Source organism: Pseudomonas sp. TH41 (assembly GCF_016650695.1).
Classification (GTDB): domain Bacteria; phylum Pseudomonadota; class Gammaproteobacteria; order Pseudomonadales; family Pseudomonadaceae; genus Aquipseudomonas.
Window position 1 is genome coordinate 173014 of the sequence record NZ_JAEKFH010000005.1, and the last position, 227616, is coordinate 400629.

General features: G+C 58.9%; 214 protein-coding genes and 5 pseudogenes (1 of these 219 only partly in view). 91 read left to right on the forward strand and 128 right to left on the reverse strand.

The annotated features are described in order from the left end of the window. Positions 1 to 246, forward strand: the 3' portion of a protein-coding gene (locus tag JFU37_RS19265; protein WP_201117448.1) for an amidase. Its footprint begins 1110 nt before the window's first position; the window shows 246 of its 1356 coding nt (coding positions 1111-1356); the start codon falls outside the window, past its left edge; it ends in the stop codon at positions 244 to 246. An 84-nt stretch (positions 247 to 330) separates the two neighbouring features. Here the strand turns inward: JFU37_RS19265 and JFU37_RS19270 are convergent, their stop codons facing one another. Further along, positions 331 to 1107, reverse strand: a complete 777-nt coding sequence (locus tag JFU37_RS19270; RefSeq protein ID WP_201117449.1) for a hypothetical protein — start codon at positions 1105 to 1107, stop codon at positions 331 to 333. A 14-nt stretch (positions 1108 to 1121) separates the two neighbouring features. After that, positions 1122 to 1393 (reverse strand): annotated as a pseudogene (locus tag JFU37_RS30740) (TetR/AcrR family transcriptional regulator); the annotation flags it as partial. Between the two features lie 247 nt (positions 1394 to 1640). Between JFU37_RS30740 and JFU37_RS19275 the strand changes: the two are divergent. The 4 genes from JFU37_RS19275 to JFU37_RS19290 are packed head-to-tail and all read left to right on the forward strand — an operon-like array spanning position 1641 to position 3450. Further along, entirely contained in the window at positions 1641 to 1916 is a 276-nt protein-coding gene (locus JFU37_RS19275; protein ID WP_201117457.1) for a metal/formaldehyde-sensitive transcriptional repressor, read from the forward strand. Between the two features lie 20 nt (positions 1917 to 1936). Then, positions 1937 to 2854 carry a CDF family Co(II)/Ni(II) efflux transporter DmeF gene (gene dmeF / locus JFU37_RS19280; RefSeq protein ID WP_201117467.1) on the forward strand — a complete coding sequence of 306 codons (918 nt, stop codon included), beginning with the start codon at positions 1937 to 1939 and terminating at the stop codon, positions 2852 to 2854. A 39-nt stretch (positions 2855 to 2893) separates the two neighbouring features. Continuing rightward, the gene (locus JFU37_RS19285; protein WP_201117469.1) at positions 2894 to 3265 is read left to right on the forward strand and encodes a hypothetical protein; all 372 of its coding nucleotides are present in this window, start codon (positions 2894 to 2896) and stop codon (positions 3263 to 3265) included. Between the two features lie 2 nt (positions 3266 to 3267). Continuing rightward, positions 3268 to 3450 carry a DUF1289 domain-containing protein gene (locus JFU37_RS19290; protein WP_050683282.1) on the forward strand — a complete coding sequence of 61 codons (183 nt, stop codon included), beginning with the start codon at positions 3268 to 3270 and terminating at the stop codon, positions 3448 to 3450. Between the two features lie 42 nt (positions 3451 to 3492). On the opposite strand, the pseudogene JFU37_RS30745 reads toward JFU37_RS19290, so the two are convergent. The 3 genes and pseudogenes from JFU37_RS30745 to JFU37_RS19300 form a co-directional block, all read right to left on the reverse strand. Next, positions 3493 to 3690 (reverse strand): annotated as a pseudogene (locus JFU37_RS30745) (IS110 family transposase); the annotation flags it as partial. 132 nt (positions 3691 to 3822) lie between these two features. Beyond that, positions 3823 to 5160, reverse strand: a complete 1338-nt coding sequence (locus JFU37_RS19295; protein WP_201117471.1) for an MFS transporter — start codon at positions 5158 to 5160, stop codon at positions 3823 to 3825. Positions 5161 to 5554: 394 nt separating this feature from the next. Continuing rightward, positions 5555 to 5914: a hypothetical protein gene (locus tag JFU37_RS19300; protein WP_201117473.1), complete on the reverse strand. Its 360-nt coding sequence runs from the start codon at positions 5912 to 5914 to the stop codon at positions 5555 to 5557. Between the two features lie 387 nt (positions 5915 to 6301). On the opposite strand from JFU37_RS19300, the gene JFU37_RS19305 reads away from it, so the two are divergent. Further along, positions 6302 to 7165, forward strand: a complete 864-nt coding sequence (locus JFU37_RS19305; RefSeq protein WP_201117476.1) for a sensor domain-containing diguanylate cyclase — start codon at positions 6302 to 6304, stop codon at positions 7163 to 7165. Between the two features lie 36 nt (positions 7166 to 7201). Here JFU37_RS19305 and JFU37_RS19310 read toward each other — a convergent pair whose 3' ends face one another. Next, positions 7202 to 7363: a DUF2986 domain-containing protein gene (locus tag JFU37_RS19310; protein WP_081729292.1), complete on the reverse strand. Its 162-nt coding sequence runs from the start codon at positions 7361 to 7363 to the stop codon at positions 7202 to 7204. A gap of 217 nt (positions 7364 to 7580) precedes the next feature. Then, positions 7581 to 8297, reverse strand: coding sequence for a class I SAM-dependent methyltransferase (locus JFU37_RS19315; protein ID WP_201117478.1), 717 nt, complete (start codon positions 8295 to 8297; stop codon positions 7581 to 7583). A gap of 430 nt (positions 8298 to 8727) precedes the next feature. Between JFU37_RS19315 and JFU37_RS19320 the strand changes: the two genes are divergently transcribed. After that, complete coding sequence (locus JFU37_RS19320) at positions 8728 to 9513, forward strand: 5'-nucleotidase, lipoprotein e(P4) family (RefSeq protein WP_207201694.1); 786 nt, start codon at positions 8728 to 8730, stop codon at positions 9511 to 9513. Positions 9514 to 9735: 222 nt separating this feature from the next. Here JFU37_RS19320 and JFU37_RS19325 read toward each other — a convergent pair whose 3' ends face one another. Beyond that, the gene (locus tag JFU37_RS19325) at positions 9736 to 9978 is read right to left on the reverse strand and encodes an HNH endonuclease (RefSeq protein ID WP_201117488.1); all 243 of its coding nucleotides are present in this window, start codon (positions 9976 to 9978) and stop codon (positions 9736 to 9738) included. 91 nt (positions 9979 to 10069) lie between these two features. After that, the gene (gene mqo, locus JFU37_RS19330) at positions 10070 to 11725 is read right to left on the reverse strand and encodes a malate dehydrogenase (quinone) (RefSeq protein WP_201117489.1); all 1656 of its coding nucleotides are present in this window, start codon (positions 11723 to 11725) and stop codon (positions 10070 to 10072) included. 379 nt (positions 11726 to 12104) lie between these two features. Here mqo and ilvD point away from each other — a divergent pair, with 379 nt between their 5' ends. Then, positions 12105 to 13787 carry a dihydroxy-acid dehydratase gene (gene ilvD, locus JFU37_RS19335; protein WP_201117490.1) on the forward strand — a complete coding sequence of 561 codons (1683 nt, stop codon included), beginning with the start codon at positions 12105 to 12107 and terminating at the stop codon, positions 13785 to 13787. A 105-nt stretch (positions 13788 to 13892) separates the two neighbouring features. On the opposite strand, the gene JFU37_RS31315 is transcribed toward ilvD, so the two are convergent. Continuing rightward, the gene (locus tag JFU37_RS31315) at positions 13893 to 14756 is read right to left on the reverse strand and encodes a methyl-accepting chemotaxis protein (protein WP_446739602.1); all 864 of its coding nucleotides are present in this window, start codon (positions 14754 to 14756) and stop codon (positions 13893 to 13895) included. Beyond that, positions 14751 to 15506: pseudogene (locus JFU37_RS31320) on the reverse strand (MCP four helix bundle domain-containing protein); the annotation flags it as partial. The pseudogene JFU37_RS31320 and the gene JFU37_RS31315, both read right to left, overlap by 6 nt. Before the next feature lie 281 nt (positions 15507 to 15787). Between JFU37_RS31320 and JFU37_RS19345 the strand changes: the two are divergent. The 3 genes from JFU37_RS19345 (at position 15788) to JFU37_RS19355 (ending at position 17385) form a co-directional block, all read left to right on the forward strand. Beyond that, entirely contained in the window at positions 15788 to 16240 is a 453-nt protein-coding gene (locus JFU37_RS19345; RefSeq protein WP_201117492.1) for an Ohr family peroxiredoxin, read from the forward strand. Positions 16241 to 16348: 108 nt separating this feature from the next. Beyond that, the gene (locus JFU37_RS19350; RefSeq protein ID WP_201117494.1) at positions 16349 to 16789 is read left to right on the forward strand and encodes an Ohr family peroxiredoxin; all 441 of its coding nucleotides are present in this window, start codon (positions 16349 to 16351) and stop codon (positions 16787 to 16789) included. A gap of 134 nt (positions 16790 to 16923) precedes the next feature. Continuing rightward, positions 16924 to 17385, forward strand: coding sequence for a MarR family winged helix-turn-helix transcriptional regulator (locus JFU37_RS19355; RefSeq protein ID WP_201117496.1), 462 nt, complete (start codon positions 16924 to 16926; stop codon positions 17383 to 17385). 239 nt (positions 17386 to 17624) lie between these two features. Here the strand turns inward: JFU37_RS19355 and JFU37_RS19360 are convergent, their stop codons facing one another. Further along, positions 17625 to 19106, reverse strand: coding sequence for a hypothetical protein (locus JFU37_RS19360; protein WP_201117498.1), 1482 nt, complete (start codon positions 19104 to 19106; stop codon positions 17625 to 17627). 95 nt (positions 19107 to 19201) lie between these two features. Continuing rightward, on the reverse strand, positions 19202 to 19456 hold the full coding sequence (locus tag JFU37_RS19365) for a hypothetical protein (protein WP_201119480.1): 255 nt from the start codon (positions 19454 to 19456) through the stop codon (positions 19202 to 19204). Positions 19457 to 19574: 118 nt separating this feature from the next. Here JFU37_RS19365 and JFU37_RS19370 point away from each other — a divergent pair, with 118 nt between their 5' ends. Then, positions 19575 to 20447 carry a WYL domain-containing protein gene (locus JFU37_RS19370; protein WP_201117508.1) on the forward strand — a complete coding sequence of 291 codons (873 nt, stop codon included), beginning with the start codon at positions 19575 to 19577 and terminating at the stop codon, positions 20445 to 20447. Positions 20448 to 20585: 138 nt separating this feature from the next. Here the strand turns inward: JFU37_RS19370 and JFU37_RS19375 are convergent, their stop codons facing one another. Continuing rightward, on the reverse strand, positions 20586 to 20801 hold the full coding sequence (locus JFU37_RS19375) for a TOBE domain-containing protein (RefSeq protein WP_038983759.1): 216 nt from the start codon (positions 20799 to 20801) through the stop codon (positions 20586 to 20588). A 237-nt stretch (positions 20802 to 21038) separates the two neighbouring features. Further along, positions 21039 to 21380, reverse strand: coding sequence for a hypothetical protein (locus tag JFU37_RS19380; protein ID WP_201119481.1), 342 nt, complete (start codon positions 21378 to 21380; stop codon positions 21039 to 21041). A 211-nt stretch (positions 21381 to 21591) separates the two neighbouring features. Between JFU37_RS19380 and JFU37_RS19385 the strand changes: the two genes are divergently transcribed. After that, on the forward strand, positions 21592 to 21843 hold the full coding sequence (locus JFU37_RS19385; protein WP_201119482.1) for a hypothetical protein: 252 nt from the start codon (positions 21592 to 21594) through the stop codon (positions 21841 to 21843). Between the two features lie 126 nt (positions 21844 to 21969). On the opposite strand, the gene JFU37_RS19390 is transcribed toward JFU37_RS19385, so the two are convergent. The 3 genes from JFU37_RS19390 to JFU37_RS19400 are packed head-to-tail and all read right to left on the reverse strand — an operon-like array spanning position 21970 to position 24565. Next, positions 21970 to 22149: a hypothetical protein gene (locus JFU37_RS19390; protein WP_201117510.1), complete on the reverse strand. Its 180-nt coding sequence runs from the start codon at positions 22147 to 22149 to the stop codon at positions 21970 to 21972. Further along, positions 22122 to 23210 (reverse strand): polyamine ABC transporter substrate-binding protein, encoded by a 1089-nt coding sequence (locus JFU37_RS19395; protein WP_201117512.1) that lies wholly within the window; start codon positions 23208 to 23210, stop codon positions 22122 to 22124. Before JFU37_RS19395 ends, JFU37_RS19390 begins: the two co-directional genes overlap by 28 nt. A gap of 53 nt (positions 23211 to 23263) precedes the next feature. Then, positions 23264 to 24565, reverse strand: a complete 1302-nt coding sequence (locus JFU37_RS19400; protein ID WP_201117514.1) for an NAD(P)/FAD-dependent oxidoreductase — start codon at positions 24563 to 24565, stop codon at positions 23264 to 23266. A gap of 264 nt (positions 24566 to 24829) precedes the next feature. Here JFU37_RS19400 and JFU37_RS19405 point away from each other — a divergent pair, with 264 nt between their 5' ends. Next, entirely contained in the window at positions 24830 to 25723 is an 894-nt protein-coding gene (locus tag JFU37_RS19405) for a LysR family transcriptional regulator (RefSeq protein WP_201117517.1), read from the forward strand. Between the two features lie 481 nt (positions 25724 to 26204). Then, the gene (locus JFU37_RS19410; protein WP_201117522.1) at positions 26205 to 27629 is read left to right on the forward strand and encodes an undecaprenyl-phosphate glucose phosphotransferase; all 1425 of its coding nucleotides are present in this window, start codon (positions 26205 to 26207) and stop codon (positions 27627 to 27629) included. A gap of 111 nt (positions 27630 to 27740) precedes the next feature. Here the strand turns inward: JFU37_RS19410 and JFU37_RS19415 are convergent, their stop codons facing one another. The 13 genes from JFU37_RS19415 to JFU37_RS19475 all read right to left on the reverse strand — a co-directional run bounded on the left by JFU37_RS19415 (position 27741) and on the right by JFU37_RS19475 (position 40925). Next, positions 27741 to 28862: a glycosyltransferase 61 family protein gene (locus tag JFU37_RS19415; protein ID WP_201117524.1), complete on the reverse strand. Its 1122-nt coding sequence runs from the start codon at positions 28860 to 28862 to the stop codon at positions 27741 to 27743. 83 nt (positions 28863 to 28945) lie between these two features. After that, positions 28946 to 30088, reverse strand: coding sequence for a hypothetical protein (locus tag JFU37_RS19420; RefSeq protein ID WP_201117527.1), 1143 nt, complete (start codon positions 30086 to 30088; stop codon positions 28946 to 28948). Positions 30089 to 30358: 270 nt separating this feature from the next. Next, entirely contained in the window at positions 30359 to 31099 is a 741-nt protein-coding gene (locus JFU37_RS19425) for a WecB/TagA/CpsF family glycosyltransferase (protein ID WP_201117528.1), read from the reverse strand. Then, positions 31099 to 32286: a glycosyltransferase family 2 protein gene (locus JFU37_RS19430; RefSeq protein WP_201117529.1), complete on the reverse strand. Its 1188-nt coding sequence runs from the start codon at positions 32284 to 32286 to the stop codon at positions 31099 to 31101. Before JFU37_RS19430 ends, JFU37_RS19425 begins: the two co-directional genes overlap by 1 nt. Further along, positions 32283 to 33485: a glycosyltransferase gene (locus tag JFU37_RS19435; RefSeq protein ID WP_201117530.1), complete on the reverse strand. Its 1203-nt coding sequence runs from the start codon at positions 33483 to 33485 to the stop codon at positions 32283 to 32285. The genes JFU37_RS19430 and JFU37_RS19435 overlap by 4 nt, the downstream gene beginning before the upstream one ends. 10 nt (positions 33486 to 33495) lie before the next feature. Beyond that, on the reverse strand, positions 33496 to 34497 hold the full coding sequence (locus JFU37_RS19440) for a DUF535 family protein (protein WP_201117531.1): 1002 nt from the start codon (positions 34495 to 34497) through the stop codon (positions 33496 to 33498). 7 nt (positions 34498 to 34504) lie between these two features. Beyond that, the gene (locus JFU37_RS19445; protein ID WP_201117532.1) at positions 34505 to 35482 is read right to left on the reverse strand and encodes a glycosyltransferase family 2 protein; all 978 of its coding nucleotides are present in this window, start codon (positions 35480 to 35482) and stop codon (positions 34505 to 34507) included. Positions 35483 to 35525: 43 nt separating this feature from the next. Next, positions 35526 to 36050: a serine O-acetyltransferase gene (locus tag JFU37_RS19450; RefSeq protein ID WP_201117533.1), complete on the reverse strand. Its 525-nt coding sequence runs from the start codon at positions 36048 to 36050 to the stop codon at positions 35526 to 35528. A gap of 8 nt (positions 36051 to 36058) precedes the next feature. Beyond that, the gene (locus JFU37_RS19455; protein WP_201117534.1) at positions 36059 to 37015 is read right to left on the reverse strand and encodes a glycosyltransferase family 2 protein; all 957 of its coding nucleotides are present in this window, start codon (positions 37013 to 37015) and stop codon (positions 36059 to 36061) included. Further along, the gene (locus JFU37_RS19460) at positions 37008 to 37625 is read right to left on the reverse strand and encodes an acyltransferase (protein WP_201117536.1); all 618 of its coding nucleotides are present in this window, start codon (positions 37623 to 37625) and stop codon (positions 37008 to 37010) included. Before JFU37_RS19460 ends, JFU37_RS19455 begins: the two co-directional genes overlap by 8 nt. Before the next feature lie 124 nt (positions 37626 to 37749). Next, a complete protein-coding gene (locus tag JFU37_RS19465; RefSeq protein WP_201117539.1) occupies positions 37750 to 39216 on the reverse strand; it encodes an FAD-dependent oxidoreductase in 1467 nt (488 codons plus the stop codon). Beyond that, a complete protein-coding gene (locus JFU37_RS19470; protein WP_201117541.1) occupies positions 39213 to 39407 on the reverse strand; it encodes a hypothetical protein in 195 nt (64 codons plus the stop codon). The genes JFU37_RS19465 and JFU37_RS19470 overlap by 4 nt, the downstream gene beginning before the upstream one ends. A 141-nt stretch (positions 39408 to 39548) precedes the next feature. Then, positions 39549 to 40925 (reverse strand): oligosaccharide flippase family protein, encoded by a 1377-nt coding sequence (locus JFU37_RS19475; RefSeq protein ID WP_201117544.1) that lies wholly within the window; start codon positions 40923 to 40925, stop codon positions 39549 to 39551. Between the two features lie 94 nt (positions 40926 to 41019). Here JFU37_RS19475 and JFU37_RS19480 point away from each other — a divergent pair, with 94 nt between their 5' ends. The 3 genes from JFU37_RS19480 to galE are packed head-to-tail and all read left to right on the forward strand — an operon-like array spanning position 41020 to position 46187. Further along, positions 41020 to 42543: an O-antigen ligase family protein gene (locus JFU37_RS19480; RefSeq protein WP_201117546.1), complete on the forward strand. Its 1524-nt coding sequence runs from the start codon at positions 41020 to 41022 to the stop codon at positions 42541 to 42543. A gap of 5 nt (positions 42544 to 42548) precedes the next feature. Then, positions 42549 to 45164: a cellulase family glycosylhydrolase gene (locus tag JFU37_RS19485; protein WP_201117548.1), complete on the forward strand. Its 2616-nt coding sequence runs from the start codon at positions 42549 to 42551 to the stop codon at positions 45162 to 45164. Positions 45165 to 45209: 45 nt separating this feature from the next. Then, the gene (gene galE / locus JFU37_RS19490) at positions 45210 to 46187 is read left to right on the forward strand and encodes a UDP-glucose 4-epimerase GalE (RefSeq protein WP_201117550.1); all 978 of its coding nucleotides are present in this window, start codon (positions 45210 to 45212) and stop codon (positions 46185 to 46187) included. A 44-nt stretch (positions 46188 to 46231) separates the two neighbouring features. Here galE and JFU37_RS19495 read toward each other — a convergent pair whose 3' ends face one another. From JFU37_RS19495 to JFU37_RS19515, 5 genes are all read right to left on the reverse strand, one after another. After that, positions 46232 to 46963, reverse strand: a complete 732-nt coding sequence (locus JFU37_RS19495; RefSeq protein ID WP_446739603.1) for a CpsD/CapB family tyrosine-protein kinase — start codon at positions 46961 to 46963, stop codon at positions 46232 to 46234. 86 nt (positions 46964 to 47049) lie between these two features. Further along, the gene (locus JFU37_RS19500; protein ID WP_201117555.1) at positions 47050 to 48615 is read right to left on the reverse strand and encodes a GumC family protein; all 1566 of its coding nucleotides are present in this window, start codon (positions 48613 to 48615) and stop codon (positions 47050 to 47052) included. 20 nt (positions 48616 to 48635) lie between these two features. Continuing rightward, the gene (locus JFU37_RS19505) at positions 48636 to 49751 is read right to left on the reverse strand and encodes a hypothetical protein (protein WP_201117557.1); all 1116 of its coding nucleotides are present in this window, start codon (positions 49749 to 49751) and stop codon (positions 48636 to 48638) included. A gap of 26 nt (positions 49752 to 49777) precedes the next feature. Then, the gene (locus JFU37_RS19510; protein WP_201117559.1) at positions 49778 to 50359 is read right to left on the reverse strand and encodes a polysaccharide biosynthesis/export family protein; all 582 of its coding nucleotides are present in this window, start codon (positions 50357 to 50359) and stop codon (positions 49778 to 49780) included. 416 nt (positions 50360 to 50775) lie between these two features. Next, on the reverse strand, positions 50776 to 51273 hold the full coding sequence (locus JFU37_RS19515) for a hypothetical protein (RefSeq protein WP_201117561.1): 498 nt from the start codon (positions 51271 to 51273) through the stop codon (positions 50776 to 50778). A gap of 328 nt (positions 51274 to 51601) precedes the next feature. On the opposite strand from JFU37_RS19515, the gene JFU37_RS19520 reads away from it, so the two are divergent. Continuing rightward, on the forward strand, positions 51602 to 52003 hold the full coding sequence (locus JFU37_RS19520) for a hypothetical protein (protein WP_201117564.1): 402 nt from the start codon (positions 51602 to 51604) through the stop codon (positions 52001 to 52003). A 204-nt stretch (positions 52004 to 52207) separates the two neighbouring features. Then, positions 52208 to 52486, forward strand: coding sequence for a DUF3303 domain-containing protein (locus JFU37_RS19525; protein WP_201117566.1), 279 nt, complete (start codon positions 52208 to 52210; stop codon positions 52484 to 52486). 145 nt (positions 52487 to 52631) lie between these two features. On the opposite strand, the gene JFU37_RS19530 is transcribed toward JFU37_RS19525, so the two are convergent. The 4 genes from JFU37_RS19530 to JFU37_RS19545 all read right to left on the reverse strand — a co-directional run bounded on the left by JFU37_RS19530 (position 52632) and on the right by JFU37_RS19545 (position 59541). Then, complete coding sequence (locus tag JFU37_RS19530) at positions 52632 to 55061, reverse strand: efflux RND transporter permease subunit (protein WP_201117568.1); 2430 nt, start codon at positions 55059 to 55061, stop codon at positions 52632 to 52634. A 27-nt stretch (positions 55062 to 55088) separates the two neighbouring features. After that, positions 55089 to 56165 (reverse strand): WD40/YVTN/BNR-like repeat-containing protein, encoded by a 1077-nt coding sequence (locus tag JFU37_RS19535; RefSeq protein WP_201117570.1) that lies wholly within the window; start codon positions 56163 to 56165, stop codon positions 55089 to 55091. Positions 56166 to 56314: 149 nt separating this feature from the next. After that, positions 56315 to 57679, reverse strand: a complete 1365-nt coding sequence (locus tag JFU37_RS19540; protein ID WP_201117571.1) for a DUF1329 domain-containing protein — start codon at positions 57677 to 57679, stop codon at positions 56315 to 56317. A 32-nt stretch (positions 57680 to 57711) separates the two neighbouring features. Continuing rightward, the gene (locus JFU37_RS19545) at positions 57712 to 59541 is read right to left on the reverse strand and encodes a DUF1302 domain-containing protein (RefSeq protein WP_201117573.1); all 1830 of its coding nucleotides are present in this window, start codon (positions 59539 to 59541) and stop codon (positions 57712 to 57714) included. A 415-nt stretch (positions 59542 to 59956) separates the two neighbouring features. On the opposite strand from JFU37_RS19545, the pseudogene JFU37_RS19550 reads away from it, so the two are divergent. Beyond that, positions 59957 to 60410 (forward strand): annotated as a pseudogene (locus JFU37_RS19550) (REP-associated tyrosine transposase). A 122-nt stretch (positions 60411 to 60532) separates the two neighbouring features. Here JFU37_RS19550 and JFU37_RS19555 read toward each other — a convergent pair. Further along, on the reverse strand, positions 60533 to 61582 hold the full coding sequence (locus JFU37_RS19555; protein ID WP_201117575.1) for an AraC family transcriptional regulator: 1050 nt from the start codon (positions 61580 to 61582) through the stop codon (positions 60533 to 60535). 210 nt (positions 61583 to 61792) lie between these two features. On the opposite strand from JFU37_RS19555, the gene JFU37_RS19560 reads away from it, so the two are divergent. The 3 genes from JFU37_RS19560 to JFU37_RS19570 all read left to right on the forward strand — a co-directional run bounded on the left by JFU37_RS19560 (position 61793) and on the right by JFU37_RS19570 (position 65087). After that, the gene (locus JFU37_RS19560) at positions 61793 to 63454 is read left to right on the forward strand and encodes a GMC family oxidoreductase (RefSeq protein WP_201117577.1); all 1662 of its coding nucleotides are present in this window, start codon (positions 61793 to 61795) and stop codon (positions 63452 to 63454) included. Next, positions 63423 to 63782 (forward strand): hypothetical protein, encoded by a 360-nt coding sequence (locus tag JFU37_RS19565; RefSeq protein ID WP_201117579.1) that lies wholly within the window; start codon positions 63423 to 63425, stop codon positions 63780 to 63782. Before JFU37_RS19560 ends, JFU37_RS19565 begins: the two co-directional genes overlap by 32 nt. A gap of 177 nt (positions 63783 to 63959) precedes the next feature. After that, entirely contained in the window at positions 63960 to 65087 is a 1128-nt protein-coding gene (locus tag JFU37_RS19570; protein ID WP_201117581.1) for a CaiB/BaiF CoA transferase family protein, read from the forward strand. A 125-nt stretch (positions 65088 to 65212) separates the two neighbouring features. On the opposite strand, the gene JFU37_RS19575 is transcribed toward JFU37_RS19570, so the two are convergent. From JFU37_RS19575 to JFU37_RS19590, 4 genes are all read right to left on the reverse strand, one after another. After that, complete coding sequence (locus JFU37_RS19575; RefSeq protein WP_201117583.1) at positions 65213 to 65797, reverse strand: DUF2889 domain-containing protein; 585 nt, start codon at positions 65795 to 65797, stop codon at positions 65213 to 65215. Further along, positions 65761 to 67539, reverse strand: a complete 1779-nt coding sequence (locus tag JFU37_RS19580) for an arylsulfatase (protein ID WP_201117586.1) — start codon at positions 67537 to 67539, stop codon at positions 65761 to 65763. The genes JFU37_RS19575 and JFU37_RS19580 overlap by 37 nt, the downstream gene beginning before the upstream one ends. A gap of 146 nt (positions 67540 to 67685) precedes the next feature. Beyond that, the gene (locus JFU37_RS19585; protein ID WP_201117588.1) at positions 67686 to 69155 is read right to left on the reverse strand and encodes an aldehyde dehydrogenase family protein; all 1470 of its coding nucleotides are present in this window, start codon (positions 69153 to 69155) and stop codon (positions 67686 to 67688) included. 10 nt (positions 69156 to 69165) lie between these two features. Beyond that, positions 69166 to 71217 carry an alkyl/aryl-sulfatase gene (locus JFU37_RS19590; protein ID WP_201117592.1) on the reverse strand — a complete coding sequence of 684 codons (2052 nt, stop codon included), beginning with the start codon at positions 71215 to 71217 and terminating at the stop codon, positions 69166 to 69168. 338 nt (positions 71218 to 71555) lie between these two features. On the opposite strand from JFU37_RS19590, the gene JFU37_RS19595 reads away from it, so the two are divergent. The 5 genes from JFU37_RS19595 (at position 71556) to JFU37_RS19615 (ending at position 77262) form a co-directional block, all read left to right on the forward strand. Further along, positions 71556 to 72341 (forward strand): enoyl-CoA hydratase/isomerase family protein, encoded by a 786-nt coding sequence (locus tag JFU37_RS19595; RefSeq protein WP_201117593.1) that lies wholly within the window; start codon positions 71556 to 71558, stop codon positions 72339 to 72341. A gap of 27 nt (positions 72342 to 72368) precedes the next feature. Further along, a complete protein-coding gene (locus JFU37_RS19600; protein ID WP_201117594.1) occupies positions 72369 to 73616 on the forward strand; it encodes a thiolase family protein in 1248 nt (415 codons plus the stop codon). A gap of 10 nt (positions 73617 to 73626) precedes the next feature. Then, a complete protein-coding gene (locus JFU37_RS19605; RefSeq protein WP_201117596.1) occupies positions 73627 to 74784 on the forward strand; it encodes an acyl-CoA dehydrogenase family protein in 1158 nt (385 codons plus the stop codon). Positions 74785 to 74856: 72 nt separating this feature from the next. Continuing rightward, complete coding sequence (locus tag JFU37_RS19610; protein ID WP_201117606.1) at positions 74857 to 75633, forward strand: SDR family NAD(P)-dependent oxidoreductase; 777 nt, start codon at positions 74857 to 74859, stop codon at positions 75631 to 75633. A gap of 42 nt (positions 75634 to 75675) precedes the next feature. Continuing rightward, positions 75676 to 77262, forward strand: coding sequence for a class I adenylate-forming enzyme family protein (locus JFU37_RS19615; RefSeq protein ID WP_201117608.1), 1587 nt, complete (start codon positions 75676 to 75678; stop codon positions 77260 to 77262). Positions 77263 to 77420: 158 nt separating this feature from the next. Here JFU37_RS19615 and JFU37_RS19620 read toward each other — a convergent pair whose 3' ends face one another. Beyond that, the gene (locus JFU37_RS19620) at positions 77421 to 78014 is read right to left on the reverse strand and encodes an anthranilate synthase component II (RefSeq protein ID WP_201117610.1); all 594 of its coding nucleotides are present in this window, start codon (positions 78012 to 78014) and stop codon (positions 77421 to 77423) included. Beyond that, positions 78011 to 79486, reverse strand: coding sequence for an anthranilate synthase component I family protein (locus tag JFU37_RS19625; RefSeq protein WP_201117612.1), 1476 nt, complete (start codon positions 79484 to 79486; stop codon positions 78011 to 78013). The genes JFU37_RS19620 and JFU37_RS19625 overlap by 4 nt, the downstream gene beginning before the upstream one ends. Before the next feature lie 327 nt (positions 79487 to 79813). Here JFU37_RS19625 and JFU37_RS19630 point away from each other — a divergent pair, with 327 nt between their 5' ends. Next, on the forward strand, positions 79814 to 80047 hold the full coding sequence (locus tag JFU37_RS19630; protein WP_342214957.1) for an AMP-binding enzyme: 234 nt from the start codon (positions 79814 to 79816) through the stop codon (positions 80045 to 80047). Between the two features lie 143 nt (positions 80048 to 80190). Here JFU37_RS19630 and JFU37_RS19635 read toward each other — a convergent pair whose 3' ends face one another. Further along, positions 80191 to 80865 carry a DUF3313 domain-containing protein gene (locus JFU37_RS19635; RefSeq protein ID WP_201117614.1) on the reverse strand — a complete coding sequence of 225 codons (675 nt, stop codon included), beginning with the start codon at positions 80863 to 80865 and terminating at the stop codon, positions 80191 to 80193. Positions 80866 to 81162: 297 nt separating this feature from the next. Between JFU37_RS19635 and JFU37_RS19640 the strand changes: the two genes are divergently transcribed. After that, positions 81163 to 81618, forward strand: a complete 456-nt coding sequence (locus JFU37_RS19640; RefSeq protein ID WP_201117626.1) for a glycine zipper 2TM domain-containing protein — start codon at positions 81163 to 81165, stop codon at positions 81616 to 81618. A gap of 114 nt (positions 81619 to 81732) precedes the next feature. On the opposite strand, the gene JFU37_RS19645 is transcribed toward JFU37_RS19640, so the two are convergent. Then, a complete protein-coding gene (locus JFU37_RS19645) occupies positions 81733 to 82548 on the reverse strand; it encodes a hypothetical protein (protein ID WP_201117628.1) in 816 nt (271 codons plus the stop codon). Between the two features lie 16 nt (positions 82549 to 82564). Next, positions 82565 to 83383, reverse strand: coding sequence for a DUF2092 domain-containing protein (locus tag JFU37_RS19650; protein WP_201117630.1), 819 nt, complete (start codon positions 83381 to 83383; stop codon positions 82565 to 82567). A gap of 300 nt (positions 83384 to 83683) precedes the next feature. Between JFU37_RS19650 and JFU37_RS19655 the strand changes: the two genes are divergently transcribed. The 3 genes from JFU37_RS19655 to JFU37_RS19665 all read left to right on the forward strand — a co-directional run bounded on the left by JFU37_RS19655 (position 83684) and on the right by JFU37_RS19665 (position 87379). After that, entirely contained in the window at positions 83684 to 85297 is a 1614-nt protein-coding gene (locus JFU37_RS19655) for an arylsulfatase (RefSeq protein WP_201117632.1), read from the forward strand. Between the two features lie 69 nt (positions 85298 to 85366). Beyond that, positions 85367 to 86641 (forward strand): OmpP1/FadL family transporter, encoded by a 1275-nt coding sequence (locus JFU37_RS19660; RefSeq protein ID WP_201117642.1) that lies wholly within the window; start codon positions 85367 to 85369, stop codon positions 86639 to 86641. Between the two features lie 48 nt (positions 86642 to 86689). Then, a complete protein-coding gene (locus JFU37_RS19665) occupies positions 86690 to 87379 on the forward strand; it encodes a DUF3313 domain-containing protein (protein ID WP_201117644.1) in 690 nt (229 codons plus the stop codon). Here the strand turns inward: JFU37_RS19665 and ligD are convergent, their stop codons facing one another. The 3 genes from ligD to JFU37_RS19680 are packed head-to-tail and all read right to left on the reverse strand — an operon-like array spanning position 87380 to position 92325. Next, a complete protein-coding gene (gene ligD / locus JFU37_RS19670; RefSeq protein ID WP_201117646.1) occupies positions 87380 to 89932 on the reverse strand; it encodes a DNA ligase D in 2553 nt (850 codons plus the stop codon). Between the two features lie 3 nt (positions 89933 to 89935). Continuing rightward, a complete protein-coding gene (locus JFU37_RS19675; RefSeq protein ID WP_201117648.1) occupies positions 89936 to 90928 on the reverse strand; it encodes a methyltransferase in 993 nt (330 codons plus the stop codon). A gap of 11 nt (positions 90929 to 90939) precedes the next feature. Next, the gene (locus tag JFU37_RS19680; RefSeq protein ID WP_201117651.1) at positions 90940 to 92325 is read right to left on the reverse strand and encodes an iron-containing redox enzyme family protein; all 1386 of its coding nucleotides are present in this window, start codon (positions 92323 to 92325) and stop codon (positions 90940 to 90942) included. Positions 92326 to 92515: 190 nt separating this feature from the next. Between JFU37_RS19680 and JFU37_RS19685 the strand changes: the two genes are divergently transcribed. Beyond that, positions 92516 to 92959: a cupin domain-containing protein gene (locus tag JFU37_RS19685; protein WP_201117653.1), complete on the forward strand. Its 444-nt coding sequence runs from the start codon at positions 92516 to 92518 to the stop codon at positions 92957 to 92959. 101 nt (positions 92960 to 93060) lie between these two features. Here the strand turns inward: JFU37_RS19685 and JFU37_RS19690 are convergent, their stop codons facing one another. Continuing rightward, entirely contained in the window at positions 93061 to 93504 is a 444-nt protein-coding gene (locus tag JFU37_RS19690; RefSeq protein WP_201117655.1) for a hypothetical protein, read from the reverse strand. Between the two features lie 256 nt (positions 93505 to 93760). Then, the gene (locus JFU37_RS19695; RefSeq protein ID WP_201117657.1) at positions 93761 to 94486 is read right to left on the reverse strand and encodes a tellurite resistance TerB family protein; all 726 of its coding nucleotides are present in this window, start codon (positions 94484 to 94486) and stop codon (positions 93761 to 93763) included. 424 nt (positions 94487 to 94910) lie between these two features. Here JFU37_RS19695 and pcsA point away from each other — a divergent pair, with 424 nt between their 5' ends. Beyond that, positions 94911 to 95633, forward strand: a complete 723-nt coding sequence (gene pcsA, locus JFU37_RS19700; protein WP_201117659.1) for a phosphatidylcholine synthase — start codon at positions 94911 to 94913, stop codon at positions 95631 to 95633. Between the two features lie 6 nt (positions 95634 to 95639). Next, positions 95640 to 96026: a DUF488 domain-containing protein gene (locus JFU37_RS19705; protein ID WP_201117662.1), complete on the forward strand. Its 387-nt coding sequence runs from the start codon at positions 95640 to 95642 to the stop codon at positions 96024 to 96026. A gap of 137 nt (positions 96027 to 96163) precedes the next feature. Here the strand turns inward: JFU37_RS19705 and JFU37_RS19710 are convergent, their stop codons facing one another. Both JFU37_RS19710 and JFU37_RS19715 read right to left on the reverse strand, forming a co-directional pair. Beyond that, entirely contained in the window at positions 96164 to 96976 is an 813-nt protein-coding gene (locus JFU37_RS19710; RefSeq protein WP_201117664.1) for a class I SAM-dependent methyltransferase, read from the reverse strand. Between the two features lie 38 nt (positions 96977 to 97014). Beyond that, positions 97015 to 97284, reverse strand: coding sequence for a DUF4242 domain-containing protein (locus tag JFU37_RS19715; RefSeq protein WP_201117666.1), 270 nt, complete (start codon positions 97282 to 97284; stop codon positions 97015 to 97017). A gap of 184 nt (positions 97285 to 97468) precedes the next feature. Between JFU37_RS19715 and JFU37_RS19720 the strand changes: the two genes are divergently transcribed. Continuing rightward, positions 97469 to 98458, forward strand: a complete 990-nt coding sequence (locus JFU37_RS19720) for an AraC family transcriptional regulator (protein ID WP_201117668.1) — start codon at positions 97469 to 97471, stop codon at positions 98456 to 98458. Between the two features lie 237 nt (positions 98459 to 98695). Here JFU37_RS19720 and JFU37_RS19725 read toward each other — a convergent pair whose 3' ends face one another. The 3 genes from JFU37_RS19725 to JFU37_RS19735 all read right to left on the reverse strand — a co-directional run bounded on the left by JFU37_RS19725 (position 98696) and on the right by JFU37_RS19735 (position 100610). Then, positions 98696 to 99922, reverse strand: coding sequence for a cytochrome c biogenesis protein DipZ (locus JFU37_RS19725; protein WP_201117671.1), 1227 nt, complete (start codon positions 99920 to 99922; stop codon positions 98696 to 98698). A 164-nt stretch (positions 99923 to 100086) separates the two neighbouring features. Further along, positions 100087 to 100299, reverse strand: coding sequence for a hypothetical protein (locus JFU37_RS19730; RefSeq protein WP_201117673.1), 213 nt, complete (start codon positions 100297 to 100299; stop codon positions 100087 to 100089). 47 nt (positions 100300 to 100346) lie between these two features. Beyond that, positions 100347 to 100610, reverse strand: a complete 264-nt coding sequence (locus JFU37_RS19735) for a DUF2790 domain-containing protein (RefSeq protein ID WP_201117676.1) — start codon at positions 100608 to 100610, stop codon at positions 100347 to 100349. A gap of 306 nt (positions 100611 to 100916) precedes the next feature. On the opposite strand from JFU37_RS19735, the gene JFU37_RS19740 reads away from it, so the two are divergent. Both JFU37_RS19740 and JFU37_RS19745 read left to right on the forward strand, forming a co-directional pair. Then, positions 100917 to 101657: a response regulator gene (locus tag JFU37_RS19740; protein WP_201117678.1), complete on the forward strand. Its 741-nt coding sequence runs from the start codon at positions 100917 to 100919 to the stop codon at positions 101655 to 101657. Next, the gene (locus tag JFU37_RS19745) at positions 101654 to 102949 is read left to right on the forward strand and encodes an ATP-binding protein (RefSeq protein WP_201117688.1); all 1296 of its coding nucleotides are present in this window, start codon (positions 101654 to 101656) and stop codon (positions 102947 to 102949) included. Before JFU37_RS19740 ends, JFU37_RS19745 begins: the two co-directional genes overlap by 4 nt. A gap of 101 nt (positions 102950 to 103050) precedes the next feature. On the opposite strand, the gene JFU37_RS31325 is transcribed toward JFU37_RS19745, so the two are convergent. From JFU37_RS31325 to JFU37_RS19760, 4 genes and pseudogenes are all read right to left on the reverse strand, one after another. Then, positions 103051 to 103914 (reverse strand): methyl-accepting chemotaxis protein, encoded by an 864-nt coding sequence (locus JFU37_RS31325; RefSeq protein ID WP_446739604.1) that lies wholly within the window; start codon positions 103912 to 103914, stop codon positions 103051 to 103053. Between the two features lie 39 nt (positions 103915 to 103953). Next, positions 103954 to 104676, reverse strand: a pseudogene (locus tag JFU37_RS31330) (MCP four helix bundle domain-containing protein); the annotation flags it as partial. A gap of 352 nt (positions 104677 to 105028) precedes the next feature. Further along, positions 105029 to 105787: an HvfC family RiPP maturation protein gene (locus JFU37_RS19755; RefSeq protein ID WP_201117702.1), complete on the reverse strand. Its 759-nt coding sequence runs from the start codon at positions 105785 to 105787 to the stop codon at positions 105029 to 105031. Beyond that, positions 105780 to 106619, reverse strand: coding sequence for an HvfB family MNIO-type RiPP peptide maturase (locus JFU37_RS19760; RefSeq protein ID WP_201117704.1), 840 nt, complete (start codon positions 106617 to 106619; stop codon positions 105780 to 105782). Before JFU37_RS19760 ends, JFU37_RS19755 begins: the two co-directional genes overlap by 8 nt. Positions 106620 to 107038: 419 nt before the next feature. Here JFU37_RS19760 and JFU37_RS19765 point away from each other — a divergent pair, with 419 nt between their 5' ends. The 9 genes from JFU37_RS19765 to JFU37_RS19805 all read left to right on the forward strand — a co-directional run bounded on the left by JFU37_RS19765 (position 107039) and on the right by JFU37_RS19805 (position 115677). Continuing rightward, positions 107039 to 108085 (forward strand): class I SAM-dependent methyltransferase, encoded by a 1047-nt coding sequence (locus tag JFU37_RS19765; RefSeq protein ID WP_201117707.1) that lies wholly within the window; start codon positions 107039 to 107041, stop codon positions 108083 to 108085. 236 nt (positions 108086 to 108321) lie between these two features. Then, positions 108322 to 109164, forward strand: a complete 843-nt coding sequence (locus JFU37_RS19770) for an NAD-dependent protein deacetylase (protein ID WP_201117709.1) — start codon at positions 108322 to 108324, stop codon at positions 109162 to 109164. Positions 109165 to 109470: 306 nt separating this feature from the next. Continuing rightward, complete coding sequence (locus JFU37_RS19775; RefSeq protein ID WP_201117710.1) at positions 109471 to 110169, forward strand: CoA transferase subunit A; 699 nt, start codon at positions 109471 to 109473, stop codon at positions 110167 to 110169. A gap of 36 nt (positions 110170 to 110205) precedes the next feature. Further along, complete coding sequence (locus JFU37_RS19780) at positions 110206 to 110871, forward strand: CoA transferase subunit B (RefSeq protein WP_007975748.1); 666 nt, start codon at positions 110206 to 110208, stop codon at positions 110869 to 110871. 11 nt (positions 110872 to 110882) lie between these two features. Continuing rightward, positions 110883 to 112064: an acetyl-CoA C-acetyltransferase gene (locus tag JFU37_RS19785; protein ID WP_201117711.1), complete on the forward strand. Its 1182-nt coding sequence runs from the start codon at positions 110883 to 110885 to the stop codon at positions 112062 to 112064. A gap of 276 nt (positions 112065 to 112340) precedes the next feature. Beyond that, positions 112341 to 113150: a hypothetical protein gene (locus tag JFU37_RS19790; RefSeq protein ID WP_201117712.1), complete on the forward strand. Its 810-nt coding sequence runs from the start codon at positions 112341 to 112343 to the stop codon at positions 113148 to 113150. A 58-nt stretch (positions 113151 to 113208) separates the two neighbouring features. After that, the gene (gene yddG / locus JFU37_RS19795) at positions 113209 to 114120 is read left to right on the forward strand and encodes an aromatic amino acid exporter YddG (RefSeq protein WP_201117713.1); all 912 of its coding nucleotides are present in this window, start codon (positions 113209 to 113211) and stop codon (positions 114118 to 114120) included. Positions 114121 to 114200: 80 nt separating this feature from the next. Further along, positions 114201 to 114872 (forward strand): glutathione S-transferase family protein, encoded by a 672-nt coding sequence (locus JFU37_RS19800; RefSeq protein WP_201117714.1) that lies wholly within the window; start codon positions 114201 to 114203, stop codon positions 114870 to 114872. Positions 114873 to 115110: 238 nt separating this feature from the next. After that, complete coding sequence (locus tag JFU37_RS19805) at positions 115111 to 115677, forward strand: hypothetical protein (RefSeq protein WP_201117715.1); 567 nt, start codon at positions 115111 to 115113, stop codon at positions 115675 to 115677. Positions 115678 to 115680: 3 nt separating this feature from the next. Here JFU37_RS19805 and JFU37_RS19810 read toward each other — a convergent pair whose 3' ends face one another. From JFU37_RS19810 to JFU37_RS19820, 3 genes are all read right to left on the reverse strand, one after another. Continuing rightward, the gene (locus JFU37_RS19810) at positions 115681 to 116397 is read right to left on the reverse strand and encodes an alpha/beta hydrolase (protein ID WP_201117716.1); all 717 of its coding nucleotides are present in this window, start codon (positions 116395 to 116397) and stop codon (positions 115681 to 115683) included. 192 nt (positions 116398 to 116589) lie between these two features. Continuing rightward, complete coding sequence (locus JFU37_RS19815; protein ID WP_201117717.1) at positions 116590 to 117702, reverse strand: succinylglutamate desuccinylase/aspartoacylase family protein; 1113 nt, start codon at positions 117700 to 117702, stop codon at positions 116590 to 116592. 125 nt (positions 117703 to 117827) lie between these two features. Beyond that, entirely contained in the window at positions 117828 to 118607 is a 780-nt protein-coding gene (locus tag JFU37_RS19820; RefSeq protein WP_201117718.1) for an ABC transporter substrate-binding protein, read from the reverse strand. A 145-nt stretch (positions 118608 to 118752) separates the two neighbouring features. Here JFU37_RS19820 and JFU37_RS19825 point away from each other — a divergent pair, with 145 nt between their 5' ends. Further along, on the forward strand, positions 118753 to 119385 hold the full coding sequence (locus JFU37_RS19825; RefSeq protein ID WP_201119483.1) for a type 1 glutamine amidotransferase: 633 nt from the start codon (positions 118753 to 118755) through the stop codon (positions 119383 to 119385). Positions 119386 to 119501: 116 nt separating this feature from the next. Here the strand turns inward: JFU37_RS19825 and JFU37_RS19830 are convergent, their stop codons facing one another. Beyond that, positions 119502 to 119933: a rhodanese-like domain-containing protein gene (locus JFU37_RS19830; protein WP_201117719.1), complete on the reverse strand. Its 432-nt coding sequence runs from the start codon at positions 119931 to 119933 to the stop codon at positions 119502 to 119504. 101 nt (positions 119934 to 120034) lie between these two features. Here JFU37_RS19830 and ftrA point away from each other — a divergent pair, with 101 nt between their 5' ends. Next, positions 120035 to 121009, forward strand: a complete 975-nt coding sequence (gene ftrA / locus JFU37_RS19835) for a transcriptional regulator FtrA (RefSeq protein WP_201117720.1) — start codon at positions 120035 to 120037, stop codon at positions 121007 to 121009. Between the two features lie 118 nt (positions 121010 to 121127). Here ftrA and cobF read toward each other — a convergent pair whose 3' ends face one another. Both cobF and JFU37_RS19845 read right to left on the reverse strand, forming a co-directional pair. Continuing rightward, positions 121128 to 121883: a precorrin-6A synthase (deacetylating) gene (gene cobF / locus JFU37_RS19840; RefSeq protein WP_201117721.1), complete on the reverse strand. Its 756-nt coding sequence runs from the start codon at positions 121881 to 121883 to the stop codon at positions 121128 to 121130. After that, positions 121883 to 122455 carry a histidine phosphatase family protein gene (locus JFU37_RS19845; RefSeq protein ID WP_201117723.1) on the reverse strand — a complete coding sequence of 191 codons (573 nt, stop codon included), beginning with the start codon at positions 122453 to 122455 and terminating at the stop codon, positions 121883 to 121885. The genes cobF and JFU37_RS19845 overlap by 1 nt, the downstream gene beginning before the upstream one ends. Positions 122456 to 123023: 568 nt before the next feature. Here JFU37_RS19845 and JFU37_RS19850 point away from each other — a divergent pair. The 3 genes from JFU37_RS19850 (at position 123024) to JFU37_RS19860 (ending at position 126136) form a co-directional block, all read left to right on the forward strand. After that, entirely contained in the window at positions 123024 to 124040 is a 1017-nt protein-coding gene (locus tag JFU37_RS19850) for an arginine N-succinyltransferase (protein WP_201117725.1), read from the forward strand. A 61-nt stretch (positions 124041 to 124101) separates the two neighbouring features. Next, positions 124102 to 125136: an arginine N-succinyltransferase gene (astA, locus tag JFU37_RS19855; RefSeq protein WP_201117726.1), complete on the forward strand. Its 1035-nt coding sequence runs from the start codon at positions 124102 to 124104 to the stop codon at positions 125134 to 125136. A gap of 130 nt (positions 125137 to 125266) precedes the next feature. Next, positions 125267 to 126136, forward strand: a complete 870-nt coding sequence (locus JFU37_RS19860; RefSeq protein WP_201117729.1) for an isocitrate lyase/PEP mutase family protein — start codon at positions 125267 to 125269, stop codon at positions 126134 to 126136. A 148-nt stretch (positions 126137 to 126284) separates the two neighbouring features. On the opposite strand, the gene JFU37_RS19865 is transcribed toward JFU37_RS19860, so the two are convergent. Further along, positions 126285 to 127349 carry a diguanylate cyclase gene (locus JFU37_RS19865; RefSeq protein WP_201117733.1) on the reverse strand — a complete coding sequence of 355 codons (1065 nt, stop codon included), beginning with the start codon at positions 127347 to 127349 and terminating at the stop codon, positions 126285 to 126287. A 403-nt stretch (positions 127350 to 127752) separates the two neighbouring features. Here JFU37_RS19865 and JFU37_RS19870 point away from each other — a divergent pair, with 403 nt between their 5' ends. From JFU37_RS19870 to hglS, 3 genes are all read left to right on the forward strand, one after another. Next, positions 127753 to 129207 carry a flavin-containing monooxygenase gene (locus tag JFU37_RS19870; RefSeq protein ID WP_201117735.1) on the forward strand — a complete coding sequence of 485 codons (1455 nt, stop codon included), beginning with the start codon at positions 127753 to 127755 and terminating at the stop codon, positions 129205 to 129207. A 22-nt stretch (positions 129208 to 129229) separates the two neighbouring features. Beyond that, positions 129230 to 130171 (forward strand): alpha/beta fold hydrolase, encoded by a 942-nt coding sequence (locus JFU37_RS19875; protein ID WP_201117737.1) that lies wholly within the window; start codon positions 129230 to 129232, stop codon positions 130169 to 130171. A 231-nt stretch (positions 130172 to 130402) separates the two neighbouring features. Beyond that, positions 130403 to 131788, forward strand: a complete 1386-nt coding sequence (hglS, locus tag JFU37_RS19880; protein WP_201117740.1) for a 2-oxoadipate dioxygenase/decarboxylase HglS — start codon at positions 130403 to 130405, stop codon at positions 131786 to 131788. A 205-nt stretch (positions 131789 to 131993) separates the two neighbouring features. Here the strand turns inward: hglS and JFU37_RS19885 are convergent, their stop codons facing one another. Beyond that, positions 131994 to 132671, reverse strand: a complete 678-nt coding sequence (locus JFU37_RS19885; RefSeq protein WP_201117742.1) for a type 1 glutamine amidotransferase domain-containing protein — start codon at positions 132669 to 132671, stop codon at positions 131994 to 131996. A gap of 421 nt (positions 132672 to 133092) precedes the next feature. Here JFU37_RS19885 and JFU37_RS19890 point away from each other — a divergent pair, with 421 nt between their 5' ends. After that, the gene (locus tag JFU37_RS19890; protein WP_201117744.1) at positions 133093 to 133611 is read left to right on the forward strand and encodes an Hcp family type VI secretion system effector; all 519 of its coding nucleotides are present in this window, start codon (positions 133093 to 133095) and stop codon (positions 133609 to 133611) included. A gap of 455 nt (positions 133612 to 134066) precedes the next feature. Here JFU37_RS19890 and JFU37_RS19895 read toward each other — a convergent pair whose 3' ends face one another. The 5 genes from JFU37_RS19895 to JFU37_RS19915 all read right to left on the reverse strand — a co-directional run bounded on the left by JFU37_RS19895 (position 134067) and on the right by JFU37_RS19915 (position 139363). After that, on the reverse strand, positions 134067 to 134645 hold the full coding sequence (locus tag JFU37_RS19895; RefSeq protein WP_201117746.1) for a hypothetical protein: 579 nt from the start codon (positions 134643 to 134645) through the stop codon (positions 134067 to 134069). A 138-nt stretch (positions 134646 to 134783) separates the two neighbouring features. Next, positions 134784 to 135026, reverse strand: a complete 243-nt coding sequence (locus JFU37_RS19900) for a hypothetical protein (protein ID WP_201117748.1) — start codon at positions 135024 to 135026, stop codon at positions 134784 to 134786. Positions 135027 to 135167: 141 nt separating this feature from the next. Continuing rightward, the gene (locus JFU37_RS19905) at positions 135168 to 136232 is read right to left on the reverse strand and encodes a lipocalin-like domain-containing protein (RefSeq protein WP_201117751.1); all 1065 of its coding nucleotides are present in this window, start codon (positions 136230 to 136232) and stop codon (positions 135168 to 135170) included. Continuing rightward, positions 136222 to 138693 carry an FtsX-like permease family protein gene (locus JFU37_RS19910; protein ID WP_201117761.1) on the reverse strand — a complete coding sequence of 824 codons (2472 nt, stop codon included), beginning with the start codon at positions 138691 to 138693 and terminating at the stop codon, positions 136222 to 136224. Before JFU37_RS19910 ends, JFU37_RS19905 begins: the two co-directional genes overlap by 11 nt. Before the next feature lies 1 nt (position 138694). Beyond that, on the reverse strand, positions 138695 to 139363 hold the full coding sequence (locus JFU37_RS19915; RefSeq protein ID WP_201117763.1) for an ABC transporter ATP-binding protein: 669 nt from the start codon (positions 139361 to 139363) through the stop codon (positions 138695 to 138697). Between the two features lie 353 nt (positions 139364 to 139716). On the opposite strand from JFU37_RS19915, the gene JFU37_RS19920 reads away from it, so the two are divergent. Continuing rightward, positions 139717 to 140103 (forward strand): hypothetical protein, encoded by a 387-nt coding sequence (locus tag JFU37_RS19920; protein ID WP_201117766.1) that lies wholly within the window; start codon positions 139717 to 139719, stop codon positions 140101 to 140103. 3 nt (positions 140104 to 140106) lie between these two features. Here the strand turns inward: JFU37_RS19920 and JFU37_RS19925 are convergent, their stop codons facing one another. The 5 genes from JFU37_RS19925 to JFU37_RS19945 all read right to left on the reverse strand — a co-directional run bounded on the left by JFU37_RS19925 (position 140107) and on the right by JFU37_RS19945 (position 148568). Continuing rightward, positions 140107 to 141537 carry a sigma-54-dependent transcriptional regulator gene (locus tag JFU37_RS19925; protein WP_201117768.1) on the reverse strand — a complete coding sequence of 477 codons (1431 nt, stop codon included), beginning with the start codon at positions 141535 to 141537 and terminating at the stop codon, positions 140107 to 140109. Beyond that, entirely contained in the window at positions 141506 to 142999 is a 1494-nt protein-coding gene (locus JFU37_RS19930; RefSeq protein ID WP_201117770.1) for a sensor histidine kinase, read from the reverse strand. The genes JFU37_RS19925 and JFU37_RS19930 overlap by 32 nt, the downstream gene beginning before the upstream one ends. A gap of 101 nt (positions 143000 to 143100) precedes the next feature. After that, on the reverse strand, positions 143101 to 144129 hold the full coding sequence (locus JFU37_RS19935; protein ID WP_201117772.1) for an SCO family protein: 1029 nt from the start codon (positions 144127 to 144129) through the stop codon (positions 143101 to 143103). Next, positions 144126 to 146933 carry a multicopper oxidase domain-containing protein gene (locus JFU37_RS19940; protein ID WP_201117781.1) on the reverse strand — a complete coding sequence of 936 codons (2808 nt, stop codon included), beginning with the start codon at positions 146931 to 146933 and terminating at the stop codon, positions 144126 to 144128. The genes JFU37_RS19935 and JFU37_RS19940 overlap by 4 nt, the downstream gene beginning before the upstream one ends. Before the next feature lie 186 nt (positions 146934 to 147119). Beyond that, positions 147120 to 148568, reverse strand: a complete 1449-nt coding sequence (locus tag JFU37_RS19945; RefSeq protein WP_201117784.1) for a sensor histidine kinase — start codon at positions 148566 to 148568, stop codon at positions 147120 to 147122. 281 nt (positions 148569 to 148849) lie between these two features. Between JFU37_RS19945 and JFU37_RS19950 the strand changes: the two genes are divergently transcribed. From JFU37_RS19950 to JFU37_RS19965, 4 genes are read left to right on the forward strand one after another with little or no spacing between them, the layout of a single operon-like run. Beyond that, on the forward strand, positions 148850 to 150196 hold the full coding sequence (locus tag JFU37_RS19950) for a hypothetical protein (protein ID WP_201117786.1): 1347 nt from the start codon (positions 148850 to 148852) through the stop codon (positions 150194 to 150196). 35 nt (positions 150197 to 150231) lie between these two features. Beyond that, complete coding sequence (locus tag JFU37_RS19955; RefSeq protein WP_201117789.1) at positions 150232 to 152478, forward strand: Ig-like domain-containing protein; 2247 nt, start codon at positions 150232 to 150234, stop codon at positions 152476 to 152478. Between the two features lie 59 nt (positions 152479 to 152537). After that, the gene (locus JFU37_RS19960) at positions 152538 to 152999 is read left to right on the forward strand and encodes a curlin (RefSeq protein WP_201117790.1); all 462 of its coding nucleotides are present in this window, start codon (positions 152538 to 152540) and stop codon (positions 152997 to 152999) included. Positions 153000 to 153026: 27 nt separating this feature from the next. Then, positions 153027 to 154475 (forward strand): curlin, encoded by a 1449-nt coding sequence (locus JFU37_RS19965; protein ID WP_201117792.1) that lies wholly within the window; start codon positions 153027 to 153029, stop codon positions 154473 to 154475. 158 nt (positions 154476 to 154633) lie between these two features. On the opposite strand, the gene JFU37_RS19970 is transcribed toward JFU37_RS19965, so the two are convergent. The 21 genes from JFU37_RS19970 to JFU37_RS20070 all read right to left on the reverse strand — a co-directional run bounded on the left by JFU37_RS19970 (position 154634) and on the right by JFU37_RS20070 (position 178748). Beyond that, complete coding sequence (locus tag JFU37_RS19970) at positions 154634 to 154963, reverse strand: DUF6124 family protein (protein WP_201117794.1); 330 nt, start codon at positions 154961 to 154963, stop codon at positions 154634 to 154636. 1280 nt (positions 154964 to 156243) lie between these two features. Beyond that, positions 156244 to 157101, reverse strand: a complete 858-nt coding sequence (locus JFU37_RS19975) for a CsgG/HfaB family protein (protein WP_201117797.1) — start codon at positions 157099 to 157101, stop codon at positions 156244 to 156246. Between the two features lie 31 nt (positions 157102 to 157132). Further along, complete coding sequence (locus tag JFU37_RS19980; RefSeq protein ID WP_201117799.1) at positions 157133 to 157552, reverse strand: curli assembly protein CsgF; 420 nt, start codon at positions 157550 to 157552, stop codon at positions 157133 to 157135. Beyond that, on the reverse strand, positions 157549 to 157938 hold the full coding sequence (gene csgE / locus JFU37_RS19985) for a curli production assembly/transport protein CsgE (protein WP_201117803.1): 390 nt from the start codon (positions 157936 to 157938) through the stop codon (positions 157549 to 157551). The genes JFU37_RS19980 and csgE overlap by 4 nt, the downstream gene beginning before the upstream one ends. Next, positions 157935 to 158474 (reverse strand): type II secretion system protein, encoded by a 540-nt coding sequence (locus JFU37_RS19990; protein WP_201117805.1) that lies wholly within the window; start codon positions 158472 to 158474, stop codon positions 157935 to 157937. The genes csgE and JFU37_RS19990 overlap by 4 nt, the downstream gene beginning before the upstream one ends. Next, on the reverse strand, positions 158449 to 158823 hold the full coding sequence (locus tag JFU37_RS19995; RefSeq protein ID WP_201117807.1) for a type II secretion system protein: 375 nt from the start codon (positions 158821 to 158823) through the stop codon (positions 158449 to 158451). The genes JFU37_RS19990 and JFU37_RS19995 overlap by 26 nt, the downstream gene beginning before the upstream one ends. Before the next feature lie 4 nt (positions 158824 to 158827). Continuing rightward, on the reverse strand, positions 158828 to 159301 hold the full coding sequence (locus JFU37_RS20000; protein ID WP_201117809.1) for a type II secretion system protein: 474 nt from the start codon (positions 159299 to 159301) through the stop codon (positions 158828 to 158830). Positions 159302 to 159303: 2 nt separating this feature from the next. Beyond that, positions 159304 to 161136 carry a secretin N-terminal domain-containing protein gene (locus tag JFU37_RS20005; protein WP_201117811.1) on the reverse strand — a complete coding sequence of 611 codons (1833 nt, stop codon included), beginning with the start codon at positions 161134 to 161136 and terminating at the stop codon, positions 159304 to 159306. After that, positions 161133 to 161651 carry a hypothetical protein gene (locus JFU37_RS20010; protein WP_201117813.1) on the reverse strand — a complete coding sequence of 173 codons (519 nt, stop codon included), beginning with the start codon at positions 161649 to 161651 and terminating at the stop codon, positions 161133 to 161135. The genes JFU37_RS20005 and JFU37_RS20010 overlap by 4 nt, the downstream gene beginning before the upstream one ends. Further along, positions 161651 to 162199, reverse strand: coding sequence for a GspMb/PilO family protein (locus JFU37_RS20015; RefSeq protein WP_201117816.1), 549 nt, complete (start codon positions 162197 to 162199; stop codon positions 161651 to 161653). Before JFU37_RS20015 ends, JFU37_RS20010 begins: the two co-directional genes overlap by 1 nt. After that, on the reverse strand, positions 162186 to 162731 hold the full coding sequence (locus JFU37_RS20020; protein WP_201117818.1) for a PilN domain-containing protein: 546 nt from the start codon (positions 162729 to 162731) through the stop codon (positions 162186 to 162188). Before JFU37_RS20020 ends, JFU37_RS20015 begins: the two co-directional genes overlap by 14 nt. Before the next feature lies 1 nt (position 162732). Continuing rightward, positions 162733 to 163536 (reverse strand): hypothetical protein, encoded by an 804-nt coding sequence (locus JFU37_RS20025; protein ID WP_201117819.1) that lies wholly within the window; start codon positions 163534 to 163536, stop codon positions 162733 to 162735. After that, positions 163517 to 165223, reverse strand: a complete 1707-nt coding sequence (locus JFU37_RS20030; RefSeq protein WP_201117820.1) for a GspE/PulE family protein — start codon at positions 165221 to 165223, stop codon at positions 163517 to 163519. Before JFU37_RS20030 ends, JFU37_RS20025 begins: the two co-directional genes overlap by 20 nt. Positions 165224 to 165307: 84 nt before the next feature. Beyond that, the gene (locus tag JFU37_RS20035; RefSeq protein WP_201117821.1) at positions 165308 to 165841 is read right to left on the reverse strand and encodes a response regulator; all 534 of its coding nucleotides are present in this window, start codon (positions 165839 to 165841) and stop codon (positions 165308 to 165310) included. A gap of 220 nt (positions 165842 to 166061) precedes the next feature. After that, positions 166062 to 167015: a peptidylprolyl isomerase gene (locus JFU37_RS20040; protein WP_201117822.1), complete on the reverse strand. Its 954-nt coding sequence runs from the start codon at positions 167013 to 167015 to the stop codon at positions 166062 to 166064. 13 nt (positions 167016 to 167028) lie between these two features. Further along, the gene (locus JFU37_RS20045; protein WP_201117823.1) at positions 167029 to 168594 is read right to left on the reverse strand and encodes a cytochrome c/ABC transporter substrate-binding protein; all 1566 of its coding nucleotides are present in this window, start codon (positions 168592 to 168594) and stop codon (positions 167029 to 167031) included. A gap of 9 nt (positions 168595 to 168603) precedes the next feature. Continuing rightward, a complete protein-coding gene (locus JFU37_RS20050; RefSeq protein ID WP_201117825.1) occupies positions 168604 to 169224 on the reverse strand; it encodes an SCO family protein in 621 nt (206 codons plus the stop codon). Further along, positions 169221 to 169877, reverse strand: a complete 657-nt coding sequence (locus JFU37_RS20055; protein WP_201117827.1) for an SCO family protein — start codon at positions 169875 to 169877, stop codon at positions 169221 to 169223. Before JFU37_RS20055 ends, JFU37_RS20050 begins: the two co-directional genes overlap by 4 nt. 13 nt (positions 169878 to 169890) lie before the next feature. Then, complete coding sequence (locus JFU37_RS20060; protein WP_201117829.1) at positions 169891 to 171843, reverse strand: YncE family protein; 1953 nt, start codon at positions 171841 to 171843, stop codon at positions 169891 to 169893. Positions 171844 to 172000: 157 nt separating this feature from the next. Then, entirely contained in the window at positions 172001 to 177808 is a 5808-nt protein-coding gene (gene mnxG / locus JFU37_RS20065) for a manganese-oxidizing multicopper oxidase MnxG (RefSeq protein ID WP_201117831.1), read from the reverse strand. Positions 177809 to 178139: 331 nt separating this feature from the next. Beyond that, a complete protein-coding gene (locus tag JFU37_RS20070) occupies positions 178140 to 178748 on the reverse strand; it encodes a lytic transglycosylase domain-containing protein (protein WP_201119484.1) in 609 nt (202 codons plus the stop codon). Between the two features lie 195 nt (positions 178749 to 178943). Between JFU37_RS20070 and gspG the strand changes: the two genes are divergently transcribed. From gspG to JFU37_RS30755, 3 genes are all read left to right on the forward strand, one after another. Further along, complete coding sequence (gene gspG, locus JFU37_RS20075) at positions 178944 to 179378, forward strand: type II secretion system major pseudopilin GspG (RefSeq protein ID WP_201117834.1); 435 nt, start codon at positions 178944 to 178946, stop codon at positions 179376 to 179378. A gap of 14 nt (positions 179379 to 179392) precedes the next feature. Next, positions 179393 to 180580: a type II secretion system F family protein gene (locus tag JFU37_RS20080; RefSeq protein ID WP_201117836.1), complete on the forward strand. Its 1188-nt coding sequence runs from the start codon at positions 179393 to 179395 to the stop codon at positions 180578 to 180580. Positions 180581 to 180730: 150 nt separating this feature from the next. Then, on the forward strand, positions 180731 to 181270 hold the full coding sequence (locus JFU37_RS30755; RefSeq protein ID WP_242485787.1) for a hypothetical protein: 540 nt from the start codon (positions 180731 to 180733) through the stop codon (positions 181268 to 181270). Between the two features lie 156 nt (positions 181271 to 181426). Here JFU37_RS30755 and JFU37_RS20090 read toward each other — a convergent pair whose 3' ends face one another. Next, entirely contained in the window at positions 181427 to 182656 is a 1230-nt protein-coding gene (locus tag JFU37_RS20090; protein WP_201117840.1) for a winged helix-turn-helix domain-containing protein, read from the reverse strand. Between the two features lie 64 nt (positions 182657 to 182720). Continuing rightward, positions 182721 to 182936, reverse strand: coding sequence for a DUF1127 domain-containing protein (locus tag JFU37_RS20095; protein WP_201117842.1), 216 nt, complete (start codon positions 182934 to 182936; stop codon positions 182721 to 182723). A gap of 96 nt (positions 182937 to 183032) precedes the next feature. On the opposite strand from JFU37_RS20095, the gene JFU37_RS20100 reads away from it, so the two are divergent. After that, entirely contained in the window at positions 183033 to 183887 is an 855-nt protein-coding gene (locus JFU37_RS20100) for a LysR substrate-binding domain-containing protein (protein ID WP_201117853.1), read from the forward strand. On the opposite strand, the gene JFU37_RS20105 is transcribed toward JFU37_RS20100, so the two are convergent. Beyond that, entirely contained in the window at positions 183877 to 184611 is a 735-nt protein-coding gene (locus JFU37_RS20105; RefSeq protein WP_201119485.1) for a sulfite exporter TauE/SafE family protein, read from the reverse strand. The two genes, JFU37_RS20100 and JFU37_RS20105, sit on opposite strands and share 11 nt — an antisense overlap. A 124-nt stretch (positions 184612 to 184735) precedes the next feature. On the opposite strand from JFU37_RS20105, the gene JFU37_RS20110 reads away from it, so the two are divergent. From JFU37_RS20110 to JFU37_RS20120, 3 genes are all read left to right on the forward strand, one after another. Continuing rightward, complete coding sequence (locus tag JFU37_RS20110) at positions 184736 to 185692, forward strand: LysR family transcriptional regulator (RefSeq protein WP_201117855.1); 957 nt, start codon at positions 184736 to 184738, stop codon at positions 185690 to 185692. A gap of 69 nt (positions 185693 to 185761) precedes the next feature. Then, entirely contained in the window at positions 185762 to 186223 is a 462-nt protein-coding gene (locus JFU37_RS20115) for a MarR family winged helix-turn-helix transcriptional regulator (protein WP_201119486.1), read from the forward strand. Positions 186224 to 186582: 359 nt separating this feature from the next. Then, positions 186583 to 187002, forward strand: coding sequence for an organic hydroperoxide resistance protein (locus JFU37_RS20120; protein ID WP_201117858.1), 420 nt, complete (start codon positions 186583 to 186585; stop codon positions 187000 to 187002). Between the two features lie 138 nt (positions 187003 to 187140). Here JFU37_RS20120 and JFU37_RS20125 read toward each other — a convergent pair whose 3' ends face one another. Beyond that, positions 187141 to 187710, reverse strand: a complete 570-nt coding sequence (locus tag JFU37_RS20125) for an elongation factor P (protein WP_007943632.1) — start codon at positions 187708 to 187710, stop codon at positions 187141 to 187143. Positions 187711 to 187758: 48 nt separating this feature from the next. Beyond that, entirely contained in the window at positions 187759 to 188901 is a 1143-nt protein-coding gene (gene earP / locus JFU37_RS20130) for an elongation factor P maturation arginine rhamnosyltransferase EarP (protein WP_201117870.1), read from the reverse strand. 124 nt (positions 188902 to 189025) lie between these two features. Between earP and JFU37_RS20135 the strand changes: the two genes are divergently transcribed. Next, on the forward strand, positions 189026 to 189436 hold the full coding sequence (locus tag JFU37_RS20135) for a hypothetical protein (RefSeq protein WP_201117872.1): 411 nt from the start codon (positions 189026 to 189028) through the stop codon (positions 189434 to 189436). A gap of 2 nt (positions 189437 to 189438) precedes the next feature. Further along, complete coding sequence (locus tag JFU37_RS20140) at positions 189439 to 189921, forward strand: GreA/GreB family elongation factor (RefSeq protein WP_201117875.1); 483 nt, start codon at positions 189439 to 189441, stop codon at positions 189919 to 189921. A gap of 14 nt (positions 189922 to 189935) precedes the next feature. On the opposite strand, the gene cysB is transcribed toward JFU37_RS20140, so the two are convergent. From cysB to JFU37_RS20165, 5 genes are all read right to left on the reverse strand, one after another. Continuing rightward, positions 189936 to 190910: an HTH-type transcriptional regulator CysB gene (cysB, locus tag JFU37_RS20145; protein WP_201117884.1), complete on the reverse strand. Its 975-nt coding sequence runs from the start codon at positions 190908 to 190910 to the stop codon at positions 189936 to 189938. 113 nt (positions 190911 to 191023) lie between these two features. Then, positions 191024 to 191527 (reverse strand): universal stress protein, encoded by a 504-nt coding sequence (locus tag JFU37_RS20150; RefSeq protein WP_201117885.1) that lies wholly within the window; start codon positions 191525 to 191527, stop codon positions 191024 to 191026. A gap of 94 nt (positions 191528 to 191621) precedes the next feature. Then, on the reverse strand, positions 191622 to 192527 hold the full coding sequence (locus JFU37_RS20155; protein ID WP_201117886.1) for a 5'-nucleotidase: 906 nt from the start codon (positions 192525 to 192527) through the stop codon (positions 191622 to 191624). A 24-nt stretch (positions 192528 to 192551) separates the two neighbouring features. Further along, positions 192552 to 193508 carry a putative 2-dehydropantoate 2-reductase gene (locus JFU37_RS20160; RefSeq protein WP_201117887.1) on the reverse strand — a complete coding sequence of 319 codons (957 nt, stop codon included), beginning with the start codon at positions 193506 to 193508 and terminating at the stop codon, positions 192552 to 192554. Then, the gene (locus JFU37_RS20165) at positions 193505 to 193891 is read right to left on the reverse strand and encodes a thioredoxin family protein (RefSeq protein WP_201117888.1); all 387 of its coding nucleotides are present in this window, start codon (positions 193889 to 193891) and stop codon (positions 193505 to 193507) included. The genes JFU37_RS20160 and JFU37_RS20165 overlap by 4 nt, the downstream gene beginning before the upstream one ends. On the opposite strand from JFU37_RS20165, the gene JFU37_RS20170 reads away from it, so the two are divergent. Both JFU37_RS20170 and JFU37_RS20175 read left to right on the forward strand, forming a co-directional pair. Beyond that, complete coding sequence (locus tag JFU37_RS20170; protein ID WP_201117889.1) at positions 193890 to 194333, forward strand: PilZ domain-containing protein; 444 nt, start codon at positions 193890 to 193892, stop codon at positions 194331 to 194333. The genes JFU37_RS20165 and JFU37_RS20170 overlap by 2 nt on opposite strands. Positions 194334 to 194461: 128 nt before the next feature. Next, on the forward strand, positions 194462 to 195538 hold the full coding sequence (locus JFU37_RS20175; RefSeq protein ID WP_056740324.1) for a 3-deoxy-7-phosphoheptulonate synthase: 1077 nt from the start codon (positions 194462 to 194464) through the stop codon (positions 195536 to 195538). Between the two features lie 86 nt (positions 195539 to 195624). Here JFU37_RS20175 and JFU37_RS20180 read toward each other — a convergent pair whose 3' ends face one another. Beyond that, positions 195625 to 195912 carry a GNAT family N-acetyltransferase gene (locus JFU37_RS20180; RefSeq protein WP_020800382.1) on the reverse strand — a complete coding sequence of 96 codons (288 nt, stop codon included), beginning with the start codon at positions 195910 to 195912 and terminating at the stop codon, positions 195625 to 195627. A gap of 638 nt (positions 195913 to 196550) precedes the next feature. On the opposite strand from JFU37_RS20180, the gene oprI reads away from it, so the two are divergent. Next, entirely contained in the window at positions 196551 to 196802 is a 252-nt protein-coding gene (oprI, locus tag JFU37_RS20185) for an outer membrane lipoprotei OprI (protein ID WP_003199355.1), read from the forward strand. Positions 196803 to 196926: 124 nt separating this feature from the next. Here oprI and JFU37_RS20190 read toward each other — a convergent pair whose 3' ends face one another. The 3 genes from JFU37_RS20190 to JFU37_RS20200 all read right to left on the reverse strand — a co-directional run bounded on the left by JFU37_RS20190 (position 196927) and on the right by JFU37_RS20200 (position 198957). After that, a complete protein-coding gene (locus tag JFU37_RS20190; protein WP_201117890.1) occupies positions 196927 to 197898 on the reverse strand; it encodes a L,D-transpeptidase family protein in 972 nt (323 codons plus the stop codon). A gap of 103 nt (positions 197899 to 198001) precedes the next feature. Then, entirely contained in the window at positions 198002 to 198295 is a 294-nt protein-coding gene (locus JFU37_RS20195; RefSeq protein ID WP_003226812.1) for a hypothetical protein, read from the reverse strand. A gap of 56 nt (positions 198296 to 198351) precedes the next feature. Beyond that, positions 198352 to 198957 (reverse strand): arylesterase, encoded by a 606-nt coding sequence (locus JFU37_RS20200; protein ID WP_201117893.1) that lies wholly within the window; start codon positions 198955 to 198957, stop codon positions 198352 to 198354. A 10-nt stretch (positions 198958 to 198967) separates the two neighbouring features. On the opposite strand from JFU37_RS20200, the gene JFU37_RS20205 reads away from it, so the two are divergent. From JFU37_RS20205 to greB, 3 genes are read left to right on the forward strand one after another with little or no spacing between them, the layout of a single operon-like run. Continuing rightward, a complete protein-coding gene (locus tag JFU37_RS20205) occupies positions 198968 to 199651 on the forward strand; it encodes an ABC transporter ATP-binding protein (protein ID WP_201117894.1) in 684 nt (227 codons plus the stop codon). Beyond that, positions 199651 to 202155, forward strand: a complete 2505-nt coding sequence (locus JFU37_RS20210; protein WP_201117895.1) for an ABC transporter permease — start codon at positions 199651 to 199653, stop codon at positions 202153 to 202155. The genes JFU37_RS20205 and JFU37_RS20210 overlap by 1 nt, the downstream gene beginning before the upstream one ends. 34 nt (positions 202156 to 202189) lie before the next feature. Then, positions 202190 to 202687 carry a transcription elongation factor GreB gene (greB, locus tag JFU37_RS20215; RefSeq protein ID WP_008148506.1) on the forward strand — a complete coding sequence of 166 codons (498 nt, stop codon included), beginning with the start codon at positions 202190 to 202192 and terminating at the stop codon, positions 202685 to 202687. Positions 202688 to 202705: 18 nt separating this feature from the next. On the opposite strand, the gene JFU37_RS20220 is transcribed toward greB, so the two are convergent. From JFU37_RS20220 to JFU37_RS20230, 3 genes are all read right to left on the reverse strand, one after another. Next, entirely contained in the window at positions 202706 to 203014 is a 309-nt protein-coding gene (locus JFU37_RS20220; protein WP_201117896.1) for a class I SAM-dependent methyltransferase, read from the reverse strand. Between the two features lie 578 nt (positions 203015 to 203592). Further along, positions 203593 to 204027, reverse strand: a complete 435-nt coding sequence (locus tag JFU37_RS20225) for a DoxX family protein (protein ID WP_201117897.1) — start codon at positions 204025 to 204027, stop codon at positions 203593 to 203595. Positions 204028 to 204131: 104 nt separating this feature from the next. Then, positions 204132 to 205553 (reverse strand): transglycosylase SLT domain-containing protein, encoded by a 1422-nt coding sequence (locus tag JFU37_RS20230; protein WP_201117905.1) that lies wholly within the window; start codon positions 205551 to 205553, stop codon positions 204132 to 204134. Positions 205554 to 205788: 235 nt separating this feature from the next. Between JFU37_RS20230 and JFU37_RS20235 the strand changes: the two genes are divergently transcribed. After that, complete coding sequence (locus tag JFU37_RS20235; protein WP_201117908.1) at positions 205789 to 206595, forward strand: TatD family hydrolase; 807 nt, start codon at positions 205789 to 205791, stop codon at positions 206593 to 206595. Between the two features lie 113 nt (positions 206596 to 206708). Here the strand turns inward: JFU37_RS20235 and JFU37_RS20240 are convergent, their stop codons facing one another. Further along, positions 206709 to 207938, reverse strand: coding sequence for an acyl-CoA dehydrogenase (locus tag JFU37_RS20240; RefSeq protein WP_201117910.1), 1230 nt, complete (start codon positions 207936 to 207938; stop codon positions 206709 to 206711). Positions 207939 to 208103: 165 nt separating this feature from the next. Between JFU37_RS20240 and JFU37_RS20245 the strand changes: the two genes are divergently transcribed. The 3 genes from JFU37_RS20245 to JFU37_RS20255 all read left to right on the forward strand — a co-directional run bounded on the left by JFU37_RS20245 (position 208104) and on the right by JFU37_RS20255 (position 210609). Next, positions 208104 to 209039: a LysR family transcriptional regulator gene (locus JFU37_RS20245; protein ID WP_201117912.1), complete on the forward strand. Its 936-nt coding sequence runs from the start codon at positions 208104 to 208106 to the stop codon at positions 209037 to 209039. Between the two features lie 158 nt (positions 209040 to 209197). Further along, entirely contained in the window at positions 209198 to 209587 is a 390-nt protein-coding gene (locus tag JFU37_RS20250; protein WP_201117914.1) for a MerR family transcriptional regulator, read from the forward strand. Positions 209588 to 209709: 122 nt separating this feature from the next. Further along, positions 209710 to 210609 (forward strand): hydroxymethylglutaryl-CoA lyase, encoded by a 900-nt coding sequence (locus JFU37_RS20255; protein ID WP_201117917.1) that lies wholly within the window; start codon positions 209710 to 209712, stop codon positions 210607 to 210609. 680 nt (positions 210610 to 211289) lie between these two features. Here JFU37_RS20255 and JFU37_RS20260 read toward each other — a convergent pair. Further along, complete coding sequence (locus JFU37_RS20260) at positions 211290 to 212987, reverse strand: AMP-binding protein (RefSeq protein WP_201117919.1); 1698 nt, start codon at positions 212985 to 212987, stop codon at positions 211290 to 211292. Positions 212988 to 213278: 291 nt separating this feature from the next. On the opposite strand from JFU37_RS20260, the gene JFU37_RS20265 reads away from it, so the two are divergent. From JFU37_RS20265 to JFU37_RS20280, 4 genes are all read left to right on the forward strand, one after another. Further along, positions 213279 to 214442, forward strand: a complete 1164-nt coding sequence (locus JFU37_RS20265) for an isovaleryl-CoA dehydrogenase (protein ID WP_201117921.1) — start codon at positions 213279 to 213281, stop codon at positions 214440 to 214442. Positions 214443 to 214454: 12 nt separating this feature from the next. Then, the gene (locus JFU37_RS20270) at positions 214455 to 216062 is read left to right on the forward strand and encodes a carboxyl transferase domain-containing protein (RefSeq protein ID WP_201117923.1); all 1608 of its coding nucleotides are present in this window, start codon (positions 214455 to 214457) and stop codon (positions 216060 to 216062) included. A 125-nt stretch (positions 216063 to 216187) separates the two neighbouring features. Continuing rightward, positions 216188 to 217003 carry a gamma-carboxygeranoyl-CoA hydratase gene (locus tag JFU37_RS20275; protein ID WP_201117924.1) on the forward strand — a complete coding sequence of 272 codons (816 nt, stop codon included), beginning with the start codon at positions 216188 to 216190 and terminating at the stop codon, positions 217001 to 217003. Further along, a complete protein-coding gene (locus JFU37_RS20280) occupies positions 217003 to 218952 on the forward strand; it encodes an acetyl/propionyl/methylcrotonyl-CoA carboxylase subunit alpha (protein WP_201117927.1) in 1950 nt (649 codons plus the stop codon). Before JFU37_RS20275 ends, JFU37_RS20280 begins: the two co-directional genes overlap by 1 nt. A gap of 39 nt (positions 218953 to 218991) precedes the next feature. Here JFU37_RS20280 and JFU37_RS20285 read toward each other — a convergent pair whose 3' ends face one another. Further along, positions 218992 to 219639: a LexA family protein gene (locus JFU37_RS20285; RefSeq protein WP_201117929.1), complete on the reverse strand. Its 648-nt coding sequence runs from the start codon at positions 219637 to 219639 to the stop codon at positions 218992 to 218994. Positions 219640 to 219768: 129 nt separating this feature from the next. Here JFU37_RS20285 and JFU37_RS20290 point away from each other — a divergent pair, with 129 nt between their 5' ends. Both JFU37_RS20290 and JFU37_RS20295 read left to right on the forward strand, forming a co-directional pair. Continuing rightward, positions 219769 to 220110 (forward strand): DUF6124 family protein, encoded by a 342-nt coding sequence (locus JFU37_RS20290; RefSeq protein WP_201117932.1) that lies wholly within the window; start codon positions 219769 to 219771, stop codon positions 220108 to 220110. A gap of 485 nt (positions 220111 to 220595) precedes the next feature. Next, a complete protein-coding gene (locus JFU37_RS20295; protein ID WP_201117934.1) occupies positions 220596 to 221747 on the forward strand; it encodes a M14 family metallopeptidase in 1152 nt (383 codons plus the stop codon). 169 nt (positions 221748 to 221916) lie between these two features. Here the strand turns inward: JFU37_RS20295 and JFU37_RS20300 are convergent, their stop codons facing one another. Together JFU37_RS20300 and JFU37_RS20305 are read right to left on the reverse strand one after the other, a co-directional pair. Continuing rightward, on the reverse strand, positions 221917 to 222462 hold the full coding sequence (locus JFU37_RS20300) for a cytochrome b (protein WP_201117936.1): 546 nt from the start codon (positions 222460 to 222462) through the stop codon (positions 221917 to 221919). Further along, entirely contained in the window at positions 222459 to 223544 is a 1086-nt protein-coding gene (locus JFU37_RS20305; protein ID WP_201117937.1) for a catalase family peroxidase, read from the reverse strand. Before JFU37_RS20305 ends, JFU37_RS20300 begins: the two co-directional genes overlap by 4 nt. Positions 223545 to 223700: 156 nt before the next feature. Between JFU37_RS20305 and JFU37_RS20310 the strand changes: the two genes are divergently transcribed. Beyond that, entirely contained in the window at positions 223701 to 224207 is a 507-nt protein-coding gene (locus JFU37_RS20310; protein WP_201117938.1) for an RNA polymerase sigma factor, read from the forward strand. Beyond that, positions 224204 to 224956, forward strand: a complete 753-nt coding sequence (locus JFU37_RS20315; protein ID WP_201117939.1) for an anti-sigma factor family protein — start codon at positions 224204 to 224206, stop codon at positions 224954 to 224956. The genes JFU37_RS20310 and JFU37_RS20315 overlap by 4 nt, the downstream gene beginning before the upstream one ends. 21 nt (positions 224957 to 224977) lie before the next feature. Here JFU37_RS20315 and JFU37_RS20320 read toward each other — a convergent pair whose 3' ends face one another. The 3 genes from JFU37_RS20320 to JFU37_RS20330 all read right to left on the reverse strand — a co-directional run bounded on the left by JFU37_RS20320 (position 224978) and on the right by JFU37_RS20330 (position 227120). Next, on the reverse strand, positions 224978 to 225934 hold the full coding sequence (locus JFU37_RS20320) for a quinone oxidoreductase family protein (protein ID WP_201117940.1): 957 nt from the start codon (positions 225932 to 225934) through the stop codon (positions 224978 to 224980). 30 nt (positions 225935 to 225964) lie between these two features. Next, positions 225965 to 226138, reverse strand: a complete 174-nt coding sequence (locus JFU37_RS20325; protein WP_140667893.1) for a DUF1427 family protein — start codon at positions 226136 to 226138, stop codon at positions 225965 to 225967. A 190-nt stretch (positions 226139 to 226328) separates the two neighbouring features. Beyond that, entirely contained in the window at positions 226329 to 227120 is a 792-nt protein-coding gene (locus JFU37_RS20330) for an AraC family transcriptional regulator (RefSeq protein WP_201117941.1), read from the reverse strand. 144 nt (positions 227121 to 227264) lie between these two features. On the opposite strand from JFU37_RS20330, the gene JFU37_RS20335 reads away from it, so the two are divergent. Next, positions 227265 to 227492, forward strand: a complete 228-nt coding sequence (locus tag JFU37_RS20335; RefSeq protein WP_201117943.1) for a DUF6555 family protein — start codon at positions 227265 to 227267, stop codon at positions 227490 to 227492. Positions 227493 to 227616 lie beyond the last annotated feature (124 nt).

The window sequence follows — 227616 nt, forward strand, 5'->3', positions numbered from 1 at the left end:
TCGCCCAGCGTGCCGATTACCGCGACAGCAGTCGATGCGCGCGAGGTCCGGGTTGGTGAGCGGGACATCGATGCGCGCGCCGCGCTGCTCAGCCATACCAGTGCCTGGAACCTCACCGGGTTGCCTGCGATCAGTCTGCCGGTGGGGCTGGTAAGGGGGATGCCGGTGGGGCTGCAGGTGATTGGCGCCGCGGGAGAGGATGACCGTTTGTTGCGGGTTATGGCGCAGCGATTCGTACGGGACTAGCGGGCCGGCAGCGACACATACTCTGTAGCAGCAGGCTTCGCCAGCTGCTACACGGATCGCGTTTTGGCTTAACTGATCGGTATGTCACGGATCAGGCGCACAGCGCCAACCACCCGCTGGAATGAATGTGCCGAGTGAAGATATGACGGCTTCATTGGCGAAAATATCCGGGGCAAACGGGTCCACCGATGATGGCAGCAGGCATTGACCCGTTTTGGCGGGGAGCGTTGAGCACTCGATTTTCCATGGGGTTTCTCCGGCGTGATGCCGGCCAAAAGACAGTTCGCAGGCAAACAGGGAAGCAGGGTTTATCGAGCTTTCGGGTTGGCTGAAATTTTCGCGCAAATGAGCGCCCGGTGTCAGCGGTGTGGGACGGCTGGCGGCGAACAGAAAATAGTCCCCGGCCAATAGCAGACAGCCCTGACGCGATGGATCATCCATCGCTTGCAACCATTGGCCACGACAAGCGCCGAGGGAGTCAGGCAAGCGTTCCCATATTTCGTAGTAGCTTTCGTCCAGAGCGGTTTCGATCAGGCACTCACTGGTTTCAAAGTCCATGCGACCAATGTCTTCAGCGCCACTGACCGGCTGATAGTCCATTTTGCGATGCCATTGGCAAATGTCGGCGTCTATCTGGGTCACCCCGGCGAAACCTTTCTGTTCACACAACGCCAGATGTTGAGAGTGGCTGAGTTCTTCGAGCGCCAGACTTGGGAGTGGATTGGAGGGAATTCGCAGGTCGGCAAACAGTCGTGGTGTCTGTAGCCAATACACGGCCGTTTCGCTGTCCGAACGCCCTGAGCGGTGCTGGATCAAACGCCGCTTCCATACGCCAAGATAACCTTGCGCAACTTGATGCATTGATATTCCCTTTGTTATGCGTTGCGTTTGGGCAGCCAGGGCAGCAGATACAGTCCCAGACAGGCGCGCGCAGTGATCTGCCCGTACCGTTCCACTGAGCGGGCGTAGACGCGGTCGCCCAGCTCCAATAGCCAAGGCAAAAACGTCGATATCTTTAGGCAGTACCGGCAGTCCGAAAGGGTGATCGTACAATTTGTGCATCAGGTCGCCAAGCTCGATGTCGTGCTGACGGTCAGCCTGGGGTGACTTCGGTCAGGCCGTGCCGGGCGAGGATCAATTGGCGGGAGTCCCGGCTAGACATAGCTATTTCGTGACGACTTCAGGATCGCAAAGACGCCGCTAGCGAAAGCAGTCCTTCGCGACGGGTAGCAGCCGGCTAGAAGCCGACATACCAGGTCCTCTCGCTCCACCCCCTCGCAATTGAAGCCTCTCTTTCCTGCCAGGGGCTGTAGATGATCTCTACTTCCGACGACCTTGCATAGGTATAGGGGGTATGCCTATCATGCGTGACGCATAGGTAGGGGGGGTATCCCATGGGTCATATCGCAGCAAACAAAGACGATCTTCTCAAACGCGTAAAACGTATCGCCGGACAAATCCAAGCCGTTGAACGGGCATTGGAGTCGGATCTCGATTGTGCCAAAACACTGCACCTTGTTGCCGCCACTCGCGGAGCCATCAACGGCTTGATGGAGGAAATCATCGAGGACCACGCGCGGGAGCATGTCGCGAACCCTGCGCTCAGCGAAGAAGAGCGTAGCAAGGGCGTAGAAGAGCTTCTTGAAGCCATTCGCCGTTACTCCAAGTGAACGCATCCAGGTACACACTCATGAGCAGCACCAACATCAACCACACACACGACCACGTGTTCCTTGGCTCAGCGCACGACGAAAATGCCAAGCGTACGCTTTGGGTTGTGGCACTGACCGTTGTGATGATGGTTGGCGAGATCACCGCCGGCTATATCACGGGCTCGATGGCGTTACTGGCCGATGGCTTTCACATGGCAACCCATGCCGGTGCATTGGGCATCGCGGCGGCCGCTTACGGATATGCAAAACGCCACGCTTCCAGTCAGCGCTACAGTTTCGGTACCGGAAAGGTTGGAGACTTGGGTGGGTTCGCCTCGGCGCTGATTCTCGGTATGGTCTCCCTGGGAATTGGCGTTGAGTCTGTCATGCGCCTCTTGCAGCCAACAGAAGTTCAGTTCGGCACCGCTACGCTCATCGCGATTGCCGGTTTGATCGTCAACATTGTCAGTGCGCTCCTGCTGGGCCACGGGCACAGTCATGGGCACGATCATGATGATCATGGCCATGCCCACCACGGGAATGACAACAACCTGAAATCAGCCTACGTCCACGTCATCGCGGATGCGCTGACTTCGGTTCTGGCCATTGCTGCACTGCTCGCCGGCCGGTATCTCGGTTGGGTATGGCTGGACCCGCTCATGGGCATCGTCGGCGCCATCGTTATCGCGCGTTGGGCATGGACCTTGATGGGGGCCACGGCAGGTGTACTGCTGGATCAGACAGATGCGCACGTTGCCGAGGAAATCCGCGAACTGGTTGAGAAACCGGGGGATGCCACCATCACGGACTTGCACGTCTGGCGGGTTGGACCGCAAGCGCATGCGGCCATCGTCAGCGTCCTTGGTGAGGTCACTGCAAACGCCGACAGCATTCGTGAACGTCTCAAACCGGTTCATGAAGTCAGCCATCTGACGGTCGAGTTTCGGCCTGTCTGATTCACCGCCTCCCTTCCATTGTCTCCAAAGGAACCCGCAATGCCCCTAGGGAAACGCGAACTGGCGCGGATCGAACGCCGGTTGATTACCACGCTCACCGAAGCGTGCGAAACAGCAAAAGGTGAAATCAAAGGCTTTACCTGGCTCACCCACACCGCTGACCTGAACGCGTTGGCTGAAACCCTGAAGGTCATCTGGGTATTCGAAACCCTGGCTGACAAAAAGCTCGCCCTCGTTGACGCGAAGGCGCGCATCGTTGAGCTGACGGCCATCGCGTTGAATGAAGCCAACATCGATCTGCCTCCTTCAGACCACAGGGTCCGCTTCGACTCTGATGAAGAGTGCCAACGCACTCACGGTAGCGACTGGAAAAATCGCCTGACTCCATCACGTGTGGCCAAAGGTGACTGACAATGGCTAAGGAAATCGAAAATCCCTGCATCTCAGTTTGCCAGTTGAGTGGTGATCTGTGTGTGAGTTGCGGGCGAAGCAAGGAAGACATCAGAAAGTGGAAACGCATGAAGCGGCCTGAAAAAATGGCCGCGGTGCAAAGGGCGAATGTTCGCTTGAAAGGGCTGAAGAAAGCACACGGATAGTCACGTGCACCGGATGACCGCTTCACGCCCTGAGGAAGTCAGTCAACCTAAATCGAGGTTCTTCAGGAGCGGTGAACCGCGCTTCCTCAAGGCATTCAAATAGGTGGTTTCATCGTAGAGCGTCCTGGTCTGCCAGCACCGATATAGAATCCGAATCCACTTAAACGCGAGTGCGCGTACAGCAGCTTGATAGGTGCTCCCTTTGGCGCGTTGCTGCCGGTAGAAAGCTCCAGCCCAAAAAGGATTTATTGATGGTTTGTCCCGCCAGTTCTCCCCCGCCTCGAAATCGACCGGCACGAAGCGCAGCCAGTCCGGTACGGCGACACATCTCGCTTGCCGTTCATGACTTCAATCCTGTTTGTTCACCGTCCCTCAGGCCGCCGCGCCCACGCCTACCCCCTTCTCCCCCGTCGGAACATCATGCAGGGAAATCCTTGAAGTCTCCGGCAATGCCAAACCACCGGCCAGCGCGAGCAAGGCAACTGCAATCAGATAGAACGCCGGCGACAGGTTGCTGCCGGTGGTGCTGATCAGCCATGTCGCCACCAGCGGTGCGGTGCCACCGAAGATGGTATAGGCCATGTTGTAGGTAATCGCCGAGGCGGTATAGCGAGTACGGGTGGGGAAGGTTTCCGAGAGCAAGGCCGCGGTGACCACACCACACAACACCGCGCCAATCGCCAAGAGCATAACGCCAACGATGGACGCTGCGAACACGCCGGAACTGGCCATCAGAAACGACGGATACACCGCCACAATCAACAGGGCGCAAGCCGTCATCATCGTCACCCGACGGCCTACCCTGTCCGAGAAGAGCCCGGCCAGCGGGCACATCGCCGCGGCGAAGAGCAATGCAATCAGCGACACCAGCAACGCCGTTGCACGACTCAGACCGCCCGCGACTTGCAGGTATGTCGCAAAGTAGGTAGTGAACATATAGAACGACAGCGCCGTCAGCGATACAAAGGCACCCAGGCAGCAGATAGCCGCGCCATGCTTGCGTAATGTTTCCTTGAGCGGGGAATGAGCAACCGCATGTTCCTGACTCACGGCCTGGAAAGCCGGGGTCTCATCCAGCTTCCAGCGCATGTAAAGACCAATCAGGCCCAGCGGCGCGGCGATCAGGAACGGCAGGCGCCAACCCCAGCTACCCATGGCTTCGGCCGATAATGACGCCTCGAGGGTGTAGGCCACCACAGCGGCTGCGGCGAAGGCGGAAAATGTCGACACCGGAATGAAGCTGCCATACCAAGCCCTTTTATCGTTGGGTGCATGCTCCATCAGGTAGGCACAGGCACCTGCGTATTCGCCTCCAGCGGAAAAGCCTTGGGCGCAACGGATCAGGGTCAGCAGAATCGGCGCCATGACCCCGATCGCGGCATAAGTGGGCAGCAAACCGATCAAGGTCGTGGCACTGGCCATCAGCAGGATTGTCATCGCAAGGGTTCGCTTACGGCCGATCCTGTCCCCCAGCATGCCGAAGAAAATTCCGCCAAGGGGCCGAAACGCAAACGCGACGGCGAACACTGCAAAGGTCTTGAGCAACGCGGCACTGGCGTCGCCGCTGGGGAAAAATTGCTGGGCGATGGTCGTGGCCAGAAAGCCATAGACCGCAAAGTCGAACCACTCGACGAAATTGCCGATGGCGGCGGCGACAATCACTTTTCTCAGCGTTTTCGGGCTGACCTGCTCTGTAGCTGCGCTTGTCATGCTGAACCTCGACATTTCATCCATAAGCGTTCGATTATCGGGGCAGCCACTGAAACGGTTCACTTCAAAAGTGTCATCCGTATAGTCAGTACCGACTCATAGCTATTGGATTTAGCATGATTTCTGCCATCGACGTGGGATATCCGCTTTTGACCGAGACCTGCAATCACTGAGGTGTATGAAAAAGGCCGCTGACAGTGATGTCAGCGGCTTCTTGTCAGGACACTGGAGTTCGGTCTCGGAAACACCCAAAACCCAATGTGGGAGCGAGCCTGCTCGCGATGGACGTTAATGATAACGCGTGTTTACCGGATAAACGCGTCGCATCGAAGTCCATCGCGAGCAAGCTCGCTCCTACAATTTGCTCCGCGCTGGGTGCTTTTTTTTATGGAACTTACCAGCGACCGTCGCCACGGCCATGGGAGAACCCGTGATCGAAGCCCCTGTGGTAGCCACCGTCGTAGTAGCCGCGGGGTGGCGCTGGCTCGAACCGGCGGTATTCAATCCGCGGAGCCACCGGTACATAGGCCACCCGTTGGTATTGCGCCGGGTAACGAGGCTGTGGTTCGTAGCCCTGGTATTGTGGGCGGTAGTGGTGTTCATGGCCCGAGCCGGCGATGACGGTGGCCAATATCGCCCCCACTGCCGCCCCGGCGATGACTGGCACTATCACATCTCGCTCGTTAGCGGATGCCGCACCCGCGGCGACCAGGCAACCGGACAGGATCAAGGCTTGAGTCATCTTTGAAAACATGGTGTCTCCTCTGGCGATTGGTGTGGATTCGCCATAGACGTATGAAACACCCATTTCGTGTAAGCGGAGGTCTAGGCTCAGTAAAGGTTGAGTAAAGCGATGGCAGGGAGTGCCACGCTTTACCCGAGGGCGTAGCCACTCAGCCACGCGGGGGGGGCGATCGACGGTGGGCTAACGCCGGGGGTCGTCAGCGGACGAACCAAAGTGACACTAAACATATGGATCTGACCCCGATGTCTCTTATTGGCAATAACCTGTGCGCGTTGTATTAGCGAAGCGAACTGTGACCTGAGCTTTCGCATGCCTACTTAAAGTCTGCAGGATTCCTCGCCGCCGCCCTTCGCGATCGGGCTATGATCAAGCTATATGAACCGGACTCCCTGACCTATGCCCGTTGACCTGCAAGAGCTCTACCCCAAACTGATCCATCTGATGCTGGACACGGTCTTCGTGGTTGATAGGGACAACCAGATTGTATTTGTGAGTGATGCCTGTGGGGCACTGCTCGGTTACCGTGCCGACGAGCTGACCGGCACCCCGATCACCGACTATATGCATCCTGACGACCTGGCGGTCACACGAGCCTCCATTATCCGGGTCATGAATGGTCAACCCCACTTCGATTTCCGCAACCGATACATCCGCAAGGACGGAGGTATCGTACACATCCTGTGGGCTGCGTCCTGGTCCGAGGAGGTGGGTGCGCGGATCGGTGTCGCCCGGGACGTGACGGCCCTCAGCCAGGCCGAGGAGGAATTACGTTTCCTCGCCCATCATGATCCGCTGACAAAACTGACCAACCGGTCGCTTTTCAATGATCGGCTGGACTCGGCCCTGCGAGCGGCACACCGCCACAAGAGCACCCTGGCTTTGCTGTTTCTGGATATCAATGACTTCAAGGGTATCAATGATGTCCAGGGACATGCAGTGGGCGATCGTGTGCTCTGTATGATTGCTCGACGGCTGGAAGGCTGCGTACGTGAGACGGACACGGTGGCCCGGATAGGCGGTGATGAATTCACCGTTCTGTTGACGGATTTCCAGTCGGAGGTCGCCGTATCCGAGAAGATGGCGCAGATTCTCGCGGTCATGGCCGAGCCCCTGGGCGCTGAATTTGGCGGGCTCAAAATGCCGTCCTGCAGTATCGGCGTGGCCTTTTATCCCGCAGACGGAGAGGATGCCGATACGCTGCTCAGCCATGCGGACGACGATATGTACCGGATCAAAAGGCAACGTTCTGCAGCGGGGTGACGAGCCTGCAGGGTACCCTCGGCCAAGATAAGAAGATCAGCTTTCAGAGGAAATGATTGAGTCGTGACTGGATTCAGCAGCCAGTTTCAATCGGTCAGCCTTACTAATGTATTTAGACTTGCTTGGCGGTGCCAATTTGGCACTCGCCTTTTTGGCGTGAGCCTTTAATAGCTGCTTTATTTTTTTACGACGATTCATATTTCCCACTCAGCTTGTAAATTCTTGAATGACATCCGCTTAAATATTAAACCAGATCCCTGTGGCGCGAAATTGCACTCCACTTGACCACCCGTTTGCATTCGACCTGACCAGTCATTTGCATTCGTTCTGACCACCGACTGCATCGGATTTTACCAGCACGCTTTGTAACCATGATCGGCAGTGAACGGCTAAAAGCGGCCTTACGCGTCCATATTCATGCCGTTTTGCACGTCAACCAGGCGCCCCAGAAAAGGCTGCTGAAGAAACGGGTAGCGTTCCCGAATCCTGTATCATTCAGCAGCTTGTGAACCGCTGCCTCGGAATGTGGAGGGTCTGCACCTTGAAGGATTTTCCCAAGCTTGACCTTCACTTCGTCCGGGCTGGCTCCATGCTGCCGCCACCTTTGCCCCCAGGCAGCGAGGAGTAACGGCTGGTTGGCATACGCATATTGATTCCCCGCGACAATCAGCGGCGCGCCCGGCTTCAGATGAGCCCAAATGGATCGTAATATTTTTTGCTTGGCATCATCCCCATCGAGATGATGGAGTACACCGATCAAGGTGGCTGCGTCGTATGACTCGTCTGCTGCCAGGTCTTCAACATGCCCAAGATGCATGGCCGTTCTTCCGAGCAATTTGTTTGCGTCTAACTGCTGCTTCGCTGCCTCCAGCATTGGCCCGGATGGATCAACGGCAGTGAAGCGCCAACCCGGCTCAAGCGTGGCCATAGCAATGATCTCCTGCGCCGTACCGCCAGCGCCCACCACAAGTATCTTTGCCGAGCCCATATTGCCAAGGCTTGCCGCCAGCATGCACGCCGCCAAGTCTTGGCAGGCATCGTATCCTGCTAGTGCGATGCGGCTCTGTCGGCCGTACTCATTGGCCCGTGAGGTATCAAATTTTTCAGCTGAGTTGAGAGGGGATGATTTCAAGGCGGTTCTCCATGTCCTCAAATCAAGCTACGCCACTCACAGAAATAATAAAAATTCATTAATTTTATTTACTGCATTCCTTCAAGGAATGCGGGGCTCAAACCATGTTGCCTCTCTCAGACTGGTTCCGCCTTGTAACGACAGTCAGCCTGGGTCGATAGCTGCCTTCCCTAAAGGGCAGCCAAAAGCCGTCACGCAGATGTATCCCTGAAACTGTTGGTTACTCAATTCGCTCCGCCTTTGTTACAAGCAAAAGGCAGGAATTACGCCTGATTAATCTAGAAATGCGACACCAGCATTGAGCGTAAACCCTGGCTGATATAGAACACCTTGGCAGCATTCGCCGCAGTTGCTCAATCCACGTTCTAAGGACTCGAATGTGAAAATAAAAACAAACAAAATCCTAGTCTCCTCCTTCCTCTCTCTGCTGATGCTTCATGGGGCTCCCACCTTTGCCGAGGAAGTCGCTAGCCCCCCTTCCAATCTTTTAACGGCCGCCGTCGCCTGGAAGCAAACAGCAGCCGAGTTTGAGGCGCTTTATTATCAAGGGTTCAACGTAGCAAGAATGCAACTGGATCGAGCCCTCCAAGCTCACAAAGCCGGTGATCGACCTTTAGCTATCATCAGCGATGTCGACGACACCGTTCTGAATAGCAATAGCTACTGGGGCTACATGATCAATGCCAATAAAGAGTTTTTCGACGACACTGCGTGGGATAAATGGGTGGCTGAGAATGGCCCGGTTGCAACGCCTGGCGCGGTGGATTTCTTGAGCTATGCGCAATCGAAGGGTGTTGAGGTTTTTTACGTCACCAGTCGTGACCAAGGCGAAAAAACCTTTGAATACGCCCTAGCGAATCTTCGAAAAAACAATCTACCGTTTGCCGACGAGAAACACCTGACGGTTTATCGTGAAAGCTCCAACAAGGAGCCGCGTCAATCAGAGATCGCCAAGGATTACGATGTGGTGGTGATGCTTGGTGACAACCTCAACGACTTTAAGCGCAAGTATTACGTCGCTGACGTTAAACAACGCAATAGCCTTATGACCGAAGACAAGGAGCAGTTCGGCCGCAAGTTTATTATCTTTCCGAACCCTACCGATGGCCACTGGCTCAAAGCGATTTTTGGCGACTCAGAACCACCGGCCACGCCGGAAAACCGTGTTAAGTTCAAGGCGGCTGCTAGCTCAACAGCCTGGCAGCTTAAGCAATAATAGGGCTGGGTCTGACAGCAGGTTTGAGGAGGCGGCAAGCATCGTGGCGCCCCCTTAATCAGCCAGGCCAAGATGGGTTTTCTCGCTTTTTCTTGGTCGTATTCGGCCCAAATTTCCCGATAGAACGCGACACGTTTTCAGCATCGTAAAACGTGTCGCGACATCTGCCACTCGTTGCGTGCTACCTACTTCCCGCCAGCTTTGATATTGCTTGGTGTAGAGCTATGCGAAGTCGAACATTTCCCTATGCGCAGCAAGGTAGGGCAAATGCTTCGGATTGAGCTTGCGTAGCTTCATGGATTTCGACAGGCCAAACTCTGGAGGCAACTTCTTGGCTATGCCGGACAGCAGAATTGAGCCATCGTCTTTGAATGAGATCAGGCCTCGGCCAAACAGTCGATCGTAGTGTGGCGCCAATAGCAGGCCGTTAAATGGATCGAGCTTGGCAGAAACCGTATCGCCCACAAAAAACCCGCTGACCGTCACCGGTCCAGCGGGTTTTTACTATGGATCAGATAATCCAGACGCCCCATCAAAAATCTGATGGGTGTCCTGATTACAAAGCCATATCACTAGCAGCATTAGCCTTCGGCGCCTTGGCCTTTGCAGCATCAGCCGGCGCAGCAGCCGGAGCCACCGCCTGGCCAATCACCGGCGGCGGAGTCAGTTGCAGCACCTTGGCGGTGTAAGCCCACTCCTCGGCAACCTTCGCAGGGCTATCGTTCAGCTGAGTGCCATAGCTCGGCACGATCTGGTGAAGCTTCTCTTGCCAGGCCGGCGAAGCAACCTTGTCCTTGAACACTTTCTGCAGCACGGTCAGCATGATCGGCGCAGCGGTCGATGCACCCGGCGATGCGCCCAGCAGACCGGCGATGGTGCCGTCGGCAGAAGCGACAATCTCGGTACCCAATTTCAGCACGCCGCCGGCGGCTTCATCACGCTTGATGATTTGCACGCGTTGGCCGGCTTGCCACAGGCGCCAGTCTTCGGCTTTGGCGTTCGGGAAGTATTCTTTCAGGGCGTTCATGCGGTCTTCGTCAGACAGCATCAGCTGGCCGGCGAGGTACTCGACCAGCGGGTATTCCTTGATGCCGACTTTGGTCATTGGCCACACGTTGTGCGTGGTGGTGGTGGTCAGCAGGTCCAGGTACGAGCCTTCTTTGAGGAACTTGGTGCTGAAGGTCGCGAATGGGCCGAACAGGATGACGCGCTTGCCGTCCAGAACACGGGTGTCCAGGTGTGGAACCGACATCGGCGGTGCGCCAACGGAGGCTTTGCCGTAGGCCTTGGCCAGGTGTTGTTCGGCAATGGTCGGGTTCTCGGTCACGAGGAACGAGCCGCCGACCGGGAAGCCTGCGTATTCCTTGGCTTCAGGAATGCCGGACTTCTGCAGCAGGTGCAGTGCACCGCCGCCCGCGCCGATGAAGACGAACTTGGCGTCGGTTTCGGCTTTGCTGCCATCTTTCAGGTTTTTGTAGCTGACGCGCCAGGTGCGGTCTTTGTTCTTGGTGATGTCTTGCACTTCGCTAGACAGTTTCAAGTCGAACTTCGGTGTTGTTTGCAGGTGGGCAACGAACTGGCGGGTGATCTCGCCGAAGTTGACGTCGGTGCCGATCGGCGTCCAGGTGGCCGCGACTTTCTGGTTCGGGTCACGTCCTTCCATCATCAGCGGAACCCACTTCTTGATCACTGCCGGGTCTTCGGAGTACTGCATGCCGGCGAACAGCGGGCTGGCTTGCAGCGCTTCGTAGCGCTTCTTCAGGAACTTGATGTTGTCGTCGCCCCACACAAAGCTCATGTGCGGCGTGGAGTTGATGAACGAACGCGGGTTTTTCAGCACGCCTTGCTGAACCTGCCAGGCCCAGAATTGACGGGAGATCTGGAAGGCTTCGTTGATTTCAACGGCTTTCGGGATCGAGACTTTGCCGTTTTCATCTTCCGGTGTGTAGTTCAACTCAGCCAGGGCGGAGTGACCGGTGCCGGCGTTGTTCCAGCCGTTGGAGCTTTCCAGGGCGACGCCGTCGAGGCGCTCGACCATTTCCATCGACAGGTCAGGTTGCAGCTCATTGAGCCAGACCCCGAGGGTCGCGCTCATGATGCCGCCGCCGATCAGCAGTACATCAACCTTCTTTGCCTCTTCCGCGTGAACGGACGTGATCCCCATCGACAAAAAAGCCAGCCCCAGCAGGGCCGTGTTCATTTTTTTAAACATCTGTAACACCTTTGATAAAACGTCATCCGCCCTTCCCTCCTTATTTACAAGCCCCCGTATTCACGACATTCAGGCAGCGGGTGTTCGCACATAAGGATTGTAGGGTGGGCACACAAGGCCGACGTGTCTCCATCGACCTCAGTTTAGTTGTCCCTACTGAACTGACTTTTTATCTTTTTTGGCTTCAGCTACTTGAGCGACAGTGATTCTGTTGGCGCGTCTCGAGGACACGCAAACTGAATAGGTCAAACCAAGTTGGGGCGAAGAATATCACGACATCTCCAACCCGCGCGTCTGTTACCGACTGGTTAGTCCGGGCACGGACGCTGGGGCCACTATACTGATCCTGAATTTCTCGGCGAGCCCGTGAGGAGCAGTCATGAGCGATAAAGACGATCTGCGTAAGTATTCCTCTCAAGTGGTCGACGGCGTGGAGCGTGCGCCCGGCCGCGCCATGTTGCGCGCCGTGGGTTTTACCGATGAAGACTTCAAGAAGCCGCAGATCGGTATCGCCTCGACCTGGGCGATGGTCACGCCGTGCAACATGCACATCGACAAGCTGGCCATTGAAGCCGAAAAAGGCGCGAACGCCGCTGGCGCCAAAGGCGTGATTTTCAACACCATCACCATTTCCGACGGCATCGCCAACGGCACCGAAGGCATGAAGTATTCGCTGGTGTCGCGGGAAGTGATCGCCGACTCGATTGAAGTGGTGGCCGGGTGCGAAGGCTTCGACGGGCTGGTGACGGTGGGCGGCTGTGACAAGAATATGCCGGGCTGCCTGATCGGCATGGCGCGGCTGAATCGTCCTTCGATCTTTGTGTATGGCGGCACCATTCGGCCAGGCGCCGGCCATACCGACATCATTTCCGTGTTCGAGGCCGTGGGCCAACACGCGCGGGGCGATATCAACGAGATTCAGGTCAAGCAGATCGAGGAAGTGGCGATTCCCGGCCCCGGCTCCTGCGGCGGCATGTACACCGCCAATACCATGGCCTCCGCCATTGAGGCGCTGGGCATGAGCTTGCCCGGTTCCAGCTCGCAGGACGCCGTCGGCAGCGACAAGGCCTCGGACAGTTTCCGCGCCGGTCAGCAGGTCATGGAACTGTTGAAGCTGGACCTCAAACCGCGCGACATCATGACCCGCAAAGCCTTCGAAAATGCCATCCGGGTGGTGATCGCCCTCGCCGGCTCCACCAATGCCGTGCTGCACCTGTTGGCGATGGCGCATGCCGTGGATGTCGAGTTGACGCTGGATGATTTCGTCGAGCTGGGCAAGATTTCCCCAGTGGTTGCCGACCTGCGCCCCAGTGGCCGGTACATGATGAGCGAGCTGGTCGCCATCGGCGGTATTCAACCCTTGATGAAGCGCATGCTCGCCGCCGGCATGTTGCATGGCGATGTGCTGACGGTCACGGGTAAGACACTGGCGGAAAATCTGCAAAACGTGCCCGACTACCCCGCCGGCCAGGATGTGATTCTGCCGTTCGACCAGCCCGTCAAAAAGGACTCGCACCTGGTGGTGCTACGCGGCAACCTCTCGCCCACCGGCGCGGTGGCCAAGATCACGGGCAAGGAAGGCCTGCGCTTTGAAGGTACGGCCCGGGTCTACCACGGCGAGGAAGGCGCGCTGGCCGGCATCCTCAATGGCGAAGTCAAAGCCGGTGACGTGATCGTGATCCGCTACGAAGGCCCCAAGGGCGGACCCGGCATGCGCGAAATGCTTTCGCCGACATCGGCGGTCATGGGCAAAGGACTGGGCAAGGACGTGGCGCTGATTACCGACGGCCGTTTCTCCGGAGGCTCGCACGGTTTTGTGGTGGGGCATATCACGCCTGAAGCCTTTGATGGCGGCCCGATTGCGCTGATCGAAGACGGTGACACGATCACCATCGACGCGCAAACCCGGCAGATTACGGTCGATGTCTCCGACGCCGTGCTGGCTGAGCGCAAGACCCGCTGGGTGCGGCCGCAATCCAAATACAAACGCGGGGTGTTGGCCAAGTATGCGAAGACTGTGTCCAGCGCCTCGGAGGGCGCGGTTACGGATAAATACCTTTAGAGCAAAAGATCGCAGCCTGCGGCAGCTCCTACAGGGATCGTGTACACCCGGGACGCACGCAATCAATGTAGGAGCTGCCGCAGGCTGCGATCTTTTAGCGACGTATCAAAGACGAAACCGATCCACCGATTGCGACAGCTTCCCTGCCAGCGTGGACAATTCATCGGTGGTCGAAGCCGTCTGCCCGATGACCTTGCTGTTGCCTTCGGACATGCCCGCAATCATTTCCACCTGATGGGCGATTTCGTTACTGGCCAGGCTCTGCTCGCCAATGGTGCGGGTGATGTCGTTGACCAGTTGCGTGGTGTTCAGCGTCGCTTCAAGGATTTCGCGGATGGCGCGCTCGACCTCGGCGGTCACGGCCATGCCTTTATCGACCTGGGCCACACCGGCCTCCATGCTGGTGACTGCCTCGCGGGTACTTTGCTGGATGCGTGAGACCATGTTGGCAATTTCCTGGGTGGAGGCGCTGGTGCGCCCGGCCAGGCTGCGGACTTCGTCGGCCACCACGGCAAATCCACGCCCCTGCTCACCGGCACGAGCCGCCTCGATGGCAGCGTTCAGCGCCAGCAGGTTGGTTTGATCGGCAATACCCTTGATCACCTGAATGATGCTGAAAATTCCTTCGGATTCCTTGTCCAGCGTGCGGATCACCTGTGCCGACTGCTGCGCCGAACGCGCAATCCCGTCCATGTCGTTGACGACCTGATGAATCACGCGACCGCCGTCCTTGGCCAGTGTCTCGGCCTGGTTGGCCATGTTCAATGCACGCTCGGCGTGCCGGGTGATTTCCTCGATGCTCGCGGTCATTTCGCTGGCGGCCGCCGCCATGGTGCTGGCCGCTGCGCTTTGTTGCTGGCTGCTGCCGGCGACCTCGTGGCAGCCATTGCTCAACTGCTCGCTCATGCCACTCACGCCATGGGCGTTGCTACGTACCACCTCGATCATGCCGCGCAGGTCGCGTTGCATGGTCGCCAGGCTGCGAATCAACGCGCTGGCTTCGTCCTTGTGAGTGGGCTCGATAATCGGTTCGCTGAGGTTGCCATGGGCGATGCTGTCGGCGATGCGGCTGGCGGTCTGCAACGGGCCCATGATGCTCAGAATCACCCAGCGTCCCTGGGCAAGCAGTAACAACAGGCTGGCGATGAGCACGCCGCCAAGAACGAAGTTGGCGTTGTTGATGACTTGCTGGGTGCCTGCGCGGGTCTGTTGGGTGTTGGTTTCGATCAGCTCACTGAGGGCCTCCATCTGGTCTTCCAGTTGGCTGAACACGGTATTGAACGTACCCAGTTCCTTTTGCGCGGCCTCGGGATTTTCCAGTGCCAGACCAACGATGCGTTCGGCGGCGCTGATGTAGGTATCGAGGCTCGGCTTGATCTTGTTCAGCCCCGCCTTGATGGTGTCGTTAACCGGCAGCTTGAGATTGTTACCCAGCACTTCACGAAAACGCCCCGCATGCTCGTCAATGGAACTGCGCACCTCGGCTTTGCTGCTGGTGCTTTTGCCCAGTCCGACCAGCATCGCAGACAGCACGTCGGCACGCAGGGCGTCGTGCATCATGTCGGCTTCGAGGTGATTGCGCAGCGCGGCCATACTGACCTCGTTGTCGTTCACGGCGTCGGCCATCCGGGTGTTTCCCACGTAACTGACCAGGCTCATGATCAGGGCGGTGAGCAGGCCGGTGCCAATCAGCAAGAGCAAGCGTAATTTTATCGACACTCTGTGGGTCCCCTGTCAGTTGGGTGTAGCCATCCGTGGATGGCTTTTCTGAACAGGTTATCGACGGTGCCTACGGGGAGTTGAAGGCTATTTCCAGTCTTGCGACATGCGGTCGTCATCTGCGCTTTTTTTCATTTTCTAAAGCCGCCAACCATTCGTCGGGAAGGCGTCACAAATCCCCTTGACGCCGATTCCCTTCTGCGCGATTATTATTTCAATCGCATACGATACAAACGCATACGATGCTACACCTACCTAATGCACCCTTGAGGATTCACCCCATGAGCAAGATTGAAAAAGTACTGGCCACCGGCAAAACCCACACCACCATCAGCAGCGCTGACAGCACTTCACGCGGTCATGACGGTCGCCTCGACATCGCGCTGTCGACGCCCGGAAACGCGAAGCCAACTCACGTGTTCGCAGGTACCCAGCCGCATCCGGCTGCCGAGCAACTGTTCGCCGGCGCATGGTCAGCCTGCTACACCGCCGCCGTGGGGCTCGTGGCCGATGAACTGAACGTGGTGCTGCCGGCGGATATGTCCGTCGACATCGAAGTCGATCTGGGTCAGACCGGTCCGGCCTACTTCCTCCAGGCTCGGTTGACCCTTCGTGTCCCGGGTCTGCCACACGACATCGCGACGACACTGGCGCATACCGCCGACCAGATATGCCCGTACTCGAAGGCAACGCGAGGTAACATTGAGGTGGCCCTGAACGTTCTCACGGCTTGATGAACCGCATGTCATTGATATCGATTGGCATTGTCGATATGCCATATATGCCGCATACGCTTTAAGCGTATGCGTCTTTAAACCCGGTAAAATTTCGAGGATTTCTCCATGAGCAAGATCGAAAAAGTCCTGATGACAGGCAAAACCCATACGACGTACAGCGAGGCTGGCAACTCTTCCCGCGGCCTCGACATTCAGCTCTCGTCGCCAGGAAACGCGAAACCGGCACACGTGTTCGCCGCCATTCAGCCGCATCCGACCGCAGAGCAGCTGTTTGCAGGAGCATGGTCGGCCTGCTACACCGCCGCGGTGGAGCTTGCGGCCAAAAATATGAAGGTGACGCTTCCACCCGATCTGTCCGTCGACATCGAGGTCGATCTGGGCCAGACCGGTCCCGCCTACTTCCTCCAGGCGCGGCTGAATCTCCGGGTGCCGGGCTTGGCGCAAAACGTTGCGACGGAGTTGGCCCATGCCGCAGACCAGATCTGTCCGTACTCGAAGGCGACGCGCGGCAACATCGACGTCGCCATTAACGCCATCACGGCATGATGCCGCGTGCGGCCGATTCGACGGAGTTTGCTCGTCGAAACGGCCGCAACCCACAGTTAGAGCACTTCCGATATGATCGCGTACGTCGTATAGTTCACCCTTGCTAGATACGTCTTTGGCTAACGAGGTAGCACATGAAACCCACCGATAACGACCTCCCCGCTGACCTGAAGCTTTCCGACTTTCTGTGTTTCGCGGTGTATTCCACGAACCTGGCTTTCGGCAAGGCCTACAAGCCGATACTCGAACAGCTTGGGCTCACCTATACGCAATACATCACCATCGTTGCGCTATGGGAGGAAGACAATGTGACCGTCGGTAGCCTCGGCGAGAAGTTGTTTCTTGAATCGAACACCCTCACGCCGATTCTTAAGAAACTGGAGGTGATGGGCTATCTGCTGAGACAGCGTGATCCAGAGGACGAGCGCCAGGTGCGGATCAGCCTGACGAAGGAAGGTCGGCAGTTGCGCGAAAAGCGCCCGGAAATGGGCCTGTCGGACGCAACGGGCCTGACGTCGGGCGAGTTTGTGCAAATACAGAACGCTATTGTGAAGCTGCGCAACAACCTCATCCGGTCGACGAAAGACACGGCGTAAACGCGGACTGGCCGGACCGACGTAATCCCCTTTCAGGGACTATGACCTACTTTCGCCAGGCATTCATCTCGTGCCAAATCCGAGCGGCGCGCAGGTAGTTGTCGATCTCCCGGATCAGAAACTGGTCCGCAATGTCTTGAGGCGGAGTACAACTGAATTCCGTTTCGGTTTTGCATGGTCGTTTCCAGTCCATTGAAGCGTCGTGAAACGCTTCACGTAGCGTTAAATGAGCGGTCGAATCAACCGTCGAGCGAACACCCTCGGAAAAACTGCTTGAACAAGGCCGTTGGCAAATGATCGGCATCGAGCAAACCGAAGTGCTTGCCGACATTACGTCCCAACGCCATAAGCGTCCGTGCAGCGTTCTCGGTCCCGGCATAACCAGCGCTCAAAACGTAGTCGACGCGTTCCTTTTCCGAGGCCGCAAGCTCATACGCATTGCCCGTGATCAACACATCCACCAGACACACGTTTTCGCGTTCATCACTCAGCGTAAACGGCTCCAGTTCATCCATTTCCAGTGCTGCACACAGCCCCTCCTGACCACCCGTGACGATTCGCTGAAGCGCTTCGAGCGGCCGACCGAACAGGTCGAACTCCTGAATGGAAAACGGGAAGCAGTAACCCCGCGCGGTAGCCAGCTTGAGCGATTTTTCATTGCGCGAATTGGCCATAAGCCAGGCAATGAACGTCGCTTTGTTATCGGCTGCACCACTGTGGCGGAAGGCCAGGTAATCCGCGAGAACCTGGCTGAAGGGATGCCCTGTCGGGACCCAGCCCTGGCCGCTACTTTCCTGCGGTTGCTCTTCAATGTCAGGGGCCGCTTTTTTCGGATCAGGCGCCAGCGCCACACCAAAGCATCGCAGGTCATAACCGAGCATGAACAAACTGGCCTCGAAGGCGTGACAGCGCGCTGGCATTTCCCCTTCACCCGCAAACCAGTCGGTGCGTTTGAGCACCGCCCGGACAATCCAGCCGAGGCGTACCTGCCAACGTGCCCATTCGGCGTACTCGATCGCCGAAAATTGCGGCGCCGCCAGACCCTCCAGAAACGCTCCGGGGTTGCGGATCTGGCTACCACGAGCGGCTCCGGACGGGAATGCCAGCAGGGGCTTGCGACGCTCCGTCCGTTGCTGGCAATACAACGAATACAGCATGCCAGTCGCAGCGCCGACACGGCTGTCGTAGATCGGTGAACCCGAGCCATCAAACAAGGCGTGGATTTTGGTCAGCCCCGCGTCAAAACGTTCAACGCTACTGGCATCGAGATCGCTCAAATCGTTTTCGCCATCGAGCGACATGAGCCCGCCCATCTTTTGCAGGTAGCCCGACAACTCGCCCTTTGCGGCCAACCGGTGCAAAAACGGAATGGCCCCCCGTACGCCCCCCCAACGAAGGATCTGCAAACAGGCCTGAAGCACCTGTTGCTCATCACCCGCTTTAACCGCACTCGTCAGCCACTCGCGAAGTTGCCCGAGGGAGCGCCGGGTTTCAGCCCAGGTGTGCGAATCCACCGGACTGTCGTTGCTGTCTTGCCAGCTTGCCTTCCAACGATAGAGCGCAAGGACATGCTCGAAACCCTGGACGTGAGCCTTCAAACCACCGGGCACATACTGGCTGGATTTGAAGTTCAGTTTGAAGCTCAGCGTCGGCAGATTCGTCACCAGCCACGCAACAAAAGCCTCTACTTCCGGTTGTGCCAAGAACTCTTCGCGCTTCATACAGGCTGCCTTTCAGGTAATATCGAATGGCCACACCCTATGCAGAAGAGCCAGTCCTGTCCACATTGTCTGTCCATACAGGCATGTCTGTACCCTTATACCGCCGGCATCAATGCTTGCAGCAGCACCAGCTTTCTTTTCAGCTGCTCGACGTGCGCTCGTTCCGCTCTAAGCGCAGAACGAAGCTCCTTGTTTTCCATTTCCCAGATCCGCGCCCAGCGAGTAGCAGTGCGACAGACCCGTATCATCTGCCAAACGCCATGCAATTTCAGGGACTGGAACAACAACATCAACAGGATCAGCCCGAGCAATACCAGCGCACCTATCGAAACCATGTCCAACATATCCATATCCTTTTTATTCATGAGTTCGAACGACTTCGAAGACAGGAACACGATATGTAGTGATAAGCGACAGGTCTAGAATGTAGACTTATACAGGTAAACAATTCGAACAGATGGAGCGGCCATGAAACGCATGCAAGACATCAAGCAAGTCCGCTGGGACCTGGCCCTTCGCTATCGATTGATCGAAACCGTTGCATGGTGGGAAGGCCGCCTGACCACGGGGCACTTGATCCAGAGCTTCGGGATCAGTCGTCAGCAGGCGTCGAAGGACATCAACACCTACATCACGGACCATGCGCCTAAAAATCTTACATATGACAAGCATCTCAAGGGCTATGTACCGAGCAAGCAATTCAAGCCGCGGTTCATCGACGACAGCGCCAACGCCTATCTGCATCTGTTGAACCAGACCCATTCTCGCGCACCGCATGTGGAGGGCCTGGCGCTGGCCTACGCACACACCATGGTCCTGGAAGTGCCGGACCGGACGATTCGGCCCGAAGTGTTGCGCCCGCTGCTCAAGGCTTGCCGCGACAGCGAAGTGATCGAAGTCGAGTACGTTTCGCTCGCCAACCCGATTCCGGAAATTCGCCTGATCGCGCCGCACACGCTGATTTACACCGGTATGCGCTGGCATGTGCGGGCGTACTGCGAGAAGAATCGTGAGTACCGGGATTTTGTATTGAGTCGTTTGCGCGGCCAACCGGAGTTCGAGCGCAAGACCGAGAACCTCATCGGCGACGACGAGGACTGGAACACCGAAGTGGCCGTGATCATCGAGCCAGACTCACGCCTCAAGCCGGAGCAGAAGGCGATCATCGAAGCCGACTTCGGGATGGAGGATGGTGTGCTGGTCATTCCAACACGCAGGGCGTTGGTCAAGTACGTGTTGCAACGCTTTCAGATCGATCCGAAGAAGCTCGACCCCAAGCCCGCCGCACAGCAGATCGTGGTCAAAAATCTGGATGAACTAAAACCTTGGCTTTATGAGTGACCCCATGAATCGCCATGGGTAAAACGCCGGACACTGCTGTTCGAGACCTGACGCGATGCTCCCTCGTGGCGAGGGAGCTTGCTCCCGCTCGGCTGCGAAGCAGTCGCAAGACCGGTGAATGGGGTGTGCCTGAGACAATCAGAGCTTGGCGATCGATACTTCGGTGGATTTGACGAAGGCAATGACTTCACTGCCCACCTTCAATTCAAGATCGCGCACTGAACGAGTGGTAATCACCGAGGTGACGATTCCGGAAGCGGTTTGCACATCGATTTCGGAAACCACCTCGCCTTCCACTATTTCCTTGATGACGCCCTTGAACTGGTTCCGCACGTTGATCGCTTTGATGGTCATGATGAGGCTTCCTGTCTGATGTTGGGCAAAACCGCACTGATGTGCAGGCATTCAAAGTGCGCCTCCTCAGGCAACATTAAAAGGAATAAATAATGATTTGTTTATTCCTTAATAGAATATAAACCCCAAAATTAATGTCGAAAAAAAGCCCCGCGACCGAATGGGGCGCAGGGCAAAAAATGGGTTGGTTGCGGCCAACCAAAGGAACGCGTGAAACCGTTACAGGCGACTAACCGCTTATAGGCAGTCCTGCGCCGTCCGTTCGAAACTGGACGGCATGAAACTCGAGGCCAGCAGTTGCCGCTCGTATAAAAAAACTTTGCCCCCGTTCGGGGCCTTGTAGGCTTCCAGCACATTGTCCGCTGCAACTTTGCTGGGCACTACAATCCGGTAACTTCGCTGGGTTTGCGACACGGTCGGGTTCATTGCACGGCTTTGCAACTTCGGCACCACACAGTCTGCGTACTCGGCCGGTGTTTTTTTCGTCTGCAGCACCAGCGTCGGGTCATTCGGGGCGGAGGCGCAACCGGCCAGCAGTAAGGGGGCGAAGGCCATGACAGGGACAAATAAAAGGCGCATGAATGCAGTCCTGAAACAAAATTTTCTGACTCGCTGAGCAACGAGGTTCGGCGTCAATGCGCGGATTTTCCGCTTTTCTGCGAAAAACAGAACTTGCGTTTCTTGATGATCACTATTATCTGAACCGATAGTTGTGCGACGTAACGACAGATTCACGCTCACTCAGCGCTGAAGAGACTCTTGAGGATCACCCGTGAACGCCCACCAGAAACTGCGAACCTTTGATCTGATCCGCGACGCCGTCCTGCCGGAATTTCGCGATCGGGTTGCCGAGTACCTGGTCGACTACGAAACCGCGCTGCACGAGGACGCTGCCGACGCCGACGCCGACGCCGAACCGGTACGCGCTGTCGCCCATCAGCTGCGAGGTTATTTGCGGGGATTGAACACCACGCGGGTGTTGGGCATGGCGGATTGGGAAGAGCTGGATCGGCGAGTGGTGGAGTCGTGGCTGTTGCCCTAGCCTCGCGCTTTCAGGTGCTACACACACCTTGTAGCAACTGGCGAAGCCTGCGTTCGGCTGCGTAGCAGTCGTGAAACCTAAGCGTGAGGTGTTCCTGACAGACCGCGTTGCCTGATTTCACGACTGCTACGCAGCCGAACGCAGGCTTCGCCAGCTGCTACGGATTGCGTTGCTGCTTAACTGCTGGCGCTGACCGAAACCGGTGTCACCGGTTTCGGCGCGTGTGGCGTGGGAGGTGGTGACGTCCAGTCCGTTAACCCTCAACGGACTGGACAGCACTACGTATTGGTTTTCAGCTTGGTCCACAGACGAGTGCTCAACCGCGCAATGGCTGCAGGGAGATCCTCAACGGTGAACAACTTGTCCATCACGCTCTTCGGCGGGTAAATCGCCAGGTCCTGCTTGACGGCTGGATTGACTAATTCATCGGCCGCGCTGTTAGGGTTGGCGTAATGGATGCTGTTGCTGATGTTGGCAATGACTTTAGGGTCCAACAGGTAGTTCATGTACGTGTAAGCATTCTTCTCGTGTGGCGCGCTTTTGGGCATAACCACCATGTCGAGCCACAGCGTTGAGCCCTCGTCAGGAATCGAGTAAGCGATGTTGATCCCATTCTTGGCTTCCTTGGCACTGGTGGCCGCTTGTACCACGTCGCCGTTGAAACCTATCACCGCGCAGACATTGCCGTTCGCCAGATCGCTGATGTACTTGGACGCGTGGAAATACTGGATGTAAGGCCTGATCTTCAACAACGCCTGCTCGGCTTTCTTGTAATCGTCCGGTTCGTGACTGTGCGGCGGCAGCCCCAGGTAATTGAGGGTGATCGGCAGGATTTGCGTCGGGTTGTCGATAATCGCCACGCCACACTCGCTCAGCTTCTTGATGTTGTTCTCATCAAAAAACAGGCTCCAGGAATGGGTGACATCGGTGTTGCCGAAAATCGCTTTGATTTTTTCGACGTTGTAGCCAATCCCGGCAGTGCCCCACATGTACGGGTAGCCGTACTGGTTGCCTGGGTCATTGACCTCCAGCTTTTTCATCAACACCGGGTCAAGGTTTTTCCAGTTGGGCAGCTGACTTTTATCCAGCTTCTGAATCGCTCCAGCCTTGATCAATCGGGACAGAAAATGGTTCGACGGACTGACCACGTCATAACCGGTATTGCCCGTCATCAGTTTTGACTCCAGGACTTCGTTGCTGTCGTGGATGTCGTAAGTCGCCTTGATTCCCGTTTCCTTGGTGAAATTGGTCAAGGTATCGTCGGCGATGTAGCCGTTCCAGTTGGATATGTTGACGACTTCGTCGGCGTACGTGGTTGCCGACAATGTCGCCAGCACTACCATCAGCGGAAATTTGTTGATGCGCATGTTCAATCACCTGTGTTTGATGAGCTTTTGTTCTTGTTGGATGACCGGGTTTTCTAGATTTCTGTTCTGGCCCTGACCGCCTCCACGCGCATTCGAAGCATGGCACCGATGTCGAGGAATGGTTTGGGCGGGAGCCAGCCGGGCTGTGCTCTTTGCATGACCGACTGCAACACGGGTGAACTGGCACCCGAGGCCATTTCAGCCAGCAGCCGTCCCCAAAGCGTCCCGCGCGCAACGCCCGAACCATTGCAGCCGGCCACCGCGAACACGCCCTCTTCGACCTTGGCAAAAAACGGTTGGCCGGTGCGTGAGGCGCTCAAATGCCCGGTCCAGGTGTATTGAATATCCTGCTCGCTCAAGAACGGAAAACGCCGTTGCAGGCCCAGCACATGGTGTTTGCGACGCTGCAAGAGGTCACTGTTGGACAAATCACGCGAACGGTATTCCGCGGTATTGCGGATCATCACGCGGCGATCTGGAGTGAGTCGCACCGTCGCGCCGAGTGGCCGGGTGGACAGCACGCCCCAAGGCTCCACACTGCCAATGGCCTGGAATTCTTTGTTGCTGAGCGGCCGCGTCAGGCTGGCGCTGAGCTCCATCGCGAAAGTGCCGCTGTTATCGATTCCCGCACGCGGAATGAAGGCGTTCAGGCACACCAGGACCTGATTCGCCTCGATGCTGCCATCGACACCATTGGCGCGAATATGCCCCTTGCCCACACGCTCCAGCCCAGTGATATCAGTGTTTTCGTAGAGGATCACATTCTCCGGCAGCGCATCCAGCAAGCCCTTCACGTACTTCGCCGGCTGAAGCAGCGCGTTGCCGTTGCCGCACCAGATCGCAGCCTTGTAATGCCGGGTTCCGAGCTTTTGGATCAGTTGTTCACCTTGCAGGAATTGCGCGGTGGCACCGACGGCTTTTAGCGTCGTCAGTTTTTCCTCGACATGGGTCAGCTTGGCGGGGTCGCTGACGGCGAAGAAATAGCCGGAATCCCGAAAGTCGCACTCGATACCATGACGCGCAATGCGCTGACGCACCTGCGCGGTGGCAGCGTGTGAAATCGAGGTATCCACTTCATAACCAGCAAACCCCTGATGCCCTAAAAGCTCATCAGTGGTCGGATGCTCGTGGCCCACCACAAAGCCCGAATTGCGCGCCGAAGCGCCCTGCGCAGCTCGCTGTCTGTCGACGACCACGATACGGGCCTGAGGGTGCATTTCAGCAAGCGTATGCGCGGCGCTAAGACCGGTGATACCGGCACCGATGACCAGCCAATCGGCTTTTTGCTTGCCGCTCAGGCGATCACGAACCGGCGAATTCCGGGCTTGAGCAATCCAGCCACATACATTTTCCATGCATCACCTCATTCAACTTTTGTTCTGCCCGCCGCCTCAATTTCACCCCTGTACCCCTGTAGGAGCTGCCGAAGGCTGCGATCTTTTGACTTTGTTTTTTGAAATCAAGATCAAAAGATCGCAGCCGGCGGCAGCTCCTACAGGTCAGAACCCCATGCAGCAATTGCATGAGTAGTTTGAGATGACGGTCGCTAGAGCTAGAATCTATTAGTTCTTTGGCCCTACAACCAACGTTATAAAATCATCGAGATATTCTGAAAACGCATGGATAAACTTCGCCACGTCCCTTCTCTCCAGGCCTTGCAGGCACTGGTGGAAGTCGCTGATTCGGGCAGCTTCACGCAAGCGGCGCAAAAGCTCTGCCTGACCCAAAGCGCTGTGAGTCGGCAAATCCAGCAGTTGGAGCATCACTTCGGCGTACCGATGTTCATAAGGAGCAGCCGCAGTATTCGACTGACCCCGGAAGGCGAACAGGTGCTTGCCAGCGCGCGGAACATCCTCGGGCAATTAATAACGCTCGAAGATCGGCTCTCTGGACAGAAACGCCCCTTTCGCATCCGCATGCATGTGTCACTGGCGGTTCGCTGGTTGCTGCCCAAACTCAACGACTTCTACCGGTGTCACCCGGACATCTCCCTGGCGATCGAGACCGTGGCGACGGAGATCGTCGAGCCGGCCAGTGACAGCGACGCCTACATCCTCTATCTGCCGGAGCCGTCCAGCGATCCTCAAAGCCTGACCTTGTTCGAGGAAGCGCTGGTGCCGGTGTGCGCACCCGGCCTCGCCAGCGCAGCCCGGCCGCTGGCGTCGGTGGAAGATCTTGTCAGTTTCCCGCTGCTTCATCGTTCGGCAGACAAGCAAGCCTGGATTGAATGGCTCGCTGCCAATGGCGGTAGATCCCTGGACGACTACCGGCACATCCCGTTCAACCTCGACGAACTGGCACTGGATGCCGCCGCGCGAGGCCTGGGCGTGGCCGTGACCGACATGACCCTGGCCCAGGAATCCATCGACCGCGGCGTCCTCATCGTCCCGTTCGGCCAGCCCCTGAAGACCCGCGGGATCTACTCATTGTGCCCGCAGCCGTCTGCAGCCTCTCATCCGGCGTGCGCGTTGATTTTGCGATGGTTTGCGCAGCAGGCGGATGGAGGCCGTTGACGTGATGAGCCGTGCATTACAGCGTTGAAGCGACATCAAGATCAAAAGATCGCAGCCTTCGGCAGCTCCTACAGGGGAATGCGTTCGCTCTGTAGGAGCTGCCGAAGGCTGCGATCTTTTGATCTCAAGGCATCGCCCCCCGATTCCCCCGCCCCTACCACTTGAGTCTCTTCCATTCCCAAGGCCAAAATTCGCACGTGTGAAATTGCGTTCGCAGTAATCGACCGCCTAGAATTTGTTGCCGTCGATGGCGACCACATCCTCTCCAAACAATTCCGGCTGCTGGCAGTGCACGACGAATTGGCGGCCGGTGCCGGCGATTGAGTAAATGACGCCACAGTAGTGCTAAAGTGACAGTACCCGTGGGTGGTTTGTCACGAGTACGAGTAGCTTGCCGGTGACACTAAGACTCTCAAGCGAGAGCGGTTGCACTGAATCTCGTCATCATCAAGCGCGAGGGAAAGCAAAATGAGGTCTGAGAATGATTTTTGAGCCCAACAGTAGCCGTTCAGTACTCCAGCGCAGAAGCAGTACCAGTATTGTTATTCAGGCCGGTCTCGATGGTGTTGCAGTGACCGGTGTCGCATGGTTTTTGATCAATTATCATATCGGCTATATGACGCAGGCTTACGTCATCATGCTCCTGTTGCTGTTGGGTGCATTGTCTGTCGTGTACGACCACTATGCTATTTACCGCAGCAACGTCGGGTTTGCAGTCAAAGCCTTTAAGCTTTTAAAGGCGTGGACGGCCACTTTTGGTTTTCTCGTTGCGATGGCCTTTCTGACCAAAACAAGCGAACAGTACTCGCGCTTATTGATGGGGCAGTTGTTTGTCATTGGGTATGTTGCTCAATTGCTTTTGCACCTAGCGACACGCGAAATGCAGAAGAAGTTTTTGGCCCACCCCACTCAATTGGAAAATGCCCTGATTATTGGCTCGGGCGAGCTGGCGAGATACCTTCACAAAAAAATCAGTAACAACCCCTGGCTGGGTGAGCGCATCGTCGGATGCGTGTTGACTGGGGCGGGCGATGATCAGGGGAAGGAAAGTCCAGAAAGTGGGCCACGTTTATCAATACTGGGCGATATCGCCGACCTTGATGAGCTAGTCATCAAACACTCCATTCGTACCGTCTATTTCGTTACGCCTCTGGGGGGATCTGAGGTTATCAAGGATGTTTACCTGAGGCTGTTTGACAAGCACATCTCTGTTAATTGGGTGCCGGATATTTTTTCACTGCGCTTGATCAATCACAGTGTTCGCGAAATTGCCGGTATTCCCGTGCTGACCTTGTCTGAAACTCCGCTGATGGGCATGCGTCTGTTTCTGAAGAATCTTGAAGACAAAGTCCTGGCCTTCCTGATCTTGCTTTTCGCCGCACCGGTGCTCGCGCTTGTCGCCATTGCCATCAAGATCGATAACCCCGGGCCCGTGTTCTTTCGACAGCAACGCATGGGGTGGAGTGGCGAAGCATTTCGTATCTGGAAATTCAGAAGCATGGTCGTCCATCAGCCGTCAGACGGCGTCGTCAAGCAAGCACAAAAGAATGATCCGCGTTTGACCAGGGTTGGAGCCTTTATTCGGCGGACCAGTCTGGATGAGCTACCACAGCTGTTCAATGTCTTGATGGGGGAAATGTCCCTGGTGGGCCCCCGCCCGCACGCCATTCAACACGATGTGCAGTACTCGCCCGACATCTCGGATTACTTTGCACGTCACAATATCAAACCGGGCATTACCGGCTTGGCTCAGGTGCGAGGCTTACGCGGTGAAACGAGAGATATAGATCAGATGATTCGGCGAGTTGAGTCGGACATTGAGTACATCAACAACTGGTCACTCTGGCTTGATTTCGTCATCCTTGTACGAACGCTGTTTGCCTTCTCCGGCAAGCATGCCTACTAGCACGAAACTACCCAGAACACCGGGGTGGCGTACTCCACCCCGGTCTATTCAATATTGCTGATGAACCCAACTCCGGCAAACGCCCTACATAACGCTCAACAATTTATAAGGCTATGACGGAAATAGATCCAGCGTACGCTCGACCTCATCGGGGTCGATGGTAAAACCATCACCCTCTTGTTTACCGACCACAAAACCAAAGTTTTGGTGGTCGCGATCCGTCAGGTATTTGAAAAAACAGAGGAAACGATTAGGGGGCTGTAAAACCAGCAGCGATCCACCTGGCTGGAGCACATTAACACCATGTATCAGATGACTCCCCTCAATCCCTACAACGGTTCTTGCCCCAGCGCAGGTCGCCACGATGGTTGCCACATCGGATTTCGTAGCATCGATAATGCGAAAACCTCGGCGGTCACGCAAACGTTCAGCAAGTTCCATTTCATTGCGTAACAATCGCAACTCACCCGTGCCACCTCGTAAGATGAACACGCCTGGGTGAGCGCTGACGTTTACGTGGGATAGCAACTTGTCACCCATCGCACGAAAGCGCAGGTGTTTATGACGATTTTGACTTAGATCGTCAAAGATCACGAGTTCACGAAAAAATGCATTACGTAAACGAACCGGCTTCATGCCAAGCCAGTCCTCATAACCGGGCCCGTGAAGTATGCCGGTCTTTGCGGTGGAAACAGCATTGGCAGAGAGTGCCGTGGTTACCGGAATGCCTTCGTCGCAAGCCAATGGATAGGTAATACAGTCATCCATTAACCACGAGCCAAACCATTTATTCCCGCCTGCCGTACAAAACATCGCCCCGCGATCTATTTCGTTTTCCACGCGTATCTTTGGTAACCATCCAGATTTTGGCGACAACCATGATTTGGCGTCATCTTTATAAAGAGCGCCGTCGATTAGCCAGACATCTTTAAGCAGATAGCCTTGTGTTGGGCCATGTTCAACACGACCGACGCCTTCCATTGTGCGACGGGGATGCTCGAAAGGATAAAAAAGCGCCTCTTCCCATCCCGTCACACGTTCGAGCTGATTGGGAAGAAAAAAAGCGGGTGGCGCATACGAAATTTCGCCTGGCGCAATTTCCCACGTTTTCACGGCAAGACTTTGCAGCGCCAACGACGGCTTACGTGCCAGTCGTGTTTTAAAAATATGTTTATACGCAGCAAGACTCCACTTCGATTGTCCGCTACTCGTTAATGTACTGATTTCCGACATATGCACCCCCAACGATGTGGTTATACCGAAATAGCGTTTTTGGCCAACCACTCAACTGTATATCTTTCAAATCAATCACCTGTTCAGGAAGATGCAATGTTTTCCAGAAGAGGGGGAGACTTCAGATGCGTATAGCGGCTGCGCAAGGTATCGAGAAGCGTCTCACTCGGTGTTCTGGAACAATGGAGGTATATTTTGAACAGTCCACCAAAACCCATTTCCCGATATCTATTCGCGACCTCGTCATCACTTGGCCCGTCCGGCACTCCGAGATGAAGGGTCAGTTTGTTGCCTTCGACAGCAAATAGCGGTGTTTCCCAAAGAAATTGCGCGGCACCCACCTTGGGCAGTCGAACGAACAAATAACCGTAGTTACCCAGCGTATCGACATCCCCTCCCCGTCTTCTTTTCCACTCAAGAAGTCCGTCGTCCGGACGCGCCAGACACGTTCCGATATCGTAATAGTCAAAACCATTTTCTATCGCCCACTCAAGCGCCATGAACGTGGTAATAGAATTGACTTCACGTAACTTTTTAGCATCAGAAAATACTTCATCCGGATATCCGAAACGGATGGTGCTCCAGTAGCGCTTTCCTGCGCGAGTCACTACACACCCTAGATGACATGCAACAACCTCATCCTCCAACAGCACCAGATCAAGCCGCCCGGAGTTTTTTGCCACCCTCTGAACTTCATGAGATTCAATTTGAGAGGCTGCTGAACCATGCCGTGCTTTTGCATAAGGTTGAAGCATTTCCCGATCTGCAGCTTCGATCTCGCCATCGTTCAATGCCTGTTTCATACGGTAGCGCAGGCGGTTCTTACGCAGATTTCGACGTAACTCGGTATTGTATCTCGCAGTAATCTCATCTATTGACCGGCTCAGCGGCACGATAGCACTCAAATACTGAGGCACATACAATGCACCCATGGTCGGCATTTCACTGACCCATACCGTCTGGTCAGACTTATCTAGTTTTAACTTGTTTTCAACTACTTGAGATTTAGCGCCGAGGAGAACCTTCACAAATTCCCGTTGAGTTTTCCTGCCGACATAGAGGATGTCGTAAGGGCTATCTTCCCGTAGTTTGAACCTGACAATTTCCCAGCGCCAAAAACATGCACGCGCCATTATATCGCGCAGCCAGGCGAGCGCCTTCCTGAGCTCGAATCGCACTGAAGGAGATATCAACTTACGTACCAGAGTTGCTATATGTTTTTTCATTTGATTCTTAGCACAATCCGGGGGAAGGTGATTTGATTTTGCAAATCAATAAACAAAATACTGAAATGAGCGTTGGGAATTAAGATTTTCTGACGCCATTTAGCTGTCACCAACCTTAATGACAAAAAAATAACTTAACACCCGTCAAGTCGACATTGTCAGCCAGAGTAAAGATGCTACGTCAGAATTTTGCAAGGCAGTTGTGGCACGCGTCGTGTTTTTTAGGCCACCCGGCAGCCCAGCCAAGCGTCAAATACCTGAACTATTGATTTAACGTTCGGCATCTTTGCAGATCAGCGCGCGCAACAAGAACATCGGATTACCGACCACATAACGACTGAATAGTCGCTTTGGCTCACTTATTAACCTGAACACCCACTCGCACCCGAGACGTCGCACCCATTGCGGAGCACGAGCCACCTTGCCGCCTAGAAAATCGAGGATCGCCCCTCCGCAGATGATCAGACAGGGGACGCCGCTGTCGGCTAGCCTGGCAGCAACGGCTTCTTGCTTGGGCATGCCCATACCCAAGACGACCAACTCTGGCTGAAACTGCCGGGCAAGGTTTATGTAGGCCTCAACCTCATCAAAACCATGGTGAGCAGACACTACATTGACCGCATATACCGCTTCGCTTCGCTGCACCGCATTGGCGAGAAAGGGCTCTTCAGTACCCCAGAACGCCACACGCCGATCCTTGAATGCCGCCAGTAATTTGGGGATAAAGTCTGTGCCATTCATATTCAGCCCCGGCTCGAGGCCGAAGCGGCGAAACAGGATGGCCATGCCGGAGCCATCTCGCAACAACACGTCAGCAGCAGACAACGCCTCATTGTAATGGGCGTTCCCCGCGACCAGGTTCATGGCATGGGCATTGACGAATCCAAGCACTGTCGTCACCTCAGTCCCGGACAAAGCATCAATCAATCGTTGTTCATCACCACTGTCGTTGATCACCCTGAGCTTCTGGATAATCGTTTGCCAGTTGTGCTGCCAGGCCAGAGCGCGCATCAAGTGTCATCTCGCTTCGAACGCACCCACTCAACCTGCCGCTTCAGCACAAAGCCCAAGTACAGGGGGATTTTCTTCAGCGCGTAGAACGGCGCATACAACAAGGCTGTAAAAGAAATAATCCCGCGACCAAACTGGCTCCATGCCAGCAAGATAGTCACACCCAATATTGCAACTCCGGTAGACGCTATCAATGCCGGCGCCAAGGTTCCGGTCAATAGAAATACCAGCCATGAAAGACCCAATGCCGCGACCAGGACCAACGTCAGCAGGGCCAGCGGCGGGACCAGCAAATCCAGTGTCATGGCCAGCAGATTCTTGTTGCCCTTGCCAATCGACTCCACAAGCAACGTTGGCGTATCACCAAGAATGACCCCCAGATGACCATGTTCCCAGCGCGTACGCTGGGTCGTTAAGCCCTCTTCACTGCGCGGAAAATAGCTTGTTACCAGAGCATCGGGGCAAAACAACGGCGGCTTGCCGCTTCGGCAGAAATCCAGGCCCATCTTCAAATCTTCGACGATGTGGCCACTGGCTAAATTGATTAAAGATAGATCCCGCCACGCGAAAGCCATTCCCGTGCCCATTAACTGACAGGGCAAACCGAGCCGGGCCCAACCCCGCGGCCGCACCAGATTCTTCACACACCAGGCAAACTCGGCAAGCCGCACTTTTAGCCCGGAACCTGCTGGGGCACGCATTAAATTCAGCGATTGAGTTGGCCGCCCTGAGTCGATGCAACAGATTGCCAAACGTTCAATCGAGCCTTCGCCCACCTGGCAGTCAGCATCGACAATGATAATGACGTCCGGTGCAACGCTCGCCAAATGACGCACCCCGAAGTCCAGCGCATAACCTTTGCCACGCTGGTGCTCATTGCTGCGTTCCACCACCTCGGCGCCCGCCGTGCGTGCCAGCGCGGCCGTGTCGTCAGAACAGTTATCCGCCACCACCAACAGGCGGTCCCCTTCCAGCAACTGCGGCAGAATGGTGCTTAACGTCGCAACGATAACCGAGGATTCATTGTGTGCCGGCACCAACACTGCCACCCGTGGTCGCGATCCTTGAGCCGACGGGAGTGACCGTACAGGCAGGCAAGCCAGCAGGACTTGGACAAACAGCACCAACACCGGCAGGACAATGAGTAATAACAGTGCGCTGAACATCCAACCCAGTAATGTGATCATGCGTGCGCCTTAAACAAATTAGCCAACTTGGCCGCTTCGGTATCGATATCGTGTCGTTCCAACACCCGCTGATAAGCCGCCTCGCCCATCCGCTGCAACACCTCGACAGGTTGCGCGAGGCAGTCCGCCAGCGCCGCCGCCAATTCGTCTACCGCGCCAGCGGGAAATAACCAACCGTTCTCACCGTGCCGCACTAACTCGGGAATGCCCGCCACATAGGTGGTCAGTACCGGTCGGCGCAAGGCCATGGCTTCCATGATGACCACCGGCAAGCCTTCGGCGAAGCTCGGCAACACCATGGCTCGCGCCGCAAGAATTTCCGCCCGCACCTGCTCACTACTGATCCAGCCAGTAATCCGAACATGCGCCTGCAAACCATGCCGTGCAATCAGGGCTTCGATTTCTGCGCGCATTTCTCCATCGCCGGCCAGTACTATCTCGAACACCAAGGCTTGCGCTGCCAGGATACGAGCGGCCTCAAGCAACAACAGTTGGCCCTTTTGCTCACACAAGCGACCCACGCAAACCAACCGCGGCACGGACGGCACCGTAACGGCAGGCACATCGTGAAACGCCCGTTCCAGCCCACAATGCACTACCTGGACTTTTGCCCAGTGCGCATGATCCACCCAGCGAAACAGCTGGCTGCGCCCATAAGAGCTGATCGCCGCGACAAAAGCCGAGCGCCGGACTTTCTCGCCCAAATGAATAAACTGCGGTTTGTCGAACTCTTCCGGGCCATGCACCGTAAAGCTGTACGCCGGCCCACCGAGTGCGTTGGCCAGCATCACGACCTCGGTTGAGTTGGTGCCGAAATGCGCATGCACATGCTCGGCACCGAACGCCTGTAACCAAGTCAGCAGGCGGCACGCTTCAGCCAGATAGACCAAATGATACGGCCAGGCACGATCGGCACGCCGGCCCATGCGTAGCGCTAGCCACAGCGCCGAAAAAAAGCCTCGCGGCTGGCCGCACAGCACTTGCAGCACAGGCCCTGACAAGGCTTTCAATCCGCCCTGCAGCACATAGTGCGTTTTATCGCGTTCGGACACGTCCTCGGCATCCACCAACTCGGCATCCCAGCCACGCAGGGCAATGCGCTGTACCACAAAGCCCTGACGCTCCAACGCCAAAATTTCACGACGAATGAAGCTATGGCTGACTTTGGGGTATTGATTGATGAAATAGGCAATACGCATAGGAACCCATTCAGATTTCGTTATGGTTAATTATTACTGAAGGTATTTCCACAGCCGTACAGTTTTCAGGTGCGACAAACAGCACGGCGGCGCTGGCTGCATAACTTCCTTTCAGCACGGTGTCTATTTTTTGAAAAGTATCAGCTAGAAGTTCATAACGCCTGCGGTACATGGCGCGCTTCTTTGAAGGAATAGTTTCAAGCGCCTTGTTGGACAGGGCCATGGGGATTTCAAAGAAATCTTCGCGCTCTGACGGAGTCGCGCCATGCTCCAGCCAGATCACATCATAATTGGCCGCTAGTTCCTGAGCTTTATGAGCGCCAAAATAAGGATGACGGTGATGACGATACTCATCCCCTACCGCATAAATTTTGGTGACGCCAATTTGACTTGCAATATATTTAATAACTTCAATCAGGAAACTTCTAGGCCGTAGGCCTTCAAAGCTTTTGGTTAATTCCCTGTAGATATTCAGGGATCGTTCGCTCTCCACCCCTTTGTGTATCCCTTGGACGGCGCCAATAAACATAACAGTGCCGCCTTCGGCATTCTTCAAGGTGAAGGCTATTGATGCTATACGCAGATCGCCCTGAAACAAGTTCAGAACCAACTCCCCTTCACGCATAAACCATGTCGGACGATCCAGCACCAAGGAGCAGTCAGCAGCGAACGCTGACAAGTCACTTAAAACCAGACGTTCACTTCGACCAAAAAGCAATAACTGCGGACAACTTTTCGTGACCATTTCATAATGTGAGGCCACAGCATCTAATTTATCCTGAGCGCTCCAGCTTTTACTGATGTAAGGCCAATGAACAACACCCACACAATCCCCACCCAACTTGTCAAAACCGGCAATCCCCAGACTGTTCGACATACGTCCCAAAAATGACTTCAGCTCAGCCCGGTTTTTGCCCATTTGAATCATTAATTTAAGCTTGTTTTTTAACGCTCTTAACGAATACCCAGGGTGTAACGATAATGCGTTTTTCACGATCAGCCAATTATTCATGCCAGTCTCACTTGTATTCGATCAACGCGGATTTTCCGGCGCCGAATCTGTTCAAAAGAAACTTGACTTGCCCGAGCATCTCGGGAAATTTCCCCAATACGAGAAAGAACGCCAGCAACCAGTTTTCCCGCGCTGATCCTTTGCCCCGACGGGCCAGGCGCACGACCTGCAATGGGTAGATCAGCAGCAAAAACAGCCCATATCCTCCCAGCATCAGGCTCGTGAAAATAATCGCCAGCGGGATACCCAAGCCCCAGAACCAGGCACGGCGCGACTCACGCAGCCAATGTTGTTCCGGTGCGGCCCCGTGCAAAAATGCGCCCTCGGCAAAGGCATAGCCACCGCGAAGGGTTCGCCGCCACCACTGGCCGAACCGGGTCATGGTCGCATCGTGCAAGGTCATTTCCGCAGCCAGACGCCAGACCTTCCAACCATTTGCCCGCAGACGCACACACAATTCAGGCTCTTCCCCGGCAATGAGGTCCGCTCGAAACCCGGAGGCTGCGGCAAAGGCGTCCGCCCGCATCAGCGCATCGCCACCGCATGCCTTGGCCTCACCTATCGGCGTATCCCATTCGAGATCACACAACAAGTTGTATATCGAGCGCTCGGGGTAACGTTCACGGCGCCGTCCACAGACCACCGCAACATCAGGACGTGTATCAAGAAAGGCCTGTGCCTGGAGCAGCCAGCCATCGACAACCTCGCAATCACCATCGACGAACTGCACATAACGCATCGTCGGCAACAAGCGCTTCGCGCAGGCAAACCCTTCATTGCGTGCGCGCGCGGCCGTGAAGGGAATCGTCATGTCCAGCTCAACCACCTCGACCCCGACCCTCTGTGCCATCGGCACTGAACCATCCGTTGATCCAGAGTCGACATAAACAATCTTCTGCGCCGTACCCGCCAGCGAAGCCAGGCAACGCTCGAGCCGCAGGCCTTCATTGCGACCGATAACAACGACACCAATGCCCATAGCCATGGAGTTTACTCAGCGACGCAATCGAAATAGTCCATCGGATGGTTCATGAGAATTCCTTCTCTTCTGCCCGCCGCCTTTTCTTGATAGTCGCAGGAACGCCCACGGCTACCGAATCATCCGGGACATCGGTCAACACCACGGCGTTGGCACCAATCACGACATTGTTACCAATACGGATATTGCCCAGCACCTTCGCCCCGGCGCCGATATCGACGTTGTTGCCCATTACCGGAGCAATGGGCTCATTCACATTCTTCAGGCCGACAACGACGCCATTACGGATACGGCAATCATCGCCGAACTTCGCGTAACCACTGATGACGATCCCGCCGAAATGATCGATGACAAAGTTGCGCCCGACCACCACCTCACACGGCAGCTCGATACCCGTGATGATCTGCACCAGCTTGAAGAGCACTTTGTAGATAAAGGAGAACAGTTTGCGTAACAGCGCCGGGCGCACCCCATAGCGCCAGCGTCCAAAGCGATAAACCAGCATCACCCAGAACCCCTGAGCCCCCCAGTCACCCTCGTAGGCACGCAAATCCGCGCGTATGTTTTCGAACATAGTTGGCTCTACCGTGTGGGTTGGCTAGCGAATTTGGTTTCACGCAGCAGCGCCCAGGTCACCCGGGCATGCTCCCAGCACGCGCCAATCGCGGCCCGGCCGCGGCCCTTCAGCAAGGCCTTGAGCGCCAGGATCAGATCACCCAGAAACACCAGCGACATATGCCAGGCCAACCCCAACCGACCGTGATGTTTGCGGAAGTACAACAATTCGCTTTCGATTTGTAATTTGGGTATCTGTCGACTGACCGCATTGAGCTCGACCACCGACTTGGCACTTTCACCACCGATATGCACCACGGTGGTGTGCGGGTAGAACACCACCTTCCAACCCGCCTGTTTGACGCGTTTGCAGTGGTCCACTTCCTCGTAATAAAGGAAGTAGCGCGGGTCGAACAAGCCGACCTGGTCGATGACTTCACGGCGGATCAGGTAATAACAGCCCGGCACCCAGTCGCACTCGCGGACCGAGGCGTGATCCCAGGCCATGTCATCGACCTTCTTCACCACCGGGAAAAATCGCTCAAGCCCTGTGCGGGACAGAAACACATTCAACGGCGTCGGAAAAAAGCGACAGGATGGTTGTAAATCACCCTCTCGCCCGACCAACCGAACGCCGAGGACGCCACAATCAGGATGCGCCTCCATGTACTCGAGCGTCTTGTTCAGGGTATCCGCCGCCACGAAGGCATCGGTATTGAGAAGTAACGCGTACTTGCCCTGCAGGTGTTCAACCAGTTGATTGTTAGCCCGACCAAAGCCGACATTATTTTCGTTGGCCAGCAACAATGCCTCTGGGCAAACCGTTGCCAGGCGCTCCAGGGAGTTGTCGACAGAGGCATTGTCCACCACCAGATAGCGCGCCTGGTTCGCACTGTCGGGTTGGCGCAACGCCTTGAACATCGGCTGCAACAGATCCGCTGTGTTGTAATTAACGACCAACACATCCAGAGGCGCACTAACCATTGGGTTGTTCGCCAAAAAAATACTCTGATCTCATTGCTTGCAGCTTCGGTTCCAGTTCCGGGTCAAATAAACCCTCGCGCTGCTTGATGAGGTCAATCCACGGATAAGCGGCGCAACGCTCTTCGATATTTTTCACCAGCGTTTCCATCGTACAGATAACTCTGGCTGGATTACCCCCGACCACTACCCCGGGCGGAACGTCTCTCAGCACAACAGCACCAGCGGCCACCACTGAATCCGGGCCAATCGTTACGCGCGGCATGATGATAGCGCCATGGCCGATAAAGGAATTAGCACGGATATCGACGGGGCCGACAGAATCGAGGTTTGTTCCGTCACGCGCATTGAGTACATGGACGAGGCCATCGTGGCCGAATATTGTGCAATCCGATAAGCCTACGTTGTCACCGAGTCGAAGCATCGCAGGGTCGGTGATGTTGCACCCGAGGTTGATCCATGCGCCTTTACCGGCGGAGTGCAGCCCCCCCCATCGCGCCATATGTTTAGCCCATTCATACCCGTCGGGTTTACATAGTTTTTTATAGAGTGAGGTGCCACGCCCTGTTGTTTTGGCGTAATGAGCAATAGCGCGTTTTAGTAGACTAATCATCCTGTCAGCCTCAAAAATTCAGCAATAAACATCTGTGCCAAGGTTAGATACACCCTGATTCTTGATTACCGCTACCCTAAGAATAGCCCCCTCCCCGAAAATGCAACACGCGAAAATGCGCCCCTCAGGAGTACCTGCCCACCACGGGCCCCGTTTGATGGTTAAGATAATCCGCCAACCTCAAAGTAAGCTGTAAAAGAGGCATCGTAGGATTACTGGCGCCGCCGGTAGCAAAAACACTGCTGCCCGCGACATGAAGATTCTCGACACCGAACACCTTGCAGTTCTCGTCGACCACTCCAAACTCAGGTGAAGTCGCCATTCGCGTGGTCCCCATATGATGAGCATGGGGACTGACCTTCAGTGGCAGCGACGCGTCATAAACGCACTCCTCCAACCTGACAAAGCCCAACCCTGTTTCGGCAAAACACTTGGCCACTTCCAGCCCTATGGACTTGATGGTATTCCTGTCCGCAGGGCTCAATTCCCAATGAATGGTTGTCTTGCGCATTCCCAGCGCATCTCGATCTTCGAGCAACGAAACGCGGCTATCGGGATTGGGGAACTGCTCAATCAACGTGCCGAGAACCCCATCCCCGGGACAATCGAACCTGGTGATAAATTCGATCTTTTGCTCCCCGCCTACTTCGCAAACGAGATTCTCAAAAAAAGTCTTGATGGCCGCCATTCGCCCATAGGTTTTCACTTCAGATACAAGTGAGGCAGTCACATTCCCTTTGCCCGACCCGTGCTCCTTCACGAAGGCATCGGTCGTGAAATACTGCCGAGAATCTCCATCCTGCCCGTCTTTCAGGATGAAGGTACCCAGATCAACGTTCAGGTGTTCCATGAAACATCTACCGACGAATCCATCCTTGCTCACGATACCGCCCGCTACCAGGGACTCACTGTTGAGCAGTTGCCTGGCATTTTCGATCGCACCGGTCGCCAAAATGAATTGTCCTGCCGTGACTCGCTCTCGATGCAGCTGGTAATCCGAGACGACGATCGTCCCTATGCGGCCGGTCTTGCTGTCAAACTCGAGATCGACGCAGTTGCAGTTGATGAAAACATCAAGTCCCTCGGTCTCGTTCAGTTCCTTGGCGTATTTTTGTGCAAATCGCGTCGGTGGGCTGAGCAGAAAACGGTCAGCTTCAAAATCGGCACCGTCCAAAGTAGCGTTCATCGCCTTGAATCCAGCGTGCGGCGGAAGATCTAAAATATCCATGGCCGCTGGTAGATTACGCTCGATCTCGGAAAAGGCGATGGGCCAACCGGGCAAGTGCACGGGAGGACCCACGGAAAAGTCGGAGGGTTCAAAGGGACGGCATCGCCCGGCCCAGTGATTGGAGGTGCCGCCAAGATAGCGCAGGCGGGTTTCCTCAGCGTAGACGTCGAGGCCTGTCGATGGGCACTTGTAGAGGCTCTGCGAGTTTTCTGAATACTCGTGCCCACCGCCCTCGAGAAGCACCACGCGCCAACCACTGCCGGCGAGATGCAAGGCCAGCGTAATGCCGGCTGGCCCCCCTCCTACAATGCAGAAGTCATAGAAAGCGCGGAGTTCTTTTTGCGATCCGTAGTCCTTGATCATGCTTGCGTTGGCCGAAAATACTGGGCAGGCAGCACCCATCCGTTGATGACAACAAACTCGGATTTTTTACCAGAAGGCCGAGCAACGGCTTCGGAAAATCCAAATGTGAGCCCCCCAAGGCTCAACAGGGCAAAGGCCTGAAGGAAGCCTCTGCGTCCCATCACAGAGATATTTAAATCAACTTCTCTCATGATTCAAAGCTCCACGACATCGAGATTGCGTTGGAAATTTCAACTACACATCCAAGGCGACAATTTTTCTGGAAATCACCATCAACACCTCAATGGCGACACGTGTCACAGCGTTGGACACAACTAGAGGAATAGATCAGATCAGAGCCACTTAGCAAGACCCGTCATTAATTCCCCACACAAAGCCCCCACCACCAGCATCGGCAGCACCACAAGTTCACGCTTGAGATTGAACAGCCCCAGACGATAATTGACATACATAACCAGGATAAGCGTAGGAAACGTATGCAGGGCGACACCCCAAATCGCATATTTGACCCCGCCAATTGCCAGCAGCAAAGGCAACAGCACCCATAACGAGACCACGCGAATAATGTTGTCCATGGCTTGGTATTTGGTGAGTCCCAAGGCAATCCAGACCTGATTCGCCAACATGTAGCGCATTGTGAAGAAAGAGAGTGAAAGAATCGACATCATGCTACCGGCCTGGGCATAACGCTCATCGTACAAGATGCTGATGAGCAGCGGACTGCCGGTCCAAAACAGTCCACATAAAAACAGCGAGATCAGATCGAACATCAATTTGACGCGATAATACAACGCGTGGAGCCGTGCGGTGTCATTGGTTCTTGTGGCCTCACTGAAGGCCGGCAGGGCAATGGCCCCGAACAACCTTTGCACGCCAAGTTGAAGCGCTCCCAAAATCAGCACGGCAATGGAGTAGACCCCCAATTCGGCGGCCGTCATGCTGCCGCCGAACCAGATGCGATCACCGTACATGGCCAATACACCCACGGCCGATGACAACAGTATCCAACGGCCGAAGACCACTAATTCCTTGAGTGCAGTGCGTTCCCACTGCAGACGGTTAGGCGGCCCCTCGAACCATAAATGACCCAGCACAGTGCTGACCATCGCCGAGACCAGGCCCGCAACCACCAAAGACCAGATGGACCGGGTGAAGTAACCGACGCCCAGCATCGCCACCAGCCCGGCCAACTGGGACACAAACTCGGCGATGACCACTTTCTTTTGCTGGAAAGCGCGCACTGCCAGGTCGACTTTGGTCGACTGAAAACCATAGATGATTGCCAGGGAACCGGTCACGGCCAATACCAGCGGCAACTCGGGTACGGCGTAGGTGGAATTGATCGACCACAGATTGATCGTCTGCGCAAACCAGGCGGCGCCCGCGATCAGCAGTGTCGAAGCAAAAAGAATGAGACCGCGCACGATCTGCACCGTCCACACGGTATTGAGAAATACCGGATCATCGCCACGCGGGCTCTGGATGATGTTCTGACGCAAGCCCACATCGGAAAGCAAGTGCAGAACCACCGAAACGGTGGTGGCGATCATCATGATGCCGAACATTTCCGGCAGCAGCAGGCGGGCCATTATCAGGTTGCCACCCAAGCGAAAGGCTTGAGACGTCACGAGCGCCCCGAGATTCCATGCCCCAGCAGATATCGCTCGGCTGCGAAGGCTCATCGATGGCGATAAATTAACTAGCGACATAACATCTCCCCCGGACTCAATGACACAAAAGGTACTATAGTCGCATTTTGCCATTCGACTAGCCGTCGCTCATTAATCAATAAGTCCACCCCCCATGCCTGAGCACTTTCGCGCGTTAATCGTCATTCTGGTCCTTGCTGGCGTCGTTTTTGCCATGGCACGTCGACCGGCAGTAGATTTGATTCCTGACCGCGACTTCACGCGTCGGCGCAATCTGTGGTTCGCATTGACGCTACTGGCTTTTGTTTCGCACAGTTTCTGGGTGTACGCGGGCGTTGCCGCTGTCGTGTTGACCTTCACGCAAAAAAGCGAACGCAACCCCGTGGCGCTGTTTTTCCTTCTGCTGTTTCTGATCCCGCCGGCCTCGAAGGAGATTCCCGGTTTCGGCCTGGTCAATTATTTTTTTGCCATTAACCATATTCGTCTACTGGCACTGTGTGTGTTGCTTCCGGCTTTTTTCGCATTACGCAAGCGAGCGGACACGATCCCTTTCGGACGCACCTGGCCTGACAAGCTGTTAGCCGCCAACATTCTACTGACGAGCGTGCTTTACCTGCGCGAAACCACGGTCACCGACACGTTGCGCCAAACGCTCTACTTGTTCATCGAAGTTTTTTTGCCTTACTACGTTGCCAGCCGGGCGCTGAAGAACCTCAGCGACTTCAAGGACGCTCTGTTCGGTTTTGTACTCGCTGCCATGGTGCTGTCGCTGATAGGTCTCTTCGAATTTTCCCGGAGTTGGCTGCTCTACAATGCGCTGACTGACGCCATGGGCATGCAATGGGATATCGGCTACTTGAGCCGTGGTGGCTCATTACGCGCCAGCGTCACCACCGGCCAAGCCATTGCGCTGGGGTACGTCATCAGCGTGGCCATCGGCTTTTACCTGTACTTACAGGAGGATGTGCGCAGCCGATTGCAAAGAAGCCTCGGCGCGCTCCTGCTCGCCGGTGGTCTGTTCGCACCGCTGTCGCGTGGCCCCTGGATCGGTGCCGCCACCATGATCGTCGTATTCATCGGCACCGGCCGTAAAGCGGTCAAACGCCTGATGCTGCTGGCGGTTGCCGCAGTGCTCGCCCTTCCCCTGTTGGCCATTGTGCCGGGCGGCCAAAAAGTGCTCGATCTGCTACCTTTCATCGGTACAGTGGAAGTAGAGAACATCACCTACCGGCAACGCTTGATTGATAACGCAGTGATCGTTATCCAGCGCAACCCTTGGCTGGGTTCTTTCGATTACCGCAACACACCGGAAATGCAGTCCTTGATTCAGGGCCAGGGCATCATCGATATCGTGAACACCTATATTGGCCTAGCCCTGTCGGTCGGCTTGATTGGATTGGCGCTTTTCGTAGCTTTTTTCGTCAGTGTTCTGCAGGGCATCCGCAAGGGGATGCGTTCGTTCCCCAATAGAGACGATGAGTCGCGCCGACTTGGACGTGCGCTCCTGGCGGCACTGGCCGGGATACTGGTGACCATCGTTACCGTCAGCAGTATCACGGTGATCCCCGTGGTGTATTGGTCGGTCGCCGGACTGGGCGTTGCTTATGCTCAGATGGCGCGCAAGCTCAAGCACACCTCGACTGCAGTCACTGCGAGTGCCCACCTCCAATTCCGGTAACCCCCATGGCCAAACTTTTTCGCCGCACCCGTCTGCTGCTTCCGGTTCTTTTGTCTTTTACTCTTTGGCCGTTTAGCACCTGGGCGTCAGACTGGGTCGCCAGCGTCGATGATCAAAGCGGCCTGCCAATGCTGGTGCATGGCGGCGGCCCCGTCGTTGCGTCTTCATTCGTCTTCTTTGGGAGCAACTGGGGCTGGGCGTATTTTCCAACCGAGTTTAAGTTAAACGCCCCCTACAGCTACTCTCTTGCAGGCCAGAGCAAAGCGCTTGATTTCGACCTGGCGGCGAAAATCCAGAAGGAAGGCGAGCAGAAACTGACTTGGGATTTTACCCTGGATGCACACAGCACGAAGTCGGACGTGATGGGTGGGGGTGTCGTCTTCAAGTTCGACCCTGCCCTTTTCCCGGGAGAAATGGGCGAGCCGGTTTTGCTCCCTGACAACAGAGGCTGGTCCTGGGGGAATGCTCAAGGGCGACACATCGAGATGCGTTTCGAGCCCGCGCTGGCGAGGGTGTACTTTGAATCGGGTGATCGCTCTGAAGTGCGCGCTTTTTTCTACAAAGACACGATCAAGCCCGGCCGTCAGAATTTTAAAGCGACCTTAAGCGTATCTGGCGATGTGGCACTCGGCCCCACCACTGCCGAGCGCTTCGGTCTGGTGGACCCAAAGAGCTGGCCGAGTGACAAGCTCGACTGGAAAACCTCGCCGGTCGATCTGTCCTTTCTTAACGCTGACGAAAAACCTGCAGGTAAGCGCGGCTTCGTCAAAGCGTCCGGCGAGCAACTGCAATTCGCGGACAACACCCCGGCGCGCTTCTGGGGCACCAACGTCACATCGTATGCGCTGTTCCGCACGACAGACGATGAAATCAAGCAGCAGGCTAAACGCCTCTCCGCACTCGGCTTCAACCTCGTGCGACTTCACCACCATGACTCCCCATGGGTCAGCCCAAACATTTTTGGCGACCCTGGCCTCACACATGACACCCAGCAACCAAGCCCGGAATCACTGAAAAAAATTGACTGGTGGATCAAGTGCCTGAAAGACGAGGGCATTTATGTGTGGCTTGATATGCACGTCGAGCGGACCCTTACTGCAAAAGACAACATTTATGGCTTCGAAGAGATGCCAAAAAACAGCCGTAACAACGCCGATCTCAAGGGCTACGCCTATGTAAACATCACCATTCAGCAGGCGATGAAGCAATTTGCCGCAGCCTACCTGACCCACGTCAATACCTATACCGGTCTCGCCTACAAAGACGATCCCGCAATCGCCGCTGTACTGATTACCAACGAAAACGACGTCACCCATCACTTTGGCAATGCCCTGCTGCCAGACAAGAACGTTCCAAAGCACAACAAGCTCTACATGCAAGCGGCCAAGAGCTTTGCCAACCAGCACGATCTGTCGGCCAACAAAACCTGGCGCGCCTGGGAGCCTGGCCCTTCCAAGCTGTTCCTTAACGATCTGGAGCGAAATTTCAACGTTGATATGATTCAGCACCTGCGCGCATTAGGCGTGAAGGTGCCCATCGCCACGACCAGCAGCTGGGGCCGCAATGGCCTGAGCTCCCTGCCGGCCCTTACCGCCGGCGACGTGATTGACGTTCACAGTTACGGCGGCGTTGGCCAGCTAGAGAAAAACCCTCTCACCAGTGACGGTTTAATCAACTGGATTGCCGCCGGCCAAGTCACCGGCAAACCCCTGACCGTCACCGAGTGGAACAATGAACCCTTCCCGACACCTGATCGCCACTCGCTGCCACTCTATATAGCCGGCACCGCCAGCCACCAAGGCTGGGATGCGCTGATGCAATACGCCTACAGCCAGGAGCCGCTGTCCGGCGATTGGATGACTGCCGGCAACTGGCACGCCTATAACGACCCGGCACTGCTGGCCACCCTGCCCGCCGCCGCCTTGCTTTATCGCCGTGCAGATGTTCGCGAAGCAAACACAACCTATGTCTTCGCGCCGACGCCAGGCACTCTATTCAATCAAGACATTACACCGGCCAACTCAGCGCTGCTGCGCACGGCCATGGAGAAAGGCAAACTGCAAATCGCCATGCCACAGACGCCGGAATTACCCTGGCTGCAGCCGGGCATTATCCCGAGTAATGCACAGGTGTTTCATGACCCTGACCAGTCGCTGCTGGACGCCAACGCCAGCGAGTCCACGACAGACACGGGTGAAATAAAGCGCAACTGGAAACAAGGTATCTACACCATCGACACGCCGCGCACCCAAGCTGCGACCGGCTGGATCGGTGGCAAGTCGATCAGCCTTGGTAACATCCGGGTTCAAGTGAAGACGGCTAATGCCAGTGTGGTGGTGCAAAGCCTGGACAATGTGCCCGTCGGCCAATCGCAGGATTTGCTGATCTCGCTGGGCACCCGCGCCATCCCCAAAGACGGCGACAAAACACCTTTTTATGTTGAGCCCCTCGAAGGCACGCTGACTATTCAGGCACCGCAAGGCCTGACACTGTTCACCCGCGGCATACTTGCGCAAATGAAGCCGCTACCCGCGACCTACCTTGATGGAAGCTATACGATCAAGTTCGACGGCCAGCAAGCTTCCAATTGGTTGTTTCTGAAAAAAAGCGTCTCTCACTGACGCCTCAATCTGCGCTTGCACCGCAACAGTTTCCAGGAGGACAGGATGAAATATTTAGTGGTTGGCGGCGCGGGCTACATAGGTTCGCACATGGTTAAGCAACTATTGCGCGCAGATCACGAAGTGGTGGTGGCAGACAACTTCTCCACCGGCCACCGCCGTGCCTTGGTCGGCGGGAAATTGGTCGAACTGGACATAGCCGACGCGCAAGCCCTGGACGCCTTGTTCGCCGCGCAACACTTTGATGCTGTGTTCCACTTCGCCTCATTTATTCAGGTAGGCGAATCCGTGACGGAACCTGCCAAGTATTACCAAAACAACTTGGCTGCCACCCTCACGCTGCTACAAGCCATGGTTCGAGCGGGGATTAAAAACTTCATTTTTTCCTCGACTGCCGCCGTCTATGGCGACCCTGTGTATGTACCCATCGACGAAGAACATCCCAAGGCCGCGATCAACCCTTATGGTCGCAGCAAGTGGATGGTGGAGCAGGTGCTTGAGGATTTCGACCGTGCATACGGACTGAAGTCGGTCTGCCTGCGCTACTTTAACGCTGCTGGTGCAGACCCTGAGGGACAGCTGGGTGAACGCCATGAACCGGAAACCCACCTGCTGCCACTGATCCTGCAAGCGGCCTCAGGCCGGCGCACAAACATCACGGTCTACGGCCGAGATTACGACACCCCTGATGGCACCTGTATTCGTGACTATATCCACGTTGCCGATCTCGTTGCCGCTCACGCACTTGCCGTGGATTACCTACTGGCCGGAGGTGCAAGCACGGCGTTCAACCTCGGCAACGGTCTAGGGTTTTCAGTACAGCAAGTGATAGATACCGCGCGCCGCGTAACCGGCCAGGAGATATTCGTCAGCGAAGCGCCGCGCCGTGCCGGCGACCCGCCACGCCTGGTGGCCGATCCGCGAAGGGCCAACACCTTACTTGGCTGGCAACCGCAGTTTGCGTCACTTGAACAGATAGTGGCTCACGCCTGGAGCTGGGAGCAGAAGCATCCTTGGCACTGAAAGTCGGCGCTCGCGCATAACGCCGAGCGCCTGAGGAAGCCGCTCTAGTAGTAAGAGCGGTTTTGAGGCTCGGCCTTGTTCAGCACCGTGCCAATCAAATTGGCTGTTCCCAGATGATGCAGGCTTTCTTCGATTTCTTTCTTGGTGTTCATGCCGTTAGCGACCACCAGCAGGACGCAGTCGAACTTAGGCAAGACGGTAATCACGTCATCCGAACTCAACAACGGCGGCAAGTCGAAAATCACGATACGTGAGTCGTAGCGCTCGCGCAGATCAGTAATCAAATGGCTCACCGCGGGCGATGACAGCACCTCAGTGGAGTGAGGAATCGGCTCACGCGTCGGCAGGACCACAAAGCGCGGCAAGGTCGGGTTGACCAGCACCTCTTGCAGCTCCGCTTCATCAGCCAGCAATTCGTTGAGCGATTTCTCCATCGGCAGGCCCAGGCAGGAGCCCACTGTCGGGCGGCGCAAGTCGAAATCCACCAGCAATGCGGTCTTGGTTGTGTGATGGGCGATGCTCATTGCCAGGTTGATCGCCAATACAGTCTTGCCTGCCTCCGGCGTCGGCGAGGTGATGGCGAGCGTGCGCCAGCCATTTTCTTCCATGACTTTCAGAACTTGCGTACGCAGCAGGTCGAAAGCCCCGCTCATATTCGAATTCTTGTTGAAAGCCACGATGCGGTTGCGCTCGAGATGATCTGGCCGCAGAGGTACAACTCTTGTCTGCACATAACTGAGCGCATTCAGCCCTGCAGACTGCGTGGTCGCTGTCATCGCCTTTGGCGTTGTCACGAGACCTGACGAAGGCTGCTTCCCGGAATTTTCGGTATCGGGCTTGATTATTTCCATGTCTATATTCCTTATGCAAACCGGCCCAACGTTCTAAATACTAGAAGGTCCAGAGGCATGTAGAAGAAGTGCAACAGCACCAACGAGATCGCAATTATCACGACCGCACCGACGATAACAAGCGCTCGCCACTTCCTGCGACGAGCCAGTTCCGCCTTGGTGTGAATGTAGGGAATCGAAACCAGTACGCGCCTGCCAACCACACTGCCCAAGGCTTCAACACCACGCACGCGCTGACTCAACATCTCGAGGAGCATCACCAGTGCACCAGCGCCCACCGGGGCGAGAACAAAGCCCATGGCAACCACTTTTTTGCGGTTCGGCCTCACTGGCTTTTCGGGCATCAGAGGCGACTCCAGCAGCACAAAACGCTCCGCTTTGTTTTCTTCCTCCAGGCTTTCGGAAATTTTCGCACCCATTTCCTTCGTGCGAATTTCCTCATACTTTTTACGCGCGTTGTCATGGTCACGCATCAGCGTGACCAAGCCACGCTCGACTTGCGGCGTCTCAAGAATTTGCGCCTCGTAGGCGTCAATTTTGCGGAGTATTTCCTGCTTTTGATCGGCCAGCGATTGCATCCGTGTTTCTGAGGCCGCGACTCTGGCCTGAGCCTTGGCAACCTCCAGACTGACGGGAGCCCCTGCACCGCCGCCCACACCTTTGACAGACTCAAGGGCAGCAATTTTGCGTTTGACGGCGCGCACATCGGGGTGGGCCTCCGTATACAGCGACAGCAACCTGGTGTACTCCGCCTTGAGGCTACCCAAATCTTGCGGTTGCTCAGCTGCCGCACCCGTCGCCCCTGGCTTGACCGCTACCCCGGCACTGGCTGCGGAAACCTCCAACTCGTTAAATCGCAACTCTTCACGGGCGGCTTTGTAGTCGCGGTCTACCTCTTTAAGCTCGGTTTCGGCGCGTGACAACATATTCATGCGCAACTCCTGATGCTCAGGCAGCGCGTTGCTGTGTGCCTGCTTGAAGTCCGCCAACCGGTTCTCCAGGGCTTCCAGTTCGACCCTGAGCTTATCCGCCTCCTGCGTCAGGAACTCTGTGGTCTCACTGGCGCGTTCAGTGCGCTGCTTGATGTTTTCATCCAGAAACAGCGTCACCAGCTCGTTGGCCACTTTATTGGCAATCTCTGGCTGGCGGTGCTCAAAGCCAAGACGGAAAGCAATCGTCACTTCTCCGCGCCCCTTAACGGCGGCGCTGACCAAGGAGACTGTAATCGCATTGCGCATTTCGTCGATTTTCTCGGTAACGCTCAACGGCCGGCTTTGCGAAGCAAAAAGATTGTATTTGTCGATGATCCCTTCCAGATGCTCGCGGGTCATCACACGCTGGCGAATGACTTCGATGCGCTCATCGGCAAAGGTATTGTTGTTCGCCGCCACCAGGTCCGGTGAAATTTGCTGAGACTCAACCAGAATAGTGCCAGATGACTCGTAGATAGGCGGGATAGTGAGCGCAACTGCCACGCTCACGCCAAGTATGACCACGAAACTCAGGATCAACAGCAAGGCATGGTGCTTGATGATAGCTATGTAGTCGTTGACCGACATTTCATATTCTGAGGCCATAATTATCACAATTCCGAATGTCAGAAATCGGGGTGACTATAGGTCAACGTCAACCCGACGACGTTTGCGGTTGCATCCGGCAAGCCATCTTGCTGGCGTTCTTTGTACGTGTAGGATAGGCGCGCTAACCAAAAAGGCGAGAGCTCTTGACTAAACCAGGCACCGGCATCGCGCAGGGTGTTAGGCGATAGCCCCTTGGTTTTTTGCCATGAGGTATCAAAACCGATACGACTCGTGTCGGCGAGCGCATAACTCCAGAGACCGCTCAGGTTATCAGCCTGGATGAAACCGCCGTTACCGCTGGCGACAGTACTGCGACTGGCATCGATGGCTGTCTCAACACGCTCACCGGTATAGTGCAACGAAAGGCCGCCTTGGCCAGTGGGGCCGCTGTTCGAGTCAGAGACTTGATTGACACCCGCGTAAATCGATCCCTTGAGCCGCTCAGAGATATCAAAATTCAGGCCAACTATGGGGGTATAACTGTTTGAGGACGCCACCGTAGATCCCTGTTCCGGCTCATAACGCTTGGCTTCAAAACGCGTGAACAATTCCACGCGCTCGCTCCATGTATAGTTCAGGCTCAGGAGGTTCGACAGCTCGTTATAGTTGGTCAGCGTGTTGATGTCGTAAGTGACATGGGTGTAGTCGGTTTCATTAACCAGGGTAGTACGCTCACTGAGAGCAGTGCTCCAGTTGCCGCCGACCAACGCTAGTTTTTGCGTACCGTCAGGGGCAATCACACCGGTTTCTTGAACCTCGGTGGAGAGCGTCGAGCTCTCGACATACTGCGCCTTGAGTCCAAAACCACCCGTTTCGGTCGCGCGCTGCCACCCTAGTTTCAAATCGGGGTCTTCACGATCCGAAACGATGGAGGTATCGGAGGATCGCACCAGGTTCACACCAAGACCGAAATTCCACTGATCCCGGTCGGAAGTCCCGACGAGCGTGTAATCGGGGGCGATAATGGTACGAGTCACGCCTTTTGCGTTGCTCGTAGCGAGCACCGGGTTGCTGTCGTACTCGACAGTCGAAGGCACAACGATCGAATTTTGCCAAGTGGCCGCATAGGCCACTCCGGAACACGGCAAGATCAGGATGGCCGTGGCAATTCCGGTTTTTCGCAGCAGAGACAAGAGAATCCTTAATGCATCATGCAAGGTTAAGGCACAACCAGCGTATCGCCGGCCTGGAGTTGGATATTGGTGGACATGTTTTTCCCGGAAATCAGATCGCTGTAGTGCACGGGCAGTACCTCTTGTTTAGAGCCCTTGCGCCGAATGACCTTGATTTCATCTTTGTCCGCGAACTTGTCGAGACCACCCGCCATGCTCAATGTTTGCAGTACATCAAGCGAACCCGGTATCTGCACGGAACCGGGCTTCACCACTTTGCCCTGCACGTACACGAGATTGCCTTCGGTGCTTTTGATGACAACGCTCACATTCGGATCGGGTATGTACTTTTCAAGCTCGAGAGCGATTTTCTTCGCGGCGCCAGTAGAGTCAAGCCCATGAACGTCGACTTTCCCCGCCAGCGGGAAGGTAATGCTGCCATCGGGAAGTACGCGTACTTCCTCGCGCATCTTGTCTTCGCCCCAAACGGAAACAACAACGTTGTCGCCCGGTTTCAGCGTGTAATCCGTGTCTTTTTCGTCAGCACTGGAAACGCCGGGCAAAATAGCCTGCGTACAGCCATGCAAAATAGCCAGCGTACAGAGTACAGGTATGAATAAACGCAACATCGGGATCCCTCCGGCCTAGTGGCCATGCAAGGAGTTTTACATAAAAATGGGGCCAAATCACTCTATCCCATTTCACGTCAAAGAAGCTACCAGACAGCGCTTCTCGCAACCAATTGCCGCCGACGCAACGCGCCAGTTACCGCAAGGACAGCCTAAAATAGAAAAATAGTGTTATTTAACAATGTGTTGGAGTTGATCATGCTACCCCCGACAGCTTTGCGCCAAAATTAAATACACTAAAGCACTTACTGCATCTACGCCGACCTGTGCAACTAACTAGCTTTCAGTCATTACCAACTAAGTGCCATTGCACTACATGAAACAATCCACAACAAACCAAACATCCAATACAACTTCCTCCCTTTCCAGTCATTTGAATTGCTGGTTCTTAGTGCCGAAAAGCCAAACACCCCTCTCTATATCTTCCGCCGATTGGCGACCATGATAAAACCGAGCAGCGCAGAAGAAAATAACCAGGCTGCCGCAGGAAGCGGTACTGCATTCGATTGATTGATAAAAGAGTCAGCCTCTCCCGTCAGACCTTTATCCTGGATAGACAAATCAACCGCTAAGGGGACATTGGAAAGAGCCGCCATTAAACCGTCGCACGCTAAAGTATTGACGGAAACACCAGCCCCCGATTGATTATTGTTGCTGTTGAGTTTGGCAGGCGGGGCATCATCGAAGTACTTATCGGTGATTGAAGAAGGCACGCCAAGGACGTTCCCAAACGCATACAATGCGCCACTCGGGTGCTCTTCCAGAGCCGCACCGAGTTGCGGCACCGAATCCCCGCAAGCGTTACCTATGCGACTAATTTCATAGGGCAAACTGGTCGCGTGAGCAGCAGAAACAGCTGCGACATTCGGGAGCATCAACAACAAAACGTTTGTAATGAAAAGTTTCGTATGCATAACACCGCCTCCCTGCGCAGAGGGTTACTCTTTTGTGAATGAAGGATTTCGTATCAGCTTACGTGAAATGTATAAGCACATCGCCATTACGTCAATGGCTCGTCACAACAATAAATCAAAATATAAATATTCTCAGAATGGCGTCAAAATAACGACACGACAAACCGGTCCATCCCCTATTAAAGGGGCTATCCCTATGAAAAAGCCTGATGTTTGGGCATTGGCTCGCAACAGAACGTCAGTGACTTGGCGACCACCGGCTACACGGGCTCTTTCCACCCTATTCCCTATGGGCAAACTCGATCGCAGCGCTCTATGATTGAACGCAATGACGACCTCTGCTCCGATTCGCCAACCCTGCCCGCCCGGCGCCTGCGACTGCGGGCGTGACCCGTTGCTGGAAACACCGGGTGCAGATGTGCGCATCCTGTTACTGACCCGCTCGGAAGAAAAGCGCCTGATCGAGCGCCTGGAAAACCTCCAGAGCTTGAGCGACCTGGAGCGTCTGCAACAACGCATGTACGAGCAGTTGGGTATCCGCGTGAACATTGCCCCCGGCTTCAATGAAGTACGAACCATGCGCGGCATCAGCATCAGCCTCGGCGAACTGCCGGGATTATGTCGCAAGACCCGCGCATCGATCCCGGCGGCCATTCGCCGCTCGCTAGAGAAGCGCCCGGAGATCGCCTACGAATTGCTCAACGCCAACGACCTGTTGCGCGACGCATGATGAGGGCGACCTTGCGCACCCTCGAAAAAATGCCCATAGAGGATCAGCGGTCGTACACAGAGTGCGCGGCGCTGCTATGCCTTCACATGGGAGACTTCGCTGTACACCAGCCAGGACGGAACTGGAAACCCAACGCGTCCCTGGTCCGGTACTCACCAGGTGTGCGAAGCAAAACATGTGCCAACCCGCAACAGGAGGTGGCCGATGTTATTCATAGTCAGTTGGTCGATCAGCCCGGACAATCGCAACGCCGCAATCGAACGTTTTCTCAAGACCGGGGGCGCCCCACCCGCAGGCGTCAAGATGCTGGGCCGCTGGCATGCGGTCGGAGGTTCGGCCGGCTTCGGGATTGCCGAGGCCAGTGATGTGGTGCCCATTCAGAAATGGGTGCTGGACTGGAACGATCTCATGAGCATGGAAGTCCACGCGGCATTGACCGACGAGCAAATGGCGCCGCTGCTGGCAGCCACTGTCGGTAAATAACAGGACTCCATTATCGTTTCCAACCGGTGTACGCAAACCCTGTAGGAGCTGCCGCAGGCTGCGATCTTTTGATCTTGTTCTCCGGCAATTTCAGCGTTGCCAACGCTCAAAAGATCGCAGCCTGCGGCAGCTCCTACGGGTTTTCCTATCGCACTTTGCGCAACAGAAAGTGCGACAGCGCCGGGATCAGTACCAAGGCCCCGACCATATTCCAGATAAACATGAACGTCAGCAGGATACCCATGTCCGCCTGGAACTTGATCGGCGACCACGCCCAGGTAATGACGCCGGCGGCCAGGGTGATGCCGACCAGCGCCACCACTTTACCGGTGAACGCCACGGCGTTGCGGTAGGCCTCGGTCAGCGACAACCCGGCACGTTGCTGCGCCAGTTGCACGCTCAGCAGGTACAACGCGTAATCGACGCCGATACCCACACCGAGGGCGATGACCGGCAGCGTGGCGACTTTTACACCCATGCCCAGCCAGACCATCAACGCCTCGCAAAGAATCGACGTCAGCATCAACGGCACCACCGCCACCACCACCGCGCGCCAACTGCGAAAGGTGATGAAGCACAACACAACCACCGCGCCATACACGTAGAACAGCATGGTGCGATTGGCCTCGCGCACGACGATGTTGGTCGCTGCTTCGATCCCGGCGCTGCCAGCGGCGAGCATGAACTGGCGCTCGGGCGTACTGTGCTCGCGGGCGAAAGTTTCGGCCACCTGCACCACACGGTCGAGGGTTTCGGCTTTGTGATCCGACAGATACGCCACGATTGGCATCATTGAACAATCGTTGTTGAACAGATCCGGGCTGCTGACCGAGGCTTGCTGCGCGCCGTAATTCAACACGTTCTGGTTACGGGCGATGGTCAGCCACTTCGGGTTGCCTTCGTAGGAACCGGCGGTGATTTGCCGCACGGCATTGACCAGCGACACGGTGGTTTGCACACCCGGTTGCTGCTGCAACAGCCAGCCCAAGCGATCAGCTTCCACCAGGGTTTCGTACTTCAGACAGCCTTCGCTGGGGGTCTTGAGCATGATCGCGAACTGATCGCTGGACAGCGAATAGTTGGCGGTGATGTAAGCGTTGTCGCGGTTATACCGCGAGTCGGAGCGCAGTTCCGGGGCGCCAGGGTCGAGGTCACCGATCTTCAGGTGATGGCTGACGACGATCCCGCCCACGGCCAACAGACCGGCGATGGTCACCGCGACAGTGGCCCAGCGACGTTCGGTGAATTTGTCGAGAAAACTCCAGAGTGCGCCGATGCCTTTGCCGCGCAGCTCTTTATTCTCGGCGCGCAGACTGCGTTCGGCCGCCTTGCGACTGACGCCCCAGTAAGACAGCAACACCGGCAGCAGCACCAGGTTAGTGAAAATCAGCACAGCGACGCCGATGCTGGCAGTGATCGCCAGGTCCTGGATCACCGGAATGTCGATCAACATCAATACCGCAAAGCCCACGGCATCCGCGAGCAACGCGGTGAGACCCGCGAGAAACAAGCGGCGGAAGGTATAACGCGCGGCGACCAATTGATGGGTGCCACGCCCGACATCCTGCATGATCCCGTTCATCTTCTGCGCGCCGTGGGACACGCCGATGGCGAACACCAGGAACGGCACCAGAATCGAAAACGGGTCCAGGGCAAAACCGAACATCGCGACCAGCCCCAACTGCCAGGCGACGGCAATCACCGAGCAGAGAATCACCAGGGCCGTGCTACGCACACACCGGGTGAAATAGAAGATGATCGCGGTGGCAATCAGCGCGGCGGCGCCGAAGTACAGCATGACCTGCATCAGGCCATCGATCAGGTCGCCGACCAGTTTGGCGAAACCGATCACACGAATCTTGATCGGGCCTTTGCCCTCTTCGCCCGCAACGCGAACGCTGCCGGCGAACTCATATTTGTCGCGTAGTTTTTCTTCAAGGGTTTTCGAGAACTGGTGGTAGTCGATGCCCTGCCCCGTGACCGGGTCTTTCTCCAGCAGCGGCACGAAAATCATGCTCGACTTGAAGTTGTTGCCGATCAGGCTGCCGACGATCCCCGAGCGGGCGATGTTCTGCCGCAGTTGCTGTACGCTTTGGGCCGAACCGTCATAGGAATCGGGCATCACCGGGCCACCCTGAAAACCCTCTTCAGTGACTTCGGTCCAACGCACAGCCGGGGTCCACAGCGACTTCATCCAGGCACGGTCGACGCCCGGGGTCACGAACAGTTCGTCGTTGATCTCCTTCAAGGCGTCCAGATAATGCGGGGCGAAAATGTCGCCGTTGCTGCTCTCCACCACCACCCGCACCGCGTTGCCCAGACCGCGCAAGGCCTGTCGGTTTTCCAGGTAGTTTTTGATGAAGGGCTGACTCTGCGGGATCATCTTTTCGAAGCTGGCATTGAGCGTCAGCCGCGTAGTCGCGAAGTAACTCAGCGTCACCGTCACCAGCAGGCAGACCAGCACCACCCATAGACGGTTATTGAAAATCAGCCGTTCCAGACCGTTTCCGGAGCGGGCATCGAAGCCCTTGAGCTCACGGATGACCGGCATTGTTTCGAGTTCGTGGTGACCCATGATGGTGTTCTCTGTGTAATGCCGGACTTATTCGAGGGGCAACTGTCGCAGGCCACGGGTGCCCGCGAGCACCAGTGAACCGCCGCTGGCCATTTGCGCGGCGGCGACCGGGGCCAGTGCGGTGTGTGGCTGGATGTTAAAACTGGCACCGTCGTCGGTACTGACCAGCACATGGCCGGCCTGACTGACCAGGACGATCCGGCCGTCGGCAGTGACGGTGCTGGCAGTAATGCTCAGCGGCAGGCCGAGATCGATTTTGGCCCAGCTCGCCCCGCTATCAGTGCTGCGGAAAACGTTGCCGCGCAGACCGAATACCAGCGCGGCACCCGGTTTACCGGTAATGCCGAAGAAGCTGCCGTTGTACGGCGTAGGTAGTGCGTTGAAACGACCGCTCGCGCGATCCAGCTTCATGACCAGGCCCTGTTCACCGACGATGAACAACTCATCGCCGACCGGACGCAACGCGTAAAGATTCAGGGCACTGGGGTTGTCAGTACGCTCCAGCAAAGGCGTCCAGTGCACGCCGCCATCATCGGTGCGGAAAATCAGGTTGAACGCGCCGACGATGTAGCCGACCCGCTCGTTTTCGAACCAGACATCGAGAAAGGGTTTGTCGGCGCCCTCTTCGACCATGCGTTGCGCTTCGCCGACCCGTGCTTGCAGGCCAGCATCGTCCGGTTGGCTGGCGAGTTGACGTTGGTAGTAATCAAACATGAGCGGGCCGACCTGACGCCCGTCCAGTTGCCGGCTCCAGGTCTGGCCTGCATCGCTGCTGTGCAGCACCACGCCGTCGTGCCCCACCGCCCAACCTTGTTGCGGGGTTGGAAAATGCACCGCGACCAAGTCGGAGCTGACCGGCACCTGCGCCTGCTGCCAGTGCTCGCCGGCGTCATCGGAGTAAAGAATGTGCCCACGTTGGCCCACGGCAACCAGTCGGCCACCCGCCTGAGTCAGCCCGGTCAGCGTCGATTGAGCGGCCAGATCACTCTGCAGTGCAGGCGTGTCGAGCACATCGGCAAATTCGCCGGCAATCACCGGGCGGGTAAACGGAACGGCCATCGCTGCCGACAGTGCGGCGAGCAGAAACCACTTGATCATTGTCATTATTATTATCTCGGAGAGCACACCACTGCTCCCTGTAGGAGCTGTCGAGTGAAACGAGGCTGCGATCTTTTGATGTTGTCTTTCAAGAGCAAGATCAAAAGATCGCAGCCTCGTTTCACTCGACAGCTCCTACGGGGATTTGTGGGGGTTTAACGGATACCGGTGCCGGCCAGCGACTCGGCGGACCACTGGGCTTTGGACAGTGGATCGATGTACTTCAAGCCACCGTAAGGGCCGTAGAAACCGTTCACGTTGTAGGCACCGGAAACCAGGTCATAGAGCATATGGTTGATGGTGTCCGGGGCCTTCACGTCATAGCTGTAGGTCAGGTGCGAGAAGCCGCCACGGTAGAGCTGGCCACGCGCGTCATACTCGTCGGACGCCAGAGCGATCCAGCTGTCCTCGTCGAGGTAGAAGGTACGTTTGCTGTAGATGTGGCGCTTGCCCGGTTTGAGCGTGGCCTCGACCACCCACACCCGGTGCAACTCCCAGCGCAGCAGGTCAGGGTTCACATGGTTGGCCTTCATCACGTCGGCCGCGTCCTTGTGGTAGCTCAGCTTGTAGGTGTTGTACGGCACGTAGAGTTCTTTCTTGCCGGCCAGCTTGAAGTCATAACGGTCCATCGCACCGTTGAACAGGAAAGCGTCGTCGTAGGTCGCGGCGCCGACAGTGCCTGGGTTTGGCGTGTCATAGGCCAGGTCCGGCGCCAGTTTCACCCGACGTTGTCCAGGCAAGTATTGCCAGGCGCGACGCGGTTGTTTCAACGGGTTGACCGAGTCCATCAGCAGCAGCGCTTCACCGGCACGACGGGCCGGGCCGGTGTAAGTCAGCTTGATCTTGTAGAAGGGTTCATCGGGTGTCACAGGTCCCACTGCTCGCGTCGAGGCGTAGAGCGGGTATTCAATGTTGAAAACGCCTGTGGAGCTCAATGATGCAGCGCCGGACGAGTCAACGTTCCAGGAATCATATTTGTTGGTCATGGCCACGCCTTGATAGCGCAGCAAGTGGTTCCACATCGCTTCGTTGCCGTCCGCCGGGATCGGGAACGGCACACCCGGCAGAACGTTTTCCAGGCTCAGGCCACCGTCGGTGGTCTTGGCGGTCACGGCGTTTTTCGCGGTGTTGTCCAGCACCCCTTGCGGCAGCGCAACGCTGCGGTGAGTCGGGTAGACGTCGAGGCGATAGGACGGATAGCGGCTAAGCAACGCCTGACTCGTCGCGGTGAGTTTGTCTTTCTGCTCGGCCAGGTTTTTGCTGGTGATCACCAGACGCGGCTTCTCAGCCTCGAACGGGTCCGGGCGGAACGCGTCGCCGGTTTTGAACCCGGCCGGGATCGCGGTCAGGCCACCGGTGTACGCCGGAATGCTGCCATCGGCGTTGGCGGCTTTGTCAGCGCCCACGGCGGTCAGGCTGGTGCCGAGTTTCGCGGCCTGGTCGGCACTGACCGCCGCATGGGCGGAGCCTGCGACGGCCAGCACCAGGGCGGTGGCCAATACTGATTTGATGAAATACATGGGGTGTCTCCTGTTAACGCACAGCTCGAAGATCAGAGGGTGGTTTTGAAAGTGAAAGTGACCATGCCGCGATCCTTGAGCTGGGCCACGGTACCGGCAAACGCTGTGGCTTGGCCGGGAACGCAGTTGTACTGACCATTGGCACCCGGCGCAGCTCCGTCGCCATGTACCGAGGCGTTACCCGCAGAACCGCAGGTGTCGAAGTCGCCGAAGTTGTCGACGTACTTGAGGTCGAAACGATATTGGCTGCGCACGTCCATGCCGACGCCGACCGAGTAGCTGCCGGTGCCTTTGTTGCCGCCCAGTTGCACGGAGGACTGACCCGCGAGACCGACGTTGTAAGTGACCGGCAGGGACATATCGATGCCGGGGAAGACCTGGTACCAGGTCGGGTTGAAGTTCATGCCGAGGATGTAGTTGTCCTTGGAGACCTTGTCGACGCCGTGATACCAATCCTCGCCTTTGAACAGTTGCTTGTTATCCGTCACGTCGAGCCAGCGGCTATAGCCGAGTTCGACCAGCAACGAGGAAGTATCCCAGAGCGGGGTTTCGCCAAACGTGGTCAGACCGTTGAGCACGGCGTGTACGGTATTACCGCGAGCGACGCCGTTTTGGCCGTCAAAGCTGGCAATAAAACCCGGTGCATTCGCCGCACCCAATGTCGGGTTGACGGTCGCCGGAACGCTGGACAGCGGCATGTTGTGGCGATAGTTGAGGTCGAAACCGACGCTCACGCCGGCGATGCTCTTGGCCAGGCTGAAGCCGTAGACGTCGATGTCATCGACGTAGAACTGGTTGTAACTGCCGGCAGTACCCGAGATCAACTGAGCCGGGCCCACCGCGGTCGGTTGCAGCACCAGGTTAGGCAGGATGTCCGAGGTTTTGCGGTAGTAGAGGCCCAGGGTGCCGTCGAGCCACGCCGGGCTCCACTTGGCCATCAGGCCGAAGTCGCCGTGGTTGTCAGGGGTGTACGTGTGCCCGTTGGTGAGGCGCAGGAACTCATTGGCGCCCAAAGGACCAGGCGTCCCGAAACGAGGATTCTGTGCAGCGATCAGCGACAGGTTGTGGCCACCGCTCTGGATGCCGTCGTTGAAGCCCAGGTACGTGCCCGACTCCGGCAGCCGTGCGGCGTCCCAGTCGAGGAAGTACTGCGCGGCCAGGGTCAGTTCCTGGTTGACGGTGAAGCTGGTGGACAGCTGGTTACGCGGGATAAACAGCTCTTTGGCTTCGGTGCCCGGTACCGCGAGGGCCTTGGACAAGTCGAGACCCGACTGGCCATAACTGTTGCCGTGAGCGAAAGCCAGCACGCTCTCGCCCCAGTACAGGGTGTGCTTGCCGGCCTTGCCGCTGAGCAGCGATTCATCGCCGATTTCGGTGCTGCCAAACACAAAGGCGTCGAGGATCTCCGAGGACGGGCCGTTGTAGTAACGATCGGCATAGCCACTCTGGTGCTGCGAATCAGGCTTGCCGTTATTGAGCTGGTTGGTCGACGGGTTATAGCTACCGATATCATCGTAGGCATGGTCATACCAGCTGTTGGCACTGACCCGGAAACCCATTTGTTTTTTGTACACCACGTCGAGTTCCGACAGCACGTCGAGACGTTGGGCGACAGGGCTACCGGACGAGAAATTGCGGTCGCCGTCGTTGTTGTTCCACGCATTGGCCAGCTTGCTGTTCGGCGCTTCGACACGCTGTGCATAGTTGAACTTCAAGGTGTTGTCGAAACGTACCGACACGTCCTCATTCCCCGTATCGAACTCGAACGCCTGCGCAGGCGAAATGCCCAGCCCGGCAAGAATCGCCGAAGCCAGAAGCCCGCGCCGCAGATTTGGATGGCAGATCTTATTGTTGTTATTCATCTAGCGTGCTCGCCTTCTCTGTGGATTCACGAAAAGTCATTCAGGAAAATGCCGATTCCGGCTGCGCCCTGCTCTAAGGGGCACACGCTGAATCGGTCGAGACTGTTGTATCGCGAGGGGTGGGTGGGTCGCCGGTCAATTGGGCCAAATCATCGGTCAGCACAACGTGGGCGCGACAAAGCACCCATCGCGCACCCGCCGATACCCCCGATCTCCCCGATTTCCCTCTGTAGGAGCTGCCGAAGGCTGCGATCTTTTGATTTTGCTTTTAAAGGCAAGATCAAAAGATCGCAGCCTTCGGCAGCTCCTACAGGGGGGCGTGCATTCTCGAAACATGCCGAAAACGCTTCGTTAATCCGATGTGCGCAGCACCGGCTAACGTTTACCCGACAACATCTTTATGGAGGGCAACGGAATGCCTGTCGCTGCAAACGGATGTCACCTGCGCAAGGGGCGGGTTTCTGAATCGGGGCGGGTTTATTTGCTGACTGCCATCACTTATCAGCGAAAACCAGTCTTTGCAGATTGGCGGGTGGGACGCCTTCTGGTCGAACAACTGCGTAGTGCAGACAGCGATGGTGACCTCAATGGCCTGGGTCGTCATGCCCGACCACCTTCATTGGTTGTTTCAACTGCAACACGGTGCCCTGTCTGAGCTTGTGTGCCGCATCAAATCCCGAAGCAGCCGCTCGATCAATCTCATGCGGGGCGATAGCGGCCGATTATGGCAACAGGGTTACTACGACCGTGCTTTGCGCCGCGATGAGAACCTTAAGGACGCCGCGCGCTACATCGTCATGAATCCGATACGCGCGGGCCTGGTGAAACGCGTAGGCGATTACCCATTATGGGATGCCATTTGGATTTGACACAGACCCCCAGTAGGAGCTGCCGAAGGCTGCGATCTTTTGATCTTCTCGATATTGCTGAAAATCAAGATCAAAAGATCGCAGCCTTCGGCAGCTCCTACAGGGCCGCGACAAATTGATCTTCAACCCTGCTGACGAAAATCCGTGGGCGATAACCCGGTCCACCGTTTGAAGGCGCGGGTGAAGTTGCTGGTGTCGCTGAAGCCCAGCAGAAAGGTGATTTCCGTGACCGGGCGTGAGGCCTGGCTCAGGTAGCTGCAGGCCAGCTCCTTGCGGGTGTCGTCGAGCAATTGCTGAAAGTTTGTTCCGCGCTGGGACAGTTTGAGTTGCAACTTTGTCGGGCTCATGCACAAGGCGCTGGCCACCTTGTCCCGGGTGCAATCGCCGTCCGGGAGGAACTCGATGATCTTCTGGGTCACACCCGTGATGACGTCACTTTTATCCAGACGTGCCAGATAGCTGATGATGATGTTGTCGTTGACCTGAGCCAGTTCCGGGCAGGATCCGCTGAGCGCCTGCACAAGCTCAGCCTTGTCGAACACCAGCAAGCTGGAAGCCTGACCGAACAACACCGGCGCCCTGAACAACGACAGATACGGCCCGGCGCCCTCATGGGGCATCGGTCGGCACAATTCGACTCGTAAAGGCTTGAACTCCTGTTTGTAGAGCAACCGCATCGTGCGTATCAGAAACCCGAAAAACGCATCTTCGGTCTCGCTGCAGAGCTCAAGCAAGTGATCGAACCGCATCAGGACCTGATCGTCAGTCTGGGTGACATTGGCCTTGGCGACCTGGGATACCAAGCGGAAATAGCGCTCCAGCCGCCGACAGAAATCCATCAACGTGCCGCTGGCCGCCAGGGAATAGCCCAAGGCATGCAGGTGAGTCAGATGAATATGCTTGGCCACGGCCAGCCCGAAATACGGGTTGTTGGTCACATCGACGCAGGCTCGATACAGACGCGTCATCGTAGCGACCGGTAAACGGGTCATCGGATCGGTGGAGACACCCAGCGCAATCCCCATGGCGCTAAAAATCCGTTTGCTGTCCACACCACTGGCGTCCAGCGCCCGGGCGATGGCCACGGTGTAGCTGCCAATGGTGGTGGGTTGTAACGTCTCTTCACGCAACGAAATTTCGTCGCCCGACGTCTCCATTTTCGAATCTGACATGTGCCTGCCTGTTGGGGATGCGAACGCCGATACTCGCTCTCGATTTTGCATCGGTCAATGATCAGTCAAGGATCTGCCCGCGATGTTCCAGTGCTTGGCGCGATAGCCACCTTCCCCGCTGACCAGCGAATTCATTCAATTGACCAGTGACGAAACGTCGATGTGCTCACAATGCGCTCAAGTTATGCCTCGAATAAAGAGAAGAAAAGCATGAGCCAGATCGCAGAATTCGATTACATCGTGGTGGGCGCGGGCGCTGCCGGCTGTGTGGTCGCCAGTCGACTGTCAGAAGACCCGGCTGTTTCGGTGTGCTTGCTGGAGGCCGGTGGCCCGGACACCAATCCGCTGGTGCACATGCCGGCTGGCGTCGCGGCCATGGTGCCGACCTCGATCAATAACTGGCAGTATCAGACTGTGCCGCAGACGGGGCTGAATGGCCGGGTCGGTTATCAGCCTCGGGGCAAGACCCTGGGCGGCAGTTCTTCGATCAATGCCATGGCCTACCACCGTGGCCACCCGGAAGACTTCGACCGATGGGCGGCGTTGGGCAACCCAGGATGGAGCTATCAAGAGGTGTTGCCGTTCTTCAAGCGCGCCGAGCACAACGAACACTTCAAGGACGCGTTGCACGGCCAGAACGGCCCGCTCAATGTGCGCTTCCACTCCTCGCCCAATCCGTTTGGCGAAACCTTCGTCGAGGCGGGTATTCAGGCGGGTTACCCGGCGTGCCCCGATCAGAACGGCGCGAGCATGGAAGGTTTCGGCCGCGTGCAGGTGATGCAAAAGGACGGACAGCGTTGCAGCGCGGCCAAAGCCTACCTGACACCCAACCGCCACCGGACGAATCTGCACATCGAAACCCACGCCCACGCCACGCGAATTGTCTTCGACGGCAAGCGGGCCGTTGGCGTTGAGTTCGTGCAGAACGGCGTAAAGCGCCGTGTGCACGCGCGCCATGAGGTAGTTCTGAGTTCCGGCGCCTTCAACTCGCCGCAGCTACTGCTGTTGTCCGGTGTCGGTCCGACCAACGACCTGCTGAAGCTCGATATCCCGGTGGTTCATGAACTGCCGGGCGTGGGCCAGAACCTGGTCGATCACATCGATTACGTGCACTCCTACCGCGTCAAGTCGCGCCACCTGATCGGCCTGTCGCTGGCAGGCGTCTGGGACATGACCAAAGCCGCTATCCGTTACTGGCGTCGTCGCAGTGGTCCGCTGACCACCAATTTTGCCGAGGCCTGTGCGTTCGTCAAAACCTCTGCCGAGTTGCGTCAGGCCGACATTGAACTGGCGCTGACCATTGCCATGTTTGCCGACCATGGCCGCACGCTGTATCGCGGTCACGGCCTTAGCGTGCATGCCTGCCTTCTGCATCCAAAGAGCATTGGGCAACTGAAACTGGCCAGCGCCGACCCCATGGTGCCACCGCTGATCGACCCGGCATTCCTGACCCACCCGGACGACATCAAGACGCTGATCCAGGGCTATCGAGTGATTCAAAAAGTCATGGCGACAAACGCCTTCAAGGCCTTCAACCCACAGGACGTGATTGAAACGCCGATGAACACCGACGCCGAGATCGAACAGGTCCTGCGCAACCGTTCCGACACCCTCTATCACCCGGTGGGCACGTGCAAAATGGGTACGGATGCCATGGCGGTGGTGGACGCAACGTTGAAGGTTCACGGCATGGAAGGTTTGCGTGTGGTCGACGCCTCCATCATGCCGACTATCATTGGATGCAGCACCACGGCAGCCACCGTGATGATCGGCGAAAAGGCCGCCGAATTTATCCGCCTGCATCGCGCGGCCAGCGCCTCTACCGCATCGGAGGACGATCATGCGTCCAGCACGCTTCATCACCCCGCATAAGTTGCTGACGGTTGCAGCCGTTGTCGAACTGGCTACCGGGGCGGCGTTGCTGCTCACACCCGGACTGTTCAGCCATCTGCTGCTGGGGATTGCCGGAACCGACGCCACCAACCTGTTCGCGCGGTTCTTTGGTGTTGCGCTAATCGCGTTCGGCATTGCCTGTTGGCCACGGCCGGACAGTATCGCCGCGATCCGCGCGATGCTGTTCTACAACGGGGCCATCGCGTTGTACCTGGCGTATGTCGGCGTGTTTGTCAGCAGCGGGTTGTTGCTGTGGCCCGCCGTTGTTTTTCACGCCGTGATGACTGCGTTGTTTCTCCGTCGTTAACGTCCCTGCAGGGATGTGTAGGAGCGAGCTTGCTCGCGATGGACGTGAACGATGACGCGTACTGTCTGGAAAAATGCGCCGCCTTCAAATTTATCGCGAGCAAGCTCGCTCCTACGATCCATGTTGGAGCATTTTGATCTTCCCCCCAAAATTCTATTGATCCAAAGGAGTACTCGCATGGGCGTATTGGACGGCGTTCGTATCGTCGAAATCGCTGGCATCGGCCCGGGGCCGTTTTGTGGCATGTTGCTGGCCGACATGGGCGCCGAGGTGATTCTGGTCGAGCGTGCCGGCACCAAGGGCGGTGACATGCTCGACCTTGGCAAGCACGCCATCGTCAATCGAGGCAAACAGTCGATCGCCCTGGACCTGAAGGATCCCGAAGCCATCGAAGCGGTGTTGCGCCTGATCGAAGGCGCTGACGCACTGATCGAAGGCATGCGCCCGGGCGTCATGGAGCGTCTCGGCCTCGGTCCGCAGGTCTGCCTGGCACGCAACCCGAGGCTGGTTTACGGGCGCATGACCGGTTGGGGTCAGCAAGGCCCATTGGCGCAAGCAGCCGGCCACGACCTCAATTACATCGCGCTGTCCGGCGCCTTGTGGTTCAGCGGCGAGGCCGGTCAGCCACCGATGGCGCCCCCTACGCTGGTGGGCGATCTGGGCGGCGGCGCGTTGTACCTGGCGATGGGTATTCTGGCCGGGATCATCAACGCCAGCACCAATGGCGTCGGCCAGGTGGTGGACGCGGCGATTGTCGATGGCAGCGCCAACCTGATGAACCTGTTGCTCTCTGCGCACTCTGCGGGCCAACAACCACTGGAGCGCGGTTGCGGGCTGCTCGATGGCGCGCACTGGGCACGCACTTATGCCTGCGCCGACGGCTTGTTCGTCAGCGTGCAAGCCCTCGAACCGCAGTTCAATGCGCTGCTGTTCAACAAACTCGGCCTGGGCGATGACCCGGATTTCAAGAGTCCGTACGATCCACGCCTGTGGGCACCGTTGCGCGAGCGATTGACGACAGTGTTTGCCAGCCAACCGCGCCAGCATTGGATCGACCTGCTGGAGGGCAGCGATGCCTGCTTCGCTCCAGTACTGACGCCGGCCGAAGCCCTGACGCACCCGCACATGGCGGAACGTGGTGTGTATTCGCGCAACGACGGTGTACTGCAAGCGGCGCCGGCACCACGCTTCTCGACAACCCCTTCGGTGGCCGGCGCAGTGCCCAAACGCGGCGCAAACGGCGCACAGATACTGCGTAAAGCAGGTTTGAGTGACGCCCAGATCGAACGACTGATTATCACCTGAACACCGCAATCCCTGTGGGAGCGGGCTTGCTCGCGAAAGCGGTGTGTCATGCGACGTTGATGTCGACTGACACTCCGTCTTCGCGAGCAAGCCCGCTCCCACAGGTTCTGCATCTGGTCTGCCGGTTATTTTTTCAGGAACACTGCGACTGGACTGTCCTCGCGCAATGCGTGACAGGTATTGAGCAGCTTGCCCGTGGCGGTGCGATACGCCTCGACATCTTGCGCCGTGCGTGGCGCAACCATCGCCCGGGCCATGGGAATGGTCTGAAAAGCCGTCGTCGCTATCGGCAGCAACAACTCGGTCAAATGCACACACCCGCCAATGCCGCCGAACAATTCTTTGATTCGGCGCGAAAACCCCGGCCCGACCCGCTCGCCGAGCAGCTTTTGATAAGCCGAGGCCGCGCCGCGACATTCGCTGGTCGGGACGTCCGGCATGCCCACCTGCACCTCACGCACGACGAAGTCATCGTCCAGCGTCAGGCGAATCAACATGCCGTGATAGGTCTGCCCCGCCGCGACCGTCCGCCCTTCAGCGAGGGTCACGGGGTGCGTCTTGCTGTCGCTTAATCGGCCTTCGATGTCCCACAACCCATCGGCACGCAAGTACCCCTGGCACTCGACCTTGCGCCGATGGATCAGGCGACGGCCCCACTCATCCACTTCATCGATCATGATTTCGCCACGTTCTGGCGACGACGGCGCCATACCAGCACACCCACCAGCGCCACGCTGATGGCAAGCACGGGCGGCGCGGCGGCCTTCAACTTTGGAATCACCACGTGTTTCAAGGCATACATCTGCCCCTGGTGCATGTAGTCATAACCGACGGGCATCGGCAGCACGCCGTTGGTGCGGGCATATTCGGCGTAGTCAGCCTGCATGCGCTGGAAACGCTCCGGCATCTGCTCCTGCAAGTCGACCACTTCACCGGGATCGGTGGCGATGTTGTAGAGGTGCCATTGTTCGTTGCCGACCGGTTTAAGGCTTTTCACCAGTTTGTAATCGCCCTTGAACAGGGCGGCGCTGCCCGAGAGCTCATAACCGATGGCCTGGTCTTCGGGGTGCACCCGCTCGGCACTCCCTTGCAGCACCGGCACCAGACTGCTGCCGATCAAGGGTTCGACGACTTTGCCCTGGTAATGACCGTCGTGCGGTTTGACACCGGCCACGTCCAGCAACGTCGGGACAATGTCGGTGACGTGGGTGAATGTTTTGGAGATGTGATTAGCCTGAATGCCGCGCACACCTGAAACGATCAACGGCGTGCGCAACCCGCCTTCGCCTGCAAAGAACTTGTAGCCACTCAACGGTGATGCGGCCGCGCTGGCCCAACTTGGACCGATGCTGGTGAATGCGCCCTTGCTCCCCAACCGGTCGAGCTGACGGGTGTAGTTCATTTCCAGCCACAACCGGATCGCAGGAATGGCGTAAGGGTCAGTGGGCTCACTGCCGTTGTCAGACAGAAACACAAACACCGTGTTGTCGTACTCGCCCGTCGCTTTGAGATGAGCGATCAGGCGACCGATCTCCCGGTCCATGGTTTCACCCATACCGGCATAGACTTCCATGCGTCGCGCTTCGTAGCGTTTTTCTTGCGCGTCCAATGCATTCCAGTCAGCGGTGCTGGCCATCGTCTGCATGCCGACACCCGCGGGAATCAGGCCCAGCTCAACGGCTCGATCACGACGGGCCTGGCGCAAGGCGGTCCAGCCTTCGTCATAGCGACCCCGGTATTTGTCGATGACGTCCTTGGGTGCCTGTACCGGAACGTGATTGGCCTGAAACCCCAGATAGGCGAAAAACGGTTTGCCGTCCTTGCGGTCGGCAGCGATGTAATCCATGGCTTTGTCGACGATAAAGGTCGACGAGTAATAGTCCTTCGGCAGGTGCGCTGGCTGACCGTTTTCGAACCAGGCGGCCTTGTCGTACAGCGGCGCATACGGACGCTCTTCCCAGTTGTCCGAGCCACTGTCAGCCTGGATGAATGAACGATCAAAACCACGGTTGCTGGGCAAGGTGTCGGGGGTTTTGCCCAAATGCCATTTGCCGGTGATGTAGGTGTGATAACCGCCGTCCCTGAGCAGGCTGGCAACGGTGATCGCACTATCGTTAAGCACGCCGCTGTAACCGGGTTTGCCCAGGTGCTCGTCGGGCATGGTTTCCGGCATGTTACCCACGCCGTTGCGGTGGTTATCGACGCCGGTCAGCAACATGGAGCGAGTGGGCGAGCACGAGGCCGTGACGTGGAAGTCTGAGAAGCGCACGCCCTCACGAGCCAGGGTGTCGATGTTCGGCGTGGCGATTTCGCTGCCAAAGGAGCCGACATCGCTGTAGCCCCAATCGTCGGCCACCAGTACCACGATGTTCGGGCGCTTGGGCGCCGCAAAACATTGAGTGCCAAACGCCAGGCAACACATCGCCAGAACAAGCGGTTTCAACGGGTTCATTCACGGGTTCCTTTGCGCGGTGGTGAAGATCAAAAGATCGCAGCCTGCGGCAGCTCCTACATTGATCGAGTGCATACAAAAAATCGCGGCGTACACACATCCCTGCAGGAGCTGCCGCAGGCTGCGATCTTTTGACTTTGCGAGGTTCAAGGTTTCAACAGAGCACCTATCACCCGTCGAAACAGCCTGCCGTAAGGCGGTCGCAACACGCCCATAACATCCCATCGCGGCGGCATGAACACCGAACGTTCGAGGCTGAACGCCTTGAATCCATACCCGCCACGATAACGACCAAACCCGGAATGACCGCAGCCACCAAAGGGCAAATCGGTCTGGAACAGGTGCTGCATCACTTCGTTGATACACGCGCCTCCCGAATGGGTACGTTCCAGTACATGCTTAGCCTCGCAGCGGTCGTCACCGAAGTAATACAGCGCCAGTGGCCGTGCATGCGCATTGATGTAGTCGAGCGCTTCATTGATATGGCGATAGCCGCGGATCGGCAGCAACGGGCCGAACACTTCCTCTTGCATCGCCAGTGTCGTGTCCGGCGGATCAACCAGCAGCGTCGGAGCGATCTTGCGCGAAGCGCTCAGGTCTTCGTTGGCCGGGTTGACCTCGATGACGCGAACACCCTGCTCCCGAGCGTCTCGCACACAGGCTTGCATCCGTTGGTATTGCCCCGGCGTTGCCATGGCCGTGTAGTCCGGATTGTTCAGCAGCGTCGGGAACATGCGCCGCAGTTCAACCTGCATGCAGCTCAACAGGCGCTCACGGTCATCCTCGTGCACCAGCACATAATCCGGCGCGATGCAGGCCTGTCCGGCGCTGACGCCCTTCCCGCCCCAGATGCGCCTGGCGGCGTTTTCCAGGTCAGCGCCGCGACCGATAATGGTCGGCGACTTACCGCCCAGTTCGAGGGTCAACGGCGTCAAGTGTTGCGCCGCCGCACGCATCACCAAGCGCCCGACGCGTGGGCTGCCGGTAAACACCAGGTGATCCAGCGGCAGGGCGGAGAATGCCGCGCCCAGGTCGGCACCGCCGATAAAGGCCGCCACCTCGGTTTCTTCAAACTGTTCGGCCAGCAGCTTAATCAACAGGCCTGCCGTTTCCGGTGACTGATCGGAGAACAGGATAATGGCGCGGTTGCCGGCCGCCAGCGCTTCGGCGAGCGGTCCCAGCGCGATGGCGATGGGAAAATTCCACGGTGAAATAATGCCGATCGTACCCAGCGGCTGGAAATGTATCGCCGCCCTGGCACCCAGCCAGCCACTGCCCAACTCGGCGCGCCGACGTTCCGGGCGCATCCAGCGACGCACATGGTCACGCGCGTATTTGAGCCCCTGGACGGGCAGCAGGACATCGGCCAACAGCGACTGGTCATGACTGCGCCAGGTAAAGTCGCGGGACAATGCCTCGCACAGTCGCTGCTGGTTATTTAGCAACAGATTGATGACTCGGTTGATCCGCTCAATGCGCAATTCGGCCGAAGGTGGCCCCTCCGATAAAGAGGCGGCTTGCTGGAGAGCGAGAACAGCCGCTACCCGCCCGGAGGCCGACAAGGCCTCCGCTTGCGCATCGTCATTCAGGGGAAGGTCATACAGCGACGAGTGCATGGTCGTGATCCTATTTTGCAGGCGCATTGGGCCCGATCAGCTCAAAGTCCGGAGAGAATTTGTCCAGCGAGCCAAGCACGTCATAGACCGCTATTTTGCTGCCATCGATCTTCAGGTCGCCCTTGAACACCGCCTCAATCGGCGACACTTTCTCCGCCAGAATGGCGTTGAGCGTCTCGCGCGTCAGGGTAATCGTGGCATCGGCCTTGTCGGCGTTGTAATCGGCGACATAGGTCAACGCCGAGTTCTCAAGGTTGAGCATGTAACGCTTACCCGAGGTGCCGATGTCCGTGAAATTCCAGTTCAGGACAATGTGTTTGCCCTCGACATCCGGCGCCTTCAGGCGCACACCCAGGTAATCGAAGATATTGTCGATGGTCAGTGCCCGAAGCATGTCGGGGCTGGCTGTGCGCAGCGGTGAAGCGATTTTCTTGCCCGCGCTTCGCTGCTCCATCGCAGACGCCAGATAACTGTTGCGCTCGACAGCCGACTCGGCCTGGTAACCCAACTGCTCCAGGGCATCGGCCGACAGCTCGCGTGCCGCGGTGTTGTTGGGTTCGGCGTAAACCAAATGGCTCATGGCTTGTGCCACCCAACGGTACTCACCATTGGCAAAATCAGTCCGCGCATGGGCCAGAACCGCATCGGCACCGCCGCCATACTCAACGAATTTCTTGCCGTAATCACCGTCGGACAACGCATCCAGATTGGCCGGATTAGCGTCATACCACCCCATGTATTGCTGATACACCGCCTTGGAATTGCGCTGCACCGAACCGTAGAAACCATGGGTAAACGTTTCACTGGCCAGACTCGCCGGGACGTGGTCGCGCATGTATTCGGCAATCTCGACCGGCTTGTAACCCTTGTTGATCAGCCGCAATGATTGGTCGTGCAGCCACTTGTACATGTCCCGTTGCTTGGACAAATAGTTGACCACGCGCTCATGCCCGAACACCGGCCAGCCGTGCTGCCCCACCAGGATGTCGGAACCTGGAGCGAACTGATGCAGCGCCTCGTTGAGGTATTTCGACCACGCCAGGCCATCACGGATGGTCGCTCCGCGCAACGTCAGCAACTGGTGCTGAGTGGGCAGTGCCAGTTCACCGGTATCGAGCACCTTGAACTGCGGGAAGTAATGGATGAACTCCGCCGGCGCCTCGGTACCCGGGGCGAGCATGTTGACGATCTCAACGCCATCGATGGTCAGTGTCTGCACCGGCTGACTGAGTTCGATAGTCGGCGCAATCATGGTGATGGTGCCATTGGACAATGCCTTGGCCCCACCGAGGTCAATCTGGCCTTGAGCGCTGCGAGGCAAGGTCGTCCCGAACTGGTACTCGGCGCGTCGACTCATGGCGTTGCCAGCCATCACGTTCTCGGCGACCGCCGTCTCCATGAATCCTGCCGGGGCAATGATCTGCACCTTGCCCGCTTTCACATCCTCTTCATCGACGATGCCGCGAATGCCCGCAAAGTGATCGACATGGCTGTGGTTGTAGAACACTGCCACCACCGGTTTTCTCGGCCGATGCTGGTAATACAGTTCAAGTGAGGCATGCGCCACTTCAGTGGCCAGATTGCAGTCAATAATGATCAGGCCGGTCTTGCCTTCAATGATGGTCATATTGGTCAGGTCGAGGCCGCGCACCTGATAAAAACCGTCGGTAACCTTGAACAGCCCGTTGGACATGCTTTTGCGCGCTTGCTGCCACAGACTCGGATTGACCGTGGCCGGCGCATCAGCGCTGCCAAGGAATTCGTAGCCTTTGAGGCTGTACACCAGATGACCATCGGCCGCCGTGGTTTCGGCGTCGGGGATGCTGGCAATGAACCCGCGCTGGATGTCGGCCTCCACATCGGGATCCACCGCCGGCATGGTGTGCGCCGTGGTGGCGTTGACCGCGATAGTCGCCGCTGTCGCGGCTTTCTGGCCGCCCTGGCCAGCGATGTTTTCGACCGCTTGCCAATGGACGCCAGTTTGACCTCGCGACCACTGAATCGCCCCGACAATGCTGGCGGCCAACACTGACACCGTCAGCACTACACGGATTTTTTTCATCGCACGGTCTCTCTCTCGTTGTTATTCGAATGCCGTCGATGGTGCAAGCAAGTGCGCCCGGGTTGCTGGTCTTCTCGATCAATTCGTCTGTCTTCGCAGGCACGCAACCTGTAGGAGCTGCCGAAGGCTGCGATCTTTTGATCTTGATCTTTTTAACATCAAAAGATCGCAGCCTTCGGCAGCTCCTACAGGGATTTCCAGGTGGCTAGTGCCTGCGCTGTATTCCTCCCCTGCGGACCACCGCTTTCGTTGCAATGACCTGCGCGGCGTTGGGCAGCCTTCCTACTATCGGCCCCATCAACAACGCCAACAGAGCGCTAACAATAAGGGGAGTTGTCATGAGTGAAGATGTCTTGCTGTATGAAATCGTTGGCCCGGTGGCACGCCTGACGCTCAATCGGCCCCGCGCCATGAACGCGCTGAACCTGGCGACCCTCGCCGAACTCGAACGCTGCCTCAACGACATCGCGAGCAATGATGAGTTGCGTGTGGTGATCCTCACCGGCAATGGCCCTGCCTTCTGTGCCGGTGCCGACCTGAAGGAAGTGCTGGCCGGCAGCAGCCTGCCCGCCGGCGAAGCCGATTTTCTCGACCGCGCCAATCAAGTCTTCGGTCAATTACGCAACTTCCCCAAACCGGTGATCGCCGCCCTCAACGGCGTGACCATGGCCGGCGGCCTGGAACTGGCCATGTGCGCCGACATCGTGGTCGCAGCGCAAACCGCCACCCTCGCCGACGCCCACGCCAACTTCGGCGTCTACCCCGGCGCTGGCGGCGCAGCCGTCCTGCCACGCCTGATTCCGTTGAACATGGCGATGTACTTGCTGATGACCGGCAAATCCTTGTCGGCGACGGAGATGAAAGTCTACGGCCTGGTGTGCGAAGTCCATGCCGATGACGAACTGGCCAATGCCGCCCTCGCCCTGGCCAACCAGATCGCCAAAAAAAGCCCAATTGCCCTGCGCCGCATGAAAGAAGTAGCCCGCGCCTCCTCCGACAAGTCCCGCGACGACGCCTTGCAACACGAGCAAGTGATGTTGCGCCAACACCTGCGCACCGCCGATTTCCAGGAAGGCTTGCAGGCCTTTGGCGAAAAACGCGCACCGAACTTCAAGGGCCGCTAGGCCACAACGGATCATCAGGAACAGACAATGAACGATATCTACGTAGTAGGCGTTGGCATGACGCCGTTTGGGCGGTTGCTGGAGCGCAGCGTCTACGACATGGTCGCCGAAGCCGTCGGCCTGGCGTTGGAGGATGCCGGCGCCACCAGCGCTGACGTCGGTTCGGTGTATTACAGCACCATGACCAATGGCATGTTGCAGGGTCAGACCGGCATTCCGGGTCCGATCGCCATGCGCCGCATCGGCATCGAAGGCGTGCCGGTGTTCTCCGTGGAGAACGCCTGCGCCTCCGGTTCTTCGGCGTTCAACCTCGCTACGCTGGCGTTGCGTGCAGGTCAGTGCGACATCGCCCTGGCGGTCGGCGCCGAGAAAATGAACATCCCCGACAAGGCCAAGATGTTCGCCGTGTTCGATGGTGGCTGGGACGTGTCGACGGTCGAGCAGAACAAGCAGACCCTGCTGGCCATGGGCGAAGGCATCGTGCCGCCGCCGGGCACCGTTTCTGAGCGCCCTTACAGCGTGTTCATGGACGTTTATGCCGCGATTTGCCGTAACCACATGCTGCGTTATGGCACCACTCAACGGCAGATTGCTGCCGTTGCGGCGAAGAACCACCAGCACTCGGTGCACAACCCGCTCTCACAATTCCAGCAAGCCTTCAGCATTGAAGAAGTGCTGGCCTCGCCTCCGATCTGCTACCCGCTGACCACCCTCATGTGCTCGCCGATCAGTGACGGCGCGGCGGCTGTGTTGCTGTGCAACGCCGATGGCCTGAAGCGATTGAAAAATGCCGGCGGCCGCGCCGTGCGCGTGCTGGCCAGCGTGGTGCAAACCGGGACCAATCGTGGCCTGGATGAACCGGAAAAAATCGTCGCGCACCTCGCTGCGAAAAAAGCCTATGCGCAGGCCGGCATCAACCCGTCCGACGTCAACGTCGCGGAAGTCCATGACGCCTCGGCCATCGGTGAAATCCTCAACGCCGAATCGCTGATGCTGGTGCCGTTCGGCGAAGGCGGCCCGGCCGCCGAACGCGGTGACTTCACCGTCGGCGGCCGCATGCCAATCAACCCGTCCGGCGGCCTCGAATCCAAGGGCCACCCGATTGGTGCCACGGGCCTGGGGCAAATCCATGAACTGGTCACGCAACTGCGTGGCGAAGCCGGCAAGCGCCAGGTCGATGGCGCGCGAATCGCCATTCAGGAAAACGGCGGCGGCCTGTTCGGCATCGAAGAAGCCGTGGTCGCCGTCAACATTCTCGCCAATAAAAACATTTAAGGAGCCCCTCATGGGACACGTCATGCGCACCCCGGAACAACTCGAAGCCGTCGAGAGTTTCCGTCGTTTCCTCGCCGACAAAATCGACCCGGTGTTCAATAAGGAATACCGCGACAAGTTCATGCCCAAAGAGAAAATGGCCGAGATGATGCGCCAGCTCTCCGAGTTCGGCATGGTCAGCGGCGCAGTCAGCGAAGCCAACGGTGGTTTGGGCCTGGACTGGCCGACCATGACCATGCTGTTCGAAGAAGTGGCCGCCTGCTCGGTGGACCTGTCGACACCGGTGGTGATCAACTCCTTCGGCGCGCAAATGCTGGAAAAACTCGCCCCCGATCACTTGCGCGAGCGTTACCTGCCGGGCCTGATCAGCGGCGATTCATTCGTCAGCGTCGCCATCTCGGAACCGGATGTCGGCTCCAACGTGCTGGAAATCAAGACCCGTGCCCGCCGCGACGGTGATGACTTCATCATCACCGGTGAGAAGACCTGGATCAGCAACGGTGCGTATTCCGACTTCCTGATCTGCACCTGCCGCACCGGCGATGATCCACGCAAGGGCTTGACGCATTTCCTGCTGGACCGCAAAGAACACCCGTACGAAGTGCAGAACATCCACAAGATGGCCTGGAACAGCCAGTCCACCGCGCAGATTTTCCTCAACGACGTGCGTGTTCCGGCCAGCAACATCATCGGCAACGAAGGCGAAGCGCTGAAAAACACCCTGTCGTTCTTCGAGCGCTCGCGGGTATTTGTCGCGGCCCAAGGCCTGGGCATCGGCCGTCGCGCGCTGGAAGAAGCGGTGCGTTACGCCAAGGAGCGCAAGCAACACGGCAAGCTGATCGCCGGTCACCAGTTGATCTCCGCAATGCTGGCCGAGATGGCCACCAACGTCGATGCCGCCCGCCTGCTGACCTACCGCGCCGCCGAGATGATCGGTGCCGGCATCCCTGCCGAAATGGAAGCGGCCATGGCCAAGTACTTTGCGTGCGAAGCGGCGGTGACCATCGCCCGCCAAGCCGTGCAGATTCACGGCGGTGCCGGTGTCACCACCGACTTCCTGGTCGAGAAACTCGCCCGTGAAGCCATCATCGTGCCGATTCCGGAAGGCACCACCCAGATCCAGCAACTGATCATTGGCCGCGCCCTGACCGGGGTCAACGCGTTCTGATCGACCGACAGTTCCCTCTCTAACAATAACAACCCGGCTCCATAGAGCCGGGCAGCGACCAAGGACACTCTCATGCGTATTCAAGACAAAGTGATCGTCATCACCGGTGGCGCTTCGGGCCTGGGCCTGGCCACTGCGCGTTACATGGCGGGCGAAAAAGCCGCTCGTGTGGCGATTTTCGACCTGAACATCGAAGCCGGCGAAAAAGCCGTCGCCGAGATTGGCGACGACCGGGCGATGTTCGTCCAGACCGACGTCAGCGATGAAACCTCGGTACAGAATGCTGTCGACGCGGTCATGGCGCGATTTGGCGCGATCCACGTCTGCATCAACGGCGCCGCTGTACCGAACGGTTTCAAAGTGCTGGGCAAGGAAGGTAAGGCTGCCCCACTGGCAAAATTCGCCCTGGCCACCGCGATCAACCTCAATGGCGTGTTCAACGTGATGTCCAAGTGCGCCGAGCACATGGCCAACAACGAAGCAGAAGCCGGCGAAGAGCGCGGCGTGGTGATCAACGTCTCGTCCGGCGCCGCCTATGAAGGCCAGGTTGGTCAGTGCGCCTACGCCGCCACCAAGGCTGGTGTAATCGGTATGAACATGCCTGCCGCGCGCGAGCTCGGCGCTATTGGCGTTCGCGTCAACGCCATCGCACCGGGCCTGTTCCTGACCACCATGGTTGCCGGTCTGGACGAGAAAGTTCTGAACTCCCTGAAAGAGCAAATGGAAGCGCCGAAACGTCTGGGTGACATGCGCGAGTTCGCCCATTGCTGCGCCTTCTTGATCGAGAACGCCTACGTCAACGGCGAGACCATCCGTCTCGATGCCGCGTCGCGCATGCGTGCCCGGTAAGCGTCTCGTTCTCTTGAGCCAGTCAGACAGGGCCAACACACCATGAAAATGAACTTCAGCCGAATCATGCGCTTGCTCGCGCTGCGCTATCGCGACCAGGAAGCGATCGTCAACGTCGAGCGCAATCGGCGTCTCACCTACGAGCAATACCACCTGCTGACCAACCGCATCGCCGACGTCCTGCGCTCCGTGTTGCAGGTGCGGGCGGGCGAGCGCTTCATGCTGATCCTGGAAAACGACAACCTCAGCCTGATGATGTTTCCCAGCACCTTCAAGCAGGAAGGCACGGTGGTCATGACCAACCTGCGCGACCCGCTCGACGAGCACGCGCGGCAGATCGAGCTGGTCAAGCCAAGGGTGGTGTTTCTCGAAACCCGCTTGCTGGACAGCTACTACAGCATGCTGCGCAGCCGCGATTGCGAGATCGTGGTGATGGACCCGCCCACCGCTGAGCAAGCCGCCCTCCCCGGCGTGCACAGCTTTTGGTCGTTGGTCGACGCTGCCTCCGATCTCGACAACGACGTGACCCTCGATACCGACCAGCACATCTGTATGTTGCGCTTCACCGGTGGTACCACCGGCAAGGGCAAGTGCGCGATGTACTCCATCGACAACTGGATGGCCTGCCGCGACGCGGCGTTCATCAACACCGACCTCGGCTTGTCCAGCGCCACACGGCTGCTGCACGTCTCGCCGCTGTCACACGGCACCATAATGCTGTTCTTCCCCACGGTGTACGGCGGTGGTACCAACATCACCCTGAACCAGCTGGATATGGAAAACTGGCGTCAGGTTGTCGAAAGCGAGCGCGTCACTCACTCGTTCCTGGTACCAACCGTGCTGTATCGCTTGCTGGAACTGCAGCGTGCCGATCCGAAAGACTTCTCGTCCCTGACCACGCTGATTTACGGCGCCGCGCCGATGAGCCCGGACAAACTCGGGGAACTGGTCGGCTGTTTCGGACAGATTTTTGTCCAGGGATACGCCGCCACCGAGGCGCCAATGATGATCGCCGCGCTGGACAAGGCTGCGCACCAACCCGGTAATGCCGACGTCCTGAAACATCTGTCATCGGCTGGCCGGCCTACCCCCGGTGTCGAAGTCTTTATCGCCGACCCGGAAGGCAATCCACTGCCGATTGGCGAAACCGGCGAAATCCGCATTCGCTGCAAAGCCATCATCAAGGGTTACTACGAAAACCCGGAAGCAACGGCGGCCGAATTCGACGACGGCGCGTGGAAGTCCGGTGACCTGGGTTACATCGATGCCGACGGCTACCTGTACATCGTTGACCGGCTCAAGGACATGATCATCAGCGGCGGTTTCAACGTGTACGCCGTGGAAGTCGAAGCGGCGCTGGCGGCTCACCCGTCGGTGCTGATGGCGGCCGTGGTCGGCATTCCGCACCCCGAATGGGGTGAAGCGGTGCACGCTGAAGTAATCCTGCGTCAGGGTGAAACGGTTACCTCTGAAGAGTTGATCGCACAGACGCGCACTCGACTGGGGGGCTACAAGGCGCCGAAGTCGCTGGTGTTTGTCGATGAGTTGCCCACGTCGGTGGTCGGCAAAGTGTTGCGTCGGCAAGTGCGGGAAAAATATTGGCAAGGAACTTTGCGCAAGATCAGCTGACCTGCACACATTCGGCGTAACGGATCGGTCGATGTAGGAGCTGGCGCAGCCTGCGATCTTTTGGCGGCTTTGCGATTGCTGGTGAAGCAAGATCAAAAGATCGCAGGCTGCGCCAGCTCCTACAGGGGTGCATTCCGCTTACTGACGGCTGATAGAACTCAGTTTTCGACTCGCATGCAGTGCTGCTCTATAAAACTTTTGAATATTCCAAGGCCATCGTCAGTCAAAATGCTCTCGGGATGAAACTGGACACCCTCTATCGGATGCTCAAGATGCCGCACCCCCATGATGTATCCGTCATCACTTGAGGTAGAAGTCACCGCCAGTTCCTCGGGCAGGTCTTTGCGATCGATAATCAGCGAATGGTAGCGTGTCGCCTTGATCGACTTGCCATCGGTATGGGCATATACACCTCGGCCATCGTTATTTATCGTGCTGATCTTTCCATGCATGACATGGGCAGCCCGAATAACCGAGCCACCGAAGACCAGGCCAATAGCCTGATGCCCAAGGCATACGCCCAATATGGGCAAGCGTCCTTTAAAGTGCTGGATTACTTCGATATAACCGGCGTCCTGTGGATGGCCGGGCCCGGGTCCCAGTACGCAAAAGTCCGGGGCATACGCTTCAATCCTTTTAATCAGATCCGGAACATCATTACGCTCTACATGAGTTTCCAGGCCCAACTGTTCAAGGTACTGGCTGATGATAAATACAAAGCTGTCATAGGCATCAATCAGGAAAACTTTCATTGCAGCATTTCCTTTCCGGTAACGGCGCGATAAACAGAGCCCATTTTGTAGAATGTTTCAGTCCATTCTTTATCCGGAACCGAGTCTGCAACGACTCCTGCGGAAGCCCTCAAGTAATAGGTGCCATTTTTATGAACCGCTGACCGAATACACAAAGCCGTATTGACGCTACCGTCAAATCCGATCAGACCGACCGCTCCGGCATATATCCCGCGACGGTTATTTTCCATACTTTCGATAATCTGCATCGCCCGAATCTTCGGTGCGCCGGTCATGGTTCCCGCCGGAAAAGACGCCTTGATAACATCAAAGGCATCAAACCCTTTTCGCAATAAACCGCGTACGTTGGACACCATGTGATAGAGGTGGGAGTACTCCTCGACCAACATCAACTCGTCGACCTCAAGTGATCCTGGCTGACAGACGCGACCGATATCGTTTCTACACAAGTCCACCAGCATTAAATGCTCCGCACGCTCTTTTTCAGAGCGTGTCATGCTCAAGATCAACTCGCTGGAGGATACACCGGGTGTTTTCCCCACGGTTCCAGCGATGGGTCTCATCTCGATCAGATCGTCCTTGATCCGGACAAAGAGTTCGGGGCTGGCGCCGATCAGATCGACCCCACCAAGATTGGCCAAGTACATGTAGGGAGACGGGTTGTTTTTGCGCAATGCCCGATACACGTCAAAAGGCTTGATCGATGTATCAACCTGCACTTCATGACCCAATTGAATTTGATAGATATCGCCTTGGCGAATGTGCTCCAGCGCCTTGTCGACCCAGCCAAGGAACTGCTCTTTTTCCACCGTATCGCGAGCAACCGTAACGGACGGGTAAACAATCGGCGCGTCAGAGACCGGAATGCCCCCGGCATCGGCCAACAGCGCGGCATAGTCATCAGTGCTGCGGAAGCTCCATAGAGCACAATTGTTAACCATGACATCCACAGTTCCGTTGGCGTGGAAATACACCAGCGTCTGAAACACGGTCAACGCAATGATCGGATAGTCATTGGTTCGCTCGGTCAGGACCGGAATATCTTCGACAAACCGGACACAGTCATAAGAGAGGTAACCAAAAAAGGCGAGGCTGGGATTAGGCTGGCGCGGAACATCAAAGGATGACTGTAATGCACGCAACAAATCCCATACGGCATCGTTCGAATCAATGCCGACACGCCTACGGTCATCCAGAGCGATACCCCGTTCCGACAGCGAACGTCTTAAATGGGCTGTCAGTCGCTCATTACCCTCGAGTGTCGCGTGCCCCTCATAAATCTTTACAGCCAGTAATGGCTCCATCCCGATGATAGTCGCCTTACGGTCGCGGCTGGGGCCAGACAGCGATTCGAGAATAAAGGTCCTATCGGGTCCTAATGCTTTTGCTGCCGCTACATATACAGCCAGCGGATCGCATTTCAAGCGTTCAGTGTGTAGCTGAACACTGACGGGGGCGGTTATCCCTCTCATGACATCACTCCTTTATTATTGCCAACAGCTCATACAGATGAGCGTCGAACGCACAGGCCGACGCCCTGAACTGACAAACGGTTCAATCAGTTTAATTTTTGATTTAAAGGCTCCGCCCTGAGCAACTGCACAGCCAGGCAGCGCAGTTGTGCGGTATCGAGTCGATCGAGAGAAGAGATAGAAATCATGGCGTCGACCCTGCCAGATTTTCTATTCTGGGTATGTCAGACATGTCCTTTAAAGTATACGGATTACTCCGTCAGACCAATGACGCTGCCAGTGAAGTCCGAAAACCAGCGCCTGAAGTTACTCAGGACTCAGCTTTAGGTGCGACCGCACCCCGAATGGGGTGAAGCGGTGCACGCCGAAGTGATCCTGCGCCAGGGTGAAACGGTTACGTCGGAAGAGTTGATCGCACAAACGCGCACTCGACTGGATGGCTACAAGGCGCCGAAGTCGCTGGTGTTTGTCGATGAATTGCCCACGTCGGTGGTCGGCAAGGTGTTGCGTCGGCAGGTGCGGGAAAAATATTGGCAAGGAACTTTGCGCAAGATCAGCTGAGGTGCACACACTCGGCGTAACGGATCGGTCGATGTAGGAGCTGGCGTAGCCTGCGATCTTTTGGCTGCTTTGCGATTGCTGGTGAAGCAAGATCAAAAGATCGCAGGCTACGCCAGCTCCTACAGGGGTGCATTCCGTATCCTCTACATCAACAACGTCTGCATATCGCTGGTCATGCCCCTGATCGCCGCTTTGAAATCCTCGGCGGTGACGGGCTGACTGGCGTTTTTCAAGGTCTCGCCAAACACTTTGCGCACCGCCTTAAGCACCGGTAAGCCGGAAGCGGCATCGATAAACTCGGCCTCGATAAACAATTCGGTGTTCTGATCCCGATGCCCCGTGGCCGCCTCGGTCGCGCCAACCACTGCCGCCACCGGCACAATTTCATACCAGCGCATGCCCTCGCTGGTGGCCGTTACCCCGGTAATCGCCGCCCGCAGGATCAGCGTGCGTTTACCCGGGCGGGCGTCCCTTATTACCGGCACGACGCGGTATTTTTGTTCAAGGACGCTTTTCACCTGAGCACTGGTGTAGGCCTGCAAGTCTTGCAGTGTCTGCAGATTTACCCGTTCGTTGGGCTGGGGCGCAGGATAAAACTGCAATCCGCTGAACACCACCGTCGAATAGGCGTCGGGGGCAAAACCTGGCGCCACCCACCGCAGCACTGGCTGGCCGGTGGGAGATTTCAACTCCTGTAAACCCTCGTAGCTGGGTAAAAACCCTGAATACTGCTGCTCCTCAGTCACCCTGGAGGTACAGCCTGAAAGCAGTAAACCACCGAGTACCGCACTGACCAACCATTGACGGTGCATGTTCATTGATCCGATCTCCTGCACTTAAACGGCTGGGCGAACGTACTGGCGGGTGTGTAGCGACTATTGAGTATTGTTGAGTCCGCCGGAATGTCCATGCACCGTTGTGAAAACGCTCAGCCAAGTCCTGTCCTGCAACCCTGCTGGCCGGACCTCACGCATGCGTGTCCCCTGTAGACGCTCTCGGGCGAAGCGATTTTTTCGGATCGGAGCCAGTGCCCAAAAAAAACCCTGTGCTAGGCTTTTTTTCACGCGATGCAATGCGTATGAATCTACCCATCCTCTGGATGACGGAGTTCGGCAATGAATATCACGGCTTCCCGGCTAATAATCACACTGACAAGTCTGGTGCTTACCGCTTGCGCCGCCGTAGGAACCAGTAGCGGAGGTGCCGGGGAGACGGAGATTCGCTCAGGCCGGATCGAGCAGATCGTACTGACACAGATGCAGACTAACCACGACAGCGGCGTCGGCGCCATTCTTGGCGGGCTCGCCGGTGTCGGCATCGGCAGCCTGATTGGCCACGGTACCGGCCGCGATGTCGCCATGGTAGCCGGCGCCCTTGCTGGCGCGGCCGGTGGCAACTACGCCGAGAAGAAAAAATACGACCAGCCCCAGGAAGCGCAGCAGATTATTGTGCGGGTGAGGAATGGCGTGCTGGTGTCGGTGACCCAGCCGATCAATCCAGCGCTGAACAAAGGCATGAATGTGTACATCGAAGGGACCGGCAATGATGCCCGGGTTGTTCCACAAAGCTAGATCGCGCCAACCAAATAGAGCGACCCCGACCACGGTCCGCGAGTCGCTTTTCTCTGGCAGGCCTTCGTCAACGTTAGTATCGAAATATGCCGGTTTCCCCTTTCGTAGAATTGATTACGGCATCGGCACCACGGTGTAGAAAACGCCATTGGCACCATAGGCAGGTCGCACCCACGAGTTTCCGCATTGATAGAAAGTGCCCCCTGAGACGGTCCTCAATCCACACCCTTGGGGAAGACTGACAAAGGTGGCACCCATGGGCATTGTCGGCGGTGCAGAGGCAACCATCCCGGCGTTATAGCCCGCGCCATAGGCGTTTTTGTTGGCATTCTCATTTGCTACCGTCGCTGCGGCGGCCCCCACTGCAACGCCCGCAGCGGCGGCGGCTGCCGGGTTAACTCCCTCGTTATAACCACAGTTGTAACAGCCACTGCTGGCGACCACAGCGGTAGGCGGATGATAGTAGGTGGTTCCGTAAGTAGCGGGATGGTAAGCCGTCGTGCCATACCCGTCCGCGTGGTAGCCGCTGGCACTGGCGCCATTCTCACCTTGTGCGTGCCACGAGCCTTGGCCGCCGTAGGCCGTTCCACCTTCTGCCCCGGTGCCGTGCCAACTGCCCTCTCCGCCGGATGCGGTGCCGCCATTTTCGTCTTTGCCACTCCAGCTACCGCCACCACCGGAAGCAGAGCCGCCGCGATAGCCTGATCCGCTCCAACTCCCGCCACCGCCTGAAGCCGAGCCACCGCGATTGCTTTGGCCACTCCAACTGCCACCGCCGCCCGAAGCCGAGCCGTACTCACCAGAATGACTCCAGGAGCCACCACCACCGGATGAGTGTCCAAAACTGGAAGCGTGAGACCAGGCCAACGCATGATTACAAGTCAGCGCCGCGATTAACAAGCCGGCGAACTTCAAGGTAGATCTGTTCATGGTTCAGTCTCCTTGTTCAGGGTTTTTCCACCGGTTCTTTAACCCCTTCCGGGGCACGCATGTCGGGAGGCGGCGCAAACTGAATCCGCTGCGCCGTCTCGATATGCTCGGGCTTGAAAAAGTCCGCAGGCATCGCCGAACTGAGCTTCCAGTCGCTGAATTCAACCTGATGCCGGGATTGCGTCGGATCATCGCGAAACACGGCGCGCAACATCCGTGGAAGCTTGTCCTGCGCACCGATCCACGCCTGAACGAACACAGTGTCGCTGGCGTATGCGATCACATCAGTGGTGGTATTCCCAATCACCGTGGACTGGCCGATGTAAAACGCCAAACGCATATCCCTGGACAAATCCTTGTACGGATCGGCAACGATCACGTCGGTAAACGGAAAGTAGATGGCTGCACGCTGATACGCGGCCTCAAGGGTCGCATCGATGGTAGGTGGCGCGTCCGCTTGCGCCAGTAGATTTTCCTTTCGCGCAAAGGCATAGGCTTGCTTGCCGTTGTAGTAAAACTCGGTCGCAGGACCATCTCCCGAGGTCAATACGCGCAGTCGGTCTGGTCTTTGCACGTTGACTAACGCCACTGTGCAGTAGGCCAAAGGTGGTCCCAACCGGCTGGGTTTTTCGTAAGTGGTGATGGCTTTGAAGCTCATGCCCTGAGTGCTCACCAGCCTGGCGCTCATGGTCTTCAGAATCTCCAGCGCCTTGGGTTCCAGTTGAACCGCTGGCGCATCAACGACAGCTGTTTGTGCCGCCTGCAAAGGGACGGCGAACCAACCCATGATCAAACTGAGGGAGAACAACCGGAGATGCTGCGGGACGGATCGCATTATTTGTTCTCCGAAGAGATCAGGTCAGGCTTTAAAGCCTAGCAACAGAAGTAGCACCAGGACGGTTTTTTTCGAGGACCCCGCTGTGGAAGCCAGGCAACAGCAACGTCCAGCTTTATGACGCTTGCCATCCATTCCAACAATAAAATTGGCCACTCGAGCGATATCGGCATTAGTACCAATGGCTATTACTGGATATTTCACCGTTCATGCCTACGCTCTTTCGCGGGGGATCCAATTTTTTATAGAGCAGCCGGGGGGCTTCTCTTATGTGCTAACGCCAGTACACAGGATCTCGACATGAACCGGACAACGCTATCTTCGATATTCGCTCTACCCCTACTGTTATCAGCCATGGCTATGCCCTGCCTGGTTCAAGCAGCCGACAAGCCGCCGAACATTGTGGTGATCATGGGCGACGATATTGGTTGGTCCAATATCGGCGTTTACAACCAGGGCATGATGGCCGGTCGAACGCCCAACCTCGATCAACTCGCCGCCGAAGGCATGCGTTTTACCGACTATTACGCCGAGGCCAGTTGCACGGCCGGGCGCGCCAATTTCATAACCGGTGAACTGCCGATCCGCACCGGCATGACCACGGTCGGCCAGGCCGGCTCCCCCATTGGTATTCCCCCTGAAGCCGTCACGATTGCCACCGCACTGAAAGCCATGGGTTATTCCACCGGTCAGTTCGGCAAGAATCACTTGGGCGACTTGAACGAATTCCTGCCCACCGTCCACGGTTTCGACGAGTTCTTCGGTTACCTCTACCACCTGGACGCCATGGAAGACCCGGCGCACCCCAATTATCCGCAGGAACTGCTCGCCACCGTGGGTCCGCGCAACATGGTTCACAGTTGGGCCGCAACGACTGACGATACGACGGTGATGCCACGTTGGGGCAAGGTCGGCAAACAGAAGATCGAAGACGCCGGCACGCTGTATCCGGATCGTATGAAAACCGTCGACGAAGAGATTCGTGACAAGGCATTCGCCTTTGTGGACAAGGCCAAGCAGGACAATAAACCGTTCTTCCTCTGGCTCAACCCGACCCGCATGCACATCGTCACGCACCTCTCCGACAAATATGAGGCCATGCGCAATGCGCAAAACGGCTGGTCAGAACAGGAAGCGGGTATGGCACAGCTCGACGATATCGTCGGCGACGTGATGGCCAAGCTGAAAAAAGACGGCATGGACGACAACACCATCGTGATTTTCACCACCGACAACGGCGCGGAAAACTTCACCTGGCCGGATGGGGGCACCACCCCGTTTGCCATGGGCAAGGGCACCGTGATGGAAGGTGGTTTCCGCGTGCCGGCGATCATTCGCTGGCCGGGCAAAGTACCGGTCAATACGGTGGCCAACGGCATCATGTCCGGTATGGACTGGTTCCCGACCCTGGTCGCGGCAGCCGGCAATCCGAACATCGCTGCCGAACTGCTCAAGGGCAAACAACTGGGCGATACCACGTACAAGGTGCACTTGGACGGCTACGACCAGACGCCGATGATCACTGGCAAAGGTCCGTCGAACCGGCATGAAATCTTTTACTTTGGCGAGAGTGCGCTGGGTGCGGTGCGGATCGATGACTACAAATACCGCTTCATTGATCAACCGGGCGGCTGGATGGGCGCTAAATTGGCGGTCGACGTACCGATCCTGACCAACCTTCGTCTCGACCCGTTCGAACGCATGGGCTGGCCGGAAAACCAGGCCGCTCAGGGCTCGCAGCAGTACTTCGATTGGTTCAAGTTCCAGTTCTGGCGCTTCGTCTTCGTCCAGCAACAGGTCGCCAAACTGGCCGAAACCGCGATTGAATTCCCGCCGATGCAAAAAGGCGCGAGCTTCAACCTCGATTCCGTCAAAGCCAAGATCGCGGCCGCCCGGGCGGAAATGGCCAAGTAAGCAGTCGAGTTATCGGGTGGCCAACGCTGGCCACCCGCGTTCGGGAAGGACATTTGCTGAGGTAACCCAATGCAGATAAAAACATCCGCCTGCGCCCTGCCCGCCTTCACCCTGCTTGCACTGTGCTGTCAGCAAGCGTGTGCCGGCGGTCTCATGCTTTACGAAATCGGCACCGATAACGCCGGCCTGGCCAACGCTGGCGCTGCTGCCCGCGCTCAAGGTCCCTCGACCATTGCCAGCAACCCGGCAGGCATGAGTTACCTGCCAGGCACGCAAATCACCGGCGGCTTGCAAGTGCTCTACGGCAACCTCAAGTTCAATCGCGACGACGACACCAACGTCCCGGGTAGCGGCAGTGGCAACGCCCTCGACCCCATTCCCGGCGGTAGTTTCTTCATCACCCATCAACTTGATGACCACTGGAGCATCGGCTTCGGCCAGTATGCTGACTTCGGGTTGGCGGAGAATTACGACAACGACTGGTCCGGGCGCTATTTCGCGCAGAACGCCAGCCTGGGCGGTTTATCGTTTGTGCCCAGCGTGGCTTACCGCTTTAACGAACAATGGTCGGTCGGCGTCGGCGTGAAAGCCATGTACGGCAAGCTGCAATCCGACACCGCGATTGACCGCTCGCCGTTTGGCCTTACCGACCGCAGCGACGGCCAGTTCAAGTACAAAGATGAGGATTGGGGTTTTGGCGCGAATGTGGGGGTGATCTACGCTCCGCAAGCCGGCACGCGCATTGGCCTGGCCTACACCAGCAAGGTCGATCTGAAGTTTGAGGACGGGCTAGACGTCAAAGGTAATGGCCCAGCGCTGGATCGATTGAACGGTCTGAACACCAAACTCGACATGACCGTGCCACAAACCGTGACCCTGAGCCTGTTCCAGCAACTCGACCGGCAGTGGGCCTTGCTCGCCTCGGTCAATTGGCAGGACTGGTCAGAGTTCGGCGAGGTCGGGGTCCAGGTTGACACCTCGGCGGTCGGTGCCCAATCGACCACCATCGAGGCCAATTACAAGGACACCTGGCAACTGGCGCTCGGCGCGCAATACCAGGCCACGCCACAATGGTTGTGGAACTTCGGGGTGGCTTACGACAGCAGCGCCGTGTCCGACAGTAATCGCACTGTAACGGTGCCAATGGCCGAATCCTGGCGCATTGCGACGGGAGCCACCTATGCTCTGAACAAGGACACCGACGTCAACGTCAGTTGGGCGATGGTCTGGCTCGGTGATATGCCGGTCGACCAGACCAAATCAACCTCTGGCGATCGAATTTCCGGTCAGTTCGACAATGCCTGGATTCAGGCCGTGACCGGAAACATGACTTGGCGATTCTGATGCCCTGCTACCGAAAAAAACGACTTTATCCATGGAGCACACACCACTATGAATCTGTCCCGCAAATTGTTCATTGGCGCCGCAATGGCCAGTCTGTTGCTAAGCGGTTGCACCTCGAAAGTGACTGAGCAAAATCAATACTCCGGCTACCTGTCCAACTACAACAACCTGCAAGAAGTGACCACGCCCAGCGGCGGAACAGCGATGCGCTGGGTGAGCCCGTCGTGGAACCCGAACGCGTATGACACGGTGGCGTTCAATAAGCTGGAACTCTATCCTGCGCCCAAGCCCAATGAGCGGGTGAACCAGCAGACGCTGGACGACATTCAGAACTACATGAGCAGCAAAGCCAAAAGTACGCTGGGGCAGAAATACCGCGTGGTCTCCAGCGCAGGCTCGGCCCCCAAAGGCTCAAAACTCCTGATCATGCGCGCGGCCATCACCGGGGTGACTGCCGAAAACGAAGGCATGAAGTGGTATGAAGTGGTTCCGGTCGCGGCAGTGGTCGGGGCGACACAGGCAGCGACCGGTCACCGGGACCAGGACACTACCCTGTTCATCGAAGCCGAGTTCATCGACGCGAAAACCAATCAGACGGTGGCCAAAGTGGTGCGCAAGGTGTTCGGCACCCAGCTTTCGAACGAGAGCCAGAAGGTTACCGCCAAGGATTTCAAAGCGGCGATCGATAAGCTGAACACCGATATGCAGGCGTTCATCAGCAAGCCCCAAGCCTACTGATTATTTCTTCATGCCGACCCGCCGACGCATGTCGGCGGTGATCGTCTGCCGAGTTTTCTTCAGATCCGCCCAAGGCTCATCGCCAACTTCGGCCAGGCGTTCATGCACGGTGTGCAGGTTCCACTGATTGCCGCCCTTGAGCTCTGCAACCTCTTCACGAAAGATCGGCACCGACACCGGCAGCCCCTCGCGGGTGCGCACGGCGTATGCGCAGATGGTGGTGGCGCCGAGACCGTTGCGCAGGTAATCGATGAAGATGCGCCCCACCCGGTTCTTCGGGCCCGACACCGCCGAAAAACGCTCCGGCAGCAACATGGCCATGTGGCTGACGATGGCGTGACTGAAGTCCTTCACCTCATCCCAACCGAGCTTGCGGGTCAGTGGCACCACCAGGTGAATGCCTTTGCCGCCGCTGGTTTTGAGAAACGCCTTGAGCCCCAGTTCATCGAGCACCGACAGCGTCAGCTGCGTCGCCTCGACCATGCTTTTCCAGGGCAGCGCCGGGTCCGGGTCAAGGTCCAGGATAAAGCGGTCGGGTTTGTCGAGGTTATCCGAGGTGGCATTCCAGGTGTGCAGCTCCACAGTGCTCATCTGCACCGCGCCGATCAAGGCTTCGGCGTTGTTGATGACCATCATCGGTTGGCCGGTGAGTTTCTTGTCCAGCAGGGTGATGCCGGGAATGGCCAGGTGCTCGGCGTTCTTCTGGAAAAACAGTTCGCCGGCAATGCCGTCCGGCGCGCGAACCAGCGCCACCGGCCGGTCCTTGAGCTCAGGCAGAATCCATTCGGCGACACGGGCGTAATACTCGGCCAATTGCACTTTGGTGGTGCCGCTGCTGGCGTCGATGACCCGGTCCGGATGGGTGATGCGCACCTTGCCCTGGTCCAGGCCCAGTTGAGAGGGTGCGGATTTTTCAACGGTTTTCTCTTTGGCCTTCACCACGGTCGGACGCTCCTCGGTAATGTCTTTAGCGGGTTTGTCATTGCGCAGACCATGGAACACCGCGTGGCGGACCGACCCTTCCTTGGTCATTTCAGCGAATGCGATTTCCGCCAGCAATACAGGTTTGAGCCAATGCACACCCTTGGCGTCAAAACCGGTCGGCGGGTTGACCACCGACGGCTTTTTCGCTTTCAAGGGGATCAATTGTTCATAGATGCTATTGAGGGTCGACTCGTTGAACCCGGTGCCGACCTTGCCGGCGTAACGCAACTTGCCGCTGTCACGGTCATGCAACCCGAGCAGTAAGGCCCCGAACGCGTTGCGCGAGCCTTTCGGATCGGTGTAGCCGACGATGACGAATTCCTGCCGATGCTTGCACTTGAGCTTGATCCAGTCGCTGCTGCGCCGGGACACATATGGCGACCCCAACCGCTTGCCGATCAGCCCTTCCATCTGCATTTGGCAGGCGCTGTTGAGCAAGGCTTCAGGGTTTTCGGCGAACCCATCAGAGAAGCGCAACAGCGGGTTTTTACCGGGTTTAAGCACCGTCGCCAGTGCCGCTCTTCGCTCCTCGACAGGCACTTCGCGCAAGTCCACGCCATTGAGGTAAGGCATGTCGAACAGGTAGTAAACGATGTTGGCGCTACGGCCTGCTTCGAAAGCGTTTTGCAGGGCTTGAAAATCCGGAACGCCCTGCTCGTTGGCGACCACCATTTCGCCGTCGAGCCAGGCGGATTCGAGGCTCAGCGTTGCCAACGCCTCGGCTTGGCCGGGCAACTTGTGGGTCCAGTCATGACCGTTGCGGGTGAAGAGTTTGACCTCGCCGTGGTCGATGCGCGTCATGATCCGATAGCCGTCGAATTTGATCTCATAGCTCCATTCGCCCTCTGGAGCCCGTTCGACCAGCGTCGCCAGTTCAGGCTTGAGCTGATCAGGCAGTTTGGCCTTGCGGGCGCCGGTTAATGGCGCCGATTGCGCTTTAGGCGCGACCTTGCGCGCCGGCTTCTTGAGCGGTATGGGCTTATCGGCTGTCTTCGGTTTTTTGGTCACGAGGGTCCGGTCACTGAGCACGCTGTCCGGCTCGGCTGACACCACGTCGTAATCGCTTTCAGGTTTGGCCGCGCCGTCCTGATGTTTGATCAGAAACCATTGCTCCTGCTTGCCCGGCATGTGCGTGCGCACCAGGTTCCACAGGCCACCGAGCTTCTCCCCTTGCAGCTCGAATTTGAGTTTGCCCTTGGCGTAGGCCTGGGCCGGATCGTCCTGGGGAATCCACACGCCACGGTCCCAGACAATCACATCGCCAGCGCCGTAATGCCCTTCGGGGATGCTGCCCTCAAACGAGGCGTAATCCAGCGGATGGTCTTCGACATGGACCGCCAGGCGCTTGACCGTGGGGTCCAGCGACGGCCCCTTGGGCACCGCCCAACTCTTCAGCGCGCCATCGAGTTCGAGGCGAAAGTCGTAATGCAGGTGCGAGGCGTCATGCTTCTGGATGCAGAACTGCAAGGCATGGTCTTTCGCGGTTCTCTTGCCAGAACGTTTGGCGGCCGGTTCCGAGGTGGCCGAGAAGTCGCGCATGCGATTGTAATCATCCAGATTCTTGTTCATCGCTCACCCACCTGATGCTGATTCAACGCGTCCCTCAATGCCGGGGCCGATGCGCGTGACGATCAACGCGACCACCGCAATCCGCTCCACCTGCTGATAGCCCGGGGTCAACAATTCTTCACCGAACACGTCGGGGTCGAGTTCACGATAGGTCCAGCTAAACATCGCTGATTCCAGACGCGGCGCCAGCGCCTCCAGGAACGGATCGCGGCCATCGATCATCGCCACGCCGGTGTACAACACCAATGAGCCACCGGGGGCCAGGCGATACAAGGCTTGCTCGACAATGCGCATCGACAATTGAGCGCCAAACGCTCCGCCGCCGTGACGGTAAGCACGCTCGGCCGGATCGGCCATGTACGGAGGATTGGCGACGATCAGGTCGAAGTTGCCGTCGACGTCCTGCAGCACGTCGCTGGCCTCGATACTGACGTTGGTCACTTGCGCGAGTGCAGCGTTGACCGCCGTCAGGCGCAGCGCCGCCGGGTTGATATCAACGGCCAGCACTTCGGCCTCACGGCGAGCGCGGGCGATCACTATCGCGCCGACGCCAGCGCCGCAACCGATGTCCACGGCCCGTCTGATCGGCGTGAACGTTTGCTGCAGTCGGGCATGAATCAGTTGCGCGAAACGGTAGGTGTCCGGGCCGAAGAACACCGAGTCAGCGGCGTCGGTGGGGAATCCGGAATGCACGAACAGCAAGTTATCCAGACTTGACCAGCGCACACGACTTTTCAGCCGGCCGTGGCTATCCTCGAGGATGTCCGCCTGTTGTAACTGGCGCTGTTCATCCGCCGACAACAGCCCCGGCTCAAATGGCCGCGACCAGCCAAAGACATCGCGCAGGGTCTTCGCGCTTTGCCCTGCCCAGCGATCATTGACCCGCTGATGGGTCAGCGGCGTCGGTGTGATGAATTGGTAACCGTCAGCCTGCAAGCGGCGCCCCAGCTGCAGCAGAACCAGATCGGCAGCGCCCAATTGGTCTTCCTGATTCATTGAAAGGTTCCCTATCGCAGGCTGGATTTGAGTTCGATAAACCGTCGCGTGGCCATCAGGCCAGCGGGGTGCGAATGTCGATGAGCCGACAACCACGGAATCAACACCGCCATTTGCTCGTGAGCGGCCAGCCCTTGCAGCGCCGCTTGCAGACAATGGATGTCCGGATCATTGGCCGGCACTTCGGCTTCAACCGCGCCACGGTTACTGCGGCGAATAGCGGGTGCTGAATGTTCGGGCGTCCAGTCCCCGGCGATCCAGTCGTGCAGCAGTTGTTTTTCATAGGGGCTGAACACGCCGAACATCGCCGCCCCATCACCCTCGATCAACTGCCAGAACCGGCTGTCTTGCGGGTCTTGATGACGCTTGATCCAGCCTTTGTTTTCCATCGCAGTGAGAAAGCCGGGCAGTTGCTCCGGCGCCGACAACCATTGATTGACGGTCTTGCCTTCAAAGCGGCAGTAGTCGGAGTGCATGTGCTGGCCGAACGGGCGTTTACGCTCAAGCATGCTCAGCACTTCGCGGTAGAGGTCGAACGACTCGATGATGACGCGACTGCCCTGCCCTAGATCGTTAAGTCGATAACCCAGCGCCACCCTGCGCAAAAAGTCTTCTCGATCACCTTCCAGCGGCAACAGTTGCAGCACCGACTGCACGGCTTTCTGCGCGTGGCCGGTGCTGGCATTGTCGATGGTCACGTGCAGCGTGAAGTAATACGGATCAATGCCCAACTCACTGAGTTCATAGGCACTGATCAGCAGATGCAACGGCAGTTGTTCATAGCCAAGGTTATAGCCAATCACCTCCGGCAAAAAATCATCACCACACTCACCCAGCGCCAGTTGGATCGCACCTTGCAGGTAACGCCCGTCAGCGATGACGCCGCTGTCTTGCAAGCCCTGCTCGGCAAGCAGTTTGCGGTAGATCGCCACGTGATTCCGCGCCGGATTGCCGTCGCCCAACTCCTCGAGAAAGGTGCCAATCAGGCCTTCGAAACGCGGGTCGCGCCACTGCGGCAGCAGGCCATGCAGCCATGCGCCGTCAACCAGTTTGGTTGGGGCCACTGCTTGTAAAAAAAACAGCGCCTGCGCTTTGTGGCTAAAGTACTGCCGCGGGCCACCTGCCTTACGCTGTTGCAAGTAGTCGGCGTATTGACGGGCCACCTCGGCGCAGTGCTGTTCGACCCAGACGCGCCAGGTTGAAGGCTCTTGCGGCAGTTCCTCAGGAAGGCCCGCTGCTTGCTGCAGTTGCGCGCGCAGGAACGTTTGGGCGAGCACGCGTTTTTGCTCGCCAGCGTCGCCCAGCAATAGTTGCTGGTAAATGTGCTTAACGCTGCCAGCAGTCGACATCGCGTGTTCGTGGGCAGGCTGGGACTCAAGTCGTGTCAGGGCAGTCATAAAGGCGTCTCTCGGTCTGAGGCCAGTGGCAGGACGTTGAATCAACACGTCTCTACATCAGCAGAGCGATGCGCCCGGAAAATAATTCAATCGGCGTTGAAATTGCCCGGACAGACGGGCTTGTGACGCGGCACGTGGTTGGCGTCGAGTGAATATACTCAACGAGTGAACGCATCCCCGGAGAGCCATTATGCGAACGGTTCACGTCATCGAGTCCGAAAAAACACCAGGGCCGGTCAATGTCGTCGGCGAGACCATCACCATTCTCGCGGGCGGCGATCTGAGCAAACCCTTTGAAATGCATATTCAGGAAGGCGTCCAGGGCGGTGGGCCGCCGCCGCATTTTCACCCATGGGACGAGGCTTTTTACGTTATCGACGGGCAAGTCGAAGTGACGGTCGAGGGCAAACCAACCCTCATCTCGAGCGGAGGCTATGTGCATATTCCCGGTGGTTCCATTCACGCCTACAAGAACATCAGCCCGACCGCGAAAATGATCGGTGTGGTGTCTGATCCGCGGGGTGGCCAGTTCTTTGCGGCGATGGATCAGCTCAAGGTGCCAGAGGATTTGCCGCGAATACTTGAGGTCGCTGAAGACCACGGTGTCACGTTCCTGATACCGAAACCCTTGTAGGAGCGAGCTTGCTCGCGAAGGACGTTAACGATAACGCGCTCTTCCTGAATAAATGCGTTGCTCTTAAGTCCTTCGCGAGCAAGCTCGCTCCTACAGGGTTGTTAGCTCAGGTTCCCGCAGAAAATATTCCGGTCACCATCAGCCGGGCTTTGACGCACAACCAATGCATAGCCACCGGTGCGAAGCGTATCGAAGGCTACAGGCGCGCTTTTCCAGAAATACTGGAGCGATGCCGACGAATAGAACCGTGCATTAGGGCCGTCGTTCATGTCATAGGCGGGTTTCGAACCCAGGTTCGTACAGCTTCCCTGATAGATGTAGGCAGATAAACGGCCTGGTAATGCGCTGCCCATGGGTTCGCCACTGACAGCAAACCAGAAGACTGTCGCATTACCGCTGGCCATCATGACGGGGCTGGCAATTTTACCGGCGTTGATGGGCGTAGCATGGAGGGGAACGTTGGTGACCTGGCTGTCAGGAACTGATGAGCACCCAGATATACACCCGACTGCTACCACCAACGCCAGCGAAGATACGATTTTCATCGTGAAACTCCCGCTTTTTAAGGACGCGTTGAAGTGATCCCCCTTGTCAATTTTAGCTGTCAGGGGAAAGCAGGCATTTCTTCGGATGGTCGGTCTGGTGAATGGGTAGTGAATTGATCTCTAGCGCCAACCTGCAACATCGCCAAAAGATCGCAGGCTTCGCCAGCGCCTACAGAAATTGTGTACATCCGTTAATTGCGGGTGCATGCGGTCGGTGTAGGAGCTGGCGAAGCCTGCGATCTTTTGATCTTCCCACTCAGGCCGCGCCACCCTTGGCTTGTTGCTCCAGATGCACTTGCAGCTCTGGATCGATTTTCAGCGCCGCCGCCAATTCATCCAGATAACTACGCTCGGCGTCCTGCTGATCGTCCACCAGCATGACGCTGGCCAGGTACATTTCCGCCGCTATCGCCGGATCCGTCGCCGACCGCGCCACATCGGCAGCGTCGAGTGGCCGGGCCACTTCATCGTCCAGCCATTGCTGCAGTTGCGGGTCATCGGTGTGCCGGCCGATTTCGGTGCTGATCATCTGCTTTTCGGCATCGTCGATCCGGCCGTCGGCCTTGGCCGCTGCTATTAATGCACGCAGAACCGCATGGCTGTGATCTTCCACTTCCGGACCGGATAACAAGTCAACAGTGCGCGGGGCCTGTTGCGGGGCTGCGGCCTGATTGCGTTGCCAGGCTTGATAGGCCTGAAACGCCATCATCCCTAACGACGCCAACGCCGCATAGTTAGTACCGCCGCTCGACCGGGTCTGGGTCGAACCGCCAGGGGATGAGCCGCCCAGCAGGCCACCGAGCAAACCACCCAGGCCACCACCACCGCCCGCACTTGAACCGCCCGCCCCGCCCATCAGGCCGCCGAGCAGTCCGCCCAGTTCGCCGAGCCCGCCCTGACCTGACTCGCCACCGCCGCCCTGTTGCGACAACGAGCCCTGCCCGCCTCGTAAAAGTTGTTCGAGCAAATCGCTGGTGTTCATGATGACGTCCTCATCGATAGAAGGGATCCAGTCAGGCAACGATAGTCCTCGCAGGTGAATGCGCCACCACCGTTTGGCTTAAGCAACGGCAAGATCAAAAGATCGCAGCCTTCGGCAGGTCCTACAGGGGAAATCGTGTTCTGGCTGGAAAATGCACCGCCTTTCAGCTCATCGCGAGCAAGCTCGCTCTGTAGGAGCTGCCGAAGGCTGCGATCTTTTGATCTTTTGATCTTTTATCCCCCGAGCCCAAGTGAACGGCATGACCGATAAATCCAGAGTATTTTTTGGCAGCCCAGCTAAGATTTACAGACGGTGAACCTTATTCCCGAATTTCCGGTCGATACCTGCAACCCGACCCGGTTTGCCGCCGCCCTCGATCATAAGGGTGATGACTGGCTTGCTTCACTTTCTGGAGAACGCCCCCGTGATATCCACCCTACACATCGCCAGGCTCAAAGCATGGGGCGCCCATGGTTTCACCGCCACTGGCGTGGTCACTGCCTTCCTCGCAACCCTCGCCTTACTGGAAAACCAGCCCACCAACTGCCTGCTGTGGCTGGGCGTCGCCCTGATCGTCGATGGACTGGACGGCGCGCTGGCGCGCAAGGTCAATGTACAGTCGGTGCTGCCAAGTTTCGACGGCTCGATCCTCGATCTGGTCATCGATTACCTGACGTACGTGTTTATCCCGGCGCTGTTCATCTATCGCTACGTTCCGTTGCCGGATTACACGCTGCTGCTGACCGTGTCGCTGATTCTGGTCTCGTCGCTGTTTTGCTTCTGCAACGTCAACATGAAGAGCAAGGACAACTACTTCCAGGGCTTCCCCGCCGCGTGGAACGTCGTTGCGCTGTGCCTGTACATCATTGCACCGTCACCGTGGATCACCTTGCTCACGGTCATCGGCCTGGCGTTGCTGACCGTAACGCAGATGAAATTCCTTCACCCGTTTCGCGTACGCAAGTTCATGCCGATCAACATCGCCGTCACAGCCATTTGGTTGTTGTGCAGTTTGTCGTTGGTGATCAACCATCCCGTCATCAACCCGATGGTGATGGGGCTTTGGTTGCTGATGTCGGCTTACTTCCTGGGCATCTGCATCTGGCGTACGGCGCTGGAGTGGTTCGACGAATCGCGGCACAAGTAAGACGATATGCCCATCCATATCGTACGACTCGGTTCACCGCGCCTGCCGGATGAAGGCCTGCGCCTGGGCACGGTGCGCCGCCCTCCTCGCGGCGTACCGAAGTCCGAATTCGCCCGTCGTGATTTTTATGATGTATGGCAGCCGCTGCTTTCGCCGAGCGCGGAACTGGTCGCCGAAGCCAAAGCCGCCACCGATGACAAAGCCTGGGACGCCTTCAAGCGCAAGTTCAAGACAGAGATGAACCATCCTGCGCCCAGTCAACTGCTCGATCTATTGGCCGTTCTCTCCCATCAAACCTCACTGGCGGTGGGTTGTTATTGCGAGGATGAAGTGCACTGCCATCGCTCGGTGTTGCGCGAGCTGCTGACAGCACGCGGCGCCAAGGTTGTCTAAATAGCGCGATCACCACCAATCCCTGTAGGAGCGAGCTTGCTCGCGATGGAGTGTCAGGCAAAGTTGATTCAACTGACACACCATCGCGAGCAAGCTCGCTCCTACACGCTACCGAGTCAACCAAAGTCTCAAGGCTATCAACGTCGGGTGATGACTACTTCAAGGTATTCACTCGGCACCACCAGCGACTTGTTGCCCGCACGGTTCATGCGGTTCAACAGTTCGGTCAGGTCAGTTTCAAGCGCCTTGGCGCCCTCGGGCGGCAACGCCGCAAACGCTTTGTGGGCCGGACCGTACCAGTTGCGGAACACATCGATGAAATGCGCGGCCGAGCGATAACGGAAGTTGAAGGTCCGGCGTGTCACCTGGAGCAAAAAGTCACGCTGATCGAAGTGCGTGTGCAGCCAGGCTTCGGTGCCCCACTGGGACGGCGGTTGAGCTCCCGAAGGGGGCGGCACGTGGCGGCCGAGGGTCTTGAACATCTGGCCGACAAAACCTTCGGGCGTCCAGTTGGCCAGGCCGATCCGGCCTCCAGGGCGACAGACTCGTGCCAGCTCCGAAGCGGCTTTGGCCTGGTCCGGCGTAAACATCACCCCAAAGGTCGACAGCACCGCATCGAAGCTGGCATCCGCAAAGGGCAGCGCCTCGGCATCGGCCACTTGAAAAGTCACTTCCAGATGTTCGGCCTTGGCCCGGTCTTCGCCGCGCTCAAGCAGTGCACCCACATAGTCGGTGGAGGTGACGTGGCAGCCACGGCGTGCGGCGGCGAGTGTTGCATTGCCGTTGCCGGCGGCGACATCCAGCACGTTCTCATCGCACAGCAGGTCGCAGGCCTCGGCGAGCTGCTCGCCGACAATCTGCAAGGTGGTGCCGATCACGGCGTAATCGCCACTGGCCCACGCGGCCATTTGACGCTGTTTCAAGGCAGTAAGATCAATGGGTGTACTCATGAATTCCGCTCCGTTGCGGGTTGGAAAACAGCCCCGGCTTATTCTGCCGTGGTGGGGTCGATGACGGCCGCGACCTGGGAAATGCGATTGGCCGGGAAACCGCTCTGTTTGGCGTGCTCCCTGATCAACTCTTCGTTCGGCGCGATGTACACGCAATAGAGCTTGTCACCGGTGACATAGCTCTGCTGCCACTGCACTTGCGGCAAGTCGCGCAACACCTTGCAGGACTTTTGCGAAGCCGCTTTCAAATCCCTTTCTGACATTGTTCCAGCGCCCGGGATCTCGCGCTCTATGATGAACTTTGGCATGGCAACCTCTCATTCTTGTTATTGATGACAGGGTCGGGTGACCCTGTTTGCCAACTATCGCGCCGGGCAACGTCGGCGTCCTGCCCGATCGTCGGCCAAGACTGTCCGATCGTCCGGAGATTTCGCGTCGCGCGGCGACAGGCTCACAATCAAACGTCGCCCCGCCGCCAACACGGAAATCATCATGGACGCCCTGTCTCAAACCCTGCGTGTCGTCCGCCTGGTCGGCGCGATTTTCATCAACGCCAGGTTCACCGCCCCCTGGTGCTACCAGTCGCCCAGCGCCGACGCGGCGGCGCCGTTCCTGGAGCCCGGCGCCGAACGGGTGGTGATCTTTCACCTGATCACCGAAGGCGAGTGTTACGTCGAACTCGGTGACGATCCCCCCCTTTTGCTGACCGCCGGCGATGTCGTGGTGTTCCCTCAGGGAGACGCCCATCGCATGGGCTCCGAGCCAGGCTTGGCACCGGCGACCGGTGCCCGGCTGGACGTGGTGTTGTCACGTCGTCCACGGCAATTGAGTTATGGCGGTGGCGGGGCCGTCACGCGGTTGGTGTGCGGCTATCTGGCGTGCGATACGCGGTTGGCGGGCATGATGCTGACGGGATTGCCCGCGGTGGTCAGGGTCAATGTGCGCGGCTCGAATGCCGGCATCTGGCTGGAGTCTTCGGTCCGTTACGCGTTGGCAGAGGCCCGGTCGCCACGGCCGGGCGGTGAAGGTGTGTTGGCGAAACTGGCCGAGGTGTTGTTCATCGAAGTGCTGCGCCTGTACATGAACGAACAGGGCGAAGGTCGTACCGGTTGGCTGGCGGGCGTGGGCGACCGGATCGTCGGCGGCGCATTGAATGCGTTGCACAAAAAACCCTGTCACGCCTGGACACTGGATGAACTGGCGCGTACTGCCGGGACTTCAAGGTCGGTGTTGGCGGAACGGTTTCAGCAACTGGTGGGGAGTTCGCCGATGCAGTATTTGACGCAATGGCGCATGTTGCTGGCGGCCAACCTGTTACGCAGCAGCAACAGCTCATTGATGCGCATTGCCGAAGAAGTCGGCTACCAGACCGATACAGCGTTCAGCCGGGCCTTTCGTCGAGAGTTCGGAGCACCGCCAGCGGCGTGGCGGCGCAGTCAGGTAACGTCTCGGCCCGCCCTCGGGATTGCCGATACGCCGTGACCGCCACACGAAACGTAGCAGCTGGCGAAGCCTGCGTTCGGCTGCGAAGCAGTCGTAAAATCAGAACTCGCGGTGTATCAGGAACACCAAGAAAGCCGAATTTACGACTGCTTCGCAGTCGAACGCAGGCTTCGCCAGCTGCTACAAAAATGGGTGGGGACGCTGCTGGAGGGTTTTCAAGTCAGGAAAAAACCAATGGCCCACGGCGCGCAACCGGTGAGCCATTGATCTTTGGGGTTACGCGGCTGCGGGGGCTTTGGCGTCGGCCTTGGCCTCTTCCAGCAACTGCTGAATCACCTTCTCCTGCGTCTCGTAGCTGCCTTCACCGAAGTGGGTGTAACGCACCTGGCCCTTGGCGTCGATCAGGTAGTGAGCCGGCCAGTATTGGTTGTCGAAGTTGCGCCAGATCGCATAGTTGTTGTCGATTGCCACCGGGTAAGTAATGCCGAGTTTTTTCACCTGATCCTTGACGTTGTCGATGATGCGTTCGAAACCGTATTCAGGGGTGTGGACGCCTATCACCACCAGGCCATCCTTCTCGTACTTCTTCGCCCAGTCCTTCACGTACGGCAAGGTGTGTTGGCAGTTGATGCAGTCGAAGGTCCAGAAATCCACCAGGACCACTTTGCCTTTCAGGGCGTCGTTGGTCAGGGCGGGCGAGTTGAGCCATTCGACCGCGCCGGACAGCGACGGCATGGCGCCTTTGGCGTTGTCCATCGATGAGTCGGCCTTGACCTTGCTGACCATGTAATCGACGACTTTGGGGACCGTTTCCAGCACGCTTCTCTCGACGCTACTCACGCTTTCGGACGAGGTGCCGGCCAGCAGTGTCTTGTCCGCGCCGGTGGAAATCACCGCGGCAGCGGCCAGCACGGCAACACCGGCACTACGACGCAGCCAGCCAGTGACCGGGATCGAGGATTTCAAGCGATTGACCAGGCCGCGACCGGCGAAGATCAGGGTGCCAAGGGACAAAGCGCTGCCCAGGCCGTACGCCACCAGCAACAAACTGGTCTGGGCGTTCGCGCCTTGAAGCATGGCGCCGGTGAGGATCACGCCGAGGATCGGCCCGGCGCACGGCGCCCAGAGCAGACCGGTGGCGACGCCGATCATGACCGAGCTCAAGGGGCCGGACATTTTGCGGGTGTCGGGGTCAAGGTGATTACCCAGCGCCACGAACGGACGGGCCAGCCAGTCACCGACCCGGGCAGAGATCAACGACAGGGCAAACAGCACCATCACAATCAGGGCGACGTGGCGACCGGTGTTGTTGGCTTGTACCACCCACTCGCTGCTGACCACGGCCAGGCTGGAGATCAGGGCGAAGGTCAGGACCATGCCGCCGAGGGTGAGCACGATCGAGGACCGCGCGCGGTCAACACCCGCAAACAGGAACGGCACGACCGGGAGGATGCAGGGGCTGAGGACGGTCAAAACGCCGCCCAGGAAAGCGATGAGGAACATGAAGTTCACCTTGAAATACGAGGGTGGCAATTCACACACGCCCCCCTGTAGGAGCGAGCTTGCTCGCGAAGGTGTGTCAGTCGAATCAACTTTGCCTGACACTCCATCGCGAGCAAGCTCGCTCCTACAGGGGGATTGTGGTGTTTACAGAACATTGTTTTGCTTCACGCCGTCTGGTTTTCCAGTTGCTGCCCCTGCGGCGTACGGCCGGAGCCGTCCTGTGCCAGAAAGGCGTTCCCGCCCTTCTCCGCCACGGGCGTCAGTTGAAAGCACGTAGCGTTGCCACAACTGCTTTGTGCAACAGCGGCGTTGGCATGGGCGGCGGTACCGGCAAGGGCGAAGGCCGTGGCGGTTAAAAAGCGAGTGACGTGGTTCATGGCGTTTTCCTGTTTCAAATGGGATGGGCAATCGCTCAGCGAAGGACTCAGTTATCTGTGTTGCAGCCGTCCGCGAATTTGCGGTAGTCCAGGACCTGGGTCTTGTTGTGGGAATCCAGGTAGGTCAATCGGGCATTCACAATCCCGCAGGAAGGCGTAGCGTCCTGTTTCATCGAGATCACGGTCTTGATGTCCAGGTGCGTGCCGTAGGTGTAGGTCTTAGGGGTGACATCGGCTTCGGCGCGGGCCGACAAGGTGCAGATGTTCAGGGCGGCAAACAGGCAAGCGGCGTAGATGGCTTTAGTGTTCATGGTGATGTCCTCAAGGCTTCAATGGGCAGGTCGTTCAATTGAGCCGAGGCAGTCTGGTTTGCCTCGTTGGAACCCATTAGAAGCCCGTGAGGTATCCCGACTGTGTCGAAAACAGGCGGGTGTAAATCGGTACGTATCAAAGTCAGCCCTTGATACACAGCGATACAAACCCTCTGAAAATTCATGTTTTTGCGTCCCCGTGTATCCGCCGACACACCAGATACACTGCAATACAAAGGGCTGCGGGCGCGCGGGCCAAGGCTCGATAGACTGCTCGACACTCCCCACTCACAGAGGCAAGGTCCCATGGAACACGTCGATCACATTCTCATCGTGGACGATGACCGCGAGATCCGGGAACTGGTAGGCAATTACCTGAAGAAGAACGGCCTGCGCACCACCGTCGTCGCGGACGGACGGCAAATGCGCGCCTTCCTTGAGTCCACGCCCGTGGACCTGATCGTGCTCGACATCATGATGCCGGGCGACGACGGCCTGCTGCTTTGCCGCGAGCTGCGCGCCGGCAAACACAAGGCCACGCCCGTGCTGATGCTCACCGCCCGCAACGACGAGACTGACCGCATCATTGGCCTGGAAATGGGCGCCGACGATTACCTGGTCAAGCCGTTCGCCGCCCGCGAGCTGCTGGCGCGAATCAATGCGGTGCTGCGCCGTACGCGGATGCTGCCGCCGAACCTGGTGGTGACTGAAAGCAGTCGTCTGCTGGCGTTCGGGCGCTGGCGCCTGGACACCTCGGCCCGGCACTTGCTCGACTCGGACGACACGATGGTCGCGCTCAGTGGCGCCGAATATCGATTGCTGCGTGTGTTTCTCGATCACCCGCAACGCGTGCTCAATCGCGACCAGCTGCTCAACCTGACCCAGGGCCGCGACGCCGATCTGTTCGACCGTTCCATCGATTTGCTGGTAAGCCGCTTGCGTCAGCGCTTGCTGGACGATGCCCGTGAACCGGCCTACATCAAAACCGTGCGCAGTGAAGGCTATGTGTTTTCCTTGCCGGTGGAAGTGCTGGGTGCGCCGTCATGAACGTCTCGATGCGTTGGCCTCGCACCCTCGCCTCCCGGCTCTCGCTGATTTTCCTGATCGGGCTGATCCTGGCCCAGGCGCTGTCCTTCGGCGCGCAGTATTACGAGCGTTACGAAAGCGCGAAAAACACCATGCTGGGCAATCTGGAAACCGACGTTTCGACGTCCATCGCCATCCTCGATCGCTTGCCAGCCGAAGAGCGCAAGGGTTGGCTGCAACAACTGGAACGGCGCAACTACCGGTACCTGCTGGATGAAGGCTCGCCAGGCGTGCCCATGAGCGATACACCCATCGCAGTGACCTCGATCAAAGACGCCATCGGCAAGGATTACCCGATGACCGTGACCGACATCCCCGGTGAGCAAAAACACTTTCAGGTCCATCTCAAACTGGCGGACGGCAGCCCGGTGACCATCGACGTCCGGCCCTCCATGGTGCCGTTGTCGCCATGGCTGCCCTTCGTGCTACTGGGGCAGCTGGCGTTGATGATCATCTGCACCTGGCTCGCGGTGAGAATTGCCATCCGTCCCCTCAGTCGCCTCGCCCAGGCCGTCGAGACCCTGGACCCCAATGCCCATCCCGTGCACCTGGACGAAAAAGGCCCGACTGAAGTGGCTCATGCGGCCATGGCTTTCAATTCGATGCAGGCGCGCATCGCGGCGTATCTGAAAGAACGCATGCAACTGCTGGCGGCGATTTCCCACGACCTGCAAACCCCGATCACCCGCATGAAACTGCGCGCCGAATTCATGGACGACTCCAGCGAGAAAGACAAACTGTGGAACGACCTTGGCGAAATGGAACACCTGGTGCGCGAAGGCGTGGCGTATGCCCGCAGCATTCACGGTTCCACCGAGGAAAGTCGACGCACCGACCTGGATTCGTTCCTCGACAGCCTGGTGTTTGACTACCAGGACATGGGCAAGGACGTTCGCCTGGGCGGTAAAAGTGCGGCGGTGATCGACACCCGGCCACACGCGTTACGCCGGGTGTTGGTCAACCTGACCGACAACGCATTGAAGTTCGCGGGGGCTGCCGAATTATGGGTGGAAGCGAAAAACGGCAGCCTGTCGGTGAAAGTCATGGACCGCGGGCCCGGGATTGCCAAGGAGGAATTGGCCCATGTGATGGAACCGTTCTACCGCGTAGAGAATTCGCGTAACCGCAGCACCGGCGGGACCGGGTTGGGATTGGCGATTGCGCAACAGCTGGCGCTGGCGATCGGGGGGTCGTTGACGTTGAGTAATCGTGAAGGGGGTGGGTTGTGCGTGGAATTGAAATTACCCCTGTAGGAGCGAGCTTGCTCGCGATGGGCGTAAACGATAACGCGTGTTTCCTGAATAAACGCGTAATCGTTAACGTCCATCGCGAGCAAGCTCGCTCCTACAGTGCGTTAAATCACAAACCGTGATACCAGCGCATTCAAATCCACCGCCAGACGCGACAGTTCATGCGTGGCGGCGCTGGTCTGGTTGGCACCGGCGGCGGACTGCGAGGCGAGGTCGCGGATGTTCACCAGGTTGCGGTCGACTTCACGGGAAACCTGCGCCTGTTCCTCCGAAGCGCTGGCGATCACCAGGTTACGTTCGTTGATCAAATGGATCGACTGGGTGATCTGCTCCAGCGCCACACCGGCAGCGCGAGCCCTTTCCAGCGTGCTCTGGGTGCGCTGATTGCTTTGCTGCATCGACGAAACCGCTTCGCCCGTACCGTTCTGGATGCCGGCGACCATCTTCTCGATTTCCTGGGTCGATTGCGCAGTACGGTGCGCCAGCGCCCGGACCTCATCCGCCACCACGGCAAAACCACGCCCGGCCTCACCGGCACGGGCGGCTTCGATCGCGGCGTTCAGCGCCAACAGGTTGGTTTGCTCGGCGATGGCGCGAATCACGTCCAATACCTTGCCGATGTCGCGCCCCTGAGCGGCCAGGCCTTCGATCATCAACGACGTGTTCTGTACGTCATGGGTCATGGTCTGGATCGCGTCCACCGTTTCCACCACGCGGTCGCGACCTTCACGGGCCGCCTGGGTCGACTGGCTTGAGGCTTCGGACGTCGACACTGCGTTGCGGGCGACTTCTTCCACGGCGGCGGTCATTTCGTTGACGGCCGTGGCGGCCTGTTCAATTTCGTTGTTCTGCTGTTGCAGGCCCCGGGACGCTTCCTCTGTGACCGTGCTGAGTTCTTCGGCGGCAGCCCCCAGTTGAGTGGCGGAACCGGCGATCTGCTCGATGGTTTGGCGCAAGTTGGCCTGCATGGCGGACAAGGCACCCAGCAAACGGGCCGGTTCATCCTTGCCATCGATTTCGATGGCTTTGGTCAGGTTGCCACCCGCAATGATTTCGGCAGCCTGGAGCGCACGGTTCAGCGGCGTGACGATGCTGCGGGTCAACAGCCATGCCAGTAGCACCGTCATCAGGGCCGCTACCACCGCGATCGCGATGATGCCGGTCATCGCGATGCTGTAGTGCTCGCCCGCAACGGCCGAGGCGGTTTTGGCATAGCCCGTGTTGAGTGCCACCAGTTTATTGAGCTGCTCACCCATCTGGTCGGTGCCGTCCTTGATCCGTGTATTGATCACGGTGCGCATCTCATCGAGCTTGTTCTGTCGCGACAGCTCCAACATCTGGTTCTGGGCTTGCATGTAACCGTCCAGAGTGGCCGTGAACGTCTTGTACAGCGCAGCTTCTTCCGGCTGGGCGGGCAAGGCTGCGTAACTGGCCTGGGCATTACGGAAATTGTCGACGAGCACGCCGATACGCGTCTGGGCATCCTGCAACGCGGCCGGTTCACGGTTGACCAACACCCGGAACGAGAGAATGCGCATCCGCAGGACGTTTTCCGTCATGTTGCCCAGAAACCCGACGCTGGGCAGTTGGTTGCTTTCAATGTCGATGGAGGCCTGGCGGATGATCGTCATGCGGTTCACGGCAAACACACCGAGCACGATGACCAGCAAGGCGATGAACGCGAAACCCAGGAAAGCTCGAGGCGCGATGTTCAGATTACGCAGTGACATAGGATGATTCTCGGGTGATTGAAGCGTCGAGCATCCTTGCCGTGATCGCTGTGGGGGCAGGCGTTGACGCGCACCTTTCAGCTTGGCGCCACGGGGGTAACAGGTGTGTGCGCGCCTGTTATCTGTATCGGCTGGTGTTGAGGTTTTTTGCGGGGATAGGGAAAAAAAATGACGGGCGGTACGCTTGTTTCAGCGGTACACCCGGTGGGGGGGTGTAACGCCAATCTAATGTGGGAGCGGGCTTGCTCGCGAAGAGGGACTTACATCCAACAATGATGTCGGCTGAATGCCCCTCTTCGCGAGCAAGCCCGCTCCCACATTTGGGTTGTGGTGTTTGGGTGATTGTGCTCGGTCAGGCAGCTATGCCAACCACCCCGTCCCCCTGCATCTGCCGCAGCAACGCCGCCCCGTTGTCCATAAACGCTTGCGATCCCGCTGCTCCCGCCTCCACTGCCAATCCTTCCAACTGCTCACGCCCGCTCAGTTGAGGCATTTCCCCGATCCGCTGCAACAACCGCCACGCCAACGGGCTCAATTCGGAAAACCTCACACTCCAGTCCTCCGTTCGACGAACCAGTAGCAAGGTCGGCTGAGCCGGTATCGCCTCTGGCTGGTAATCCGGCCCAACCAACTGTACCGGCCAGGCATAAGCCAACGGCCAGGCCAGGGGCGATACCTGCAAGGGTCGATCCAGCAGCAGCCCGGCATCGCTGGGGGCCAATGGCTCGGCTTCCGATTGTTGCAGCACCATCTCAATCCACTCGTAATGCGCGAGTTCCACCATGAACGGCGGCCATGGCCCGTGGTCCAGCGCTGGCGGTTCAGCGGCGAGAAACTCGACAAACTCCCTGGCGATCTCACCGAATTTCGGCGTGCGCGCGCGGTAGTCCCGCAGGAAGATACGCACCAGAGAATGCCAGCGCTCATCACCGAGAATCTTGATCAGTACCGGGAAGGTGCCGCTGAGCAGCGACGACAGGTTCGCGAAAATCAGGTCGCGATAAACCTGAGCCCGCGCCACGTCCATCCCGGCGGGCGGCGCGCAGTGATCGGGGTCGCGCAGGTAACGGCCCAGTGTGTTCTGCTGCTGAAACAGGCCTGGTTTATCCACGACTCACCCCCTCGATCTGCAAGCGGCGAATGGTCTGCAATTCGGCCACCAGTTCAGAAAACGCCGGGAAGTTGAAATCCCGCTCCAGTAGCGTCGGTCGTGCGCCGAACCGGGCATAGGCCTCGGCCAGCAACGCCCAGACCACCGGTTTGACCGAGGCACCGTGGGTATCGATTTTCAACGTGTCGGACTCATCGAAATGCCCGGCCACGTGCATCGCGACCACCCGGCCCGGGTCGATGCCGGCCAGAAAAACCTGTGGATCGAAACCGTGGTTGATTGAGTTCACGTACACATTGTTGACGTCCAGCAGCAGGTCGCAATCGGCTTCGCGCAACACCGCGTTGGTGAACGTCAGCTCGTCCATGTCCTGCCGGGGCGCGGCGTAGTAGGAAACGTTTTCCACCGCCAGACGCCGACCGAGAATGTCCTGAGCCTGACGGATTCGTGCGGACACGTGGTGCACCGCTTCTTCGGTAAAGGGTAACGGCAACAGGTCGTAAAGGTGACCGTCGTCGCTGCAATAGCTCAGGTGTTCGCTGTACAGCGGCACGTTGTATTGATCGAGGAAGCGTCGGACTTCCTGCAAGAGCCCGACGTCCAACGGGGCCGGCCCGCCCAATGACAGGGACAAACCGTGACAGGACAACGGAAAACGCTCGGCCAGGGCGCGTAACGCATGACCATGGGCGCCGCCGATGCCGATCCAGTTCTCCGGCGCGACTTCCAGAAAGTCGAAATCGCCCACGGGGGCGGCTTGAAGGTTTTTCATTAAACCGCGACGCAGGCCGAGCCCGACGGTCGCTGTCGTTGAGGTGACGGGAGTCGGCATGGTGTCGATCTCAAGGGTGGCCAGAACGGATTCACAGTTAAACGAAGTGGTGTATCGGGTCTGTGTTCGGCAGTGCCCGGGTGTTGCGGGCAACTGTATCGACAGGGGGATTAGATACAGAGAGATACAACACAAATCCTCTTTGTAGGAGGTAGGAGCGAGCTTGCTCGCGATGGTGTGTCAGCTACATGGGTGTCGACTGACACACCATCGCGAGCAAGCTCGCTCCTACAGTGGATTGGTGTCAGTCAAGAAATATGGGCTTTCGTCGCTCCGTGCAGCGCTGCGCCCCCCGCGAACTAGACTTACTGCACTCAGGACGCGCTTATCGTCCTGTTCATTCCCACGACCACCGCCCAGTGGCGAATGCCCAGGCAACACTGCCTCTGGACCGTGATCCTGTTAAAGGAGCACACGTGATGGACGAGGCCAGACTCAACGATTTCATGGGCAAACTGGTGAATGACATGGGCGGCGCGGCGATGCTCGCCAATGTCATCCTCGGCGAAGAACTCGGCCTGTATCGGGCCATGGCCGACAGCCAGCCAATGACCCCTGAAGCGCTCGCCGACAAAACCGGCTGCAACACCCGTCTGCTGCGCGAATGGCTCAGCGCCCACGCCGCGTCCGGTTACATGGAGCACCGCGACGGCCAGTTCCGCCTGCCCGAAGAGCAAGCCCTGGCATTGGCGATTGAAGACTCACCGGTCTATGTGGCGGGCGGTGTCTCAGTGGTCGCGTCTTTTTTCCATGACAAAGACAAACTGGTCAAAGCCATGCGCGGCAACGGCGCCCTGGCCTGGGGCGATCACCATCCGTGCATGTTCAGCGGCACGGAACGGTTCTTCCGCCCAGGTTACAAAGCGCACCTGATTGCCGAGTGGCTGCCGGCCCTCGACGGCGTGGTCGCCAAACTCGAGGCTGGCGCCAAGGTGGCGGATATCGGCTGCGGGCATGGAGCATCAACCGTGATCATGGCCCAGGCATTCCCGGACTCGCGGTTCGTGGGTTTCGACTACCACGCGCCGTCGGTCACCGTCGCCACCCAACGCGCCGAAGAAGGTGGCGTGTCCGGGCGTGCGCGGTTCTTCCAGGGCACGGCAAAAAGCTACCCTGGCGACGACTATGACCTGGTCTGCTATTTCGACTGCCTGCACGACATGGGCGACCCGGTGGGTGCGGCGCGGCACGCCTATGACTCGCTGAAACCGGACGGCACGGTGCTGCTGGTGGAACCGTTCGCCAACGACTCGCTCGACGACAACGTCACCCCGGTTGGCCGGTTGTTCTATGCCGCCTCGACGTTTATCTGCACCCCGAACTCACTGTCCCAGGAAGTCGGTCTCGGGCTCGGCGCCCAGGCCGGCGAGGCGCGGTTGCGCAAAGTGTTCACCGAGGCAGGATTCAAGACGTTCCGTCGGGCGACGGAAACCCCGTTCAACCTGATACTGGAGGCACGTAAATAACCACTGTTCCCTGCTGATTGGTGATTGGTGATTGGTGATTGGTGATTGGCGATTGGCGATTGGCGATTGGCGATTGGCGATTGACAACTGTAGGAGCTGCCGCAGGCTGCGATCTTTTGATCTTGATTTAAAGAGGCAAGATCAAAAGATCGCAGCCTGCGGCAGCTCCTACAAGGACCGAGTTGTGATCACTGCTGCTACGCTGCAAGCAATCATGGCCCTGCGGAGTGTTGAACATGGCAGACAGCGTCATCCGTGAACAGCTCGAGCGGCTCCTGCAGTTGATGGCCGACCAGCCGTTTGTGGTCCTGACCGGCGCCGGCATCAGTACGCCGTCGGGCATCCCGGATTACCGCGATAACCAAGGCGTGCGGCGCGGCCGGCAACCCATGATGTATCAGGAATTCCTCTCGGCCCCGGAGTCCCGGCGCCGCTATTGGGCACGGGCGATGCTCGGCTGGCCGCGAGTGCGCCAGGCCCGGCCAAACGCGGCCCACGAAGCCTTGGCCAGTCTGCAACGTTCGCAGCAGCTCAGCGCGCTGATCACCCAGAACGTCGACACCTTGCACGACCAGGCGGGAAGCCATGACGTGATCGAGCTTCATGGCAGCTTGCATCGGGTGCTGTGTCTGGATTGCGGAGAGCGCAGTGAACGGGATTCGATTCAGCGCTGGATGGAGGCGCAAAACCCCTATCTGACCGGCGTCGACGCGGTGCAGGCGCCGGACGGCGATACCTTGCTGGATGCGGCGTTTGAGGCGCGGTTTCAGGTCCCCCACTGCCCTCATTGCGCGGGCGAGCGGATGAAGCCGGATGTGGTGTTTTTTGGCGAGAACGTGGCGCAGGCCACAGCGGCCAAGGCAATGGCAGCGGTCGAAAAGGCGGCGGGACTGCTGGTGGTCGGGTCTTCGCTGATGGCGTATTCGGCGTTTCGGTTGTGCCGGGCGGTGGCGGATCAGGGCAAGCCATTGATTGCGATCAATCTGGGCAAGACTCGGGCGGACGATCTTCTCGATTTAAAGATAGAGGCATCGTGTGAACGGTTACTTCCATTACTGGCTCAACACCTTGGACACTGAAAAAAACCAATCCTTATAGGAGCGAGCTTGCTCGCGATGGTGTGTCAGTCGAAATCAATGTGGCTGACCCACCATCGCGAGCAAGCTCGCTCCTACAGGTGACAGCGTTCAGCGACGGGGTACGGCCAGAAAAGCGCGGATCTGCTTGACTGTCATGGACGGTGACTCCACCTTAATACAGGTCATTGATTGATGAGTTATATCTATCAATACACCTTAAAAATCAACTTAACAGATCAATACGCCGGCGAGACACTTCATTCCATACGGCTAGCCAGCCGCCCACAAACAATTAAAGAGGTGCATATGGCAGGTTTCGACAAGCGCGTGAGTTCTTACGAAGAAGCCCTGGCCGGTCTCGAAGACGGCATGACCGTGATCGCTGGCGGCTTCGGCCTGTGCGGGATTCCGGAAAACCTGATCGCCGAGATCAAGCGCAAAGGCACTCGCGACCTCACCGTGGTCTCCAACAACTGCGGTGTCGACGGCTTCGGTCTTGGCGTCCTGCTGGAAGACCGGCAGATCAGCAAAGTGGTGGCCTCCTACGTCGGCGAGAACAAGATGTTCGAAGAGCAACTGCTGAGCGGTGCAATCGAAGTGGTCCTGACCCCCCAAGGCACCCTGGCCGAGAAAATGCGCGCTGGCGGCGCGGGCATCCCGGCGTTCTTCACCGCCACCGGCGTCGGTACCCCGGTGGCCGATGGCAAGGAAGTCCGCGAATTCCATGGCCGCCAGTACCTGATGGAAGAATCCATCACCGGCGACTTCGCCATCGTCAAAGGCTGGAAAGCCGACCATTTCGGCAACGTCATCTACCGCCACACCGCGCAGAACTTCAACCCGCTGGCCGCCACGGCCGGCAAGATCACTGTGGTCGAAGTCGAAGAAATCGTCGAACCCGGCGAGCTGGACCCGGCGCAGATCCACACCCCTGGCATCTACGTCGACCGGGTCATTTGCGGCACGTTCGAAAAGCGCATCGAACAGCGCACCGTGCGTAAGTGATCCCCTGCCCCCGGACCGAATGAAGGAATAATATCAATGGCACTTTCCCGCGAACAAATGGCTCAACGCGTTGCCCGCGAAATGCAGGACGGCTTTTACGTGAACCTGGGCATCGGCATCCCGACCCTGGTCGCCAACTACATTCCCGAAGGCATGGAAGTCATGCTGCAATCGGAAAACGGCCTGCTCGGCATGGGCCCCTTTCCGACGGAAGAAACCATCGATGCCGACATGATCAACGCCGGCAAGCAAACGGTGACCGCGCGTATCGGCGCGTCGATCTTTTCCTCGGCCGAGTCCTTCGCGATGATTCGCGGTGGTCATGTCGACCTGACCGTGCTCGGTGCCTTTGAAGTCGACGTACAAGGCAACATCGCCTCGTGGATGATCCCCGGCAAGCTGGTCAAGGGTATGGGCGGCGCGATGGACCTGGTGGCCGGCGCAGACAACATCATCGTCATCATGACCCACGCCTCCAAGGACGGTGAGTCCAAGCTCCTGTCCCAGTGCAGCCTGCCGCTGACCGGCGCCGGGTGCATCAAACGCGTACTGACCGACCTGGCTTACCTGGAAATCGAAAATGGCGCATTTGTCCTCAAGGAACGCGCACCTGGCGTCAGCGTTGAGGAAATCGTCGCCAAAACCGCTGGTAAACTGATCGTCCCGGATCACGTCCCGGAAATGCAGTTCGCTGCTCAGTGAGGAATCATTCCATGCAAGAAGTCGTCATTGTCGCCGCTACCCGCACCGCCATCGGCAGTTTCCAGGGTTCCCTGGCCAGCGTTTCTGCCGTTGACCTCGGTGCTGCGGTGATTCGTCAGTTGCTGACACAAACCGGCCTGAACCCGGCCGAAGTCGATGAAGTGATCATGGGCCAGGTGTTGACCGCTGGCGCCGGACAGAACCCTGCCCGCCAGTCCGCGATCAAGGCCGGCCTGCCCTTCACCGTGCCCGCCATGACCCTGAACAAGGTCTGTGGTTCGGGTCTCAAAGCCCTGCATTTGGCGACCCAGGCCATTCGCTGTGGCGATGCCGAGGTGATCATTGCCGGCGGCCAGGAAAACATGAGCCTGTCCAACTACGTCATGCCCGGCGCTCGCACCGGTCTGCGCATGGGCAACGCGCCAATCGTCGACACCATGATCAGCGACGGTCTGTGGGATGCGTTCAACGATTACCACATGGGCATCACTGCCGAGAACCTGGCGGACAAGTACCACCTGACCCGCGAACAACAGGACGCCTTCGCCGCGGCCTCGCAGCAGAAAGCCACGGCCGCCATCGAAGCCGGGCGTTTTGCCGATGAGATCACGCCGATCCTGATTCCTCAGCGCAAGGGCGATCCGCTGTCCTTCGCCACGGATGAACAGCCCCGCGCAGGCACCACGGCCGAAGCGCTGGGCAAACTGAAACCGGCCTTCAAAAAGGACGGATCGGTGACCGCCGGTAACGCTTCGTCCCTGAATGACGGTGCCGCTGCCGTGATCCTGATGAGCGCCGACAAAGCCAAGGCCCTGGGCCTGCCGGTACTCGCGACAATTGCCGCTTACGCCAACGCCGGCGTCGACCCGGCGATCATGGGCATCGGTCCGGTGTCGGCCACTCGCCGTTGCCTGGACAAGGCCGGCTGGTCCATCGATCAACTGGACCTGATCGAAGCCAACGAAGCCTTCGCCGCGCAATCCCTGGCGGTGGCCAAGGACCTGGAATGGGACTTGAACAAGGTCAACGTCAACGGCGGCGCGATTGCCCTCGGCCACCCGATCGGTGCCTCGGGTTGCCGGGTGCTAGTGACCTTGCTGCATGAAATGATCAAGCGCGACGCCAAGAAAGGCCTCGCCACCTTGTGTATTGGTGGTGGTCAGGGCGTGGCTCTGGCGATCGAACGGGCGTAAATGCTTTTGTGGTGAGGGGGGCTTGCCCCCTCACCACATTGGATCTGCGCCGAGCGGCCCCCTGTAGGAGCGAGCTCGCTCGCGATGCACCTGAGAGCACCGCGGGGTATCAGGTTTTCACCGTTATCGTTAACGACCATCGTCGGAACGCCGCCCGGAGCAAGCTCGCTCCTACAGTTTACGATTTGTTTTTGTATACAAAATCAAACCATCCATAGCGCAATTCATTGCCCGCAATGCTAACGTTGCCACCTCACACAGGTCGGAGGTGCGTGCGTGCTGATGCTCAAACTGCTGGTAATTCCAGGATTTCTGCTCCTGATTTCCCTGGCCGGTAAACGCTGGGGGCCCAGTGTGGCTGGTTGGTTATCGGGATTGCCGGTGGTGGTCGGGCCGATTCTGTTTTTTCTCGCCATCGAACAAGGCCAGGCGTTCGCCGCTCAATCGGCGACGGCGGCGTTATCGGCCATGTTCGCGATGATTGCCTTCTGCGTGACCTACGCCCAGGTCGCACAACGCGCTGCGTGGCCGTCGGCGCTGACCTTTTCCTTGCTGGTTTGGGCCTCGGTGGCCGTGGTGCTGTCGATGATCCCGCCGTCCCTGACTTTTTCAGTGATCGCTGCCGCCAGCGCACTGTTGGCTGCGCCATATCTGTTTCCGCAGGTCAAGCCGCTCGTTTCAGGCCCGGCGCTGAAATCCGACAAACTGCTGCTGCGTATGATGGCCGGCGCCCTGCTCACCCTCGCCGTGACGGTGTTGGCCAGCACCGTCGGCGACCGCTGGAGTGGTCTGCTCGCGGTATTCCCGGTGCTGGGCAGCGTGATGGCGGTGTTTTCCCAACAAACCCGCGGCCCGGCCTTTACTGCAGCATTGCTACGCGCCACCGCCACCGGCATGTACTCGTTTGCGGCGTTTTGCCTGGTGCTGGCGCTGGCCCTGCCCGGCATGGGATTGCCCGCGTTCGTCCTCGGCGTTGCCGTGTCGGTGGCGATGCTTGGGGTGACTAAGCGTTTGCTGGCAAAACCCGTGAACGCCATTCCGACCGCCAGCGAGGCGGACGCTGGACGTACGGCGATCAAGCGCTAAGCTGCTTGAAGTCATCGGGCCAGGATCGTCGCCCGCTCATCGCGCTGAAGGAACAGACATGACTCAGCTCCCAAACGCCACTGCCGCCACGGCCGTCGGCGTGATTGCGATAGTGCTCTGGTCCTCCCTGGCCTTGCTGACCACTCTCACCGAAGGCATTCCGCCCTTTGAACTGCTGACATTTGGATTCGGCGTGGCGTTCGTCGCAAGCCTGTTGATACTGGGTCGACGCGGGATCGCCGGCTTCAGTAGCTGGCGACAACCCTGGGCCGTTTGGGCGACCGGCTTCGTCGGAATTTTCGTTTATCACGCGTTGTACTTCTTCGCGCTCAAAGCCGCCCCGGCGGCAGAAGCCAGCCTGATCAACTACCTGTGGCCGCTATTGCTGGTGCTGCTCTCGGCGTTATCGGCCGGGGAAAGCCTGCACAAGCGGCAAATGCTCGGCGCGCTGCTGGGCCTGGCGGGAACGGCGTTCATCATGCTCCAGCGAGTGCCCGATGCCGGCACCGTGATGCCCATCGCCGGTTATCTCGCCGCGTTCGGTTGTGCGCTTATCTGGGCGGTTTACTCGGTGTTCAATCGCCGGTTCAGTGAAGTGCCCAGCAGCATCATCGGCGGCATTTGCGGCTTGGTTGCCCTGGCGGGACTGGTGTGTCACCTGGCATTCGAAACCACAATACAACCCGATGCCAGTCAATGGGCCGCGATTATCGTCCTCGGCCTGGGACCGGTCGGGCTGGCGTTTTTCGCCTGGGACCACGCCACCAAGCGCGGAAGTCTGGCGACACTGGGGGCGCTTTCCTACCTGGCCCCGCTGATGTCGACATTGCTGCTGATCACGGTAGGGCGCAGCCATGCCAGTCCGATGTTGATCGTTCCCGCGCTGCTGATTATCGCCGGCGCAGTCATTGCCACCTCGCAACCCACTGCCAAACCCGTCACAACACCTTCGATCATTTCGAACGAGTAGGCCGAAAAGCTCGTGCGTCAATCGAACGGATTTCGCCCACCATCAGCCTCAGTTCCCCACCATTGATTGAGGCCTGACCCATGAAATTCTTTTTCCATCCTTCGCCAAACCCGATGAAAGTCGCCTTGTTGCTCGAAGAACTGCAAACGCCCTACGAACTGATCGGTGTCGATACCTTCAAGGGCGAGCAACACCTGCCGGACTTTTTGGCAATCAACCCGAACGCCAAGGTTCCGGCCCTGGTCGATGGCGACGCGACTGTTTTCGACTCCCAGGCGATCCTGCTGCACCTGGCGCAAAAACATCAGCGTTTCCTGCCGACCTCCACGGCGGGGCAAGCCGAGCTGCTGTCATGGCTGATGTTCATCGCCACGGGCCTGTCGCCGTTCTCAGGGCAAGCCGTGCACTTCCTGCATCACGCACCGGAAGACCTGCCGTATGCGAAAAACCGCTACCTCAAGGAAGTCGAACGCCACTATCGCGTGCTCGACCAGCGCCTGGCCGACCATCAGTACCTGGCTGGCAACACCTACAGCATCGCCGACATGGCATTGTGGGGCTGGGCCAATTACGCGCCGTACATCTTCGGTGAGAACGGCCTGGCGGCGTACCCGAACGTCAAGCGCCTGTTCGATGAAATCAGCGCCCGCCCGGCGGCCCGGCGTGCCCACGGCCTGAAAGAGAAACTGGTGCTCAAGGCTGAATTCGACGAAGAAACCCGGCGCAATCTGTTCCCGCAGAACCAGGCGTAGCGTTCGTTGTAGCAGCTGCCGAGCCTGCGAGGCTGCGTTCGGCGGCGCAGCCGTCGTAAACCTTACATGCAAGATTTTCCTGAAACTGCGCGAAGCATGAATTTACGACTGCTTCGCAGCCGAACGCAGCCTCGCAGGCTCGGCAGCTGCTACACCAAACGAAGTGTTCGGCGGCTGCTACAAATCGCATTCCATGGGATGATCGCCCCCACAGCGCGACCATCCCTGGAGAATTCGAATGTCAGTGTTCAGTAAGAAAGCCGTAGTTCTGTTGCTTATGGCCGCGGCCAGTCTGGCAACGTTGAATGCACAGGCTGCAAAGGCCACCTCCGGCGATTCGGCACAGAAAGTCTCGATGCTTGGCGGCAAGTTCACCTTCACCCTGCCCAAGGGTTTCATCGCCAGCCCGCTGAAATCCAGCCCCACCGGCGCGAGCGGCACCATGTACAGCAACGAGACCACCAAGACCGTGGTGATCGCCGCTGAGAACAACCTCCCCAAGGGCGTCAAGGTCAAGGACAACGACGGTGCGTTTCTCGACGACACCGTGGCCGAATTCGACACCTCACAACGTAGAGCCCTGCCGGATTACAACAAGTTGAGCGAAAAAAGCCTGACTCAAAAAGGCACCGGGCTGGGCATCCGACAGGTCGACGGCACGGCCAAGCAAGGCGGGGGCATGACCCTCAACTCGACGCTGATCGCGGCATCCGGCACTCGCATGGCCGTGGTTCAGGTTATCTCCCGTCCCGGCGATATGGCCGCCCACGAAACATTGATCAAACAGATCGTCAGCGGCCAATAAGGCTCAGGGATTGAGGCGCTGCAGCCAGGCGTTCAAATCCTGCATCTCGGCGTCACTGATGTTATGGCCCAGCCCCGGGTAGGCATGAAACTCAGGCTTGAGTGACAGGCTTTGCAGCACGCGGTCGGCGTCAGTGCCGTCGGTGTAAGGAAGGCGTTTGTCGGCGGTGCCATGACCGATGAAAATCGCCAGCGCCTGGCGTTTTTCATCCGGTTTGAGCCCCGACTTGAGCACCGGCAGGATCCGTCCGCTCAACGCGGCAATCCCACCTACCGCCTGGGGGTGACGCAAGCCAACCTCGTAGGACATGATCGCGCCCTGACTGAAGCCCACCAGGAAAACCTTGTTCGCCTCGGTGTGATATTTCTTCGCCGCCTGTGCGACAAAATCCAGCAGCAACTGGCCGCTGCTCTTCAGATCGTCGGTCTCACCGTTGTAGGCGCCTTCGCCCTTCTTGCGAAACCATTGGTAACTGCCCTCCTCCATCTCCATCGGTGCGCGCACCGACAGGAAGGTGTATTGCGCGGGTAATTCATCCTTGATGCCGAACAAGTCCTGCTCGTTACTGCCGTAACCGTGAAGGAAAATCACCAGGGGCTGATTGTGCGACTCAGGGTTGGCCTGTTCCAGGTAGTTGAGCGGCAGATCGGTTTGCAGCGGGGTTTGAGCGTGGACAGTGGCGGACGCCAACAGCGTCAGCAGAGCGAAAAACTTCAACATAAACCTTTCCTTCACAGTGCGCAGGATTCGGCGCAGAGCCTAACACTGTGAAGGCGGATGTCGAAAACGGCCTGGGTATCGTCGCCGTTTTTGAGGCCGCCTTCGCGAGCAAGCCCGCTCCCACAGGGGAATGCATTTCAAATGTGGGAGCGGGCTTGCTCGCGATGAGGCCCTTGAAAACAACGAAAATCTTCAATCGTTAATCAATTTCCCCACCCGAATCGGCTCGCGCCCCGCGACCTTCGCCTGCCACGTACCCGGCTGGGTATACCGCCCGCGATCAATCGCGAACAACACCCCACTGGTCCCGGCGCACACGGTCGTAACCCGGTCGTTCAACGGGTCGACCACTTCAAACAGAGGATCCCCCTTCTCCACCCACTCACCGGAGTCGCGCAAGAAACTGACCACCCCATGATGCGGCGCAAACAGGTATTGGGTGCCCTCGAACGGCATGCCTTCGCAGCACTCGCTCGGTGCCGCCGGCCAGGTGCCTTTGATGAAGCCTTGCTCGGCGAGGAATCCAAGAATCGCCTCGCAGTTGGCCTGGGCCTGCTCGACCCGAGTGTCGCCCATGCTGCCCAGCTCCAGCGTCGTCGCCAGGTTGGCCGGCGGAATCGCGGCTTCGGGGAACGCCCTTGCCAGACGCAACCATGGCGAAGAACAAGACTCGTCGAACGAACTGCCGCCAGAATCTTCACACAGCAACGCCACCCCGGCCTTCAAGCGCGCCGCCAGGGATTGCCATTGCGGCCAGTGTTGCGGCAACGCGTAAATATGAATCGCCGCGTCGAAATCGCAATGCAGATCCAAAGTGATGTCGGCGTCGCAAGCGTGGCGCAGCAGCAACCGGTGCATGGCTTCCAGCTGCGAAGCCGGCGCGGGCAAGCCATCGAGGACCTGGCCCATGGTCTGGCGAATCAGCGCAATGTTGGCGTCGGCGTCGGCGCCCAAGCGATCACCGATCAACTCGGCCACCGGTGCGCTGAGCTCGACGAACGAGCGGTTGAAGTTCTTGCCGCTGCCCAGTTCGAAGCGGCCCATGTGGCTGCCTTGCAGGTGCTGATCGAGGCCGATGGGGTTGGCCACCGGCACCAGCTCGATCACGCCTTGCAGCTGGCCCTGGCTTTCGAGTTCAGTCAGACGCTTCTTCAATTCCCAGGCCGTGCGCATGCCCGGCAATTCGTCGGCGTGCAGACTGGCCTGGATGTAGACCTTGCGAGTGCCAGCGCCATACCGAAAAACACTGAGTGTACGTTCGGTCCCCAGGTGGCTCCAGGGCAGTGGATGGTCGATGCGTTGCATGGGAACTCCTGTGAAATCTGTAGGAGCGAGCTTGCTCGCGAAGGACGTTAACGATAACGCGTTCTTCTAGAATAAACGCGTTGCCCTCAAGTCCTTCGCGAGCTCGCTCCTACAGAACGGCTTGATTACTCGCCGTAAACGTCAAACTTGAAGTACTTGTCCTGCACTTGTTTGTACTTACCGTTGGCGCGGATTTCATTGATAGCGGTATTGAATTGCTCAGCCAGGGCGGTATCACCCTTGCGCACGGCGATACCGGCGCCGCCACCGAAGTATTTCGGATCGTTATACTCGGGCCCTACGAACGCGAAACCTTTACCGGCGTCGGTTTTCAGGAAACCGTCGTCCAGGTTGACCGAGTCGGCCAGCAATGCGTCAACGCGGCCGGACACCATGTCCAGGTTCGCTTCCTGCTGGGAACCGTAACGCACCAGGATAATGCCGGCCGGTTGCAGCACTTCGGTGGCGAAGCGGTCGTGGGTACTGGCGCGCAGCACAGCGACTTTCTTGCCCTTGAGTTCGGTCAGCGGGTCTTTGACGTCGGTCCCTTCCTTCATCACGAAGCGTGCCGGGGTGTGGTAGTACTTGATGGTGAAGTCGACGTTCTTTTTACGGTCGTCGGTGATGGTCATGGACGACAGAATGGCGTCGATTTTCTTGACCTTCAGGGCCGGGATCAGGCCGTCGAACTCTTGTTCGACCCAGGTGCACTTCACTTTCATCTGTTCACACAGCGCATCACCGATGTCCACGTCGAAACCGGTGAGTTTGCCGTCAGGGGTTTTCATCGAGAATGGCGGGTAACCGGCTTCAATACCGATGCGGATCGGCTTGGCGTCTTCGGCCACGGAGGTCAGGGACAACATCGACAGTGCCAGGGCACCGAACATCACTAGCTTTTTCATTTATAACTCCCGTGTGCGGAGACTTTTATTGGCAGCTTTCGGTTGCTCTAGACCGAAGTGGCCGGCAGTCTAGAGTGGCTTCAGGAGGGTGAATTGTGTTTAAGCGACAAATATTTATAAAAAGGTGGCCGAGATGAAGGGCGCGATGCGAACGTTGAACCTGATCCAGCACCACCCCGCCGAGGGCCCCGGCGCCATTGCCGAATGGGCCGCGTTGCGAGGATTGACCCTGGACGTGTTTCGCGCCGACCTCGGCCAGTTGCCGCCCGTGAGTGCCGCGCCAGTGATTCTGCTGGGCGGACCTTACGAGTCCAACGCCGGGCCGGCGTGGCTGGAAACCGAACGCCAGTGGCTGGCGAACAGTCTGGAGGAAGGTGCGGCAGTCTTTGCCATTTGCCTGGGCGCGCAGTTACTGGCGCTGAGTCTGGGCGGGAGTGTGCGACGGATGGCACTCACCGAAACCGGCTGGACCTCGATTACGTTCGCCGATGGCCAGACGTTGAAGGTGCTGGAATGGCACGAAGACGCCATCGATCTCCCGCCGGACGCCCAACTGCTGGCCAGCAGTGATCGATGTGAGCAGCAGATGTATTGCGTCGGGCCGACGCGGGTGGGATTGCAGTTCCATCCGGAGTGGAATGCTGAATCGGTGGCGACGCTCAATGCGCATTTTGGAGAGGAGTCGCCGTTGCCACGGGAGCCGCAGGACAGCGCCGACTATGCCGCCGTTTTTGACTGGTTGCAGGCGACGCTGGATGGGTGGTGGGCGGCGGTCTGAACAGAGGTCAAAAGATCGCAGCCTCGTTTCACTCGGCAGCTCCTACAGGATTGAGTTTGCATAGGGTCACTGTAGGAGCTGTCGAGTGAAACGAGGCTGCGATCTTTCCTGCTACCTCAACATTCACAACCAATCACGGCGTTCACCGCTCTGGCCTCAGCACTCAACTCAAACCCTTCATCCAGCCACCCGGTCACCCCGCCAATCATCTCTTTGACCGGATACCCCAGCGCCGCCAGTTTCACGGCAGCCTTGTTCGCGCCGTTGCAGTGAGGCCCGGCGCAATAGACCACAAACAAGGTGGAGGTCGAATAAGCCGCCAAACCTTCAGCCGTCAGCAGTCGGCCTGGAAGGTTGATCGCGCCCGGCACATGGCCACGCTCGAACGCCAGCGGACCGCGCACGTCGACGAGGACAAAATCCACATCGCCGGACTGTTGGCTGCCATAAACGTCGGAACAGTCGGTTTCGAAAGTCAGACGGTTGCTGAAATGCATGAGGGCGATGGCCGATGGGGCGGCGGGAATGGCGCGGACCAGGCTGGTCATGGGCTGTACTCCAAAGTCTCGGGGGGTGGGGGAAGACTTTAACCGCCCAGCGCTTGACGCTACAGTGGCGCACAAGACACTCACCGGGAACTTTCCGCCAAATGCAGCCCAGCCCTGGATTGGTCGCGATTCTGGCCTACGACGGCCTCTGTACCTTCGAATTCGGCATCGCCGTGGAGATCTTCGGGCTGACCCGGCCGGAGTTCGACTTCCCGTGGTACGCGCATCGAATCGTCGCGGTGGACCCAGGCCCGATGCGTGCCATGGGCGGCATTCAAGTGTTGGCCGATGGCGGCATGGAACTGCTCGAAGACGCCCGGACCATCATCATTCCCGGCTGGCGCGACCGCAGCGCGCCAGTGCCTGAAGCGTTGCTCGTGGCCCTGCGCCAGGCCCACGCCCGGGGTGCGCGCTTGCTGTCGATCTGCTCCGGGGTGTTCGTGCTGGCGGCCACCGGTTTACTCGACGGTCACAGCGCCACCACGCACTGGCGCTATACCACTGAACTGGCCGCGCGTTTCCCGAACATTCGGGTGGACCCCGATGTGCTTTACGTCGACTCAGGTCAGCTGATCACTTCGGCCGGCAGCGCGGCCGGCATCGACGCCTGCTTGCACCTGGTGGCGCGAGACTTCGGAACCCAGGTGGCCAATTCGGTGGCGCGGCGTCTGGTGATGTCGCCGCAACGCACGGGCGGCCAGGCACAGTTCATTCCGACACCGGTCAGTCCTACGCCGCGCAGCGATCTTTCCCGCGTGATGCAGTGGGCACGCGAGTGCTTGCATGAACCGCTGGAGGTTCGCGACCTCGCCAGCGAAGCCGCCATGAGTGAGCGGACATTCCTGCGTCGTTTCACTGAGGCCAGCGGCCAGTCCCCCAAGACGTGGTTGCAACATGAGCGCCTGGGCCGGGCTCGCGAGTTGCTGGAAAGCACAAACCAGAATACCGACCAGATTGCCCAGCACTGCGGGTATCGCTCGGTCGACAGTTTTCGGGTGGCGTTTCGCAGCGTGGTCGGCGTACCACCGTCGGTGTATCGGGAACGGTTTGGGCGGGTGGTCAAGGCGATTTCTTGAGGTGCTCTTTCGGGCCCCTTCGCGAGCAGGCTCGCTCCCACATTTGATTTGTGTACACCGCAGATCAAATGTGGGAGCGAGCTTGCTCGCGATGGCGGTAGCTCAGACACACAATCCCTCAAGGCTTGCGCAACAGATAGGTATCCATGATCCAGCCATTGGCCAACCGGGCCGCCTTGCGCACCCGTTCGATCTCATCCGCCACGTCCTTGAGTTTGCCGCTGATCAGGATTTCATCCGGCGTCCCCAAGTAGGCGCCCCAGTAAATCTCTGTTTCCTGATCCACCACCTGATGATAGGAATCTTGCGCATCGAGCATCACCACCAGGCTGTCAGCATCGCTCACCTGCCCCGCCGCCAACCGGCGGCCGGTGGTGATCTCAATCGACTTGCCGATACGATTCAACGGCACCTTATGCTGCGCCGCCAATGCCTGAACACTGGTGATGCCGGGTATCACCTCGAATTCGAAATCACAGCGACCTGACGCCAAAATCGTCTGCAAGATCCGCACGGTACTGTCGTACAACGCCGGATCACCCCACACCAGAAAACCGCCGCACTGATCGTCGGTCATTTCTTCATTAATCAGCCGTTCGAAGGTCCGCTGCTTGGCAAGGTTGAGATCCTCGACACTGCTCTTGTAGTCCACATCGCCGCGCTCGCGCTCCGGGCTGTGGGCTTGCACAAAGCGGTAATCGCTCCCGGTGATGTAGCGCTCACAGATCTCGCGGCGCAGGTCGATAAGCGTGTCTTTGCTCTGGCCCTTGTCCATGAGAAAAAACACGTCGACGCGGTTCAGCGCCTTCACGGCCTGCATCGTGATGTAGTCGGGGTTGCCGGCACCGATGCCGATGACCAGAAGTTTTTTCATCAGTGCTGTCCCTCGAGGCTCGTGCCCGGCAGGCGCAACCGCCAGCAGCCGTTGAACCGCAATTCAATGGCCGACAGCGGCTCAACGTCAATCAGGTTAAACGCAACGCTTTGCAGCACCTGTGTCAGGGCTGCGCGAATGACAAACGGATGGGTGATGGCAACGATGTGTCCCGGAGTGGCCTCCAGGGTCGTCAGCCACGCGGCCACTCGCTGCCCGAGTTGCGTCACCGACTCACCCCCATGGGGCGCCGAATGCGGATCGTCGAGCCACGCCTGCAACGATTCGGGTTCGGACTTTTGCAGGTCGTCGATTCGTGCGCCTTTCCAGCGTCCGAAATCGCAATCCCGCAACGCCGTGACAAGCTCCACATCGCTGCCAAACAACTCGGCCGTTTGCCGCGTGCGCAGTTCAGGGCCGCTGAGTAGGCGCGGGGGCTTCTTGAACTGAGCGGCACGCGCGCCCCGCGCTGATTGCCAATCCATCTCCACGGGCTCATCCGTAGGAAAACACGCCAATTTCTGTGCGACGGTTCGGGCGTGGCACAGCAGGGTCAAACGGGTCGCCTGCACGAACTTTCACTCTGTCAATGGGAATGGAAAACGGCGTCGCGCCGCCAATGCTCGTGCAATTGTGCCGTAAGAAACGCTAATGGGGGCGTTTCGTTTCAGTCAGCGGCAGTGGGTCCAAGGTGTTTTTTCGTCTTTTTCCGACACGCCTTTAGGTGATGACCTACAAGAGCAATCGACATCCCTGTAACCCCGGTCACACAGGCTTTCCGCCCTACTTTTGGGCTCTGAAAAAACCCAGAAAATTAAACTAGACAGCGAGCCGGCGTTAAATAAATACTGCTTTCACGGACTACCCAACCAAACGATTCCATCCAGCAGGAGCCCGGATGCCCACTCTCAGCGATATGCATCACCGTCCCTCCTCCTCCCGTTACTCAGTTTCGCCCGGCGTTCAGTACCCCGACAGACCGGGCTCCAGAACGGCACTGCCCGCCCCGTCCGATGGCTGACAAGAAAAAGAGCGGCGTCTGACAAAATTTCAGGCATCCGCCGATTTACCGCATGGAAACCGACAGTGATAGTCAGGTTCGGTGTTAACCGCCGAACCCTTTGATACAGGAGTGCGTCCATGCTGGTCTTACGTCCAGTCGAGATTACCGACCTGCCTCAGTTGCAGCGACTTGCCCGGGAAAGCCTGGTGGGGGTCACGTCCTTGCCGGACGACAGCGATCGCTTGCGTGAGAGGATTCTCGACTCCTGCGACTCTTTCGAACAAAACGTCCAGGGTCACGGCCCGGAGAATTATTTCTTCGTGCTTGAAGATCTGTCGACCGAACGCTTGGTTGGCTGCTCGGAAATTCTCGCCACCGCCGGATTCAGCGAGCCGTTCTACAGTTTGCGCAACCGGCCTTTCACCAGCGCCTCGCGGGAACTGCACATCGAACATGGCGTGCCGGCACTGTCGTTGTGTCATGACCTCAGCGGCCACACGTTGCTGCGGGGTTTTCACATCGATGCGGCACTGGCGCGGACACCATATTCCGAGCTGCTGTCACGGGCGCGACTGATGTTCATTGCCGCTCACTCGCAACGCTTTGCCGAAGCGGTGATCACCGAGATCGTGGGCTTCAGCAGCGATGACGATCGGTCGCCGTTCTGGGATGCCGTGGGCAAGCATTTCTTTGATTTGCCCTATGCCGAGGCCGAGCGGCTCTGCGGCCTGGAAAGCCGCATGTTCCTCGCCGAACTGATGCCGCAATACCCGATCTATGTGCCGATGTTGCCCCAGGCCGCACAGGACTGTATCGGCCGGATTCATCCCGATGGCCAGGATGCCTTCGATATCCTCGAACGCGAAGGGTTCGAAACCAACAGCTACATCGACTTGTTCGACGGGGGGCCGACGCTCTATGCGCGTCTCTCCGGCATTCGCTCCATCGCCCAAAGTCAGACCGGCACGGCGAAGCCGGTTTCGTCCATCGATGCCCGAGGCAGGTACCTGGTGAGCAACGATTCGCTACAGGACTATCGTGCGATCGTCGCTGAACTGGACTACAACACCGGGCAACCTGTGGCCTTGAATAGAGAGATGTGCGCAGCGCTGAGGGTCGCCGCCGGCAGCCCGGTCCGGTTGATCGCCCTGTGATCTTCGCCTGGCCCCATCTCCAACGACAGCGACCGAGCCCGCGCAAAGAAGGAGCTGCATCATGATTGTCCGTCCGGTTCACGTCACCGACTTGCCCGCCTTGCTCGCGCTGGTGCGACAGGCCGGCCCCGGGCTCACCACCTTGCCAGCTAACGAAGACCGTCTGGCTCATCGAGTGCGCTGGGCGCAACGGACCTTTGCCGAACAGGTTGAGCGTGCCGATGCCGATTACCTGTTCGTGCTCGAAGACGACGATCAGCAAGTCGTGGGCGTCAGTGCCATGGCGGGGGCCGTGGGCCTGCGCGAGCCCTGGTACAACTACCGGGTCGGTCTCACGGTCAATTCTTCACCGGACCTGGGCATCCAGCGCCAGATCCCGACATTGTTCCTGAACAATGAAATGACCGGGCAATCGGAACTCTGTTCGCTGTTCCTGCGCCCCGATCAACGCCAGGGCACTAGCGGTCGATTGTTATCGTTGGCGCGCTTGTTGTTTGTGGCCGAGTTCCCGCACCTGTTTGGCGACAAACTGATTGCCGAGTTACGCGGCAGTGCCGACGAACAAGGTTGTTCGCCGTTCTGGGACAGCCTGGGTCGGCACTTCTTCAAGATGGATTTCAGTCATGCCGATCACTTGTCCGGCTTGGGCAGCAAAACGTTCATCGCCGAACTGATGCCGCGCCAACCACTCTACACCTGTCTGCTCACCGAGCAGGCCCAGGCCGTTATCGGCAAGCCACATCCGAACACCGAGCCGGCCCTGAAAATCCTCACCGCCGAAGGTTTTGCCCACCAGGGTTACATCGACATCTTCGACGCCGGCCCGGTCATCGAAGCCCCGGTGTCGAACGTACGCACCGTGCGCGACAGCCAAACGCTGGTGCTGGCCATCGGCACACCGGACGACCAGGCCCCGGTTTGGCTGATCCACAATCGTCGTCTGGAAAACAGCCGCATCACCGCTGCCCCGGCGCGACTGGCGGGCAACAGCCTGATCGTCGACCGCCTCACCGCCAAGCGCCTGCAATTGCAACCCGGCAACTCGGTACGCGCCGTGCCACTGTTCAGTCAACTGTGGCAGGCCGTGGCGGCGTGATCGACAGGGGGCCATCCGCCGCTGCAAATTCGTCATCATCTTCCCCCCGTCCGCGTGATAGCCTTTTATTCCTTCGGCGTTGACACTTTTGCTCAAGCCTTTCCATTCCAATTGCAGTGGTGGAACTTGTATGTCCAGGCTTTCCCATCAAGATTTACGCCGTAATTTTCGCGAACTGTTCGCTTCCAACACCTGCTATCACACCGCATCGGTCTTCGACCCAATGTCGGCCCGCATTGCCGCCGACCTGGGGTTTGAAGTCGGCATCCTGGGCGGTTCGGTCGCGTCGCTGCAAGTATTGGGCGCCCCTGACTTCGCCTTGATCACCCTCAGCGAATTCGCCGAGCAGGCCACCCGCATCGGTCGTGTCGCCCAACTGCCGGTCATCGCCGACGCTGACCACGGCTATGGCAACGCACTCAACGTCATGCGCACCATCGTCGAACTCGAACGCGCCGGCGTCGCCGCCCTGACCATCGAAGACACCTTGCTGCCGGCACAATTCGGCCGCAAATCCACCGACCTTATCGGGGTGGCGGAAGGGGTTGGCAAAATTCGTGCGGCACTGGAAGCCCGGTGCGACTCGGAAATGGCGATCATTGCCCGCACCAACGCCGGCATCCTGCCGATTCAGGAAATCATCAGCCGCACCCAGCACTATCAAAACGCTGGAGCGGACGGGATTTGCATGGTCGGTATTCAGGATTTCGACCAACTGGAAAAAATCGCCGAGCACCTGAGCGTGCCACTGATGCTGGTCACCTACGGCAATCCGGCGCTACGCGACGACAAACGCCTGGCCGAACTGGGTGTACGCGTCACCATCGACGGCCATGGCGCGTACTTCGCCGCGATCAAAGCGACGTACGACAGCCTGCGCGAGCAACGGCAGTTCTTTACCCAGGCATCGGATTTAAGCGCAACTGAATTGACTCATACCTATACGCAGCCGGAGGAATACATCCGCTGGGCGGAAGAGTTTATGAGCGTCAAGGAGTAACCGCAAAAATCAAAAGATCGCAGCCTGCGGCAGCTCCTACATTGGAATGGGATACACCCTGTAGGAGCTGCCGCAGGCTGCGATCTTTTGATTGTGATTCCCCTAAACCGCCCTGCGTCCCCACCCAAAGCGACGGAACGATCTGTGTTCACACCGAATCAAGCACCTCATGCTGAGAACAGCAGCAGATGACGCGGTTACGGCCAGTGGTCTTGGCTTCATACAGCGCCTGGTCGGCGTCGTTGAGCCACAGGGTCGCGTCGGTGTGGGCCGGGCTGAAGGCGGCCAGGCCGATGCTCAGGCTGACGTTCAGCGCCGGGCTCTGCTCGTAGCCCAGGGTGGCGAAGCGATCGCGCAGGGCATCCATGGCGGCGGCAGCGCTCGCCAGCGGCAGGTTCGGGAGAATCACGCAAAATTCATCGCCGCCGTAACGCCCGGCGACATCGGTCGCTCGCAGGTTTTGTTTGAGCATTTTGCTCAGCTGACGCAACACGGTGTCACCGGCGACATGGCCATAGGTGTCGTTGATGGCTTTGAAATGGTCAATGTCGATCAGCGCAATCGCCCCGCCCCGCTGCTGGCGCTGGCAACGCTGGAACTCGACTTCCAGCTGATCCTTCCAGGCGCCATGATTAAGCAGGCTGGTGAGGCTGTCGGTACGACTCAGGGCCAGTAATTCACGTTTTTGTCGACCGAGGGCGTGGGCCTGACGGAAACAGATCCAGCCCAGCGCCAGCGGATACAGACACATCAAGGGTAAACAGGCGTACAACTGCAACTGACTGGTTTCAGGGATGAAGGCCAGCCTGAACATCAGAAACCCGACGCCGACGCCCATCATCTGCGCGACGCTGCCCACCAGCAGAAAACGCAAGCCACCAATGGCCACGTTGTTCATCGCCATCATCGAAATAGTGGTAGCGCTGGGCAGCGGATTGAATTGCATGGCGGCGACCCAGAAGCCACCCAAAAAGGCGTCCACCAGCAGATTGCGGTGCTCAGCGTGATAGGGAGCCTTGGAACGACGTGCCCATTGATAAGCCAGATGCGGCCAAAGCAGCCCGTTGAACAGCATTAGTCCCCAGACCCACGGCGCCGGGTTCAGCGGGTACATCGCCACGCTCACACACAACAACCCCAGCGACAAACCGAGGGTTCGCGACGTGTAGAGTCTCCTGGCCAATGAAAATCCTTTTACTCCCGCTTTTCCCATAGAGGCCTCTGCGCCACTGAACGGAACCTGATAAAACCGGGTTGCCTGTGTGCTCGAAGTCTATCAGGGCAAGATTAAATAGCCATCACCGGTTGGCAGTCTGAATACCGTGGCATAGCCATGAGGCGCGAACGCAATGATTGGCTATACATGAAGGAAGGGGTCGAACAATAACGAAAGAAAGGAGGCCCATGCATAATGCCGATCAGAAGCCGTAATGCGATCTGTAGCAGCTGGCGAAGCCTGCGTTCGGCGGCGAAGCCGTCGTGAAATCAGCCGACGCGGTGCATCAGAAACATCTCGTACACAGGTTTCACGACGGCTTCGCCGCCGAACGCAGGCTTCGCCAGCTGCTACAGGAAGCGTTTCGCCTGAGATTTTTTAACTGACAGGCATTAGGCCCATGCAGACCTTTGAAGTGTTGATTATTGGCAGCGGTTTTGGCGGCCAGTGCGCGGCAATCAATTTGCTCAAGGCGGGCATCGACGATTTTCGCCTGCTTGAGCGGCGGGACTTTTTCGGTGGCACCTGGTGCCAGAACACCTACCCCGGCGCGGCCGTCGATGTGCCCTCGCCGCTCTATTCGCTGTCCTTCGCGCCCTACCGCTGGACGCAGATGTTCGCCGAACAGGCCGAACTGCACCGCTACACCCAGCACGTTGTAGAGCACTTTGGCTTGCGCGACAAAGTGGAACTGGAGGCGAATGTCGAGCGCATCGAATGGGACGATAAAGGCCAATGCTGGGCCGTGCACACCGCTGGCAAAGGCACGTTTTACGCGCAGTTTCTGATCAACGCCACTGGGCCGCTGAGCCAACCCGTGATCCCATGCTTCGAGGGCCAGGAACGGTTTCAGGGCACGACTTTTCACACCAATAGTTGGGATCATGCCTACGACTATCGGCACAAACGTGTCGCGATTGTCGGCAGCGGTGCCAGCGCGGCCCAGGTCATTCCGGCGATTGCCCCGGACGTCGAGCATCTGCATGTGTTCCAGCGCACGGCCCACTGGGTGTTGCCCCGGGCCGACCGGACATTCGGTCGGTTCCAGCGCTGGTTGTTGGGACTCAAACCGGCCTACAAGCTGCTGCGCTGGATGATCTATTGGCAATTCGAAACCCGGGTCATTGCCTTCAAGTACTCGAAACCGGCGATACACATGGTCCAGCAACACGCCCTGCGCTTCCTCAAGCGGCAAGTGCCCGACCCTGAACTGCGCCGAAAATTGACACCGGATTTCACCATTGGCTGCAAACGGGTGATTATTTCGAGCACCTTGTACCCGGCGCTGGGACGTTCCAATGTCACCCTGCACAGCCGCGAACAAGGGATCGCGGCCATCGACGAAAGCGGAATTGTCACCCTGGACGGCCAGCACATCGACGTCGATCTGATTGTCTGGTCTACCGGTTACGACGCCACCGACGGGGTGATTTCCTACCCGGTCAGCGGAAAAAACGGCATACAACTCAGAGACTTCTGGGCCCAGTACCCACGTGCCTATCTCGGTACAAGCCTGCCGGATTTTCCCAACCTGTTCATCGTCACCGGTCCAAACACCGGCATCGGCCACACGTCGGCGCTGTTTATCATCGAGTCCCAGATGAATTACATCCTCGACTGCATTCGCACGTTGAAAGAACACGGCTTGCGCAGTATCGAAGTGCGCCCCGAGGCAGAACGTACCTACACTGAAATGATTCACCGAGAAATGGAACGCACGGTGTGGAAGTCCGGGGGCTGCCACAGTTGGTATCAAAGCAAGAGCGGTCATGTGATCGCCATGTTTCCGGGGTTCAGTTTCAGTTATCACCGGTTGACCCGGACACTGAAGCCCGGCGACCACATTCTGTCCTGATCTCGTAAAAGGAAGACGCCTGATGCTTGTGTTGGTTGTCGTAATCGCGGTTTTCGTGGCCTGGAGCTGGTTGAGTTACCCGGCGATCGGGTACTGGCTCTATGACGTGAGTATGGCCGTGGAAGCCAAGTTGTTTGGGCTGCACAAAATCGTCGTGCCGATCACCGAAATGACCGTCTCGACCTGGCAAGGCGGCCCGTACGAAGCGTCCAGCAGCGTGCTGATGCTCCATGGGTACAGCGCCGACAAGAACATCTGGCTGCGCTTTGCCCGGCACTTTGTCGGCCAATATCGAGTGATCATTCCTGACATTGCCGGCCATGGCGAAACCGGCTTCAAGGCGGGCGGTGGCTATGACATTCCCTTACAGGCCAAGCGAATGATCCAGTTGCTCGACGTCTGCGGCGTCGAGAAAGTCCATGTCATCGGCAACTCCATGGGCGGCTACATCGCGGCGTGGCTGGCCGCGACTTACCCGGACCGGATTGCTTCCGTAGCACTGTTCGACCCGGCCGGCGTCACCGCCCCCGAGATCAGCGACATGGAACGGCATTTGGCCAACGGCCATAACCCGTTCCTGATCCACTCAAGGGAGGAATTCCGGCGTTTCTACGCCATGACCATGGCCGAGCCGCCGTGGGTGCCGGGGGTGGTGCTGGACGCCATCGCCCTGCGCTATCAACAGCAGCGCGAAGAGCTGGAAGAAATTTTCAAGGATCTTCGCGCCAGTCCGCCGATGGAGCCGAAACTTCCCGATATCAGGGCCCCGGCACTGTTGCTGTGGGGTCGCAAGGATCGCTTGATCGATGTCAGCAGCGTGGCCATCTGGAGCAAGGGCATCGCCGATCTTCGTGTGGAAGTCTGGGACCACATCGGCCACATGCCGATGGTGGAACTGCCGACCAGTACGGCGCGCTTGTATCGGGAATTTTTGGCGTCGCAACGTTCCCAACTCCCCGTGTAACAGCTGCCAAGCCTGCTGTAGGAGCGAGCTTGCTCGCGAAGGTCGTTAACGGTAACGCGTAAACCGGATGTCCAGCGGCGCTCTTGGGATTTTCGCGAGCAAGCTCGCTCCTACAGGGGACTAAGCAGTCCTTGGCAGAATGAAGTCCGTCAGAAACTTCGTTTGTCGGCGTCGCTGAAGGCTGCGATCTTTTCTCACATCCTCCATGTCACCGCGCCAGGAATTTTTTTCATGAGCCATCCGAATTTCATCAGCCCCGACCTGATCCGCCAACGCTTCTCCAAAGCGATGTCCGACATGTACCGCGAAGAAGTGCCGCTGTACGGCGCGCTGATGGAACTGGTGGAACAGACCAACCGCCACGTACTGGAAAGCGATCCACAGATCGCCCGGCAGTTGAACAGCACCGGCGAAATCCAGCGCCTGGACCTCGAGCGCCATGGCGCGATCCGCGTTGGCACCGCCGCTGAACTGGCAACCCTGGCCCGGTTATTCGCGGTGATGGGCATGCAACCGGTGGGTTATTACGACCTGACCCCAGCGGGCGTGCCGGTGCATTCCACCGCGTTCCGTGCCGTGCATGAAGCGTCGTTGCAAGTCAGCCCGTTCCGGGTATTCACCTCTCTGCTGCGCCTGGAACTGATCGAAGACCTGGAACTGCGAGCGTTCGCCCAGTCGGTTCTGGATAAACGTTCGATTTTCACGCCGGCGGCGCTAACGCTCATCGATCGCGCCGAAACCGAAGGCGGGCTCACCGAAGAGGAGGCCCGGGACTTCGTCGAGCAAGCCCTGGAAACCTTCCGCTGGCACCACAGTGCTACCGTCACTGCCGAGCAATACCAAAAACTCAGCGCTCAGCATCGACTGATCGCCGACGTCGTGGCGTTCAAAGGCCCGCACATCAACCACCTGACACCGCGGACCCTGGACATCGATATCGTACAGGCGCAAATGCCTGCCCACGGCATTACCCCCAAAGCCGTGATCGAAGGCCCACCCCGCCGCCAGTGCCCGATCCTGCTGCGCCAGACCAGTTTCAAGGCCTTGGACGAACCTGTCGCCTTCACCGACCAAGCCGAATCTCACGGTAGCCATAGCGCCCGCTTTGGCGAAATCGAGCAACGGGGCGCCGCACTCACTCCAAAGGGCCGGGCACTTTACGACCGTTTGCTCAACGCTGCCCGGGACGCGCTCCAGGATTTTCCCAATGAAGCCAATGCCGCGCGCTATAACGCTTTGATGGCGCAACACTTTGACGAATTTCCTGACACCTACGAAGGCATGCGCCGACAGGAACTGGCGTATTTTCGCTACTTCGTCACGGAAAAAGGCCTGGCAGCGGATGCGCTGAAAACCGCGTCGCTGGAAGCGTTGATCAGCGACGGGTATTTGCGGGTTGAACCACTGGTGTATGAAGACTTCCTGCCAGTCAGCGCGGCGGGGATTTTTCAGTCGAATCTGGGGGATGCCGCGCAAACCCACTATGGGGTGCATTCGAACCAGCAGGCATTCGAGAAGGCGCTGGGTCGGTCGACCATTGACGAGTTGGGGTTGTATGCAGAAACCCAGCGGCGTTCGATCGCGGAATGCTATGCCGCTCTGGGCCTCTCCATCTGAGGCGTGACGAGAACGTGTAGCAGCTGGCGCAGCCTGCGTTCGGTTGTGTGTAGGAGCGAGCTTGCTCGCGATGGTCGTTCAGCCACAGAAAATGTGTCGGATGTTCCATCTTCGCGAGCAAGCTCGCTCCTACACACAACCGAACGCAGGCTGCGCCAGCCGCTACAACCCGGTAGGAGCTGCCGGAGGCTGCGATCTTTTGATCCTATTTCAACTTCGCCAACAACGCCTCGGCAGCCGCCTGCGAAGACGCCGGATTCTGCCCGGTCAGCAACAAACCATCAGTAACCACATAGCTCGCCCAGTCATTGCCCTTGGAGTAGATCCCGCCCTTCTCCTTGAGCATGTCTTCAACCAGAAACGGCACGACCTTGGTCAATTGCACGGCTTCTTCTTCGCTATTGGTGAACCCCGTAACGCGCTTGCCTTTGACCAATGGCTGACCGTCCGGGCCTTTGACATGACGCAACACGCCCGGTGCATGGCAGACCGCCGCGACCGGTTTGCTGGCCTTGTAAAACGCCTCGATCAGCCCGATCGAATTCTTGTCTTCGGCCAAATCCCACAGCGGGCCATGGCCACCCGGATAGAAAACCGCGTCGTAGTCTTCCGCTCTCGCGCTGCTCAACAGGGCGGTAGAAGCCAATGCGGATTGAGCGGCGGCGTCTTTGCGAAAGCGATCAGTGGCCGCGGTTTGCGCGCCCGGTTCGTCACTTTTCGGGTCCAGCGGTGGCTGGCCGCCCTTCGGTGAAACCAGGGTCAGCTGAGCGCCGGCATCTTTGAAGGCGAAATACGGTGCGGCAAACTCTTCCAGCCAGAAACCGGTTTTCTTACCCGTGTTACCCAATTGATCGTGGGACGTTAGAACCATAAGGATTTTCATGTCGTTCTCACTTCAGTTCAGGGTTTTTCGGAGACTTCACAGCGTGTCATGGTTTTTTATGGACTGCTCGACCCGTCCATTCGTTGCACTGGATGCCAAGCGCCCATGAGCGGTGGCGCAAAGCCTTAATGCGCAAGACGTTGCACTCCTATCCTTCAGAAACATCCTACTCGGACGCTAATCGTCCCGCCTGTCAGTCCCTCCAGCCGAGCGCGCACGAAGTTGCACAATGCTTCGAAAGTTCCTGCGCAAATTTCCAGGTGATCGTCACCCTGATACTTTTCGGCGGTTAGAAAAAAGTCTCAACTGACTGATTTATATAGCTCCCCATGCTTATGGCACGGACCTTGAAAACAGCCAGGCGCTCACCGGGCAATATCGCCTAGCGGGCACCCTCACGTATCAAGCAAGGAGAGCATCCATGGCTACACCCGCGTATATGTCCGTCACTGGCGAGAAACAAGGTCTGATCACTGCCGGCGCCTTCACCGCCGACTCCGTTGGCAACAGCTACCAGGAAGGTCACGAAGACCAGGTCATGGTTCAGGGTTTCAGCCACCAAGTGATCATCCCGCGTGACCCGCAGTCCGGCCAGCCTACGGGTCCGCGCATTCACAAACCTGTCGTGATCACCAAGGTGTTCGACAAGGCGTCCCCACTGCTGCTGGCGGCCCTGACGTCGGGCGAGCGCATGTCCACTGTCGTCATCGAGTGGTACCGCACCTCGGCTCAAGGCACCCAGGAACACTACTACACCACCCAACTTGAAGACGCGATCATCGTCGACATCAAGGACTACATGCATAACTGCCAAGATCCGGCGAACTCGCACTTCACCCATCTGGAAGACGTGCACTTCACCTACCGCAAAATCACCTGGACCCACGAAGTCTGCGGTACATCGGGTTCCGATGACTGGCGTTCGCCGGTCGCTGGCTAAGTCTGGTCGTTCGATTCAAGCATCGGCCAGTTCTGCTGGTCGATGTAGTTTATTTAGGCCCCTCCAGAACTTTCGCGTCCGAGCCGGCGTGGAACGCATAGATAAAACTACTGGGGGAGCCGCTTGGCGACACGTTGGATATACATTGTCAGACATTCAACTTATGCCCACAGGTATTGCTGCAAGTACGTATCGCACTTCGGGGAGGTGTCCGCCCAGTGTAATGGCCTGGCAATCCATGCACCGGTAAAGAGCCCTGACACTGGGCGAACGGGGGACATTTTAATAGAAGTTGGCCGATATGTCCGTGGGGACACATATGAATTTATCGACACAATGTTTAACAAATGTCGGTTGAAATATCATTTCTGAAAACTTCTCAACCTAACCAATTCGACTGTTAAAACCGATCATTCTTATACAAGAAACTGTACAAGAACGATCAGCACGTAGAGTTAATGCTGACTGGTCACCTTCAGGATGTCGGTATAGGTCACCACAACACTCTGTCCTATTTTCAAGTCTTTCAGTTTCTTCTGCACTTCCGGTCTTTTGACATCGACGGTTTTTGAATGACCGGCCGGGCCTTCGAAGGTCACCTGATTTTTCTTCAGATCGATGTGGGTGATCTTCAGTTGGACCTGCACCTGACGGTAGGCTTCGCCGCCCGGGTTTTTGCTGCCTGGGGCCGCACGAACTTCGCCGGTGCGCTCGACGGTGCCTGGCAAGCCTTTGTCGATATCGGTGTCGAGGTAGGTGGCGATGGAGCGGGTAACTGCGACGTCAACTTTATCGCCGACTTTCAGATTGCTGAGGTTTTTGGCCTTGTCGGTCAGTTGTACATGAACCTGACGACCTTCCGGCCCTTCAAGCACGACTTGATGCTGGGCGGCATCGACCGAAACGACTTTGGTGGTGATCTGATCCTCTTCCACGGCCGCAGACAACGGGATATCCGCAGCCATGGCGCTGAAACTGGCGGCGGACAGCAAGGTGGCGAGGGTGATGGCTTTAGTCAGTGCATGAAGTTTCATAAACGGTACATTCCCTGTGGATTAGAGGCAACAAACAGCACTGAGCCGCAGCCCAGAGTCGTCTGTGCCCATCAGCATAGACGCTGATCAGGGAGTGTTCGCAGTTTCTTGCGTGATCGATTCGCCGCAGGACGGCGCTCAAGCGTCAGGGTCGTCGACCTCCTGTGCGACGTTCACGGCGGGCGAATCCTTATGCGATTGCTCGGCCTTGGCCTTCAGGGCCTGCCACTGTTCGAGGTCGATGGCACCCTGCCCCAACAAATCGTCGGCCACTCGCAACAGTTCGGCGTAATGAACATCGGGGGATTGCTGCCAATAGGCCCTGTCTTCGAACAGGCGCTGCCAGGACGCAAGGTCGGGTGGTTTGAGGTCGTCACTCATGGCGGGCTCCTGTGGGGGCGTTCGTACGGTAGAGAGTTGGGCGGCGTTCGGAGTTCCTGTTGATTGGACATCAAAGATTAAGAGCAAGATCAACAGATCGCAGGCTTCGCCAACTCCTACATGGACCGCGATCTTTTGATCTTAATACCCGGTCATTTCCAGATAGCCTTGCCCCGCGTGACTCCCGCTCAAGCGCACGGGGCCTTCCCAGTAAGGAATGCGCAAATCCATCCAGGCATTGGGGTTGAGGGCATCCAGGGTGATGTCGAGGTGCTTGCCCGGGATTTTGATCGACCAGCGCACGGGCATCGAACGCCCCGCGACGTTCGCGGTGTCTTGCGGCGTGAGGCTGATGTCGTCTGCGTGCAGCAACTGAGTCTGGCCCTGCGCGCCGATCCAGGTGCCGGTGAGGTAAGGCTCACCGGTTTTTTGCCGCATGCGATAGAGCATGACCTGCTCGCCGCTATCCAGGTGCAGGGAAAACCAGTCCCAACCGGTCTGGTTGGCGGTCAGTGGCTGGCTGCTCCACTCGCGGTCGAGCCACGCCGGCCCGCTGACCGAATACGCCTTGCCATCGATTTCCAGTGTACCGCTGGCCTGAAAAAACGGCTGGCTATAGTAGTACGATGCCTGCCCCTGTTCGGATTTCTGACTGAAACCGTTGTCGCCCTGCAGCACCAGTGGACGCGTGGAGATCAGGCGCAGGTGGTAGCTGAACCCTTTGTCGCGGGCACTGAGTTGAAGCTCGGTCAAAGGATCGGTCGCCTGGCTACTGAGCCGCCAATCGTCGATCCATGCATTGAACGGTTGCGCGCTCACCCCGGCCTGACCGACGCCGCCCCGGGCATAGCGTTCGGCGGCGTGGTGCACCGTCGCCGATGTCACGGCCGCGTGGCCCAGCCAGATTGTCTGATTACCCCAACCAGTGACCTCGGGTGCCGCTTTCAATGCGCTGCGAAACAACGTCCATTGCATGCCGAACTCATGGCCCTGATCGTCCTTGAGGTTGGCGGTGACGTACCACCATTCGATGCGAAAACCGTTGTGCGGTCCGTGATCCGCCGGAAAGCTGAACACCCGACCGGGCACCACTTCGGTAAAGGCAGCGGCTTGACCGCCGAGACCGGCGAAACCTTTATCGACAGGCGCCGAATTGTCGCACCCGCCCAACAACGCCAAGCATAAAAAACCGACCTTAATCCTCATGCGCAAACGTCCTCAACAGATCGGCCGGTTGCGTGCGATACAGCGTGTAAAGCGGCCACGCCGAGGCCAGCAATGTCGCGAGCAACGCCAGCCCCATCAACTGCAACAGCTGCACCGGGAACACTCGCAACGGCAGTCTCCAGCCAAACGCCTGAACGTTGATTACCGCGTCCAGGCACCAGGCCAGCGCGATGCCCAAAGGTAACGCGAGCACCAGCGTCAACACGGCCAGTAACCAGGTTTGCCCGAGGTTGAGCAGCATCAATTGCCGGCGTGTCACGCCCAATGCCCACAACGGCGCCAGTTGCCCGAGGCGACTCTGGCTTTGGGTCAGCAGGCTGATGAACAACGCCACTCCCGCCACGCACAGGGTCAGGCTGTTCAACGCGGCGGTGGCGGCGAAGGTACGCTCGAACACTTGGGTGGACCAGCCTTTGAGCCGGGCTTGATCGACAATGCGGCTGTCATCCAGCGCAAAGCGTGCCTGCAGCGCGGTGAGGAAAGCCGGGATCGATGCCGGGTCGATGCGCAGATTGAAACGGCTCGGTGTCAGCTGCGGCCAACCGCGCAGCAGGTGATTGATGTTGACCAGGAGGTGGCCCTTGGGATTGCCGTAGTCGGCGTAGATTCCGACAATCCGCGGCGACCACGCACCGTTCGGCGTGGGGATTGTCAGGTGGTCGCCGAGGCGCACCTTCAGCCGTCGGGCCAGTTGTTCGCTGAGCATCAGCGCATCATCCTTGGCCAGTCGGTCCCACGGGTTATCGCCCAAAGCCTCCAGCAGTGGCCAATGCTGGCGATAGATCGGGTGATCGATCACGCCGAAGACCTCCGCTGGCCAACCTTGCAGCTGGATCGACACTTGCCAGTTGGGCAGTACCGCCGTGAGCTGCGGCTGTTGTTTGAGCCAGGTGTGCAACTCTCTGGCCTGGGCCGGATTTTGTGGGTTTAGGTAGAGTTCAGCGGTCAGGCGTTGTTCCAGCCAGTCGCTGAAGGTCTGGCGAAAACCGGCGGTCATACTGCCGGCGCCGATATTGGCCGCCAACGCCAGCAACAGTGCCATCAGCGCCAGGCTCAAGGCCGGCAGTTGTTGACGACAATCGGCGAGAAACCATTGACCAAGCACCGAACGACTGCGGCTCAGCACCAGATTCAGCACCGAACTCAGCACCACTGGTAACGCCAACGCAGCCCCGAGCAACAGCGCGGCCATCAGCACAAAGCCACTGGCCAGACTATCGCCCCAGATCAACGCCATCAGCGCAATCACCGCGGCAATCGCTGCCACCCAACCCTGGCGCAGCAACCAGCGCGCATGCGCCTGATGCCAGGCTTGCGGGTCGGCCAGGGCCAACAAAGGCAGACGTGCCGCCCGCAATAGACTGCTGGCACCGGCCAACGATGCACCGAGCAGACTCAGGCCGACACCGCTGAGCCACCACCATGGACTGAGGCCCAATTGCCCCGGCACTTCAGCGCCGTACAAGCCGCGCAAACTGGCGGCAACGTCCGGCAACAGCACGCTGGCCAGCAGGTAGCCGCTGGCAACGCCGGCGAGCCCGCCGATTAATGCCAGGCCACCCAGCTCGACGGCCAGGCAGACAATCAGCATCCGCGCATCGACTCCGCAGGCACGCAAGGTTCTGAGCAAGCCACGGCGTTGTTCCAGCGCCAGGCCAATCGCCGCATGAACGATAAACAGGCCGACCACGAAGGAGAGAAACCCCAAGGCATCCAGGTTCAGGTGAAAGCTTTCGGTCAGGCGCGAGAGATTGTTCTCTTCGCCGCGGGTGTTGAGCTGAAGTTGGCCCTTGAGTTGATCTGGCAAGGTCGCGCTGAAATCCTTGGGCAACAGCAGACGCGACAGTTGATCGGGCAACCCCAAAACCTGCTGGGCAAAACCGATGTCCATCAGCAACACACCGGGGGCCATGTCGGTTTGAACATGCAGCGGTGGCAATGCCTCTCCGTTCAAACTCACAGGCTGCGCCCCTTCGCGCAGGCCCAACGCTTGCAACGTCTGCGGCGAAATCCAGGTGCTGCCCGGTGGGCTGAAAAAATTGACGATCTGCTCGATCGCCAACGCCTGACCGGCCACCGCGGAGCCCGCCGGTAACGACACCGGCTCGATGCCCATCAGTTGCAAGCGCTGGTCTTCGTGCCCCTTGAGCATCACCCGACCTTGCAGCACCGGCGATACCGGCCAGCCCGCGCGGCGCAGTTCGACAAACACCTGCTGAGAGAAGGTCCCGCCATTGGCCGCACTGAGACTGGCCTGGGGTTCGCCGCCAATCAACTGACTGGCGCGGGCATAACTTTCCCGCGCATGGCTGTTCAACGCTTGCACCCCGGTCAACAGGCTGGTGGCGAGCCACAGTCCGGTCAGCACACTGAAAAACTGCACAGGATGCTGCCGCCAATGGCTGATCAGCGCCCGCAACGTTTCGCCAAAGACCCGCACGTCAACGCTCGTCCGTGCCAGCCAGACGGCCACCCTGGAGCAGCACTTTTTCGGCCAGTCGCGCGGCCACCTTCGGGCTGTGAGTGACCATCAACAACGTCGTCGGGCTGTCGTCGAGCAGCTCCAGCAACAACTTCAACACCTCATCGCTGGTGGCCTCATCGAGACTGCCGGTGGGTTCATCAGCCAACAATAGTTTCGGTTGCGAGGCCAGGGCACGGCCCAACGCCACCCGCTGCTGTTGGCCACCGGACAACTGCTCCGGATAACGCCGCAGCAAATCCCCCAAGCCCAAGCGCTGCACCAGATGCGCCTGCCAGCGCGGATCATGGCGCCCGGCAAGTCGCGCCTGAAACGCCAGATTGTCCTCCACCCGCAAACTGCCAATCAGGTTGAACTGCTGGAACACCAGGCCGATTTCAGTCCGCCGCCAGTTCGCCAATTGCCCTTCGCTCATAGCCTCCAGCCGATGTTCACCACTGCGAATGCTGCCACGGTCGACCTTGTCCAACCCGGCGATCAGGTGCAACAAAGTGCTTTTGCCGCTGCCCGATTCGCCCATCAGCGCCAGGCTGCTTCCGGGCTTCAACGTGAGGTCGACACCTTGCAACACCGGCAGCGGACCTTGCGGCGTGGCATAGCTTTTGAAGACGCCGCGAACCTGAAGCATGGGCAAACCCGTTCGATGAACATGGGGCAAGGATAGCGGCCCTGCATGGTTTTTGTCCGTTGGCGATTGCGGCCCGGCTCTACCGCCGCCCTAACCTTGAGGCTGGTCTAACCATAACGATAAAAAACGGACGCGGTGGGAGTAGCTAATGGTTTCGGGGATGTATGGGCCGACGCCTTCGCGAGCAGGCTCGCTCCCACAGGGGGTTTTGTGTTCAGCGCAAATCCACTGTGGGAGCGAGCCTGCTCGCGATGGGGTCAGCAGGAGCAACGCGTGACCAACGCTAGCCCACGGGAACGCTATAGTTAATGACCTTGGGGAAACGCGGGAAAACCGATTTCGCAGGTGCAGCCATGAACAAAACCGACCTGACGCTGTTGTTTGCCCTCTGCCTGACGGCTACCGCCTGGGTGCACGCGGACGACAGCCCGATGCAGACCGACCGTTCCAGCAGTGAATTCAATTATTACGGGGCGGACCAACCCTTCGCCCACCCCGCGCCTCCGTCCTTGAGCATCGTGCCGCCGGGGTCGTACATCCCGACATCGCCCCAGAACTTCATTCCGATCGCGAGCCAGCATGACTTCTACGACTCACGATTACCGACGGTCGCGGACGCCTCCGTTCGGGTGTTCATCCGCACCTATGACGCGGAGCACGGTGTCTACGTCAACGAAGAAGTCCTCGACCCCACCTGCCTGCTCGAGTGCCTGAGCCGCCAGGGGCCGTTGATGCAATAACGTTCACCACTGGCGTTTGTCCGGGCGCGCGAGGCCGAGTTTTTCGATCCGGTAACGCAGCATGTCGCGGCTCAGGCCGAGCAGCCGTGCAGACTTGGTGACGTTCCAGTCGGTTTTGTCGAGCATCTTGCGCACCATGTCGCGCTCGACTTCCGGCAAGTTCATGGACTCGGTGCCGTTGTAGAGCGGACGCGGTTCGCTGTGTGGCGGCTCCTGCTGAAACATCGGTGGCTCATCCACCAGGCTCAGGCAGACGTTCAATTGATGGGCGGCGATGGTGTCGGTCTGGGCCAGCAACACGGTTTGTTCAAGCATGTTGCGCAGTTCGCGCACGTTGCCCGGCCAACTGTAGCTGAGCATTAATGCTTCGGCCTGGTCGCTGAAATGCAGGTGCGGTTTGCCATACCGTTTGCCGTGGGTCGCCAGGAAGTGCCGGGCCAGCAGCAGGATGTCTTCGCCACGGGCATGCAGGCGCGGCACCTTGATCGAGATGATGCGCAAACGGAAGAACAGGTCACGCCGGAATTTGCCTTGCTGGACCATTTGTTCAAGGTTGCAATTAGTGGCGCTGATCACCCGCAAGTCGACTTTGCGCTCTTTCACCGAGCCCACCCGGCGAATGGTCCGGTCTTCCAGCAGCTTCAGCAGCTTGGCTTGCAGCAACAGGTCCATTTCACCGACTTCGTCGAGAAACAAGGTGCCGCCATCGGCCGCTTCCACCAGCCCGACGCGGCGGTCCTTGGCGTCGGTGAAAGCACCCTTCTCATGGCCGAACAGTTCCGACTCCACCAGATTGGAAGGAATCGACGCACAGTTGAATTCAATGAACGGGCCTTTGCTGCGGGGGCCGTCGAAGTGCAATGCCCGAGCCACCAATTCCTTGCCGGTGCCGGTCTCGCCTTCCACCAGCACGGGCGGCAGATCGGTGTTGGCCATCCGCCGCTCGGCGTCGAGCAACTGCGCGATGGTGCCTTTGAGGTAGAGCATCGGCGCCGAATCACCGATCAATGCCTGCACCCCTGATTTCTGCGCTTCACGCTCCTGGTAGAACGACAGCGTGCGCTCCATTCGGTCGGTGGCCAGGGCCTTGTCCAGCAGCAGTTTGAGCTCCGGCAGGGCCACCGGTTTGGTGACGTAATGGAAGGCCCCCTCTTTCATCGCTACGACGGCGTCTTCGACGTTGCCGTAGCCGGTCATCATGATCACTTTCAGGTCCGGCGCGCTGATGCGCAGCTTCTGGATCAGATCGTGACCACTCATGCCCGGCAGGGAGTTGTCGGTCAGTACGACATCAGGGGCGAACGTACCCAACTGCTCCAGCGCATCCTCGGCCGAATGACAGACTGTCACCTCGAAGTCCTTGCGCTCCAGGTAGGTCTGAATATTCTCGGCGAGGAGTTCGTCATCCTCGACCAGCAGTATGCTGTGCTCCATATTCCCCTCCCGTTGCCACTTTAAAATTAAGATGTACGCAGGTTCCTTCCTGCTCCTGACTGGTCAGTTCGACCGAGCCCTGGAAACGCTCCATTATTCTTTTGACCAAGGCCAGGCCCACACCCAACCCTCCTTGCTTGGTGGTGAAAAAGGGTTTGAAGACCATTTGCTGCTGCTGTTTGCTCATGCCCTTGCCGGTATCGCTCAGGGTCATGCACAAGCGCCCCGGCGCTGGCGATTCAATGTCGACACTCAACACGCCCCCCTTGGGCATGGCTTCCAGGGCGTTGGCAAACAGGCTATTAAGAATTTGCGTCAGCAGCACTTGTTGGCTGACGACCGGTGGAACGCTACGGAGCGTAAAGCGCACTTCCACATTCGAGCGTTTGATCAATGGCTCGAAGGCACTCAAGGTGTCGTCAATGGCCAGCACCAGGTCCACTGGCTCATAGTCGTCATTCATCGGTCGCAACGACACCAGCAACTCACGGACCCAGCGCGACATGCGATCGACCTGATTGATAATGTCGCCGATGTTTTTCTGCGCGCTCTGGCTGGCGATTTCCTGCGCCAATTCAGCGCTGGAGCGAATGTTCGCCAGCGGATTGCGCAGGCTGTGGGCAACCGCCGAGGACATTTCGCCGAGGGCGACGAAGGTCTCATTGGTGATCAGTTGTTGCTGCTGGCTCTGCAACAAAATCGAGGCGCGTCGCACAATCCAGAACAGCCCCAGGTAAATCGCCGCCCCGCCGAGCAACGTCGCCAGCCAGATCGCCTTGAAGCCCCGCTGGATGCGCTCCACCAGATCGATGGGTTCCTTGTAGATCTCCACCATGGCGATCACTTTGCTCTTGTCGGCATTGAACATCGGGATGTAGTTCTCGATGAACAGGTATTTGGGTTCATGCAGCAACCGCTGCTCGGGGCGTTCTTCATCGATCTGGTGATAGCTGGTGGACACCGGTTCCTTCATTTCGAACGACTCGTCCAGCTCGTCGTCGTCTTCGATGCGCGCGCCGACCAGTTCCGGATTGGTGGACCAGATCACGGTGCGGTCAAGGGCATAGACAGTGGCGAGCAGAATGTCCGGCAGGTGCTCCACATGATCGAGGAATTCGGCACGGGCGGCCGCCTGTGAAATGGGGTCTACGTCAGGCCAGACGTTACTTTCGCGTGGGTCGAGCAGCTCGCCCATGGTTCGGTTCGACGTAATCGCGGCGTGACGTAGTTCGGCTGCACCGATGGCCTGGATGAATTGCGCGGTCAGCATGGAGTCACGCTCAATGCTCTCGTCAACCACGAAGCGCGTGGAGATGTAGCCCAACCCCAGCGCGACGGCGGCGATGATGAAAAAGCTGCCCAGGGAAAACCAGCGCAACAGATTGAACTGTTCGTGCCAGCCCTTGCGCTCTGCTGTCGACGTCCCCGGTGCAGGCATTTTTTGTTGTTCTAGTATCGGCATGGGATCTTCCTGAATACTTGCAACAAGCCTTTTCAGCCGGGTTTCGGATCAGTGTAGGTGGCATTGATCGTGTCCGGCTGCCCAATGACAGTATTTCGCCGCTACGGATCTTGCGCCGCCAGCGTTTGCTGGCGATCCGTCTCTTCCTTCAAGAAACCGATGATGGCTTGCGCGGCGTTTTCATCCAGGCGCAGGTTAGGCATCGGGATTTTTTCGAAGCGTTCGTACAAGTCCATCGCGACCGGGTCCTTTTCCGCGAGCATGCGATCCGGTTCACGGATCCAGCGACTGAGCCAGGCCGGATCACGCTGACGGGTTACGCCGATCAGGTCCGGGCCGATACTGCGCATGCCAATGCCCTGCCCGTCCTGCGGGCCGAGGCTGTGACACGATGCGCAGCGGGTGCGAAACAGCTCCTCGCCATTGCTCGGCGGGCGGATTTCGGGAGCATTGGCGTAGCTTTCTTCAATGCTGGGCTGTTTCCAGTTCTGCAAGGTGTTGGCCAATTGATCGGCCAGAATCCATGGGTTCTCGAAAGGCGAAGCCTTCATCCAGCGGCCCGTTTCCTGGTTGCCGACAATCAGGCTCAGGTTGTGGTCCTTGGTGCGTCCGTTGTCGACGCCTTCGATGAACAACCCGAGTTTTTTGCGCAGATCGGTGACAGCGGCAAATTCGCCCGTCAGAAACTTCCAGCCCGGCCCGACCTTGAAACGTTGGGCGTAAGCCTTGAGCACTTCGGGTGTGTCGCTGAGTGGATCGATGCTGATGGAGTAGAAAAAAATGTCCTTGCCCACCCGATCCCCCAACAACTTCTGCACCTGGCGCAAACGTGCGGTTTCCAGCGGGCAGGAGTCGCTGCACGACGTGAAGATGAAGTTGATCACCACCACTTTGCCCTTGATCAAGTCATCGAAAAAGTGAACCTGCTGACCGTCCTGATCGGTCAGCAGGGTGTTGGGGAAATAGTCGCCGCCCCAGGGTGTCGCCGACTCCGTCGACGACAAGGCTCCTTCATGCGCCAGCAGCACCTGACTGACCAGCAGACAGGTGACCAGTAGCAGAATCAGGTGCAAGCCCAAGGCGCGGGAGCGCGGCGTATGCGGTGTCATGTCGGCTCCCCTGCGGCTCATGGCTTGACCACCACTTTGGGGCCCAAGCCATCGCCATTGCGGAAGGTCGGCAGCGCGGCAGAGTTGACATAGCGCACCCCATCCCAGCTTGGCAGTGGTGTCGGCATCAACTGGAATTGCCCGGGTTTCTCAATGTCCCAGCGCAACAGCATCGAGTTGTCCTCATGCTGAGTGTTGTGACAGTGCTCCATGTACGTCCCGGCGAATTCGCGGAAGTTGATCGCCATCTCGACATTGTCCAGGCCATCTTTTTCCGAGCCAATGCGGTACACGTCCTTGCGTGCCCATTTTTCCCATTCCGGTGGTGCCTTGCCGCCGCGACTGAGGATGATGCCTTCCTCGAAGTGCACATGCACCGGGTGGCTCCAGCCTGTACCGCCAGCCCTGATGTTCCAGACTTCCAGGGTGCCGAATCCAGCCGTCCCGGCGTCGGTCGGACCACTGGCCAGTTTGGTCGCGGTATTCAAGCGACGAGGGTCCATGTGGAAGCCGAAACCGCCATCGGTCTTGACCGTCCAAGGCGCTTCATCGGTGCCATCGGAACGACCGAACGTAAAGGTACGGTGACGGGCCTGAGCCAGCAGGACCTTGTCCGCCGCATTGTCGCGATGGATTTTCAGCGGGATCATCACCAGGCCTTCAGCCTTGCCCGGTTTGGCCGGCTCGTACGCTGCGGGGTCCATGGCCAGGTCCTGACCGGTGTAAGTCTTGACGTTGAGCTGCAAGACTTTGCCCACCCCCGGATCACCCTTGTCCCACTGCGGTCCTTTGCTGGTCTGCTTGATCACCGCCAGGTATTTCTCCGACAGCACGTCCGCCAGCGCGATAGGCTCTTTCGGACCCTTGCCGTCGTCATGTGCCATCAAGTTGACCACGAACAGTTTGTCGCCAGGCTTGATGCCGTTTTTCGCGAAGTTGACGATGATGTCGAAGCGCTCGGCGATGCCTTGGGTTGGCAGAATCGCGTTGTGATTCTGTTTGTCGCCGTCGTTGTCGAGGTCCATGGTGCCGTCGAACGGCACGCTGTGCTCCATGATGTTGCCGTCGTTGGCGATCATGTGAAACGGCACGCGGGCATAGGAGACACCGGAGTTTTTAGGGCCGGGGAACTCGCCACTGCTGCCCTTGATTTCGCGAACCACTGCTAACTTGAAGTAACGCGACACCGAGCCGTTGAGAATGCGGAACCGATAGCTGCGGGCGCGGACATCCAGGGTCGGCTTCCATTGCCAGTTGACCATCACCTGATCACCAAGGAAGCCGTCGGTGTTGAAGGGGTTGAACCACAGCTGACCGTTCTGATCCCAGGCCTTGTCGGCGAACACCAGGTTGACGTCATAGTCGCGGTTACCCCACGGCAAGGCGCTACCGCTGGGAAACCGCAAGTTGACGCCGTCGTTCACCGACTCGTTGCCACGGTCGAGGGCGCTGTAGTAGTTCATCATCGCCGCGTTGCCCTTGTAGACGTTCTGCGCGGTGAAATCGAGCATGTGGTCGTGGAACCAGTGGGTGCTCATGGTTTCGCGCCAGTCGCCACGGATCTTGATCGTGCCGTGGTCGCAGGTCTTGCGGCTCGGGCTCAAGTCGTTGGTCCACAGGGTTTCGCCTGGCGAGCAAGGGAACGCCGCGCGCGGGTCATGGGCGTCGGTGTTGATGCTGTCGTAACCGGCCAACTGGATCGGCCAGCGATAGTCGTAATACTGCCCCGGAAAGAAAAACGCGTTGGCATAGCCGTCGCTTTCCGCCGGTGCGTGACCGTTGTGTTCGTGGGTGCTGATGGTGTGCAGACCAAACCCCATGTTGGCCGACGGGTCGATTGGCAAACCGTTGTAATGGCGCATCAGCACAGGCTGACCGTAACGCACCATCAGCAGTTTGGGCGGCAAGGTCCCGTCGAAGGTCCAGACCGAATTGTGGTTCTGCACCGGCATGTTGGGGTGGAAACGCGCATCGACGCCTTTGGCGGTGCCATCCGTTGCCGGTACACCGGCGACGTTGTGATAGAGGCCACCGGGACCGAACTCACCGACGGCATAACCATGCATCTGGTGGCTGTCACGCCATCCGCTGTTGACCCTCGCGCCGGTTTGTACGGTTTTATAGGCTATTTGCGGGTAGAACTCGTTCCAGCGCTGATGCGACCAACCCTTTCCTGGCGGACGACCTTCAGCAGACGAACCGATGTGGCGGTTGAGGAAGATTTCGATCTGCGATTGCCACGGGTTGCGGTCCACCACGTTCGAGAACTGGCTGGGGAACGGTGTCAGGCCCGGTTGGCGCAAGAAGGCGTCGAGTGCCGCGCTCGGTGGCGCGCTGCGGGCCGCATTGGTGGGGTCCTGCTGTGGCAACGGGCCAATGGCTGCGGGTGGGAAACCCAACGGCGCCGCCGGGGTGGTGGGGTCGAGTTTTTCCGGTCCGAACTCTTCAAACAGGACCAATTGCTGAGTGAACGGCTGAGCACCAAACAACGGGCTTGGCTTGCCATTGGTGGGGTAGTTGAAACTGGTTTGCACCGTCGGCGGCAGGACGTTTTCCTTACGCGTATCGTCGCGGCTGCCTTTGACGCCATCGGGCAAATCGAAGGAATCTTCGTTGGCCTCGGGCATGCTCAAAATGGCATTCAACGCCGTCGCTTCGTCAGCCGGTTCGTCGTAGTAAGCCGAAGGGTCGGTCGGTTCGGGCTGTCGCTCGTCATCGATGGGGCTGGCGCGTAGCGTCGCTGTGCCCAGCGTCATTGTCAGAAGGACGCTCAGGGGCGTCAACAGGCCGAACCATTTGAAGGGGTGCCGCGCTTTTCTGTCCATCACCAGCCGCCTCGAAGTCATGAAGGGGGTAGTGGTGGTTTTGCAAGGACCTCGCCAGATTTGTAACCGTTTTATTCGAAAGTATTAATACCCAACAAAACAATGGCTTATCAACATCAATGTGCCATAACCGGCAAAAACGACTGGGGAATGACACCCGCTAACGGGGAAAGTTCACACCCATGTTCAGGGAACCCGTTTGAACGACAGACGGACAGAAGTGCCATCGCCTTCACGGCTGCCCAGGGTCACTGAACCGCCAAATCGCTCCATGATTCGCTTGACCAGCACCAGCCCGACACCGAGCCCGCCCTGCTTGGTGGTAAAGAACGGCCGGAAGGCCATACTGCGTTGTTCTTCGGTCATGCCTTTGCCGGTGTCTTTCAACTCGACACGGACACCTTGGGCATCGGTCGACTCCAGCGTTATCGTCAGTGTGCCGCCGTTGTCCATGGCTTCCACCGCATTGGCCAGCAGGCTGTTGAGGATCTGCGTCAGCTGCACATGCTGGCTCAGGATCATGGGTGTCTGCACGGGATTGAACACCACCTGGACGCGAGCCTTGGTGAACTGCGGCGCGAAAGCCATCAGGCTGTCATGCAACGCCGCCACCAGGTTGACCGGCTCGGCCTCGTCATTAAGCGGGCGCAAGGATTGCAGCAGCTCCCTCACCCACTTCGACATGCGATCAACCTGGCCGATGATGTCAGTGATGTTCTTGTGGGCCGGACCGCTGTCGAACTCCAGGGCCAGTTCGGCGCTGGAGCGGATCGTCGCCAACGGATTACGCAAACTGTGGGCCACCGCCGACGACATCTCGCCCAGGGCCACGAAGGTTTGGTTGGTGATCAGCTGCTTTTGTTGCGTCGCCAGCAAAATAGCCGCCCGCCGCACGATCCAGTAGAGCCCCAGATAAATCAGCCCGCCGCCCAGGGCCGTGGCCAGCCAGATCAGCACCAGACCGCGTTCCATGCGGTCGATCAGGTCCTTGGGTTCCTTGTAGATCTCGACCATCGCCGTGACAGTGCGGCCATCGGCATCGAACAGCGGAATGTAGTTTTCAATGAAGATGTAATCCGGGGGGATCACGAATTTCTGCTCCATCCGCGCCTTGTCGACGTTGTGATAACTGGCCGACACCGGAGTCTTGAATTCGAAGGCGTGGTCCAGGTCTTCGTCGGCGTGAATCGTGGTGCCCATCAATGACGGGTTGGTCGACCAGATCACCATGCGGTCGGGCGCATAGACATTGGCGAGGATCACGTCCGGCAAGTGCGCGATATGGTCGAGGAATTCGCCCCGGGCACTGGCCCGTGCCATCGGGTCGACGTCGGGGAAGTCCTTGTCTTTGCGTGGGTCGAGCAGCTCGCCCATGGTTCGCACGTTAGGGATCGACACATGGCGAACCTCGGCCGAGGCAATCGCCTGGATAAACTGGGACGTCAACAGCGCATCGCGCTGCACGCTCTCGGTAATCACAAAACGTGTGGACACCGCCCCCAACGCCACGGCCACGGTACCGATCACCGCCATGCTGATGAGCGAAAACCAGCGCAGCAGATTGAACGGCTGTTTTCGCGAGCTCAGGCGTATATCGCCCTGCTCGGACCGGAGTGTTTGTACAGGCATGTCCATGGGCGGTATTCCCGACGTTTCCCCTAATGGGTTATAGCCCACTAATGGCTGCTTGCCCGTATTTGGGTTTTGTTCCCCCACCGCCCCGGTTACCCCCATCTCCCCCCAATGCTGGGGAATGGCGCCCGTTCCTTTGGCCGGCGGTCAGCCACCGATTTATGCGCAAAACGCCTGGTCTCGGGCCTCACACGGCGGTTTTCGCCGGTTGGTATGGAAGTTGCCGAACCCCTCTCAACTGACCCATCCCCACGGGACAGGTTCTCCGATAGAGGGATTAACTCATGCACCCTTTACTGTCCAAAACCGCGACCCTGCTGGTCGTGACCGCTCTGGCCCAAAGCGTCGCACAGGCGGCATTGTTTGCCGTCGATCCCGGTCCCTACCTGCCGGCCAATGGTTCGTTCGCCGCCTGGTATCAAGACACCCATGGCAGAACCCTCGACCTGTGCCTGTCCAAGGCCGTCAGTTCACGCGTGCCGAGCGCACCGGGCGCACCGACGTACATGTGCAATTTGCTGCCGGCGCCCGGGATCTTCGACGATACGAAACCGGTGGTTTTCCCGACCAACTTCCCCGACGAAGCCTTCTGGTTCACCGGTGACGGCACAATCGTCGACGCCGCCCGAGGCATCGACCTCACCTATGTCAGCGCCGTTGAAGCCGCCTTCAGTGGCGGCGACCCGGTTGAGGGCGACCAGATCAGCTTCGCCCGTATCCGTATTCGTGTCGATGTCCCCACCGCCGGCACCTACGTCATTACCCACCCCTACGGCGTCGATGTCTTCAACGTCGACACCCCCGGGCGACGGGCAATAAACATGACCCGGGACATCGGCATTGGCGCGCCGAAAACCTACGACGGAGCCCTCAAAGGCGATATAGGGCCGTTCCTGCGCAGCGTCAACGGCCCCTACACCGAGACCAATCCGGTCACCGGTCAGGCCGACCAATTCGTTGGCGATCCAAACCTTTCAGAAGCCTTCACCGGCAGCCCTTTCAACACCAACTTCATTCGCATCGAAGGGCCTAACGGGCTGGATTTACGCACCACGGTGATGGCCCTCTCCGGCAAATTGTCGACCGTGATCCGGCCGACACCGTTGATCACTCAACGCAGCACCTACTCACGTAAAGCTGGTGCAAGCGCACCGATTGCCCAGCAAGACGTCTTCGTCATGGCACCGCCTCCACCGGCCAAAGTCACCCTGGACAGCAATAACCCGGTGCTGAACCTGACCGAGGCCGACACTACTGGTAACTGGTACGCACAGTCTTCAGCCAACCCGTCGTTGCCGAGCACCTTGCAGGTGACCGCCGACAACCATCTCGCCATCCCCGGCAGCACCCCAACCACCCTGTCCATGCCATTGACCGATCTGGTGGTGATCCAGCGAGCCGAGTTCAGCCTGAGCACCGGGCAAATCACGGTAGTGGCCTCGACCAGCGACGAAACCTCGCCGCCCGTCCTCACCGCCACCTCTGGCACCGGTACGGCCATTGGCGCCCTCAGTGGCGACGGCGCGGTGAAATCCCTGTCCACCGGGATCTCGCCCATTCCACCGGCCAAGGTTCGGGTGACGTCATCCAATGGCGGCAGCGATACCGAAGAAGTGGTCATCGTGCAATGAACGCTCACATGCCCAGATCCTCATCAGGAGGCATCATGAACAATTGGCCACGCCTGGCGCTCAACGCCTTGGGACTGACTCTATCGCTGTCCGGCAGCGCATTCGCGCAACTCGCCGCCGTCGACCCCGGCCCTTACACCTTTGCCACGGGGAAATTCCCCATGTGGTATCAGGACAACAATCTGCTGTCGATGGAACTGTGCCAGTCCCGGGCCGCCAGTTCGCGGGTGCCAGCGACCGTGCCACCGGCCTACATGTGCACCCTGCTGCCGACGCCGGGCATTTTCGACGACACCCTGCCGATGGTGTTCCCGGATAACTGGCCAGACGAAGCCTTCTGGTTCCTCGCCGAGACCAACATTCCCAACAACGCCGCCGGCTACGGTATGGACGCCTACGTGGCCGGGATAGAAGCAGCTTTTGCCGGCGGAAATCCGGTTGATGGCGATCAGATCAGTTTTGCGCGGATTCGTATGCGGATAAACGTGCCCGTCGCCGGGACCTACACCGTTACTCACCCTTATGGTGTGGAAACGGTCAATGTCACCACCCCCGGTCGCCGGGCAATCAACATCACCAAAGATATCGGCATCGGTGCGTTGGGGAATTTCAGCGGAGCATTGAACGGTGCCATCGGGCCCTTCCTGCGCAGCGTCAACGGCCCCTACACCGAAGTGAACCCGGACACCGGCTCGATCGAAACCTTCGTCGGCGACCCGAACCTCACCGAACAAGTCACCGGCAGCCCCAATAACACCAACTTTGTACGCATCCAGGGCCCGGCCGGGACGATCGAGACCAGCCTGTTCACACTGGCCGGCAAAGTCTTCGACAATCGTGCGCAAACCCATGTGGACGTTAGCCGTGCAACCTACCGCCGCACCACCTCTGGCACTGGCAGCGCCACCCGGGTCGAAGTCTTCGGCAAAGCGGACAGCGGCTCGACCCTGTGCTTTCGCGAAACCGTCGCCCTCGTGCCCGGCCCACCGCCTACGCCATGCCAGACCAACATGGTCGGCGACAACAATGGCTTGTTCTTCGGCAATCACCTGATCACCGGCAACGTGCCTGCGGTCGTGGTGCTGACCGCCACCAACCCGACCGGCAGCACCCGGCCTACGTCGGTGTCGAGCAAACTCACCGACGTGGTGAAAATCCAGACTGCTCGTTACAGCTACAGCAATCACAGCCTGCTGATCGAGGCCACCTCCACCGATGAAGTGGTCGTGCCGGACATGGTCGCTCAGGGTTATGGACGCCTGTCGAAGTCCGGCACCCTGCAAAAACTGACCATCGCCGACCTGCCACAGCCACCGGCGACCGTCACGGTCAAATCCGCCGCGGGCGGCAGTGACACCGAGCCTGTCGTCGTGGTCGGAACCGCACCGGATACCGGCGAGAACCAGGCGCCGATCGCCGCGGCCGACACCGGCAGCACCAGCTTCGGCGTGCCGATCACCCTCAATCTGTTGGCCAACGACCATGACCCCGACGGCAACACGCCGCTGAGCATCACGGCGCTGACCCAACCGGCGGCGGGCCAGGGTACCGTGGTATTGAACGGGATAGCATCGGTCGTCTACACCCCGCCAGCCGTGGTCAATGCACCACTGACCACGACCTTCACCTACAAGGCTCAAGACGTCAAAGGCCTGGCCTCGACCGCTCCGGCGACCGTGACCATCACCGTTGCGCCTAACCAACCGCCGGTAGCCGTTGCCGACAGCGTCGCGACCCTGGGCGTGGCGATACCCATCAACGTACTGGCCAACGACACCGATCCGGAAGGCAACGTGCCGCTGGCCGTCGCCAGCGTCACCCAACCACCGGCAGGTCGCGGCACCGTCAGCAGCAACGGCACGGTGATCACCTACACCCCACCGGCCACGGTCACCACGGCCTTCACCACGACCTTCACCTACATCGCCCGGGACAGCTTCGGCGCCCTGTCGATCGCGCCGGCCACGGTCACGGTGCAAGTCTCGCCAAAACCTGCTCCGGAAACCTTCACGGTGACCACGGCCACGGTGTCGGCTCGCTCCAACAACCGCTTCACCTGGGACTTTGCAGGCACCTCATCGGTGACCACCGGCAACACCATCACCATCCAGGTCAGCACCCCGACCGGGCTGCAAACCCTGGGCACCACCACGGTGCCGGTGACCGGTCGCTGGCGGCTGACAGTGAACAACATCACCACGGTGATCCCGTCGGTGAACCCGACCGCCACCATCACCTCGTCCCAAGGCACCGTGCGTACCGTGTCGGTGATCTCGAACTGAGTCCTCGCCCCATCGACCACGTGGTTGATGGGGCAGGTCTTAATCCAAAGGACAACGCCATGAAAACGTCCACCGCCGCCCTGCTCTGCCTGCTTCTGCTCTGCAGCAGCGCAGGCGTGCGCGCCGACGATTTGATGGAAAACGACGACCTGGGTCCCGGCGGCGATCTCGGGGAGATGCCACCGCCGATTGGCCAGCACGCGCTGATCGACCAGAACGGCCAGGCCAACGTTGCACTGTTGCAACAGAACGGCCAGTCGCTGCTCGGCACCATCGTCCAGTCGGGGAGCAATCAGGAAGCCTACATCCTGCAACAAGGCAGCGACCTGATGGCAATGATCACTCAGCAAGGTTCGGGCAACGATGCGTCGATCACCCAGACCGGCAGCCACAACCGCGCACAGATTTCCCAGAACGGCAATAACAACGACGCCAGCATCGACCAGGCCGGCACGGGGCTTTCAAGCGCCGTGACCCAGTCCGGAAACGGCATGAGCGTCTCGGTCAAACAATATCGCTAAAGCACTGCACCACCTGGAGGTTTCATCATGTTCAAACTGACGCCCCTTACCGCCGCCATCCTGGTCATTGTCAGTGCCCAAACCATGGCCGCCGACAGCGTTTCCACACAAGACCAGCTCGGCACGTCCAACATCGCCAATGTGAAACAGATGGCGGCCCCGTTCAGTACCGCCACTCAGCAACAACTCGGTCAGGGTAACGATGCGGCGACACTACAAGACCACGCCACCAGCACCATAACCCAGGATCAGGTCGGTGATTACAACGCCGGCTATGCCGAGCAGCTGTACGAAGACGGCAGCACCATCACCCAGCAACAGAGCGGCAGCCTGAACGTCAGCCATGCCAGCCAGTCGATCGGGTTGGCCAGTAGCGAGGTATTGCAACAACAGCAAGGCAGCGGCAACTTCTCGTTTGTCTATCAGGACAGTCAGGACGGCACCACCGGTACAACCTTCCAGTTCGGAGACAACAACGAAGCCAACATTGAACAGACCCAAGTGGGTGTCAGCAATAACGCGACGGTCACCCAGTACGGCAATACCAACTACGGCACCGCCGAGCAGGTGTCCCATACCGGCGGACAGATCGGCATCAACCAGTCGGGCGAAGGCAACTATGCCTATGGCGACCAGCGCGACGGTGAAGGCAATACCCTGACCATCCATCAGTATGGCGATCTCAACGGCACGGAAGTCTGGCAAGACTCCCAGGTTGCCAGTCAGGCGACCATCAACCAGTACGGCCAGACCAACGAAACCGTGGTCGACCAGAGCTTCGGCGAAAACAACGCCGCCCAGATCCTGCAAGTGGGCGACCTCAATGCGATTTATGCCGACCAGTTCGAATCCGTCGGCTCGACCCTGGCGTTGTACCAACAGGGCACCAACAACGTGCACTTCACCTACCAGACCGGCGACAGCCATGTGCTGAACGCCACCTCCGTGGGTAACGACAACAAGGTCTACGCCAGCAACTGGAAAGGCCCGCAAAAAGGCGGCCAATTCGGCACCAACCAACGCGCCACCGTTAACCAGAATGGCAACGGCAACGTTGCCAACTTCACCCAGGACGGCGTCGGCCACATCATGACCGCTAACCAGACCGGCACTGGCAACAAAACCACGGTCAAGCAGGCCGATTCCTACAACGAGCTGTACTTCGACCAGAACGGCAGCGACAACATCCTCATCGCCGACCAGCGCGGCACCGCCAACCTGGCTCAGGGCTCTACTAGCGGTTCGGGCAACAGCACTGAATTCATCCAGTCCGGCACCGGCAACGAGGCCTACACCAACCAGCTGTATGGCCGCGACAACATGATCACCGTCAAACAGGCTGACACGATGAACGTGGCGTATGTGACCCAGGGTGGTACCGGGAACATTGCCAGTGTCGATCAGAGTGGCGTGACGCAGACGGCAAATGTGCAGCAGTTTGGTTCGGCTAACAGTGCGACGGTGTTGCAGCAGTAATCGCGCGGCATAAAAAACCGCGGCCCTTGAGGAAGGGTCGCGGTTTTTTATCGCCTCTGTAGGAGCTGCCGCAGGCTGCGATCTTTTGATCTTTCTTTAGGCGCGACTTCTGAAGATCAAAAGATCGCAGCCTGCGGCAGCTCCTACAGAGGCGGTGTTTAGTCTTGCGGATCGAGGTTATCCAGTGCCCGGTTTACGGCCAGGTCGGCCAGCATGATGATCTGCTGGATACCCAATAGCGTGCTGCGCTGTGGTCCGTCCAGAAACGTCGCGAAATCACTGGCCATGACACTTGCGGAAGCTAGGGATTCACAGGCGTGAGCCAGCAGGCTTTCGGTATCGATGTTCGGGGTGATGAAGAACATGGTGCTGGGTTTGTGGGGGGCGGAGGATTTGAGGATGGCGGGTTTTAGGTGGAGGTCGCGGGAATAGCTTGCGCTCGTGGTTTCGGTTGCTGATTTGGGAGGATTGGGAGTGGGTTTGGGCATGGAAAGTCTCCTATGAAAACTTGAACCACCATGACCTATCGCTAAACAAGTAAGGGTGGCAGCTGTGCGCAGGTTAGCGATCCGGGGCATAGGAAACCCGGGTAGACCCGAAGGTCTCCCACGCACAGCCGCCATGACACAAAATTGCAGACACAAAAGGCTGCACTTGAGGCTGGGGCGTTGTGGCACCTATGTATGGTTCGGATCGCTAAACCCGACCGCTGAATTGGCAGCGATGCACAGACGATAGAGACCAGGGACAAGACGCACAAGCCGGCGGATTCTGGCGTAGTTGTAGGCAACGGCGCAAGGATCTGTAGCTTTCATCAAGTAACGCTAAACACTCTTAAACACACCCTTGAATAAGCACACATTCCCTGTGGGAGCGAGCCTGCTCGCGAAGGCGGAGTGTCAGCCAACATCAATGCTGAATGGCACACCGCAATCGCGAGCAGGCTCGCTCCCACAGGGAATTGGGCGCCATCTGCAGGAGATTGGTCGGCTGTCAGACCGCCATCGCGGGAAAGCCCGGCTCCCACAAGGATTGAGTACACCTGCAAGAGATTGGTCGGCTTTCAGGCCGCCAAGATCAAGATCAAGATCAAGATCAAGATCAAGATCAAGATCAAAAGATCGCAGCCTTCGGCAGCTCCTACAGTTGGATCAAGTACACCTGCAAGAGATTGGTCGGCTTTCAGGCCGCCTTCGCGAGCAGGCTCACTCCCACAGAAAAGCAAAAACAAATCGACGTACACGCGTTGCTTCTCACCACTCAACAGGCCGAGCGTTAGCTCGCCTGCAGCTTTTGATCTGCCCGCCCCTTCGGGAGGCCGAGTGGAGGTTCTGCGCAGTGGGCAGCCCGGCATGGATGCCGGGCTAGCCGCCCCCGGCCATGGATGGCCGATGGCGGCGGGCCCACGGAGCAGGACCGGAGCGAGGGTACCCCGAGCCTTAGCGAGGGGCCGGACGCTGGGGCGAGCGTTTTTTTGCTTACTTTTTTTAGGCGCTTGTAAAAAAAGTGAGTCGCCGTAAGGGCGAAACCTTAAGCAGACGTTGCCGCAGGAATGGATATGTACACCTGAAAGAGACTGGTCGGCTGTCAGGCCGCCATCGCAGGCAAGCCAGCTCCCACAATGGTTCCGGGCACATCCGCAAGAACAGGTCGGCTGTCAGGCCGCCAAGATCAAGGTCAAAAGATCGCAGCCTTCGGCAGCTCCTACAGAGGATCGGGGCCGCCAAGGTCAAGATCAACAGCAGGTCGGCCCGGAGGCCGCCTCGGTTCACTCGCTCTCAGGATCAACCTTGTTCTGAGTCAGGTACCGATCCAGCGTCTCATTCTGCGGCACCGAATTATCCCCCGCCACCTGCCATAAACGCCGCTCAATCCCTTGGGCCAAAAGGTGCCCCACCGCCGACTCGATCGCCGACAACACACACAACTGCGCCGGCTCGTTCGTGGTGTACCCGACCTCAGCCTCCAGCAACTTCTTGAACTCAATAAACTTGAACACCCCGGCACTGCGGCCCACGGAATAAATCGTCTTGCTGGTCATCACATTCGCCAACACCTGACCACTGCGCACATCCACCGCCCGCAGGTTCACCGTCACCTGATCGACGCGATACTCCCGGGAAATATCGATACCCAGATAACGCGCCCCTTCCCCACCGCTGCGCACGTTAGTGTCATACGCAATGATCCCGCCCTCCAGCATCATGTTCGCCGCTTGCAGCGGTGGCAACTCAGCCAGGATGTTCACCGGGGTGTTCGGTTTCTTTTGCGAGGCACGAATGATCTTGCGTTCAGTCAGCAAGTTCTGCAGCCCTTCACGCTCCAGCACCACAAACCAGCCACTGGCCTGCAACGCATCCATCAACATGCTCGCCGCACCCTGGGTCACGCTGGTGGAAAACGAGCTGGCCGGGGTCGGCTTGTATTGCCCGGTCTGATCCCGGAAGCCATACACCACCGCCATCAACCGGCCCTTGGGTCGTGGCATGTTGAGCAAGTCGTAGTAGGTCGAGGCCCTGGGGGTCAGGGTCGGGGTTTCGGTGTCTTGCTCGGCCGACATCGGCTCGCGCAGACTGCAGCCTTGCAACGCTGCCAACAGCATCCCTAGCACCATTATTTTTTTCATGTCCATCACTCCCCATTGACCCAATTCCCCGTCAAGGGGCGAGGCCATTCACCTTGATTTCCGACACTTCACCGCTCGCCCGGTCGGTCACTTCGATCGACAGCGCACCCGAGTCGTCGATGACGTTGACGATAAAGGCGTCGGTGGACAGGCTCCCGGTATTGCCGGTCGAGATGTTGTCCAGCAACTGCCCCAGCAACCTCGATTGCAGCTGACTGCTGAAACGCTCGAGGGCTGAAGTCCCCGCTACGGTGGCGCGGTCTTTCAAATCAGGATCGTCGAAGTCGTTCTGCGCCTGGGCATTGTTGAGCAGCCAGGTCCCGTTCAACGGGTTGCCACCGAACGACGGGTTGATGGGCGTATAAACCAGCTCCGTGGCCTGCACCAGGCTGCAACTGGCGACCCCGAGCAACCACATGCCCGTGCGCTGCGAGAAAGCTCTCATGTTCATAGTTCGTCCCTCTCAAGGTCGGTGGTGTCCTGCAACAAGGTTTCGAGCTTGCGCCGCACGATCTCCATACGGACCAGATCGGCAGCCTCATAGGCCTCATCCTTCAACTCCACGGTGTTCGGCGGCAGGAAGCGCCGATAAACCAGTCGCTGCTGAAATTCCACGGTCACCAGGCTGCCCCAGCGTGCCGAAGGGCGTTCACGCACCACCAGGTTGAAATCCATCGGGCTGGTGGCGCGCAGGCGTTCGCTGAACGCGTAGTAAAAGTCGTGGCCAATGTGCGAGATCGTGTCGTCGACGATGAAGCCCAGCATCTCGTCCTCTTCCCCGGCCGTGGCGATGGAGGTCGTCAATAACAGGATCAAGGCCAAGCAGAATCGGTTCATGGCTGCAACGCCTGAGGTGTTTTGCTCTGGACTTTTGCCGGCCCGGCCCCGCCCTCGAGGAAGGCCTTTTCAGCCACGAACTGCCAGTCCTTGTAACTCGCCATGCCGGTGAAGTCGGACCACTGACTGGGAAAATCCACCTGCTTGAGGGGTTTGTCCGTGGAGGGGCTGCTGAGGCCGGTGATACGTCCGTCGAAGCCGCGCATCAGCGTCCATTCGCCGCCACTGATCGGGTCCGGGTACAGCTGGCGCAGGTGATGTTTGGGGGTCGGAAAACGCTCGTCCTGCAACAAGTCTTCCAGCGCTTTCGGGTACTGGGCCAGGCCTGGCGAGCTGCGGTAATAGCTGCGCAGTGCCTGGGCGTATTGAGTGCCGACCCAGAGCAACTGGCGTTCACGATCACGGCGTGACGCGGTCGCCCACAACTCGCCGGCACTGGCCAGGCCCATGCCCATGACCATGATCAGAAACAGCACGCCCAGGTAGGTGAAACCGGCCTCGTTCGAAGGCTTACCACTCGGAATAAAGGCTGCCATCACGCGCCCTCCCTGTGGCACCACTTTTGATATCGGCCACCCCGCCCGCCACGCCGTCAGGTGGCGCGACCATGACCCAGGTGTCTTTGCGCTCGGCAATCGGGTCCATCGGCGCGTTGCGCAGGTAACGCTGCTCGACCAGTTGCTCGACGGAATCGGGATAACGCCCGGTGTCGCCGTAGTAGTGATCCAGGGCTTCGCGCATCGCCGACAGGCTTTGGCGCAAAGTGGTCTCTTTCGAGGCCTCGAGGCTGTTGAAGTACCGGGGCAAGGCAATGGTCATCAGAGTCGCGATGATTGCCATGACCACCATCAATTCCAACAAGGTAAAACCCTTCTGCCGACGCATAGGCTCACCACTCGCGGTAGCTGATTCCGTTAAGTCCCTTGCCCCGGGCCTTGGAGTACACGTCAAAGACGTCCTCGCCCTCCCGTGGGTTTTGAGCCGTGCTGTCATAGGCGCGCAGGCCCCAGCCGCCTTCGTCGTCACGCTTGACTGCTGCCAACGGGTCATGGGGCACGCGCCGCAGGAAGTAAAACTTGGCGCCCTTGGCGCTGCGCACATCGCGCACGCCTTCCACCAGCACTGTCAGGTTGGGCGGATAGCCGCTGCTGTTCAGCGACTTCTCGATATAGCCCGCATCGAAGGCGCGTTTGTAAGCGTCGATGGCATCGCGAATCTGGTACAGCGCCGTGCGCAGATCCTGCTCTTTACCCCGGCGCACCACAGTCTCGGTCAGCGGCGCGGCCATGCCGGCCAGCAGGCCGATCAGGGCCAGCGTCACCACGACTTCGATCAAGGTAAAACCGCGTTGCGAGGCATTCATGATCAAGGCTTCTCGGCGACAGCATGGGTGGATGCAACCGGCGTGCTCATGGTCTCGCTGGGAATCGCCTCGTCCATCGAGCGGTCAGGCGCCTGGATGTGCATGCTGGTTTCGGTGCCGGTCGTGAATTCCATGTCCGACGGACTTTGATACGGCAGGTTGCGCACGATCCGTGGCGTGATCGACAGCACCAGTTCCGATTTGCTGACGTTGTCCTTGTTGCTGCCAAACAACCGGCCCAGCCAAGGAATGTCGCCAAGTCCGGGGATTTTGTTGCCGGTAGCCCCATGATCGTTACGCATCAGGCCCGCCAGGATCTGGGTTTCGCCGTCATGCAGGCGCAGGGTGGTCTGGGCGTTGCGGGTGTCGACCTGCACCGGAATCGTGCCTTGGCGGGTCGGTTCCAGTGGAGTGGCGTTACTGACTTCCAGCGCGATCTTGATCGCGACTTCGTTGTTCAAGTGCACGGTTGGCTGCACTTCCAGCTTCAGGCCGACGTCGAGATAAGTGACGCTTTCGGTGATGACCGGGCCTTGGGTCGACGGCACCGAGGTGGCGCTGATGATCGGCACACGCTGACCAATGTGGATGCGTGCCTGTTCGCGGTTGCTGACGCGAATCACCGGGCTGGCCAGGGTGTTGATGTCGTTGTCCTGGGCGTTGATCTTGGCCTGCGGCGAAGGCGAGATAGTGATCCGGCTGGAGTCGATGCCTTTCAGTTGATCGAGGATCGACACCGGTGAACCGTCGCTGTTGACCACGCCAAAGGTGTTCGGCCATTGCAGGCCGAGGTCGAGAATCCGTTGCGTGGCGACTTCCATCACCTCCACTTCCAGCACCACTTCAGGGTTGGACTGATCCTGGGATTGCAGAAGTTTTTCGGCCATGCGCACGGCGTCTTCAGTGTCACGCATGGTCAAGGTGTTGAGGCGCTCATCGACAAACACGTCCCGGGTCTTGAGCATGGTCTTGACCATGTTCAGCGCGGTGTTGGCATCGATGCTGGTCAGGTAGAACGTGCGCATCACCAGCTCTTGATAATCCTTGAGCTTCTGCGGCGAGTCGGGGTAGATCAGCAAGGTGTTTTCGTTCACCACTTTCTGATGCAGCTGGTTCTGTTGCAGCAGCAATTGCACGGCGTCTTCGATGCGTACATCGCGCACGAAGATGGTGGCTTTCATGTCCGGGCGCAGGTCCTTGTCGAAGATGAAGTTCAAACCGGCGACCTGGGACAGCACTTCGAAGATGGTTTTCAGGTTGGCGTCGCGAAATTCCAGGGTCACTGGCCGGTCGAGGCGGGTTTTCAGTTGCGGATAAGGCACCACGTTGCGGCTCTGTACCAGGTGGATGCTGCCCTGCAGCTCCAGTGCACCTTCATTCTGCGGGTCCAGTTCGAGGATCTGTTTCACCTGACGGTCGGCGCCGTAGATGTCACCGCGACGCAGGTCGCCACGGGCCAATTCGAGTTTTTCATCCAGGCTGCGCATGTGTTCTAACTGGCGCAGTGCGTCCTGGGCGCGGCGGTTGTTCGGTTCGATAGTCAACACCCGACCGTAAGCCATGCGGGCCGAGGCAAAGTCACGCTGGACGCGAGCCATGTCGGCCTGAGTCAAAAGCGTCGTCACCGCATAGGCACGGCCGCTGTTCAGAGCCAGATGCAGCTCGGTGTCCCGTGGGTTTTCCTTCAGCCCTTCCTGGATGCGTGCCAGGCCGGCTTCGTACTGTCCCGACTCCATCAGGCTCGTGGATTCTTGCTTGGCAATCTGCGCAGAACTGCACGCGGCCAGCCCTACGCAAACGCAGACAAGGCTCATCAGCAAACGGGATTTGTTCATTGCGTGCTCCCCACAGACAACGTCTGAGACAAATGCAGAGGCAGGTAGACAAAGCTGAGTTCCACATCGGAAATCCCCTCGATCCGCCAGGTGTCGTCGATCACATCCCCTTTGCGCACGACGTATATTTTTTCGCCGTTCTGCAAAAACACTTGCAGGTCTGTACGGTCATTCAGCTTGCCAATGAACTGGAAAGGCATCGGCGGCACGCTAGGGGCTTGCGCCACCGGGTTCAGGTTGACGGGTTGTTCAGTGACGCTGGCCAGCACCGGCGCCGCCTTCCAGCTGCGGGCGGCGAACAGATCGCCGGCCGGACTGAGGTCCTTGATGACAACGGGGTTTTTTCCGGCGGCAGCCGCTGGCTGAGCAGCAACGGTTTTGCTGTTGCCCGGCGTGGCCACGACCGCCACCGAAGCCTCACCCTCGTCTGCCTGTTTGAAGTATTCAGGGCCCCAGGCCAGCACTGCGGCTACGCCGAAGAACGCCACCCAACTCACTGTGCGTTTGGTCTTCATCATGACCTCGACAGGTAAAGGGTCATGCGGATCCGCCCGGTCAGGTCGGTGTCGGCGATTTTTTTACGCTGGAACTCCACGTCCTCCACCACCACTGCCGGCAACTGGCCGAGCAAGGCATGCAGGAAGCGCCGCAGTTGCGGATAGCTGCCGCGTACCGGCAGCAGAATCTGATAGCGGGCCAAATGCGTCTTGGGGTCGATGCCCAGGGAATATTCGCCTCGGGCCAGGGTGATGTGTTCCTGGGCCGCCAGCGCGTAGATCTTGTCGATGGCCACGGTGGCCTGAGGCTGCGACGGCAATTTGCTGCGGAAATCGTCGAGCTGACGTTGCGGCACCACCGGGGCGGCGATGCTGCCGTCTTCGACCTTGGCCAGGTATTCGGTCGCCTCGCGGGTGTCCTGGCTGAGCTGTTGCAGCGACTGCCAGTCCGGCAGCAAACCCGCCAAGGCATAGGCCATTGCCAGCAGCAACAGTGCCAGTCCTGCCAGACCGGGTACACCCAGCCCTTGCAGGTATTCGTGGACGATCAATCTAGGGATTCGCATCGCCAATCTCCCAGCTAGCCGACAGGTTGAATTGCACCGGGTGTTCCGGCACGTTGGCCACGATTTCGTGGCTCAGCAGCGACACATCGGACAGCTCGTCGCTGGCTTCCAGGCGCTGGTGGAACGCGAGCATTGCTTCCAGATCCCGCGCTTCGGCACTGATCCGCACCTGACCTTTGCGCGCGTCCGGGGTCAGGGTCAGCAAGGCGATGTCGTCACGTGGCATGGCTTCGAGCATGGCGAACAGGCGTTCCCATGGCCGACGCAGTTGCTGGGAAACCTTGCGCATCTCAGCAAGGTTCTGCGCCTGCTCGCGGATTTGCGCCGGTGTCAGGCTGACCTTGCCGCTGGTGTCGCCAGTGAGTACGCGCTGAGTCGTCTGCAAATGGCCTTGCTGTTGCGCGGATTGCTCACTGACGTGCTGCTGAACCAGGACGCAGGCCAACGTCAATGCCAGGCCACCGGCCAGCAGGCTCCAGCCCAAGGGACCCGAGCGGCGTTGTGGCTGAAAGTCGAGCATCAGGGCGCGCATGTCAGGCCACCGCCCGGGACATCACGTACAAACAATCGTGTACGCAAGTCCGGTCTTCTTCGAGCGTGCGCAGGTGCACGCCGGGCACCTCTGGGTGTGAGTCAATGCGCGCCGGCGTGTGCAGATAAACGCTCAGCGGCCGTTCGCTGGTGGAGGCCTGCAACTGGTGTTCACGACCGATCAGCGCAGTCAGCGCGGCGTCGCTGTCGCTGCTGCCCACCGAACGCACCGACGTCCAGCGTCCTTCCCGGGCCATCAGCAAGACGCTGCGGACCGGCTCGGCGACCACAAACAGGAAGTCGCCGGCGTCGAAGCTCGGGTCGAAATGATTGAACGCCGCCATCAGGTAAGGCTGCACCGACCGCAAGCGCAGGCCACGACCGCTGGCCAGACTGCGCAGGCGCGCCAGCAAGTCTTCGGGCAATGCCGTGGCGATCCGGTCGTAGCCTGCCGGCTCGGCCGACAGCACCAGGCTCCAGGGTTGAGTCGGTATGCCGTAGAGGTCTTCGAAGCACAGCCGGGCAAACCCGAGCAGTTCGACGGGGCTGCTGATCTGTTCGCTCCACGGCACCAGGCAGAAGCGGCTGAAGTGCCCGGAAATCACCACGCTCAATTCGGCACCGGGACGGGTGTGTTCAGCCAGCAAACGGTCGAGGGTTTCCAGGGCCACCGCCCAGGCATGGAAGCCTTCGTCGATAAATCCGACACTGCCCAGCCACAGGGTTTCGCTGCCCCGACGCTGCCCCAGGCCGACACCACTGGCGCCGAGCACGGCGACATAACGCTCACGAGATAAAAGTGACACGATTGATCTCCTCGAGAGTGGTCCGGCCCTCTTGCACCAGTTCCAGCGCCGACTCGCGCAACAGGCGCAAGCCACGGCTGCACGCCAGGGCCTTGATTTTCGAAATGGGTTGGCGCTCGACGATCATTTGCCGCAGTTCGTCGTCCAGGTGCAGCAGCTCGGCAATCGCCGTGCGCCCGCGGTAACCGGTGCCACGGCAATGGCCGCAACCCTTGCCATGAACGAAGTGGTAGTGGTCGACCTTTTGCGGATCGAGCCCCGAAGCGCACAGCTCCTCGTCAGTCGGCTGGCTCGGTGCGCTGCAACTGGTGCAGACCAGGCGGATCAAGCGCTGGGCCAACACGGCATTGAGCGCGGAGACCAGGCTGTAAGGATCGATTTCCATCTGGGTGAACCGGCCGATCACGTCGAATACGTTGTTGGCGTGAATGGTGGTGAACACCAGGTGCCCGGTCAGCGCCGATTGCACAGCGATCTGCGCCGTGTCGGGGTCACGGATTTCACCGACCATGATCTTGTCCGGGTCATGGCGCAGGATCGAGCGCAAACCACGGGCGAAGGTCAGGCCTTTCTTTTCGTTAACCGGGATTTGCAGCACGCCCGGCAATTGGTATTCCACCGGGTCTTCAATGGTGATGATCTTTTCCACACCGTGGTTGATCTCGGTGATCATCGCGTACAGCGTGGTGGTTTTGCCGCTCCCGGTGGGGCCGGTCACCAGCACCATGCCGTAAGGTTCGGCCGCCAGCCGCCGCAGGTGACGCAGGGTTTCATCTTCGAAGCCCAGGGCTTGCAACTGCACGCCGCAGACCTTGTCCGCCAGGTCCTGTTTGTCGAGCACCCGCAGCACCGCGTCTTCGCCGAAAATGCTCGGCATGATCGAGACCCGAAAGTCGATCTGCCGACCACTGATGCCGATCTTGAAGCGACCGTCCTGGGGCACGCGTTTTTCGCCGATGTCCAGTTCGGCCATGACCTTGACCCGGGAAATCACTTGCTCGGCGAACTCGCTGCCCTGGATCTTGCTGATGTTGTTGAGTACGCCATCGATCCGGTACTTGATCACCAGCCCGCTGCCGGTGGTGCCCAGGTGGATATCACTGGCATGCATTTTCAGCGCGTCGTAAAGGGTCGAGTTGACCAGCTTGACCACCACGCTGGAGTCTTCGCTGATGCTGGTCAGCGACAGGCTTTGCAGGGTATCGGTTTCGATATGGGCGTCGGCCTGGGCGTTGAGCGATTCCACCGCGTGGAAGCTCTCTTCGTGGCGCGCCAGATAAGCCTTCAAGTCATCGGCATGCACCAGGTACAGCGGCGCGCCGTGCAGGCAGTCATCAATCCAGGCCAGGCGCGACGTATCGAAGGGGTCGGCGAAGACGCCGATGACCGCCTCGCCATGACGCAGCAGGATGAATTCGCGCTTGAGGCATTGGGCCAGGGTGACCCGGTCGAATACCGGGGTGGCTTTGAACAGGGTGTCGGTGTCGAGCACCGGGTAATGCAGGGTAGCGCCGAGGCACTCGATGAAGGGCATGGGGGCCAGTTCGCACAGCACCCCGAGGGCTTCCAGTACCCGTTCGCCGGAACTGGCGGCCAGGGACCGGGCCTGGGCTAATTGCTCACTGGAAAAACGAGACGGTACACAGTCCAACAGCGCCGGTTCGACGGCAAGGGATAGACGGTCCATGGCATGCTCTCCAACGCCGGGGGCTTTGAGCCCTGTCGACGCGGCGAGCAATTACGGCATGTACCGGAACGGCTTGTCGCGCCACTACTCCCCGGTGAGCAATTGTTCGTCGTCTGGTGCCATGGAAGCCGATGAACTTCGTCGGCGGTCCGCCAGCACCCAACTGCCGTCGTACAACTGCAGCGGGAAACTCTCGGTCCTGCTCTGGCGTCGTTCGACAAATCCTTCGGAAGGGCTCACACCTGCTTTGAGTTCGCGCTCCATCCCTAAAAGGTCACAGACTGCACGGGCCAATTCCGCCAATGGAAACGGTTTGAACAGGATGTGACTGACTCCCAGTTGCCGGGCCCGCTCACAGACTTCAGCGGTTGGGTGCCCTGTGATCAGTACAAAATGACACTTCCTGTTCTGGCGGACGGCATCGAGCACCTGAAAGCCTTCCATATCGGGCAAGCGGTAATCGAACACCATCACATCGGGTGCAAAACGCTCGGCTTCGCCGATTGCCATGGCACCGTCATGAGCTATCCGAACGTCCAGCGCTTGCGCCTGAAGGTAATCCTTGAGGTTTTCTGCAAGGAGCTGTTCGTCTTCGACAACCAGTACTTTGTTTAACAAGGTCGACTCCTTGAAACCGCAGGTCCGTTAATCGAGCCTGGGAGTACGCGCCTTACTGAGGCTAACGCACACTTCATGCCAGGCTGAGCGCCGGTTTTTTTACCGCTTCACGTCTTTGAATTCTATGGAAAAACCTTTTCGTACAGGAACCCCGTCCCCCAAAGGCGGGGAACCACACGGAGGTGTACGCAAGCGTTTCCCCACTATTGGGGTTTCACACTCATTCGTCGTCAATCCGTTCGATTCGATTGCTGGATCGCAGCTGTGCGAGGAACTGTAGACGAGCCTGGGCTTGATGCTGTCGGGCAAGGTACGCCCGGACCCTCTCAAGCCCTTGCTGTTCTGAGACATCGGCCGCCTCCACGTGGTTCTGCAGGTAAATCAAATGCCAGCCCAACCGCGTACGCACCGGTGTACTGACCGTCCCAGGCGCCAGGGCGAACGCCGCCGCTTCAAACTCCGGCAGCATGCGCCCACGGGGGAAATAGCCCAAATCCCCGCCATCATTGGCCGATACGTCTTCAGAACCGGCCCGGGCGACGCTGGCAAAGTCTTCTCCCTGACTGATTTTCACCTGCATCTTTTCTAAGCGTAGTCGCGCTGCTTCAACTGTAGCGGCATCAGCGTCTTGCGGCACTTTGATGAGAATGTGCGACGCCCGGACCTCCTCGGGCCGGCTCATCTCGGCGCGGTGCTCATCGTAGAACGCGCGGACCTGTTTTTCGTCCGGCTCGCTGACCTGGGTGAGGTCGGCAAACACTTGCTGGGCCGCCAGTTCACGGCGGGTGTACTCGGCAAATCCGGCTTCATCGAAACCGGCCTCTTCCAGGCGTCGGGCAAACACCTCGGCACCGCCGATGGCCTGCCGGGTCTGATCGACCTGGCTGTTCACCCTGGCGTCACTGATCACCACCCCGCGCTTGACGGCTTCTTGCCACAGCAGTTCCTTATCGATCAACGCGGTCAGCGCCGCCTGACGCAGTTGCTTGTAGGCCTTGGGATTACGAATGCTGGCGACCGCACGCCCCTGATCTTCCAGGTACTCGGCAAAATAGCGCTCCAGGCGAAATTCGGAAATTTCCTCACCATTAACCCGCGCGGCGGCCGGGCCATTGCTGCAAAACGCCACGGGAACCCACATCGTCAGCAGGATCAGCAGGGTGTTGAACGTCATGATCGGCCTCCCGTCAGGGCATCGCTGTAATGGGTTTGTAAGGGGCGACCAGATAGAAACGCTGGTCGGGCAAGTCCACGGTGACGATATGGGCGCCGCTCAAACCCTGACGACGACCCGGACCGAAACTGAGCAGCGGGGTCAGCCCGGTATCGAAGTCATGCAGGCCTTCCAGGGCACTGATGAGTTTCTCGCGGCTGGCGTCCCGCCCGGCCTGCTTCATGCCTTCGCTCAACAACAACATCGAACTGAACGCGCCGACTTGCAGCACTGAATGCTGCCCCCCGAGCCCCTGGTGTTTGCGCAACTGGGTCAGCGCCAGGCGCCCGGCCAGCGTCCAGTCACTGGGCACGAACGGATAGGCCAAAAATACTCGCCGGGAAAAACTACTGGGCACCTGCAACAAATCACCCGCCACCTGGTTCGACGCGGCAAACAGGTAAGGCACCTGCCCCGCTTTCTGCAAGCGCTCGGCGAGGCGGCTGAAACCATCGCCGCAGCCCAGGTAAAACACCGACCGCGAGCCCAACGGCAACTCGTCCTGCGCCGAGTCGTAGGCTCTGAGACTGACCTGTTGCCAGGCGTGATCTTGCAGGTACTGAACGAGGTTCTGTGCTGCCAGCCGCTGGCCGGGATCGTTGGTGTAGGAAATCAGCGTCGGTCCCTGGAGGACCCGAAGACTGTCGGCGGCGTAGTTGGCCAAGGCGATCATTTGTTCGCGCAAGCCCGGCAGCGGTTCGAAAATCTGGCGACTGGTCTGGGCCGTCCCCAGCAGTGACAAGGGCCCGATCAGCGGAATGCCGGCCCGTTCCAGGCGCTCGGCCAGTTCCGGTTCCAGCGCCGGTACCAACGGCGCGATCAGGGCGAACACCTGATCCTTATCGATCAAGCGGTCCAACGCCTGCTCTGCACTGACCCGGTCCGGGCCTGGGTCGATGATGGTCAGGCGCAACTGCCGACCATGAATGCCACCCGCTTCGTTGATTCGCGCCACGCTGCCCTTGAGCACCGCCGCCACGGTGGCGCCCTGCTCGCTCAACGGCCCTTGGCTCGGCAACAAGGTGCCCAGGTGCAGGCTGTCCGGGGTCAGGCCCGGATCGCGGTCATCGGCCAGACGTTTGAGGTAGGCGATGAGGTTGCGCTGATCATTCATCGACAGCACGAATCGCGGCATCGCCGGGTCGAGTTGATTGTTGCCCGGATCACGTCCCTCCTGAATGGCTCGCGCCAAGGTCCCTTCGGTGTAGGGCGGGTAATCGCGGCCATTGATTTGCTGCTGGCCGTAGGTACTGCTGAGCCGCGACCAGTGGAGCTCCGGTGGTCGCACCCCGCCTTCCGGGCGCCCCAGGCCATCGGCGCCATGGCAATTGGCGCAGGGCAAGCTGGTGGCCGGCAGCAGCATATCCGCCGCGCCGACCCGGGCCATGATCGGTTCGCCACTCCCGGACAGTCCCTCGCGATACAGCCGTTTGCCGGCACTTTCGCTGGGGGTCAGCGGCAATGCATTGGCGCGCAGGCTGAGGGCGCAGAGGAGTAACAGCGAGAGGACGAGGACGGAGACGGCGATGGGCTTGATCATGGCAGGCACTCATCGACCGGCCACGGGCATTGTCAGCAATTGCAAGCGCTGGGCAATGGCGGCGGCCGGTGCATCGGGACGAATTTTACTCCAGCGTTTGTTGGCCACGTCACCCACAATCAGCTGCGTCGAATGCTGTTCGGGGGTCGGCACGATCTGCCCGATGCGCCCCAGGACAAGGTCCATTTGCGCCTTGTCACCCGTGAGAAAAAGCCAGTGGGGGCCATCGACGCCCTGCTTCAAGGTGTAAGCCTTGAGTACCGCCGGGGTGTCCCGCAGCGGATCACTGGTAAGGGAGATGAAGGTGATGCCGTCAGCCTTGTCGCCCAACAACTCACGCACGTCCTTGAGTTTGCGGGTGATCAGTGGGCAGGCATCGTTGCAACGAGTGAAAATCACGTTCAACAGCACCACGCGGTTCTGCAACGCGTCGCTGTAGAAGCGCAGGGTCTGGCCATTCTGGTCCTGCAACGGGGTGTCGGTGAACCAGGTCCGGGCATCGCGCGTGCCGGTTGCCGGCTGTGTGGCAGCCACTGCGGGTGCGGGCGCTTCATGACTTTCATGGGCGAACGCCAGCGAACTGAACAGGTAAAAGCAGACGCTCAGGGCGATCCAGTCGATGGTTCTCATGGCTGACTCTCCATCGCAACCGCGGTGTGTTTGGCGTGGGCGTTGCGCTGGCCGCTGAGTTTCTCCACTTCACGGGTCAGCACCGCCGGATCGGTGAAGCCGTAATAGCGAGTCCAGTGGCGGCTGTTGCCGTCACCGACAAGGATCAGCGGCTGATGGTTTTTGAAGTCGCCGCTGAACGTGCCGAGGCCTTTGAGGGTTTCGTTGATTGACTGCGAACTGCCAGTCAGCCAGCTCCAGCCCGGGCCCTTCTGGAAGCTGCGGGCATAATCGTTCAGGCGCTTGGCGTCATCGCGCTGTGGGTCGATGCTGATCGACACCAGTTGCACCTCACCCCCGACCCGCGCACCGAGCTGCTTCTGTACCTTGCCCATGATCGACGACACCACCGGGCAGACCGTGGTGCAATTGGTGTAGATGAAGCTCATGACCACAATCTTGTTGGTCACCAGATCCTTTTCCAGGTGCACGGCTTTGCCGTTCTGGTCCACCAGCGCCACGTCGGCAAATTTGACCTGGGTGGTTTCCGAGCTGGCGCTTTTGGCGGGCATGGGGTGGTCGGCGTGTTCATCCGCCGAATGCGCCAGGGCTTGCCCGATACCGACGGCGAACAGGCAGAAGGTTAGCAGTCCACGGTGTGCGAATCGGTTCATGTCGATTTCCTCTTCAGTGGGCATCGCCGGGCAGGACCCGAACGCTGGCAAAAGTCTTGTCGTCGAAACGGGCGCCGAGGGACGCCGCACGCACGTGCAGGTACCAGGCGCCGCTCTGGTCGAGGGTCACCGGGGCTTCATAAATGCCGTCGCCCACGTCAAGGGCGGCGACTTCCTGAGCCCGGGAAGTCGGGGCGCGGAAGTAGCGCACGTGAACGTCTTTCACCCCGCTGCGCTGCGCCTTTTGCGCGCCCTGGACGATGCGAAAACGCACGGTATAAGGACGGCCGAGGGTGGCTGTGGCCTGGTCGAGCATGAACTCCACCGTCGGCGCGCCGGGGTGCTGATCGAGCGTTTTATCCGGCTCAACCAGCGCGGTGAAGCAGTGAATGATGTTGGGTTGATTGAGCAAGAACGCCACGTCGAAACGCCCGGCGCTGGGCAGCTTGATCCGCGCGCTGTACAGCCCCGGCTCGATTTCGCGCAGGCTGCGGTCGATGACCATCGCCGCCCGCGCCACTTGCCCGCGGTTGGGGTAACCGGACATCGGTGCGTTCATGCCTTCGGCGTAGAAGTAAGTGGTGTTGTCCACCGGGTTGACCACAAACACCGCGTTGTCGTCCCGCGACACGGCCAGGCTTGACGCCAACGGCAGATCACCGGCCAGTCGTGGCGCCTGTGGCCCGGCTTCGAAACCCTGGCTGATGGGCTTGCGGCCTTCACCCAGCGACGCCAGGTTGATCATCGTGACCTTGGCCGAGGCCAATCCCCGCACGTAGGCGTAAGCCTTGGTGAACACCACTTGATAGGGTTCGGCGGACACGTCCAGTTCATGGATCATCGCATCGGTGGCGGCGTCGATCACCGAGGCCTGATTCTCCAGGGTGTTGAGCACGATGCCGAAACGACCGTCCGTGCTGAACCCCATCGGGCCCAAGCCCTGCTTCAGCTTGATCACTCGACGCACGTCGAGGCTGGCGGTATCGACCACGGTCACGGTGCCGTCCTTGCCGTCGGCGACATACACCGCCTGGGACAGCGGCGAGTACACCACCGATAACGGGTGCGAGCCGGTCTTGAGTTGCTTGCTGAGGGTCAGGCTGGCGATGTCGATGATGCTCAGCGTGCCGTCGTCGCGGTTGGTGACGAAGGCAAAACGGCTGTCCTTGCTGAATGCGATTTCGTGGTGACCGCCGCCAGTGGCCAAGTGCTTGAGGGGTTTGAGGCTGTGGGTGTCGATCACCGTGACCCCGGACGCCTCGGCCTTCGACGCATTGTTGCCGACCCACAACAGACGCTCGTCGGGTTGCAGGGCCACGCGCACCGGGTTGCTGCCGGCGGGCACCGAATCGACCAACTTGAATTGTTCGCTGTCGACCACCGCAATTTCGCCAGCGGCCGGCATCGAGATAAACACCCGTTTGTTGTCCTTGGGCGTGACCCAATCCATCGGCTGTTGCTTGAGGGCGACCCGCGCCATGGTGCTGGTGATGCCGCCCACCGAGACCGACGGATCGACCACCGAGACACTGGCATCGCGGTCCATCACCAACAGGAAATAGCTGTTCAGATCGAGCAGCGGTCGCGCGCCGATGCTGGATTTGAGAAACACCCCGACCCGCGACTTGCAGCTGTGTTCGCGCCCCTGGGCCTGGTCTGCGGCGACGGTTTCCGGGTCCAGCCAGGCACCGGGCGCAACACCCGACAGTGGCTGGCCCGACGCGCTGTCAGTGACCCGGAAGCGCACGTCAGCGAATCCACCTTCGCGCAGCACGCCATCCTCCGCCAGCGACCGCACCTCGAGCGCCACCGACACGCCGTCACGCGCAAGCGTCTGGCCGCTCCAGGTGTCCGGCAACGCGATCTCGTCCAGCCTGTTCGGCGGCATCGTCCGCCAAACCCCGAGCCAGATCAGCGCCACTCCTGCCATCAGCGCACAACCGGCCATTTTGAGGGTCCTGTTCATGTCACTTCTCCCCTTACAGATCTGCCTTACCGCCCCTGTAGGAGCGAGCTTGCTCGCGAAAAGCTTTGGAACGCCGCGGGGTATCAGGTTCGCCGCGTTATCGTTGACGACCATCGCGAGCAAGCTCGCTCCTACAGGGTTTGCGTTGTTTCCTGCTCTACGGCGCCGGTTCGGGTTCGTTGGTCACCCGTAGCAATCCCCAGAGCCCGGCGGTGTTGCCGTAAGCGGCGTAGTCACGGAACAGGTAATCGCCCGGTATAGCGTTGCTGCCGCCGGCACTCGGGTGCATGAAGCTGAAATGCGCCGCCGGCAGGATGCTTTCGTGGGCGCCGATGTACATCGACATCGGGTTGTAACCGAACCGCACCGAACCCACCCCTGGCGTACTCATCGGGTAACCACCGGTGTCGCTCTTCTCCGACTGGAACGGGTTGACCGACCAGACGTGACCGTCCAACTGGAAGGTCGAGCCACGGCTGCCACCGGTGGGCATCAGGATGTGGGTGCGGAACGGTTGGCCCGGTTTCACATACAGCACCGGCGTTTGCGGATCGCCCCCCACCAGCGCATTGCTGAAAGCCATATGCGCGTTAGGCACGTCGCCGTAACCATGGCCGTCGGCGTGACCGAACGGCGCATCCGGTGGCAGGCCAAAGCGGTACCACATGGGTTCGGTTTTGTAGTTGATGGCCATGCTCGAGTTGTCCTGCGGATCGGTCGGTACACCGGCCTCCGAGGCAATACCTTCCACCGGACGACCATTGGCCCAGCGCATGTTCAACGCCTTTTGCCAGACCATCGCAAAATCGCGGTAGGTGGTTTGCCCCGGGGCAGTGACCGTCGCCGACACTTTGCGCGCATCGTCAACCCAGGTGGCGCCGATCGGCAGGATGCTCATCGCACCGCCCAGGCCTTTTTGCGGCTGCTTGATGACGTCCGCCGGGGTGAAATTCAGCCCGCCGAACTCCACCGCCGTGGCGTTGATGTTGTCGACACTGCGGCCCAGTTGCGTGATCGGCTTGCCTTCACGCTCCAGGTGCCCGGCGTAGTACTGATAGGAACGCATCGGGTACGCGCCGACATTGCCAACACGCGGTGGCACGGTCTGGATCGGGTTGGTGCCGACGTTGGTTCCGTCGGATTTGGTGATGTCGTAAGCCAGCAGTTGTGCGTGCAGGCCCACCGTGCTGGAGGGCCGCATCAGGTTATTGCTGAAGGTGGTAGAGCCCTCGCCATCGTTGCGGTCACGCTTGACCATGCCCATCACCGAGGCCGTCTGGGTCAGGTCCGGCATCACGCTGGGCAAGCGGTTTTCAAGCGTGATGTTGATGCAGTCACCGGCCGTCGCACGCAGCACCAGCGGTTCGACAGGCACACCGGGTTTGAGCTTGCCGGTGACCGGATCGAGATCCGCCTTGCGCACGTAGAGGATCGCCGTCGGGTCATGCAATTGCCCGCTTTGCCCGCCGATGGTAAAGGTCGTCCCGTCCGCAGGGTCGTTCACCGTGACCTGAGGAATGTTCACTGCCCGCGAGTTGTACACCAGGGTACCCCCCGCCGGATTCAACGGCCCGCCGACGTGTTGCCCGAGCCCGGCCGGATCGCCGATGGCCAGGCTCAACGGATTGCCGAGGATGTCGTTGGCCAGTGCCGCGACCACTTCATAGTTGCGTTGTGGTGTCGGCCGGGTGCCGATGCCATTGAGGTTGGCGCCGATCCTTGGGCAGATGCCATCGAACGCCACGGTGTTGCGCACACTGGCCGGTTTCGCATTGTTCGGCAGCGCGAACAGGTCGCTGCGCTGGGCCGTGTAGTTGCGCATCACGCCCCAGATCCCGCTCCAGTAACCTTCCAGCGAAGCGTCCATCGAGTACAGGTAATCCCCGGTGGTCGCGGCCGAACTGGAGAGCATCGACACCGGCGCATTGAAGCCCATCTGCTCGGAGATCCCGATCATCTGCGACGAGCGCCAGCCGGAGTTGGAGCTGTTGCCGTAGCCGGAACCGCTTTGCAGCCATTTCACGCCGTGCAGGGTGACGTTGTGCTCTTCTTCATGACCACCGGCATGCACCCGCAGCCGCACGTTGTCACCGGTGTAGGTGCGCAGCATCGGGGTGAACGGGTCACCCGGTTCTGCGCCGCCACGGTTGATGTGTGGCGGGAACAGTGTGGTGCCGCCAGTGGGACCGGTGGCCGCGGTGACAAGGTTAGGCGCCAGGTTCATCGCCGGGATGGCGCGGTCGGTGCGGCTTTGCATGGCGTACGCCAGGTCGCCGCCGAGGCCGTCAGCCTGCATGCCACGCTTGCCGTCCGGGCCGACCTTGTTCGGGTCGTACACCCGCAGGGCCAGCGGTTCGTTGCGGTAATTGACCACGAACATGCCGGGGTCATCGACCGAGATGGCTTGAGGGCATGGCCGGCTTGGGCAACCGGGCATCAGTCCACCGCGCGCTTCGACCACCTGCTCAAGCAAGGTCTCGGCTTCTTTGCGCACCGGCGGGTTGATTGCGTAGCGGAAGCTATCAGCCGTGGCCGGGAAGGCTTGCGGATTGGGCACGCCGTTCGGGCCAGCGCCCACGTACACACCGGCTTCATAGGCGTGCTGGAAGTCACTGTATTCGAGGAAGAACTCACGGAAGCTGTCGTTCTTGCCATCGCCGTCCAGGTCACCGGTTGAGATCACCGCTTGCCACGACGTCGGGCCGCCGTCCTGCCGCGCACCGCTGTACAACGGCTCGCCGGTTTCGGCGTGGAACCAGGTGGAACCGGCCGGTTCTGCCAGCACGGTGGCGTACAAGCCGATCTGTTGGTGCGTCGACGGGCCGAGGTGGTCGTGGGTAAAAATGGTCCCCAGGCCACGGTCGACGCCTTTGGTGTTCACCACCGGATCGACAAACCAGCGCTGCATCGCCGTGCGCGCCCCGACCCAGTCGGCCCGGCCAAACTGGCCGAAGTACGGGTGGCTTTTGGCTTTCGGGCAGGCCGGTGTGCCGTCACGCGGGTCGGCAGTTGCGCATTGGTTGAACTCGCGAATCGCGTGGATGCGTTCTTGCACCGCACCGGGGGAAAGCACGCCGTCTTCGTAGTTCCAGCCATTGGCCGAACCATCGGCGGCCGTCAGGTCCCATTTCGGCAGGTGAATGTGTTGACCGATCACGTCGGTCGGCGTGCGCACCTGATAGTCGTCCATCTCGTAGGTGGCCGGTACCAGGTTGGTTTGCTGGTACTGCACGCAGTCGAAGGTGTTCATGCGCATCACCAACGGCTCTGGCGGACGCTGCTTGTTAATCACCGGCCACGCGTCTTCCCACAGGGCCAGAATGCGCGCTTGCGGGAAGTGGTAACCGACCTTGTTGTAGACCGCGTCGAATTGGATGTTCGCGGCTTTGTAGATCCGTGGCCGGTCAGCCGTGAACGTCGACGAGCCCGTGAAGGACATGCCGTCGATGCGCTCGCCGCTGTTGAATTCACCACTGCCGGCGCTGGCGGTCAGGCGTTTTTGCCGGTCGTCCATGCACGGTTCGTAGTACGGCGCACCCGCCATCGGCAAGGCGCCGTTGGTGCGGAAGTTGCGCGCAACGATTTGATTGCCGGGCAACAGGGCAAAACTCGGGTGATCTTTTTTGGCGTGGAAGGCCATGGCCGCCTGCTCGACTTCGGTGCCCTCTTCCGGCATATAAATGGGCTTGGCGCGGGTCACTTCCTTGGAGAAGTCCAGGGACGTGGTAATGGTGCGCGCCTGGCCGCCCGAGGAAAAACCGTCCAGCGAGTGGCGTCCCAAACCGCCGTCCCAGCCACCGGATTGAGCCGGGTCGAGGTTGGCCCACAAGGCATTGCCGCTGTTCTTCAGACTCTGGGCCTTGGCGGCGTCGAGCATGTCCAGTGGCGGGGTCGGCGGGCGTTGGCCGACCGAACTTTCCATGCCGCCGATCCAGAAGGGATAACCAGGGTTTTTCAGGCTGCCGTCGGCATTGCGATTGGCTTCGCTGCGGTCCACCAGGGCCAGGGAACCGATGGCCTGAGCGCCACCGTTACCGCCATGATGCTCGCCGTCATCATCACCTTCGTCGTCATCGCTACCGGCCACCAGGACTTCACCGATTTTCGGCACCACCGCGACTTTGCCCGGCATGGGCGCCATGGCTTTGCCTGGCAGCGGCACGACCGCTGGAATCGGCGTACCGGCAACGATTTCGCCGTCGGGCAAGGCCCGGGCACCCGCGGCCGGTTTACCGCTGCGCAGTGCAAACGGTTCACTGTGGTAACCGTCGGTGCCCTGCTGGGACACCTCGAGTTGGGTGCCTTCTTCAAACACATCGTGCACCCGCCACATGCTCCACATGCCCTGAGCGAAGTGCGGATAGAAGTGGCAGTGATAGATCGCATCACCGGCGACGCGGTTGCGGTTGCCCGACCCTCCGTTGGCGATTTCATAGGTGTAACCGGCGCCCGGGCCAATGCCTTGGGCATCCACATAGTCAGAGTTGTCATCGTTGGGGTTAAACAACCACTGATGGCCGTGCAGGTGGAAGATGTGTTGCTCGTGGCCGTTGTGGGTGTTGCGGAATTTGACGAAGTCGCCGATGTAGCTGTGGTTGACGTTGGACGGCTCGGACGGATACAGCGCCATGGTCGCCTTGACCCCGACCTGATCGGCGCGCGGTGTTTCACCCGGACGAATGTTTTCCAGGCCCGCATTGGCCGGTACGTCCACCAGCATCGCCACGTCGCCGACGGTGTGCGCGCTGAGGAAGAATTCTTCATAGGCGCAGGACAGACAATCGTGCATCGGCCCGACGCCCAGTCGGTTGGCGACCACCTCGGCGCCCATGCCACCGGAGCCATAGTTGATCATGAACGAATCGCGGGTCGGCTCCAGCACATGGGCCATCACCGGGTCGGCCCAGTACGCGGGGAATGCCTGAGTCGCAGCGGTCTCATCCTGGAACTGCGAGGCGAAATCACGGAACGGCTCCAGACGATTCGGGATCGCCGGGTTGCGTTTGCCGATGGCTTCCAGCGGATAAGTCGACGGCGGGAAGCTGCCGTCGGCGTTGCTGCCCATCACAATCGCGTCGCTTTCGCTGGAGATGATTTCATTGCCGTCGATCATGCTGATGATCGGCGTGCCGGCCTTGCCTTCACCAATCCAGGGTTCGCGTTGCGGGTAACGCGCCTGGTAATCAACGATCGGTTGACCGGCCGGCGTACGGCCAACACTGGCCATGCGCATCTCTTCTTCGGTCACGGTGTTGCGGTAGGTGCGGCCGCCCTTGGGCACCACCACCACTTCGCCGAACAGGCCGTTGGCGACGTTGCCCGCATCGCCTTCGCCACCGAATGTTGCGCCCCGGCTGCTGGCGGCGAACGCGCCTTCGCGCTCGGCGTACAAGGTGTAGGAACGTGTGGCGCCAGGGGCGACTAATGCGTTGCCATTGCGCCCGGTATAGGCGGCGATGTCGTCGATGCTGTTGACCGCTTGCAGGCCATTGACCTGGAAACCGACGTGGCGGTCAGTGACTTGCTCATCGACCTTGAAGTTTTCTGCATCACCGATTTGGACTTCACCCTCTTCTCCCCCACCGTTATCGTGCGACCCGGGGTTGGCCTGATAGGCCAGCAGGTTCTGCAGGTTGAGGGTCAGGCAGTCACCGGCCGCAACGCGCAACACCAGGGGACGCGGACGCTTGTCGGGCCGCAACGCGACTTTGCCCGGCACCGCCGCCCCGCCTTGGGCAAGGGACCTGTTGTGGTCGTCGACCACATCACGACGCAGGGCGAACATCATGCCGTTGACGTTTTGCGCACCGAGGCGGTTGAACATCAGCGGCTGATCCAGCGCCACGACGTTCGCCACCAGATTTCGTTCGCAGCGTGCGGCGGCTTCGGCCATTTCGATGCCCAACAGCGGCGCTAAAAACAGCAGCAGGTTAACCAAGTGATGAGCGTGAGGTATGCCAGTCATGATCACGGGCCTCGCTGTAGGTGCTCACAGGGAACAAGTCTCGACAAATCCTTTGAGCAATCCGCATGCCATAAATAATTTGTTTGTTTTTCAGATGGTTACGTAAACGACTTGATAACTCGGGGGATATTCCCCACCCATTCCCCGTTTTTCGGGCTGACGACAACATCACCCAAAACGCAAATCCTGTAGGAGCGAGCTTGCTCGCGATGGTGGGTCAGCTACTGGGGTGTCAACTGACACACCATCGCGAGCAAGCTCGCTCCTACAGGGAAACGGGGGTGTCAGTTAGAACAGAGAGCGTTGCCCCACTATTGGGGAAACCCCCCAATCACAGCGGCGCATCCACGCCCAGGCCCTGCAGGCGGCGGTATTGGCGCAGCACGTTTGGCACGTAACGCTGGGTTTCAGCGAACGGCGGGATCACCCCGCCACGGCTGAGCACCGCTTGCGGCCCGGCGTTGTAGGCGGCCACGGCGAGGGCGATGTCGTTGTCGAACAGGGTCATCAGGTGCTTGAGGTATTTGGCGCCGCCCTGGATGTTGGCTTTCGGGTCATAGACGTCTTTCACCCCCATTTCCCGGGCGGTGGCGGGCATCAATTGCATCAGCCCTCCGGCACCTTTGGCGGACGTCGCGTCGGCGTTGTAGCTGGACTCGGTTTTAATCACCGCATGCAGCAGCGCCGCTGGCAATTCGTTGGCCGTGGCCGCCGCCGAGACCAGCTCGGCGTAGGGTTGGTTGGCAATCATCTGGGGCTGCTGATCGAGGCTGACCAAGGCCTTTTCCGGCTCATGAATCACCCGTTCGTAGTGCCGTCCGGGACGATGGACGTTGGACAAAATGTAGCTGCCCCTGGCGTCCACGGAAATGAACACATCGGCCTGGGCGACACCGGTCAACAGCAGACAGCCGAGTAATCCTTGGGTGAGTGACTTCATCATTACGCCTCCCCTGGCCGGCCCCGAAAAGTGGGGGTATTGCCCCAATGGCCGATCGTGAATCAGCCTTACGCAAGCACCGTGCCGCAAGTGAGAAGGCCCGTAATACTTGGGATTCAGGAGAATGCATCAGCCTGAGCATGGCAATTGCATACGCCTGTATGGCGATCCTTCTGCCGACTGTGCGAGGTCATCATGAATCAGCGTCTGCGTTCTACCCCGCGTACTCAAAGCGGGTTCACCCTGCTCGAACTGTTGGTGGTGCTGGTGGTGCTGGGGCTGTTGGCCGGCATCGTCGCGCCGAAGTATTTCGCTCAACTGGGCCGCTCCGAAGTGAAGGTGGCCAAGGCGCAAATTGAAGGCCTGGGCAAGGCACTGGACTTGTACCGCCTGGAGGTCGGTCACTACCCGTCGACCGAACAAGGTTTGCAGGCGCTGGTGACGGCGCCGAGTGATGAAACCCGATGGACTGGTCCCTACCTGCAGAAAAAGCTGCCGCAGGATCCATGGGGGCGTAACTACACCTATCGCTACCCCGGCGAAAACGGCGAATACGATTTGCTGTCCATGGGCAAGGACGGGCAACCCGGTGGCGAAGGCGAAAACGCCGAAATCACCAGCTGGCAATGACGGGAGTGGCGATCATGCGTTTTCATCTCAAAGCCGTTGGCAAGGCCGGCGTCGTCTCGATGACCGTCGAGGCGCTCGGCCACAGCGAAGCCCGGCGCATTGTCGAAGACCAGGGTTATCGGGTAGTCAGCCTGTACGCCGAGCGGCACTGGCGTGCGTTGCGCGTTCGACAGCGCGAGACCTTCAACCTGGTGCTGTTCAGCCAGGAACTGACAACATTGCTCAATGCGGGCCTGCCGTTGATCGATGCGCTGGAAAGCCTGGCGGAAAAAGAGAACGCGCCACAGGCCCGCAAGACCTTGAGCGAACTGGTGCGCCTGCTTTATGAAGGCAAATCGTTCTCCCAGGCACTGGGCCAGTTGTCCGCTGTTTTCCCTCCTCTCTATGTGGCGCTGGTGCAGTCCAGCGAGAAGACCGGCGCCGTGGGCGATGCCCTGGGCCGCTATGTCAGCTATCGCCAGCGCATGGACGAGGTTCGGCAGAAGATCGTCAGCGCTTCGATCTACCCCATGCTATTGCTGGTGGTGGGGGGTGGCGTGGTGTTGTTTTTGATGGGCTACGTGGTGCCGCGCTTCAGTCTCGTGTTCGAAGGCCTGGGGTCGAACTTGCCGTGGCTCTCGCAAGTCCTGATGAGCAGCGGGATGTTCCTGCACACGCATCAGGGCGAATTCTTCGGCGCATTGGCGGCGATCATCGTCGCCCTCGTCTTCCTGAAACGCCAACCGGCCTTTCGCCGGGGCGTGGACCGGGTCATTGAAAAACTCCCGGCGGTCCATCAACGCATCTTCATGTACGAACTGGCGCGGTTCTACCGCTCGCTGGGGATTTTGCTGCAAGGCGGCATTCCCCTCGTCACCGCCATGGGCATGGTTCGCGGCTTGCTCACCGTCGCCTCTCGCGCTCGCCTGGACCAGGCCTGCGAACGGGTACGCGAGGGACAGTCGCTGTCCACCGCGCTGGAACTCAATCATCTGGTGACCCCGGTTTCCCTGCGCCTGCTGCGCGCCGGTGAACAGTCCGGCAACCTCGGGCAAATGATGGAGCGCAGCGCCGACTTCTACGACGAAGAAATCAGCCGCTGGATCGAATGGTTCGTGCGGCTGTTCGAACCGTTGCTCATGACCTTCATTGGCCTGCTGATCGGGGTCATCGTGATCCTGATGTACATCCCTATTTTCGAGCTGGCCTCAAGCATTCACTGACCCTCTGCAACAGGGTCGAACGGTACGTCGCAGTGTTCATCGAGGTGACAAATGAATAAATCAGTACGTTGACGTGTTTATCAACTGAATTAGCAGCACGTTGCACTGTTCCTCAACGTTCCAACCCTGAACGAGAAGACGGAGAACGACATGCACATCAACAAGCTTTTACTGGCAGTAGCTATTGGCGCAGTTCTGTCGGCGTCCACCGTACTGATACCGGACAACCTGTCCGGAGTCTCGACTGCCCACGCCAAGGATGGAGGGGGTGGTGGCGGCTCTGGTGGTGGCGGTGGCGGCAATGGCGGAGGTGGTGGAGGTTCCGGCGGTGGTGGCGGTGGCGGCGGTGGCGGCGGCGGCGGCAATGGCGGCGGTCACGGAGGAAGCGGCAGCGGCGGCAACGGTGGCAGTGGCGGCAATAGCGGCAGTGGTCACAGTGGTAGCGATCACAGCGGCAGCGACCATGGCTCGGGGCATTCCGGCAACACAGCGTCCTCCGGGCGCAATGGCACGCACGAAGAGCCGGGAGACGACCATGGGGTTCATCATGCCGGTGAAATAGGTGATGACCACGGCGTTCACGCCAATGGTGAAGTGGGTGACGACCACGGTGTGCATGGCAACGGTGAAGTCGGCGATGACCACGGCGTTCACGCCAATGGTGAAGTAGGCGATGACAAAAGGACCTGACAAACGCTGATCCGAAACAACACAAACTTCTGTAGGAGCTGCCGCAGGCTGCGATCTTTTGATCTTGATTTTCAGTATCCCGGACAGATCAAGATCAAAAGATCGCAGCCTGCGGCAGCTCCTACAGGTACAGCGCCATCCAGCGATAGTCTCAGCTCAGTCACTCCCATTCTGAGCCAATGCCACCCGCAACCGCGCCGCACTCGCCCGCGGGCAATTCAACTGAACTCGCTCCAACCCCAACCAATCCGCCATCTGCCGCAAACTGAGCGCCAACGCCATCATTCCCTCGTCATCCAGTCCCGGCTCTTCCTCATGGACCGCGTGCACCGCCAATCGGCCCAACGCCCGCTCGGCGCGCAGGTCTACCCGCGCAGCAATCCGTTCATTGTGCAAAAACGGCAACACGTAATAGCCGTAGATCCGCTTGTCCTGCGGCGTATAAATCTCCAGCCGATAGCGGAAATCGAACAACCTTTCGGTGCGACTGCGCTCCCAGATCAGCGAATCGAAGGGTGAAAGCAGTGCACTGGACTCGACCTTGCGCGGCACTTTCGGCTCAGGCAGGCAATACGCCGGCTGCCGCCAGCCCTGGACCTCGCACGCCAGCAACTCACCCGCCTCAACCAGCTCTGCCAGACGTGGACGACTGTCTGCCGGGCTCAAGCGGAAATAGTCCCGCAGGTCCTTTTCGGTGCCAACGCCCAAGGCTGTCGCGGCATGCAGCAACAATCCGCGCTGGGCCTCGGCCTCACTGAGCAACGGTTGTTGCAGAATCGCCGAGGGAATGACCCGCTCCGGCAAGTCATAGAGCCGCTCGAATCCGCGTCGGCCGGCAACGGCCACTTCACCGGCAGCGAACAACCATTCCAACGCATGCTTTTCCGCGCTCCAGTCCCACCACGGCCCTGCCCGCTCCTGACGGGTCGAGAGACTTCCGGCCCCCAGCGCACCCAATTCCTGAACCGAAGCCAGCACTCGGCGAATGGTGCCCTGTTGCTCACGCCCGAATCGCGCCAGTTGCTGATAAATGTCTTCACCACGGGTCGCCCGCGACATGCGCCAGCGCATCAGCGGGTACATCGACAAGGGTAGCAACGACGCTTCATGGCCCCAATACTCGAACAGCGTGCGTCGACGGCCCTGACTCCAGGCAGCCTGGTCGAGTAAGTCGGATGAGTAGTTGCCGAGGCGGGAAAACAAGGGAAGGTAGTGCGAACGCACCAACGCATTGACCGAATCAATCTGCAGAATGCCCAAACGCTCGATCAGACGATTGAGCTGAACCGGTTTGATCGTCGCTGGCGGCTGGCGCCCGTTGAACCCTTGGGCGGCCAGCGCCAGACGGCGAGCCTGTTTGAGGGAAAAGGACAGCGTCGCGGGCATGAGCATCTCCTTGTCTGCTCGCAACCTACCTCACCGGGAGAGGGTTTGTGTAGCGCTGGAATCATCATTTATGCATCGGATCATTCCAGAACGGTTTTATCGACTCGAACTCTACATCCGCACGGCTCATGCCGATGTCCTTCAGTGCTTCGTCGCTCAAACTTGCCAGCAGCTCGCGCTCCCGGTGAAGTTCGTACCAGCGACTGAACTTATGCAGCAGATCGGATACCAGGTGGATCGAGTGTTTTTCTACCGCTGGGTATTCATGTTGACCTTTCATCTTGTTGCCCTCCGTTTGGGATGGTTCAAGTGTCGCGCCGGGGCTAAGATCAATCCAACGAATGTTTCTAATGTCACATATCTCGGAGATTGATGGATGTCCGCCTTCCCAAGTATCGACACAGACGTGCTGCGCACCTTCGTTGCTATCGCCGACCAAGGCGGATTTACCCGCGCCGGTGAATTGGTCAACCGCACCCAGTCAGCCGTGAGCATGCAGATGAAGCGACTGGAAGAGGATGTGTTGCAGCGCCAATTGTTCCAGCGCGACGGGCGGCAAGTGCGGCTCACCGCTGAAGGTCAGGTGTTGCTGGGTTACGCCCGGCGCATCCTCAAACTGCACAGCGAGGTGTTCAACACCCTGCGCGAGCCACACATGGTCGGCATGGTGCGCATCGGCACGCCGGACGATTACGTGATGCGTTTTCTGCCGGGGATTCTGCGGCGCTTTGCCCAATCCTATCCGCTGATCCAGATCGAGGTGCACTGCGAATCATCAAAACAATTGCTGCTGCGCCAGGACCTGGACTTGTCCATTGTCACCCGCGAACCGGGCAATGAGATCGGTGAGTTGCTGCGCAAGGAGCGTTTTGTCTGGGCCGAGGCGCAATGCTTCAGTGCCCACGAGCAGACGCCGTTGCCTCTGGCGATGTTCAACAGTGATTGTTTCTGCCGGCTGTGGGCCTGCAATGCGCTGGACGCCATGGGCCGCGATTACCGCGTTGCCTATAACAGCTCGAGCCTGTCGGCGATCATGGCGGTGGTCAGTGCCGGTCTGGCCGTCACGGCGCAACTCGAAAGCTTGATCACCCCGGACATGCGCATCCTCGGTGAAGCCGAAGACCTGCCACTGCTGCCCGAGGCGAGCATCATGCTGGTGCGCAACCTGCACAACCCGTCACCGATCACCGAGTGCCTGGCCGAACACATTGTCGAAGGCTTCAAGCTTTAAAAGCGAGCATCGCCGCACAGAGCACCAGGAAACCACAGAACAGCCCGCGCAGCAGCCGCTCTGGCATGGCGTGGGCAACCTTCACGCCCCAACTGATGCTCATCAGACCGCCGACCGCCAAAGGCACGCCGATCATCCAGTCGACTTGATGGTGTACGGCGTAAGTCACCAGGGTGACGCCCGTACTGGGTAGCGCCAGCGCCAGCGACAAACCCTGCGCAACCACCTGGCTGGTGCCGAACAGGCTGGTCAGCACCGGCGTCGCCACCACCGCGCCACCCACGCCAAACAACCCACCCATGGTGCCGGACGCCGCGCCGAGTACGCCCAGCCATGGCCATGAGTAATTCATCTGCGAAGAAGTCGACGCAGTGGCGCTGAACATTCGCACCAGGTTGTAGGCAGACAGCGCGACGAGGAACGCGATAAAGCCTGTGCGCATGGTGTGCGCATCAATGCCCACCGCCCAGATCGAACCGATCCAGGCAAAGCAGAAACCCATCGAGGCCAGCGGCAGCGCATGACGCCATTCAATCCGGTTGCGCTGGTGATAGCGCCACAGCGCCAGCATCACATTCGGTACCACCATCACCAGCGCCGTACCTTGCGCAATTTGCTGATCGAGGCCAAACAGCACGCCCAGCAGCGGGATCGCGATCAACCCACCGCCAATGCCGAACAACCCACCCAGGGTGCCCAGGGCCGCACCAAACACCAGGTACATCAAGAACTCAATCACAGGCGATTTCCCCTCACATCAGGCCCTCATCCTACGCAGTCACCGCTGGCAGCGAAACGCACAGCAACGCACAATGGCTGTGCCAACTTCGCATAAGCGCTGACAAACAATGAACCCCAATCAATTGACCGAACAACTGGGCCTGTTCCTTGACGTGTTGGAGAGCGGTAGCTTTTCCGCCGCGTCACGCCGTCATCCGTTGACGCCGTCGGCGGTGGCGCGGCGCATCGACAGCCTGGAAAACGCAGTCGGCAGCCAGTTGTTCATTCGCAGCACCCACGCGGTACGCGCGACTCCGGCCGGTTTGGCGTTTGCCGAACGCGCCCGGCGAATCGTTGCAGAACTTCAGCTGGCTCGGGCGGAAGCGGTGTCCCTCAGCAGCGCGCCAGAAGGCTTGATCCGGATCGACGCACCCGCCGCATTCGGGCGGCGGCATCTGGCGCCGGTGATTGCGGACTTTCTGATGCTCTACCCTGGCCTCGACGTGCAATTGCACCTGATCGACAGCTTTGTCGACATGCAAGGTTTGAATCTGGGCAAGGTCGACCTGGTGCTACGCGCCGGGCAAATGGCCGATACCCGGCTAGTGGCCACACCACTGGCGAGCATGGTACGAATCGCCTGCGCCAGCCCCGACTACCTGCAGCGGCGTGGTGTGCCGACCGCTCCAGCACAGTTGATTGATCACGATGGCCTCGACTGGGAGGGGCTCGCACCGCCCTTCGCTTGGCGTTTCGAGCGCGATGGGCAGATGCATTTGCACCGACCCGCACGCATCCGGATGAGCGCCAACAATGCCGAGGCGTTGGCCAGCGGTGCACTGGCCGGGCTGGGCATCGCCCATTTGCCGACGTGGCTGGCCAGCGAATATTTACTGCGCGGCGAACTGCTGCCGCTGTTTTGTGAAAACGGTCTGCCCAAGCCGGAAACGACCGGTATTTATGCGTTGCGCCTGGAGCAACAACCCAATTCCCGTAGTCGCTTGCTACTGGAATACCTGAAAACCCGCTTCAGTCCGATCCCTCCATGGGACCTGGCATTGCAAAACACCCTGGACCGGCACTAGCCCAGAATTGTCTGGTGCATTAAAGATTCGTCCGCTAGATTCATGACGATCACTGATCAAGGTTTCGAAATGACCACCGAGCGCAACACCCTGGATACCTGCGAAGAGCTGCTGCTGGACAACCAGATTTGCTTCGCCCTGCATTCCACTTCGCTACTCATGACCAAAGTCTATAAGCCGCTATTGCAAGCGCTAGGCCTGACCTACCCGCAATACCTGGCGATGATGGTGTTGTGGCAACAGGATGGTTTGACCGTGGGCGAAATCAGCACAAAATTGCTGACGGATCCTGGCTCACTGACACCGCTGCTCAAACGCCTGGAAGTCGAAGGCCTGCTCAGTCGCACCCGCAGCCGTGTGGATGAACGGGTGGTTATCGTTGAGTTGACCGAACAAGGTCGTGCACTGCGCGACAAGGCGCGCAGCATTCCGCAATGCATCCTCGCCGCCAGCGGGCAGACGCTGGAGCATCTGCAGAAGCTGCAAGCGCAATTGCAGGATTTGCGCAGCCATTTGCAAGAGAGCCTTTAACCTTCAAATCACCACAATCCCCTGTGGGAGCGAGCTTGCTCGCGATGACGGTATGACATTCAGCGTTGATATTGACTGACACACCGCCATCGCGAGCAAGCTCGCTCCCACAGGGGATGGTGGTGCTCTCACGAATCCGGTTCACCCGCCTATCTCGAAAAAATCCTCCTGAGCCGTGCTGCATCGATAGCTCTAATTCAACACTTCCGCTACTCATCGCTTATCCGCCCATCGGTTTTTGCCAATCTTTTTCCAATTTTATCTTGCGCACTAACTAATCGCGCGATACATTCATCTCGCACTTACTTAGCGCGCAAACATTTAGCGCAAACAACCGACATCCAAACGAGGCTCACCCCATGCAAACTCTCTACACTGCAATCGCAACCTCCACTGGCGGCCGTGATGGTCGTGCGGTTTCCAGCGACAACATCCTCGACGTCAAACTCGCCACCCCGAAAGAACTCGGTGGTGCTGGCGGCGCAGCGACCAACCCTGAGCAACTGTTCGCCGCCGGCTACTCCGCCTGCTTCATCGGTGCGCTGAAATTCGTTGCCAGCCAGACCAAACGCACCATCCCGAACGACGCCTCGATCACCGCCCATGTCGGCATCGGCCAAATTCCTGGCGGCTTTGGTCTGGACATCGACCTGCACGTCAGCCTGCCGGGCCTGGAACAGGCCGATGCGCAAACCCTGGTCGACGCCGCCCACCAGGTCTGCCCGTACTCCAACGCCACCCGTGGCAATGTCGATGTGCGTTTGCACGTGACGGTTTAAGCGCCATAAAGCAAAAGATCGCAGCCTCGTTTCACTCATGTAGGAGCTGTCGAGTGAAACGAGGCTGCGATCTTTTGATCTTTCAGGCAAAAAAAAGCCCGACTCAATGGTCGGGCTTTTTCATTCCTGAAGCTGTGCTTATTTGGCACGGCCTTTGTAGGAACCGCCTTCGCGGGTATCGATCTCGATCATGTCGCCGATTTCGATGAAGTCAGCAACCGACAGTTCGGTGCCGTTCTTCAGTTTGGCAGGCTTCATTACCTTGCCGGAAGTGTCGCCGCGAGCGGAACCTTCGGTGTAGTCAACCTGACGCACGATGGTGGTCGGCAGTTCTACGGAAACCAGACGCTCTTCGAAGAAGATCGCTTCGCAAACATCAGTCATGCCTTCTTCAACGAAAGGCAGAACGGCTTCGATGTCTTCAGCGTTCAGCTCGTACATGGTGTAGTCGGTGGTGTCCATGAACGTGTAGGTGTCGCCGCTGATGAAGGACAGGGTCGCTTCTTTGCGGTCGAGGATTACGTCGTCCAGTTTGTCGTCGGCGCTGTAAACGATCTCGGTCTTGTAACCGGTCAGCAGGTTTTTCAGCTTGGTCTTCATGATCGCGCTGTTACGACCAGACTTGGTGAATTCAGCTTTCTGAACCAGCCAAGGATCGTTTTCGAGACGGATCACGGTACCGGGTTTCAGTTCTTTACCAGTTTTCATTGCGAATATCCGAATTTGGATGGGATTTACAAAAATCTAGGCCGCGTATCATATCCAATTTAGGTAAAACTGTACCAGCGCTGCGGCAAGATCCGCTTGCAAGCCCTGTTCCAGACACCACGCTTCGGCATGTTTTTGCAGTTCCGGCCCGTGTTTGCGGGTCGATTGCCAATGATCGGTCATTTTCTCACCGGCATTCCAGGCCCGCCATAGACCGCTGATCGCTTTGCTGGCCGGCTCAGAGAGGCCTTTTACATAGAGCGAAAGGAACGCTTCGAGCTTGTCCAGGTGAATGTCTTCATCCTGCCGGTAGATGTGCCAGAGCAGTGGCCGCCCCGCCCACTGCGCCCGGACAAAGGAATCCTCGCCGCGCACCGCATTGAAATCGCAGCTCCAGAGCAACCGGTCATATTGGTCCTGTCGGACGAACGGCAACACTTGCACGGTCAGGGCATCGCGCACATGGACCGCACCGGCACCCAGTGCCTCTACCCCGAGCCAACGCTCGACGTCGCCGAGAATCCGACCCTCCGGCACCAGCAGATGAGTGGGTGTCGAGTCACACGCCATTGCGTCGAGCCAACTGGCCAACCCGGTATTTTCGTAGGCAAACAGTGAAATCAACTGTGTGCCCTGCGCGCGATCAACCCCTAAACCCTGCAGGAAGGTTCGCTGCGCCTCGGGATCCTGCTGAAATTGCCGACGCTGCTCAAGCAATCCGCTTTCACGCAGTAGCCCACCGGTGCCTTTCTGGAACCCCGGAAAGAAAAAGAACTTCTGCACACTCTTGTACTTGACCGACGGCAAGCCATGACAGCCAATCACCCAGTCCTCGGCACTCAGGTAGTCGAGGTTCATCCACAGCGGCGGCTTTTCCCGCTCGGCCATGGCCACCATGTAGGCACTCGGCAATTGGCATGCGAACGCGGCGATCACCACATCAGCGGCTTCAGCAGGTTGCCAGTCAGCCGCCCATTGACGCACTTCGACCCCCTCCTGCCACTGCTGCGAGGCGTTGATGTCGATCGCCGGGCAAATGCGTTCGAACGCTCGCAGATCATCGACCCATAGACGAATATCCACTGCGTGTTCGGCCACCAGTTGGCGGGCCAGACGCCAGGTCACACCGATGTCGCCAAAGTTGTCGACCACGGTGCAAAAAATATCCCAGCGGGTTTTCATTTCAGGCATTCCAGGTTCCCGTTGGCAAAGGCGCCGATTGTCCGCATAAATTACCCCGCGCAGAAGAGCCGACGGCGATTAATCTTCATGCGACAATCGCCACTCGTCCGTGACCACCCGCCAGGAGGCAGTGATGCCCTACCGCCCCAACCCGCGCCGCCCGTTGCCCATTCAGCTCAATGCCCTGCAACTGACCGGCAGCATTGCCCTTGGTTTGTGGCTGGGTTTCCTCGCGATCGCCCTGACCTGCTGGCTCGCCTCTCGCCTGTTGTTCAGCGAGCAACTGGCGCCGGTCGCACACGCGGTGGAGCAACTGGCCAAACCGCCTGTGGTGGCGCGACCGGTGCCGGATATTCCGCCGCAGAGTCCGTTGTTCGAACAATACGACGAGAACCTGCGCAAGGACGAGCAACAGCAACGACTCGATCAGGCGCGCAGCACCAGCCGTAATCTGTCCAACCCGAAATGCCAGTTCTGGTTGCAACAGGATCACACCGCGCCGAGCGAAAAAAGCCGCGCCAATGTCCTGCAATTCTGCGATTGATCATGAATAAACAAACAGTCCATCAACTGATCCTCGACAAACTGCGGGTCGATCTCGACATCGCCGAACGTGCTGCGCAAACCGCGTACGAAACGGCGACCCACGAAGAAAACATCGCCGAAAACAAATACGACACCCTGGGGCTGGAAGCGTCTTATCTGGCCGCCGGGCAAGCCAGGCGCGTGGAGGAAATCAGGCAGTCGTTGACGCTTTGCCAGAACCTGACACTGCGCCCTTATGACGGTCTGCGCGGTATCGAAGTGGGCGCGTTACTCGGCCTGGAAGACGAAAAAGGTCGTGAGCAATGGTTGTTCCTGGCCCCCGACGCCGCCGGCTTGAAAGTCGATCTGGTGGGGCAATGGATTACCGTCATCACCCCTCGCTCACCGTTGGGCAAAAGCCTGCTGGGCAAGTTCGAAGGGGACGAGGTGGACATTTTGGTGGCTGGCACCCGGCAACAGTTTTCTGTCACCGAGGTCGTTTGAGGCAGGACACCCCATTAATGGACCGGCAGTTCGACGCCGTCGAACAATTCTTCCAGTTCCTGCTTGTTGTGGCACTGGATGGCCTTGGCCATGACTTCGCGGGTCAGGTGCGGGGCGAACTTTTCGATGAAGTCGCACATGAAGCCACGCAGGAAGGTGCCGCGACGGAAACCGATTTTGGTGATGCTGGATTCGAACAGATCACTGGCGTCGAGCATTACCAGGTCGCTATCGAGTTTGGCGTCGACCGCCATTTTGGCGACGATACCCACGCCCAGGCCCAGACGAACGTAAGTCTTGATGACGTCGGCGTCGGCAGCGGTGAACACTACTTTCGGCGTCAGGCCGCGATGGCTGAACGCTTCGTCGAGTTTCGAACGGCCGGTGAAACCGAACACGTAAGTCACGATCGGGTATTCGGCCAGGGCTTCGAGGGTCAGCTTTGACAGCTTGGTCAGTGGATGGCCTTGTGGCACGACCACGCAGCGGTTCCAGCGGTAGCACGGCATCATCACCAGATCACCGAACAGTTCCAGGGCTTCGGTGGCGATGGCGAAATCGACGGTGCCATCAGCGGCCATTTCGGCGATCTGCATCGGCGAGCCCTGATGCATGTGCAGGGCAACGTCGGGGTATTGCTTGATGAACGCGCTGATCACCGGAGGCAATGCGTAACGCGCCTGGGTGTGGGTGGTGGCGATCGACAGGGTGCCTTTCTTCTCGTTGGAGAATTCCTGGGCGATCTGCTTGATGCTTTCAACCTTGCGCAGAATTTCGCCGGCGGTGGTGATGATGCGCTCGCCGGCCGGGGTTACGCGGGTCAGGTGCTTGCCACTGCGGGCGAAAACCTCGACACCCAATTCGTCTTCCAGCAGGCGGATCTGCTTGCTGATGCCCGGTTGCGACGTGTAGAGGCTTTGGGCGGTGGCGGAAACGTTGAGGTCGTGGTGCGCCACTTCCCAGATGTAGCGCAATTGTTGAAGCTTCATATGAATCCCTCAAAGCAGGTAGACGCCACGGGCATCAGCGACGGTATATAACTATATTAATGGTTTGAAGAATAAATCTAGAACTTTTTTATCAAACTGCCATTGTCCGTGTTCTAGCGATCACCTTGGCGACGACGCTCCACCAGCGGCACCAGATAGACCGGCACCCGAGACAGTTGCAACACGCGCGCTGCGGTCCTGCCCAAAGGTGTTTCGACGCCAGCCCCATGGCTATGACTACCTACGATCAGCAAATCCACCGAGAGTTTCTGCGCCTGGTCGAGAATCACCTGCGACGGGTCACCCTGAATCACCCGAACCGCCTGAATCCGCTCCAGGTCTTGAGCCCCCTCGCCCCCCAGTTCTTCACGAAAGCTGTCGAGCACTCGCTGCTCGATACTGGCAATGACCGTGTTCAGGCCCTGACTGTGAAACTCGTTCAACGCCTGCTCATCGAGGTAACTCTGGAGCACCGACTCGGCGAACAACCCCATGGGCTCCACCGCGTGCACCACGTACAAATCGGCATTGAATGTCCGCGCCAGCGCCAAGGCATGCTGCATCACCAGCGGTGCGTACAGGCCGAGGTCAGTGGCGTACAGCATCGACCGAATCATATGACCTCCTCGCGTGCCAACATGGCGGAGATTGATTCAGCTTAGCAGTGCCTTGGCGAGTACGACGTTTCGCGTAACGCGTTGAACCGTGGGCTTAAACCTTTTGCTCGTTGCTTATGCCATGCGGCACGTGACCAGTGGCGACCACCTCGCGGGCCAATTCGCAATGGCCGGCCTGATCGTCGAAAAACACGTCGGCGGCAAAGGCTTCGAGGAATGCCGACTTGGTCAGGCCACCGAGGAACAGCGATTCGTCCAGACGAATGTCCCATTCGCGCAACGTGCGGATCACCCGCTCATGGGCCGGTGCTGAACGCGCCGTGACCAGGGCGGTGCGGATCGGGCAAGCGTCCTCCGGGAACTCACGCTGCAAAGCGTTCAGGGCGGCAAGGAAGCCTTTGAACGGGCCACCGCGCAGCGGCTCACGCGCCGCTTCACGCTCACTGGCCTGAAACGCTTCCAGCCCTCCAGCCTGGTAAACCCGCTCCGACTCGTCGGAAAACAGCACCGCGTCACCGTCGAAAGCAATGCGCAGTTCATCACTGGCAGCACGGCTGGCACCGCCCGACAGAATGGTTGCTGCGGCGAACCCGGCCTCCAGTGCACTGCGCACGTCCTCGGCATGGGTCGAGAGAAACAGATCGCAACCAAAGGCCTTGAGGTAGGGATAAGGACTGCGCCCGCCGACAAACGCCGCTCGGGAGATCGCCAGCCCATAGTGGTGGATCGAGTTGAACACCCGCAGCCCGGTGTCGGCACTGTTGCGCGACACCAGGATCACCTCGACCCGGGCCCGGCCGAGACTGGCATTGAGGTTCAGGAGTTTTTGCACCAACGGGAATGCATCGCCGGGCGAGAGGATTTCGTCCTCGTGTTCGATCTGATATTGCCGATAGGCTTCGACACCGCTCGACAGATAGACCTTGTGGCTCTCACTCAGATCGAACAGTGCTCGCGAAGAAATCGCCAGCACCAGTTTGTCGTCTATGCCCTTTGCCATGCCCTTCCCCTCAGGTTGATCGACTCAAGTGTTGCGTCGATCGATAAAACTCAAGCTGCGATACAGCGCTTCAATTCGCGGCAACTCACACCCCGCGGCTTTGGCGGCCGCCAGTGGACGGGCGTAAATCGCGGCCAGTTCCAGCGGTCGTTTGTGCAGAAAATCGTGGTACATGCTCGGCCAGTAATCCGGCATCTTCTCGGTCACCATGAACAGGTGATCGGCATAACCGGCCGGTATGGCATGACCGCAGGCGGTCGCCCCCTGAACCACTTCGGCCATCAATGCCTTGATCAGTTCCCGGCTGTCGACATCCGCCATCAGCGGCGTGGTGCTTGCCCCGAGCAGCACTGACAGACCGTTGTAAGGGATATTCCAGACCAGTTTTTGCCAACGCGCCTGATGCAGGTTCGGCATGGACTGCGAATCGATGCCGGCAGCGCGGAAGAACCCGGCGCCCTCCTCGACAATCGCTGTGCGCGTCGTTTCATCGGTCGCAGGACCGCTGTGGTAGCCGACATGTACCGCGCCGAGCGCCTGATGTGTGATGACGCCAGGTTCCTCACGATGCACGCAGATATAGCAGAGCCCACCGAGCAGGTGCAGCGAATCGGGGAGCCATTCGCGCAGACTGTCTTCGACGTCCAGGCCATTTTGCATCAGCAGCACTTTGGCACCGGGGGCGGCGACTTGACGGATTGTCGGTGCGAGATCCGCGTTACTGGTGGTTTTCGCGCCCACCAGCAACCAGTCGCAGGGCGGCATGTCTTCGGCGCTCGAATAGGCCTGAACCGGGTTCAAGGTCAGCGCGCCATGGACCGCGCTGTCGACCTGAAGCCCTCGCTCAGCCACCGCGGAAAATTCACTGCGCAACAGAAAGTGCACATCGAAGCCGGCACGCGCCAGCATCGCCCCGTAGAAACCGCCGATCGCACCGGTTCCGATAATACCGATTGTCGGTTTGGCAACTGCCCCCATCATGGCAACTCCTCTGCAATTCGATTCAGTGCCTGACCCACGGCGGCATTGAGCTCGGTGCTGGTCAGGCGTGTTTTAAGTGCGCCGAAGAACTCACCGTCGCGAACGACAAACAGCGCCGGCAAATGAAAGACCTGATAACGCTCGACCACCCCGCCATTGTTCCCCGCATCGATCCAGCACAACTGATCGAGCTCCAGGTCGAGTCGTGGCAATTGCTCACGGCCAAAACGGCAACTGGCGCAGCCAACGCTGGTGAAAATCACCAGCGACACCCCGCTCATCGCCAGCAGCCGTTGGTCGGCGTCGAAATCGGTCAGTTCCCATTCGACCACTATACTGGGGGAAACAATGTCAGATGGCCGACACATGGAGTCCGTGTTCATGGGACGTTTTCTTCCTCACCCTGACGATGTGCCTGTTGAATTAACGTTGCTCACACATGAGTGCATATCGCGGCAACGGCTGCACACTATCAGCCTCGGGGGCATGGCTTGCAATTACCACCGCGCCTGGCGCCACGGTACCGCGCTGGAAGTGCGCATGCCGACCTTGAATCCCGACTTGCGTTTTCTAGGCTATGTGGCCTGGTGCCTGCGACGAAAGCGCGGCTATCTGGTGGGCATTGCCTTTGTGGATGAGCAGATGCTGTTCAGTGCCCGGATGGGCGAGCAGGTGTGTCAGATCGAACATTACCGCCGCCTGCACGACGTGCACGAAGATCTGCAGGATGCTCAAGCCCTGGCGCTTGAATGGGTCCAGGAACATGCCGACGAGTTCTCCCACGACACGGTTCGCAAGGCATTTGCACAGCCGATGCTGGATTAAACCCGTGTCTGCCCATTGTCGAGCAGGCGCGTAACGCGCTAAGGTTCGGCTCCCCGACGCGCTTAATTTGCTGTGCTCCGCCGCGCGGGTTCGCTGGCGGCCGGCACCCGTGACCTGACGAGTAAACGATGGCTGATTTACCGATCAACGACCTAAACGTCGCCTCCAACGAGACGCTGATCACTCCCGATCAGCTCAAGCGTGATATCCCTCTGAGCGACGCTGCGCTGCGCACCGTCACCAAGGGTCGCGAAGTCATTCGCAACATTCTTGACGGCACCGACCACCGCCTGTTTGTCGTCATCGGGCCTTGCTCGATCCACGACATCAAGGCGGCCCACGAATACGCCGAGCGCCTGAAGGCGCTCGCGGCCGAAGTGTCCGATACCCTGTATCTGGTCATGCGCGTGTATTTCGAGAAGCCACGCACCACCGTCGGCTGGAAAGGCTTGATCAACGACCCGTACCTGGACGACTCTTTCAAGATTCAGGATGGCCTGCACATCGGTCGCCAATTGCTGCTGGACCTGGCCGAGATGGGCTTGCCGACGGCGACCGAAGCTCTCGACCCGATCTCCCCGCAGTACTTGCAGGACCTGATCAGCTGGTCGGCCATCGGCGCACGCACCACCGAATCCCAGACTCACCGGGAAATGGCTTCCGGCCTGTCCTCGGCTGTCGGCTTCAAGAATGGCACCGACGGTGGCCTGACCGTGGCGATCAACGCCTTGCAATCGGTTTCCAGCCCACACCGTTTCCTGGGCATCAACCAGGAAGGTGGCGTATCGATCGTCACGACCAAGGGCAACGCCTACGGTCACGTCGTGCTACGCGGTGGCAACGGCAAGCCGAACTACGATTCGGTCAGCGTTGCGCTCTGCGAGCAAGCGCTGAACAAGGCCAAGATCAAGCCGAACATCATGGTCGACTGCAGCCATGCCAACTCCAACAAGGATCCAGCCCTGCAACCGCTGGTGATGGAGAACGTCGCCAATCAGATCCTCGAAGGCAACCAGTCGATCATCGGCCTGATGGTCGAAAGTCACCTGAACTGGGGCTGCCAGGCGATTCCGAAAGACCTCGCCGACTTGCAATACGGCGTGTCGATCACCGATGCCTGCATCGACTGGTCCGCAACCGAAAACACCTTGCGCAGCATGCATGCCAAACTCAAGGATGTGCTGCCAAAACGCGATCGCAGCTGATCGCGCCGCCCTGCAAACAAAAAACTGCAGACAAAAAAACGCCGGGCTAAACCCGGCGTTTTTTTATGCGTTTGATTTGTGGAAGGTCACTGGCTCAGCTTGGCAGCGTGGCGCTGGTGACGCTCCATGTAGCGCTCCACGTAGGAGCACGACGGAATGACGGTGTAACCCATTTCCTCAGCGTATTGCAGCGCCTGCTCGGTCAACGCGGCCGCAATGCCCCGACCACGCAACGCGTTGGGCACAAAGGTGCGGTAGATATCCAGGGTCTGCTTCCCCAGATCCATATAGGTCAGATAGGCACGATGACCGTCCACATTGGTCTCGAACTGATGACCAGCCTGGTCATGGTGGATGGACAACGCCTCGCTCATCACTACTCCTCGCGGGTCTTGAATTCTGACCCCTACCTTACCGATGTTTTTCCGGCGAAGGAACATCTACGCCACCCCGTGCCTGAATGGACACCAAGAAGAGCCGCACCAATCTCGCGCAACCGGGCACGTATCAAATAGTAGGCACCATTGGCAAAAATGCTCAAGGTACGCTCGTCATCATGCAGGTTGGCGGGCGCTGCTCCGGGTCACGCAGGGACGGCTCGCCCGAATCTCCGCGGGTCGATAGCCTGAACATTGCCGGATATTGAGACTTAAGACGAGCGCCCTTTCTTAAAGTCACCTCTACATGGATAAAGATATGAGAGGCAGCGCGCAAAATCCGAACGAAAGTATAGACGAATCCATGTTGGGAGACTTAAGCCAAGACCGAAAAAGCAACGGCGACGACGCGGAACTTTTCCATGGCGGATCGCTCAGCTCAGGGCCTCGTAGCTGGATATTTTTTAAGCAATTGCAGTTAAAAGTTGCTCGAAAAAGAATCAACGCCTACAATTTTTTTTGCTTCTTGCTTTACGTCAGTTTACTTACGACAAGTAATGGGTAGTATGTACGCCGGCTAATTCCTCACTCTGAGGAGATAGCTACTTAATAGAAAGTCCTTGAAGGGGAACACGATGAACAACGTTCTGAAATTCTCTGCTCTGGCTCTGGCCGCAGTTCTGGCTACCGGTTGCAGCAGCGCATCGAAAGAAACCGAAGCACGTCTGACCGCTACTGAAGACGCAGCAGCTCGCTCCCAGGCTCGTGCAGACGAAGCTTACCGTAAAGCTGATGAAGCTCTGGCTGCTGCTCAAAAAGCACAACAGACTGCTGACGAAGCTAACGAGCGTGCTCTGCGCATGCTGGACAAAGCTAGCCGCAAGTAATAGTCCTTCGGGATTATTATCAAGCCGACCCATTTTTTGGGTCGGCTTTTTTATTGCCCGGTGTTTTGTACAGGTAATAAAAAACCCGCCGACGCGGTCAGCATCGGCGGGTTCCTTTCAGGCGTTACTGCAGCGGGTCGATGGGTACACTCGACACCATCGGCGCAGAAGTATTGGGCACAGCGATTTCCACCGGCAGCCCATCTTCAGCGGCAACAACATCACGCACCACATCCCAGTTCATGCGCAGGTTATTGGTGATGTCCTCACGCTTGAGCATCGCGTTGATCACAGCGGTGTGCTTGTCGACCACCGACGGGTTGCCGTTGTCGTCCAGCGGCGTGTGCGCTTCGAGATAGACCTTACCGCCACTCATACCGAACTTGTACGGGTCGTTAATGATCCGCACTGACGTACCGACTGGCACCATGCCCGCCATTTCCAGCACGTTGTTGTTGTACATCCGGAAGCAGCCATGGCTGGTGCGCATGCCGATGCCGAATTTCTTGTTCGAGCCGTGAATCAGGTAGCCCGGAGTGCCAAGACTGAACTTGAACGGCCCCAGGGGGTTATCAGGGCCGGCCGGCACCACATTTGGCAATGGGTCACCATCGGCGGCGTGTTCGGCCTTGATTGACGCTGGAGGCGTCCAGGTCGGGTTCGGCGTTTTTGCGGTGATCGTGGTATGGGCGATCGGCGACCCCCAACCCTCACGACCGATCCCCAGCGGGAAGGTGTACACCACGTTCCGGCCTTTCGGATAGTAGTAGAGGCGGTATTCAGCCAGGTTGATCACGATACCTTCACGCGGACCCGGCGGCAGGATGAAACGGGTCGGCAGAATAATTTCGGTGCCGGCGCCCGGCAGCCAGGCGTCGATGCCCGGGTTGGCCGCGACCATTTCCGAATAGCCCAGATCGTAAGTGGTACCAAGGTCGGCGAAGGTATCTTCGTACTTGGCCTTGATGACCTGAACCTGGCCAACGATGTCTTCACCGGGCGGTGGTAGAGGCAGCTCCAATGCTGCAACGGGACCGGCCACACAGAGGGCGGCAAGAGTCAGGCAGCGGGTGACGGCAGGAAAGCGCGGCAACATCCGGAAAATCCTTCGCATGATCAACAGAGGGTATAAAAACGGAATTGTACACTGACGTCTGAAATTTCGGGGAGTTAGCCGATAGCAAGCTATCTTTGATGCGTCAAAGCTCGAAGCGCAGCTCTGGCCAGATCGGCGATGTGCCGCGTTTTTGCGATTCCAGGATCGCGCGGCACAAGGAGCACAAGCGCTGGTCCTGGAACACCCGGCGGTCGACGCTCGACCAGCGCGGCTGTGCCGGTAGCAGGCTGCCGCACAAGGTTCGGTCCGCCGAACCACCCAGCTCCAGCTGACGTGTCACCAGATGTACCCGCACTTCCTGGCAGGCGAACAGATCCAGCTGTTCGTCAGGCTCGATCAGTTGATAGGCAAAAAGTGACCAGGCGGGACGCGGCATCGGGGGCTCCAAATCGGGGGCGCCACCTTAGCCGAAAGCCTGCCCTTAGAAAAGTGTCATAACAACGGTTTTAGCGTAGGCCAGACATTTTCCAGCAACTTGTCCTGAGCCCCGGCAGCCGGGTGCAGGCCGTCGGCTTGCATCAAGTCGGGATGACCGCCTACACCGTCGAGAAAAAACGGCACCCACGGAATCTTTTTCTCGCTGGCCAGGTTGCTGTAGACCTCGGCAAAGGCCTTGGTGTAGCGAACGCCGTAGTTGGGTGGCAATTGCATGCCGAGCAGCAGCACTTTGGCACCGCTGGCGCGAGAGCTGTCGATCATCGCTGCAAGGTTTTGTTGCAATTGCGTCGGCAGCAATCCGCGCAGCCCGTCATTGCCCCCCAATTCGAGGATCACCAGCTCAGGTTTATGCTCCGCAAGCAGCGCGGGCAGGCGCGCCTGGCCTCCGGCACTGGTGTCGCCGCTGATGGACGCGTTAACCACCTGATCGTCGAAACCTTCGCGCTTGAGCCGTTGCTCGAGCAAAGACACCCACCCCAAGCGGGTATCCAGTCCGAAACCGGCGCTGATACTATCGCCAACGATCAGGACTGTACCCGCCGCTGCGTTCTGGGCCATGCATATCAAGGCCAGGCCAGCACTCAAAAACCACACACGCATCGGATTCTCCATGGGCGCAAGCATTCTCACCGCGAAGAACCTCAGCAAAGTGGTACCCAGCGCGGAAGGTGAACTGACTATCCTGCACGAACTCAGCCTGGAACTGAACAAGGGCGACAGCCTGGCCATCGTCGGCGCGTCCGGTTCCGGCAAATCCACCCTCCTCGGCCTGCTCGCCGGCCTCGACCTGCCAAGCAGCGGCGAAGTCACCCTCGCCGGACAAGGCCTGAGCAACCTCGACGAAGACCAGCGCGCCCGCATTCGCGCAGAGCATGTCGGTTTTGTCTTTCAATCATTCCAACTGCTCGACAGTCTCAACGCCCTGGAAAACGTCATGCTGCCGCTGGAGCTCGATGGCCGAAAAGACGCCCGCGAGCGCGCCACCGAACTGCTGCAACGGGTCGGGCTGGGGCAACGCCTGACCCATTCACCCCGTCAGCTCTCCGGCGGCGAACAACAACGCGTGGCAATTGCCCGAGCGTTTGCCGCCGAACCCGACGTGCTGTTTGCCGACGAGCCTACCGGCAACCTCGACAGCCACACGGGCGAACGCATCAGCGACCTGCTGTTCGAACTGAACCAGGAACGCGGCACCACCCTGGTGCTGGTAACGCACGATGAACGCCTGGCACATCGCTGCCGGCGCCTGATCCGCCTTGAAGCCGGCCTGCTGGTCGCCCCTCTGGAGCCTTGATGGCACGCCTGCCGCTGTTGCGCCTGTTCAGTCTCGCCATTCGCCAATTGCTGCGCGACGCCCGTGCCGGTGAGTTGCGGGTATTGTTTTTCGCCCTGGTGGTGGCCGTGGCGGCGAGTACTGCCATCGGTTACTTCGGGGCTCGCCTCAACGGCGCGATGATGCTGCGCGCCACCGAATTTCTCGGTGCCGACCTGCTGCTTGAAGGCAGCTCACCGGCCCGGCCCGAACAGATAAAAAGCGGTACCGAACTGGGCCTCGAACATGCTCAGGTGGTGGAATTCTCCAGCGTTATCGCCACCGACAACGGCATTCAACTGTCCAGCATCAAGGCCGCCGATGACGTCTATCCACTGCGCGGCGAACTGAAAAGTGCTCCCGCGCCTTACGCGCCGGAAGAAGCCGGTGGCGGACCGAAACCGGGCGAAGCCTGGGTCGAAGCGCGACTGCTGACCGCGCTGGATTTGAAGATCGGCGACAGCATCGACGTCGGCCTGCGAACCCTGAAACTGGCTCGGGTGCTGACTTACGAACCGGACCGCGCCGGCAATTTCTACAGCCTGACGCCACGGGTGCTGATCAATCTCAGTGACCTGGCGGCGACCGGCGTGGTGCAACCCGGCAGTCGGGTCAGTTACCGCGAACTCTGGCGCGGCAACGCCGAGGCACTGGAAACCTATCGTCAACTGATCAAGCCCGGCCTCGCGGCCAACCAACGCCTACAGGACGCCCGCGACGGCAACCGGCAGATCGGTGGCGCCCTGGGGAAAGCCGAACGTTACTTGAACATGGCCAGCCTGGTGGCGGTTCTGCTGTCCGGTGTGGCGGTGGCGCTGTCGGCGACGCGCTTCGCCACCCGCCGATTCGATGCCAGTGCATTGTTGCGGTGCCTGGGTTTGTCCCGTCGGGAAACCTTGCTGCTGTTCAGTTTTCAACTGGCAGTCCTCGGACTGCTCGCCAGCCTCAGCGGTGCACTTATCGGCTGGCTGGCACAACTCGGGCTGTTCGCACTGCTGCATGATCTGTTGCCCACCGATGTTCCCCCGGGCGGTCTGTTTCCGGCCATCGCCGGGATTGGCACCGGGATGGTGGCGCTGGCCGGTTTTGCGCTGCCACCACTGGCCGCGCTGGGTCGCGTTCCGCCATTGCGGGTATTACGTCGAGACATGCTGCCGATCCCCTCCAGCACCTGGATGGTCTACGGCGCGGCACTGGGTGCACTTGGACTGATCATGTGGCGCCTGAGCCTGGACCTGGTGCTGACCTTCGCCCTGCTCGGCGGAGGCGTGATCGCTGCGCTGCTGTTGGGCGGCTTACTGTTACTCCTTCTGAAGAGCTTGCGCCGGATGCTGGCGGGAGCCACCTTGCCGTGGCGCCTCGGTCTGGGCCAATTGCTGCGTCATCCACTGGCGGCCGCGGGACAGTCCCTGGCCTTCGGTTTGATTCTGCTGTCCATGGCGTTGATCGCCTTGTTACGCGGTGAGTTGCTGGATACCTGGCAAAATCAGTTGCCGAAAAACGCGCCAAACTATTTCGCCCTGAACATTCTCCCCGCGGACAAACAGGCATTCACCGATCGCCTGATCGAACTGTCGGCGCAATCGGCGCCGCTGTACCCCGTGGTGCCGGGGCGACTGATCAGCATCAACGGCGCGCCGGTGCGGGATATCGTCAGCAAGGATTCGGCCGGTGATCGAGCGATCCAGCGTGACCTGAGCCTGACCTGGGCGGCGGACTTGCCGGCGGGTAACACGCTCACCGCCGGTAACTGGTGGACCGAACCAACGCCGGATGAGATACCCGGTGTGTCAGTCGAAGGCAAAGTTGCCGAAAGCCTGAAACTCAAGCTGGGCGATCATCTGGTCTTTACCGTTGGCGGGGTCAATCGCGAAGCGAAAGTCACCAGTCTGCGAGATATCAACTGGGACAACTTTCAGCCGAACTTCTTCATGATCTTTCAGCCGGGGACACTGAAGGATCTGCCGGCCACCTACCTGACCAGTTTTTATCTGGCGACGGGGCATGATCAGCAGATCGTCGATCTCTCGCGCAGCTTCCCGGCCGTCACCATTTTGCAAGTCGAAGCTTTGCTGGAGCAGCTACGCAGCATCCTCGCGCAGGTCACACTGGCGGTGGAGTACGTGTTGTTGTTCGTGTTGGCAGCGGGAATGGCCGTGTTGTTTTCCGGGTTGCAGGCGACACTGGATGAGCGCATTCGCCAAGGCGCGCTGTTGCGGGCGCTGGGTGCCGAGCGGCAGTTGCTGGTCAAGGCCCGGCGGATCGAGTTCGGCTTGCTCGGAGCGGTCAGCGGGTTGTTGGCGGCGCTGGGTTCGGAGCTGGTGAGTCTGGTGCTCTACCGCTACGCCTTCGACCTGCCCTGGCATCCGCATCCGTGGCTGCTGATGCTGCCACTGATCGGCGCCTTGCTCATCGGCGGTGCCGGTGTATTCGGCACTCGCCGGGCTTTGAACGCCAGCCCACTGACAGTCTTGCGCGAGGGTTGATAAACTCAAACGCTCTCAATCAAAAGAAGTTGCCATGAGCCGCTATCGCCCTCCCCGCACCGCCGGTACCGCGCTGATCACCCCTGAAGGTGAAGCGCGGATGCGGGCCGAGTTTCATGAGCTTTGGCATGTGCGGCGACCGCAGGTAACGCAGTCGGTCAGCGAGGCCGCGGCACAGGGTGATCGCTCTGAAAACGCCGAGTACACCTACGGTAAAAAGATGCTGCGCGAAATCGACAGTCGCGTGCGCTTTCTCACCAAACGGCTGGAAGCACTCAAGGTGGTCAGCGAGAAGCCCAGCGATCCGAATAAAGTGTATTTCGGGGCTTGGGTCACGATTGAGGACGAGGATGGCAAAGAGTCGCGCTATCGCATTGTCGGGCCGGATGAACTGGATTTGAAACAGGGGCTGATCAGCATCGATTCCCCCCTGGCACGCGCCCTGATCGGCAAGGCGCTGGATGCCGAAGTTCGGGTCCAGACACCGACCGGTGAACAGTGCGTGTATATCGTGGCGATCGACTATCTCTGAGCCGCAGCGCTTTGAGCCTCAGCGGCGAGTAATCAGCCCTTGTCGGGCGACGCGGATCAGTTGTTTGATCACTTGCGGAGCATCCTCGACGCCTGGCGACTGGATCACCGCCAGATCGAAACTGTCGCTGGCAAACCGAGCCAGTGACTCACCTTCTTCGACAAACTGGATCAGGAAGGCTGCAGGGCCACCGGTCCGACGTGGCCAGCCATCGAGATAACGCAAGAGCGTCGGCTGATGTTTACCGCCAAGCAGGATTTTTGGATTGCGTTGGGTGAGATGTGCCGTGATCGGCGCGGGGCGTACAACGGGGCTTAGTGCATTCATTGTGTCGTGTCTCTGCCTCAAAAGTCTGCATGGCAGGTGAGAGGCAACACCGAACCAGCGCTTTAGCGGTATTTCGAAGCCTGTTTCAAGCTTCTATCGGCAACTCGATGAGTCACCTGGCGCCCCGCAAGTAGCTGTTTAAATCGGCGCATGAGCAGCATCCTAGAGAAGCTGACTGGACAGTGTCAAGAATCCTGAGCAACAAAAAGGGGCTGCACAATGCTTAGCGCTGTTCGCTCTTCAGGTGCTCGCATATTTGTGGCGGCGGGCTGATTGGGGGGCTGTTCTTGGGTGTATATCCGTTTTTTGGGTAGCGGCCGCTATTGGTTTCGCTTTTACAGCGAGTCACTTTCGAAAAGCCGGAATGCCGGCCCAGGCGAAAGTAACCAAAGCGCTTCTGCCCCTTTCGTTCGGTGCCTCAAGATCAAAAGATCGCAGCCTTCGGCAGCTCCTACAGGGGGAATGCGTACGCTCTGTAGGAGCTGCCGAAGGCTGCGATCTTTTGATCTTGCGGTTGCTTTGCTTCGGCTTCAGATCTGCCGCCCCCCGGAGCAATGCCGGAGTGAGGGGCAAAGCAGCTAGCCCGCAATGACGCGGTCGGCTGACAGCTTACCGGCACCTTCGACCATTACCGCGATGGTGCCACCGAGCAAGGCCAGGGCGAACTCATAACCGTTGTTGACCATGAACAGACCGTGAGGGAGGTGCACAGAGAAGATCGCCACCAGCGAGAGGATGGTCAGGCCGAGCGCTGCCGGGCGGACCAACAAACCGATGATCAAGGCCAGACCGGCGAAGAACTCCGTGCCACCCGCCAGCGTTGCCATCAGGTACCCGGGCGCCAGGCCAATGCTCTCCATGTACTGAGCCGTGCCCGCCAAGCCGTAGCCACCAAACGCGCCGAACAGTTTCTGCGAACCGTGGGCAGCGAAGATGATGCCGACGAAGATCCGCAGGACAGTCAGGCCGTAGCCCGCGCGGGTAAACAATACCTTGTTGATCAGTGAGCTCATGCTGAGTCATCCATTTTGAGTTGTGTGTTGGTTGGCCGCCATATTAATCAGTAAATCCAATGTTAAAAGCGCAATTATTTCGCCATAACAATCAGTTTAGTCGATCATTTTCGTGAGGCAACTTTCTGCCCCTGGGGCTCCAACGACTCCCGCTCCCGATCGAACGCCAGGTAATACTTGTTCACGCTATTAACATAGCTGACAGGTCCCATTCCCACCTGCTCCATGGCGATGCGCTCGACCTGGAAGAACCATTGATTGGGATTCAAACCACGTCGCCGTGCTTCGGCGCGCATGCCCTGAACCCGCTCCGGCCCGATGTTGTAAGCCGCCAGCACAAACGCCATGCGCTCACGCTCGTTGAGTTTGGGGCTGGCGAAAAACTTGCGGCGGATCATCTCCAGGTACTTGGCCCCGGCCTGCACATTGGCATCGAGGTCCTGAATGTTATTGACCCCTACTCGTTGGGCGGCGGACGGGGTGATCTGCATCAGGCCCGTGGGACCGCTGTCGTTGCGGGCACTGGGTTGCAACGCTGATTCCTTGAACGCCAGTGCCGCCAGGTTCAGCCAGTCCATGCCTTGGGCATCGGCGTGTTTCTGCAGCACCGGTCGAAGTTTTTCCAACCGCTGGCGATCAGCCTTGGCCAATGGATAGTGAACTTGATACAGGCGTCGATAGATCCGCAGGAACGCGGCATCCTGATCCGATGGTTGTTTGTAGCCGGTGAGGAAACGATCGATGCTCGCCCGCAGCATGGAGGCATCGCGGCGCACGAACCAGAATTCCTCACCCGGATCATTAATGAGCACCTGCCGATCGAAACGCAACTTGGGCAGAATCTTGCCCCAACGCTCGGCAATCGGTTGCTCGACGATGGTCAGGTGATAAATCCCGCCCTGGACCATCTCCAGCACGTCTTCGACCGCCAGGGTTGGGTCAACCCACTCGATCTTCACTGGCGGCAGTTTGTGCAGCGCGAGCTTCTGATTGATCTGACTGACCGCATCCCCGGCAGCACTGCCAGCGGGTAGTGCCAGGGTTTTGCCAGCGAGTTGTTCGAGACGGGTATAGCGCTTCTCACCTTTGATACCGACCAATACCAGTGGAATGTTGCTGGCAACCGGTTCACTGGTGCTGACGGCGTAGCCTGGTTGCAGGTCGAGCAGTTCCCCAGGCGCAACCAGATCCCCCTCCCCGCGCTGCAATGCACCGAGCAGTTGATCCTTGGCTTTGGGAATGATCTTGAGGGTGATTTCCTGACCGTCACGGGCGTGACCGTTGAGGTATTGCTCGAAGGCGCGCAGGCGATGGTATTCGACGCCGATGGCTTGGCCCTGGACTTCACCGGAGCTGTTACGGCTCTGATTAACCAGCACCCGCAGCACGCGACTGCTGCGGATGTCCGCCAGATCGCGCACCTTGGTTGTCGGTACGGCTTGCAGCGGTCCGGCCAGACGCGCAACCGCCGGCATCGGCAGCAGCAACGAACAACACAGCAGTAACAAAACCGAGGGACGTGTCATCCACTCTCCGGAAAGAATACTGGGGCCGATTTCAACAATTTGGTGAAATCGAACGACAGAAACAGAGCGCCTTGAGCGCTGGCAAAGTGCGAAAGACTGGCACAGTGATGGCACATTGGCCAACCCGACCTGTCTCGCGGCATCAAGAGACAGCTTTAACTCGTTGTAGTTCTTGGCTTTTCTTATAAATCTACAGCTCTGATATGCTTTCCGGCCTTTGGTCCGAGGTAGCACCATGCAACTCATCGATATCGGCGTCAACCTGACCAACCCCAGTTTTGCCGACAAACACCAGGCTGTACTCGACCGCGCCTATGCGGCCGGTGTCTGCCAATTAGTGCTCACGGGCACCAGCGTCGAGGGCAGCGAACAGGCACTGGAACTGTGCCAGCAACTGGATGAAACGGCGCAACGGCTGTTCGCCACCGCCGGCATTCATCCCCATTCGGCCAGCGACTGGAACGCCGACAGCGCCCAGCGTCTGCGCAGTTTGCTCAAGGAGCCGAACGTGGTGGCCGTGGGTGAATGCGGGCTGGATTTCAACCGTGATTTCTCGCCGCGTCCGCAGCAGGAAAAGGTCCTGGAAGAACATCTGGCGATGGCGGTCGAGTTGCAATTGCCGGTGTTTCTTCACGAGCGCGATGCCAGTCAACGACTGCTGGAAATCCTTCGTGATTTCCGTGATCAGCTGCCTGCTGCCGTCGTGCACTGCTTCACCGGCGAAAAAAAGGCGCTGTTCAGCTACCTCGATCTGGATCTGCACATTGGCATCACCGGGTGGATCTGCGACGAGCGCCGAGGCACGCACCTGCATCCGTTGGTGAAAGAGATCAAACGGGGTCGGTTGATGCTGGAGAGTGATGCGCCGTATCTGCTGCCGCGCAGTCTGCGACCGAAACCGAAAAATGGCCGAAACGAACCAGCGTATCTGACCGAAGTGTTGCGGGAAGTGGCGTTGCATCGTGGGGAAAGCGAGGAAGAACTGGCAGCGCACAGCACCGCGTGCGCGCGGTCGTTTTACGGGCTGCCAACGGTCGACTGACGCATTTTGTAGGAGCGAGCTTGCTCGCGATGGTCGCTAACGATAACGCATATCTACTGGATAAATGCGGTGTCTTGGGGACCATCGCGAGCAAGCTCGCTCCTACAAAAATCTTACTGACTGTTGCGCATCACTTCTTTAGGGACGTACTTGCCGATCTCGAATTTGCCGATCGCCGCGCGGTGCACCTCGTCCGGGCCGTCAGCCAGGCGCAGGGTGCGCTGCATCGCATACATGTAGGCCAGCGGAAAATCGTTGGAAACCCCTGCCCCACCATGAATCTGGATCGCCCGGTCGATAACCCGCAGGGCAACGTTCGGCGCCACGACCTTGATCTGCGCGATTTCGCTTTTCGCCACTTTGTTGCCGACGGTGTCCATCATGTATGCCGCTTTCAGCGTCAGCAGCCGCGCCATGTCGATCTCCATCCGCGAGTCGGCAATCTTGTCGATGTTACCGCCCAGGCGTGCCAACGGTTTGCCGAACGCAGTACGGTTCACTGAACGTTTGCACATCAGTTCCAGCGCGCGCTCGGCCATCCCGATCGAACGCATGCAGTGGTGAATCCGGCCTGGGCCAAGACGACCTTGAGCGATTTCGAAGCCGCGCCCTTCACCCAACAGCACGTTTTCGTACGGCACCCGTACATTCTCGAACAGCACTTCGGCGTGGCCGTGCGGCGCATCGTCGTAACCGAACACCGGCAACGGACGAACGATCTTCACGCCCGGTGCATCCACCGGCACCAGGATCATTGAGTGCTGCGCATGGCGCGGCGCGTCAGGATTGCTCAGACCCATGAAGATCAGAATCTTGCAGCGTGGATCACAGGCGCCGGAGGTCCACCATTTCTTGCCGTTGATCACCCACTCGTCACCCTCGCGCACGGCACGGGCGGCCATGTTAGTGGCGTCGGAGGACGCCACGTCCGGCTCGGTCATCGCGAATGCCGAGCGGATCTCACCGCGCAACAACGGTTCGAGCCAGCGCTGTTTCTGTTCTTCGTTGGCGTAGCGCACCAGCACTTCCATGTTGCCGGTGTCTGGCGCCGAGCAGTTGAACGGTTCGGGGCCCAGCAACGAGCGGCCCATGATTTCTGCCAGGGGCGCGTATTCAAGGTTGGTGAGCCCGGCGCCGAGCTCGGACTCAGGCAGAAACAAATTCCACAGGCCTTCAGCCTTGGCCTTGAGTTTCAGTTCTTCCATGATTGCGGTCGGCTGCCAACGATCGCCCTCGGCGACCTGACGCTCGAACACGGCTTCGGCGGGATAAACGTAGGTGTCCATGAACGCGGTCACGCGCTCACGCAGTTCTTGCACCTTGGGCGAATAAGCGAAATCCATGGCAGCTCTACCTTTTTAACGGACAGTTCAGAGGTGTTGTTCAGGTCATGCAATCGATGCTAGAACAGCTATGAAAATTTACCTAGCCTATTCTCGGCGTGTATTAACATTCATCACCGATATATGATCGGATGATTGAGAGCCCAACAATAAGAGTGCAGCGCAATGAATCTGAGCAAGGTCGACCTCAACCTTTTCATCGTCTTCGACGCGATCTACACCGAAGCCAACCTGACCCGCGCCGGGCAAATTGTCGGCATTACCCAGCCAGCGGTCTCGAACGCCCTGGCGCGTCTGCGCGAAACCTTCAACGACCCTTTGTTCGTGCGCACCGCCCAAGGCATGGTGCCGACCCCGATGGCCCAGAACATCATCGGCCCGGTGCGCAACGCCCTCTCGTTGCTACGGGTATCGGTGCAGGAAAGCCGCATCTTCAACCCGTTGCAGGCGGTGAAGACCTACCGCATCAGCATGACCGACCTCACCGAAGCGGTCATCCTGCCGCCGCTGTTCCAGCGCCTGCGCCGCCTGGCACCGACGGTGATCATCGAGAGCTTCCTGTCCAAGCGCCGCGAGACCACCAAGGAACTGGCGGCCGGGCGTCTGGACTTCGCGGTGGATGCGCCCCTCAACACGGACCCGCAGGTGCGTCACGTCAAGTTGATGGAGGACCGCTATGTGTGTGCCATGCGCAAGGGGCATCCGTTGGCGGGCAAAGAAAAATTCAGCCTCGATGATTATCTGTCCCTGACCCACATTCATATCTCCAGCCGCCGTAGTGGTTTGGGGCATGTCGACCTTGCGCTTGGGAAAATGGGCATTCAGCGCAAGATTGCCCTGCGCTCCCAGCATTACTTGATGGCATCCCAGGTATTGCAACAGACCGACATGGTCATGACGGTGCCGGAACGCTTCGCCCGGCGTAATGATTTGCACGCCTTCAGCCTGCCGGTCAACGATGTGCCCCCTGTGGAAACCCACCTCTACTGGCACGAAAGCACTGACCAGGATCCGGCCAACCGCTGGATGCGCGAGCAGATGATCGAGTTGTGCCAGCAGGTGACGGCACATGAGAAGAAACTCGACAAACAGCCGGGTTGAACACAGATCAAAAGATCAAAAGATCGCAGCCTTCGGCAGCTCCTACATTGGAATGGGCTACACCCTGTAGGAGCTGCCGAAGGCTGCGATCTTTTCGGCCTTGACGTAAACGTCAACCTGACATTAGTTTAGCGCCATGACCTTATTCGAGCGCGCCCATGAGCAGCCAGACCTATAGCATTTCCGACCTAGCCCGCGAGCTCGACATCACCACCCGAGCCATTCGCTTTTATGAAGAGCAAGGCCTGCTCAGCCCAGAGCGGCGCGGCCAGGAGCGCATCTATACGCCCCGTGACAAGGTCAGCCTGAAGCTGATCCTGCGGGGCAAGCGTATTGGCTTCTCGCTGGCCGAATGCCGCGAGCTGATTGAACTCTACGACCCCACCGGCGGCAATCAAAAGCAGCTGCAAACCATGTTGAACAAGATCGCCGAGCGCCGCGAACAGCTGGAGCAACAGATGCTCGACATCGAGCAGATGAAGCTGGAACTCGACACCGCGCAGGAGCGCTGCGCCCAGGCGCTGGAGCAGACGATCAAAAGCCTGTAGGAGCGAGCTTGCTCGCGATGGTGGGTCAGTTACAACGATGTTGCCTGACACACCATCGCGAGCAAGCTCGCTCCTACAGGGGGTTATCTCAGCATTCAAACTATCAGTACAGGTCCAATCCCATGTCACTTCCTACTCATGTACGCCTGGTCGAAGTCGGCCCCCGCGACGGTCTGCAAAACGAAGCGCAACCCATCAGCGTTGCGGACAAGGTGCAACTGGTCGACGCCCTGACCGCCGCCGGTCTTGGCTATATAGAAGTCGGCAGTTTCGTTTCGCCCAAATGGGTGCCGCAGATGGCGGGTTCCGCCGAGGTCTTCGCGCAGATCCAGCGCAAACCGGGCGTGACCTACGGCGCACTCGCCCCCAACCTGCGCGGGTTTGAAGACGCCATTGCCGCCGGGGTCAAGGAAGTCGCGGTATTCGCGGCGGCGTCCGAAGCCTTTTCCCAGCGCAACATCAATTGCTCGATCAGCGAGAGCCTGGAGCGCTTCCTACCGATCATGGACGCCGCCAAACAGCACGGCGTAACCGTGCGCGGGTACGTGTCCTGTGTGCTGGGCTGCCCGTATGAAGGTAACGTCGCGCCGGAACAAGTCGCCCGAGTCGCTCGCGAGCTCTACGCCATGGGTTGCTACGAGGTTTCGCTGGGCGACACCATCGGCACCGGCACCGCTGGCGCGACTCGCAAGATGTTTGAAGTGGTGTCCGCCGATGTGCCGCGAGAAAAACTGGCCGGGCACTTTCACGACACGTATGGCCAGGCCATGGCCAACATCTACGCCAGCCTGCTGGAGGGCATCTCGGTGTTTGACAGCTCCATCGCCGGCCTGGGCGGCTGCCCGTACGCCAAGGGCGCCAGCGGTAATGTTGCCACCGAAGACGTGGTTTACCTGCTCAATGGCCTGGGCATCAAGACCGGAATCGACCTGGACGCATTGATTCTCGCCGGCCAGCAAATTTGCTCCGTGCTAGGCCGACCAACGGGTTCGCGCGTGGCCAAGGCACGTAGCGCACAGTGAGGCGTCGGGGTGTTACCGCTGCCTCCGGAACGTGGGCACAAGCGAGTAACACGGAAACAAATTGTCGGGATTTAGCTGAGCGAAAAAACCTACAAAAACATAAATAGCTGATTTTAAAGGACTTTTAAAAGTTGGCACGGCTTCTGCTATCTCTATGGCATAACAAGAACAAAAAAAGCAGCAAGCCCTAATAAAAATAAGACGTAACGACTCTGACATAACAAAAACAACACGGCAGAGACGCAGCTAACAGATTTTTTTGGAGAAGGTGTGCTTTTCAGGGTGCTTTTCGAAGTAACCCGCAACCGGGCAGAGAACAATAAAACTACCCTCAGGTAGCTCCCGAACTGGTTGGATCGCTCAGCGAAAAAGCAGATCAGCGCTCAAAAAAATACGTTTGCTCTTGATCCCGGATGGGGATCGATAAAAACAGCGGTAAAGGGTCACGGTCACTAAAAACAAAAACAGACCGCCCCTCAATAATAAAAAAAGAGCACGCGCAACGACAAAATTAAAGGGGAGCTTCGGCTCCCCTTTGTGCTTTCTGGCATTCAGCATTTACCTCCCCCATGTAGGAGCGAGCTTGCTCGCGAAGAACTCAAGGGCACCGCGTTGATCCAGAATGCACGCGTTATCGTTGACGTTTTTCGCGAGCAAGCTCGCTCCTACAGAAGGTCTCTTCAGACCTGTTTGCTACGCAATTCCTCGATACTGATTTCCCGCATCCTGAATTTCTGGATCTTGCCCGTCACGGTCATTGGAAACTCCTCGACGAACTTGAAGTAACGCGGTGTCTTGAAGTGCGCAATGCGTTCTTTACACCAGGTTTGCAGCTCCTGCTCGGTGGCGCTATGGCCCGGGTGGAATTTGATCCAGGCGACAATCTCTTCGCCATAGCGCGAACACGGAATTCCGATCACTTGCACATCCGCCACGGCCGGGTGGGTAAAGAAGAACTCTTCCAGCTCCCGCGGGTAAATATTCTCGCCACCGCGGATGATCATGTCCTTGTTCCGGCCCGCAATGCGCACGTAGCCTTCGTCGCACATGCTCGCCAAATCGCCGGTGTGCATCCAGCCTGCCTGATCGATGGCTTCCGCGGTGCCTTGCGGGTTGTTCCAGTAACCGAGCATCACGCTATAACCGCGGGTACACAGTTCGCCAATGGTGCCACGCGGTACAAGGTTGCCCGCCTCGTCAATGATCTTGCTTTCGAGTTGCGGCTGAGTCCGGCCGACGGTAGTGACGCGCAGCTCCAGCTCGTCTGACGGACCGGTCTGTAAAGACACCGGACTTGTTTCCGTCATGCCGTAGGCAATCTGCACTTCGTTCATGTGCATTTCGCTGATGACCCGACGCATCACTTCGATCGGACAGGTTGCGCCGGCCATGATCCCGGTACGCAGGTTCGACAGATCGAATTCCCCGCGCTTGGGCTGATCAAGCATGGCGATGAACATGGTCGGCACGCCATACAGCGCCGTGGCCTTCTCTTCGGCGGCGGTGCTCAGGGTCAGCAGCGGATCGAACGCATCGTTGGGGTAAATCATCGTGCTGCCGTGGGTGATGCAACCAAGGTTGCCCATGACCATGCCAAAGCAGTGATATAGCGGCACCGGAATCACCAACCGATCATTGGCGGTCAGGCCAAGGCTTTCGCCCACCATGTAACCGTTGTTGAGAATGTTGTAGTGACTGAGCGTCGCGCCCTTCGGGAAACCCGTGGTGCCGGAGGTGTACTGGATGTTCACCGGTTGGTCGAAGTGCAGGCTGTCCTGACGTTCGCGCAATTGCTCGGTTGACACGCTGGCGGCCAGATCGGCCAATTGCGACCAGGGCAAGAAGCCTGACGGCGGTTGCGCATCGAGGCTGATAACGCCGCGCAGCTCCGGCAGCCGTTCACAGTGCAACTTTCCGATGGATTGCTCAGCCAGCTCAGGCACCAGCCCTTGGAGCATGCCGTGATAGTTGGAGGTTTTGAAGGCGCCGGCGCAGACCAGCCACTGGCAACCGGATTGCTTCAAGGCGTATTCAAGTTCCGAACTGCGATAAGCCGGATTGATGTTGACCAGAATCACACCGATTTTTGCGCTGGCAATCTGGCTGATACACCACTGGGCGCAGTTAGGGGCCCAGATGCCGAGGCGGTCGCCGGTCTGCAAACCCAGCGACAACAAGGCTCTGGCGTGCAGAGCCACCGCGTCGGACAGCTCCTGCCACGTGTAGCGCAACTGTTGATGGCGCACGACCAGCGCCTCTCCGTTCGGGTACTGCGCGACCGTGTTATCGAAGGCCTGACCGATGGTCATCGCCAGTAACGCTTTCTCCTGGGAACCACGGGTATAGCTGCGCTGCGGGCTTGCACTGGGTTGATCCATGACGACCCCTATTGTCTTTATTAGTGGGTGTTACGGCGGCCCCCTGTAGGAGCGGGCTTGCTCGCGAAAGCTCCGGATCAATCGACATTAATGTTGAATGACAAACCGCTTTCGCGAGCAAGCCCGCTCCCACAGGGTTGGCTCGCCTTATATGAACTGGCTCTACTCTCGCTTAAGTTGACGTTAACGTAAAGGGTGATTGACAGCCATTCGTCACAGGCTTACGTTAACGTAAAGGTGAGAGCCAAATCACTGCCCTCCCCGCCCTACAAAAAAGCCAAAAGGTGCCCCATGAGCTATCCATCCCTGAACTTTGCCCTCGGTGAAACCATCGACATGCTGCGCGATCAGGTCCAGTCCTTCGTCGCTAAAGAGATCGCCCCGCGCGCGGCTCAGATCGACATCGACAACCTGTTCCCCGCCGACCTGTGGCGTAAATTCGGCGATATGGGCCTGCTGGGCGTGACCGTTCCGGAAGAGTACGGCGGCGCTGGCCTGGGTTACCTGGCCCACGTGGTGATCATGGAAGAAATCAGCCGCGGCTCGGCCTCGGTCGCCCTGTCCTACGGCGCTCACTCCAATCTTTGCGTCAATCAGATCAACCGCAACGGCAATCACGAACAGAAAACCAAATACCTGCCGAAGCTGATCAGCGGCGAGCACATCGGTGCGCTGGCCATGAGCGAGCCGAATGCCGGTTCCGACGTGGTGTCGATGAAACTGCGCGCTGATAAACGTGGCGATCACTACGTCCTCAATGGCAGCAAAACCTGGATCACCAACGGCCCGGACGCTAACACCTATGTGATCTACGCCAAGACAGACCTGGAAAAAGGCCCGCACGGCATCACCGCCTTCATCGTTGAACGTGATTCCAAAGGCTTCACCCGCAGCAACAAGTTCGACAAACTCGGCATGCGCGGTTCAAACACCTGCGAGCTGTTTTTCGATGACGTCGAAGTGCCGGAAGAAAACATTCTCGGCGCGCTTAACGGCGGCGTGAAAGTGCTGATGAGCGGTCTCGATTACGAACGCGTTGTTCTTTCGGGTGGCCCGACCGGGATCATGCAGGCCTGCATGGACTTGATCGTTCCGTACATCCACGACCGCAAGCAGTTCGGCCAAAGCATCGGCGAATTCCAGCTGATCCAGGGCAAGGTCGCCGACATGTACACCCAGCTGAACGCCAGCCGCGCCTACCTTTATGCCGTAGCCCAAGCGTGCGAGCGTGGCGAAACCACGCGCAAGGACGCGGCCGGCGTGATCCTTTACAGCGCCGAACGCGCCACGCAAATGGCCCTCGACGCGATCCAGATTCTCGGTGGCAACGGCTACATCAACGAGTTTCCGGCCGGTCGTCTGCTGCGTGATGCCAAGCTGTATGAAATCGGCGCCGGCACCAGTGAGATCCGCCGCATGCTGATCGGTCGCGAACTGTTCAACGAAACCCGCTAAACGGAGCTGTCCATGGCTATCCTGCATACCCAGCTCAACCCTCGCTCGGCGGAGTTCGCGGCCAACAGCGCGGCGATGCTCAAACAGGTCGACGCCCTGCACACCCTGCTCGCCCAAGTGCAGCAAGGCGGCGGCCCGAAGGCCCAAGAACGCCACACCTCGCGGGGCAAACTGCTGCCACGTGAGCGGATCAATCGTCTGCTCGACCCCGGTTCGCCCTTTCTCGAGATCAGCCAATTGGCGGCCTACGAGGTTTACGGTGAAGACGTTCCCGCCGCTGGCGTGATTGCCGGAATCGGCCGCGTCGAAGGCGTCGAGTGCATGATCGTCGCCAACGATGCCACTGTGAAAGGTGGCTCGTATTACCCGTTGACCGTGAAAAAACACCTGCGGGCCCAGACCATTGCCCAGCAGAACCGCTTGCCGTGCATCTATCTGGTGGACTCCGGCGGCGCCAACCTGCCGCGTCAGGATGAGGTGTTCCCGGACCGCGAACACTTCGGGCGGATCTTTTTCAATCAGGCAAACATGAGCGCCATGGGCATTCCGCAAATCGCGGTGGTCATGGGTTCGTGCACCGCCGGTGGCGCCTACGTGCCGGCCATGGCCGACGAAGCGATCATGGTGCGCAACCAGGCCACTATTTTCCTCGCCGGCCCGCCGCTGGTGAAAGCCGCGACCGGTGAAGTGGTCAGTGCCGAAGACCTCGGCGGGGCTGATGTGCACTGCAAGATTTCCGGTGTTGCCGACCATTACGCCGAAAGCGACGAACACGCCTTGGCCATTGCCCGACGCAGCATCGCCAACCTCAACTGGCGCAAACTCGGCGAAGTGCAGCAGCGCACGCCCATCGCCCCGCTTTACCACAGCGAAGAGTTGTATGGCGTGGTGTCGGCGGATGCCAAGCAACCCTTCGACGTGCGCGAAGTCATTTCGCGGGTGGTGGACGGTTCGGTGTTCGACGAGTTCAAGGCATTGTTCGGGACGACATTGGTCTGCGGTTTTGCCTACTTGCACGGTTACCCGATTGCGATCCTCGCCAACAACGGCATCCTCTTCGCCGAAGCGGCGCAAAAAGGCGCGCACTTTATCGAACTGGCTTGTCAGCGCGGCATTCCGTTGCTGTTCCTGCAAAACATCACCGGTTTCATGGTCGGCCAGAAATACGAGGCGGGCGGCATCGCCAAACACGGCGCGAAACTGGTGACCGCCGTGGCGTGCGCCAAGGTACCGAAATTTACCGTGATCATTGGCGGCAGCTTTGGTGCCGGTAACTATGGCATGTGCGGGCGAGCCTACGATCCACGCTTCCTGTGGATGTGGCCGAACGCCCGCATCGGCGTGATGGGCGCGGAGCAAGCCGCCGGCGTATTGGTCCAGGTCAAACGCGAGCAGGCCGAACGCAGTGGCCAGGGTTTCAGCGCCGAACAGGAAGCCGAGATCAAGCAACCGATCCTCGACCAGTATGAGGAACAGGGTCACCCCTACTACTCCAGCGCCCGCTTATGGGACGACGGCGTCATTGACCCGGCGCAGACCCGCGATGTATTGGCCCTGGCCTTGTCGGCGTCGCTGAATGCACCAATCGAACCGAGCCGCTTCGGCGTGTTCCGGATGTGATCCTGTAGGAGCGAGCTTGCTCGCGATGGACGATAGCGCGCCGCGTTAATTCAGAAAACACGCGTTATCGTTGACATCCTTCGCGAGCAAGCTCGCTCCTACAAGTGCCGTGGAGACGGACAAATATGAACGACTTCAACACCCTCGAACTGCTGACCGACCCGCGTGGCTTCGCCACCCTGTGGCTCAGCCGTGAAGAAAAGAACAACGCCTTCAACGCCGAAATGATCCGCGAACTGATCCTCGCGCTGGACAAGGTCTCAACCGATGCCAGCCTGCGGTTCCTGCTGGTACGTGGACGTGGCAAGCATTTCAGCGCCGGCGCCGACCTGGCCTGGATGCAGCAATCGGCCGAACTCGATTACCACACCAACCTCGACGACGCCCGGGAACTGGCGGAGTTGATGTACAACCTCGCCAAGCTGAAAGTCCCGACGCTGGCCGTGGTGCAAGGTGCGGCATTCGGCGGCGCGCTGGGCCTGATCAGTTGCTGCGACATGGCCATTGGCGCCGATGACGCGCAATTCTGCCTGTCGGAAGTGCGCATCGGCTTGGCACCTGCAGTGATCAGCCCGTTCGTGGTGCAAGCCATTGGCGAACGCGCGGCACGCCGCTACGCTTTGACGGCCGAACGTTTCGGCGGGCAACGGGCACGGGAAATCGGCCTGTTGTCGGAAAGCTATCCGACCCATGAGCTGGAACAAAACGTTGAGCAGTGGATCGACAACCTGCTGCAAAACAGCCCGGCCGCGATGCGCGTCAGCAAGGACTTGCTGCGTGAAGTCGGCAATGGCGCGCTGACCCCGGCACTTCGTCGCTATACCGAAAACGCCATCGCCCGCATCCGCGTCAGCCCTGAAGGTCAGGAAGGCTTGCGGGCCTTTTTGCAAAAACGTCCGCCGAGCTGGCAAGCCGCAACCACCACCAAGGAGCCGCGTTGATGAGCGCACCTGTCCTCACCACCCTGCTGGTGGCCAACCGTGGCGAAATCGCTTGCCGGGTCATGCGCACCGCCAAGGCTCTGGGCCTGACCACCGTGGCTGTTCACAGCGCCACCGACCGTGAAGCCCGCCACAGCCGCGAAGCGGATATCCGCGTCGACCTCGGTGGCAGCAAAGCCGCTGACAGTTACTTGCAAATCGACAAACTGATCGCCGCCGCCAAGGCCAGCGGCGCCCAAGCGATTCATCCGGGTTATGGCTTCCTGTCGGAAAACGCCGGTTTCGCCCGCGCCATTGAAGACGCCGGCCTGATCTTCCTTGGCCCACCCGCTTCGGCGATCGATGCGATGGGCAGCAAATCCGCCGCCAAAGCCTTGATGGAAACCGCCGGCGTGCCCTTGGTGCCCGGCTACCACGGCGAAGCGCAAGACCTCGACACCTTCCGCGATGCCTGTGAGCGCATCGGCTATCCGGTGCTGCTCAAGGCGACGGCTGGGGGTGGCGGCAAAGGCATGAAAGTGGTCGAGGACGTCAGCCAACTGGCCGAAGCCCTGGCCTCGGCTCAGCGTGAAGCGAAATCGTCGTTCGGCGATTCGCGGATGCTGGTGGAGAAATACCTGCTCAAACCACGCCACGTGGAAATCCAGGTGTTTGCTGACCAGCACGGCAACTGCCTTTACCTCAATGAACGGGACTGCTCGATCCAGCGTCGGCACCAGAAAGTCGTCGAAGAAGCACCCGCTCCGGGCCTGAGCCCGGAACTGCGTCGCGCCATGGGCGAGGCCGCCGTGCGCTCGGCACAAGCCATCGGTTACGTCGGCGCCGGTACCGTGGAATTCCTGCTGGATTCGCGGGGCGAGTTTTTCTTTATGGAGATGAACACGCGCCTGCAAGTCGAACACCCGGTCACCGAAGCCATTACCGGCCTCGACCTGGTGGCATGGCAGATTCGCGTGGCACGTGGCGAAACGCTGCCGATGACCCAGGCCGAGGTTCCGCTGATCGGTCATGCCATCGAAGTGCGGCTGTATGCCGAAGACCCAAGCAATGATTTTCTGCCGGCCACCGGGCGTCTGGAGTTGTACCGCGAATCCGCCGAAGGTCCGGGCCGGCGCGTCGACAGTGGCGTCGAAGAAGGCGATGAAATTTCGCCGTTCTACGACCCGATGCTCGGCAAGCTGATTGCCTGGGGCGAGGATCGTGAACAGGCGCGACTGCGCTTGCTGAGCATGCTCGATGAGTTTGCGATTGGCGGGCTCAAGACCAACATCAACTTCCTGCGCCGGATCATCGGCCATCCGGCCTTTGCCGCGGCCGAACTGGATACCGGGTTCATTCCGCGCTACCAGGAGCAGTTGCTGCCGGAAGCGTCGGAGCTCAGTGACGAGTTCTGGCAGGCCGCCGCGCAGGCGTTTGCCCAGAGCCAACCGAGCTCCACACGCGCCGATGACCTGAGTTCGCCATGGGCTCGCAACACCGGTTTCCGTGCCGGTCTGCCAACCGAAATCACCTTGCATTTGAGCTGCGAAGGACAAGACCGGGCGCTGACCCTGGGTGACATTCGCACGGCGCAACTCAACGGCGAGCAACTGCTCACCGAGCACGACGGCGTGCGCCGCCAGCATCGGGCTATCCGCCGTGACGGCGTTGTGTATCTGCAATGGGAAGGTGAGTTGCGCCGCATCGAGCCCTACGACCCGATCAGTGCCGTCGAGGCCAGTCACAGCCATCAGGGCGGGCTCACCGCCCCGATGAACGGCAGCATCGTCCGCGTGCTGGTGGAGGCCGGGCAAACGGTTGAGGCCGGGGCGCAACTGGTGGTGCTGGAAGCGATGAAGATGGAGCACAGCATTCGCGCACCGCACGCCGGGATCATCAAGGCGTTGTATTGCCAGGAAGGCGAGATGGTCAGCGAAGGCAGTGCGTTGGTCGAGCTGGAAGAGGCCTGAAATGAAGATCGGTCCTACGCATTGCGAGGACCGATCTGATTAGAACCTGGCCGTTGCCTGAACCACTACGCCGATGATTCGGCACTCTTCGGTGTAAAGGACTTTCGGATACGTCGGATTGAGCGGGACCAGGTAACGCTGCCCGCCCTCTTCGATCAACTTGCGAAAGGTCGCCTCGGCACTGTCCGGCCATTGGGCGATCACCAGTTTTCCGGGTTCGGCGATGACGGCCGGGTCCACCAGTATCAACATGTCCTCGGCAATACTGATGCCGCTGGGTGCGGTCATCGCATCGCCCACCACCTTCAGCCAGAACGCCGCGCCTTGTGCGTGGTATTCGGACAGCTCGAACCGCCCCTTGCCGTAGACCGCCTGTTCGCCGTCGCGTACCTCTGCGGGCTCACGCCAGCCACTGACCGGGTAGCGGAAGTAGGGGTTGTACTTTTGCGACAGGGGCATTTCGTCGTCCGGTGAGGACTCCGGTTCCCTGATCACCAGCGCCACTTCCAGAAACTCCATGCCGAGCGCCTGCAAGACCCGATTCATGTCGTCGATGCCCGGCTGACGTCGTTTTGTCAGCCAATGGCCTACGCCGCCCTGGGACATCCCGAGGCGCTCGGCGAGTATCTCTTGAGTGACTTTGAGTTCACTCATCTTGGCCTTGACCAATTCAATCCATTTATCCATGTGCGGCACGATACGTGGGCGCCTCCGGCCATCAAAACACACATTGTAGTATTTAAATTCTCGTCACAAATACAGTTCGTATTAGGATTGATTCACGGATCTGAACCTATCACGGAGTTTGCCAACACCATGACCTTCCCCAGCAACGACTTGCCAGACATGCACATCGACACCTCCCTCACCTCGCCCAAAGGCTCTGCCGCCGCGCAGCGAGCGCTGGACTATTACTTGAAACCAGTTGTTTCAGAAGAGGTGGCAGAGGCACGTTTCTTTGACGTGAACCGCAACATCAGCTGCGAAGAAGCACTGGTTCATGCATCAGACCTGATGCGATGCGCTGCTGCCATTGCCAATGAGTCAGCCAATAATTTGCACGGCGCACACCGGGACCTGGCGTTTTCGGCAGTGCACATGATTGATATGGCCAAGGCGATGGTGGACCGATGCCTTGAGGGGGATAAAAACGGCTGAAAAAGGAAGTATTTGGCAGTAAGACGGGAAAGAATTTTCCAATCGAGCAGATAAAATCATTTGACTCGCAAACGAGAATGATTATTATTGCATGCAGCTGGTCGCGAGATCAGTCGATTGTCCAAGTGACCTTAGGTCGGTCCCCTGGACTATCTCCTCATCAGGCTAATCACGGTTTTTGACCCGGCTTTTTGCCGGGTCTTTTTTTTGCCAGTTATTCTGGCTTTACCTTCAGGCTAATGATGTCTTTAAGTGCTGCAAATTCGATGGCGCGGATATTATCAAAGGAATATCTGTTGGCAAGAGAAGCCCCGCCAACATTGGGTCAAACGAATGAAAAAATAGCACTTGAGAATCAATTGCACAGTCTCTAAGCTGCGTCGGCGTCAAGGAGGACGCCCCCCGCTTCACCCCGCAATTTCCACCGGTTTTTCCCTCCCCAGCGTGTAAAGTAGCAGCCATAAAATCATATTCAGGAATCGACTATGACCGTGGCTAAATCCTCTTTCGACATCAGCGCAAACTTCGACAGCGGCAACATTGAAGTGCTGGACATCAGCAATCCGTTGCAGGCGCTTTTGGCCATCAAACCAGACACCCGCAGCCAGCATTTTCAGTGGTTCCACTTCAAGGCCAGCGGCCTGCACGTCGGCCAGGAGCACTGGTTTCGTCTGAACAACGCCAGCAAATCCTCGTACAACAAAGCCTGGGACGGTTATCAGGCCGTGGCGTCCTATGACCACGTCAACTGGTTCCGGGTGCCGACCATTTTCGAAGGCGACTGCCTGCGCTTCAGCCTTGAAGCCACCGCCACCCACGCCTGGTTTGCCTATTTCGAACCCTACAGCCGTGGCCGTCACGACTGGCTGATCGAGCAAGCGCTGACCAAGGCCGGTACCGAACTACTGGCCACCGGCAAGAGCATCGAAGGGCGTGATATCCAGTTGTTGCGCAAAGGCTCTGGCGCCGAAGGTCAGCGCAAGATCTGGATCATCGCCCAGCAACACCCGGGCGAACACATGGCGGAGTGGTTCATGGAAGGCGTGATCGAGCGCCTGGAAAAGCACGACGATCCGGTGTTGAACAAACTGCTGGCCAGCGCCGATCTGTATTTGGTGGCAAACATGAACCCGGACGGCGCCTTCCACGGTCACCTGCGCACCAACGCCATGGGCCAGGACCTGAATCGCGCCTGGCAGAGCGCCAGCCAGGAACTCAGTCCGGAAGTCTTTTTCGTACAACAGCAGATGGAAAAGTACGGCGTCGATCTGTTCCTCGACATCCATGGCGATGAAGAAATCCCCTACATATTCACCGCCGGTTGCGAAGGCAACCCAGGCTACACGCCACGGATCGAAAAGCTCGAAGAGCATTTCCGCAGTCATCTGAAGCACCTGACCAAGGACTTCCAGACCAAGCACGGCTACACCCGCGACGAGCCGGGCAAAGCCAATATGACCCTGGCTTGCAACAGCGTCGGAGAGAAATTCGACTGTCTGTCGCTGACCCTGGAAATGCCGTTCAAGGACAACAACGATGCGCCGAATCCGCTGACCGGCTGGTCCGGCAAGCGTTCGAAGCAGTTGGGCAAGGATGTGCTGACGACCGTTGCAGACATGGTCGATACGCTGCGCTGATTGCCCGGTCCATGTAGCAGCTGGCGCAGCCTGCGTCCGGCTGCGTGTAGGAGCGAGCTTGCTCGCGATGGTCGTTCAGCCACAGAAAATGTGTCGGATGTTCCATCTTCGCGAGCAAGCTCGCTCCTACACACAGCCGGACGCCGCCTTCGGCAGCTGCTACAGAGGATCAACCTCGATCCTTCCCCCGCAACATGCTGTCCAGCACCTCATCCCGACGCACCCAACCGTGAAACAACGCCGCCGCCAGGTGCAGCAATACGGTCAAAAACAGCAGATACGCCAAATATCCGTGAGCCTTGCGCAGGAACGCGAACACCTGCGCATTGGCCGGCAGGATCGACGGTAACTGCAACGAACTGCTGAGCATCACCGGGTCGCCCGCCGCCGAAATCATCGCCCAGCCTAGCAGCGGCAAAATCAACATCAAGGCATACAACAAGGCATGCGAGGCTTTGGCCGCCAGCGCTTGCCAGCCTGGGAGGTCGGCCGGCAACGGCGGTTGTTGCGTAGAAAAGCGCACCGCCAAACGCACGATCACCAGCAGCAGAATGGCAACGCCCAAAGGTTTGTGCAGATGGATCAGCCACTCGTGGCGCTCGGACACAGAGGCCACCATGCCTGCGCCGATAAACAGCATCGCGATGACCATCAATGCCATCAGCCAGTGCAACAGTCGCGCCAGCGGAGCGAAGTGGTTCGGTTGGGCGCTCATTGCTTGGCCTCCTGTTTGGCGGTGGGTAACTGGCTGACTTCACTGGTGCGTCGCAGGTAGGAATTGGCGTAACCGGCTGAGCGAGCGGCGAGCAACGGGTCGTCGGAACCTTCGATGCCGGCGGGTAATACCAGCGGGTCGTAATTGATGTCACGGCACTCACCGTTCAGTTGCGGCTGGGTGCTTTCAAGGATCAGGGTGCCAGCGTTCAACACTTTGCGCCCTTCAGACCAGGCCTTGCTCGCGTCGTTGACCGGGTCACCGGGGTTGGCCAGGGTGATGTTCAATTGCCAACGTAACGGCCCGGCGGCAATGCGCTGCACCAGGTCTTTCTCCAAAAAGTCACCGCCCTCCGGCGCTGTGGCGCCCGGCGCGTCCTGCACCACCGGCACCATGCTCCAGCGCACCGCTTGGCGTTGTCCGGCGGCGTTCACCAGGTAAAACGCGTTGACGCTGTTGTAGGTTTCCGTGACGTAACTGGCCGACGGTTTGGCAGTCTTGATCCAGGCCAGGAACGGCGCGGCTTCCGGATGCGAACCGAAGAACGCAGGCACCGCGGCGGGGTCCGGTTTGCCGGTCGCGGGAACCGGCGACTGGGCTTGCTGCAATTGGTAGAACGCCTCCGGTGTGCCCACCGGGAACACCGGCATGCTGTTCATCCCGGTGCGCCACTGCTGACCGTTGGCCTGATTGAAGCGCAACGCCATGCTGCGGATCGGCACGGCGCTATCCGGCGCATAAGGATTACCGGCCGGCAAGGCGAAACGCCCGACTACCGGAGTCCGCGCTTCGTTGAACACCTGGGCCGTGGAATAGCTGCGGGCTTCGCCGCTGCTCTCGAAATGGCCGATCACGCACACGCCTTTGGAGTGATTGCGCCGGAACCCGGGGTGCACGCCGTTGTTGGTTTCCAGCACATTGATCAGTTTCTTCGGCGTAAGACGCTGTGGGTCGAAGGTGCCATTAACGTAGGCAAAAGCCCCGGCGAGCGCGGCGACGACCACGGCAATGCCGGCCAGACGCAACGTCAGGCTCGCAGCACTCAAGGGTGGCCGGGTTGGCGGTGATGATCGATCTACCATGAAAGACTCCAGGGCCATCGGCCACAGGTGAGAAGAATCAAGCAGACGAACCCCACGGCGGTTTATTCCATCGCCCGGTATTTATTTTCTCAGGCGTGGAATAACCTCGAATGCCGGGCGTCTTCCTAGTCCAGCGTAGTGACTAGTCAGAACTTCATGAATGATATCGACGAACAATTGAGAGAAATCATTCCCAGATTGCGTCGGTTTGCCGTGTCATTGACGCGCAATCCCAGCGGCGCCGATGATTTGGTGCAGGCCAGTCTGGAGCGGGCGCTGTCGAGTTGGGGCGACAAACGTCCCGAGGGTGACTTGCGCGCCTGGTTGTTTTCGATTCTGTACCGCCAGTTTCTCGATGCTCACCGGCGCTCCCGGCGATACGCGCGGATGCTTGAATTCTTCACCGGGCGTGACGATGCACAGCCGTCGGTGGAGCGCACTGTGATTGCCCAATCAACCCTCAAGGCCTTCGATCAGCTCCCCACCGAGCAACGCGCCCTGCTGCTCTGGGTGTCGGTGGAAGGCCTGAGCTATAAAGAGGTCGCCGAGATTCTCGACGTCCCGACCGGCACCGTGATGTCCCGCCTCTCACGTGCCCGCCAGGCCTTGCGCCAGTTGAGTGACGGCGAAATCATCAGCCCTTCTCTGCGGATACTCAAATGATCAGCATGCCCCCACGCGAGCGTGACCTGCACGCCTACGTCGACCATCAACTGAGCGATGCCGACCGACGTCTGGTGGAAACCTTTCTGGCCAGCAACGCGGAGGTTGCCGCGCAAGTGCGCGCCTGGCAGCAGGACGCCCAGCAATTACGCGCGGCGCTGAGCGGTGCCTTGCAACAGCCGCCGAACCCGGAACTTGATCCGGCAGTGATCCGTCAACGCCTGAAACGCCAGTCTCGCCGCCACCTGGCCAGCGCCGCCGTATTACTGATAGCGGTCGGTATCGGCGGGCTCAGCGGTTGGCAGGCCCGGGAAATGACCCTCGTCAGTACCCAGTTACCGATGACCGATGCGATGCAGGCGTACCGATTGTTTGCCCAACAAGGCATTCTGCCGGCCGATTACAAGGTCAGTGACGACGGCGACATGCAGGGCTGGCTCGACCGTTATTTCACTCAGGCCAATCGCTTGCCTGACCTCTCGGGCGCAGGGTTCAAACCGGCCAGCGGGCGCTTGCTCAGCACCGAGCAAGGACCGGCGGCGATGGTGGTGTATGAGGATCAGGGCGGGCACAAGATCAGCTTCTACGTCCGCCCGCCGGGACCGAAAAACTTCCTGCTGCCAAGGGGCAGCCGCAGCGATGGCGAGTTGCAGGCCGAGTACTGGTCGGGGGGCGGTTACAACTACGCGATGGTCAGCCCGACCGATACGCCGGCGGCGCAGATGCTCAAGCAAACGGCGCAGTTCTGACCATCGCCGGGATGGACAGGGTCAAGGCAGCAGGATGACTTTTTCACCACTGCCTTGATTCACCTCTTCATAACGCGTCACCCCGTCGGCCAACGGCGATTCGAACAGCCCTTGCGGTATTGGCAACAGGTCCTGATCGAAGAACATGCCGAACTGTTCGAGCATCGCCGCGCAGGCTTGAACGCCGTACAGCAACGAGTTGATGCCCACCACCGAACCGCCCTTGCGATACAACGCCAGAGCCGGCAATTGCACGAGGCCATCCACCGGTGCGGCAATGATTGCGATGCGACCAAACGCCGCCAGGGCGGCGACCGACGCCGGCAGCCAGAAACCGGTGGTGTCGAAAATCACGTCAGCGCCATCGGCGTAAACGGCATGCACCTGGCCCCCCAAATCCTCGGGCTTATCCAGCGGCAGTGTTTGATACCCCTGAGCTTCCAGCGCCTTGACCTGCTCTGGCCGCCGCGCCGCTGCGAGGACCTGCGCGCCGCGCACCTTGGCCAACGCCAGCGCCGCGCTGCCGACTGCCCCGCCGCCGATCACCAGCAATCGTGTGCCGGCCGTTACCAAACTGCGTTCCAGCGCATCCCACGCCGTGGTGTAAGGCACACCGAGGCTGGCGGCCTGGGCGAAGCTCAAATGAGTGGGTTTGCGCGCCACGCCATTGGCCGGCAGCTTGACGAATTGCGCATGGGAACCGTCGGCGAAAAAACCCAACTCACGGCCGGTGCCCCAGACTTCCTGCCCGATCAACGCCTGCGGACCTTCCACGACGACACCGGCAAAATCACGACCGGGAATTCGCGGCAAGGTGGTGTAGGGAAAACGTCCCAACACATTCTTCACATCGCTGGGGTTGAGCCCGGCGGCCTTGATCTGGACCAATACTTCATCGGTGCCGGCAACGGGGGTGGGAACCTCAACGTAGCGCAACGCCGAAAGGTCGCCGGTTTTGTCGAACTGCAGTGCTTTCATGGGAGTGTCCGTCGATTAGGAAATGGAACCTCAGGAGATCCAGCCAGCCACCAGTTGCCGCCCCATTGGCCAGAGCTTCTCGCCGGCGAGCATGCCCAGTAGACCTATCAGCGCGATGGCTGGCGGTGCAGGGGAACGAAAGTCCAGCGCGCCGTAGAGCAAACCAACGCCCAGGCCGATGACGAGTGAAATGAGGTAGCTCATGGCAGACTCCATGGGGAACTGAGGTAGGCAATGAGTCTAGAGGGCCGCGACGGATAGCATCGGCCAAGTACTTCTGAATGTCGGCCAAAACACCGCTCGCAACGCACACCTGTAGGAGCTGCCGCAGGCTGCGATCTTTTGATCTTCTCTTTTAAAAGCAAGATCAAAAGATCGCAGCCTGCGGCAGCTCCTACAGGTTTTCGTTATGGCTGGAATGGCTCGCGCAGAACTGCGAGGGTGCGACACCCAATTCACGGCGGAACATGTCGCTGAAACTGCTCGGCGAATACCCCAGCTCCCGGGCAATCGCACTGACGGGCACGCCCTGGATCAACTCGGCAACGGCTGTCGCCAATTGCACTTGTCGTCGCCATTCGGCGAAGCCCATGCCCAAGCCCTCCTTAAACAGCCGCGCCAGGGTGCGCACGCTGGCCCCGGCCGTTTCGGCGTGCTGCTCGAAGGGAACCTCCAGGGAGGGCGCGGCCATGACCGCCTGGCACACATTTATCAAACGCCGGTCTGAATCGTCCGGCAAAGGTATTTTCAGCACAGAGCGCTTGGCTCGCCTAAGCTCCAGCAGCGCGAGGCCGACCAGCGCCTCGTAATACTCCGGTTCATCCTCGTCGCCCTGCTCCACCAGCCCGACGATCAATTCACGCAGCAGCCCGCCGACTTCGATCACTTGAACAGTGTCGTCGAGCGTCGCCGCCAATGAAGGCCGCAGGTAGATGTTGCGCATCTGCAAGTCCGACACCACGCGAATCCCGTGCGGCACTCCCGGCGGCAGCCATACGGCCCGTTGCGGTGGGACCACCAGCGCCTCATGCGGTGTTTCGACCCACATCACACCGCTCATCGCATACAGTAACTGGCCCCAGACATGCTCGTGGGGTTCGATAAACAGCCCGCGCGGATAGGTGCGCGCCAGCAGTTGCACGGGCACATCGGTGTCACTCAGGTCGGGAGGCGCGGCGAGGGCCATGGGCAAGGATCATTGGCTTGGCAGGAATTGCATGGTAGCGAGCCACCCGACTTGTCGCCACTGGCGGTCGCCGTGCGGCAATCCGACTGAATTTTCCGCTACGCCAGCGATCCCTCTATTACCACAGGGAGGAATACGGGCTATATGAACAACGCAAAACTTTTCATCATTGAATACACCCTTCATGGTGCACCCAAGTCTTTCATTATCCGCCTGGACAAAATGGACAACGCGGAAGCCTGGCATTGGGCGAGTTGCGACGCGGGGGTCGGACGAATCCCTCGCTTTGGCCGAGAGAAGGTACAAAAGACCAGCAAACCGCTGGCGGAAAAATTCGGCGTCGAGAATGTTACCTGGCGACCGGCGAACTGAACTGAACTGAACTGAACTGAACTGAACTGAACTGAATTGTAGGAGCGAGCTTGCTCGCGATGGTCTCAAGAGCACCGCGTATAGCCAGTCAATACGCGTTATCGTTAACGACCATCGCGAGCAA

Coding starts and splice junctions, on each gene's coding strand:
- JFU37_RS19270 (WP_201117449.1), bottom strand. CDS start 1,107: ATGCATCAAGTTGCGCAAGGTTATCTTGGCGTATGGAAGCGGCGTTTG.
- JFU37_RS19275 (WP_201117457.1), top strand. CDS start 1,641: ATGGGTCATATCGCAGCAAACAAAGACGATCTTCTCAAACGCGTAAAA.
- dmeF (WP_201117467.1), top strand. CDS start 1,937: ATGAGCAGCACCAACATCAACCACACACACGACCACGTGTTCCTTGGC.
- JFU37_RS19285 (WP_201117469.1), top strand. CDS start 2,894: ATGCCCCTAGGGAAACGCGAACTGGCGCGGATCGAACGCCGGTTGATT.
- JFU37_RS19290 (WP_050683282.1), top strand. CDS start 3,268: ATGGCTAAGGAAATCGAAAATCCCTGCATCTCAGTTTGCCAGTTGAGT.
- JFU37_RS19295 (WP_201117471.1), bottom strand. CDS start 5,160: ATGACAAGCGCAGCTACAGAGCAGGTCAGCCCGAAAACGCTGAGAAAA.
- JFU37_RS19300 (WP_201117473.1), bottom strand. CDS start 5,914: ATGTTTTCAAAGATGACTCAAGCCTTGATCCTGTCCGGTTGCCTGGTC.
- JFU37_RS19305 (WP_201117476.1), top strand. CDS start 6,302: ATGCCCGTTGACCTGCAAGAGCTCTACCCCAAACTGATCCATCTGATG.
- JFU37_RS19310 (WP_081729292.1), bottom strand. CDS start 7,363: ATGAATCGTCGTAAAAAAATAAAGCAGCTATTAAAGGCTCACGCCAAA.
- JFU37_RS19320 (WP_207201694.1), top strand. CDS start 8,728: ATGCTTCATGGGGCTCCCACCTTTGCCGAGGAAGTCGCTAGCCCCCCT.
- mqo (WP_201117489.1), bottom strand. CDS start 11,725: ATGTTTAAAAAAATGAACACGGCCCTGCTGGGGCTGGCTTTTTTGTCG.
- ilvD (WP_201117490.1), top strand. CDS start 12,105: ATGAGCGATAAAGACGATCTGCGTAAGTATTCCTCTCAAGTGGTCGAC.
- JFU37_RS31315 (WP_446739602.1), bottom strand. CDS start 14,756: ATGCAACGCGACCTGCGCGGCATGATCGAGGTGGTACGTAGCAACGCC.
- JFU37_RS19345 (WP_201117492.1), top strand. CDS start 15,788: ATGAGCAAGATTGAAAAAGTACTGGCCACCGGCAAAACCCACACCACC.
- JFU37_RS19350 (WP_201117494.1), top strand. CDS start 16,349: ATGAGCAAGATCGAAAAAGTCCTGATGACAGGCAAAACCCATACGACG.
- JFU37_RS19355 (WP_201117496.1), top strand. CDS start 16,924: ATGAAACCCACCGATAACGACCTCCCCGCTGACCTGAAGCTTTCCGAC.
- JFU37_RS19360 (WP_201117498.1), bottom strand. CDS start 19,106: ATGAAGCGCGAAGAGTTCTTGGCACAACCGGAAGTAGAGGCTTTTGTT.
- JFU37_RS19365 (WP_201119480.1), bottom strand. CDS start 19,456: ATGGATATGTTGGACATGGTTTCGATAGGTGCGCTGGTATTGCTCGGG.
- JFU37_RS19370 (WP_201117508.1), top strand. CDS start 19,575: ATGAAACGCATGCAAGACATCAAGCAAGTCCGCTGGGACCTGGCCCTT.
- JFU37_RS19375 (WP_038983759.1), bottom strand. CDS start 20,801: ATGACCATCAAAGCGATCAACGTGCGGAACCAGTTCAAGGGCGTCATC.
- JFU37_RS19380 (WP_201119481.1), bottom strand. CDS start 21,380: ATGCGCCTTTTATTTGTCCCTGTCATGGCCTTCGCCCCCTTACTGCTG.
- JFU37_RS19395 (WP_201117512.1), bottom strand. CDS start 23,210: ATGCGCATCAACAAATTTCCGCTGATGGTAGTGCTGGCGACATTGTCG.
- JFU37_RS19400 (WP_201117514.1), bottom strand. CDS start 24,565: ATGGAAAATGTATGTGGCTGGATTGCTCAAGCCCGGAATTCGCCGGTT.
- JFU37_RS19405 (WP_201117517.1), top strand. CDS start 24,830: ATGGATAAACTTCGCCACGTCCCTTCTCTCCAGGCCTTGCAGGCACTG.
- JFU37_RS19410 (WP_201117522.1), top strand. CDS start 26,205: ATGATTTTTGAGCCCAACAGTAGCCGTTCAGTACTCCAGCGCAGAAGC.
- JFU37_RS19415 (WP_201117524.1), bottom strand. CDS start 28,862: ATGTCGGAAATCAGTACATTAACGAGTAGCGGACAATCGAAGTGGAGT.
- JFU37_RS19420 (WP_201117527.1), bottom strand. CDS start 30,088: ATGAAAAAACATATAGCAACTCTGGTACGTAAGTTGATATCTCCTTCA.
- JFU37_RS19425 (WP_201117528.1), bottom strand. CDS start 31,099: ATGCGCGCTCTGGCCTGGCAGCACAACTGGCAAACGATTATCCAGAAG.
- JFU37_RS19430 (WP_201117529.1), bottom strand. CDS start 32,286: ATGATCACATTACTGGGTTGGATGTTCAGCGCACTGTTATTACTCATT.
- JFU37_RS19435 (WP_201117530.1), bottom strand. CDS start 33,485: ATGCGTATTGCCTATTTCATCAATCAATACCCCAAAGTCAGCCATAGC.
- JFU37_RS19440 (WP_201117531.1), bottom strand. CDS start 34,497: ATGAATAATTGGCTGATCGTGAAAAACGCATTATCGTTACACCCTGGG.
- JFU37_RS19445 (WP_201117532.1), bottom strand. CDS start 35,482: ATGGCTATGGGCATTGGTGTCGTTGTTATCGGTCGCAATGAAGGCCTG.
- JFU37_RS19450 (WP_201117533.1), bottom strand. CDS start 36,050: ATGTTCGAAAACATACGCGCGGATTTGCGTGCCTACGAGGGTGACTGG.
- JFU37_RS19455 (WP_201117534.1), bottom strand. CDS start 37,015: ATGGTTAGTGCGCCTCTGGATGTGTTGGTCGTTAATTACAACACAGCG.
- JFU37_RS19460 (WP_201117536.1), bottom strand. CDS start 37,625: ATGATTAGTCTACTAAAACGCGCTATTGCTCATTACGCCAAAACAACA.
- JFU37_RS19465 (WP_201117539.1), bottom strand. CDS start 39,216: ATGATCAAGGACTACGGATCGCAAAAAGAACTCCGCGCTTTCTATGAC.
- JFU37_RS19470 (WP_201117541.1), bottom strand. CDS start 39,407: ATGAGAGAAGTTGATTTAAATATCTCTGTGATGGGACGCAGAGGCTTC.
- JFU37_RS19475 (WP_201117544.1), bottom strand. CDS start 40,925: ATGTCGCTAGTTAATTTATCGCCATCGATGAGCCTTCGCAGCCGAGCG.
- JFU37_RS19480 (WP_201117546.1), top strand. CDS start 41,020: ATGCCTGAGCACTTTCGCGCGTTAATCGTCATTCTGGTCCTTGCTGGC.
- JFU37_RS19485 (WP_201117548.1), top strand. CDS start 42,549: ATGGCCAAACTTTTTCGCCGCACCCGTCTGCTGCTTCCGGTTCTTTTG.
- galE (WP_201117550.1), top strand. CDS start 45,210: ATGAAATATTTAGTGGTTGGCGGCGCGGGCTACATAGGTTCGCACATG.
- JFU37_RS19495 (WP_446739603.1), bottom strand. CDS start 46,963: ATGACAGCGACCACGCAGTCTGCAGGGCTGAATGCGCTCAGTTATGTG.
- JFU37_RS19500 (WP_201117555.1), bottom strand. CDS start 48,615: ATGGCCTCAGAATATGAAATGTCGGTCAACGACTACATAGCTATCATC.
- JFU37_RS19510 (WP_201117559.1), bottom strand. CDS start 50,359: ATGTTGCGTTTATTCATACCTGTACTCTGTACGCTGGCTATTTTGCAT.
- JFU37_RS19515 (WP_201117561.1), bottom strand. CDS start 51,273: ATGCATACGAAACTTTTCATTACAAACGTTTTGTTGTTGATGCTCCCG.
- JFU37_RS19520 (WP_201117564.1), top strand. CDS start 51,602: ATGACGACCTCTGCTCCGATTCGCCAACCCTGCCCGCCCGGCGCCTGC.
- JFU37_RS19525 (WP_201117566.1), top strand. CDS start 52,208: ATGTTATTCATAGTCAGTTGGTCGATCAGCCCGGACAATCGCAACGCC.
- JFU37_RS19530 (WP_201117568.1), bottom strand. CDS start 55,061: ATGGGTCACCACGAACTCGAAACAATGCCGGTCATCCGTGAGCTCAAG.
- JFU37_RS19535 (WP_201117570.1), bottom strand. CDS start 56,165: ATGACAATGATCAAGTGGTTTCTGCTCGCCGCACTGTCGGCAGCGATG.
- JFU37_RS19540 (WP_201117571.1), bottom strand. CDS start 57,679: ATGTATTTCATCAAATCAGTATTGGCCACCGCCCTGGTGCTGGCCGTC.
- JFU37_RS19545 (WP_201117573.1), bottom strand. CDS start 59,541: ATGAATAACAACAATAAGATCTGCCATCCAAATCTGCGGCGCGGGCTT.
- JFU37_RS19555 (WP_201117575.1), bottom strand. CDS start 61,582: ATGTCAGATTCGAAAATGGAGACGTCGGGCGACGAAATTTCGTTGCGT.
- JFU37_RS19560 (WP_201117577.1), top strand. CDS start 61,793: ATGAGCCAGATCGCAGAATTCGATTACATCGTGGTGGGCGCGGGCGCT.
- JFU37_RS19565 (WP_201117579.1), top strand. CDS start 63,423: ATGCGTCCAGCACGCTTCATCACCCCGCATAAGTTGCTGACGGTTGCA.
- JFU37_RS19570 (WP_201117581.1), top strand. CDS start 63,960: ATGGGCGTATTGGACGGCGTTCGTATCGTCGAAATCGCTGGCATCGGC.
- JFU37_RS19575 (WP_201117583.1), bottom strand. CDS start 65,797: ATGGCGCCGTCGTCGCCAGAACGTGGCGAAATCATGATCGATGAAGTG.
- JFU37_RS19580 (WP_201117586.1), bottom strand. CDS start 67,539: ATGAACCCGTTGAAACCGCTTGTTCTGGCGATGTGTTGCCTGGCGTTT.
- JFU37_RS19585 (WP_201117588.1), bottom strand. CDS start 69,155: ATGCACTCGTCGCTGTATGACCTTCCCCTGAATGACGATGCGCAAGCG.
- JFU37_RS19590 (WP_201117592.1), bottom strand. CDS start 71,217: ATGAAAAAAATCCGTGTAGTGCTGACGGTGTCAGTGTTGGCCGCCAGC.
- JFU37_RS19595 (WP_201117593.1), top strand. CDS start 71,556: ATGAGTGAAGATGTCTTGCTGTATGAAATCGTTGGCCCGGTGGCACGC.
- JFU37_RS19600 (WP_201117594.1), top strand. CDS start 72,369: ATGAACGATATCTACGTAGTAGGCGTTGGCATGACGCCGTTTGGGCGG.
- JFU37_RS19605 (WP_201117596.1), top strand. CDS start 73,627: ATGGGACACGTCATGCGCACCCCGGAACAACTCGAAGCCGTCGAGAGT.
- JFU37_RS19610 (WP_201117606.1), top strand. CDS start 74,857: ATGCGTATTCAAGACAAAGTGATCGTCATCACCGGTGGCGCTTCGGGC.
- JFU37_RS19615 (WP_201117608.1), top strand. CDS start 75,676: ATGAAAATGAACTTCAGCCGAATCATGCGCTTGCTCGCGCTGCGCTAT.
- JFU37_RS19620 (WP_201117610.1), bottom strand. CDS start 78,014: ATGAAAGTTTTCCTGATTGATGCCTATGACAGCTTTGTATTTATCATC.
- JFU37_RS19625 (WP_201117612.1), bottom strand. CDS start 79,486: ATGAGAGGGATAACCGCCCCCGTCAGTGTTCAGCTACACACTGAACGC.
- JFU37_RS19635 (WP_201117614.1), bottom strand. CDS start 80,865: ATGAACATGCACCGTCAATGGTTGGTCAGTGCGGTACTCGGTGGTTTA.
- JFU37_RS19640 (WP_201117626.1), top strand. CDS start 81,163: ATGAATATCACGGCTTCCCGGCTAATAATCACACTGACAAGTCTGGTG.
- JFU37_RS19645 (WP_201117628.1), bottom strand. CDS start 82,548: ATGAACAGATCTACCTTGAAGTTCGCCGGCTTGTTAATCGCGGCGCTG.
- JFU37_RS19650 (WP_201117630.1), bottom strand. CDS start 83,383: ATGCGATCCGTCCCGCAGCATCTCCGGTTGTTCTCCCTCAGTTTGATC.
- JFU37_RS19655 (WP_201117632.1), top strand. CDS start 83,684: ATGAACCGGACAACGCTATCTTCGATATTCGCTCTACCCCTACTGTTA.
- JFU37_RS19660 (WP_201117642.1), top strand. CDS start 85,367: ATGCAGATAAAAACATCCGCCTGCGCCCTGCCCGCCTTCACCCTGCTT.
- JFU37_RS19665 (WP_201117644.1), top strand. CDS start 86,690: ATGAATCTGTCCCGCAAATTGTTCATTGGCGCCGCAATGGCCAGTCTG.
- ligD (WP_201117646.1), bottom strand. CDS start 89,932: ATGAACAAGAATCTGGATGATTACAATCGCATGCGCGACTTCTCGGCC.
- JFU37_RS19675 (WP_201117648.1), bottom strand. CDS start 90,928: ATGAATCAGGAAGACCAATTGGGCGCTGCCGATCTGGTTCTGCTGCAG.
- JFU37_RS19680 (WP_201117651.1), bottom strand. CDS start 92,325: ATGACTGCCCTGACACGACTTGAGTCCCAGCCTGCCCACGAACACGCG.
- JFU37_RS19685 (WP_201117653.1), top strand. CDS start 92,516: ATGCGAACGGTTCACGTCATCGAGTCCGAAAAAACACCAGGGCCGGTC.
- JFU37_RS19690 (WP_201117655.1), bottom strand. CDS start 93,504: ATGAAAATCGTATCTTCGCTGGCGTTGGTGGTAGCAGTCGGGTGTATA.
- JFU37_RS19695 (WP_201117657.1), bottom strand. CDS start 94,486: ATGAACACCAGCGATTTGCTCGAACAACTTTTACGAGGCGGGCAGGGC.
- JFU37_RS19705 (WP_201117662.1), top strand. CDS start 95,640: ATGCCCATCCATATCGTACGACTCGGTTCACCGCGCCTGCCGGATGAA.
- JFU37_RS19710 (WP_201117664.1), bottom strand. CDS start 96,976: ATGAGTACACCCATTGATCTTACTGCCTTGAAACAGCGTCAAATGGCC.
- JFU37_RS19715 (WP_201117666.1), bottom strand. CDS start 97,284: ATGCCAAAGTTCATCATAGAGCGCGAGATCCCGGGCGCTGGAACAATG.
- JFU37_RS19720 (WP_201117668.1), top strand. CDS start 97,469: ATGGACGCCCTGTCTCAAACCCTGCGTGTCGTCCGCCTGGTCGGCGCG.
- JFU37_RS19725 (WP_201117671.1), bottom strand. CDS start 99,922: ATGTTCCTCATCGCTTTCCTGGGCGGCGTTTTGACCGTCCTCAGCCCC.
- JFU37_RS19730 (WP_201117673.1), bottom strand. CDS start 100,299: ATGAACCACGTCACTCGCTTTTTAACCGCCACGGCCTTCGCCCTTGCC.
- JFU37_RS19735 (WP_201117676.1), bottom strand. CDS start 100,610: ATGAACACTAAAGCCATCTACGCCGCTTGCCTGTTTGCCGCCCTGAAC.
- JFU37_RS19740 (WP_201117678.1), top strand. CDS start 100,917: ATGGAACACGTCGATCACATTCTCATCGTGGACGATGACCGCGAGATC.
- JFU37_RS19745 (WP_201117688.1), top strand. CDS start 101,654: ATGAACGTCTCGATGCGTTGGCCTCGCACCCTCGCCTCCCGGCTCTCG.
- JFU37_RS31325 (WP_446739604.1), bottom strand. CDS start 103,914: ATGCAGGCCAACTTGCGCCAAACCATCGAGCAGATCGCCGGTTCCGCC.
- JFU37_RS19760 (WP_201117704.1), bottom strand. CDS start 106,619: ATGCCGACTCCCGTCACCTCAACGACAGCGACCGTCGGGCTCGGCCTG.
- JFU37_RS19765 (WP_201117707.1), top strand. CDS start 107,039: ATGGACGAGGCCAGACTCAACGATTTCATGGGCAAACTGGTGAATGAC.
- JFU37_RS19770 (WP_201117709.1), top strand. CDS start 108,322: ATGGCAGACAGCGTCATCCGTGAACAGCTCGAGCGGCTCCTGCAGTTG.
- JFU37_RS19775 (WP_201117710.1), top strand. CDS start 109,471: ATGGCAGGTTTCGACAAGCGCGTGAGTTCTTACGAAGAAGCCCTGGCC.
- JFU37_RS19780 (WP_007975748.1), top strand. CDS start 110,206: ATGGCACTTTCCCGCGAACAAATGGCTCAACGCGTTGCCCGCGAAATG.
- JFU37_RS19785 (WP_201117711.1), top strand. CDS start 110,883: ATGCAAGAAGTCGTCATTGTCGCCGCTACCCGCACCGCCATCGGCAGT.
- yddG (WP_201117713.1), top strand. CDS start 113,209: ATGACTCAGCTCCCAAACGCCACTGCCGCCACGGCCGTCGGCGTGATT.
- JFU37_RS19800 (WP_201117714.1), top strand. CDS start 114,201: ATGAAATTCTTTTTCCATCCTTCGCCAAACCCGATGAAAGTCGCCTTG.
- JFU37_RS19805 (WP_201117715.1), top strand. CDS start 115,111: ATGTCAGTGTTCAGTAAGAAAGCCGTAGTTCTGTTGCTTATGGCCGCG.
- JFU37_RS19810 (WP_201117716.1), bottom strand. CDS start 116,397: ATGTTGAAGTTTTTCGCTCTGCTGACGCTGTTGGCGTCCGCCACTGTC.
- JFU37_RS19815 (WP_201117717.1), bottom strand. CDS start 117,702: ATGCAACGCATCGACCATCCACTGCCCTGGAGCCACCTGGGGACCGAA.
- JFU37_RS19820 (WP_201117718.1), bottom strand. CDS start 118,607: ATGAAAAAGCTAGTGATGTTCGGTGCCCTGGCACTGTCGATGTTGTCC.
- JFU37_RS19825 (WP_201119483.1), top strand. CDS start 118,753: ATGCGAACGTTGAACCTGATCCAGCACCACCCCGCCGAGGGCCCCGGC.
- JFU37_RS19830 (WP_201117719.1), bottom strand. CDS start 119,933: ATGACCAGCCTGGTCCGCGCCATTCCCGCCGCCCCATCGGCCATCGCC.
- ftrA (WP_201117720.1), top strand. CDS start 120,035: ATGCAGCCCAGCCCTGGATTGGTCGCGATTCTGGCCTACGACGGCCTC.
- cobF (WP_201117721.1), bottom strand. CDS start 121,883: ATGAAAAAACTTCTGGTCATCGGCATCGGTGCCGGCAACCCCGACTAC.
- JFU37_RS19850 (WP_201117725.1), top strand. CDS start 123,024: ATGCTGGTCTTACGTCCAGTCGAGATTACCGACCTGCCTCAGTTGCAG.
- astA (WP_201117726.1), top strand. CDS start 124,102: ATGATTGTCCGTCCGGTTCACGTCACCGACTTGCCCGCCTTGCTCGCG.
- JFU37_RS19860 (WP_201117729.1), top strand. CDS start 125,267: ATGTCCAGGCTTTCCCATCAAGATTTACGCCGTAATTTTCGCGAACTG.
- JFU37_RS19865 (WP_201117733.1), bottom strand. CDS start 127,349: ATGGGAAAAGCGGGAGTAAAAGGATTTTCATTGGCCAGGAGACTCTAC.
- JFU37_RS19870 (WP_201117735.1), top strand. CDS start 127,753: ATGCAGACCTTTGAAGTGTTGATTATTGGCAGCGGTTTTGGCGGCCAG.
- JFU37_RS19875 (WP_201117737.1), top strand. CDS start 129,230: ATGCTTGTGTTGGTTGTCGTAATCGCGGTTTTCGTGGCCTGGAGCTGG.
- hglS (WP_201117740.1), top strand. CDS start 130,403: ATGAGCCATCCGAATTTCATCAGCCCCGACCTGATCCGCCAACGCTTC.
- JFU37_RS19885 (WP_201117742.1), bottom strand. CDS start 132,671: ATGAAAATCCTTATGGTTCTAACGTCCCACGATCAATTGGGTAACACG.
- JFU37_RS19890 (WP_201117744.1), top strand. CDS start 133,093: ATGGCTACACCCGCGTATATGTCCGTCACTGGCGAGAAACAAGGTCTG.
- JFU37_RS19895 (WP_201117746.1), bottom strand. CDS start 134,645: ATGAAACTTCATGCACTGACTAAAGCCATCACCCTCGCCACCTTGCTG.
- JFU37_RS19900 (WP_201117748.1), bottom strand. CDS start 135,026: ATGAGTGACGACCTCAAACCACCCGACCTTGCGTCCTGGCAGCGCCTG.
- JFU37_RS19905 (WP_201117751.1), bottom strand. CDS start 136,232: ATGAGGATTAAGGTCGGTTTTTTATGCTTGGCGTTGTTGGGCGGGTGC.
- JFU37_RS19915 (WP_201117763.1), bottom strand. CDS start 139,363: ATGCTTCAGGTTCGCGGCGTCTTCAAAAGCTATGCCACGCCGCAAGGT.
- JFU37_RS19920 (WP_201117766.1), top strand. CDS start 139,717: ATGAACAAAACCGACCTGACGCTGTTGTTTGCCCTCTGCCTGACGGCT.
- JFU37_RS19925 (WP_201117768.1), bottom strand. CDS start 141,537: ATGGAGCACAGCATACTGCTGGTCGAGGATGACGAACTCCTCGCCGAG.
- JFU37_RS19930 (WP_201117770.1), bottom strand. CDS start 142,999: ATGCCGATACTAGAACAACAAAAAATGCCTGCACCGGGGACGTCGACA.
- JFU37_RS19935 (WP_201117772.1), bottom strand. CDS start 144,129: ATGAGCCGCAGGGGAGCCGACATGACACCGCATACGCCGCGCTCCCGC.
- JFU37_RS19940 (WP_201117781.1), bottom strand. CDS start 146,933: ATGGACAGAAAAGCGCGGCACCCCTTCAAATGGTTCGGCCTGTTGACG.
- JFU37_RS19945 (WP_201117784.1), bottom strand. CDS start 148,568: ATGGACATGCCTGTACAAACACTCCGGTCCGAGCAGGGCGATATACGC.
- JFU37_RS19950 (WP_201117786.1), top strand. CDS start 148,850: ATGCACCCTTTACTGTCCAAAACCGCGACCCTGCTGGTCGTGACCGCT.
- JFU37_RS19955 (WP_201117789.1), top strand. CDS start 150,232: ATGAACAATTGGCCACGCCTGGCGCTCAACGCCTTGGGACTGACTCTA.
- JFU37_RS19960 (WP_201117790.1), top strand. CDS start 152,538: ATGAAAACGTCCACCGCCGCCCTGCTCTGCCTGCTTCTGCTCTGCAGC.
- JFU37_RS19965 (WP_201117792.1), top strand. CDS start 153,027: ATGTTCAAACTGACGCCCCTTACCGCCGCCATCCTGGTCATTGTCAGT.
- JFU37_RS19970 (WP_201117794.1), bottom strand. CDS start 154,963: ATGCCCAAACCCACTCCCAATCCTCCCAAATCAGCAACCGAAACCACG.
- JFU37_RS19975 (WP_201117797.1), bottom strand. CDS start 157,101: ATGAAAAAAATAATGGTGCTAGGGATGCTGTTGGCAGCGTTGCAAGGC.
- JFU37_RS19980 (WP_201117799.1), bottom strand. CDS start 157,552: ATGAACATGAGAGCTTTCTCGCAGCGCACGGGCATGTGGTTGCTCGGG.
- csgE (WP_201117803.1), bottom strand. CDS start 157,938: ATGAACCGATTCTGCTTGGCCTTGATCCTGTTATTGACGACCTCCATC.
- JFU37_RS19990 (WP_201117805.1), bottom strand. CDS start 158,474: ATGGCAGCCTTTATTCCGAGTGGTAAGCCTTCGAACGAGGCCGGTTTC.
- JFU37_RS19995 (WP_201117807.1), bottom strand. CDS start 158,823: ATGCGTCGGCAGAAGGGTTTTACCTTGTTGGAATTGATGGTGGTCATG.
- JFU37_RS20000 (WP_201117809.1), bottom strand. CDS start 159,301: ATGAATGCCTCGCAACGCGGTTTTACCTTGATCGAAGTCGTGGTGACG.
- JFU37_RS20005 (WP_201117811.1), bottom strand. CDS start 161,136: ATGAACAAATCCCGTTTGCTGATGAGCCTTGTCTGCGTTTGCGTAGGG.
- JFU37_RS20010 (WP_201117813.1), bottom strand. CDS start 161,651: ATGAAGACCAAACGCACAGTGAGTTGGGTGGCGTTCTTCGGCGTAGCC.
- JFU37_RS20015 (WP_201117816.1), bottom strand. CDS start 162,199: ATGCGAATCCCTAGATTGATCGTCCACGAATACCTGCAAGGGCTGGGT.
- JFU37_RS20020 (WP_201117818.1), bottom strand. CDS start 162,731: ATGCGCGCCCTGATGCTCGACTTTCAGCCACAACGCCGCTCGGGTCCC.
- JFU37_RS20030 (WP_201117820.1), bottom strand. CDS start 165,223: ATGGACCGTCTATCCCTTGCCGTCGAACCGGCGCTGTTGGACTGTGTA.
- JFU37_RS20040 (WP_201117822.1), bottom strand. CDS start 167,015: ATGACGTTCAACACCCTGCTGATCCTGCTGACGATGTGGGTTCCCGTG.
- JFU37_RS20045 (WP_201117823.1), bottom strand. CDS start 168,594: ATGATCAAGCCCATCGCCGTCTCCGTCCTCGTCCTCTCGCTGTTACTC.
- JFU37_RS20050 (WP_201117825.1), bottom strand. CDS start 169,224: ATGAGAACCATCGACTGGATCGCCCTGAGCGTCTGCTTTTACCTGTTC.
- JFU37_RS20055 (WP_201117827.1), bottom strand. CDS start 169,877: ATGAACCGATTCGCACACCGTGGACTGCTAACCTTCTGCCTGTTCGCC.
- JFU37_RS20060 (WP_201117829.1), bottom strand. CDS start 171,843: ATGAACAGGACCCTCAAAATGGCCGGTTGTGCGCTGATGGCAGGAGTG.
- mnxG (WP_201117831.1), bottom strand. CDS start 177,808: ATGACTGGCATACCTCACGCTCATCACTTGGTTAACCTGCTGCTGTTT.
- JFU37_RS20070 (WP_201119484.1), bottom strand. CDS start 178,748: ATGAAGTCACTCACCCAAGGATTACTCGGCTGTCTGCTGTTGACCGGT.
- gspG (WP_201117834.1), top strand. CDS start 178,944: ATGAATCAGCGTCTGCGTTCTACCCCGCGTACTCAAAGCGGGTTCACC.
- JFU37_RS20080 (WP_201117836.1), top strand. CDS start 179,393: ATGCGTTTTCATCTCAAAGCCGTTGGCAAGGCCGGCGTCGTCTCGATG.
- JFU37_RS30755 (WP_242485787.1), top strand. CDS start 180,731: ATGCACATCAACAAGCTTTTACTGGCAGTAGCTATTGGCGCAGTTCTG.
- JFU37_RS20090 (WP_201117840.1), bottom strand. CDS start 182,656: ATGCCCGCGACGCTGTCCTTTTCCCTCAAACAGGCTCGCCGTCTGGCG.
- JFU37_RS20095 (WP_201117842.1), bottom strand. CDS start 182,936: ATGAAAGGTCAACATGAATACCCAGCGGTAGAAAAACACTCGATCCAC.
- JFU37_RS20100 (WP_201117853.1), top strand. CDS start 183,033: ATGTCCGCCTTCCCAAGTATCGACACAGACGTGCTGCGCACCTTCGTT.
- JFU37_RS20105 (WP_201119485.1), bottom strand. CDS start 184,611: ATGTACCTGGTGTTTGGTGCGGCCCTGGGCACCCTGGGTGGGTTGTTC.
- JFU37_RS20110 (WP_201117855.1), top strand. CDS start 184,736: ATGAACCCCAATCAATTGACCGAACAACTGGGCCTGTTCCTTGACGTG.
- JFU37_RS20115 (WP_201119486.1), top strand. CDS start 185,762: ATGACCACCGAGCGCAACACCCTGGATACCTGCGAAGAGCTGCTGCTG.
- JFU37_RS20120 (WP_201117858.1), top strand. CDS start 186,583: ATGCAAACTCTCTACACTGCAATCGCAACCTCCACTGGCGGCCGTGAT.
- JFU37_RS20125 (WP_007943632.1), bottom strand. CDS start 187,710: ATGAAAACTGGTAAAGAACTGAAACCCGGTACCGTGATCCGTCTCGAA.
- earP (WP_201117870.1), bottom strand. CDS start 188,901: ATGCCTGAAATGAAAACCCGCTGGGATATTTTTTGCACCGTGGTCGAC.
- JFU37_RS20135 (WP_201117872.1), top strand. CDS start 189,026: ATGCCCTACCGCCCCAACCCGCGCCGCCCGTTGCCCATTCAGCTCAAT.
- JFU37_RS20140 (WP_201117875.1), top strand. CDS start 189,439: ATGAATAAACAAACAGTCCATCAACTGATCCTCGACAAACTGCGGGTC.
- cysB (WP_201117884.1), bottom strand. CDS start 190,910: ATGAAGCTTCAACAATTGCGCTACATCTGGGAAGTGGCGCACCACGAC.
- JFU37_RS20150 (WP_201117885.1), bottom strand. CDS start 191,527: ATGATTCGGTCGATGCTGTACGCCACTGACCTCGGCCTGTACGCACCG.
- JFU37_RS20155 (WP_201117886.1), bottom strand. CDS start 192,527: ATGGCAAAGGGCATAGACGACAAACTGGTGCTGGCGATTTCTTCGCGA.
- JFU37_RS20160 (WP_201117887.1), bottom strand. CDS start 193,508: ATGATGGGGGCAGTTGCCAAACCGACAATCGGTATTATCGGAACCGGT.
- JFU37_RS20170 (WP_201117889.1), top strand. CDS start 193,890: ATGGGACGTTTTCTTCCTCACCCTGACGATGTGCCTGTTGAATTAACG.
- JFU37_RS20165 (WP_201117888.1), bottom strand. CDS start 193,891: ATGAACACGGACTCCATGTGTCGGCCATCTGACATTGTTTCCCCCAGT.
- JFU37_RS20175 (WP_056740324.1), top strand. CDS start 194,462: ATGGCTGATTTACCGATCAACGACCTAAACGTCGCCTCCAACGAGACG.
- JFU37_RS20180 (WP_020800382.1), bottom strand. CDS start 195,912: ATGAGCGAGGCGTTGTCCATCCACCATGACCAGGCTGGTCATCAGTTC.
- oprI (WP_003199355.1), top strand. CDS start 196,551: ATGAACAACGTTCTGAAATTCTCTGCTCTGGCTCTGGCCGCAGTTCTG.
- JFU37_RS20190 (WP_201117890.1), bottom strand. CDS start 197,898: ATGTTGCCGCGCTTTCCTGCCGTCACCCGCTGCCTGACTCTTGCCGCC.
- JFU37_RS20195 (WP_003226812.1), bottom strand. CDS start 198,295: ATGCCGCGTCCCGCCTGGTCACTTTTTGCCTATCAACTGATCGAGCCT.
- JFU37_RS20200 (WP_201117893.1), bottom strand. CDS start 198,957: ATGCGTGTGTGGTTTTTGAGTGCTGGCCTGGCCTTGATATGCATGGCC.
- JFU37_RS20205 (WP_201117894.1), top strand. CDS start 198,968: ATGGGCGCAAGCATTCTCACCGCGAAGAACCTCAGCAAAGTGGTACCC.
- JFU37_RS20210 (WP_201117895.1), top strand. CDS start 199,651: ATGGCACGCCTGCCGCTGTTGCGCCTGTTCAGTCTCGCCATTCGCCAA.
- greB (WP_008148506.1), top strand. CDS start 202,190: ATGAGCCGCTATCGCCCTCCCCGCACCGCCGGTACCGCGCTGATCACC.
- JFU37_RS20220 (WP_201117896.1), bottom strand. CDS start 203,014: ATGAATGCACTAAGCCCCGTTGTACGCCCCGCGCCGATCACGGCACAT.
- JFU37_RS20225 (WP_201117897.1), bottom strand. CDS start 204,027: ATGAGCTCACTGATCAACAAGGTATTGTTTACCCGCGCGGGCTACGGC.
- JFU37_RS20230 (WP_201117905.1), bottom strand. CDS start 205,553: ATGACACGTCCCTCGGTTTTGTTACTGCTGTGTTGTTCGTTGCTGCTG.
- JFU37_RS20235 (WP_201117908.1), top strand. CDS start 205,789: ATGCAACTCATCGATATCGGCGTCAACCTGACCAACCCCAGTTTTGCC.
- JFU37_RS20240 (WP_201117910.1), bottom strand. CDS start 207,938: ATGGATTTCGCTTATTCGCCCAAGGTGCAAGAACTGCGTGAGCGCGTG.
- JFU37_RS20245 (WP_201117912.1), top strand. CDS start 208,104: ATGAATCTGAGCAAGGTCGACCTCAACCTTTTCATCGTCTTCGACGCG.
- JFU37_RS20250 (WP_201117914.1), top strand. CDS start 209,198: ATGAGCAGCCAGACCTATAGCATTTCCGACCTAGCCCGCGAGCTCGAC.
- JFU37_RS20255 (WP_201117917.1), top strand. CDS start 209,710: ATGTCACTTCCTACTCATGTACGCCTGGTCGAAGTCGGCCCCCGCGAC.
- JFU37_RS20260 (WP_201117919.1), bottom strand. CDS start 212,987: ATGGATCAACCCAGTGCAAGCCCGCAGCGCAGCTATACCCGTGGTTCC.
- JFU37_RS20265 (WP_201117921.1), top strand. CDS start 213,279: ATGAGCTATCCATCCCTGAACTTTGCCCTCGGTGAAACCATCGACATG.
- JFU37_RS20270 (WP_201117923.1), top strand. CDS start 214,455: ATGGCTATCCTGCATACCCAGCTCAACCCTCGCTCGGCGGAGTTCGCG.
- JFU37_RS20275 (WP_201117924.1), top strand. CDS start 216,188: ATGAACGACTTCAACACCCTCGAACTGCTGACCGACCCGCGTGGCTTC.
- JFU37_RS20280 (WP_201117927.1), top strand. CDS start 217,003: ATGAGCGCACCTGTCCTCACCACCCTGCTGGTGGCCAACCGTGGCGAA.
- JFU37_RS20285 (WP_201117929.1), bottom strand. CDS start 219,639: ATGGATAAATGGATTGAATTGGTCAAGGCCAAGATGAGTGAACTCAAA.
- JFU37_RS20290 (WP_201117932.1), top strand. CDS start 219,769: ATGACCTTCCCCAGCAACGACTTGCCAGACATGCACATCGACACCTCC.
- JFU37_RS20295 (WP_201117934.1), top strand. CDS start 220,596: ATGACCGTGGCTAAATCCTCTTTCGACATCAGCGCAAACTTCGACAGC.
- JFU37_RS20300 (WP_201117936.1), bottom strand. CDS start 222,462: ATGAGCGCCCAACCGAACCACTTCGCTCCGCTGGCGCGACTGTTGCAC.
- JFU37_RS20305 (WP_201117937.1), bottom strand. CDS start 223,544: ATGGTAGATCGATCATCACCGCCAACCCGGCCACCCTTGAGTGCTGCG.
- JFU37_RS20310 (WP_201117938.1), top strand. CDS start 223,701: ATGAATGATATCGACGAACAATTGAGAGAAATCATTCCCAGATTGCGT.
- JFU37_RS20315 (WP_201117939.1), top strand. CDS start 224,204: ATGATCAGCATGCCCCCACGCGAGCGTGACCTGCACGCCTACGTCGAC.
- JFU37_RS20320 (WP_201117940.1), bottom strand. CDS start 225,934: ATGAAAGCACTGCAGTTCGACAAAACCGGCGACCTTTCGGCGTTGCGC.
- JFU37_RS20325 (WP_140667893.1), bottom strand. CDS start 226,138: ATGAGCTACCTCATTTCACTCGTCATCGGCCTGGGCGTTGGTTTGCTC.
- JFU37_RS20330 (WP_201117941.1), bottom strand. CDS start 227,120: ATGGCCCTCGCCGCGCCTCCCGACCTGAGTGACACCGATGTGCCCGTG.
- JFU37_RS20335 (WP_201117943.1), top strand. CDS start 227,265: ATGAACAACGCAAAACTTTTCATCATTGAATACACCCTTCATGGTGCA.